The organism is Streptomyces sp. NPDC037126, assembly GCF_055605965.1.
The window spans coordinates 113,016-315,436 of record NZ_JBVJTD010000010.1 but is presented as its reverse complement, the minus strand read 5'-3'; the positions used below and the strand labels follow the sequence as shown (position 1 = coordinate 315,436).

General features: G+C 71.8%; 174 protein-coding genes, 5 tRNA genes and 5 pseudogenes (1 of these 184 only partly in view). 58 read left to right on the top strand and 126 right to left on the bottom strand.

The genetic code is table 11. The features are described from left to right. Positions 1-132: 132 nt before the first annotated feature. On the top strand, positions 133-4,098 hold the full coding sequence (gene eccCa / locus ACZ7FF_RS23525) for a type VII secretion protein EccCa (protein ID WP_470814212.1): 3,966 nt from the start codon (positions 133-135) through the stop codon (positions 4,096-4,098). A 246-nt stretch (positions 4,099-4,344) separates the two neighbouring features. On the opposite strand, the gene ACZ7FF_RS23520 is transcribed toward eccCa, so the two are convergent. The 7 genes from ACZ7FF_RS23520 to eccB all read right to left on the bottom strand — a co-directional run bounded on the left by ACZ7FF_RS23520 (position 4,345) and on the right by eccB (position 11,398). Beyond that, positions 4,345-4,650: a WXG100 family type VII secretion target gene (locus ACZ7FF_RS23520; RefSeq protein ID WP_470814211.1), complete on the bottom strand. Its 306-nt coding sequence runs from the start codon at positions 4,648-4,650 to the stop codon at positions 4,345-4,347. Positions 4,651-4,675: 25 nt separating this feature from the next. Next, positions 4,676-5,014, bottom strand: coding sequence for a WXG100 family type VII secretion target (locus ACZ7FF_RS23515; protein WP_470814210.1), 339 nt, complete (start codon positions 5,012-5,014; stop codon positions 4,676-4,678). Positions 5,015-5,092: 78 nt separating this feature from the next. Beyond that, the gene (locus ACZ7FF_RS23510) at positions 5,093-6,250 is read right to left on the bottom strand and encodes a S8 family serine peptidase (RefSeq protein ID WP_470814209.1); all 1,158 of its coding nucleotides are present in this window, start codon (positions 6,248-6,250) and stop codon (positions 5,093-5,095) included. A gap of 87 nt (positions 6,251-6,337) precedes the next feature. After that, complete coding sequence (locus tag ACZ7FF_RS23505; protein WP_470814208.1) at positions 6,338-8,005, bottom strand: WXG100 family type VII secretion target; 1,668 nt, start codon at positions 8,003-8,005, stop codon at positions 6,338-6,340. After that, complete coding sequence (locus ACZ7FF_RS23500) at positions 8,005-8,445, bottom strand: hypothetical protein (protein WP_470814207.1); 441 nt, start codon at positions 8,443-8,445, stop codon at positions 8,005-8,007. The genes ACZ7FF_RS23505 and ACZ7FF_RS23500 overlap by 1 nt, the downstream gene beginning before the upstream one ends. Positions 8,446-8,598: 153 nt before the next feature. Beyond that, positions 8,599-9,831: a type VII secretion-associated serine protease mycosin gene (gene mycP, locus ACZ7FF_RS23495; protein WP_470814206.1), complete on the bottom strand. Its 1,233-nt coding sequence runs from the start codon at positions 9,829-9,831 to the stop codon at positions 8,599-8,601. 37 nt (positions 9,832-9,868) lie between these two features. Then, positions 9,869-11,398 (bottom strand): type VII secretion protein EccB, encoded by a 1,530-nt coding sequence (gene eccB, locus ACZ7FF_RS23490; protein ID WP_470814205.1) that lies wholly within the window; start codon positions 11,396-11,398, stop codon positions 9,869-9,871. A gap of 233 nt (positions 11,399-11,631) precedes the next feature. Between eccB and eccE the strand changes: the two genes are divergently transcribed. The 4 genes and pseudogenes from eccE to ACZ7FF_RS23470 all read left to right on the top strand — a co-directional run bounded on the left by eccE (position 11,632) and on the right by ACZ7FF_RS23470 (position 17,656). After that, the gene (gene eccE, locus ACZ7FF_RS23485) at positions 11,632-12,933 is read left to right on the top strand and encodes a type VII secretion protein EccE (protein WP_470814204.1); all 1,302 of its coding nucleotides are present in this window, start codon (positions 11,632-11,634) and stop codon (positions 12,931-12,933) included. Between the two features lie 68 nt (positions 12,934-13,001). Further along, entirely contained in the window at positions 13,002-13,712 is a 711-nt protein-coding gene (locus ACZ7FF_RS23480; protein WP_470814224.1) for a hypothetical protein, read from the top strand. Between the two features lie 365 nt (positions 13,713-14,077). Next, positions 14,078-14,134 (top strand): annotated as a pseudogene (locus ACZ7FF_RS23475) (hypothetical protein); the annotation flags it as partial. 633 nt (positions 14,135-14,767) lie between these two features. Then, positions 14,768-17,656 (top strand): MinD/ParA family ATP-binding protein, encoded by a 2,889-nt coding sequence (locus tag ACZ7FF_RS23470; RefSeq protein WP_470814223.1) that lies wholly within the window; start codon positions 14,768-14,770, stop codon positions 17,654-17,656. Between the two features lie 83 nt (positions 17,657-17,739). Here the strand turns inward: ACZ7FF_RS23470 and ACZ7FF_RS23465 are convergent, their stop codons facing one another. From ACZ7FF_RS23465 to rimP, 9 genes are all read right to left on the bottom strand, one after another. Further along, a complete protein-coding gene (locus ACZ7FF_RS23465; protein ID WP_470814203.1) occupies positions 17,740-18,687 on the bottom strand; it encodes a bifunctional riboflavin kinase/FAD synthetase in 948 nt (315 codons plus the stop codon). A 211-nt stretch (positions 18,688-18,898) separates the two neighbouring features. Further along, positions 18,899-22,744 (bottom strand): trypsin-like peptidase domain-containing protein, encoded by a 3,846-nt coding sequence (locus ACZ7FF_RS23460; protein ID WP_470814222.1) that lies wholly within the window; start codon positions 22,742-22,744, stop codon positions 18,899-18,901. 417 nt (positions 22,745-23,161) lie between these two features. Next, on the bottom strand, positions 23,162-24,067 hold the full coding sequence (gene truB / locus ACZ7FF_RS23455) for a tRNA pseudouridine(55) synthase TruB (RefSeq protein ID WP_470814202.1): 906 nt from the start codon (positions 24,065-24,067) through the stop codon (positions 23,162-23,164). Further along, positions 24,064-24,516, bottom strand: a complete 453-nt coding sequence (gene rbfA, locus ACZ7FF_RS23450; protein ID WP_470814201.1) for a 30S ribosome-binding factor RbfA — start codon at positions 24,514-24,516, stop codon at positions 24,064-24,066. Before rbfA ends, truB begins: the two co-directional genes overlap by 4 nt. 48 nt (positions 24,517-24,564) lie before the next feature. Next, positions 24,565-24,858: a DUF503 domain-containing protein gene (locus ACZ7FF_RS23445; protein ID WP_470814200.1), complete on the bottom strand. Its 294-nt coding sequence runs from the start codon at positions 24,856-24,858 to the stop codon at positions 24,565-24,567. A 211-nt stretch (positions 24,859-25,069) separates the two neighbouring features. After that, positions 25,070-28,162, bottom strand: a complete 3,093-nt coding sequence (gene infB, locus ACZ7FF_RS23440; RefSeq protein ID WP_470814199.1) for a translation initiation factor IF-2 — start codon at positions 28,160-28,162, stop codon at positions 25,070-25,072. A gap of 145 nt (positions 28,163-28,307) precedes the next feature. Then, a complete protein-coding gene (locus ACZ7FF_RS23435) occupies positions 28,308-28,604 on the bottom strand; it encodes a YlxR family protein (protein WP_470814198.1) in 297 nt (98 codons plus the stop codon). Positions 28,605-28,694: 90 nt separating this feature from the next. Beyond that, positions 28,695-29,681 (bottom strand): transcription termination factor NusA, encoded by a 987-nt coding sequence (gene nusA, locus ACZ7FF_RS23430; RefSeq protein ID WP_470814197.1) that lies wholly within the window; start codon positions 29,679-29,681, stop codon positions 28,695-28,697. 2 nt (positions 29,682-29,683) lie between these two features. Continuing rightward, entirely contained in the window at positions 29,684-30,193 is a 510-nt protein-coding gene (gene rimP, locus ACZ7FF_RS23425; RefSeq protein WP_470814196.1) for a ribosome maturation factor RimP, read from the bottom strand. Between the two features lie 233 nt (positions 30,194-30,426). Here rimP and ACZ7FF_RS23420 point away from each other — a divergent pair, with 233 nt between their 5' ends. From ACZ7FF_RS23420 to ACZ7FF_RS23410, 3 genes are read left to right on the top strand one after another with little or no spacing between them, the layout of a single operon-like run. After that, complete coding sequence (locus ACZ7FF_RS23420) at positions 30,427-30,966, top strand: hypothetical protein (protein WP_470814195.1); 540 nt, start codon at positions 30,427-30,429, stop codon at positions 30,964-30,966. Continuing rightward, the gene (locus ACZ7FF_RS23415; RefSeq protein WP_470814194.1) at positions 30,963-31,463 is read left to right on the top strand and encodes a ferritin-like domain-containing protein; all 501 of its coding nucleotides are present in this window, start codon (positions 30,963-30,965) and stop codon (positions 31,461-31,463) included. The genes ACZ7FF_RS23420 and ACZ7FF_RS23415 overlap by 4 nt, the downstream gene beginning before the upstream one ends. Positions 31,464-31,504: 41 nt before the next feature. Beyond that, entirely contained in the window at positions 31,505-32,404 is a 900-nt protein-coding gene (locus ACZ7FF_RS23410) for an aminoglycoside phosphotransferase family protein (protein WP_470814193.1), read from the top strand. 69 nt (positions 32,405-32,473) lie between these two features. Here the strand turns inward: ACZ7FF_RS23410 and ACZ7FF_RS23405 are convergent, their stop codons facing one another. From ACZ7FF_RS23405 to dxr, 6 genes are all read right to left on the bottom strand, one after another. Next, complete coding sequence (locus ACZ7FF_RS23405) at positions 32,474-34,177, bottom strand: proline--tRNA ligase (protein ID WP_470814192.1); 1,704 nt, start codon at positions 34,175-34,177, stop codon at positions 32,474-32,476. Positions 34,178-34,250: 73 nt separating this feature from the next. Continuing rightward, on the bottom strand, positions 34,251-34,781 hold the full coding sequence (locus ACZ7FF_RS23400; RefSeq protein ID WP_470814191.1) for a GNAT family N-acetyltransferase: 531 nt from the start codon (positions 34,779-34,781) through the stop codon (positions 34,251-34,253). Positions 34,782-34,801: 20 nt separating this feature from the next. After that, positions 34,802-35,650 carry a GNAT family N-acetyltransferase gene (locus ACZ7FF_RS23395; protein ID WP_470814190.1) on the bottom strand — a complete coding sequence of 283 codons (849 nt, stop codon included), beginning with the start codon at positions 35,648-35,650 and terminating at the stop codon, positions 34,802-34,804. Positions 35,651-35,741: 91 nt separating this feature from the next. Continuing rightward, the gene (ispG, locus tag ACZ7FF_RS23390) at positions 35,742-36,899 is read right to left on the bottom strand and encodes a flavodoxin-dependent (E)-4-hydroxy-3-methylbut-2-enyl-diphosphate synthase (protein ID WP_470814189.1); all 1,158 of its coding nucleotides are present in this window, start codon (positions 36,897-36,899) and stop codon (positions 35,742-35,744) included. A gap of 170 nt (positions 36,900-37,069) precedes the next feature. Beyond that, complete coding sequence (locus tag ACZ7FF_RS23385) at positions 37,070-38,374, bottom strand: M50 family metallopeptidase (protein WP_470814188.1); 1,305 nt, start codon at positions 38,372-38,374, stop codon at positions 37,070-37,072. After that, positions 38,371-39,642: a 1-deoxy-D-xylulose-5-phosphate reductoisomerase gene (dxr, locus tag ACZ7FF_RS23380; protein WP_470814187.1), complete on the bottom strand. Its 1,272-nt coding sequence runs from the start codon at positions 39,640-39,642 to the stop codon at positions 38,371-38,373. Before dxr ends, ACZ7FF_RS23385 begins: the two co-directional genes overlap by 4 nt. A gap of 277 nt (positions 39,643-39,919) precedes the next feature. On the opposite strand from dxr, the gene ACZ7FF_RS23375 reads away from it, so the two are divergent. Continuing rightward, a complete protein-coding gene (locus tag ACZ7FF_RS23375) occupies positions 39,920-40,387 on the top strand; it encodes a hypothetical protein (protein WP_470814186.1) in 468 nt (155 codons plus the stop codon). A 31-nt stretch (positions 40,388-40,418) separates the two neighbouring features. On the opposite strand, the gene ACZ7FF_RS23370 is transcribed toward ACZ7FF_RS23375, so the two are convergent. The 4 genes from ACZ7FF_RS23370 to ACZ7FF_RS23355 all read right to left on the bottom strand — a co-directional run bounded on the left by ACZ7FF_RS23370 (position 40,419) and on the right by ACZ7FF_RS23355 (position 48,344). Beyond that, on the bottom strand, positions 40,419-42,356 hold the full coding sequence (locus ACZ7FF_RS23370; protein ID WP_470814185.1) for an acyl-CoA dehydrogenase family protein: 1,938 nt from the start codon (positions 42,354-42,356) through the stop codon (positions 40,419-40,421). A 232-nt stretch (positions 42,357-42,588) separates the two neighbouring features. After that, positions 42,589-44,034: an aldehyde dehydrogenase family protein gene (locus tag ACZ7FF_RS23365; protein ID WP_470814184.1), complete on the bottom strand. Its 1,446-nt coding sequence runs from the start codon at positions 44,032-44,034 to the stop codon at positions 42,589-42,591. 126 nt (positions 44,035-44,160) lie between these two features. Continuing rightward, positions 44,161-45,804: a PucR family transcriptional regulator gene (locus ACZ7FF_RS23360; protein WP_470814183.1), complete on the bottom strand. Its 1,644-nt coding sequence runs from the start codon at positions 45,802-45,804 to the stop codon at positions 44,161-44,163. Between the two features lie 110 nt (positions 45,805-45,914). Then, positions 45,915-48,344 carry an ATP/GTP-binding protein gene (locus tag ACZ7FF_RS23355; protein ID WP_470814182.1) on the bottom strand — a complete coding sequence of 810 codons (2,430 nt, stop codon included), beginning with the start codon at positions 48,342-48,344 and terminating at the stop codon, positions 45,915-45,917. Positions 48,345-48,604: 260 nt separating this feature from the next. Here ACZ7FF_RS23355 and gabT point away from each other — a divergent pair, with 260 nt between their 5' ends. Both gabT and ACZ7FF_RS23345 read left to right on the top strand, forming a co-directional pair. Then, positions 48,605-49,939, top strand: a complete 1,335-nt coding sequence (gabT, locus tag ACZ7FF_RS23350; RefSeq protein WP_470814181.1) for a 4-aminobutyrate--2-oxoglutarate transaminase — start codon at positions 48,605-48,607, stop codon at positions 49,937-49,939. 381 nt (positions 49,940-50,320) lie between these two features. Further along, positions 50,321-50,845, top strand: a pseudogene (locus tag ACZ7FF_RS23345) (phosphatase PAP2 family protein); the annotation flags it as partial. 55 nt (positions 50,846-50,900) lie between these two features. Here the strand turns inward: ACZ7FF_RS23345 and ACZ7FF_RS23340 are convergent. The 8 genes from ACZ7FF_RS23340 to ACZ7FF_RS23305 all read right to left on the bottom strand — a co-directional run bounded on the left by ACZ7FF_RS23340 (position 50,901) and on the right by ACZ7FF_RS23305 (position 60,553). Further along, positions 50,901-52,706, bottom strand: coding sequence for a chitinase (locus ACZ7FF_RS23340; protein WP_470814180.1), 1,806 nt, complete (start codon positions 52,704-52,706; stop codon positions 50,901-50,903). A gap of 83 nt (positions 52,707-52,789) precedes the next feature. Next, complete coding sequence (locus ACZ7FF_RS23335; RefSeq protein WP_470814179.1) at positions 52,790-53,248, bottom strand: hypothetical protein; 459 nt, start codon at positions 53,246-53,248, stop codon at positions 52,790-52,792. A 132-nt stretch (positions 53,249-53,380) separates the two neighbouring features. Continuing rightward, the gene (locus ACZ7FF_RS23330) at positions 53,381-54,811 is read right to left on the bottom strand and encodes an NAD(P)/FAD-dependent oxidoreductase (protein ID WP_470814178.1); all 1,431 of its coding nucleotides are present in this window, start codon (positions 54,809-54,811) and stop codon (positions 53,381-53,383) included. Positions 54,812-54,833: 22 nt separating this feature from the next. Continuing rightward, a complete protein-coding gene (locus tag ACZ7FF_RS23325; RefSeq protein ID WP_470814177.1) occupies positions 54,834-55,634 on the bottom strand; it encodes an ABC transporter permease in 801 nt (266 codons plus the stop codon). Then, on the bottom strand, positions 55,635-56,564 hold the full coding sequence (locus tag ACZ7FF_RS23320; protein WP_470814176.1) for an ABC transporter permease: 930 nt from the start codon (positions 56,562-56,564) through the stop codon (positions 55,635-55,637). Further along, the gene (locus ACZ7FF_RS23315) at positions 56,564-57,712 is read right to left on the bottom strand and encodes an ABC transporter ATP-binding protein (protein WP_470814221.1); all 1,149 of its coding nucleotides are present in this window, start codon (positions 57,710-57,712) and stop codon (positions 56,564-56,566) included. The genes ACZ7FF_RS23320 and ACZ7FF_RS23315 overlap by 1 nt, the downstream gene beginning before the upstream one ends. 8 nt (positions 57,713-57,720) lie before the next feature. Further along, entirely contained in the window at positions 57,721-58,968 is a 1,248-nt protein-coding gene (locus tag ACZ7FF_RS23310) for an ABC transporter substrate-binding protein (RefSeq protein WP_470814175.1), read from the bottom strand. Between the two features lie 49 nt (positions 58,969-59,017). Next, on the bottom strand, positions 59,018-60,553 hold the full coding sequence (locus ACZ7FF_RS23305) for a gamma-aminobutyraldehyde dehydrogenase (RefSeq protein ID WP_470814174.1): 1,536 nt from the start codon (positions 60,551-60,553) through the stop codon (positions 59,018-59,020). Between the two features lie 210 nt (positions 60,554-60,763). On the opposite strand from ACZ7FF_RS23305, the gene ACZ7FF_RS23300 reads away from it, so the two are divergent. Continuing rightward, positions 60,764-61,321: an NADAR family protein gene (locus tag ACZ7FF_RS23300; protein WP_470814173.1), complete on the top strand. Its 558-nt coding sequence runs from the start codon at positions 60,764-60,766 to the stop codon at positions 61,319-61,321. Between the two features lie 359 nt (positions 61,322-61,680). Here the strand turns inward: ACZ7FF_RS23300 and ACZ7FF_RS23295 are convergent, their stop codons facing one another. Further along, positions 61,681-62,136, bottom strand: a complete 456-nt coding sequence (locus ACZ7FF_RS23295) for a DUF4190 domain-containing protein (protein ID WP_470814172.1) — start codon at positions 62,134-62,136, stop codon at positions 61,681-61,683. Positions 62,137-62,243: 107 nt separating this feature from the next. Next, positions 62,244-63,041, bottom strand: a complete 798-nt coding sequence (locus ACZ7FF_RS23290) for a DUF4190 domain-containing protein (RefSeq protein WP_470814171.1) — start codon at positions 63,039-63,041, stop codon at positions 62,244-62,246. 376 nt (positions 63,042-63,417) lie between these two features. Here ACZ7FF_RS23290 and ACZ7FF_RS23285 point away from each other — a divergent pair. Beyond that, positions 63,418-64,540 (top strand): annotated as a pseudogene (locus tag ACZ7FF_RS23285) (adenosine deaminase). 32 nt (positions 64,541-64,572) lie between these two features. Continuing rightward, positions 64,573-65,259 (top strand): glycerophosphodiester phosphodiesterase, encoded by a 687-nt coding sequence (locus ACZ7FF_RS23280; RefSeq protein ID WP_470814170.1) that lies wholly within the window; start codon positions 64,573-64,575, stop codon positions 65,257-65,259. Positions 65,260-65,319: 60 nt separating this feature from the next. Here the strand turns inward: ACZ7FF_RS23280 and ACZ7FF_RS23275 are convergent, their stop codons facing one another. After that, positions 65,320-65,844, bottom strand: a complete 525-nt coding sequence (locus ACZ7FF_RS23275) for a hypothetical protein (RefSeq protein ID WP_470814169.1) — start codon at positions 65,842-65,844, stop codon at positions 65,320-65,322. Between the two features lie 195 nt (positions 65,845-66,039). Between ACZ7FF_RS23275 and ACZ7FF_RS23270 the strand changes: the two genes are divergently transcribed. Next, entirely contained in the window at positions 66,040-66,552 is a 513-nt protein-coding gene (locus tag ACZ7FF_RS23270; protein ID WP_470814168.1) for a hypothetical protein, read from the top strand. A gap of 95 nt (positions 66,553-66,647) precedes the next feature. On the opposite strand, the gene ACZ7FF_RS23265 is transcribed toward ACZ7FF_RS23270, so the two are convergent. Beyond that, positions 66,648-67,841, bottom strand: coding sequence for an ABC transporter substrate-binding protein (locus ACZ7FF_RS23265; protein ID WP_470814167.1), 1,194 nt, complete (start codon positions 67,839-67,841; stop codon positions 66,648-66,650). A 214-nt stretch (positions 67,842-68,055) separates the two neighbouring features. After that, positions 68,056-69,495, bottom strand: coding sequence for a gamma-aminobutyraldehyde dehydrogenase (locus ACZ7FF_RS23260; RefSeq protein WP_470814166.1), 1,440 nt, complete (start codon positions 69,493-69,495; stop codon positions 68,056-68,058). Between the two features lie 206 nt (positions 69,496-69,701). Here ACZ7FF_RS23260 and ACZ7FF_RS23255 point away from each other — a divergent pair, with 206 nt between their 5' ends. The 7 genes from ACZ7FF_RS23255 (at position 69,702) to ACZ7FF_RS23225 (ending at position 76,352) form a co-directional block, all read left to right on the top strand. After that, positions 69,702-70,220, top strand: a complete 519-nt coding sequence (locus ACZ7FF_RS23255; protein ID WP_470814165.1) for an Lrp/AsnC family transcriptional regulator — start codon at positions 69,702-69,704, stop codon at positions 70,218-70,220. Then, on the top strand, positions 70,205-71,587 hold the full coding sequence (locus ACZ7FF_RS23250) for an aspartate aminotransferase family protein (protein ID WP_470814164.1): 1,383 nt from the start codon (positions 70,205-70,207) through the stop codon (positions 71,585-71,587). Before ACZ7FF_RS23255 ends, ACZ7FF_RS23250 begins: the two co-directional genes overlap by 16 nt. Positions 71,588-71,776: 189 nt before the next feature. After that, the gene (locus ACZ7FF_RS23245) at positions 71,777-72,517 is read left to right on the top strand and encodes an ABC transporter ATP-binding protein (RefSeq protein ID WP_470814163.1); all 741 of its coding nucleotides are present in this window, start codon (positions 71,777-71,779) and stop codon (positions 72,515-72,517) included. Continuing rightward, positions 72,499-73,830, top strand: coding sequence for a hypothetical protein (locus ACZ7FF_RS23240; protein WP_470814162.1), 1,332 nt, complete (start codon positions 72,499-72,501; stop codon positions 73,828-73,830). Before ACZ7FF_RS23245 ends, ACZ7FF_RS23240 begins: the two co-directional genes overlap by 19 nt. Positions 73,831-73,910: 80 nt before the next feature. Continuing rightward, positions 73,911-74,336 (top strand): VOC family protein, encoded by a 426-nt coding sequence (locus tag ACZ7FF_RS23235; RefSeq protein ID WP_470814161.1) that lies wholly within the window; start codon positions 73,911-73,913, stop codon positions 74,334-74,336. Between the two features lie 37 nt (positions 74,337-74,373). Beyond that, on the top strand, positions 74,374-75,498 hold the full coding sequence (locus ACZ7FF_RS23230; protein ID WP_470814160.1) for an LOG family protein: 1,125 nt from the start codon (positions 74,374-74,376) through the stop codon (positions 75,496-75,498). 161 nt (positions 75,499-75,659) lie between these two features. Further along, positions 75,660-76,352: an LAETG motif-containing sortase-dependent surface protein gene (locus tag ACZ7FF_RS23225; protein WP_470814159.1), complete on the top strand. Its 693-nt coding sequence runs from the start codon at positions 75,660-75,662 to the stop codon at positions 76,350-76,352. A gap of 67 nt (positions 76,353-76,419) precedes the next feature. Here ACZ7FF_RS23225 and ACZ7FF_RS23220 read toward each other — a convergent pair whose 3' ends face one another. The 5 genes from ACZ7FF_RS23220 to rlmN form a co-directional block, all read right to left on the bottom strand. Then, positions 76,420-77,217 carry a maleylpyruvate isomerase family mycothiol-dependent enzyme gene (locus ACZ7FF_RS23220; RefSeq protein WP_470814158.1) on the bottom strand — a complete coding sequence of 266 codons (798 nt, stop codon included), beginning with the start codon at positions 77,215-77,217 and terminating at the stop codon, positions 76,420-76,422. A 23-nt stretch (positions 77,218-77,240) separates the two neighbouring features. Further along, complete coding sequence (locus ACZ7FF_RS23215; RefSeq protein ID WP_470814157.1) at positions 77,241-78,260, bottom strand: ABC transporter ATP-binding protein; 1,020 nt, start codon at positions 78,258-78,260, stop codon at positions 77,241-77,243. Beyond that, entirely contained in the window at positions 78,260-79,861 is a 1,602-nt protein-coding gene (locus tag ACZ7FF_RS23210) for an ABC transporter permease (RefSeq protein WP_470814220.1), read from the bottom strand. Before ACZ7FF_RS23210 ends, ACZ7FF_RS23215 begins: the two co-directional genes overlap by 1 nt. Before the next feature lie 47 nt (positions 79,862-79,908). Then, the gene (locus ACZ7FF_RS23205) at positions 79,909-80,982 is read right to left on the bottom strand and encodes a thiamine ABC transporter substrate-binding protein (RefSeq protein ID WP_470814156.1); all 1,074 of its coding nucleotides are present in this window, start codon (positions 80,980-80,982) and stop codon (positions 79,909-79,911) included. Positions 80,983-81,230: 248 nt separating this feature from the next. Then, on the bottom strand, positions 81,231-82,337 hold the full coding sequence (rlmN, locus tag ACZ7FF_RS23200; protein ID WP_470814155.1) for a dual-specificity RNA methyltransferase RlmN: 1,107 nt from the start codon (positions 82,335-82,337) through the stop codon (positions 81,231-81,233). 122 nt (positions 82,338-82,459) lie between these two features. Here rlmN and ACZ7FF_RS23195 point away from each other — a divergent pair, with 122 nt between their 5' ends. Continuing rightward, entirely contained in the window at positions 82,460-82,660 is a 201-nt protein-coding gene (locus ACZ7FF_RS23195) for a hypothetical protein (RefSeq protein ID WP_470814154.1), read from the top strand. Positions 82,661-82,794: 134 nt separating this feature from the next. Here ACZ7FF_RS23195 and ACZ7FF_RS23190 read toward each other — a convergent pair whose 3' ends face one another. The 5 genes from ACZ7FF_RS23190 to rpsB form a co-directional block, all read right to left on the bottom strand. After that, positions 82,795-83,964 (bottom strand): phosphatidate cytidylyltransferase, encoded by a 1,170-nt coding sequence (locus tag ACZ7FF_RS23190; protein ID WP_470814153.1) that lies wholly within the window; start codon positions 83,962-83,964, stop codon positions 82,795-82,797. Continuing rightward, entirely contained in the window at positions 83,964-84,521 is a 558-nt protein-coding gene (gene frr / locus ACZ7FF_RS23185; RefSeq protein ID WP_470814152.1) for a ribosome recycling factor, read from the bottom strand. Before frr ends, ACZ7FF_RS23190 begins: the two co-directional genes overlap by 1 nt. 186 nt (positions 84,522-84,707) lie before the next feature. Continuing rightward, positions 84,708-85,466: a UMP kinase gene (gene pyrH, locus ACZ7FF_RS23180; RefSeq protein ID WP_470814151.1), complete on the bottom strand. Its 759-nt coding sequence runs from the start codon at positions 85,464-85,466 to the stop codon at positions 84,708-84,710. Positions 85,467-85,670: 204 nt separating this feature from the next. Beyond that, positions 85,671-86,507 carry a translation elongation factor Ts gene (tsf, locus tag ACZ7FF_RS23175; RefSeq protein WP_470814150.1) on the bottom strand — a complete coding sequence of 279 codons (837 nt, stop codon included), beginning with the start codon at positions 86,505-86,507 and terminating at the stop codon, positions 85,671-85,673. Positions 86,508-86,658: 151 nt separating this feature from the next. After that, positions 86,659-87,600, bottom strand: a complete 942-nt coding sequence (gene rpsB / locus ACZ7FF_RS23170) for a 30S ribosomal protein S2 (RefSeq protein ID WP_470814149.1) — start codon at positions 87,598-87,600, stop codon at positions 86,659-86,661. 286 nt (positions 87,601-87,886) lie between these two features. Between rpsB and ACZ7FF_RS23165 the strand changes: the two genes are divergently transcribed. Beyond that, entirely contained in the window at positions 87,887-88,444 is a 558-nt protein-coding gene (locus tag ACZ7FF_RS23165) for a murein hydrolase activator EnvC family protein (protein ID WP_470814219.1), read from the top strand. Between the two features lie 219 nt (positions 88,445-88,663). On the opposite strand, the gene ACZ7FF_RS23160 is transcribed toward ACZ7FF_RS23165, so the two are convergent. The 17 genes from ACZ7FF_RS23160 to ACZ7FF_RS23080 all read right to left on the bottom strand — a co-directional run bounded on the left by ACZ7FF_RS23160 (position 88,664) and on the right by ACZ7FF_RS23080 (position 101,696). Then, complete coding sequence (locus ACZ7FF_RS23160) at positions 88,664-89,221, bottom strand: TetR/AcrR family transcriptional regulator (RefSeq protein WP_470814218.1); 558 nt, start codon at positions 89,219-89,221, stop codon at positions 88,664-88,666. Between the two features lie 66 nt (positions 89,222-89,287). Next, positions 89,288-90,130 carry an RNA polymerase sigma factor WhiG gene (whiG, locus tag ACZ7FF_RS23155; protein ID WP_470814148.1) on the bottom strand — a complete coding sequence of 281 codons (843 nt, stop codon included), beginning with the start codon at positions 90,128-90,130 and terminating at the stop codon, positions 89,288-89,290. Positions 90,131-90,453: 323 nt separating this feature from the next. After that, positions 90,454-91,611 carry a DNA-processing protein DprA gene (gene dprA, locus ACZ7FF_RS23150; RefSeq protein ID WP_470814147.1) on the bottom strand — a complete coding sequence of 386 codons (1,158 nt, stop codon included), beginning with the start codon at positions 91,609-91,611 and terminating at the stop codon, positions 90,454-90,456. Beyond that, positions 91,608-93,233: a YifB family Mg chelatase-like AAA ATPase gene (locus ACZ7FF_RS23145; protein ID WP_470814146.1), complete on the bottom strand. Its 1,626-nt coding sequence runs from the start codon at positions 93,231-93,233 to the stop codon at positions 91,608-91,610. The genes dprA and ACZ7FF_RS23145 overlap by 4 nt, the downstream gene beginning before the upstream one ends. Then, positions 93,234-93,599: a YraN family protein gene (locus ACZ7FF_RS23140; protein WP_470814145.1), complete on the bottom strand. Its 366-nt coding sequence runs from the start codon at positions 93,597-93,599 to the stop codon at positions 93,234-93,236. 88 nt (positions 93,600-93,687) lie between these two features. Beyond that, on the bottom strand, positions 93,688-93,996 hold the full coding sequence (locus tag ACZ7FF_RS23135; protein WP_003965949.1) for a DUF2469 domain-containing protein: 309 nt from the start codon (positions 93,994-93,996) through the stop codon (positions 93,688-93,690). 56 nt (positions 93,997-94,052) lie between these two features. Next, positions 94,053-94,577: an NUDIX hydrolase gene (locus ACZ7FF_RS23130; protein WP_470814144.1), complete on the bottom strand. Its 525-nt coding sequence runs from the start codon at positions 94,575-94,577 to the stop codon at positions 94,053-94,055. Continuing rightward, positions 94,567-95,352, bottom strand: coding sequence for a signal peptidase I (gene lepB, locus ACZ7FF_RS23125; RefSeq protein WP_470814143.1), 786 nt, complete (start codon positions 95,350-95,352; stop codon positions 94,567-94,569). The genes ACZ7FF_RS23130 and lepB (ACZ7FF_RS23125) overlap by 11 nt, the downstream gene beginning before the upstream one ends. Before the next feature lie 112 nt (positions 95,353-95,464). Then, positions 95,465-96,475: a signal peptidase I gene (lepB, locus tag ACZ7FF_RS23120; RefSeq protein ID WP_470814142.1), complete on the bottom strand. Its 1,011-nt coding sequence runs from the start codon at positions 96,473-96,475 to the stop codon at positions 95,465-95,467. Further along, positions 96,363-97,454: a signal peptidase I gene (lepB, locus tag ACZ7FF_RS23115; protein WP_470814141.1), complete on the bottom strand. Its 1,092-nt coding sequence runs from the start codon at positions 97,452-97,454 to the stop codon at positions 96,363-96,365. The genes lepB (ACZ7FF_RS23120) and lepB (ACZ7FF_RS23115) overlap by 113 nt, the downstream gene beginning before the upstream one ends. Then, the gene (lepB, locus tag ACZ7FF_RS23110; protein WP_470814140.1) at positions 97,447-98,145 is read right to left on the bottom strand and encodes a signal peptidase I; all 699 of its coding nucleotides are present in this window, start codon (positions 98,143-98,145) and stop codon (positions 97,447-97,449) included. The genes lepB (ACZ7FF_RS23115) and lepB (ACZ7FF_RS23110) overlap by 8 nt, the downstream gene beginning before the upstream one ends. 45 nt (positions 98,146-98,190) lie before the next feature. Further along, positions 98,191-98,541: a 50S ribosomal protein L19 gene (gene rplS, locus ACZ7FF_RS23105; RefSeq protein ID WP_470814139.1), complete on the bottom strand. Its 351-nt coding sequence runs from the start codon at positions 98,539-98,541 to the stop codon at positions 98,191-98,193. 134 nt (positions 98,542-98,675) lie between these two features. After that, the gene (gene trmD / locus ACZ7FF_RS23100; RefSeq protein ID WP_470814138.1) at positions 98,676-99,509 is read right to left on the bottom strand and encodes a tRNA (guanosine(37)-N1)-methyltransferase TrmD; all 834 of its coding nucleotides are present in this window, start codon (positions 99,507-99,509) and stop codon (positions 98,676-98,678) included. Continuing rightward, positions 99,506-100,051 (bottom strand): ribosome maturation factor RimM, encoded by a 546-nt coding sequence (gene rimM / locus ACZ7FF_RS23095; RefSeq protein WP_470814137.1) that lies wholly within the window; start codon positions 100,049-100,051, stop codon positions 99,506-99,508. The genes trmD and rimM overlap by 4 nt, the downstream gene beginning before the upstream one ends. A gap of 82 nt (positions 100,052-100,133) precedes the next feature. Continuing rightward, complete coding sequence (locus ACZ7FF_RS23090) at positions 100,134-100,373, bottom strand: RNA-binding protein (RefSeq protein WP_005479813.1); 240 nt, start codon at positions 100,371-100,373, stop codon at positions 100,134-100,136. A gap of 5 nt (positions 100,374-100,378) precedes the next feature. Continuing rightward, positions 100,379-100,798: a 30S ribosomal protein S16 gene (gene rpsP / locus ACZ7FF_RS23085; protein WP_470814136.1), complete on the bottom strand. Its 420-nt coding sequence runs from the start codon at positions 100,796-100,798 to the stop codon at positions 100,379-100,381. A gap of 301 nt (positions 100,799-101,099) precedes the next feature. Beyond that, positions 101,100-101,696, bottom strand: a complete 597-nt coding sequence (locus tag ACZ7FF_RS23080; protein WP_470814135.1) for a hypothetical protein — start codon at positions 101,694-101,696, stop codon at positions 101,100-101,102. Between the two features lie 523 nt (positions 101,697-102,219). Between ACZ7FF_RS23080 and ACZ7FF_RS23075 the strand changes: the two genes are divergently transcribed. After that, complete coding sequence (locus tag ACZ7FF_RS23075) at positions 102,220-103,098, top strand: class I SAM-dependent methyltransferase (protein ID WP_470814134.1); 879 nt, start codon at positions 102,220-102,222, stop codon at positions 103,096-103,098. Between the two features lie 219 nt (positions 103,099-103,317). Here ACZ7FF_RS23075 and ffh read toward each other — a convergent pair whose 3' ends face one another. The 5 genes from ffh to nsdA all read right to left on the bottom strand — a co-directional run bounded on the left by ffh (position 103,318) and on the right by nsdA (position 110,986). Further along, positions 103,318-104,868, bottom strand: coding sequence for a signal recognition particle protein (ffh, locus tag ACZ7FF_RS23070; protein WP_470814133.1), 1,551 nt, complete (start codon positions 104,866-104,868; stop codon positions 103,318-103,320). 103 nt (positions 104,869-104,971) lie between these two features. Then, positions 104,972-107,422, bottom strand: coding sequence for a [protein-PII] uridylyltransferase (locus tag ACZ7FF_RS23065; RefSeq protein ID WP_470814132.1), 2,451 nt, complete (start codon positions 107,420-107,422; stop codon positions 104,972-104,974). Between the two features lie 52 nt (positions 107,423-107,474). Beyond that, positions 107,475-107,813 (bottom strand): P-II family nitrogen regulator, encoded by a 339-nt coding sequence (locus ACZ7FF_RS23060; protein ID WP_452972957.1) that lies wholly within the window; start codon positions 107,811-107,813, stop codon positions 107,475-107,477. Then, positions 107,810-109,153, bottom strand: coding sequence for an ammonium transporter (locus ACZ7FF_RS23055; RefSeq protein WP_470814131.1), 1,344 nt, complete (start codon positions 109,151-109,153; stop codon positions 107,810-107,812). Before ACZ7FF_RS23055 ends, ACZ7FF_RS23060 begins: the two co-directional genes overlap by 4 nt. Before the next feature lie 354 nt (positions 109,154-109,507). Then, entirely contained in the window at positions 109,508-110,986 is a 1,479-nt protein-coding gene (nsdA, locus tag ACZ7FF_RS23050) for a transcriptional repressor NsdA (protein WP_470814130.1), read from the bottom strand. Between the two features lie 458 nt (positions 110,987-111,444). On the opposite strand from nsdA, the gene ACZ7FF_RS23045 reads away from it, so the two are divergent. Next, positions 111,445-112,107: a bifunctional DNA primase/polymerase gene (locus ACZ7FF_RS23045; protein WP_470814129.1), complete on the top strand. Its 663-nt coding sequence runs from the start codon at positions 111,445-111,447 to the stop codon at positions 112,105-112,107. 89 nt (positions 112,108-112,196) lie between these two features. Here ACZ7FF_RS23045 and ftsY read toward each other — a convergent pair whose 3' ends face one another. Next, positions 112,197-113,399: a signal recognition particle-docking protein FtsY gene (gene ftsY / locus ACZ7FF_RS23040; protein WP_470814128.1), complete on the bottom strand. Its 1,203-nt coding sequence runs from the start codon at positions 113,397-113,399 to the stop codon at positions 112,197-112,199. A gap of 171 nt (positions 113,400-113,570) precedes the next feature. Here ftsY and ACZ7FF_RS23035 point away from each other — a divergent pair, with 171 nt between their 5' ends. Both ACZ7FF_RS23035 and ACZ7FF_RS23030 read left to right on the top strand, forming a co-directional pair. Continuing rightward, complete coding sequence (locus ACZ7FF_RS23035) at positions 113,571-115,034, top strand: cytosine permease (RefSeq protein WP_470814127.1); 1,464 nt, start codon at positions 113,571-113,573, stop codon at positions 115,032-115,034. Between the two features lie 116 nt (positions 115,035-115,150). After that, a complete protein-coding gene (locus ACZ7FF_RS23030) occupies positions 115,151-116,119 on the top strand; it encodes an LLM class flavin-dependent oxidoreductase (RefSeq protein ID WP_470814126.1) in 969 nt (322 codons plus the stop codon). A gap of 118 nt (positions 116,120-116,237) precedes the next feature. Here the strand turns inward: ACZ7FF_RS23030 and ACZ7FF_RS23025 are convergent, their stop codons facing one another. The 4 genes from ACZ7FF_RS23025 to ACZ7FF_RS23010 all read right to left on the bottom strand — a co-directional run bounded on the left by ACZ7FF_RS23025 (position 116,238) and on the right by ACZ7FF_RS23010 (position 122,837). Then, positions 116,238-117,656 (bottom strand): sugar porter family MFS transporter, encoded by a 1,419-nt coding sequence (locus ACZ7FF_RS23025; RefSeq protein ID WP_470814125.1) that lies wholly within the window; start codon positions 117,654-117,656, stop codon positions 116,238-116,240. A gap of 238 nt (positions 117,657-117,894) precedes the next feature. Further along, positions 117,895-121,683 carry an AAA family ATPase gene (locus ACZ7FF_RS23020; protein ID WP_470814124.1) on the bottom strand — a complete coding sequence of 1,263 codons (3,789 nt, stop codon included), beginning with the start codon at positions 121,681-121,683 and terminating at the stop codon, positions 117,895-117,897. A gap of 284 nt (positions 121,684-121,967) precedes the next feature. Beyond that, on the bottom strand, positions 121,968-122,171 hold the full coding sequence (locus ACZ7FF_RS23015; RefSeq protein WP_067004905.1) for a hypothetical protein: 204 nt from the start codon (positions 122,169-122,171) through the stop codon (positions 121,968-121,970). Between the two features lie 384 nt (positions 122,172-122,555). Then, a complete protein-coding gene (locus tag ACZ7FF_RS23010; RefSeq protein ID WP_470814123.1) occupies positions 122,556-122,837 on the bottom strand; it encodes an acylphosphatase in 282 nt (93 codons plus the stop codon). Positions 122,838-123,018: 181 nt separating this feature from the next. On the opposite strand from ACZ7FF_RS23010, the gene ACZ7FF_RS23005 reads away from it, so the two are divergent. Further along, entirely contained in the window at positions 123,019-124,158 is a 1,140-nt protein-coding gene (locus ACZ7FF_RS23005; RefSeq protein WP_470814122.1) for a CAP domain-containing protein, read from the top strand. Positions 124,159-124,379: 221 nt separating this feature from the next. Here the strand turns inward: ACZ7FF_RS23005 and ACZ7FF_RS23000 are convergent, their stop codons facing one another. Both ACZ7FF_RS23000 and ACZ7FF_RS22995 read right to left on the bottom strand, forming a co-directional pair. After that, a complete protein-coding gene (locus ACZ7FF_RS23000) occupies positions 124,380-125,519 on the bottom strand; it encodes an NADAR family protein (protein WP_470814121.1) in 1,140 nt (379 codons plus the stop codon). A gap of 316 nt (positions 125,520-125,835) precedes the next feature. Beyond that, on the bottom strand, positions 125,836-126,252 hold the full coding sequence (locus tag ACZ7FF_RS22995; RefSeq protein WP_470814120.1) for an ester cyclase: 417 nt from the start codon (positions 126,250-126,252) through the stop codon (positions 125,836-125,838). 709 nt (positions 126,253-126,961) lie between these two features. Between ACZ7FF_RS22995 and ACZ7FF_RS22990 the strand changes: the two genes are divergently transcribed. After that, positions 126,962-127,882: an undecaprenyl-diphosphate phosphatase gene (locus tag ACZ7FF_RS22990; protein ID WP_470814119.1), complete on the top strand. Its 921-nt coding sequence runs from the start codon at positions 126,962-126,964 to the stop codon at positions 127,880-127,882. A 177-nt stretch (positions 127,883-128,059) separates the two neighbouring features. Here the strand turns inward: ACZ7FF_RS22990 and ACZ7FF_RS22985 are convergent, their stop codons facing one another. Continuing rightward, on the bottom strand, positions 128,060-128,440 hold the full coding sequence (locus tag ACZ7FF_RS22985; RefSeq protein WP_470814118.1) for a BlaI/MecI/CopY family transcriptional regulator: 381 nt from the start codon (positions 128,438-128,440) through the stop codon (positions 128,060-128,062). Positions 128,441-128,550: 110 nt separating this feature from the next. Beyond that, on the bottom strand, positions 128,551-129,135 hold the full coding sequence (locus ACZ7FF_RS22980; RefSeq protein ID WP_470814117.1) for a flavodoxin family protein: 585 nt from the start codon (positions 129,133-129,135) through the stop codon (positions 128,551-128,553). Between the two features lie 126 nt (positions 129,136-129,261). Here ACZ7FF_RS22980 and ACZ7FF_RS22975 point away from each other — a divergent pair, with 126 nt between their 5' ends. After that, complete coding sequence (locus ACZ7FF_RS22975) at positions 129,262-129,666, top strand: winged helix-turn-helix transcriptional regulator (RefSeq protein ID WP_470814116.1); 405 nt, start codon at positions 129,262-129,264, stop codon at positions 129,664-129,666. A 12-nt stretch (positions 129,667-129,678) separates the two neighbouring features. Here the strand turns inward: ACZ7FF_RS22975 and ACZ7FF_RS22970 are convergent, their stop codons facing one another. The 9 genes and pseudogenes from ACZ7FF_RS22970 to recG all read right to left on the bottom strand — a co-directional run bounded on the left by ACZ7FF_RS22970 (position 129,679) and on the right by recG (position 137,470). Further along, on the bottom strand, positions 129,679-130,098 hold the full coding sequence (locus ACZ7FF_RS22970) for a DUF6924 domain-containing protein (RefSeq protein WP_470814115.1): 420 nt from the start codon (positions 130,096-130,098) through the stop codon (positions 129,679-129,681). 13 nt (positions 130,099-130,111) lie between these two features. Beyond that, positions 130,112-130,984, bottom strand: coding sequence for a bifunctional DNA-formamidopyrimidine glycosylase/DNA-(apurinic or apyrimidinic site) lyase (gene mutM / locus ACZ7FF_RS22965; RefSeq protein WP_470814114.1), 873 nt, complete (start codon positions 130,982-130,984; stop codon positions 130,112-130,114). An 82-nt stretch (positions 130,985-131,066) separates the two neighbouring features. Continuing rightward, entirely contained in the window at positions 131,067-131,903 is an 837-nt protein-coding gene (gene rnc / locus ACZ7FF_RS22960) for a ribonuclease III (RefSeq protein WP_470814113.1), read from the bottom strand. Positions 131,904-131,911: 8 nt separating this feature from the next. Next, a complete protein-coding gene (gene rpmF / locus ACZ7FF_RS22955) occupies positions 131,912-132,085 on the bottom strand; it encodes a 50S ribosomal protein L32 (protein ID WP_003951102.1) in 174 nt (57 codons plus the stop codon). A 2-nt stretch (positions 132,086-132,087) separates the two neighbouring features. Continuing rightward, positions 132,088-132,741, bottom strand: coding sequence for a YceD family protein (locus ACZ7FF_RS22950; protein ID WP_470814112.1), 654 nt, complete (start codon positions 132,739-132,741; stop codon positions 132,088-132,090). 132 nt (positions 132,742-132,873) lie between these two features. Continuing rightward, positions 132,874-133,992 (bottom strand): ATP synthase F0 subunit B, encoded by a 1,119-nt coding sequence (locus ACZ7FF_RS22945; protein WP_470814111.1) that lies wholly within the window; start codon positions 133,990-133,992, stop codon positions 132,874-132,876. 57 nt (positions 133,993-134,049) lie between these two features. Next, positions 134,050-134,529: a pantetheine-phosphate adenylyltransferase gene (gene coaD / locus ACZ7FF_RS22940; RefSeq protein ID WP_470814217.1), complete on the bottom strand. Its 480-nt coding sequence runs from the start codon at positions 134,527-134,529 to the stop codon at positions 134,050-134,052. A gap of 26 nt (positions 134,530-134,555) precedes the next feature. After that, positions 134,556-135,155: pseudogene (gene rsmD, locus ACZ7FF_RS22935) on the bottom strand (16S rRNA (guanine(966)-N(2))-methyltransferase RsmD); the annotation flags it as partial. A gap of 95 nt (positions 135,156-135,250) precedes the next feature. After that, positions 135,251-137,470 (bottom strand): ATP-dependent DNA helicase RecG, encoded by a 2,220-nt coding sequence (recG, locus tag ACZ7FF_RS22930; RefSeq protein ID WP_470814110.1) that lies wholly within the window; start codon positions 137,468-137,470, stop codon positions 135,251-135,253. Positions 137,471-137,671: 201 nt separating this feature from the next. On the opposite strand from recG, the gene ACZ7FF_RS22925 reads away from it, so the two are divergent. Then, positions 137,672-139,522 carry an HSP90 family protein gene (locus ACZ7FF_RS22925; RefSeq protein ID WP_470814109.1) on the top strand — a complete coding sequence of 617 codons (1,851 nt, stop codon included), beginning with the start codon at positions 137,672-137,674 and terminating at the stop codon, positions 139,520-139,522. Next, complete coding sequence (locus ACZ7FF_RS22920; protein ID WP_470814108.1) at positions 139,522-142,728, top strand: tetratricopeptide repeat protein; 3,207 nt, start codon at positions 139,522-139,524, stop codon at positions 142,726-142,728. Before ACZ7FF_RS22925 ends, ACZ7FF_RS22920 begins: the two co-directional genes overlap by 1 nt. A gap of 12 nt (positions 142,729-142,740) precedes the next feature. Here the strand turns inward: ACZ7FF_RS22920 and ACZ7FF_RS22915 are convergent, their stop codons facing one another. After that, positions 142,741-144,441 carry a DAK2 domain-containing protein gene (locus ACZ7FF_RS22915; RefSeq protein WP_470814107.1) on the bottom strand — a complete coding sequence of 567 codons (1,701 nt, stop codon included), beginning with the start codon at positions 144,439-144,441 and terminating at the stop codon, positions 142,741-142,743. A 260-nt stretch (positions 144,442-144,701) separates the two neighbouring features. Between ACZ7FF_RS22915 and rpmB the strand changes: the two genes are divergently transcribed. Next, the gene (gene rpmB, locus ACZ7FF_RS22910) at positions 144,702-144,887 is read left to right on the top strand and encodes a 50S ribosomal protein L28 (protein WP_003993230.1); all 186 of its coding nucleotides are present in this window, start codon (positions 144,702-144,704) and stop codon (positions 144,885-144,887) included. A 99-nt stretch (positions 144,888-144,986) separates the two neighbouring features. On the opposite strand, the gene thiD is transcribed toward rpmB, so the two are convergent. Both thiD and ACZ7FF_RS22900 read right to left on the bottom strand, forming a co-directional pair. Further along, entirely contained in the window at positions 144,987-145,772 is a 786-nt protein-coding gene (gene thiD, locus ACZ7FF_RS22905; RefSeq protein ID WP_470814106.1) for a bifunctional hydroxymethylpyrimidine kinase/phosphomethylpyrimidine kinase, read from the bottom strand. After that, positions 145,769-146,734 carry a thiamine-phosphate kinase gene (locus tag ACZ7FF_RS22900; protein WP_470814105.1) on the bottom strand — a complete coding sequence of 322 codons (966 nt, stop codon included), beginning with the start codon at positions 146,732-146,734 and terminating at the stop codon, positions 145,769-145,771. The genes thiD and ACZ7FF_RS22900 overlap by 4 nt, the downstream gene beginning before the upstream one ends. Positions 146,735-146,980: 246 nt before the next feature. Between ACZ7FF_RS22900 and ACZ7FF_RS22895 the strand changes: the two genes are divergently transcribed. Together ACZ7FF_RS22895 and ACZ7FF_RS22890 are read left to right on the top strand one after the other, a co-directional pair. Continuing rightward, positions 146,981-147,214 (top strand): Lrp/AsnC family transcriptional regulator, encoded by a 234-nt coding sequence (locus tag ACZ7FF_RS22895; RefSeq protein WP_003997603.1) that lies wholly within the window; start codon positions 146,981-146,983, stop codon positions 147,212-147,214. A 20-nt stretch (positions 147,215-147,234) separates the two neighbouring features. Continuing rightward, on the top strand, positions 147,235-147,753 hold the full coding sequence (locus ACZ7FF_RS22890; RefSeq protein ID WP_470814104.1) for a DUF3515 domain-containing protein: 519 nt from the start codon (positions 147,235-147,237) through the stop codon (positions 147,751-147,753). 10 nt (positions 147,754-147,763) lie between these two features. Here ACZ7FF_RS22890 and ACZ7FF_RS22885 read toward each other — a convergent pair whose 3' ends face one another. Genes ACZ7FF_RS22885 through ACZ7FF_RS22875 form a run of 3 tightly spaced genes read right to left on the bottom strand, consistent with a single transcriptional unit; the run spans position 147,764 to position 150,758 of the window. Next, the gene (locus ACZ7FF_RS22885) at positions 147,764-148,921 is read right to left on the bottom strand and encodes a D-alanine--D-alanine ligase family protein (protein WP_470814103.1); all 1,158 of its coding nucleotides are present in this window, start codon (positions 148,919-148,921) and stop codon (positions 147,764-147,766) included. 59 nt (positions 148,922-148,980) lie between these two features. Next, a complete protein-coding gene (locus ACZ7FF_RS22880; protein ID WP_470814102.1) occupies positions 148,981-149,991 on the bottom strand; it encodes an NAD(P)H-dependent glycerol-3-phosphate dehydrogenase in 1,011 nt (336 codons plus the stop codon). Then, positions 149,988-150,758, bottom strand: coding sequence for a lysophospholipid acyltransferase family protein (locus ACZ7FF_RS22875; RefSeq protein ID WP_470814101.1), 771 nt, complete (start codon positions 150,756-150,758; stop codon positions 149,988-149,990). Before ACZ7FF_RS22875 ends, ACZ7FF_RS22880 begins: the two co-directional genes overlap by 4 nt. A gap of 155 nt (positions 150,759-150,913) precedes the next feature. On the opposite strand from ACZ7FF_RS22875, the gene cofC reads away from it, so the two are divergent. Together cofC and ACZ7FF_RS22865 are read left to right on the top strand one after the other, a co-directional pair. Then, the gene (gene cofC / locus ACZ7FF_RS22870; protein WP_470814100.1) at positions 150,914-151,561 is read left to right on the top strand and encodes a 2-phospho-L-lactate guanylyltransferase; all 648 of its coding nucleotides are present in this window, start codon (positions 150,914-150,916) and stop codon (positions 151,559-151,561) included. A gap of 31 nt (positions 151,562-151,592) precedes the next feature. Further along, a complete protein-coding gene (locus tag ACZ7FF_RS22865) occupies positions 151,593-151,796 on the top strand; it encodes a hypothetical protein (protein WP_470814099.1) in 204 nt (67 codons plus the stop codon). A gap of 75 nt (positions 151,797-151,871) precedes the next feature. On the opposite strand, the gene ACZ7FF_RS22860 is transcribed toward ACZ7FF_RS22865, so the two are convergent. From ACZ7FF_RS22860 to leuC, 4 genes are all read right to left on the bottom strand, one after another. Next, on the bottom strand, positions 151,872-152,516 hold the full coding sequence (locus ACZ7FF_RS22860; RefSeq protein WP_470814098.1) for an HU family DNA-binding protein: 645 nt from the start codon (positions 152,514-152,516) through the stop codon (positions 151,872-151,874). A gap of 136 nt (positions 152,517-152,652) precedes the next feature. Next, on the bottom strand, positions 152,653-152,883 hold the full coding sequence (locus tag ACZ7FF_RS22855; protein WP_470814097.1) for an SCO5555 family protein: 231 nt from the start codon (positions 152,881-152,883) through the stop codon (positions 152,653-152,655). Positions 152,884-153,149: 266 nt separating this feature from the next. Then, positions 153,150-153,743 carry a 3-isopropylmalate dehydratase small subunit gene (gene leuD / locus ACZ7FF_RS22850; protein WP_470814096.1) on the bottom strand — a complete coding sequence of 198 codons (594 nt, stop codon included), beginning with the start codon at positions 153,741-153,743 and terminating at the stop codon, positions 153,150-153,152. A 5-nt stretch (positions 153,744-153,748) separates the two neighbouring features. Continuing rightward, entirely contained in the window at positions 153,749-155,173 is a 1,425-nt protein-coding gene (gene leuC, locus ACZ7FF_RS22845; RefSeq protein WP_470814095.1) for a 3-isopropylmalate dehydratase large subunit, read from the bottom strand. A gap of 193 nt (positions 155,174-155,366) precedes the next feature. Here leuC and ndgR point away from each other — a divergent pair, with 193 nt between their 5' ends. Next, positions 155,367-156,083: an IclR family transcriptional regulator NdgR gene (gene ndgR / locus ACZ7FF_RS22840; RefSeq protein ID WP_145883474.1), complete on the top strand. Its 717-nt coding sequence runs from the start codon at positions 155,367-155,369 to the stop codon at positions 156,081-156,083. An 81-nt stretch (positions 156,084-156,164) separates the two neighbouring features. Here ndgR and ACZ7FF_RS22835 read toward each other — a convergent pair whose 3' ends face one another. Further along, complete coding sequence (locus tag ACZ7FF_RS22835) at positions 156,165-156,686, bottom strand: DUF4188 domain-containing protein (protein WP_470814094.1); 522 nt, start codon at positions 156,684-156,686, stop codon at positions 156,165-156,167. Positions 156,687-156,768: 82 nt separating this feature from the next. Between ACZ7FF_RS22835 and ACZ7FF_RS22830 the strand changes: the two genes are divergently transcribed. Next, complete coding sequence (locus ACZ7FF_RS22830) at positions 156,769-157,413, top strand: MerR family transcriptional regulator (protein ID WP_470814093.1); 645 nt, start codon at positions 156,769-156,771, stop codon at positions 157,411-157,413. A gap of 42 nt (positions 157,414-157,455) precedes the next feature. On the opposite strand, the gene ACZ7FF_RS22825 is transcribed toward ACZ7FF_RS22830, so the two are convergent. The 9 genes from ACZ7FF_RS22825 to ACZ7FF_RS22785 form a co-directional block, all read right to left on the bottom strand. Further along, positions 157,456-157,528, bottom strand: a tRNA-Glu gene (locus ACZ7FF_RS22825). A 28-nt stretch (positions 157,529-157,556) separates the two neighbouring features. Then, positions 157,557-157,628, bottom strand: a tRNA-Gln gene (locus ACZ7FF_RS22820). A gap of 21 nt (positions 157,629-157,649) precedes the next feature. Beyond that, positions 157,650-157,722 (bottom strand) — tRNA-Glu (locus ACZ7FF_RS22815). A gap of 29 nt (positions 157,723-157,751) precedes the next feature. Next, a tRNA-Glu gene (locus tag ACZ7FF_RS22810) sits at positions 157,752-157,824 on the bottom strand. A 21-nt stretch (positions 157,825-157,845) separates the two neighbouring features. Beyond that, positions 157,846-157,917 (bottom strand) — tRNA-Gln (locus tag ACZ7FF_RS22805). 90 nt (positions 157,918-158,007) lie between these two features. Beyond that, entirely contained in the window at positions 158,008-158,739 is a 732-nt protein-coding gene (locus tag ACZ7FF_RS22800) for an HAD family hydrolase (protein WP_470814092.1), read from the bottom strand. A gap of 159 nt (positions 158,740-158,898) precedes the next feature. Further along, positions 158,899-160,383, bottom strand: a complete 1,485-nt coding sequence (gene gltX, locus ACZ7FF_RS22795) for a glutamate--tRNA ligase (RefSeq protein WP_470814091.1) — start codon at positions 160,381-160,383, stop codon at positions 158,899-158,901. Next, positions 160,376-161,161, bottom strand: a complete 786-nt coding sequence (locus tag ACZ7FF_RS22790; RefSeq protein WP_470814090.1) for a fumarylacetoacetate hydrolase family protein — start codon at positions 161,159-161,161, stop codon at positions 160,376-160,378. The genes gltX and ACZ7FF_RS22790 overlap by 8 nt, the downstream gene beginning before the upstream one ends. Positions 161,162-161,484: 323 nt before the next feature. After that, complete coding sequence (locus tag ACZ7FF_RS22785) at positions 161,485-161,679, bottom strand: hypothetical protein (protein ID WP_470814089.1); 195 nt, start codon at positions 161,677-161,679, stop codon at positions 161,485-161,487. A 572-nt stretch (positions 161,680-162,251) separates the two neighbouring features. Between ACZ7FF_RS22785 and ACZ7FF_RS22780 the strand changes: the two genes are divergently transcribed. The 9 genes from ACZ7FF_RS22780 (at position 162,252) to ACZ7FF_RS22740 (ending at position 173,958) form a co-directional block, all read left to right on the top strand. Then, positions 162,252-166,043, top strand: coding sequence for a sensor histidine kinase (locus ACZ7FF_RS22780; RefSeq protein ID WP_470814088.1), 3,792 nt, complete (start codon positions 162,252-162,254; stop codon positions 166,041-166,043). A gap of 9 nt (positions 166,044-166,052) precedes the next feature. Next, positions 166,053-166,466, top strand: coding sequence for a roadblock/LC7 domain-containing protein (locus ACZ7FF_RS22775; protein ID WP_003993189.1), 414 nt, complete (start codon positions 166,053-166,055; stop codon positions 166,464-166,466). Positions 166,467-166,577: 111 nt separating this feature from the next. Further along, positions 166,578-166,976: a DUF742 domain-containing protein gene (locus ACZ7FF_RS22770; protein ID WP_009190816.1), complete on the top strand. Its 399-nt coding sequence runs from the start codon at positions 166,578-166,580 to the stop codon at positions 166,974-166,976. After that, complete coding sequence (locus ACZ7FF_RS22765) at positions 166,957-167,532, top strand: GTP-binding protein (RefSeq protein ID WP_470814087.1); 576 nt, start codon at positions 166,957-166,959, stop codon at positions 167,530-167,532. Before ACZ7FF_RS22770 ends, ACZ7FF_RS22765 begins: the two co-directional genes overlap by 20 nt. A gap of 377 nt (positions 167,533-167,909) precedes the next feature. Beyond that, positions 167,910-171,146 (top strand): sensor histidine kinase, encoded by a 3,237-nt coding sequence (locus tag ACZ7FF_RS22760; protein WP_470814086.1) that lies wholly within the window; start codon positions 167,910-167,912, stop codon positions 171,144-171,146. A gap of 10 nt (positions 171,147-171,156) precedes the next feature. Further along, positions 171,157-171,570 (top strand): roadblock/LC7 domain-containing protein, encoded by a 414-nt coding sequence (locus ACZ7FF_RS22755; protein ID WP_005479603.1) that lies wholly within the window; start codon positions 171,157-171,159, stop codon positions 171,568-171,570. A gap of 94 nt (positions 171,571-171,664) precedes the next feature. After that, positions 171,665-172,234, top strand: a complete 570-nt coding sequence (locus ACZ7FF_RS22750; RefSeq protein WP_470814085.1) for a DUF742 domain-containing protein — start codon at positions 171,665-171,667, stop codon at positions 172,232-172,234. Beyond that, entirely contained in the window at positions 172,215-172,796 is a 582-nt protein-coding gene (locus tag ACZ7FF_RS22745; protein ID WP_026248371.1) for a GTP-binding protein, read from the top strand. Before ACZ7FF_RS22750 ends, ACZ7FF_RS22745 begins: the two co-directional genes overlap by 20 nt. 82 nt (positions 172,797-172,878) lie before the next feature. Next, the gene (locus tag ACZ7FF_RS22740) at positions 172,879-173,958 is read left to right on the top strand and encodes an ABC transporter substrate-binding protein (RefSeq protein WP_470814084.1); all 1,080 of its coding nucleotides are present in this window, start codon (positions 172,879-172,881) and stop codon (positions 173,956-173,958) included. An 83-nt stretch (positions 173,959-174,041) separates the two neighbouring features. Here ACZ7FF_RS22740 and ACZ7FF_RS22735 read toward each other — a convergent pair whose 3' ends face one another. The 4 genes from ACZ7FF_RS22735 to ACZ7FF_RS22720 all read right to left on the bottom strand — a co-directional run bounded on the left by ACZ7FF_RS22735 (position 174,042) and on the right by ACZ7FF_RS22720 (position 177,388). Beyond that, positions 174,042-174,239 carry an acyl-CoA carboxylase subunit epsilon gene (locus tag ACZ7FF_RS22735; RefSeq protein WP_470814083.1) on the bottom strand — a complete coding sequence of 66 codons (198 nt, stop codon included), beginning with the start codon at positions 174,237-174,239 and terminating at the stop codon, positions 174,042-174,044. 57 nt (positions 174,240-174,296) lie between these two features. After that, positions 174,297-175,892 carry an acyl-CoA carboxylase subunit beta gene (locus ACZ7FF_RS22730; protein ID WP_470814082.1) on the bottom strand — a complete coding sequence of 532 codons (1,596 nt, stop codon included), beginning with the start codon at positions 175,890-175,892 and terminating at the stop codon, positions 174,297-174,299. A gap of 370 nt (positions 175,893-176,262) precedes the next feature. Further along, positions 176,263-177,024 (bottom strand): beta-glucanase, encoded by a 762-nt coding sequence (locus ACZ7FF_RS22725; RefSeq protein ID WP_470814081.1) that lies wholly within the window; start codon positions 177,022-177,024, stop codon positions 176,263-176,265. 148 nt (positions 177,025-177,172) lie between these two features. Beyond that, positions 177,173-177,388 carry a hypothetical protein gene (locus ACZ7FF_RS22720; protein ID WP_470814080.1) on the bottom strand — a complete coding sequence of 72 codons (216 nt, stop codon included), beginning with the start codon at positions 177,386-177,388 and terminating at the stop codon, positions 177,173-177,175. 222 nt (positions 177,389-177,610) lie between these two features. On the opposite strand from ACZ7FF_RS22720, the gene ACZ7FF_RS22715 reads away from it, so the two are divergent. The 4 genes from ACZ7FF_RS22715 (at position 177,611) to ACZ7FF_RS22700 (ending at position 180,947) form a co-directional block, all read left to right on the top strand. Beyond that, positions 177,611-178,219 (top strand): YceI family protein, encoded by a 609-nt coding sequence (locus tag ACZ7FF_RS22715; RefSeq protein WP_470814079.1) that lies wholly within the window; start codon positions 177,611-177,613, stop codon positions 178,217-178,219. A 107-nt stretch (positions 178,220-178,326) separates the two neighbouring features. Beyond that, a complete protein-coding gene (locus tag ACZ7FF_RS22710; RefSeq protein ID WP_470814078.1) occupies positions 178,327-178,962 on the top strand; it encodes a LysE family translocator in 636 nt (211 codons plus the stop codon). 102 nt (positions 178,963-179,064) lie between these two features. Further along, a complete protein-coding gene (locus ACZ7FF_RS22705) occupies positions 179,065-180,003 on the top strand; it encodes an NAD-dependent epimerase/dehydratase family protein (protein ID WP_470814077.1) in 939 nt (312 codons plus the stop codon). Then, positions 180,000-180,947, top strand: coding sequence for an RNA polymerase sigma-70 factor (locus tag ACZ7FF_RS22700; protein ID WP_470814076.1), 948 nt, complete (start codon positions 180,000-180,002; stop codon positions 180,945-180,947). Before ACZ7FF_RS22705 ends, ACZ7FF_RS22700 begins: the two co-directional genes overlap by 4 nt. A gap of 42 nt (positions 180,948-180,989) precedes the next feature. Here ACZ7FF_RS22700 and ACZ7FF_RS22695 read toward each other — a convergent pair whose 3' ends face one another. Both ACZ7FF_RS22695 and ACZ7FF_RS22690 read right to left on the bottom strand, forming a co-directional pair. Continuing rightward, complete coding sequence (locus ACZ7FF_RS22695) at positions 180,990-182,363, bottom strand: hypothetical protein (RefSeq protein WP_470814075.1); 1,374 nt, start codon at positions 182,361-182,363, stop codon at positions 180,990-180,992. 53 nt (positions 182,364-182,416) lie between these two features. Continuing rightward, entirely contained in the window at positions 182,417-185,431 is a 3,015-nt protein-coding gene (locus ACZ7FF_RS22690; protein WP_470814074.1) for a glycoside hydrolase family 3 protein, read from the bottom strand. A 113-nt stretch (positions 185,432-185,544) separates the two neighbouring features. Between ACZ7FF_RS22690 and ACZ7FF_RS22685 the strand changes: the two are divergent. The 3 genes and pseudogenes from ACZ7FF_RS22685 to ACZ7FF_RS22675 all read left to right on the top strand — a co-directional run. Next, a pseudogene (locus tag ACZ7FF_RS22685) lies at positions 185,545-186,124 on the top strand (ricin-type beta-trefoil lectin domain protein); the annotation flags it as partial. A 93-nt stretch (positions 186,125-186,217) separates the two neighbouring features. Continuing rightward, positions 186,218-186,508, top strand: coding sequence for a muconolactone Delta-isomerase family protein (locus ACZ7FF_RS22680; protein WP_470814073.1), 291 nt, complete (start codon positions 186,218-186,220; stop codon positions 186,506-186,508). A gap of 22 nt (positions 186,509-186,530) precedes the next feature. Then, positions 186,531-187,130, top strand: a complete 600-nt coding sequence (locus ACZ7FF_RS22675) for a GOLPH3/VPS74 family protein (RefSeq protein WP_470814072.1) — start codon at positions 186,531-186,533, stop codon at positions 187,128-187,130. Here the strand turns inward: ACZ7FF_RS22675 and ACZ7FF_RS22670 are convergent. The 6 genes from ACZ7FF_RS22670 to ureA all read right to left on the bottom strand — a co-directional run bounded on the left by ACZ7FF_RS22670 (position 187,127) and on the right by ureA (position 193,732). Beyond that, positions 187,127-187,552, bottom strand: coding sequence for a VOC family protein (locus ACZ7FF_RS22670; protein WP_470814071.1), 426 nt, complete (start codon positions 187,550-187,552; stop codon positions 187,127-187,129). The two genes, ACZ7FF_RS22675 and ACZ7FF_RS22670, sit on opposite strands and share 4 nt — an antisense overlap. A gap of 14 nt (positions 187,553-187,566) precedes the next feature. Then, positions 187,567-189,177, bottom strand: coding sequence for a citramalate synthase (gene cimA, locus ACZ7FF_RS22665; RefSeq protein WP_470814070.1), 1,611 nt, complete (start codon positions 189,175-189,177; stop codon positions 187,567-187,569). Between the two features lie 350 nt (positions 189,178-189,527). Next, the gene (locus ACZ7FF_RS22660; RefSeq protein ID WP_470814069.1) at positions 189,528-190,139 is read right to left on the bottom strand and encodes a TetR/AcrR family transcriptional regulator; all 612 of its coding nucleotides are present in this window, start codon (positions 190,137-190,139) and stop codon (positions 189,528-189,530) included. Positions 190,140-190,242: 103 nt separating this feature from the next. Next, positions 190,243-191,286 carry an agmatine deiminase family protein gene (locus ACZ7FF_RS22655; protein WP_470814068.1) on the bottom strand — a complete coding sequence of 348 codons (1,044 nt, stop codon included), beginning with the start codon at positions 191,284-191,286 and terminating at the stop codon, positions 190,243-190,245. A gap of 26 nt (positions 191,287-191,312) precedes the next feature. Then, complete coding sequence (locus ACZ7FF_RS22650) at positions 191,313-193,037, bottom strand: urease subunit alpha (RefSeq protein ID WP_470814067.1); 1,725 nt, start codon at positions 193,035-193,037, stop codon at positions 191,313-191,315. Beyond that, complete coding sequence (ureA, locus tag ACZ7FF_RS22645) at positions 193,034-193,732, bottom strand: urease subunit gamma (protein WP_470814066.1); 699 nt, start codon at positions 193,730-193,732, stop codon at positions 193,034-193,036. The genes ACZ7FF_RS22650 and ureA overlap by 4 nt, the downstream gene beginning before the upstream one ends. 144 nt (positions 193,733-193,876) lie before the next feature. Between ureA and ACZ7FF_RS22640 the strand changes: the two genes are divergently transcribed. Then, the gene (locus ACZ7FF_RS22640) at positions 193,877-195,310 is read left to right on the top strand and encodes a cytosine permease (protein WP_470814065.1); all 1,434 of its coding nucleotides are present in this window, start codon (positions 193,877-193,879) and stop codon (positions 195,308-195,310) included. Between the two features lie 120 nt (positions 195,311-195,430). Here the strand turns inward: ACZ7FF_RS22640 and ACZ7FF_RS22635 are convergent, their stop codons facing one another. From ACZ7FF_RS22635 to ACZ7FF_RS22615, 5 genes are all read right to left on the bottom strand, one after another. Further along, on the bottom strand, positions 195,431-196,519 hold the full coding sequence (locus ACZ7FF_RS22635; RefSeq protein ID WP_470814064.1) for a branched-chain amino acid aminotransferase: 1,089 nt from the start codon (positions 196,517-196,519) through the stop codon (positions 195,431-195,433). Between the two features lie 250 nt (positions 196,520-196,769). After that, positions 196,770-197,813 carry a 3-isopropylmalate dehydrogenase gene (locus tag ACZ7FF_RS22630; protein WP_470814063.1) on the bottom strand — a complete coding sequence of 348 codons (1,044 nt, stop codon included), beginning with the start codon at positions 197,811-197,813 and terminating at the stop codon, positions 196,770-196,772. A 151-nt stretch (positions 197,814-197,964) separates the two neighbouring features. Beyond that, positions 197,965-198,096: a hypothetical protein gene (locus tag ACZ7FF_RS22625; RefSeq protein WP_365584084.1), complete on the bottom strand. Its 132-nt coding sequence runs from the start codon at positions 198,094-198,096 to the stop codon at positions 197,965-197,967. A 359-nt stretch (positions 198,097-198,455) separates the two neighbouring features. Further along, positions 198,456-200,087, bottom strand: coding sequence for an L-glutamate gamma-semialdehyde dehydrogenase (gene pruA / locus ACZ7FF_RS22620; protein ID WP_470814062.1), 1,632 nt, complete (start codon positions 200,085-200,087; stop codon positions 198,456-198,458). Positions 200,088-200,126: 39 nt separating this feature from the next. Continuing rightward, complete coding sequence (locus ACZ7FF_RS22615; protein WP_470814061.1) at positions 200,127-201,053, bottom strand: proline dehydrogenase family protein; 927 nt, start codon at positions 201,051-201,053, stop codon at positions 200,127-200,129. A 164-nt stretch (positions 201,054-201,217) separates the two neighbouring features. On the opposite strand from ACZ7FF_RS22615, the gene ACZ7FF_RS22610 reads away from it, so the two are divergent. Then, positions 201,218-202,421, top strand: the 5' portion of a protein-coding gene (locus ACZ7FF_RS22610) for a PucR family transcriptional regulator (RefSeq protein ID WP_470814060.1). Its footprint extends 83 nt past the window's final position; 1,204 of the gene's 1,287 nt are visible here — the first part of the coding sequence; its start codon is at positions 201,218-201,220; the stop codon falls past the right edge of the window.

Sequence of the window (202,421 nt, the reverse complement as noted above, 5' to 3'; positions counted from 1 at the left end):
TCAAGCGAACACCCGGCACCCTACCCCCCACCGGTCACCGGTGAAGTCAGTAGGATCACGCGGCGGCCTGCGTCCGTCCATCAACGGGGGGCGGAGCTCATTCATGGGGCCCGGCAAAGGAATTGGGGAGCAGTGAGTCACATCGTCGTGAAGCGTCCGCCTCGGGCGCTGCCGTCCGAAGTGCCCACGGAAGAGGTCGTTCTCCAGCCTCCCCCGGAATTGCCCCGGGGTCCGCACGAGAGCGTCCTCATGCAGCTGCTGCCGACGCTCGGCATGGGCGGCTCGGTGGTCTTCTTCTTCACGAACGGACAGCCGTTCATGAAGATCATGGGCATGGTGATGATCGCGTCCACGGTCGCCATGTCCATCGCCATGGTGGTCCGCTTCCGGCGCGGTTCCCAGGGGCAACTCGCCGACGTGCGGCGCGACTACATGCGCTATCTGTCGCAGACGCGGCGCGCGGCGGTGGACACCGCGAAGGCGCAGCGCGATGCGCAGTACTACCAGCACCCCTCACCGGAACAGCTGTGGGCGCTGGTCGCCGAGGGCAGCCGGGTGTGGGAACGCAGGCCGGGCGACGAGGACTTCGCCCAGGTACGCATCGGACTGGGGTCGCAGGAACTGGCCACGCCGCTCGTCGCCCCCGAGACGGGCCCGGCCAGCCGGCTGGAACCGCTCGCCGCGGGGGCCATGGGGCGTTTCCTCGACGTGCACGGCACGCTGCACGACCTCCCGATGGCCGTGTCGCTGCGCGCCTTCTACCACCTCACCGTCAGCGGTGACGTGGACTGCGTTCGCTCCTGCGTCCGCGCCCTGACCGGTTCGCTGGCCGCGCTGCACTCGCCGCAGGACCTGATCCTCGCCGTGGCGGCCGGCCGCGACACGCTCCCGGAGTGGGAGTGGGTCAAATGGCTGCCGCACGCCCAGGCGGCCGGGACCGTGGACGGCGCGGGCACCCGCCGGCTGATCAGCTCGGACGCCCGTGACCTGGAAAGCCTGCTGTCCGCTCGCCTCTCCGGCCGCCCGCGCTTCCACCCGGGCGCCGCGCCGCTCCTCGACGAGCCCCACATCGTCATCGTTCTCGACGGTGCCTCCCTGCCCCCGGACTCCGCGCTGGCCAGCCTCGAAGGGCTGCAGGGCGTCACGGTGATCGAGGTCGTACCCGGCGAACCCACCGCGGCACGCGGCGACCTCGCGGTCGTCGTGCGGCCCACCGCCCTGCGCCTGGAGTCGGCGGGCGGCGAGTTCTACGAGGGCACGCCGGACACCCTGTCGTACGAGTCCGCCGAGGCCCTCGCCCGGCAACTGGCGCCGCTGCGCATCGCCTCCGGCGGTGACGACGACGAACCCCTGCTCGCCAACCTGGAGTTCACCGAGCTTCTCAACCTCGGGGACGCCGCCTCGGTGGACCCGCGGCGCACCTGGCGGCCGCGCGGGCTCGCCGAACGGTTGCGGGTGCCGATCGGCGTCGGTGTGGACGGCCGTCCCGTCATGCTGGACCTCAAGGAGGCCGCGCAGGAGGGCATGGGCCCGCACGGCCTGTGCGTCGGCGCGACCGGCTCCGGCAAGTCGGAGCTGCTGCGCACCCTGGTGCTCGGGCTGGCGGTGACCCATTCCTCCGAGACGCTGAACTTCGTCCTGGCCGACTTCAAGGGCGGTGCGACGTTCGCCGGCATGGCGCAGATGCCGCACGTGGCGGCGGTCATCACCAACCTGGCCGACGACCTCACCCTGGTCGACCGCATGGGCGACTCGATCCGCGGTGAGCTCAACCGCCGCCAGGAGATGCTTCGCGACGCGGGCAACTACGCCAACATCCACGACTACGAGAAGGCGCGCGCGGCCGGCGCCCCGCTCCAGCCGATCCCGTCCCTCGTCCTGGTGATCGACGAGTTCAGCGAGCTGCTGACCGCCAAGCCGGACTTCATCGAGATGTTCGTGCAGATCGGCCGCATCGGCCGCTCGCTGGGCGTACACCTGCTGCTGGCCTCGCAGCGTCTGGAGGAGGGCCGCCTGCGCGGCCTGGAGACGTACCTCTCGTACCGGATCGGTCTGCGCACCTTCTCGGCGGCCGAGTCCCGCGCCGCCCTCGGCGTCCCCGACGCCTATGAACTCCCCAACGTCCCCGGGTCCGGCTTCCTGAAGTTCGGCACGGACGAGATGGTGCGCTTCAAGGCGGCGTACGTCTCGGGCGTGTACCGCGCCGGGAACCGGCAGAGCGCCTCGGCCGGAGGGCCGCTGCCCGGCGACCGGCGGCCGGTGCTGTTCACGGCCGCGGAAGTGCCCGTGCAGTACGCACCGGTGCCGGAGCAGCGGACGGAACCGAAGCCGGGGGTCGACGACGCGCTCGCGGACACGGTGCTCGATGTGGTCGTGCGCCGGCTGGAGGCGCAGGGGCCCGCCGCCCACCGGGTGTGGCTGCCGCCGCTGGACAGCCCGCCCTCGCTGGACGGGCTGCTGCCCAAGCTCACGGCCGTACCCGAACGCGGGCTCACGCAGCCCGGCTACGAGGGCGCCGGACGCCTCGTCGTCCCCGCGGGCCTGGTCGACAAGCCGTACGAACAGCGCCGTGAGCCCCTGTGGCTCGACTTCTCGGGTGCCGCGGGCCATCTGCAGATCCTCGGCGGCCCACAGTCCGGCAAGTCCACGCTGCTGAGGTCGCTGATCTGTTCCTTCGCGCTGACGCACACGCCGCACGAGGTGCAGATCTACGGCCTGGACTTCGGTGGCGGCGCCATGGCGTCCGTGGCCGGCCTTCCGCACGTCGGCGGTGTCGCCTCCCGGCTCGACCCGGAGCGGGTGCGCCGTACCGTGTCGGAGGTGTTCGGCGTACTCCGGCGCCGCGAGGAGTACTTCCGGGCGTCGGGAATCGCGTCGATCGCGGACTTCCGCACCCGGCGGGCGCGCGGTGACATCTCGGTCACCGACCAGCCGTGGGGCGACGTGTTCCTGGTGATCGACGGCTGGGGCAACTTCCGGTCGGACTACGAGAGCCTCGAACCGGCCGTCCTCGAGATCGCGTCGCGAGGCCTCGGCTACGGCATCCACCTGATCCTCACGGCGTCGCGCTCGATGGAGGTCCGGGCCAACCTCAAGGACCACCTGATGAACCGCCTGGAGCTGCGCCTGGGTGACGTCATGGACTCGGAGATCGACCGCAAGGTCGCGGCGAACGTTCCGGCGGGTGTACCGGGGCGGGGTGTGTCGCCGCAGAAGCTGCACTTCATGGGGGCGGTGCCGAGGATCGACGGCCTGACGTCCGACACGGACCTGTCCGACGCGACGGCGGCCCTCGCGGCCGAGGTCTCCCGGCACTGGGAGGCGCCCGGGGCACCTCAGGTCCGGCTCCTGCCGCGGGAGCTCCCGGCGGAGCAGCTGCCCTCCGGGGACCGCTTCCCTCGAAACGGCGTGGCCTTCGCGCTCGACGAGGACAATCTCGAGCCGGTCTTCGTGGACTTCGAGCAGGACCCGTTCTTCCTGGTCTTCGGCGAGAGCGAGTCGGGCAAGTCGAACCTGCTGCGCATGCTCATCACACAGCTGACGCAGCGCTACTCCGGCGACGAGGCGAAGTTCTTCGTGGTCGACAACCGGCGGTCGCTGCTGGACGTCACCCCGGCCTCGCACCTGGCCGAGTACATCCCGATGTCGAACGCCATGGAGCATCACATGGTGGCCCTCGCCGACCTGATGAAGCGGCGCACGCCCACGGCCGACGTCACGGCCCAGCAACTGCGTGAGCGCAGCTGGTGGCGGGGTCCGACGGTGTACGTGGTCGTGGACGACTACGACCTGGTGTCGACGTCCAGCGGGAACCCGTTGGGCGGTCTCGCCGAGCTGCTGCCGTTCGCCCGTGACGTCGGCGTGCGGTTCATCCTCGCCCGGTCGACCGCGGGTGCGGGCCGGGCCTCGTTCGAGCCGTTCATGCAGCGGATGACGGAGCTGGGCGCGCAGGGCGTGGTGCTGGCGGGTGACCCGAGCGAGGGAGACCTCCTCGGCGGTGTGCGGCCACGGCCGATGCCGGCGGGCCGGGGGGTGTTCGTCTCCCGGAGGCGAGGGAAGATGCTGGTGCAGACCGGGTTGGTCGACGTCGACTACTGAGCGGCAACCAGGCTCACCGGCCACGACGGCCGACGGGGCGGGGCGCGTGCGCCCCGCCCCGCCCCGCTCCGTTTCACTCGGAGCCGCATCGCCTCGCGTGCAAGCGACGGTTCATCGGCGTACGGCGCCTTGGCGGTCGGTGCCGCCGGCAGGAGGCTGAGCGTCCGTCAGGGCTCCGCCGACATGGAGAAGCGGGGGTGGGCACCTCCCGCGCGTGCCCACCCCCGCTGTCCTACTGCGCGTGCCTCACTCGAAGTAGCTGGCGCCCTTGAGGTCGCCTCCGCGGTAGTCACCGCCGGCCGCGTGGACGCGCTGCGTGATGGAGAGCAGCGCCTGGTGGATGCCCGTGGCGTGCTCGTCCCACTTCTTCGACTTGCGCTGGAAGGCGTCGTACGCCTCACCGCTCCAGCCTTCGGCCACGTCGAGGACGCCCTTCTTCAGAGCGGTCAGGTCGTCCTCGAGCTGCTTGGCCACATTGCCGAGCTCGGTCGCCAGCGCGTCCAGGGCGCCGTACTTGACGGACAGATCCTGGTAGTGCGGTGTGCCGGTCATGTCTTCCTCTTCCCTTGGGGATCCGTCAGTACAGATTCAGCGCCGAGGTGCTCGCGCCGGCGTCCACCTCGATCTTGGAGATCGTCGAGTGAAGCTCGTCCTCGAGCTTGGTCTTGTCGCCCTTGTTGAGGCGGACGCCCTCAAGGAAGTCCTCGAGCATGCGCCCGATGGCTGCCATGTGCTGGTTGATCTCGTGCTGCTTCGACTTGAACGCGTTGGCGCCGTGACCCGTCCAGTTGGCCTCGATCATGTCGATCGTGCCCTGGAGCCTGCCGAGCTGCTTCTTGACGGAGTCGTATCGGTCGATGACGTTCGTCTGGAGCTTTTGTGCGTGATCATCTTGAAACTTACGGCCATCAGCCATTGCGGCACTCCCCTTCGTGAGAGCTGTACTTCGTCTTGTCCGGGCGTCACCGGGTGGTGGCGCCCCTTCTGCGAATCGTCAGGCGCGGCGTCGCGACCGGACGACGGCGAAGGCTGCGCCGCCGATCACCAGGAGCGCGGCCACCCCGCCGACGGCCACCCAGGGCAGGGAACCGCCGGACGACTTCGACGCTGCTCCGGTCGCCGAAGACCCGCCTTCCGACGTGGACTTGGGGGGCGACGAGGTGGAGGCGGAGGGCGAAACCCCTGCGTTGCCGAAGGAGTTCTCCTTGGCGAGCGGGTCGGCGTGCGCCGGGCCCGGGTTGTAGTGGGGGTTCTCCAGCACCTTCCGGGGACGGATGAGCCCGTAGCCGAGGTAGTTGCTGGGCGTGTCCTTGGGCCAGTCCCGGCCCGCGGTGTCGATGAGCGACCGGAGCACCTGGTCCGCGGTCCAGTCGGGGTGGGCGGACCAGATCAGGGCGGCGGAGGCGGAGGCTACGGCGGTGGCCATGCTGGTTCCGTTCCCGTGCACGCAGTATGAGCGGAAGGTCGCGTCACACCATTCGGGAACGTTTACACCGGGGGCCGTGATGTCGACAAAGCGTCCGTGGGTCGAGAACTTGCCGACGGTGCCCGACTTGTCGGAGGCCGCTACTCCGACTACGTAAGGGTAGGCGACCGGATATCCGGCGTGGTTCTTGGTGTCCGCGTCATTACCTTCGGCAGCGAACATCAACTTGCCTTTGGATGCGGCGTACTTCACCGCCGCCTCTTCGTCGTCATAACTGGCGTCACTCCCGAAGGACATGTTGATGATCTTGGCGTCGCTGTCGGCGATGGCCTTGATCACTGCGCCCACGTTAGGAGCCTTGTTCTCCTCAGACAGCGACAACCCCTCAATCGCGATGCGATAAGGAACAATTTTGGCGCCTGGAGCCAGCCCCTTCAGCCCTCCCTTGGCACCCGTACCGGCGATGATTTCGGCCATCGTGGTGCCATGGCCGTTGTTGTCCTTCGTGGCCCCGTAGGCGACGGATTTCGGCACTTCATCGGCCAGCACCTGCCCTTTGAGGGACGGAGTCGAGGGATTAACGCCTGAGTCGACTACAGCGACCTTGACTCCCTCGCCGGTACTCACCTTCCACATCTCGTCGGCCTTCATGGCCGACAGGTACCACTGCTGCGACTGGACGTCGGCGGCCGCCGCGCCGGGGGCCAGGCCCACCGGCAGAGCCATCAGTGCGCCGAGTGCTGCGCATACGGCGGTCACTCGTCTCGTGCTCGCTGACAACATGCCTCTCGTACGTCCTCGCTTCATCTGGTTCTACTCGGTCTCCGGCGCCTGCCGCCGACGTGCCGGCTTCCTGCCGCCGTCCCGAGCGGAGCCTCGCCTGACCGCGGAGGCGCGGCCCGGGACGTTCTCACCGGAGGCGCGACCGCCGTTCCTGGCCGTCGACGCCTTGCCACTGGTGGGCGTCACGGGCCTGCTCGACGCCTGTCCGGCGACGCCGCCTTCCTGCTCGGGCACCCCGATCACCCCGCGCTGCCCCGGCCGTTCCGCGGCGCGCGGGTTGGAGGAAGCGGTCTCGCCGCCGACGACCGTGCCCCGCGGCACCCTGGAGCCGTTCCCGGCCTGCGCGGGCGGTGTGGTCGGCCTGCCGCCGATGACACCGCTGGGCCGTGCCGCTCCGGTCGGGCCGGTACCGCCCACGCGCTCGGCGGGCATGCCGACGGTCCTGGGCGTTCCGCCGACGACACTACGGCCGACCGGCCCCTTGCCCACAGGAGCCTCGCCCATGGGCGCCCTGCCCACGGGAGTCCTGCCGACCGGCGACACGGGCTCACGCGTTCCGGCCTGGCCGGGCACGGCAGACCGCTCCAAGGGGCCGACAGGGCCGCGTCCCGTGCCACCACCGACTCGCGACGATCCGCCGACGGGCGTGGTCATACGCGTCGGCATCGCCCCCCGGGGGCCGCCTACTTGGCCGGTTCCGACGGGCAGTCCCACGGTCGGGGGAATGGGGCCGGTAGGGATGGGCGGAATCGGTCCCCCACCGCCGCCGACAGGGCCAGGCGCAGCCGGAGGTACGACAGGGACCGTCGGCTTCGCCGTGTCCGGCGGCAGCGTGCCGGTGCTGTCGATGTTCGTGCCCACGTGGGAAGGGTCCACGTGCACATGCCGCTCAGGAGGAAGTGCCACGTCGTGCAGCTTCTGCCCGGAGTCGGGAGTGGTCCTCGTGCCGGGATCAACCGGGGCGACAACGGAATGATGGCGGACTGGTTCCGCATTCCCGACGGCGACGGGACCCGGACGAGACGCCTGCCCGCCAGGGTCCTTATGCATGGCCTCGATGCTGGCCTGCGGCACCCCCATCTCCGGCATCTTCCCGAACGTAGGCGCCTGTTCGTCCCGTAGCGACTGGCCGGTCACCGTGTAGTACGACGCCAACCGGTTCATCTGGTTGATCGCCTCCTGACGGTGCCCCTCCACCTGTACGGCCGCCTGGTAGTCCTTGTTGGTGGCGACCTGGGCGACCACCGGGAAGGCGTCGGCGTTCTTCGGCATGAGCCGTGTGTCGCGGGGCGGCATGGACTTGCGTACGGAGGCGAGTCCGGTGCTGGCCGCCGTGATGTGCGCGCCCGTGTTCTCCACGTACACACCGAGCGTGTAGGCGTTGGTGACGAGGCCCGAGGCCCAGGTGTGGAACGCGGTGGCCGCCTCACCGTGCCAGTCGATCCGGCCGATGTGAGCGCTCAGTTCGTCGGCTGCGGCGTTGATCGCGTCCCTGGCGTCCCAGAGGGCCTTGCCCGCGTCCTCCAGGTGCTCCGGGTTCGCGGTCTCCACCATGTCGATCATGGCGTTCAGCTGGTGCTTCTCGAAATTGGTACGTCCGTGGTGAGCGACGCACGGTGCGTCCACGTCGTGGATCTCGGCCTGGGCCAGCTCGCGTTCCAGTTGGTAGCGGTCCGGCTGGCTGTGCTGGTCGCCCATCAGTACCCCGCCTTGGCCTGCTGCTGGTCGGTGCGCTTCTGATCGCCGCTCTGCTGCGCCTCGGCCTGCTGCTCGTCGATCTGTTCGTTGATCTGGGTCCGGATCTCGTGGAAACGGCGCCGGAGATCGTCCTCCAGCTTGTCGTAGCCGACGTCCGCCCCGTGCACGGCGATCTGCATCGCCTCGATCTGCAGCATCAGCGTCTGGGAGAGCGACCTGATGCGCTCGTGGACGGCGTGGTAGTGGGTGTGGAGATCGATGGCCTCGGCGAACTCGCCGCTGCCGCAGAACGAGGCAGGGGAGATCGTGTGCATCGCCACCTTCTTCGGAGCACCCGGCGAACGCTCGAACGTGTCGAGAAGGCCGTCCACGCGCGATTTGAAGGTCTTCAGTGCCTCCAGACCGCGCTTCAGGTCGCTCCCGCCCCCGTCAGGCAACACGTCGCGTCTCCCCCGTTCCTCTCCCCAGCCCGGGGCAGGCGCACCCCCCGAGCATTCGTTTTCGCAATGCTGTCACTCTAGTCAACGGAACTGACACCCCCAACTGACTTGTGTGACAACTCTGCTACTGCCACGCGGTCCTTCACGGATCGTTCACGGTTGCGGCTTCGCCGTCCCGCCGGCCACCGCTTTCCTGCGGGCGTCGCGGATGGCCACCGCGGCCCCGCCGAGGGCGGCCGCGAGGACGACCGCGCCCACGGAGACATACGTAGCCAGACGGGCGTTGCGTTCGTCCGCCGTCTCACCGAGTTCGAGCCGGGCCGGGGTCGGGGCCTCGGCACGGCTGAGGCCCTCGTGCGGCACGGGCCTCTCGATGGGCCGGTCGTCCTCCGTCAGGGCGCGGACCGGGTCGACGACGCCCCAGCCGACCAGGCGGTCGTGGCCCGCGACCGAGCGTTCCGCGGTCTGCTCGATCTGGGCGACGACCTCGCGCACCGTCCAGCCTGGGTGTTTCGCCTTGATGAGGGCGGCGACCCCGGCCACGTAAGGGGCGGAGAAACTGGTGCCGTTGTCGGAGCAGTGGCCGCCCTTGGGCACGGTGGAGATCATGTCGACCCCCGGCGCGGCGACGCCGACGAAGTCGCCGGACTGGGAGAAGGCGGCGCGCTCGTTGTTGCGGTCCGACGCGGCGACCGCCAGGACACCGGGGTACGACGCGGGATAGGTGCGTTTGTCGCTGCCGTCGACGCCGTCGTTGCCCGCGGAGGCGACCACGACGATTCCGTGGTCCAGGGCGTCGTTGACCGCGTTCTGCAGGCTGTCGCCCGGTGGCACGGCGTTCGCCGTGTCCTGGGAGATGTTGATCACCTGGGCCTTGACCTGGATCGCGTGCTGGATCGCCTGGGCGAGGGAGTTGGAGGTGCCGTGGCCCTCGGCGTCGTTCTGCTTGATAGGGACGATGGTGGCCTCGGGAGCGAGGCCGACGAAGCCGGTGCCCTTGGCGGGCCGGGCGGCGATGATGCCCGCCACGCGCGTGCCGTGCCCGACCGTGTCGGTCGTGCCGTACTTGTTGCCACGGTCGAGCGACTGGCCCTTGCTGTCCTTGCTGGGCAGGAGGTTCTCACCGAGGGACGCGTCCACGGCGTGGCTCAGCTGCGGGTTGGCCGTGTCGACGCCCGTGTCGATCACGGCCACCCTCACGCCCTTGCCCTTGGACTGGCTCCACAGTTCGTCGAGGTTGACGCGCTGCAGGGCCCAGGGGGTGCCGGTGTACTTCTTGTTGGGGAAGTTGCACTGGTCGCTGAAGGAGTCGGCCGCGGCGGGCGGCGCCAGTGCCACGGTGGCGGTGCACAGCGTGGCGGCCGCGACCGCCACGGTGCGGAGCATGCGCGAAGACGACGGCACGTACGACACCCCGCCCCTCCTACGAGCCCTGCGGCTGACTCGCCGCCGTGGTCGACAGGCGCGGTCCCGTCGGCAGGAACAGGGACCAGGCCACCGGGACCGGAGCAGGCTCCACGTCGGAGTACCCGAGGCGGATCTGGGCCAGTTGGGCCTCCTGCCGCAGCTCCTGGCGCTGCTTCGGGGTCATGCCGTACTCGGTGCCGTTCGAGTCGCTGTCGGCGTTGGACTGCATGGCGTAGCGCAGGCCGGTGTCGGTGACGAGGAAGACCCCGCCGACCTTGGTGTCCGTGCCCTGGTACTGGCGGTAGAGCTGGCCGGACCCGGGGGTCACGTAGGCACTCGACGACCCGGTGGGGAGCGTGGCCGGGAAGTCCGTGCCGGCCCAGGTGCTCAGGGTGGTCTTCGTGCCGTCACCCTTGTCGACGTGCCGCAGGACGTTGCAGACGGTGTTGCGGCTCCCGCCCGCGGCACCCGCGTCGTTGACGACCTCAGGAGCGAGGCTCGGCCACTTGTGGTCGCCCGCGAAGGCGGTCGTACCGGGCTCGAACGCGCCGGCGCTGACGTCGAGGGCGTTTCCGGCCTGGCCGAGACCGACCAGGTCCCTGCTGTTGAGGAGCAGCTTCGCGGTGAAGTCCGAGACGGGCAGGGCCTTGCCCTGCTCGACGACGTAGTACTGCTGGTGGTCGCCGTTGGGCGCACGGAGGACCATGCCGACGCGGTTCGCCCGGGCCGGGAGGCTGCCCTGGACGCCTGCCGGGGCGCTCACGCTTCCGTCGATCTTCGGGAACTCGACCGGATCACCCTTGTGAAGGGTGTCGAGCCAGTCCTGGGACACCTGCTCGGGCTGCCGTCCCGAGCCGACCAGGGTGCGGAGCAGCAGTTCGTTGTTCTTGTCTACCTCGTAGGCGGTGCCGCCCGCGTCCACGATGTAGCGGGTCCCGTGCGGGTCGGCGACGTACAGGACATCGCCGCCGCCGAGCTTCTGGTGCCCCTCGGTCCTGCTCATGTCGCGTGCGGCGAGGACGAACGCCGCCTTCTGGACTGCCGTGCCGCCCGCGCTCGGACGCTCGCAGACGGCCCAGCGCTTCGCCGCGCCGGCCTCCTGGCTGGAGGGCAGGCGGTCGGGGGCATAGGGGATGCCGATGGTGACGCCGTGCGGAATCTTTCCGTTGTCCAGGATCGACTCGTCGACGGTGACCACTTCGCCCTTGCCGTCGGCGAGGAGGAGTTTCGCCGATGCCATGTTGAGCACCGGATGCAGTTCGGTCTTGCCCTTCGTGGTGAGGACGACGTACCGGGTGGTGGACCTGCTGGCGATGATCACCTTTTCACCCGGCGTGTCCCAGCCCTGCGGCGCGGTCGGCCGGAACATGCCCCAGGCGCCGAACACCGCCATGACGACCACGCCGACGATGGTGCTGGGCAGGATCGCCCGCAGGGGCTTGGGGGCCCCCTCCTCCGAGCCGTCGGAGGAAGGCTGGACGAACGCCGCGAGCATGCGCTGCTTCGCAAAGGTATAGGCGTTGAGTTGATCCCGCCGAGATGCCATCTGCCCCTGATTCTCCCCGTGTGCCGTCCCGGTGACGGCCGGAGACCGCAGTCTCCGTACCTCCGTTGTCGGACCGAGCCCCTACTATGCCTGGTGTCTGATCGGTTCCGTGGAGCGGGTAGGGTACCCGGGCCCTCAAGGGCCTTGCTCAGGGGCGGAATTCCAGCGAGTTGTGAGGAAAACGGGGGGATGCGTTGAGGGCTTCCGGGACGCGGGCCCGTACGGGCCGGCAGGTGCGGACACCCGGCCCTTCCGAGACCGGTGCGGAACCGGCCGGAGCGCGGTCGGCGTCGGCCCGGGGCCGGCGGTCCCCGGACGCGGCGGGTGCGGCCGTCCGTCCGGCGCAGTCCGGCTCGTTCCGCCTGCAACGGCTCGTACTGCCGGAACTCGCCGTGGCCGCGCTCGTCGTCGGCTGGATCATCGGCCCGATGGCCCTGGTGCCCGCGGCGGTCGTCGCGCTGTCGTTGGTCGCGCTCGCGTTCGTCCGGCGCCGGGGGCGGTCGCTGCCCGAATGGCTCGCCACGGCACGGGCGTTGAAGGTGCGGCAACGGCGGGCCGCGAGCACGCCGATACCGCCCGGCACCGAGCCGTCGCTGGTGCCCGCGCTGGAGTGCGAGCCCAGCCTGCGCACCTACTCCTACGGCTCCCGGGACCGCCGTCCCGTCGGCATCGTCGGGGACGGCACGTTCGTCACGGCCGTGCTCCAGGTGGAGGCCGACGCGACCGCGCTGCGGGCCGAGCGGACCCGGCAGCCGCTGCCGCTGGGGCTGGTGCGGGACACGCTGGAGGTGGACGGCATCCGGCTGGAGTCGGCCCAGATCGTGCTGCACACCCAGCCCGCGCCCGCGCTGCACCTTCCCCAGCAGTCGGTGGCCGTGGCCAACTACCTTCCGCTGCAGGAGCAGACGGGCGCGCCCGCCGTGCGCATCACCTGGATCGCGCTGAAGCTCGACCCCGAGGCGTGCGCGGAGGCCGTGGCCGCCCGCGGGGGCGGACTGGCCGGGGCGCAGAAGTGCGTCGTGCGGACGGCGGACCACCTGGCGAGCCGGCTGACCGGGGCGGGCTTCCGGGCGCGGGTGCTCGACGAGGAGGAGCTGATCGCCGCCCTCGCCACCTCGGCCTGCGCCAACCCGCTGGTCACCGCCGAGGCGGGGCGCAGCGAGACCCGGGAGCGGCGCACGGAGGAGTCCGGGCGCAGCTGGCGCTGCGACAACCGCCGGCACACCACGTACTGGGTGCGGCGCTGGCCGCAACTGGGCGGCGGACGCGGCGAGTCGCTGCCGCAGTTCGTCGCCCGCGTCACGGCGATACCGGCGCTCGCCACCACCTTCAGCCTCACCCTCGCGCGCGGGGACCGTCAGGAGGTGTCGCTGTGCGGGCACCTGCGGGTGACCGGGCGCAGTGACGACGAACTCGTGGCGGCGCGCCGCGCTCTGGAGGCCGCGGCCCGCCAGGACGGTGCCGGCCTGGCCCGCCTCGACCGTGAGCAACTGCCCGGCATGCTGGCCACACTGCCCCTCGGAGGTGCCCGGTGACGACGATTCCGACGACGTCCCCGGACCGGGACGCGCGGGAGGCGGCGGCCCCCTCGGGGCTGCGGCGCATGGGCGAGCAGCTGCGGCGCGGACTCGGCCTGGTCGGGCCCCGGCACGGACGGCACTCGCTGTCCGCGGCACAACTGGACACCCTCGCCCTGCCCATCGGCGACGACGGCGTGGTGGCCGGCGTGGACGCCGAGGGGCAGCCGGCCGTGCTGGGCATCAACCGGCCCACTCCGTACGACGTCGTGCTCATCGGTGGTCTGTGGACCGCGCAGGTGCTGGCGCTGCGCTCGGCGGCCACCGGTGCGCGGGTGGCCGTGGAGACCGGCCGGCCGCAGGCCTGGATGCAGATGGTGCACGCGATGGGCGGCGGGCAGAACGGCCTGTCGGTGTACGACGTCGGGCGGGTGCCGCCGCAGGGCGCCTCGGCCGGTACGCCGGTGCTGGTGGTGCGGGACTGCGGTATGCGGCCCCCGCGCGGCCGGGTGGTGTCGGGCCCCTGGCAGTCGGTGCTGACCCTGCTGCCGTACCTCAGCCCGGTCGCGCCCCGGATGCTGCGCCAGGCGCGGCTCGCCGGCATCCAGCGGGTCTCGCCGGACGAGGCCGCCGAACTGGGGCGCACCATGGGGCTGTCGCGGACCGAGGTGGAGTCGCTGCCCGCGCTGCCCGACGGTGTCACCCTCTGGTGTACCGACCGTGACCGGCAGTACGTGCTGACGCAACCCACCGATGCCGAGATCGGGTTGCTGGGCACACCGCGGCGGATGGACTGAACGGAGCCCGTCCGCCGGGTTCGTTCACTCCTTCCGCGGTTCCCGTTCGTCGTGTCTCTTCCGGTTGCTCCCGCTTTCCTCCCGTCGTACGGGCGGCGTCGGGGCGGTTTCCCATGCTCTGTGACCTGGTGGGCTCCTGCTGAGGGGTGGGCGGGCCTGCCGAGGTGTGGCTCGTGGTGATTAGGCTGGGAGCGGGCGCGATGACACACCCGTGGAGCGGGCGTCGGTGTCCCAGGGGGAGGGCCGGTGGATCGGACTGCCCCGAACGACGACGGACGACTCGAACGACACGACATGGTCGCCCCGGCACGGCATGAGGGTGCTCGACCACACCAGGAGGAACTGTGAGCAGCGATCGGGACGGGATGCGCGGGGGCTGGGCCACACCCGGCGATGACCAGCCCGACGCGGAGGCCGTCGAGACCACCGGCGAGTTCACCATCGACTACGCTCCCCCGGCCTGGTACACGCAGAACGCGTCCGGCTCGGCGGGCTCCGCCGGTTCGGCCGGCCCGGGTGGATTCCCCGAGCCCAACGACCCCGGCACACCGGGCGATTCGGGCACTCCCGCCGCCTCCGGGCTGCCGCACTTCCCGTCGGCCACGCCGGGCCCGGCTCCTGTTCCGGGACCGACTCCCCCGCCGCCCGTCGCACAGCCGGCCGGCACCCCGCCGCAGGGGACGCCTTACGGACCGCCGCACGGGGCTCCGTCCACCCCGCCGCAGGGCACTCCGTACGCCCCGCCGCCCCCGCCCGCGCCGGCCCAGGGCACTCCGTACGCCCCGCCGCCCCCGCCCGCGCCGGCCCAGGGGGCGCTCTACGCCCCGCCGGAGGGCGCGCCGTTCAGCCCTCCGCAGGGGACCCCCTACGCTCCGCAGCACGGGGCTCCGTCGGCCCCGCCGCAGGGCACCCCGTACGCGCCGCCGCCCCCGCACGCGCCGGTGCAGGGAGCGCCCTACGCCTCACAGCACGGGCCTTCGTCGACGCCTCCGCAGGGCACCCCGTACGCTCCCCCGCCCGTGCAGCCCGCGCCGCCGGTCGGCAACCCCGTCCCGATGCCGAGGCTGCCCGAGGGGTTCGAGCCGCAGCAGCCGCCCCTGCCTCAGCAGGGCCGGCCCGAGGCCACGCCCGCCACACCCACCGTGTCCGCCGCCGAGCCGGAGAGCGGCAACGGGGACCTGGAGAGCGGGGCGACCATGCGGTTCTCCGCCGTCGCCCTGAAGCGCGAGATGGCCGAGATCGCCGAGCGCGCGGTCGCCCTGCAGAAGACGGGCGGGTCCGCCGACGAGGGTTCCGTGGAGGGTACGGCGCCGACCACCGGGGACGCCGCGGACGCCACTGGTGCCGCTGAGTCTGGCGCCTCGACCGACCCCTCAGCCGAGGCGCCCGAGGACGGCGCCTCCGCCGAGGACGGCCCGGCGGTGGACGCCGTCGCCGCGGACGCCTCCGAGTCCGGTGCGGACGAGGACCGGGCCGACGACGGCGACACCGGCTCGGCCGAGGGCAGTGCCGCGCCCGAGGCGGCCACCGCGGCGGACGGCGAGCGGGAGGGAGCCGGGCAGGCAGACCCCGCGCCCGAGACCTCCGCCGATGGCGCGCAGGCCGACGGGGCGTCCTCCGACGCCTCCTCGGAGATGCCCGAGGCCGAGGACGGCACGCCCCGGCCGGGAGCGCCGGAGAACGGCACCTCGGACAGCAGCGTCTCCGAGACCGACGCCGCGCGGACGGACACCGCGCAGACCGACGCGCCCGAAACCGCCGCGGCCCACACGGACGCACCCCAGAGCGATGCGGTCCAGGCCGATGCGGCCCCGGCCGACGCGCCCCACTCCCCCGTTCCGTCGGACGGCTCCCCGCAGCCCGCCGCACCGCAGAGCAACGGCCCGCGGAGCAACGGCCCGCAGCCCACCGCTCCGCCCGCAGCCCCTGCGCCTCCCGCACCCCAGGACGCCCCGCCGGCACCGCAGGACGCTCCCCCAGCACCGCAGGACGCCCCGCCTGCGTGGGCGCCCCAGCCCGCGCCGCAGAACGGGATGCCCCCGCTGCCGCCGTCGTACCAGCCCGCCGCCCCGGCCCCCGCGCACCAGTGGCCCGCGCAGCAGCAGTCCGGCCCGATGCCCGGCCAGCAGCCGCCCGCCGCCGCGCAGGGCCCCACGGGCATGCCAGGCCCGCAGCCGCCGTTCCAGCCCCAGGCGCCGCAGCCCGCGCCCGCGGCCTGGAACCAGCCGCACCAGCCCGGTCAGCCTGGTCAGCAGCATCAGCCCAACCAGCCTGCACAGCCCGGACAGCCGAGCCACCCGGGTGCACCCACGCCCCCGGCCCCCGCTCAGGCCGGTCCGCAGCCGACCCCGCCGGGCCCCGTGCCGGGCGGCTACGGCTTCCCGCAGCCCCCGGCGCCCCAGCCTGGTCCCAACGGCCCCACCCCGCCCGGCGGCTACGGCTTCCCGCACACCGACAACCCGGCCCAGCCCGGCGGTTACGGCTTCCCGCAGGACTCGGCTCCCCAGCCGGGCCCCAACGGCCCCACCCCGCCCGGTGGTTACGGCTTCCCGCAGCCGACGCAGAACGCGCAGCACCCGCAGGCCCCGCAGGGACCGGTGGATCCCCGGTCCGGTGCCGCGTGGCCGCAGCCGATCCAGCACGACCAGCGGCAGCCCACCAACCCCGGTGCCGCGCCGCTGGGTTACACGGCGGCCGTGGAGCTGTCCGCGGACCGGCTGCTGAACAACAAGAAGCAGAAGGTGAAGAGCGGCCGCCCCGCGGCCGCGTCGTCCCGCTTCAAGCTGGGCGGCAAGAAGGAGGAGGCCGAGCGGCAGCGGAAGCTGGAGCTGATCCGCACCCCCGTGCTGTCCTGCTACCGGATAGCGGTCATCAGCCTCAAGGGCGGCGTGGGCAAGACGACCACGACCACCGCGCTCGGCTCCACGCTCGCCACCGAGCGGCAGGACAAGATCCTCGCGATCGACGCGAACCCGGACGCCGGCACGCTCGGCCGACGGGTGCGCCGGGAGACCGGGGCCACCATCCGTGACCTCGTCCAGGCGATCCCGTACCTCAACTCGTACATGGACATCCGCCGGTTCACCTCGCAGGCGCCCTCCGGTCTGGAGATCATCGCCAACGACGTGGACCCGGCCGTCTCGACCACGTTCAACGACGAGGACTACCGGCGCGCGATCGACGTGCTCGGCCGTCAGTACCCGGTCATCCTGACCGACTCGGGCACGGGCCTGCTGTACAGCGCCATGCGCGGAGTGCTCGACCTCGCCGACCAGCTCATCATCATCTCCACGCCGTCCGTGGACGGCGCGAGCAGCGCCAGTACGACGCTGGACTGGCTGTCCGCGCACGGGTACGCCGACCTGGTCTCCCGCTCCCTGACCGTGATCTCCGGGGTCCGTGAGACCGGCAAGATGATCAAGGTCGAGGACATCGTGTCCCACTTCGAGACGCGGACCCGCGGGGTCGTGGTCGTGCCCTTCGACGAGCACCTGGCCGCCGGTGCCGAGGTCAACCTCGACATGATGCGGCCGAGGACGCGGGAGGCGTACTTCCACCTCGCCGCGCTGGTCGCCGAGGACTTCGTGCGGCACCAGCAGGCGCACGGGCTGTGGACCAGCGACGGCAACCCGCCGCCGGTGGCCGCCCCGCCGATGCCGGGGCAGCCCATGCCGGGCCAGCCCATGCCGGGGCAGGCCTACCCGCCTCAGCAGGGACAGCCGTACCCGCCCCAGCAGGGCCAGCAGCCGTACCCGCAGCAGGGACAGCAGCCCTACCCGCCTCAGCAGGGGCAGCCCTATCCGCAGGGCCCGGGGCAGCCGTACGCCCCGGAGCAGCAGCCGTACCCGCCGCAGGGCCAGCCGTACCCGCCGCAGCAGCCCGGCCACCCGCAGCACGGGCAGCCCCAGCAGCAGCCGCCCCAGGCCCCGCCCCAGCAGCAGTAGGACGGCATGAGGAAGGGCGGCCGGTGCTCACCGCACCGGCCGCCCTTTCCTGTCGTCGGCCGGGGAGAACCGGCCGGCCGGGGTCAGTCCTCGGCCGCGACGATCTCCCGGCAGCGCTTCACGTCCGCCGCCATCTGCTCCAGCAGTGCCTCGAGCGACTCGAACTTCGCCTGGCCGCGGACGTAGGCGACGAAGTCGACGGCGACGTGCAGGCCGTACAGGTCGAGGCCGACCCGGTCGATCGCGTACGCCTCCACCGTGCGCTCGGTGCCGTCGAACTGCGGGTTGGTGCCCACGGAGATCGCGGCCGGCATGGCCTCGCCGTCGACGTGCAGGTAGCCGGCGTACACGCCGTCGGCGGGGATGGCGGTGTGGGGCAGCGTCTCGACGTTCGCCGTGGGGAAGCCCAGTTCGCGGCCGCGCTGGGCACCGCGTACGACGACACCCTCCACGCGGTGCGGGCGGCCCAGGATCTCGCGGGCGCCCTCGACGTCGCCCTCGGCGACCAGGCGCCGGGTCAGGGTCGAGGAGAACGGCTCGCCGCCGCCCGCCTCACCCGAGACGTACAGGTCCACGACCTCCACCTCGAAGTCGTAGATCTTGCCCTGCTCGGTCAGGAACTCGACGTTGCCGGCCGCCTTGTGGCCGAAGCGGAAGTTCGGGCCCTCCACGACCGCCCTGGCGTGCAGCTTGTCCACCAGGACCTTCACGACGAAGTCCGCGGGCGACAGCTTCGAGAACTCGGTGGTGAAGGGGAGGACGAGCACCGCGTCGACACCGAGGTCGGTCATCAGTTCGGCGCGGCGGTGGTGCGGTGCGAGCAGCGGCGGGTGGCTGCCGGGGCGGACGACCTCGCTGGGGTGCGGGTCGAAGGTGACGACGACGGCTGGGACGCCCAGCTCCCGGGCGCGGTCCACGGCGTGCTTGATGATCAGCTGGTGGCCGCGGTGGACGCCGTCGTAGGAACCGATGGTGACGACGCTGCGCCCCCAGTCCTGGGGGATGTCCTCCAAGCCACGCCAGCGCTGCACTGTGACCGCTCCTCGAACCCGTGTCCGTGTCTACCTTGACCTCTTGTGCAGGTCTAAGGGTGCCATGCCGGGCGCTCCGGGCCCGCATCGGTATGCGGGCTGTGACGGGGCGCACGTCCGGGGCCGCGGCTCGGGCGGGCGCCCCCCTTCCGTCCGTTCGCGGCGGGCGGCCGCACGCCCCGCGGCACGGCCGTTCGCGGGTGGCCCGGTCTCACGCCGGCACACGTACGCCCGCCAGGTTCTCCAGCGTGCGGCGGGTGCTCGGGCCCACGACGGCGGCCCAGTCCTCCGGCGTGTCGGTGAGCCAGCGGGCCATGCGCGCGGCGAACCCGGGCACGTACCGGCCGAGGTCGGCCAGGGCGCGATCGAAGCGGGTGGCCCCCTCGGGGGTGCGGATGAGGACCAGGCCGGTGCGGTGGACGAGGCCGCGGGCCTCCTCCTCCCGGCACCCCGGGTCCGCCGCCGCGTGCAGGACGGCCTCCAGGACCGTCGGGTCCTGTTCGCTGCCGAGCAGGACCTCCAGGAGTTCCCGGCGCAGCGGGCGGGAGGCGAGCGTGCCGGGAGCGGTGAGGACGGTGGCGAGAGCCGCCCGGAGGGCCTCGGAGCCGCCGTCGAGCAGGCCGGTGACCAGGGGCAGCAGGACCGGGCGGGCGGTGGGACCCCGTTCCAGGCGGTCGTCCACGGCGGCGGCGAGCTGCCGGGCGCTCTCGGAGCGCGGTCGCACCGCCTCGCGCAGCAGGGGCGCGGCCCGGCGCGCGAGGGCCGGGGTGGCGACGTCGGCGAGGGCGCGCAGGGCCTCTTCCGGGTCCGGTCCGCGCAGCCGGGCGCGAAAGGCCTCGAGGACCGGTTCCGGGTGGGTCGTCAGGGCGGGGAGAAGGGCGCTCGGCGGGAACCGCGGGTCGCCGTCGGTGAAGTGCCGCAGCGCCTCGGGCAGGTGCCGGTCGCGGGTGCCCGGGTCGCGCACCAGCAGGGCGAGGGCGCCGCCGTGCAGGGTGCCGTCGGCGGGGCGGGCCAGCAGGGTGAGCGCGGCGTAGCGCAGCAGCTCGCGGTCGGCGGCCGAGCGGAGATGCGGGGCGGCGCGCAGCGCGAACGTCATCGCCGCGACCCGGCGGGCGGGCCGCTCGTCGTGCGCCCAGCGGTCGACGGCCCGGCAGACGGCGGACGGCTCCTCCTCGGCGAGCACGGTGAGCAGCTCGTCGGCGCGCCGGTGCGCGCAGGACACCAGCACCTCGGTCAGCTCGTCCAGCGCGCCGTGCCGATGGGTGTGCAGCAGGGCCTGCGCGGCGGCCGCCACGGTGGCGTCGGGGGTCGCGGGCAGTGGCCGCTCGTCGTCGAACCAGCACGTCAGGTGCGGCGGTACGGCGGTGGGGCCGGCGGCGAGCAGCCGGGCGACGGCGTCGAGGTAGCGCTCGCCGGGGGCGGGCGGCGCCTGGTCGGCGAGGACGAGCCTGCGCAGCAGGTCGAGGCGCTCGGCGTCGCCGACGGGCAGGGCGGTCCAGAAGCCGGGCTCGAACTCGGCGGGCACGGGGCGCTGTTCGCGGCGCCAGGCCACGATGCGGTCGGCGAGCAGCCGCAGCACCTCGGTGTACGCCGTCGCGTCCGGCACCTGCAGCAGGGTCCGGGCGAGCAACCGCGCGGCCCACCAGGAGCCGGTGTCCAGGTCCAGGGCATCCACCAACTCCCGCAACCGGAAGTTGAGTTGGCGTGGCCCCTGCTGGCGGGCCAGGAACAGCAGGGCCTGTACGACCGGGCCGACGCGGTGGTGCGGCACGGGCACCGGGTGCGGGTCGCGGGTGCGGTGGACCAGGGCGTGCAGCGCCTCGTCCAGGTCGAGGTGCATGCCCTGGATCCAGTCGGCCAGCTCCTCGTGGGCGAAGCGGTAGCCCGCGCCCGCCGGGACGAGGAGGCCCTCGGTGAGGACGGCGGAGGCCCAGCCGGTGCCGCCCCCGAGCCGGGCCGGGGCGGGCCCCCAGGGAAACACCGCCTCGAAGGACTCCCGGTCCAGTTCCCCCTGTCCGGGGCCGAGACTGCGCCGGGCCGCCTCGTGCACCTGCCCGGCGACCCGCGCGGCGAGCCTTCGTACGGCCCTGCCGCGCAGGCCCCCCTCGGCCGCGAGCCGCACCGCGATGCGCAGGCACATCAGGTCGAGGTAGGCCGCGAACACCTCGTGCCGGTCGACGGGCCCGGCCGCCGGAGTCTCGGGGAGGGCGGCCCGCACCTCGGACAACAGCCGCAGCGTGAGCGGATGCCCCGCGTCGCGCTCGGTCAGCGCCCCCTCGGGGATCCCGTACCGAGCCCGTGCCCTGCGAGCCTCGTCCGCGGCGAGATCCCCCAGCCGCACGCAGGGGGGCAGCGGGTGCGCGGGTGCGTGGTGCGCTTCCGCGGTGTCGGCCAGATCCACGCGGTAGGCCGGGCCGCGCAAGGGGCGCACACCGGCAACCGAACCACCGAACGAGCCGACCTGCCCACCCGGGCCGGCCTCCCCGGCCGGAAGGTGCGACGGACATCCGGCCGCCCGAGCGTCGAACGAGCCGACCTCACCGCCCAGGAGACGAATCGAGCCCGGCTCCCCGGACGGAACGTGCGGTGAACCCCCGTCAGCCGCCGGAGCGTCGAGGGGGCCCGGCAGGCCGCTGACGGCGAGGTGCGGACCCTCCTCACCTACCGAGGCGTCGCGGGCACCGGCGGGGCCGCCGGCGGTAGGCGCCGAACCGTCCCCGTCCGGTGGAGCGTCGGCGGGGTCCGGCTGCCGCGGGTGCGATTCCTCCAGCTGCGTGTGCAGCAGGGTGGCGGGGAACTCCGTGCCGGCGTACTCCCAGTACTCCTCGCGGCAGGCCACCACCAGCCGGGCGCCGGTCCGCCCCAGCCAGGTGGCCGTGCCGCGGGTCCATTCGGGGAGGCGGTGGGCCAGCACCGGGGGCATCTCCTCGGGACCGTCCAGGAGGAGCAGCAGCGGGCGTCCGGCCCGGGCGGCGAGACCGGCCACACGGTCCGGGCCGAGGTCGCCGAGGTCCTCCGGCTGGACGGCGCGGGCGGCGGCGACGATCCGGGCGGCCCGTTCCAGCGCGCGGCGGGCCGCGTCGGCCACGGACCCGTCGGCGTCCTCCAGGTCGGCGCCGCGCAGCCACAGCGTGGGCGCGGGCCGCTCACCGCGACCGCGCCGGGCGGCGAGGGCCGCGAGTTCCGTCGTACGACCGCTGCCCGGGGCGCCGACGACGCCGAGCACGGTCCGGTCGCCGCCGGTGAACGCGTCCAACTGCGCTGCCACGTGGGTCCGTTCGGCCGGTTCGACCAAGGCGCGCGGCGGGCCGTCCTGGCCCACCGAGGTGGCGGTCAGCTCCAGGACACCGGCCAGGTTGAGGTCGGCGCCGTACGCGGGCACGGTGGCCGCGTTGCGGGCGAGCAGGCCGGCGAGAGCACCCTCGGCCGGCCGCAGCGGGACCGCGAAGCCCGCGTCGCGCCGGGCGGTGTGCAGGGCGGTGCCGAGGACGCCGACGACCGCGCCGGTCCCGGCGTCGAGCACCGGTCCCCCGGCCGCCCCGCCGCCCAGCCGGAGCGCGTCCTGGCCGGCCGTGCCGATCGCCAGTTCCAGTGTGTCGTCGATGAGGTGGAAGCGGTCCGTGGCGGTGTACGTCGCCTCGGTGGCGGCCAGCACCCGTGCCTCGCGCCAGCAGCCGGCGGCGATCCGCACATAGGTGCCGGACTCGACCCGTTCCCGCACGGTCAGCGGCAGCGGGGCCACGCCCAGGCCCTCGGTGCGCACCAGGGCCAGGTCCCGGGCCGGCAGCCCGGTGACCGCGTCCGCGTCGACCACGCAGGTGCTCTCGCCCACGTGCAGCACCAGCCGGGCGAGGCCGTCGACGGCTTCGTGGCTGGTGAGCAGGGTGCCGTCGTGATCGGCGAGGAAACCGACGCCCCGTGGGCGCCCGGCGAGGTCGCGGATCTGGACGAGGACCTCGGCGGCGCGGTCCGTGCCGTCCGGCCGGGTCGAGTCCCACGTACGGTCGTCACGCCCCCGGTGCGCACCGCCGCCGATGCCGTACGCCGCGTCCCCCATGCCGTACGACGTCTCCCCGGCCTCGTACGCCGTCTCCCCCATGCCGTACGCCGTGTCCGACGCGGGGTACGGGGACGTTCCCGTCCCGAACGCCGTCCTCCCCGTGCCGTGTGCCGCCGCCCGGCGCCCGGCTCCGGTCCGCGGGACCCGTCCTGCCATGGCCGTACCTCCCCGCCCGTGCCCGCGTGCCCTGTCTCAGACGGTAGGCGCGCGGTGATCGACGGGACAGATCGCGCGATGAACGCGCCCCCCTCCGCTCCCCCGGTTCACTCCGAGCGCCTGCCCGGTCGGGTGAATAGGCGAGGACGGCTGGATACACCCTAGGGGTGGGGGAACCGAGGGGGACCGTGGAGCGGCGGCAGGGGCCCGACCCCGTGGCCGGCCGCCGCTCCACGGGCAGCGGCCGGGTGCGGGCTCTCAGCCGAAGACGGCCAGGCTCTTGGCCTTGCCCTTGTGCTGTTCCACGAGCGCGAGGAAGCTGCCCTCGGGATCGAACACGGCGACGGGACCGGCGTCCGCGTACTCCTCGGGCATCTCCAGCCGGACCCCGTTCAGCAGCAGCCGCGCCCGCTTGGCGTCGACCACCCAGCGCGGGAACGCGGCCGAGGCGGCCTCGGCGATCGGCATCACGCTCAGTTCCTGCTGGAGCTGGTCCAGCGTCTTCGCCGTGTCGATCTTGTACGGGCCGACCCGGGTGCGGCGCAGCGCGGTGAGGTGGCCGCCGACGCCGAGGTCGGCACCCAGGTCACGGGCGAGTGCGCGGATGTAGGTGCCGGAGGAGCAGACCACCGACACCACCAGGTCGAGAACGGGCGTGCCGTCCTCGGCGACGGCGTCCCGGACGTCGTACACCGTGAAGGAGGAGACGGTCACCGGCCGGGCGGGGATCTCGAACTCCTCGCCCTCTCGGGCCCGCTTGTACGACCGCACGCCGTTGATCTTGATGGCGCTGACCTTGGACGGCACCTGCATGATGGCGCCGGTCAGCTTGGCGATTCCGGCGTCGATGGCGTCCCGGGTCACCTTGGACGAGTCGGTGGACGAGGTGATCTCGCCCTCGGCGTCGTCGGTGACGGTGTTCTGGCCCAGGCGGACGGTGCCCAGGTACTCCTTCTCGGTGAGGGCGAGGTGCCCGAGGAGCTTGGTGGCCCGCTCGACGCCGAGGACCAGGACGCCGGTCGCCATCGGGTCGAGGGTGCCGGCGTGGCCGACCCGGCGGGTCCGGGCGATCCCGCGCATCTTGGCGACCACGTCGTGCGAAGTGAAGCCCGACGGCTTGTCGACGATGACAAGGCCGTCGGGCGTGGTGTGCTTCTGGGTCATTCCGCGGCGTCGCCGTCCGTCTCGTCGTCCGCCGGCTTGCGGTACGGGTCCGCCTCACCGGCGTACGCGGCGCCGGTGGCGCTCTCGCGCACCTTCGCGTCGGACTGCCGTGCCTTGTCGAGGAGGTCCTCGATGGTCCGGGCGGTGTCCGGCAGGGCGTCCGCGACGAAGCTCAGGGTCGGCGTGAACTTCACACCGGCCGCGCGGCCCACCTCGGAGCGCAGGATCCCCTTGGCGCTCTCCAGGCCCGCCGCGGCGGCCTGCCGCTCCTCCTCGTCCCCGTAGACCGTGTAGAAGACGGTCGCCTCCCGGAGGTCACCCGTGACCCGGGTGTCCGTGATGGTGATGTGCGAGCCGAGCCGCGGGTCCTTGATCCCGCGCTGCAGCTTCTGGGCCACCACCTCTCGGATGAGGTCCGCCAGCCTTTTCGCCCGCGCGTTGTCGGCCACTGGTCCAGCTCCCGTTCTTTCTTCTTCTTGCGTTCTGTGGTCCGGTCGTCAGTCGTCGTCACCGTGGAAACGCCGTCGTACGGACAGCAGTTCCACCTCGGGGCGCGCGGCGACCAGCCGTTCGCACCGGTCCAGTACATCGGTGAGATGCCCCGCGTCGCCGGAGACCATGGCCAGGCCGATGACGACCCGCCGGTGGAGGTCCATGTGGTCCACCTCGGCCGCGCTCACCGCGTACTTCCGCTGGAGTTCGGCGACGATCGGGCGGACGACGGAGCGCTTCTCCTTCAGCGAGTGGACGTCGCCGAGGAGCAGGTCGAAGGACAGAGTCCCCACGTACATGTGTGTAACCGGTTCACCCGCCGGTACGGGATCGATGGCCCCGGATCCGTGTGGCCGGGGACATCAAGAAACGGTACCGCGTACCTGCCGGTGGCTCGACAGGGTTTCCGGGGCACCGTCGGGTTCGGGCACCGCCGGGGGCTTCCGCCCCCGGGAACGGCGCGCTGGCCGGCAGGACCGAGGTCCCGCCGGCCAGTACGAACCGTGGGCGTTACGCCCGCGGCTTCTCCCGCATCTCGTACGTCGCGATGACGTCGTCGATCTTGATGTCGTTGAAGTTTCCGAGGTTGATACCACCCTCGTAGCCTTCGCGGATCTCGGTGACGTCGTCCTTGAAGCGACGCAGGCCCTCGATGTTGAGGTTCTCCGCGACCACCTTGCCGTCGCGGATGAGGCGCGCCTTGGTGTTCCGCTTGACCTCGCCGGAGCGGATGAGGACACCCGCGATGTTGCCCAGCTTGGACGACTTGAAGACCTCGCGGATCTCCGCCGTACCCAGCTCGACCTCTTCGTACTCCGGCTTGAGCATGCCCTTGAGGGCCGCCTCGATCTCCTCGATCGCCTGGTAGATGACCGAGTAGTACCGGACGTCCACGCCCTCGCGCTCGGCCATCTGCTGGGCACGCCCGGCAGCCCGGACGTTGAAGCCGATGACGATCGCGTCCGAGCCCATGGCCAGGTCGATGTCGGACTCCGTGACCGCACCGACACCGCGGTGCAGGACGCGGATGTCGACCTCTTCACCGACGTCCAGCTGGAGCAGCGAGGACTCGAGGGCCTCGACGGAACCGGAAGCGTCACCCTTGATGATCAGGTTCAGCTGCTGGACCTCGCCGGCCTTGAGCACCTTGTCCAGGTCCTCGAGGGACACGCGGCGCGTGCGCTTGGCGAACGCGGCGTTGCGCTCACGAGCGGCGCGCTTCTCCGCGATCTGGCGGGCCGTACGGTCCTCCTCGACCACGAGGAAGTTGTCGCCCGCACCCGGGACGTTGGTCAGGCCCAGGACCTGGACCGGCGTCGAGGGACCGGCCTCGGCGACGTTGTTGCCGTTGTCGTCGAGCATGGCGCGGACGCGGCCGTAGGCGTCGCCCACCACCATCGTGTCGCCGACCCGCAGCGTGCCTCGCTGGACGAGCACCGTCGCCACGGCACCACGGCCGCGGTCGAGGCGGGACTCGATCGAGATGCCCTGCGCGTCCTGGTTCGGGTTGGCCCGCAGGTCGAGCGAGGCGTCGGCCGTGAGGATCACGGCCTCCAGCAGCGAGTCGATGTGCAGACCCTGCTTGGCGGAGATGTCGACGAACATCGTGTCGCCGCCGTACTCCTCGGCCACCAGGCCGTACTCGGTCAGCTGACCGCGCACCTTGGTCGGGTCGGCACCCTCGACGTCGATCTTGTTGACCGCGACCACGATCGGCACGTCGGCCGCCTTGGCGTGGTTCAGCGCCTCGACCGTCTGCGGCATGACGCCGTCGTTGGCCGCGACGACCAGGATCGCGATGTCGGTCGACTTCGCACCACGGGCACGCATGGCGGTGAACGCCTCGTGACCCGGGGTGTCGATGAAGGTGATCTTCCGCTCTTCGTCGTTGACCTCGGTCGCGACCTGGTAGGCACCGATGTGCTGGGTGATGCCGCCGGCCTCGCCCGCGATGACGTTCGTCTTGCGGATGGCGTCGAGCAGTCGGGTCTTACCGTGGTCGACGTGACCCATGACGGTGACGACCGGCGGACGGACCACCAGGTCCTCCTCGTCGCCCTCGTCCTCGCCGAACTCGATGTCGAAGGACTCGAGAAGCTCGCGGTCCTCCTCCTCCGGGCTGACGATCTGAACCGTGTAGTTCATCTCGTCGGCGAGGAGCTGCAGGGTCTCGTCGGAGACGGACTGCGTCGCGGTGACCATCTCGCCGAGGTTCATCATGACCGCGACGAGGGACGCCGGGTTCGCGTTGATCTTCTCCGCGAAGTCCGTGAGCGACGCGCCACGGGAGAGACGAATGCTCTCGCCGTTGCCGCGCGGCAGCATCACGCCGCCGACGCTCGGGGCCTGCATGGCCTCGTACTCCTGGCGCCTCTGCCGCTTCGACTTGCGACCACGACGCGCGGGACCGCCGGGACGGCCGAAGGCGCCCTGCGTGCCACCACGACCGCCCGGACCACCGGGACGACCGCCGAAGCCGGGACGGCCACCGCCGCCACCACCGGGACCACCCGGACGGCCGGCGAAACCACCGCCGCCACCGCCACCGGGACCACCCGGACGGCCGGCGAAGCCGCCGCCGCCACCACCGGGACGGCCGGCGAAGCCGCCGCCGCCACCGGGACGACCGCCGCCGCCGCCCGGACGACCGCCGCCACCGGGACCACGGCCGCCGGGGCCACCGCCGCCCGGACGCGGGCCGGCAGCGGGACGCTGCGGCATCATGCCGGGGTTCGGACGCGGACCGGCCGGGCCGGGACGCGGACCGCCCTGCGGGCGGGGCATGCCGGCCGGCGACGGACGCCCGGAGGCACCGCCGTGACCGCCCGGAGCCTGCGGACGCGGACCGCCGCCCTGGGCGCCGGGCGCCTGCGGACGGGGACCGGCGCCGGGGGCACCGCCGGGACGCGGGCCGCCCTGCGGGCGGGGCGACTGCGGGCGGGCCATGCCGGTGGAGCCGCCGGAGGTGAAGGGGTTGTTACCCGGACGCGGACCGGCCGGACGGGCACCCGGACGCGGGGCCTGGCCACCGGCGCGCTGGCCGCCCTGACCCGGACGGGCCTGGCCCTGGCCGGGAGCGCCGGGACGAGCGCCACCGGGCTTGGGAGCACCGGGACGACCGCCGCCGGGACGCGGGCCCTGCGCGGCCGGGGCCTGCGGGGTCTGCGCGGCGGGAGCCGGCGGAGCGGTGAACTCCGGAGCGGCCGGGGCCGGACGCGGCGCGGGCTTGGGGCCCGGCACCGGGCGCGGGCCGGAGGCCGGCGCGGGAGACGCGGGAGCCACGGGGGCCGCCGGAGCGGCGGGCTGCTGGGCAGCCGGCGCCGTCGGAGGCTTCGGGGCAGCCGGCTTCGGGGCAGCCGGACGGGCCGCCTGCGCCGGAGAGGGCGCGGCGGGCCTGGGGGAAGCCTTGCGCGGGGCGGGCTTTCCGGCGGACTTGCCGTTGCCACCGCCCTGGAAGGCGTCGGTCAGCTTGCGTACAACGGGCGCTTCGATGGTCGAAGACGCCGAACGGACGAATTCACCGAGCTCCTGGAGCTTGGCCATGACGACCTTGCTCTCGACACCGAACTCCTTGGCGAGTTCGTAGACCCGGACCTTAGCCACTTCGCTCCTTTGAGGTCCGGGTTGAAGCCGGACCGTCGCTAGTTCATGGGCGTACTCATCGCGTACTCATCGAGTGCTCATCGCAATCTCGACCTGCTTTCGACTCGCGAGGTACCAGGCCGCACGGGGTTCCGTGCGACACGTCTTACGGTGTTGCCTGCTTGGCAACTCTTGTCTGCTCGACGTATTGGCGCAACGCCTTTGTGTCGAGCGCTCCCGGGACGCGCAGTGCCCGCGGGAACGCCCGGCGGCGCACCGCCTGGTCGAGACAGACCAGGACGGGGTGTACATACGCACCCCGGCCGGGCAGCGTACCGCGAGGATCGGGGACGCATGCGTCCTCGCTCCTCACGATCCGCAGGAGATCGTCTTTGGCCGCCCGCTCCCGGCACCCCACACAGGTGCGTTCAGGGCATGCTCCGGCGTGCGTCCGGCCAGACACGGTTAAGTCTACCTCCCCGTACCGACCTCACCCCTTCGGGGCAAAGATCGAACGGCTGTTGTCGTAATCCAAGCGGCGTGCGGCTTGGATCTATTCCCCGGCCGGCTCGGTGTCGGGCCGGATGTCGATGCGCCAGCCGGTCAGCCGGGCCGCGAGGCGGGCGTTCTGCCCCTCCTTGCCGATGGCCAGCGACAGCTGGTAGTCCGGCACGGTCACCCGCGCGGAGCGGGCGGCCAGGTCGACGACCTCCACCTTGCTCACCCGAGCGGGTGACAGGGCGTTCGCCACCATCTCGGCCGGGTCGTCCGACCAGTCGACGATGTCGATCTTCTCGCCGTTCAGCTCGCCCATCACGTTGCGCACCCGGCCGCCCATCGGGCCGATGCAGGCACCCTTGGCGTTCAGGCCCGCACGGGTGGACCGCACGGCGATCTTGGTGCGGTGACCGGCCTCACGCGCGATGGCCGAGATCTCCACCGAGCCGTCGGCGATCTCCGGCACCTCCAGGGCGAAGAGCTTCTTCACCAGGTTGGGGTGCGTGCGGGACAGGGTCACGGAGGGACCGCGGACACCCTTGGCCACCCGGACGACGTAGCTGCGCAGCCGCATGCCGTGCGGGTACGTCTCGCCGGGCACCTGCTCCTGCACCGGCAGGATGGCCTCCAGCTTGCCGATGTCCACGAGCACGTTCTTCGGGTCGCGGCCCTGCTGGACCACGCCGGTGACGATGTCGCCCTCGCGGCCGGCGTACTCACCGAGCGTCGCGTCGTCCTCGGCGTCGCGCAGCCGCTGCAGGATCACCTGCTTGGCGGTGGTGGCGGCGATACGGCCGAAACCGGACGGGGTGTCGTCGAACTCCCGGGCCTCCTGGCCCTCCTCGAGGTCCTCGGGGTCCTCCTTCGCCCACACGGTCACATGCCCGGTCTCCCGGTTGAGCTCCACGCGCGCGTGTCGGCGGCTTCCCTCGGTGCGGTGGTAGGCGATGAGGAGGGCCGATTCGATCGCCTCGACCAGCAGGTCGAAGGAGATCTCCTTCTCCCTGACCAAGCCCCGCAGGGCGCTCATGTCGATGTCCACGGCTACGCCTCCTCCTCTTCCTTCATGTCCTTCGTGTCCTTGCGGTTGAACTCGACCTGCACGCGCGCCTTGGCGATCTCCGGGAAGTCGAGTCTGCGGGTGGTGGCCTTGCGACCCTTGACCCCGGGCACCTCGACGTCGACGCCCGCGTCGTCGACGGTCAGGATCCGTGCGACCACTTCGCCGCCCTCGGCCAGCTGGAACCTCACCAGCCGGTCCGTGGCGCGCACGAAGTGCCGGTGCTCGGTGAGGAGGCGCTCCGCGCCCGGGGTTCCGACCTCCAGGTCGTACGCGTCGTCGCCCATCGCGTTGGTGTCGTCGAGCTTCGCCGAGAGCGCGCGGCTCACATCGGCGATCGCGTCCAGGTCCGCCCCGGTGTCCGAGTCGACGACCACACGCAGCACCCGCTTGCGTCCGACGGAGTCGACGGCGATCTCCTCGAGATCCAGCCCCTGGGAGGTGACGAGCGGTTCCAGCAGCTCTCGCAGCCTCTCGCTCTGGGTGGTGCTCATCCGGGTGACTCCTCGGCCGCGTGTGCTGTTGTGGGATGGGTCGCGTCTGGTCAAAGGGTATCCGGTCGCGGGGTGTGTTGCCGTCCACCTGTGCCCGAGCCGCCACGAACCGCGACGACCGGCGCCCGACGGTGCCGGTGAGTGGCGTCGGACGGGTGCGCGGGTACGGTGATCACGGGCGTGCCGCCCGTCGCCGTTCTTCCTTTCGTACGAGTTCCCCGAGGACGTCCGCAGTGCCGTATCCGCCACCGCCGCGCAACATGCCCTCGGGGCCGCGCAGAAGATCCCTGCTCGCCTCGGCCGCCGGCGCCGCCCTGCTGGCCGGCTGCTCGTCCGACCCGGACTCCGGCGGCAACGGCCCCTCGGCCACCGCCCGGGCACGCGCGCGTGCGGCCCGCGACAGCCAGGTGCTGCTGCGGCAGTACGACGCCGTGCTCGCCGCGCACCCCGGCCTCGCCGAGCGGCTGCGCCCGCTGCGCGAGGCGGTCGCGGCGCACGTGCGGGCCTTCACCGACGGCGCGGCCCCCACGGCGACACCTTCGAAGGCCGCCACGGCCTCGGCCTCCGGCTCTCCGGCCGCCTCCCCGTCCGCGTCGCCCGTGCCCGGCACCGAGAAGGACGCCCTCGCCTCGCTGGCCGGCGCCGAGCGCACCCTCGCCGACCGGCGCGCCAAGGACCTGCTCGACCTGCCGGGCGAGCCGGCCCGGCTGCTCGCCTCGGTGGCGGCGGCCGGGGCCGCCCACGCGTACCTGCTGACAGGGGGAGCGAAATGAGCCACAGGTCCAAGGACGCCGACCGGACCGAGCTGACCGCGCTGCAGGCGGCCCTGGCGGCCGAGCACGCGGCGGTCTACGGCTACGGCGTCGTCGGCGGCCAGATCGGGGCCCCGCGCCGCGCCGACGCCCGGGCGGCGTACGACGCCCACCGGGCCCGCCGGGACGCCCTGGCGCGCGAGGTCCGCGACCTGGGCGGCGAGCCGGTGGCCGCGAACGCCGCGTACGCCTTGCCGTTCCCGGTGCACGACCAGGCCGGCGCGGTACGCCTCGCCGCCCGGCTGGAGGACCGCGTGGCCGGGGTCTACTCGGACCTGGTGCGGGCGGCCACCGGCGCCCGACGCGCCGCTGCCGCCGAAGCGCTGCGGGAGGCTGCGGTGCGGTCGGTGCGCTGGAGCGGGGAGAGCGTAGCCTTCCCTGGGCTCGCCGAGCGGGCCGACACGGGGACCGGCGCCGCCGGCGCGACCCCGTCGGCCACCGCGCCGGCGACCCGTTGAGCGCCGTACGACAGGCTCAGGAGGAAGGGAACGACTCGCGCATGGCTTTCGAACCGCCGCAGCGCCTGGTGCGCGCGCTCGGTGAGACGGCACCGGCCGGGGACGACTGGCTGGCGCTGCTGCCCGGCACGGCCGAGCGGGCCGTCGCCCGGCGCGAGTTGACCGTCGAACGGGTCCAGGTGCCGGGCGGCCGCAGCAGCCTGGTGGTGCTGGTCCGCCGGCCGGACGGCACCCCGGCCGTGCTGAAGCTGGCCCCGCCGCGCGCCCGGCCCGCGAGCGAGCGGGCGGCGCTGGCGCACTGGGGCGGCCTGGGCGCCGTGCAGCTCCTGGAAGCCGGTGCGGAGGACGAGGCGCTGCTGCTGGAGCGGCTGCACCCGGACGTGTCGGTGCGGTCGCTGCCGGAGGCGAAGGCACTCCTGGAGGCGACGGGCACGCTGCGCCGGCTGTGGGTGGAGCCACCGGCCGGCCACGCCTTCGAGACCGTGGCGGAGCGCACCGGACGACAGGCGGCGGCGATGCGGGCGGGCGCCGGGCACGAGCCGGACGTGGCCCCGCTGGTCGACGCGGCGCTCGCGGCCCGCGAGGAGCTGCTGGCCGCGCCGCCCGAGCACCGGCTGCTGCACGGCACGTTCCGGCAGAGCAAGGTGCTCTCCGGGGAGCGGATGCCGTGGCTCGCGGTGGGCCCCGACCCGGTGGTCGGCGAAAGCGCGTTCGATCTGGCGCGGCTGGTGCGGGACCGTGTGGAGGACCTGATCGCCTCGCCGTCCGGCGCGGCGATCACCCGGCGCCGGATCAAGCGGCTCGCGGAGTCCCTGGAGGTCGACCAGGAGCGGCTGCGGGGCTGGACGCTGTTCCGGGCGGTGGAGTCCGGCGTGCGGGCCCTGCGGGTGGGGCGGCCGAAGGACGGGGAGCTGCTGCTGGAGTTCGCCGGGTGGCTGTGAGGGCCACGCGCGAAGCCCCCTGGACCTCCGCGGGTCACAGGGGGCTTTCTTCACCGGGGCTTCCCCCGGCTACGCGGTCAGGCGGGCGATCGCGTCCTCGACGGACAGCTCCTCGCGCTCACCGGTCTTGCGGTCCTTCAGCTCGAGGACGCCCTCGCCGGAGCGGCGGCCGGCCACCAGGATCTGCGGGACGCCGATCAGCTCGGCGTCGGTGAACTTCACGCCCGGGGAGACCCCGGCCCGGTCGTCCACCAGGACGCGCACGCCGGCGGCGGCCAGCTTCTCGGCGACGTCGAGGGCCAGCTCGGTCTGCAGGGCCTTGCCCGCGGCGACGACGTGCACATCGGCCGGGGCGACCTCCTTGGGCCAGCACAGGCCCTGGTCGTCGGCGCTCTGCTCGGCGAGCGCGGCGACGGCACGGGAGACACCGATGCCGTAGGAGCCCATGGTGACGCGGACCGGCTTGCCGTTCTGGCCGAGGACGTCGAGCTTGAGGGCGTCGGCGTACTTGCGGCCCAGCTGGAAGATGTGGCCGATCTCGATGGCACGGTCCAGCTTCAGGCCGGTGCCGCACTTCGGGCAGGGGTCGCCCTCCTGGACCACCACGACGTCCACGTACGCGTCGACCTCGAAGTCACGGCCCGCGACGACGTTCTTCGCGTGCGTGTGCTCCTTGTTGGCGCCGGTGATCCAGGCGGTGCCGGGGGCGATGCGCGGGTCGGCGATGTACGTGACCTTCTCGCCCAGCCCCTGCGGGCCGACGTAGCCGCGCACCAGGTCGGGACGGCCGACGAAGTCCTCGGCGGTGACCAGCTCGACGGCGGCCGGCGCGAAGTGCGCCTCGACCTTGCCCAGGTCCACCTCGCGGTCCCCGGGGACGCCCACGGCCACGATGTCGCCGTCCACCTTGACCAGCAGGTTCTTCAGCGTGGCCGAGGCGGGGACGCCGAGGGAGGCGGCCAGGGTCTCGATGGTGGGGGTGTCGGGGGTGGGGATCTCCTCCAGCGCGGGCACGTCCGAGCCGTCGACCGGCTGCAGCTCGTACGTGATCGCCTCCGTGTTGGCGGCGAAGTCGCAGTTCGGGCAGTCCGCGAAGGTGTCCTCGCCGGCCTCGGCCGGGGCGAGGAACTCCTCGGACTTCGAGCCGCCCATGGCGCCGGCGGTGGCGGCGCAGATGCGGTAGTCGAGCCCGAGCCGCTCGAAGATGCGCTGGTAGGCCTGGCGGTGCAGGGCGTAGGACCGGCCGAGGCCCTCGTCGTCCAGGTCGAAGGAGTACGAGTCCTTCATCTGGAACTCGCGGCCGCGCAGGATGCCCGCGCGGGGCCGGGCCTCGTCACGGAACTTCGTCTGGATCTGGTAGAGGATCACCGGCAGGTCCTTGTAGGACGTGCACTGGTCCTTGACCAGGAGGGTGAAGATCTCCTCGTGGGTGGGACCGAGCAGGTAGTCGCCGCCCTTGCGGTCCTTGAGCCGGAACAGCTCCTGGCCGTACTCGTCCCAGCGGCCGGTGGCCTCGTAGGGCTCGCGCGGCAGCAGGGCGGGGAGCAGCACCTCCTGGGCGCCGATCGCGTCCATCTCCTCGCGGACGATCCGCTCCACGTTGGAGAAGACCTTCTTGCCGAGGGGCAGCCAGCTCCAGATGCCGGCGGCGGTACGGCGGACGTAGCCGGCGCGGACGAGCAGCTTGTGGCTGAGGACCTCGGCGTCCGCCGGGTCGTCGCGCAGCGTCTTCACCATCAACTGGGACATGCGCTGGACCGGTGCGTTCGCCATGGTTGTCGTACTCCTGCCGGGTAAGGGTGATGGCTAGGAGGTTAGCCGGGTGGCGTGTTCCGGTGGAAATCGGTTAGCGCCTGCGCAGCGGCAGGGGGGCGCCCATCACCGCGTACGGCCGCGGCGCGCTCGGGAAGTGGACCCGGCGGGCGAGGTCCTCGTAGCCGAGGGAGTGGTAGAGGCCGCGGGCCGGGCTGTCGGTGTCGATCGCCGAGAGGATCGAGCGGGGTTCGGCGGCGGTGTCGGTGATCCTCGTGATCAGGCGCCGCCCGATGCCGCGGTTCTGCTGGTCGGGGTGGACGTGCAGTTCCGTGATCACGAAGGAGTCGTCCAGCCAGAAGTCGTTGCCGCCGGCCCGCAGATAGGGCTCCACGACCGTCGACCACCAGTGCGTCCGGCTGTTCGGCATGCCGTAGACGAAGCCGACGAGAAGTCCCCCGACGGTCGCGCCGAGGGCCCGCGCGCCCTGGTACTGCATGTGCCGCTGCACGATCTGCCGGCGTACGGCGACCTCGTCGGGGCCCAGGCCGAAGGCGACGGCTTGGACTGCGAGGGCCTCGTCGACGCGGGCTGCGAGGTCCAGGGGGCCGATCACGAGGTCCATGCCGGGAGCGTACAGGGGGTTCAGAACAGCACACTCATGAAGGCGCCCACCTCTTGGAACCCGACCCGCAGGTAGGCCCTGCGCGCCGCCGTGTTGAAGTCGTTGACGTACAGGCTCACCACCGGGGCCACGTCCGCCAGCGCGTAGCGCAGCACCGCCGCCATGCCGGGGGCCGCGAGGCCCATGCCCCGGTACTCCGGGGCCACCCAGACGCCCTGGATCTGGCAGGCCTGCGAGGTCGCCGCGCCGATCTCCGCCTTGAACACGACCCTGCCGTGCTCGTCGAGGCGGGCGAAGGAGCGGCCGGAGCCGACGAGTTCGGCGACGCGGGCCTGGTACAGCAGACCGCCGTCGCCGGCCATCGGCGAGACACCGACCTCCTCGGTGAACATCGCCACGCACGCCGGCATGATCGTCTCCATCTCGTCCTTGCGGACGCGGCGGACGTACGGGTCCGGGGCGATGCCGTCGGGCATGTGGTCGGTGACCATCAGCGGCTGCTGGGCGCGGACCTCGCGGGCGGGGCCCCAGTGGGGCTCCAGCAGACGCCACAGCTCGGCGGTGGACTCGGCGGGGCCGACGATGGAGGAGCAGCGGCGGCCGGCCCGCCGGGCGCGGTCGGCGAAGGCGCGGACGGCGCGGGGGTTGGCGCAGATGGGGACGAGGTTGGCGCCCGCGTAGCACAGGGCCGTGAGCATGCCGTCCTCGTACCAGCCCCACATCTCGCCGCCGAGGCGCCACGGGTCGAGGCCCGCCACCTGGACCCGTGAGGTCACGAAGGCGTTCGCGACCGGCTCGCGGTCGAGGACGGCGAGCGCGGCGTCAAGGTCGCTCGGTTCGAGCACCCGGGAGGTGGTCTGGGTCAACACGTGCGGGGCCTCATCCTGGGGTTCTGCTGATCCCCGCACTGTACCTGGCGATCGTGTGCGCCGCCGCCCCCGAGGAGCGGCGCCAGAAGGGTCAGTCGGCGACCGAGACCGACGGTTCGCCCGAGGTCACGCCGTCCTTCTCCATCTGCTCGGCCAGCTTCATGGCCTCTTCGATGAGGGTTTCGACGATCTTGGACTCGGGGACGGTCTTGATGACCTCGCCCTTCACGAAGATCTGGCCCTTGCCGTTGCCGGAGGCGACGCCGAGGTCTGCCTCGCGGGCCTCGCCGGGGCCGTTGACGACGCAGCCCATGACCGCGACGCGCAGCGGGACCTCCATGCCGGTCAGGCCGGCGGTGACCTCTTCGGCGAGCTTGTACACGTCGACCTGGGCGCGGCCGCAGGACGGGCAGGAGACGATCTCCAGGCCGCGCTGGCGCAGGTTCAGCGACTCCAGGATCTGGATGCCGACCTTGACCTCCTCGGCGGGCGGGGCCGACAGGGACACGCGGATGGTGTCGCCGATGCCCTGGGAGAGCAGGGCGCCGAAGGCCACCGCCGACTTGATCGTGCCCTGGAACGCCGGGCCCGCCTCGGTCACGCCGAGGTGGAGGGGGTACTCGCACTGCTCGGCGAGCTGGCGGTAGGCCTCGATCATCACGACCGGGTCGTTGTGCTTGACGGAGATCTTGATGTCGCGGAAGTCGTGCTCCTCGAAGAGGGACGCCTCCCACAGGGCCGACTCGACCAGGGCCTCGGGGGTCGCCTTGCCGTACTTCTGGAGCAGGCGCCGGTCCAGGGAGCCGGCGTTGACGCCGATGCGGATCGGGGTGCCGTGGTCCTTGGCGGCCTTGGCGATCTCCTTGACCTTGTCGTCGAACTGCTTGATGTTGCCGGGGTTCACACGGACCGCGGCGCAGCCCGCCTCGATCGCGGCGAAGACGTACTTGGGCTGGAAGTGGATGTCCGCGATGACGGGGATCTGGGACTTCCTCGCGATGGTGGCGAGGGCGTCGGCGTCGTCCTGGGTGGGGCAGGCGACGCGGACGATCTGGCAGCCGGACGCGGTCAGCTCGGCGATCTGCTGGAGGGTGGCGCCGATGTCGGACGTACGGGTCGTGGTCATCGACTGGACCGAGACGGGCGCGTCTCCGCCGACCGCCACGCTTCCGACCTGGATCTGCCGGCTCTTCCGGCGCTCGGCGAGCTTGGTCGGAACGGACGGCATGCCGAGAGAAATCGCAGTCATCTGCTGTGCAACCCCAAGTCGTGGATCAAGGTCCGGTCCCGTTCTACGGCGGGCTCCAGGCTTCGAGATTACGGCACCGCGCTCGGCCCCAGCACATCCCACCCGGTAAACCCACCCGATGGAAGGCGCCCCGCGACCCAGGGTCCCGGGACGCCCCCAACATGGGATGGCTAGGAGATTTTGACGGGGTTAACCACGTCGGCGATCAGGACGAGGATGGTGAAGCAGACGAAGATCCCCGCCACCACGTACGCCACCGGCATCAGTTTGGCCACGTCGAAGGGGCCCGGGTCGGGGCGGCGGAGGACGCGGGCCAGGTTGCGGCGCAGGGACTCCCACAGGGCGCCGGCGATATGGCCGCCGTCGAGGGGGAGCAGCGGGAGCATGTTGAACAGGAACAGGGAGAGGTTGAAGCCGGCGAGGAGCATCACGAACATCGCCAGCTGCTGTGAGGCGGGGATGTGCAGGGTGGCGATGTCGCCGGTGATGCGGGCGGCGCCGACGATGCCCACCGGGGAGTCCGGTTCGCGCGGGCCGTTGCCGAACGCCGCGTTCCACAGCGCGGGGATCTTGCCGGGCAGCGCGCCGAGGGAGTCGACGGCGTCGCCGACCCGGTCGGTCATCCAGGTCACGGAGTCGCCGAAGCCCAGTTTGACGACGCCGGTGGCGGAGCTGAAGCCGAGGAAGCCGGCCTTGACGTACTTGCCCGCGACGTAGGTGCCGCTGGAGTCCTTCTGGGCGACCATGTTGGTGGCGATCGTGGCGTGCAGGGTGACCTGCCTGCCGTCGCGCTGGACGACGATCGGGACGTTCTTGCCGGCGCTGTCGCGGATGAGGTCCGACAGCTTGTTCCAGTCCTTGGTGGGCGTGCCGTCGAAGGAGACGATCCTGTCGCTCTTCCTCATGCCGGCGGCCTCGGCCGGGGAGGCGGGGTCGGACTTCTTGCAGCTGTCGCGGTGCTCGCTCTGCGCGATGACGCAGGGCGAGACGGAGGCGACGGTGGTGGTCTGCTGCTGGATGCCGAAGCCCATGAGCACCGTGAAGAACAGGGCGATCGCGAGGATCAGGTTCATGAACGGGCCGGCGAACATGACGATGACCCGTTTCCACGGCTTGCGCGTGTAGAACATGCGCGTCTCGTCACCGGCCTGCAGTTCCTCGAAGGCCGCCGAGCGGGCGTCCTCGATCATGCCGCGCCAGGGCGAGGTGGAGCGGGCGGAGACCCGGCCCTCGTCGTCGGGCGGGAACATGCCGATCATGCGGATGTAGCCGCCGAGCGGGATCGCCTTGACGCCGTACTCGGTGTCGCCCTTCCTCCGTGACCACACGGTGGGGCCGAAGCCGACCATGTACTGCGGGACGCGGATGCCGAACAGCTTGGCGGTCGACAGGTGCCCCAGCTCGTGCCACGCGATCGAGACGAGCAGGCCGAACGCGAAGACCACTATGCCGAGGATGAACATCAAGGTCGTCATGCACGCGCCTCCGCGGTCGCCGTCGTGCCGGTGAGTTCGCGGGCCCGGGCGCGGGCCCAGGTCTCCGCTTCGAGGACGTCCGACACGGCCAGGGAGGTTCCCGCGGCCGGGGTGCCGTGTTCGTCGACCACCCGGGTGACGGTCTCCATGATGCCGTTGAAGGGCAGCGCGCCGCTGCGGAAGGCCTCGACGCACTCCTCGTTGGCCGCATTGAACACCGCCGGGGCCGTCCCCGCGAGCTGCCCCACGTGCCGGGCGAGGCCGACGGAGGGGAAGGCCTCGTGGTCCAGTGGGAAGAACTCCCAGGTGGAGGCCTTGCTCCAGTCGAACGCGGGGGCCGCGTCCGGAACCCGTTCGGGCCAGCCCAGACCGATGGCGATCGGCCCGCGCATGTCGGGGGGCGTCGCCTGGGCGATCGTGGATCCGTCGGTGTACTCGACCATCGAGTGGACATACGACTGCGGGTGCACGACCACCTCAATGCGGTCGAACGGAATGTCGTAGAGGAGGTGTGCCTCGATGACCTCCAGGCCCTTGTTGACGAGGGTCGCGGAGTTGATGGTGATCACCGGGCCCATCGCCCAGGTGGGGTGGGCGAGGGCGTCCTCGACGGTCACGTTCGCCAGCTCGGCCTTGGTGCGGCCGCGGAAGGGGCCGCCGGAGGCGGTGACGACCAGCTTGCGCACGTCGGCGCGGGTCCCGCAGGCGAGGGACTGGAAGAGGGCGGCGTGCTCGGAGTCGACGGGGATGATCTGGCCCGGCTTGGCGAGCGCCTTGACCAGCGGGCCGCCGACGATCAGCGACTCCTTGTTGGCGAGCGCGAGCGTGCGGCCGGCCTCCAGGGCGGCCAGGGTGGGCGCGAGGCCGATGGAGCCGGTGATGCCGTTGAGCACGGTGTGGCAGTCGGAGGCGGCGACCTGCGTGGCCGCCTCGGGTCCGGCGAGGATCTCGGGCAGTGGCTCGCCGGGGCCGTACCGCCCGGCGAGCGCCTCGCGCAGGGCCGGTACGGCGTCCTCGCGGGCGACCGCGACGGTCCGCGCCCGGAGCCGGTGGGCCTGCTCGGCGAGGAGGGCGACCCGGCCGCCGTTCGCGGAGAGGGCGGTGACCCGGAAGCGGTCGGGGTTGCGCAGCACGAGGTCGATGGCCTGGGTGCCGATGGATCCGGTGGAGCCGAGGATCACCACGTCCTTGGGGCCCTCGCCGGCGAGGGGGTCGTAGACGAGGTGCGGGTCGGCGAGGGGTGCCGGATGGGCGGGACTGTCGGTCATCCCCCCATTGTTGCCGCAAGGGGCGGCGGTCCGGACAGGGTGTCCCCCGGGCGGGCGCGTTCGCGGCTTTCCTCACCGATGAGGTGTTTTCCCGTTGCGAAGTCGATATGAAGATCGCACGGGGGTGCGGCGGGCCGCGCGGAGATCCGCACCGGCCACTGTCCCGGTCGTGTACCGGTACTCCGGAATTCGCGCGTGCCGGGCGCCGGCAGATGGCATGCTTCCCGTTGCGGCCCGCCCAACAGGGCCGCAACGGGGAGGAGTCACGTTGAACCGCATGCGCACCACCGCCACCGTCCTGGCCACGGCCGGCCTGCTCACGGCCGGCCAACTCGGCCTGGCCTCGGCCGCGTCGGCCGCGACGGTCGCGCCGAAGAGCGCCAGCTGCCCGATCGACCTGGTCTACCCGAGCCGCTTCTACATCGACTCGCACGGCTGGGTCACCAACGGCGGCCTGTACTTCGGCATCAAGAACAAGAGCACGACCAAGAACTTCGGCTCCGTGACGTTCACCGTCACGGATGTGAAGAACATCCGCTTCGGCACGGCCAAGGCCACCGGCGGCAAGGTCACCCACCGGACCAGCACCACGGTGTCCGTGTACACGGGGACGCTGAAGAAGAAGACGAGCCTCGGTGTGCGGGTGCAGACGCACCTGCTCAACACCCGTTCCTACAAGGTGAAGTTCACCCTGAAGGGCAAGGGCTGGAACTGCGCCGGCGACCAGGGCACCTGGGGTTCCTGACCCAGGCGCCCTGCCGACGGACGGGTGAGCCCTACGCGCCGAAGGGGCGGCGGGCGTTCTCCCGTGTGGACGGTCCGGGGGTCGCGTCGGCGATCCACGGGCCGTCCTCGGACGGGTCGACGATGCCTTCCTCCAGCCAGGTGTACGCCCCGCCGAGGACGCCCTTGACCACCTTGCGGTCGAGGTCGTCGGTGTTGTTCCACAGCCGGCCGAAGAGTTCCTCGACGCGGATGCGGGACTGCCGGCAGAAGGCGTCGGCGAGCTGGTAGGCCTCGCGGCCGTGGTCGCCGGCGGCGCGCAGCCGCTCGGCCCGGACGCAGGCCGCGCTCATCGCGAACAGCTCCGCGCCGATGTCCACGATCCGGCCGAGGAAGCCCTGCTTGGTCTCCATGCGGCCCTGCCAGCGGGACATGGCGTAGAAGGTGGAGCGGGCCAGCTTGCGGGCGGCTCGCTCGACGTAGCGCAGGTGGCCGGAGAGGTCGATCCCGTGCCGGAACTCGCCGTACGAGGTGGGCAGCTGGCCGGGGCCCGCGACCAGCCTGGGCAGCCACTTGGCGTAGAAGACGCCCGCGTTGGCACCCGCCCTCGCCTTGTCGGAGAGCGGCTTGTCGGGGTCGATGAGGTCACCGGCGACCGAGAGGTGGGCGTCCACCGCCTCGCGGGCGATGAGGAGGTGCATGATCTCCGTGGAGCCCTCGAAGATGCGGTTGATGCGCAGGTCGCGCAGGATCTGCTCGGCGGGGACCGCCCGTTCGCCGCGCGCCTTGAGGGACTCGGCCGTCTCGTAGCCGCGGCCGCCGCGGATCTGGACCAGTTCGTCGGCCATCTGCCAGGCCATCTCGGAGCCGTAGAGCTTGGCGAGGGCGGCCTCGATGCGGATGTCGTTGCGGTCCTCGTCGGCCATCTGGGAGGACAGGTCGAGCACCGCCTCCAGGGCGAAGGTGGTCGCGGCGATGAAGCTGATCTTGGAGCCGACGGCCTCGTGCAGCGCGACCGGCTTGCCCCACTGCTCCCGCTCCGCCGACCATTCGCGGGCGATCTTCAGGCACCACTTGCCGGCCCCGGCGCACATCGCCGGAAGTGAGAGGCGGCCGGTGTTGAGGGTGGTGAGGGCGATCTTCAGGCCGGCACCCTCGGGGCCGATCCGGTTGGCCGCGGGGACCCGGACCTGGTGGAAGCGGGTGACGCCGTTCTCGATGCCGCGCAGGCCCATGAAGGCGTTGCGGTTCTCGACGGTGATGCCCTCGGAGCCGGCCTCCACGACGAACGCGGTGATACCGCCCTTGTGGTCCTCGGACCTCGGCACCCGGGCCATGACGACGAGCAGGTCGGCGACCACCCCGTTGGTGGTCCACAGCTTCACGCCGTCGAGGACGTAGTGGTCCCCGTCGGGTACCGCAGTGGTGGCGAGGCGGGCCGGGTCGGAGCCGACGTCGGGCTCGGTGAGCAGGAAGGCGGAGATGTCGGTGCGGGCGCAGCGGGGCAGGAAGGCGTCCTTCTGCTCCTGGGTGCCGAACATCTTCAGCGGCTGGGGCACGCCGATGGACTGGTGGGCGGAGAGCAGGGCGCCGACCGCGGGGCTGGCGGAGCCGACCAGGGCGAGGGCCTTGTTGTAGTACAGCTGGGTGAGGCCGAGGCCGCCGTACTTCGGGTCGATCTTCATGCCGAGGGCGCCGAGTTCCTTGAGGCCGTCGACGACCTCGTCGGGGATGCGGGCCTCGCGCTCGATGCGGGCGGAGTCGACGGTCGACTCGCAGAAGGCGCGCAGTTTGTCGAGGAACTCCTCACCGCGCCGGACGGATTCGTCGTCGGGCAGCGGGTGGGGGTGGATGAGGTCGAGCCGGAAGCGCCCGAGGAAGAGCTCCTTGGCGAAGCTGGGCTTGCGCCAGTTCTGCTCCCGGGCGGCCTCCGCCACCTGTCGGGCCTCGCGTTCGGTGACGGTGGTGCGTCGGGTGGTGGGGGCGGACATGAGGCTCACCTCGCCGCGAAGAGGGATGATTGCGGACCGTTCGTTACCGACCAGTGCTACTGGATCGTTGGTACCCGAAACGGGCCGCCCTCACCACCCCTCGCGGTCCGATCGGTCGACGCGGGGCCTTCACGAAGCCACCCGGCGAGGGTCCCGACAACACGCGAAAGGGAACGGCCGCAGCCCCCGCACAGTGGGCTGCGGCCGTTCTGGCTGACCTGTCCGTGGCAGGTCAGAGCGCGAGGCCGGTGAGAACCAGTACGCGCTCGTAGGTGTAGTCCTCCATCGCGAACCGGACGCCTTCGCGGCCGACGCCGGACTGCTTGGCGCCGCCGTACGGCATCTGGTCGGCGCGGTAGGACGGGACGTCGCCGATCACCACGCCGCCGACCTCGAGGGCACGGTGGGCGCGGAAGGCGACCTGGAGGTCGTGGGTGAACACGCCTGCCTGGAGGCCGTACTTGGAGTCGTTGACCGCGGCGAACGCCTCGGCCTCGCCGTCCACCTTCTGCACGGTGAGGACGGGTCCGAAGACCTCCTCGCAGGAGATGGTGACGTCCGCGGGCACGTCGGTGAGGACGGTCGGCGCGTAGGAGGCGCCGTCGCGGTCGCCGCCGGTGAGGAGCGTGGCGCCGGCCTCGACGGCCTCCTTGACCCAGGACTCGACGCGCTGGGCGGCGTCCTCGCTGACCAGCGGGCCGACGTCCGTCTTGGCGTCGCTCGGGTCACCGGTGACCTGGGCCTCGACGGCGGCGACGACGCGGGGCAGCAGGCGGTCGTACACCGACGCGTCGGCGATCACGCGCTGCACGGAGATGCAGGACTGGCCGCCCTGGTAGTTGGAGAAGGTCGCGATGCGGGTGGCGGCCCAGTCGAGGTCGGCGTCGGAGGCGTAGTCGCCGAGGACGACCGCGGCGCCGTTGCCGCCCAGCTCCAGGGTGCAGTGCTTGCGCGGCACCGAGTCCATGATCGCGTAACCGACCTTCTCGGACCCGGTGAAGGAGATGACCGGCAGGCGCTCGTCCTGGACGAGGGCGGGCATGCGGTCGTTGGTGACCGGCAGGATCGACCAGGAGCCGGCCGGCAGGTCGGTCTCGGCGAGCAGGTCGCCGAGGATCAGGCCGGAGAGCGGGGTGGCCGGGGCCGGCTTGAGGATGATCGGCGCGCCGGCCGCGATCGCCGGGGCGATCTTGTGGGCGCACAGGTTCAGCGGGAAGTTGAACGGCGCGATGCCGAGCACGACGCCCTTGGGGAAGCGGCGGGTGAGCGCGAGCCGGCCCTGGCCGCCGGCGTCGGTGTCGAGCCGCTGGGCCTCGCCGCCGTTGAACCGGCGGGCCTCCTCGGCGGCGAACCGGAACACCGAGACGGCGCGGCCGACCTCGCCGCGGGCCCACTTGACCGGCTTGCCGTTCTCGGCGGAGATCAGCTGGGCGATCTCCTCGGTGCGCTCGGCGAGCCGCTTGCTGACGTGGTCGAGGGCGGCGGCGCGTACGTGCGCCGGGGTCGCGGCGAACTCGTCCCGCACGGCGTACGCGGCGGCCACGGCCTCCTCGACCTGGGCGTCGTTCGGCACGCTGACCTTGCCCACGAGCCGGCCGTCCCAGGGGGAGGTGACGTCGAAGGTGTCCTCGCCGGTGACCTGGCGGCCGGCGAGCCAGAAGGCGTAGGTGGAAGTCATGTGCGAGTCCCGGCCCTTCCGCGTTTGGGGGTGTGCTTGGCTTTCGTGGTCCACGGTAGGGCTGGGGCGGTCGGCGGTCGCTTGTCCGAGTCGTAGCAGTAGGCGGGCCGGGTACTACTGTTTGGACTACTCGGTGGAGGTCGCCTTCAGAGCGAGCCAGAGTTCCATGCGGACGTCGGGGTCGTCGAGGGAGCGGCCGAGGATCTCCTCGACCCGTCGCATCCGGTACCGCAGCGTGTGCCGGTGCACCCCCAGGTCCGCGGCGGCCGCGTCCCACTGCCCGTGCCGGGACAGCCATGCCCGCAGCGAGGCCACCAGGTCGCCCCGCCCGGTCGCGTCGTGCTCGTGCAGCGCGCGCAGCAGACCGTCGGCGAACGCCTTGACCGCGTCGTCGGCCAGCAGCGGCAGCACGGACCCGGCGGCCAGCTGCTCGTGCTCCACCAGCACCCGGCCCCGGCGCCGGGCCACCGACAGCGCCTGCTCGGCCTGCTTGTAGGCCGCCGCGGCGGCGATCGGCCCGGCCGGGGCGGACAGGCCGACGACCAGTTCGTCCTCGTCGGCCGCGTGCTCGGGCAGCGCGCGAGCACGCTCCAGGTCCGCCGCGTACCCGGCGCAGGCGGCCACCGCCGCGCCGCCGTCCACGGCCAGCACCACCAGCCGCTCCCCGTCCGGGACCACCAGCACGGCCTCCCCGGAGCGCGCGGCGGCGGACTCGACGGCCTCCGTGAGCGTGCCCAGCGGGTCGCCACCCGGTTCGGCGGTGGGCCTGGACTTGGGCACCGGCACGCGCGCGTGGGCGTCCACGTGCGCCCGCGCGGCCGAGCCGGGCACCGACTCGGCGACGATCATCCGGAACGGCGCGTCGAGCAGCCCGCCGTACAGGTCCCCGGCCACGGCCCGGGCGTGGTCGGGCTCCCCGGCGAGCAGCATGCGCAGCACCGCGGTGCCGATCCGCTGCTCGGCGGCCTGCAGGGAGCGGGAGCGCTCGGTGACCAGGGTGAGCAGGGCGATGGCGGAGTACACGGCGTAGCGCTCGGCGGTGCCGAGGGCGGCGGCCGTGCCCACGGCGAGGGCCGCGCGGGGGCGCCGTCCGGTGCCGAGGCTGTGCAGCTCGACGCGGTCCTCGTTGTCCGGGCCGCCGACCACGGAGGAGGCGGGCGCGGGCCGCTCCCGCAGCCGTTCGACCTCCGCGGTGATCCGGGCGGCCCGGCGGCCGGCCCACTCGGGCGCGGCGGCGACGACGGCGCCCGAGGCGTCGTAGAGCGCCGCCCAGCCGTCGACCTGAGCGGCGAGCGCGGTGAGCAGTCCCTCGGGGCCGGAGTTCAGCGCCTGCCTGGTCAGCTCGCGCTGGGCGGCGAAGCCGTCCGTGACGGCCCGGTACTGGTCGGCGGCGATGGCCGCCGAGACGGCCTTGCTGATGGCGAGGAAGGGGGTGCGGCGCGGCACCTCCAGCAGCGGCAGCCCCTCGCGTTCGCAGGCGTCGACGAGGGGCTTGGGGATGTCCTCGTAGTTGACGCCGACGGCGAAGCCGAGTCCGACGACGCCCGCGCCGGCCAGCCGCCGTACGTAGCGGCGCATCGCCTCGGGATCCTCCGCGTCCAGTTTGAGCGCGGTGATCAGCAGCAGCTCGCCGCCCTCCATGTACGGCACGGGGTCGGCCAGCTCGCTGACGTGCGCCCAGCGCACGGGCACGTCGAGGCGGCCCTCGCCCGCGCGCACGGTGAGCTTCAGCGCGGAGTGGTGGACGAGCGAGGCGAGCGTCGGGGGCATGAGGCCTTCACGGTGAGGGGGATCCGGTGAACGAGGTGATCTTTTGGCCGCCACGTATGAACGACCACTGCCGATTCTGCCTCACCGTACGAGCCCCCGCCGGGCCTCCCTCAGCTCCGCAGATCCACCAGCAGGGGCGGCGCGTGCTCACCCTGCACGGTCGTCAACGACAACACCGCGTGCCCCGCGGGCACCCCGTGCGCCAACTCGGAAGCGGACCAACGCTCCCGCTCGACCTGACGGACGGTGACGGCCTCCGTGGTCACCGCCTTGCCGGTCACCAGCTTGCGCAAGGCGTGGATGGCGCGGGTCATCGGCTGGTCCGCGAAAACGGTGTGCCGGGCCACGTCGCGGGTCTCCACCCACTGCGTGCCCCAGGCCTCCGCGAACCTGCTGCCGTCCCATGTGGTGACCCCGGAGAAGGCCATACGGCAGCCGACGGCGGCGTACAGCGGCCCGTGCAGCGCCTCGGGGACGTCGCCGACCGTGCGCAGCGCGAGTACCACGCCCGCGTCGCGGGAGCGCAGCCGCTGGATGCCGCGCACGGACGCGGTCGTCACGGCGCCGGTGGCGTCGTCCAGGACGAGGCAGGCGAAGTGGTTCCGCTCGCCCGACGCCGCCACGGCGCCGAACTGGGCGAGCACCAGCCGTGTGATGATCCGGGACGCCTCCTCGTGTCCGCGGTCGGGCAGGTCGATGCGGACGCGCAGCGGGTGGTGGGCGACGGCACGCAGCGAGAACGGCCGGGCGTCGCCTCCGTCCGCACCCAGGAACTCGGCGAACGCCGGCCGGTCCAGCACGGCGAGCCGGTCGGCCAGGACCGGGCCGGGGTCGCCCGCGGTGCCGGACTGCCGGGCGCGGGCGTCGAGTTCGCGGCGCATCGCGGCGTGCCCGTCCTCCCCCAGCGCGTCGCGGAGAGCAGCGAGGGCCGAGGGCTCGCCTTCCAGGAGCTCCCGCAGTACGGGCAGTGCCGGGAAGCGTCCGTACGCCGCCCTGTACGGGCCGAGCAACTGGGCCAGCGCGGTGGCCGCCCGCTGTCCGGTCGTCGCGTCCAGGTCGCCGGCCAGCCCCTCCGCCAGGAAGAAGGCCGCCTCGTCGGGGTCCTCGGAGTCCGCGTAGGGGTCGAGGTCGTGCACCGAGGCGGGATCACCGAGGCGTACGACGACGTCGTGGGCGGAGTCGGGTCCGAGTGGGGTGCCGGCCGCGCAGACGGCGACGACGGCGCACCGTCCGGCGAGCGCCTGCAGACCGAGGGACTCGACGACGGGCCGGATCAGGTGGCGCGTCTTGCCGGAGCCGGAGGGTCCGACGGCCAGCAGTGAGGTGCCGAGGCTGTCCGGTGCGAGTGCCGCTCCCGCGCCGCCGTAGGCAAGCGGGGTGCGGTCCCCCGGTGCCCACTGCCCCAGACGCACCTGTGCGGCGAGCAGGTCGTGCTGCGCGGTCCGGCCCCCCGGCAGGTCGCGGGCGCCCGACGGGTGGGTCCAGGCGGCGGCGCCCTCGCGCAGCACCGTGTCGGTGAAGGAGGCGAGCCGGGCCCGGGCCCTGGCCGTTGTCCACATGTGGCCGATCCGGGCGCAGTCCACGTCGTTCATCCGGCCGGCATGCGCTTCGGCGGCGAGCACGTCGGCTGCCTGGTGCTGACCGGCTTCCCGCAGCTCGGGCCATTGCGACGGGCGCCGGTCCACGACCGGCTGAGCGGCCTGGGCAGTCCCGGCCCGAGCGGCGAGGGCCTCCTTCGCGAGCGGCCACCAGCCGCCGACGCGGGAGAACGGCCACAGCACCAGCACGACCACGAGCGCGTACAGCCCGTCCGTGAGCAACCGCGAGCCGAAGACGTCGTAACTACCGGTGATCAGGACGATGAGGGAGAACAGTGGATCGATGACGGGCAGGGCGTCCCAGCCGACTCCGGGGAAGGCGTTCGGGAACACGAAGGCCAGCGCGATCAGCGCGCCCAGGACGGCGATCAGCGCGCGGGCGGGCTGCGGGCGGCGGGTGACGACGTGCCGGACGATGTCGGGCCAGCTGCCCAGACGCGCCATGACGTAGACGAGGATGGCGAAGACCACGCCGTCGGCGACGGTGAGGGCCTCGGCGCCCTGGTACCCCTTCGGTGACGTGGTGCCGCCCCACCACCAGTCGTCCGGTGTGAGCAGCTTCAGGACGGCCCACTGGTAGGGGAGGCTGCCGTGCCGCCACAGCGACCACAGAACCAGGCCCGCCAGCAGCGGGACGACGAAGCCGACGATGGTGACGGGGGCCAGGCGCTGTCCCTGGTGAGCGGCCTTGGGCCTCCGGTAGCCGTACCGCCAGATGCCGGGCTCGACGTCCGGACGGGGCTGGTCCAGCCAGTCGGCGACGGGCATGCGCGGTTGCGGGGTGCTAGAGGCGTACGAGGGCGGCACGTCCGGCGCTCGGGTCGGCCGTGGCGGCGGGGCCGCACCGTGGTACGACCCGGCAGGCCCCTCCAGGGGCGGCGTCGGATGTGGCACCGGCGTCGTATGCGTGCCGCGGGTGTCACGCGTCCCGTCGCTGTCCATCCGCCCTGCCCCCTGACCAGCCGTTCCGTCCACCATCAGCGAGCCAATCTAACGCCCCGGGAAGGGGAGTTCACCGTTTACGTGGCCGTGCGTCCCGAAGAGGCCGCCCGGTCCGGCCGGGTGGCCGACACCCCCGCTATGTCCACCACGGACAACGGCGACTCCGGACAACGCCCACATGGAGCATGCCCACCCCTCTGCCCCCGTCTTAGCCTGCGAGAAAAGAAAGAAAGCGTCCGTAATACCCCCAGGAGCCCCGCATGACCGCACTTCCGCAGGAGCGCCGCGTCGTCACCGCCATCCCCGGCCCGAAGTCGCAGGAGCTGCAGGCCCGCCGTACCGCCGTGGTCGCCCAGGGCGTGGGCTCCACGCTGCCGGTCTTCGTGACGCGGGCCGGCGGCGGTGTCATCGAGGACGTGGACGGCAACAGCCTGATCGACTTCGGCTCCGGTATCGCCGTGACCTCCGTCGGCGCCTCCGCCGAGGCCGTCGTCCGCCGCGCGAGCGCCCAGCTGGCCGACTTCACCCACACCTGTTTCATGGTCACCCCGTACGAGGGCTACGTGGCCGTCGCCGAGGCCCTCGCCGAGCTGACCCCGGGCGACCACGCGAAGAAGTCCGCGCTGTTCAACTCGGGCGCCGAGGCCGTCGAGAACGCCGTCAAGATCGCGCGTGCGTACACCAAGCGCCAGGCCGTCGTCGTGTTCGACCACGGCTACCACGGCCGCACCAACCTGACCATGGCGCTGACGGCGAAGAACATGCCGTACAAGCACGGCTTCGGTCCGTTCGCGCCCGAGGTCTACCGCGTCCCGGTCGCCTACGGCTACCGCTGGCCGACCGGCCCGGAGAACGCCGGCCCCGAGGCCGCCAAGCAGGCCATCGACCAGATCACCAAGCAGGTCGGCCCGGACAACGTGGCCGCGATCATCATCGAGCCGGTGCTCGGCGAGGGCGGCTTCATCGAGCCGGCCAAGGGCTTCCTGCCCGCGATCCGCCAGTTCGCCGCCGACAACGGCATCGTCTTCGTCGCGGACGAGATCCAGTCCGGCTTCTGCCGCACCGGCCAGTGGTTCGCCTGCGAGGACGAGGGCATCGTCCCGGACCTGATCACCACCGCCAAGGGCATCGCCGGCGGTCTGCCGCTCGCCGCCGTCACCGGCCGCGCCGAGATCATGGACGCCGCGCACGCGGGCGGCCTCGGCGGCACCTACGGCGGCAACCCGGTGGCCTGCGCCGGTGCGCTCGGCGCCATCGAGACGATGAAGGAGCAGGACCTCAACGCCAAGGCGAAGAACATCGAGGCGGTCATGAAGTCCCGCCTCGGCGCCATGGCCGAGAAGTTCGACATCATCGGTGACATCCGTGGCCGCGGCGCCATGATCGCCATCGAGCTGGTCAAGGACCGCGCCACCAAGGAGCCGAACCCGGAGGCCACCGCGGCCCTGGCCAAGGCCTGCCACGCCGAGGGCCTGCTGGTGCTGACCTGCGGCACCTACGGCAACGTGCTGCGTTTCCTGCCCCCGCTGGTCATCGGCGAGGACCTGCTGAACGAGGGTCTCGACATCATCGAGCAGGCCTTCGCGCGCGTCTGAGCAGGGGATCCGCGCCCCTGACGGGGGCGCTGCGGCAGGCCGTGTGAAGAACGTGTGCGAGGTGGATGACGGGACGCGATTCCGTCTGCCCAAGCGCCTCGGCCTGCCGTAGGTTCTACCCAGATGAGAGATACACCCCGCCCACAGGGGACTGTGGGCGATCTCAGGACGGGGCCTCCCCAGCTTCGACCTGGTCGTGCCCTCGCGCACACAACCGGCGCCTGACGCCGGGATCTCCTCACCGATCGGACGGTCGCCGCCCCAAACCCCCCGGGGCGTGCGACGTTCCGATCCGGACGGCCGCCTCGGAACGCCCCCCCTGTTCCGGGGCGGCCGACCTCCTTCTCCGCAGGACCCGTGAGACCTGGCAGCCTGTCCCCCATGGCTGTGCTCCCGGTTCTGCTGCTCCTCCTCTTCGCGGTGATCACCTGGCAGGTGGTCGCCGGCGGTCCCCTGCTGCACGCGGACGAGCGGCTCAGCCATGCGCTCCTGCACCCGGACCGGCTCTCCGAGCTGCTCTCGGACCTCGGCGACGTCCAGGTGGCGGTGCCGGTGCTGGTCCTCGCGGCCGGTTCGGTCGCCTGGCGCGGCCGGGCCGCCGGGGGGTACCGGTGGTGGCTGCCCCCGGCCGCGGCGGCCGCCCTCATGGCGCTGGTCCCGGCGCTGGTCGTGCCGCTGAAGGAGTGGGCCGCCCGCCCGGGCACCCCGGCCGTGCCGCCGGGCACCGGCTACTTCCCCTCCGGGCACACCGCGACGGCCGCGGTGGCGTACGGCTGCGCGACCCTGCTGCTCCTGCCCCGGCTGCGCTCCGCGGTGGGCCGCCGGCTGGCGGTCGCGGCCTGCGTCCTGGTCAATCTCGGTGTCGGGTACGGCCTGGTGCGCCGGGGGTACCACTGGCCGCTGGACGTGGTGGCCAGCTGGTGCCTGTGCGGGGCGCTGCTGACCACCCTGTCCGTACTGCTCAGCCGAAGTACGCGTCGAAGGTCTTCTGGAACTCCCAGTTCGAGTACCGGTCCCAGTTCACCGACCACGTCATCAGGCCGCGCAGGGACGGCCAGGTCCCGTGCGTCGCGTACGAACCGCAGTTCGTCCTCTTCGTCAGGCAGTCCAGGGTCTTGGTGACCTCGGCCGGGGGGACGTAGCCGTTGCCCGCGTTCGTCGACGCGGGCATGCCGATCGCCACCTGGTCCGGGCGCAGCGGCGGGAAGACGTCGTCCGGGTCGCCGGCGACCGGGAAGCCACTGAGGAGCATGTCGGTCATGGCGATGTGGAAGTCGGCGCCGCCCATGGAGTGGTACTGGTTGTCGAGGCCCATGATCGGGCCCGAGTTGTAGTCCTGGACGTGCAGCAGGGTGAGGTCGTCGCGCAGGGCGTAGATCACCGGGAGGTACGCGCCGCAGCGCGGGTCCTGGCCGCCCCACTTGCCGGTGCCGTAGTACTGGTAGCCGTTCTGCACGAAGAACGTCTCCGGCGCCATGGTCAGCACGAACCTCGACCCGTATCTGGCCTTCAGGGTCTTCAGCGCGGAGATGAGGTTGACGATCACGGGGGTGGTGGGGTTCTTGAAGTCCATGTCGTTGGTGTCCAGGGACAGCGAGTGGCCCTCGAAGTCGATGTCGAGGCCGTCGAGGCCGTAGTCGTCGATGATCTTCGAGACGGAGGAGACGAAGGCGTCCCGCGCCGCCGTGGTCGTCAGCTGGACCTGGCCGTTCTGGCCGCCGATGGAGATCAGCACCTTCTTGCCGGCCGCCTGCTTGGCCTTGACGGCCGCCTTGAAGTCGGCGTCGCTCTCGGCGTTCGGGCAGTCGGTGACGGGGCAGCGGTTGAAGCGGATGTCGCCGGAGGTGGGCGAGGTGGGCTCGCCGAAGGCCAGGTCGATGACGTCCCAGCTGTCGGGCACGTCGGCGAGGCGGGTGTAGCCGGAGCCGTTGGCGAAGCTCGCGTGGAGGTAGCCGACGAGGGCGTGGGTGGGCAGGCCGGCGGAACCGCCGCCGGTGCCCGTACCCGCGCCGGTGGTGGCGGTCACGGCTGCGGACCTGGGGGACTCACCGGCGTCGTTGACCGCCGTGACCTGGAAGCTGTACGCGGTGGAGGCCGCGAGGCCGGTGACGGTCGCCGAGGTCCCGGTCACCGTCTGGACCTCGGTCCCGTCGCGGTAGACCGCGTAGCCGGTGGCGCCCTCGACCGCCGGCCAGGACAGGCCGACGGAGGAGGAGGTGACGGAGCCGGCGGTGAGGCCGGTGGGCGCGGCGGGCGGCTGCGCGGTGCCGCTGCCGCTCGGGCCGACGAGCGAGATGTCGTCGGCGTAGTAGGTGCCGGTGCCGTACCAGCCGTGCGTGTAGACGGTCATCTTGGTGGTGGCGGCGCCGGTGGTGAAGGTGGTGGTCAGCTTCTGCCAGTCGGGGGCGGACTGGGTCCAGGTGGAGACGTCGGTGGTGCCGGTGCCGCCCGCGCCGAGGTAGACGTACGAGCCGCGGACGTAACCGGACAGCGTGTACCGCGCGTTGGGCTGAACGGTCACCGTCTGGGTGCACTGGGCGTCGTCGTTGCCGGCCGGGGTCGCCTGCAGCGCCGAACTCCCGCTGCGCACCGGTGAGTTCACCGTCGTACCGGCGGTGCAGGTCCAGCCGGACAGGCCGGACTCGAAACCGCCGTCGAGCACCACGTCCGCGTCGGCCGCGCGGGCGGCCGACGAGAGCACGGTGACGGCGGGCACGGCCAGGGCGGTGGCCGTGAGGAGGGCGACCAGGGGTCTTGTGCGGTCCACGGATGCCTCCGGGCATGGGGAGTTGGAGGGTGGAGCGCCCTCAATTTGGTCCAGACCAATCCTCGTGTCAAGGTGTCGGGTCGCTACCGGTCCTCTCCCCCGCCCGTCGCCAGCCGTGCCGCCGCCTCGTGCATCGCCAGCTCCAACAGGGCCGGATCGGTCAGCGTGCCCGAGCCGTCCGGCGGCACCAGCCAGCGCACCCCCCGGGTCGCCCGCCCCGGGTACGGCACGACGATCCAGGTGCCGGTCCCGGCGGTGCGGATGCCGGTGCCGAGCCAGCGGGCCGCGGTGCCGGGCGGCACGAAGAACCCGACCCGGTTGTCGCCGAAGTCGACGAGCACGGGCCCGGGTTGGTCGAGCACCCTGGTGAGCACGTCCAGGGTCGGATAGCCGAGGTCGCCCGGCAGGATCAGTACGTCCCAGGCCCTGCCCGCGGGCAGCAGCACGACCCCGAGCGGGCTGCGCTCCCATTCCCAGCGGCAGGCCTCGGGGTCAGGTGCGACGGATGCCAGCCATTCGGCCGCCGTCTTCGCCCCACTCATCAGAAAGCCTCCCTCGCTCTCGTCCGACGACTTCGCGTCAGGAGGAGAGAGGGAGGCCTTCCGGAAAGCATTACGCGGCTTTCGCGTCCTCTGTCGAGTGAACCGCGTCATACCGCGCCGCCCGGGTGCGCGCTAGCTGTCGAAGCCGAGCCCCAGCCGGTCCATGGTGCGCAGCCACAGGTTGCGCCGCCCGCCATGGGCGTCCGCGCGGGCCAGTGACCACTTGGTGAGGGCGATGCCGGTCCAGGCGAACGGCTCCGGGGGGAACGGCAGCGGCTTCTTGCGGACCATCTCCAGCTCGGTCCGCTCGGTGCGCTCCCCGTCCAGCAGGTCCAGCATCACGTCCGCGCCGAAGCGGGTCGCGCCCACGCCCAGGCCGGTGTAGCCCGCCGCGTACGCCACCTTCCCCTGGTGCGCGGTGCCGAAGAACGCCGAGAAGCGCGAGCAGGTGTCGATCGCGCCGCCCCACGCGTGGGTGAAGCGGACGCCCTCCAGCTGCGGGAAGCAGTGGAAGAAGTGCCCGGCGAGCTTGGCGTAGGTCTCCGGCCGGTCGTCGTACTCCGCCCGCACCCGGCCGCCGTAGTGGTGGATCGCGTCGTAACCGCCCCACAGGATGCGGTTGTCGGCGGACAGCCGGAAGTAGTGGAACTGGTTGGCGCTGTCCCCGAGCCCCTGCCGGTTCTTCCAGCCGATCTCCGCCAGCTGCCCGGGCGTGAGCGGCTCGGTCATCAGCGCGTAGTCGTAGACCGGGACGGTGTACGAGCGCACGCGCCGCAGCAGGCTCGGGAAGATGTTCGTACCGAGCGCGACCCGGCGGGCCCGGACCGCGCCGTACGGGGTGCGTACGGCCATTCCGGCGCCGTACTGCTTCAGCGTCAGCGCGGGCGTGTGCTCGTACACGCGCACCCCGAGCCGGAGACAGGCCTGCTTCAGGCCCCAGGCGAGCTTCGCCGGGTGCAGCATCGCCACGCCCCTGCGGTCCCACAGCCCCGCCTCGAAGGTGGGCGAGGCGACCTGCTCGCGCACCGCGCCGGCGTCCAGGAACTCGATGCCGTCCGCGAGGCCCTTCTCCTCCAGCTCCCCGTACCAGTCGCTCAGTTCCTCGGCCTGGTAGGCCTCGGTCGCGACATCGATCTCGCCGGTGCGTTCGAAGTCGCAGTCGATGCCGTGCCGGGCCACCGCGGCCTCGATCTCGTCGAGGTTGCGCCGGCCCAGCTCCTCCAGCCGCTGGATCTCGTCGGGCCAGCGGGTCAGGCCGTTGGGCAGCCCGTGGGTGAGGGAGGCGGCGCAGAAGCCGCCGTTGCGGCCCGAGGCGGCCCAGCCCACCTCGCGGCCTTCCAGCAGGACCACGTCCCGCTGCGGGTCGCGCTCTTTCGCGTTGAGCGCGGTCCACAGTCCGCTGTAGCCGCCGCCGACGACCAGCAGGTCGCAGGTGTCGGTGCCGGTGAGGGCGGGCTCGGGGTGGGGCTTGCCGGGGTCTTCCAGCCAGTACGGGACCGGCTGGGCTTCGGAGAGAGAGGCGATCCAGTTGTCTTTGCCACGGCTCATGGCGCTTGGGGCCATGATTTCAACTCCCTACGGGGGCTTATGCCTTTTGGTTGTTACGGCGATTGGTGATGAGCATCGAGACCAGGACGAACAGCACGGCGACCAGGAACATGGCCGTACCGATGACGTTGATCTGGACGGGTGTGCCGCGCTGCGCCGAACCCCAGACGAACATGGGGAAGGTGACCGTCGAGCCGGCGTTGAAGTTGGTGATGATGAAGTCGTCGAAGGAGAGCGCGAAGGACAGCAGCGCGCCCGCGGCGATGCCGGGTGCCGCGATCGGCAGGGTGACCCGGACGAAGGTCTGCACGGGACCGGCGTACAGGTCCCGTGCGGCCTCCTCCAGGCGCGGGTCCATCGACATGACACGCGCCTTGACCGCGGTGACGACGAAGCTGAGGCAGAACATGATGTGCGCGATCAGGATCGTCATGAAGCCGAGCTGGGCACCCATGTTGAGGAACAGGGTGAGCAGCGAGGCGGCCATGACGACCTCGGGCATCGCCATCGGCAGGAAGATCAGCGAGTTGACGGCGCCGCGGGCGCGGAAGCGGTAGCGGACCAGCGCGAAGGCGATCATCGTGCCGAGGACCGTGGCGCCGAGCGTCGCCCATATCGCGATCTGCAGGCTGATGGAGAGCGAGCCGCACATGTCGGCGACGCCGCACGGCTGCTTCCAGGCGTCCAGGGAGAACTGCTGCCACTCGTAGTTGAAGCGCCCCTTCGGCTTGTTGAAGGAGAACACCGTGACGATGACGTTCGGCAGCAGGAGGTAGGAGAGCGTCAGCAGTCCCGCGATGACGACGAGACGGCGCTTGAGCCAGTTGACGAAGGGCATTTAGACCAGGTCCTCCGTCCCGGACCGGCGGATGTAGATCGTGACCATGGCCAGGATCGCGGCCATGAGGATGAAGGAGAGGGCCGCCGCCGTCGGGTAGTCCAGGATCCGCAGGAACTGCGTCTGGATGACGTTTCCGATCATGCGGGTGTCGGTGGAGCCGAGGAGCTCGGAGTTGACGTAGTCACCGGCCGCCGGGATGAACGTCAGCAGCGTGCCGGAGACCACGCCCGGCATCGACAGCGGGAAGGTCACCTTGCGGAAGGTGGTCCACGGCTTGGCGTACAGGTCGCCGGCCGCCTCGTGCAGCCGTCCGTCGATCCGCTCCAGCGAGGTGTAGAGCGGCAGGATCATGAACGGCAGGAAGTTGTACGTCAGTCCGCACACCACCGCGAGCGGGGTGGCCAGCACCCGGTCGCCGGCCGTCCAGCCGAGCCAGTTGGTGAGGTCCAGGACGTGCAGCGAGTTCAGCACGTGCACGACCGGGCCGTTGTCGGCGAGGATCGTCTTCCAGGCCAGGGTGCGGATCAGGAAGCTGGTGAAGAACGGCGCGATCACCAGGATCATGATCAGGTTCCGCCAGCGGCCCGCGCGGAAGGCGATCAGGTACGCCAGCGGGTAGCCGAGCAGCAGGCACAGCACGGTCGCGCCGGCCGCGTAGAAGACCGAGCGCAGGAACTGCGGCCAGTACTCGGACAGCGCGTCCCAGTAGGTCGCGAAGTGCCAGGTGACCTTGTAGCCCTCCTCCAGCGAGCCCTGCTGCACGGAGGTGGAGGCCTGGTAGATCATCGGCAGCGCGAAGAAGACGACCAGCCACAGGAGGCCGGGCAGCAGCAGCCAGTACGGGGTGAACCGGCCGCGTTTGCGCGGGGGCTTGGTCTTCGGCTCCGCGGGGGCGAGAGGCGGCGGCGCCTCGGTGAGCGTCGTCATCAGGCGGCAACCTCTTCCTCGGTGCCCGCGTCGATGTCCTGCGCCGCGTCCAGGCCGAACGTGTGCGCCGGGCTCCAGTGCAGGACGACCTCGGCGCCGGGCACCAGGCGGGCGTCCCGCTCGACGTTCTGGACGTACACGGCGAGCTCGTCGCAGACCGGGCTGTCGATGACGTACTGCGTGGAGACGCCGATGAAGCTCGCGTCGGCAATCTTCCCGGTGAGGCGGTTGCGGCCCTCGGGGATCGAGCCCGCGTCGTCTGCGTGGGTGAGCGCGATCTTCTCCGGGCGGATGCCGACCAGCACCTTGCCCCCGGCCGTCGCCGGCGCGGAGCACCGCGCCTCGGGCAGCACCAGCTTGCCGCCGCCCGCCTTGAGCACGATGTCGTCGCCGTTCTTGGTGTCGACCTCGGCCTCGATGAGGTTGGAGGTGCCGAGGAAGTTCGCGACGAACGTCGTGCGCGGGTTCTCGTACAGGTCGGTCGGCGCGCCGAGCTGCTCGACGCGGCCCGCGTTCATCACGGCGACCGTGTCGGCCATGGTCATGGCCTCCTCCTGGTCGTGCGTGACGTGGATGAAGGTGATGCCGACCTCGGTCTGGATGCGCTTGAGCTCCAGCTGCATCTGGCGGCGCAGCTTCAGGTCGAGGGCGCCGAGGGGCTCGTCGAGCAGGAGCACCTTCGGGTGGTTGATCAGCGCGCGGGCCACGGCGACACGCTGCTGCTGGCCGCCGGAGAGCTGGCTCGGCTTCTTGCGCGCCTGCTCGCCGAGCTGCACGAGGTCCAGCATGTCCTCGACCTGCTTCTTCACGCTCTTGATGCCGCGCCGGCGCAGACCGAAGGCGACGTTCTCGAAGATGTCGAGGTGCGGGAAGAGGGCGTAGGACTGGAACACGGTGTTCACCGGCCGCTTGTACGGCGGCAGATGCGTGACGTCCTGGTCGCCGAGGTGCACGGTGCCGCTGGTCGGCTCCTCCAGGCCCGCGATCATGCGCAGGGTGGTGGTCTTGCCGCAGCCGGAGGCGCCGAGGAGGGCGAAGAACGAGCCCTGGGGCACGGTCAGGTCCAGCGGCTGTACGGCGGTGAAGCCGTTGTCGTAGGTCTTGCCGATACCGGAGAGGCGGACGTCGCCGCTGTTGTCTGTCGTCATCGTCGTCGTCACGCCCCTGTGAGCTTGGAGAACTTCTGCTGGTAGGCGGTCTCTTCCTTCTGCGTCAGCGCGCGGAAGGCATGGGACTTGGCCTGCATGGCCTTGTCGGGAACGATCAGCGGGTTGCTCGCCGCAGACTTGTCGATCTTGGCAAGGTAGGGCTGCACTCCCGCGACCGGACTCACGTAGTTGACGTACGCGGCGAGTTCGGCGGCCGGCTCCGGCTCGTAGAAGAAGTCGATGAGCCGCTCGGCGTTCGTCTTGTGACGCGCCCTGTTGGGGATCAGCATGTTGTCGGTCGAGGTCATGTAGCCGCTGTCGGGGATGATGTAGCCGACGTCCGGGTTGTCCGCCTGCAGCTGCACGATGTCGCCGCCCCAGGCGACACAGGCGGCGAAGTCGCCCTTGGTGAGGTCGGACGTGTAGTCGTTGCCGGTGAAGCGGCGTATCTGGCCGTTGTCGACGGCCTTCTGCAGCCGGGCGATCACCGCGTCGTAGTCGTCGTCGGTGAACTTCGCCGGGTCCTTGCCCATGTCGAGCATGGTCATGCCGATGCTGTCGCGCATCTCGGTCAGGAAGCCGACACGGCCCTTGAGCTTCGGGTTGTCCAGCAGGTCGGAGACCGACTTGACCTCGATGCCGTCGAGCGCCTTCTTGTTGAACGCGATGACGGTCGAGATGCCCTGCCAGGGGTACGAGTAGGCCCGGCCCGGGTCCCAGTCGGGGGCGCGGAACTGGTCCGACAGGTTGGCGAAGGCGTGCGGCAGGTTGGACGGGTCCAGTTTCTGGACGTACCCGAGACGGATCATCCTGGCGGCCAGCCAGTCGGTCAGGACGACGAGGTCACGGCCGGTGTCCTGGCCGGCGGCGAGCTCCGGCTGGATCTTGCCGAAGAACTCGTCGTTGTCGTTGATGTCCTCGGTGTACTTGACCTGGATGCCGCTCGCCTTCGCGAACGCGTCGAGCGTCGGGTGCCGCTTGGTCTTGTCGTCCACGTCGATGTACTCGGGCCAGTTGGAGAAGTTGACCACCTTCTCCTTGGCCGAGTGGTCGTCGGCGGACACACCGCCCTGCGTCTTGCTCGCCGCGGGGATGCCGCAGGCGCTCAGCGTCCCCAGTCCGCCGATCGCCAGCGCGCCGCCTGCGGAGGCGCGCAGGATCGAGCGGCGGGTCATGGCTGCCCGGCCGTCGCGGAGGCTGCGCCGCATGGCGGCCGCTTCGGCCGGGGTCAGGCGGTGGGGCTCGTACTGCTCCATGCGCGTGGTGCCCTTTCGGGAGGGGTGGGCCTGGTGGTGGCCGGGTGGTCTATCGGTCCCCGAAGATGGTGCGGTGCCAGTCCTTGCGGACCACCGCCGTGTTGTCGAACATTACGTGCTTGACCTGCGTGTACTCCTCGAATGAGTACGCCGACATGTCCTTGCCGAAGCCGGACGCCTTGTAACCGCCGTGCGGCATCTCGCTGATGATCGGGATGTGGTCGTTGATCCACACACAGCCCGCCTTGATCTCGCGAGTGGCGCGGTTCGCGCGGTAGACATTGCTGCTCCACGCGGAGGCGGCGAGGCCGTACGGAGTGTCGTTGGCCAGCCGGATCCCGTCATCATCACCGTCAAACGGCAGTACGACCAGTACCGGACCGAAGATCTCCGACTGGACGATCTCGCTGTCCTGGGAGGCGTCGGCGACGAGGGTCGGCCGGTAGTAGGCGCCCTTCGCCAGTTCGCCCTGCGGGGCCTCTCCGCCGGTCACCACGCGCGCGTAGCCGCGCGCACGCTCCACGAAGCCCGCGACCCGGTCGCGCTGGACGTGCGAGATCAGCGGCCCGAGGTCGGTGCCGGCGGCGAACGGGTCGCCGAGCCGCACGGTCTCCATCAGGGCGGCGGTCCGCTCCACGAAGGCCTCGTACAGCGGCCGTTGCACGTACGCGCGCGTCGCGGCGGTGCAGTCCTGGCCCGTGTTGATCAGCGAGCCCGCGACCGCGCCGTGCACGGCCGCGTCCAGGTCGGCGTCGTCGAAGACGACGAACGGCGCCTTGCCGCCCAGCTCCAGGTGCAGCCGCTTGACGGTGGCGGTGGCGATCTCGGCGACGCGCCTGCCGACGGCGGTGGACCCGGTGAAGGAGGTCATGGCCACGTCGGGGTGACCGACCAGGTGTTCACCGGCCTCCCGGCCGGTCCCGGTGACGATGTTGACCACGCCGTCCGGGATGCCCGCGTCGGTGGCGGCCTGGGCGAACAGCAGCGAGGTCAGCGGGGTCAGCTCGGCCGGCTTCAGCACGACGGTGTTGCCCGCGGCGATCGCCGGGAGGATCTTCCACGCGGCCATCTGGAGCGGGTAGTTCCAGGGCGCGATGGACCCGACGACACCGATCGGCTCGCGGCGGACGTACGAGGTGTGGTCGCCGGAGTACTCGCCGGCCGACTGCCCCTGCAGGTGCCGGGCGGCCCCCGCGAAGAAGGCGGTGTTGTCGATGGTCCCGGGGACGTCGAACTCGCGCGTGAGCTTCAGCGGCTTGCCGCACTGCAGGGACTCGGCGCGGGCGAAGTCCTCCGCGCGGTCGGCGAGCACGGCGGCGAACCGGTGCAGCGCGTCCGAGCGCTCGCCCGGGGTGGCCGAGGACCAGCCGGGGAAGGCCTCGCGCGCGGCGGCGACGGCGGCGTCCACGTCGTCGGCGTCGGCCAGGTCGTAGGTGTAGACGTCCTCGCCGCTCGCGGGGTCGACCACGGTGTGCGTCCGTCCCGACGTGCCCTTGGCCGGCCTGCCCGCGATGAACTGCGCGCCTTCCGCGAATCGTTCCTGCGCGGGGAATCGTTCCGGGGTGGCAATGCCCGGGTTGTGCATGTCGCTCTCCTCCGCCGTTCGTCCCGTCCCGATAAGGGGGGTGGCGTAGCTCCAGCTCGATTTGAGTGCCGATCCTGACAGAGCAAGTGGACTCCAACAAGTGATTCCGTTGTTGCCTTTTGGTTACGCGACGGAATCTGTCGACCAGGTGTCGAGTCACGGAGGAAAAGGACGGACGGAGTGTCAGTGGCACGTGCCACACTCGCGTGCATGGGAAAGATCGACGGGGTCGAGGCCCTGACCAGGGAGGTTCGGGCCGGGTCCCGGGTCAGGTACCTGCACTTCTGGGGACACCGGCCCCGGCAGGACGGCCGGGTCGGCGCGAGCTGCCTGAGTCAGTGGTGGCCGTCACCCTTCACGGTGGACGGTGTGGCGTACGCGACGGCCGAGCACTGGATGATGGCCGGCAAGGCCCGGCTGTTCGGGGACGCGGAGGCGGAGCGCCGGGTGCTGGCCGCGGGGCATCCCGCCGAGGCCAAGAAGGCGGGACGGCTGGTCCGGGACTTCGACGAGGCGATATGGGAGCGCGAGCGGTTCGGCGTCGTCGTCGAGGGCAGCGTGCACAAGTTCGCGGCGCACGACGATCTGCGGACCTTCCTGCTCGGCACGGGTGACCGGGTCCTCGTCGAGGCGAGCCCCGTGGACCGCGTCTGGGGCATCGGCCTCACCGCGGACGACGAGGCGGCCTCCGACCCCGAGCACTGGCGCGGCCCCAACCTGCTGGGCTTCGCGCTGATGGAGGCGCGGGAGCGGTTGGCGGGGTCGTGACAAAGAAGTAGGGACGGCCGGGAGAGGCTGCGGTCGGCGCGAGCGGGGGGTCCGCCGGTGCGGGGTGCGAGTGCGAGCCGCCGGCGGCGGGCGGCGGCCGGTGGCGATGCGGGGGCGGCCGACGGGGGCGCGGGTGCGGGCCGCCAGTGGGGGGGCAGGCGCCCGGTGGGGGGCGGGCGGCCGTTGCGGCGTGGGTGCGGGCAGCCGGTGCCGGTGCGGGCCGCCGGTGCGTGTGCGGACAGCCGGTGCGGATGCGAGTACGGGCGGCCGGGTGGGCTGCGAGTGCGGGCCGTGTCCAGGGGCCGAGTCGTCCCGAGGGGGTGGGGTCCGCCTCCCCCCTCGGGAGTCCTGGACGGGCGTCAGAACGTGCTGGAGCTGCTCATGATGCTCGCGAAGATCGCCAGGCCCAGCAGGGGCAGGATCACCGTCGCGACGATGCCGCAGACCAGGCCCGCGGTCGCCGCACCCTTGTTGGTCGCCTCACCCCGGTTGGCCTTGCCGCGACCGATGGCGCCGAAGATGATCCCGAGGATGCCCAGGATGACCCCGAGGAACCACAGGACGAAGGTCAGGCTGCAGACCACGCCGATGATGCCCAGCACCAGACCCGTGGTGCCCATGCCGTTGCTCGGCTGCACCGGCGCACCGTAGCCGGGGGCCTGCGGGTGCCCCAGGGGCGGGGCGGCCGGGTAGGACGGCCCCGGCTGGGGCTGGCCGTAACCCGGGGCGGGCTGCTGCGGGTAGCCGTACCCCGGACCCTGCTGGGGCGCGGACGGTTGCGGCGGGCCGAAGCCTCCGGGTGCGGTGTCGGACATCGAGTGGTCTCCCCTCCATTGACGATCAAGGCATCGTAAGGCCACGGGAGGAGTGGAGGACCGGGTCGGTGCAGGCCGGAGCACCGGGGCCCGCGGGCCGGCCGGGGTCAGCGCCCGGTCGCCACCGTCGCCGAGAGGGTGTGGACCGAGCCGTAGTACGGGTCGGAGTGGGACTTCTCGTTGTTGATGGCGGCGGTGATGCCGACCGCGATCAGCACGAGCACGACGATGCCCACGGCGATGCCGATGACGCCCATGATCAGACCCGCCTGGGCCTGGCCGTGGTTGGTGGCCTCGCCGCGCTCGGCCCGCCGGCGGCCCTTGACGCCGAAGACCACGGCGAGGATGCCCAGCACCACGGAGACCACGCCGTACAGGCAGAACAGGCAGATGGAGAGGATGCCGAGCACCAGCGCCGCGATGCCCATGCCGTTCTGCGGGGCCATCGGCATACCGGGCCAGCCGTAGCCCGCCGGGTAACCGGGGTAGCCGTAGCCGCCGGGCGGGGGCGCGGTGGGTATGCCGGGGCCGGAGGGCGCGATCGGCGGGGGCGGCACCTGTTCGGCGCCGGGCGCGCCGTAACCGGGAGCCGCCGCGCCGGGCGCTCCGAAGCCGGGGGTCCCCGCGGCGGGCGCGCCGAAGCCCGGGGTGCCCGCGCCGGGCGGGGCGAATCCGGGTGCGGGCGGGGGGAAGCCGTCCGAGGGCATGGAGATCATGGTGGCCTGGTCGTGCACGGACGGCGGCTGTCCCGGAGTCCCTGCCGCGTCCGGTGCGGACGGCGGGTTCTTCTCCAGCGACGTCCGCCGCTCGGGCGGCGCCCACGGGTCGTGGCCGTCCCCTGCCGCTCCGCTCGCCTGCGTTCCGTCCGTCACGTGCACATCCCCCTCGGTCGATCGTGCCGCCATGCTAAGGCCTCCCCCGCACCCCACCGCCGGACGGCCCCACCGTCCCCCCGGCCAGGGCCGGATCGCCCGCCACACCACCACCACGAAGCCCGACATTCCGGGCCCCGGCCCAACCGATCCGCCACCACGAGGCTCCACGTGTCGGCAGGCGGACGCCCGGCCCGCCACCACGAGCCTTCGCCCCGGGCCCCCATCCCCACCGACGCCACGGGCCTTCGCCTCCAGGCCCCCCTCACCGCCACCACGACGACACCTCTTCCCCCCGCTCGGCAGGCCCCCAGCGCTCGCCCCGCCCGGCAGGCCCCCGGTGCTCGTCCCCGCCCGGCGGGGCCCCGGTTCCGGCCCCGCCTAGGATGTCGGTAACACCGATCAGCCGATCACCCGCGCCGCGCCCCGAGGGGCATGTCGGCGCCTTTTCCGGGGAGGACCCCTTGACCGACAGCTCCGTACCCGCCGCCGGCACGGCCGACCGCGACCTGCGGACCTTCATCGCCGGGCTGCCCAAGGCCGAACTGCACGTCCACCACGTCGGCTCCGCCTCCCCCCGCATCGTCTCGGAGCTGGCCGCCCGCCACCCCGACTCCAAGGTCCCCACCGACCCCGAGGCCCTGGTCGACTTCTTCACCTTCACGGACTTCGCCCACTTCATCGACGTGTACCTGTCGGTCGTCGACCTCATCCGCACCCCCGAGGACGTCCGGCTGCTCACCTACGAGGTGGCCCGCGACCTGGCCCGCCAGCAGGTGCGGTACGCCGAGCTGACCATCACCCCCTTCTCCTCCACCCGGCGCGGCATCGACGAACTGGCCTTCATGGCCGCGATCGAGGACGCCCGCAAGGCCGCCGAGGCCGAGTTCGGCACCGTGCTGCGCTGGTGCTTCGACATCCCCGGGGAGGCCGGTCTCGAGTCCGCGGAGGAGACCGCCCGCCTCGCCACCGACGACCGGATCCGCCCGGAGGGCCTGGTGTCGTTCGGGCTCGGCGGCCCCGAGATCGGCGTCCCCCGCCCGCAGTTCAAGCCGTACTTCGACCGTGCCATCGCGGCCGGTCTGCACTCCGTGCCGCACGCCGGCGAGACCACCGGCCCGCAGACGGTGTGGGACGCACTGCACGATCTGCGCGCCGAGCGCATCGGGCACGGCACCACGTCCGCGCAGGACCCGAAGCTGCTCGCGCACCTCGCCGAGCGGCGCATCCCGCTGGAGGTCTGCCCGACCTCCAACATCGCCACGCGCGCGGTGCGCACCCTGGACGAGCACCCGATCAGGGAGTTCGCCGAGGCCGGAGTGCTGATCACGATCAACTCCGACGACCCGCCGATGTTCGGCACCGACCTCAACAACGAGTACGCGGTGGCCGCCCGGCTCCTCGACCTCGACGAGCAGGGCCTCGCCGGCCTCGCGAGGAACGCCGTCGAGGCGTCCTTCCTCGACCCGGCGGGCAAGGCGCGCATCGCGGCGGAGATCGAGAGTTACACCTCCGCCTGGCTCGCCTCCTGAAGCACGCGGGCGGGCAGACCACAATGGGGGCCATGCAGACCGTGACCGCCGTGGCCCACCGCGGCGACCCCTACCGCTTCCGCGAGAACACGCTCGACTCGCTGCGTTCCGCGCTCGACCTGGGCGCGGACGCGGTCGAGATCGACGTACGGCTCACCCGTGACGGCGTTCCCGTGCTGCTGCACGACGAGACGCTGGAGCGGCTCTGGGAACTGGACCGGCCGCTGCGCGCGCTGTCCGCCGAGGAGGTCCGCGGGCTCACCGGGGGCCGGGTGCCGACGCTGGCGGAGGTGCTGGCCTCGACCGGCGACAGCCGGGTGATGGTGGACATGTGCGGGCGGGTGGACCGGCGGACGGCGGACCGGGTCGTGGACGTCGTCCGGCAGAGCGGGGCCGGGGACCGCGTGTACTACTGCGCGCACGCCGAGGCCATGCTCGCCGTCCGCGCCGCCGACCCGGCCGCCGAGATCGCGCTGACCTGGACGACGCTCGCCCCGCCCCGGCCCGCGCTGCTCGACGTGGTCCGGCCCCGCTGGCTCAACTACCGCTTCTCCCTGGTCGACCGGGAGCTCGCGGCCCGGGTCCACCACGACGGCTACCTCCTGTCCGTCTGGACCCCGGACACCCGTCGCGCCATGCGCCGCCTGCTGGACGTGGGCGTCGACTCGATCACCACGAACCGCGTCGACGCGCTGCACGCCCTGCGCAACGGCGCCTAACGTCCGGCCGATTGGAGCGGGGCGCGACGGCCCACGCGTCCGCCCCCTCCCCCGCCGGCCTCAAGCCGCGGCCACCGCAACGGCGTTGGGCGCGCCGAGCGCCTCCAGCCGCTTGATCTTCCGGCGTACGACGTGGAGCGGGACGACGCCGAAGACCCCGAAGGACATGTCGATCAGGGTCCACCAGAAGGGGATCCCCCGGATCGGCCCGCAGACCAGGGCGAGCGGGATGATGCCGGCGCAGGCGATCATCCCGAACTCGACGACCCAGATGTTGCGCACCGGGTCGCGGTACGGACCGTAGAAGGCGACCGCGATGACGAGATGGGCGAACGCCAGCCAGTCCGTGCCGTAGAGGACGAACGGGTACTTGGCGTCGACCGCGTCGAGGCCGTCCCGCACCCGCACGATCCACGCCATCAGCCCCGGCAGCCGGTCCGGCACGGACAGCGCCCACAACACGCTCTCGGTCCAGTGCAGTTCGTGCACCAGCGGGAACGCCGTGGCCCCACTGAGCGCGAGGCACACCACGAAGAAGGCCAACCAGACACGAATGCCCCTCAACAGGGCGGCTCTGTCGCTCATGACAGAAGCGTACGCCCAGAGTTGAACACGTTCAAAAGCCCGGCTCCGTGACCCCGGGAATCCCCCCGACCCGCCCCTCCATGCCGCACGTGCCCGGAGCACGAAGAACCCGCACCTCCGCATAGAACGGCAGGGGTACGACATGACCAGGATGACTGTCCGACACAGACCGACACTCCCGACCGAGACTCAACGATGCGACCTGCCCTGACGCCAACAGCCTCAGCGGTCGCCGGCACGAGATCAGAGCAGAAAAGGGCTACGCACCCCGTGATCACCTTTCAGTTCACCGTATGGCCGGACCAAGGCGACCCCCACGGGTTCGACATGGGTGACATGGCCGTCATCGGGGATCTCGGCACGGCGGACTCGGCCGGCCAGGTGCCGGATCAGGGCATGATGATCTACCTCTCGGTCGTCCTCTTGCTCGACACCCTGCGCCGCTTTCTCCAGGGTGACGCCCGCGTGCTCGGGTACATCGGGGTCGACACCTCGTTCAAGCTCGTGGTGCGACGGAACAAGGACGGTCTGTCGGTCGCCGGCGAGAACGGCGTCGTCGCCCGGACAACCGCTCCGGAGCTGGCCTCCGCCGTGCTGCACGCGGCGGAGGCCCTTGGCCGCGGCCTTCCTCCGGAGGACACCGTCAGATCCGACTGGGAAAGCGCCATCACTGACTTCCGTAGCCTCGTGCCGGACGTCGACGGCTGACGGTGGACGCCCGGAGGCGGGCCTCGCGCCGAGCAGGCCCACGTCCGGCAGGGCGCGCGCCCGGTCCGATCAGCGTGTGCCGGTCGGGATCCCCGTCACAGCCCCACGATGCTGTTCCACCGCTTGGAGAACTCCACCCGTTCCGTGGACGTGATGTCGCGGGCGATGGCGAGGCGGGAGCGCATCTCGGTGTCGGGGAAGATGAGGGGGTTGTCGGCGAGGGCCGCGGTGTCCTTGTCCTTGGCGGCGGCGAGGACCTCGCGGGCCGCCGGTACCGGGCATACGTAGTTGACCCAGGCGGCCAGCTTCGCGGCGACCTCGGGGGCGTAGTAGTAGTCGACGAGCCGCTCGGCGTTGGCCTTGTGGCGGGCCCGGTTGGGGATCATCAGGGAGTCCGACCACAGCTCGGCGCCCTCCTCGGGCACGACGAAGCGTATGTCGGGGTTGTCCGCCTGGAGTTGGATGACGTCGCCGGAGTAGGCCTGGCAGGCGAGGACGTCCCCGCTGACCAGGTCCTTGGTGTAGTCGTTGCCGGTGAAGCGGCGTATCTGCCCCCGCTGCACCTGCCGCTGCACCAGGTCGCACACGCGGTGGAAGTCGTCCGCGGTCCACCGGGTGATGTCCACGCCGTCGCCCTGCATCAGCAGCGCGAAGGCCTCGTCGAGGCCGGACAGGAGCGTCACGCGGCCCTTCAGGTCGCTCGCCCAGAGGTCCTTCACGTGCCGGATCTCGCGGCCGAGCCGGCGGCGGTTGTAGGCGATGCCGGTGATGCCCGACTGCCAAGGCACCGTGGACATGCGGCCCTTGTCGAAGGCGGGCGAACGCAACAGCGGATCGAGGTACTTCGCCACGTTCGGCTGGCGGGCCCGGTCCATCCGCTGCACCCAGCCGAGCCGGACGAACCGGGCGCACATCCAGTCGCTGATGACGATCAGGTCGCGGCCGGTGGACTGGTGGTTCATCAGCGCGGGGCTGATCTTGCCGAAGAACTCGTCGTTGTCGTTGATCTCCTCGACGTAGTTCACGGAGATCCCGGTGCGCTTCTCGAACGCCTCCAGCGTGGGCCGCCGGTTCGGGTTGTGGTCGTCGGTGTCGATGTAGAGCGGCCAGTTCGCCCAGGTCAGCTTTCGGTCGCCGGCGGAGTCGTCGGCGACGGCCCGGTCGCCGGGGGCGACGTAGGCGGCTGGCACCCCGCAGCCGGCCAGGGCACCGAGCGCGGCGGTGCCGCCGAGGGCGCGCAGGAGGGAGCGGCGGGACAGCGCGGACGTACGCGATGAGGTCTGGGGCACCCCGGAAGGATGCCGCCCCGCCCGGGGCAGGGACAATCGACGCTGCGTCGAGCGGGGACCCGCCTCCCCGACACCTTGTCGATCAGCGCGGTTCACGCCCCCGTTCGAAGCGCCGGAGCGCATATCGAAACGCCGGACGTACGAAAGCGGCCCCGGACGGGGAGGTGTCCCGTCCGGGGCCGCTTCGTGACCGGTGCTCAGCCGGGCGCGGCCGTCACGCGTCGAGCGACGTCATCACGTGCTTGATGCGGGTGTAGTCCTCGAAGCCGTACGCCGACAGGTCTTTGCCGTAGCCGGACTTCTTGAAGCCGCCGTGGGGCATCTCGGCGACCAGCGGGATGTGGGTGTTGATCCACACGCAGCCGAAGTCGAGCCTCTTGGACATGCGCATCGCGCGGGAGTGGTCCTTGGTCCACACCGAGGAGGCGAGGGCGTACTCGACGCCGTTGGCCCACTCGACGGCCTGGTCCTCGTCCGAGAAGGACTGGACGGTGATGACCGGGCCGAAGACCTCGTTCTGGATGATCTCGTCGTCCTGCTTGAGGCCGGAGACGACGGTCGGGGCGTAGAAGTAGCCCTTGTCGCCGACCTGGTGGCCGCCCGCCTCGACCTTCGCGTGCGCCGGGAGGCGCTCGATGAAGCCGGTGACCTGCTTGAGCTGGTTCGGGTTGTTCAGCGGGCCGAAGAGCACGTCCTCGTCGTCCGGCTGGCCGGTCTTCGTCTCGGACGCGGCCTTGGCCAGCGCGGCCACGAACTCGTCGTGGATGCCCTCGTGGACGAGGACGCGGGTGGCGGCCGTGCAGTCCTGGCCGGCGTTGAAGAAGCCCGCCACCGAGATGTCCTCGACGGCCTTGGCGATGTCGGTGTCCTCGAAGACGACGACCGGGGCCTTGCCGCCCAGCTCCAGGTGGACCCGCTTGACGTCCTTGGAGGCGGACTCGGCGACCGAGATGCCGGCGCGGACGGAACCGGTGATGGAGGCCATCGCCGGGGTCGGGTGCTCGACCATCGCGCGGCCGGTGTCGCGGTCGCCGCAGATGACGTTGAAGACGCCCTTGGGGAGGATCGAGCCGATGATGTCGGCAATCAGGACGGTGGAGGCCGGGGTGGTGTCGGACGGCTTCAGCACCACCGTGTTGCCCGCGGCGATCGCCGGGGCGAACTTCCACACGGCCATCATCATCGGGTAGTTCCACGGCGCGACCTGGGCGCAGACGCCGACCGGCTCGCGGCGGACGATCGAGGTCATCCCCTCCATGTACTCGCCGGCCGAGCGGCCTTCGAGCAGCCGGGCCGCACCCGCGAAGAAGCGGATCTGGTCGACCATCGGCGGGATCTCCTCGGAGCGGGTCAGCCCGGTCGGCTTGCCCGTGTTCTCCACCTCGGCCGCGATCAGCTCCTCGGCGCGCTCCTCGAACGCGTCGGCGATCTTCAGGAGTGCCTTCTGGCGCTCGGCCGGGGTCGTGTCGCGCCAGGCCGGGAAGGCGCGGGCCGCGGCCTCCATGGCGGCGTCCACGTCCGGCTGCCCGGAGAGTGGCGCGGTCGCGTACGCCTCGCCCGTCGCGGGGTTGACCACCTCGGTGGTCCGTCCGTCGGCGGCGTCCCGGAACTCACCGTCGATGTAGTTGCGCAGACGACGCAGCTCGGTGCTCACTGCCGGCCTCCTGATCTGGTTCGAGGGTTCAAGCTGTCCAGCCGGTCCAGCCGGATCCGGCTGTCCACACGCTGAGACACCCCACCCTAATCGGCACACCCACGTTTTCAACACCCCCGTCCCAGCCAGTTCTGCGAAATCCGCAAGGTTCGATCCCTCAAACAACGAATTTCATCGATCCGGCCTTGCGAAACTATCGAGACGTCGTGCACAGTGAGCTCGTGGCCAGTCGAAGCGCAGACCAGAGGGACTCGTCCCGCGAGTCCAGGAACGGCACCCCCCAGCTGGATGCCGTCTCCCTCGCCATCATCCAGCAGCTCCAGGAGGACGGCCGCAGGCCGTACGCCGCGATCGGCAAGGCCGTCGGCCTGTCCGAGGCGGCCGTGCGCCAGCGCGTCCAGAAGCTGCTGGACCAGGGCGTGATGCAGATCGTCGCCGTCACGGACCCGCTCACCGTGGGCTTCCGCAGGCAGGCGATGGTCGGCGTGAACGTCGAGGGCGATGTCGAGTCGATCGCGGACGCGCTGACCGCCATGTCGGAAGTCGAGTACGTGGTGATGGCCGCGGGCTCGTTCGACATCCTCGCCGAGATCGTCTGCGAGGACGACGACCACCTGCTGGACGTCATCAACAAACGCATCCGGGCGCTGCCGGGTGTGCGCTCCACCGAGAGCTTCGTCTACCTCAAGCTCAAGAAGCAGACCTACATGTGGGGAACCCGATAACCGTGACCCAGAAGGACCTCAGCCGCACCGCGTACGACCACCTGTGGATGCACTTCACCCGCATGTCCTCGTACGAGAACTCCCCCGTCCCGACGATCGTCCGGGGCGAGGGCACCTACATCTACGACGACAAGGGCAAGCGCTACCTCGACGGTCTCGCCGGTCTGTTCGTGGTCCAGGCCGGTCACGGCCGCACGGAACTCGCCGAGACCGCCTTCAAGCAGGCCCAGGAGCTCGCGTTCTTCCCGGTGTGGTCCTACGCCCACCCCAAGGCCGTGGAGCTGGCCGAGCGCCTGGCCGACCACGCCCCGGGCGACCTGAACAAGGTCTTCTTCACCACCGGCGGCGGCGAGGCCGTCGAGACCGCCTGGAAGCTCGCCAAGCAGTACTTCAAGCTGGTCGGCAAGCCCACCAAGCACAAGGTCATCTCGCGTGCGGTCGCCTACCACGGCACCCCGCAGGGCGCCCTGTCCATCACGGGTCTGCCCAGCCTGAAGGCGCCGTTCGAGCCGCTCGTCCCGGGCGCGCACAAGGTGCCGAACACCAACATCTACCGCGCGCCGATCTTCGGTGACGACCCGGAGGCCTTCGGCCGCTGGGCCGCCGACCAGATCGAGCAGCAGATCCTGTTCGAGGGCCCGGACACCGTCGCCGCGGTCTTCCTGGAGCCGGTGCAGAACGCCGGCGGCTGCTTCCCGCCGCCGCCCGGCTACTTCCAGCGCGTGCGCGAGATCTGCGACCAGTACGACGTACTGCTCGTCTCGGACGAGGTCATCTGCGCCTTCGGCCGCCTCGGCACGATGTTCGCCTGCGACAAGTTCGGCTACGTCCCGGACATGATCACCTGCGCCAAGGGCATGACCTCGGGCTACTCCCCGATCGGCGCCTGCATCATCTCCGACCGGCTCGCCGAGCCCTTCTACAAGGGCGACAACACCTTCCTGCACGGCTACACCTTCGGCGGCCACCCGGTCTCCGCGGCGGTGGGACTCGCCAACCTCGACCTGTTCGAGCGCGAGGGCCTCAACCAGCACGTCCTGGACAACGAGGGCGCCTTCCTGCAGACCCTGCAGAAGCTGCACGACCTGCCGATCGTCGGCGACGTCCGCGGCAACGGCTTCTTCTACGGCATCGAGCTGGTGAAGGACAAGCACACCAAGGAGTCCTTCAACGACGAGGAGACCGAGCGCGTCCTGTACGGCTTCCTCTCCAAGGCCCTGTTCGACAACGGCCTGTACTGCCGTGCCGACGACCGCGGCGACCCGGTCGTCCAGCTCGCCCCGCCGCTGATCTCCAACCAGGAGACCTTCGACGAGATCGAGCAGATCCTGCGCGCCACCCTCTCGGAGGCGTGGACGAAGCTCTGATCATCCGACCGGATGACCGACCCGGCCCCGGTGCCGTCCGTTCGAGTGAGAACGGCGGCCCGGGGCCGTGTGCTGTCCGGCCTCCCGGCGGCGGCTGCCTAGCGTTCCAGTGACCGATCGGCCCAGCCTTCGTTCCCCCGTACGGGGGATCGGACACGGGAAAACGGATCAGAACCGAGGTGTACGCCCATGGAGGCCCCGCCGGACAACGACGTGCTCTGGGCACGCTCCCTGCACTTCACGCACCCCGACGGGTCGCCCGGGCTCACCGGGATCTCACTCGGTGTGCGGGAGGGCGAGATCCTCGCCGTCAGCGGTCCCCGAGGCAGCGGCAAGACCACCCTGCTGCGCTGCCTGTCCGGCCTGGCGCAGGTCAGGGACGGCGAGGTGTGGTTCAACAGCGCGCCCATGCACACCCTCGGTCCCATGCGCCGCGAGCGGCTGCGCCGGGACCGCTTCGGCTGGATCGACCCCGAGCCGGTCCTGGTCCCCGAGCTGAACGTCTGGGAGAACGCGGCGCTCCCGCTGATGCTGCGCGGCACCGGCCGCCGCCGGGCCAAGACCACCGCGCTGGAGTGGCTGGAGCGGCTGGACGTCGGCGAGCTGTCGCGCAGGCGCCCGCACCAGCTGCAGCAGGCCGAACGCCAGCGCGTCTCGATCGCGCGGGCCCTGGCCGCGGCCCCCACCGTCCTGTTCGCGGACGAGCCGACGGCCCCGCTGCACCGCGCCGACCGCGCGCACGTGCTGCGGACCCTCACCACGGCCGCCCGCTCGCACGGCATCACCGTCGTCCTCGCCACCCACGACGCCGAGACCGCCGCCCTCGCCGACCGCACGGTGAACCTGCTGGACGGGCGGCGCGTGCGGACCGTGCACCTGCCGGAAGTCTCCGAGACGGAAGGCCGGGCCGCGTGCTCGCTCTCCGTCTGACCCGCGCGGCCCGGCCCGCCGTCCAGCTGCGCCGCCTGCTGGTCACCGCGGCCTCGGCGGCCACCGGCTTCCTCCTGCTCTCCTGCCTCGGCTACGCCCTGAACCACCCCGAGGCCGCGGACGCCGCCGCGCTGCGGCTGGGCTGGTGCGTGGTGCCGGTCGCCGCCACGGTCTACTTCGCGCTCGCGGTCGCCCGCACCGACCCCGGGACCCGCCCGCGCACCGGTCTGTCCGCGCTCGGCCTCGGCCCCGGCCGCATGATGGCGATCTCGGCGCTGACCACGGCGCTGTCCACCACCCTGGGCTCGCTGCTGGCCCTGCTGCTCTTCCTCCACCTGCGCGGCGACCTGACGGGCGTGCCCTTCGACGGCGCGGCGTCGCGCTTCCTGGCCGCGGGCAAGCCGCTCCCCCTGCCGGCGGCCCTGACCCTGCTGATCCTCCTCCCGGCGCTCGCCTCGGGCGCGGTGGCCCTCGCCCTGCGCCCGAGAGACCCCCGCCCGGCGCGCCCCACCCGCAGGTACGGCCGCTTCGGGGCGTACGGCGACCCGGCCGCCCGGGAGACCTTCGGGGCGTACGGCAGGTTCGGGGCGCGGTTCGGCCGGCAGCCCACCGCCGGCCGCCGGTCCGCGGACGACGGCAGCCCGCCGGCCCCGGTCGACCCGGCCGAGGCCGACGCCCCCGCCCAGGAGCGGGCCGAGCCCGTCCCCGTCCCCCGCGAGGCCCCCACCGGCCTCCCCTGGGGCATCGCCCTCCTCGCCGCGGGCCTGGCGGCGCAGGCCTACGCCGGCGACGACGCGCGCCCGCCGGCCCTCACCGCCCTCCCCGGGCAGGCGCTCACCGTGCTCCTCGGCTGGCTCCTGACCGCCGTCGGCCTCGTCGTGGCCGCCCCGGGCCTCACCCACCTCTGCGGCCTCCTGCTGCAGGCCGTCCGGCCCGGCGCCCTCCGGCTGCTCGCGGGCCGGGGGCTCATGGCCGAGGCCGGCCGGATCGGCCGCCCCCTCGGCGTGGTGTGCGCCGTCGCATCCGCCGGCTACGCCATGACCGCGCTGTACGACGACCCCGCGCCCTCCTTCGGCCCGCTGCGCACCCTCGGCGCGTTCGTCGTCGTCGGCTGCACGGTCGCGACCCTGCTGACCGCGGCCGTCGAGACCCGCCAGTGCCGCGCCGAGACCACCGCGGCCCTGCTCCGTCTCGGCGCGCCGGCCGCGATGCTGCGCGGTGCCGCGGCCCTCCGCGCGGCCGCCCTGCTGGCCCTGTTCGGGCCGCTCACGCTCGGGATCGCCGTACTGGCGGCACTTCCGCTCGTGCGCTGAGAGACCGGGGAGAAGGAAGTCCCGGGCCACCGATGAGTTTCGCCGCGGCCCGGCGTCTACCCCGGCGAACGATTCGGACCATGAACCGGGAGACACCCGTGTACCAGCAGATGATCTTCGTGAACCTGCCCGTGAACGACCTCGACGCCTCGAAGAAGTTCTTCACGGACCTGGGCTACTCGATCAACCCGCAGTTCAGCGACGAGAAGGCCGCCTCCGTGGTGATCAGCGACACCATCGTCGCGATGCTGCTCACCAAGCCGTTCTACGCGACGTTCACCAAGAAGCAGATCGCCGACGCCACGGCGACGAGCGAGGTGCTGATCTGCCTGAGCGCCGAGAGCCGCGCGAAGGTCGACGAGCTGGTCGGCAAGGCCCTCGCCGCGGGCGGCACGGAGAGCGGCGAGACCCAGGACCACGGCTTCATGTACGGCCGTTCCTTCGACGACCTCGACGGGCACACGTGGGAGGTCGTCTGGATGGACCCGTCCGCGATCGAGGGCTGACCCCGCCCGTCCGAACATCCGTGCCTAGCATGGACGGGTGCATCCGACACCCGCCCAGCCGCACCGTGCCGCCCGTGACCGCGAGATCGAGTCGCTCGCCGAGTTCGACGAGGTGGTCGCCGGGCACGGCTCGCTGGCCCGATACCGCTTCCAGGCCGTGGATCTGACGGCCCGTACCGACGTGCTGCTCGGCCTCGACACCGACGGCGCGGTGTTCCTCGGCTGCCCGATGGCCCCCGAGGCCGCCGCCCACGTCCGCTCGGCGGGCGCCCTGGTGTTCCCGCCGATCCCGGGCCTCCCCTTCGACCCGTACCGGGCCTTCGCCTACACGCCCGACGAGTTGTTCGAGTCGCTGGAGGACGGCTACGAGGCGACTCCGGACGCGCGCGCCCTCGACTGGTTCCGGCGCACGACCGCCGACGGCGACGTCTTCGCCTCGATGCTCCGCTCCGTCCACGACGACGCCGTCTCCGACGCGCTGGACGAACTCCTCGTCGGCGCACGGGTGGTGGGGGTCATGGGCGGCCACGCCATGGAGCGCGGCACCGCCGGGTACGCGGGCGCCGCGCGCCTCGGCCGGGAACTCGCCCGCGCCGGGTTCACGGTCGCCACCGGCGGTGGTCCGGGCGCCATGGAGGCGGCGAACCTCGGCGCGTACGCCGCTCCCTTCGCTGACGCCATGCTCGGTGAGGCGCTCCAGCTCCTCGCCAAGGCGCCCTCGTTCCGGCCCTCGGTCACGGACTGGGTGCGGGCGGCCTTCGAGGTGCGCGAACGCTGGCCCGGCGGCGGCGAGTCGGTGGGCATCCCCACCTGGTTCTACGGCCACGAGCCGCCGAACGCCTTCGCCGCGCACATCGCCAAGTACTTCGCCAACGCCACCCGCGAGGACGGCCTGCTGGCCCGCTCCACCGCCGGGGTGGTGTTCCTGCCGGGCGCCGCCGGGACCGTGCAGGAGGTCTTCGACAACGCGACGCCGAACTACTACGAGTCGCGGGGCGAGCCGACGCCGATGGTGCTCGTGGACCGGGAGCACTGGACCCGGGACCTGCCGGTCTGGCCCCTGCTCAGGGCCCTTGCCGAGGGACGGTCAATGGAGTCCCGAATCACCCTCGTTGACCGGATCGAGCAGGCCCCGGAGGCGATCAAACGTCTGGGTGGTTAATAAGCGGGTAAAGTCAACGGTCGTTGGCGGCATATGCATTGACACTTCTTACGGAGCGCTTATAAACCTGTGAGCCTCTAGGGGGTGCTGGGGCCTCACCTCGTCCGTCGCCCCAATCCCCCTGCAACCCCCCGCAGTTATGCACTCTGTAAAGGACAAACGTGTCCATAACTCGCCGCAGCGCACGCCGTTCCGTGCGCATCCTGGGTGTCGCCTCCGCCTCTGCCGCCGTGGTGCTCGGTCTGTCCGGCTCCGCGTTCGCATGCAAGATCGGTGACTTCACGGCCGAAGCCGTCTGCACGAGTGGCAAGGGCCAGATCGTCGTCACCGACAAGGACTCGTCCAAGACCACCGCTCACGTCACCGTGTTCGAGAAGAACGACGCTGTCGAGACGAAGGTCGCCGAAGGGGACGTGACGGGCTCCGCCAAGGGCACGAAGACCCCCATCGACCTGGACTGGAAGGCCAACACCACCTACCGCATCGAGGTCAAGGTCGACAGCGGCCACTTCAACTTCGACCAGTCCATCACGCCGAACCTGGTCACCTCGGCCACGGCCTGCAAGACCGACGCCCCGACGCCGCCGCCCAGCAGCAAGACGTCGCCGTCCCCGACCAAGTCCGCCCCGGCCGAGTCGGCGACCCCGACTCCGTCGGCCTCCGCGTCCAGCAGCGCCCCGGCGACCACGTCGGGCAACGCGCCGTCCCCGGCGGCCGGTGACTCGAACCTCGCCGAGACCGGTGCGAACTCCAACACGCCGCTGATCGCCGGCATCGCGGGCGCGCTGGTCGTCGTCGGCGGCGGCGCGGTCTTCTTCGGCATGCGCCGTCGCGGGGCCCGCGACAACGGCTGACGCCACACCCCCGGCACACCGCGGCGGCCCGTCCCCCTATCCCCAGGGGACGGGCCGCCGTCGTGCGTCAGCCGAAGTCGGTCGCCTCCAGCCAGGACTCCAGCAGTTCACGCTCGCCGAGGACCTCCAGCCCGGGGCTGTCCGTCGGCAGCCGGCGGTAGAAGGCCAGCAGCACGGAGGTGAGCGGGCCGCGCAGGGCGACCGTGGCCTTCTCGTGCCCGCGCCGCCAGGTGACGCCGTCCTCGCCCAGCTCGACCAGCCACTCGGCGTTCAGCGCCGGGTCGGCGTCGGTGGCGTGCAGATGGATGCTGCGGCCGGGCACGCGCAGTTCCTCGGCCCACGCGCGGGCCCCGGTGCGCCGCACCCACTCCACCAGCTGCAGCCACTCGTCGAGGGCGTCGGCCGCGATGTCCGGAGCGACCTCGTAGGGCAGTCCGGCGGCGAGCGTGGCGTCCGCGCGGTGGATGGTGATCTCGTGAGCCATCCGCCGGGCCCAGAAGCCCGAGGTGTGCACCCCGGACCACGCCCACACCCCGGTGTCCGGACCCGCCTCGCGCAGCGCGCCGACGACCAGCTCGCCGGTCTCCGCCAGCCACGCGTCCAGGACCGCGGCGTCGCCCCGCTTCTCCGGACCCCCGGCCAGCGGGATCTGCTCGAACGGGATGTTCTCCTGTGCCCGGCCGCGTACCAGGGCGTCCACCCAGCGCAGGGCACCCCCCATGTGTCGTACGAGATCCTCCAGCGACCAGTCGGGACAGGTGGGCACGGTCGCGGACAGATCGGCGCCGGAGGTCACCACCGACCTCAACTGACCTACCTGGTGGGCGATTTCGTCGCAGTATCGGTCATGCGCAAGCAAAGTCATGCCGCAACCCTAGAGGCCGGTGATCAGCCGAGCACGGCGATTTCGGCCGCGTCGAACTCCGCACCCACCTCGGCGCCGACCTCCGGCGCGTCCCGCAGTGCGCAGGCCGCCTCCAGCCGCGGGGCGTCCTGGGGCTGGAGGTGGACCGCCACATGGGTGCCCTTGAAGGTGCGGGCGGTCACCGTGCAGCGCAGACCGGCGTCGGCCGCCACGAGCCGGACCCCGGCGGGCCGGACCAGGAGCTCGCGGCTGCCCTGCGGGGCGCCGTCGGGTACCGGCAGCTTGCCCCAGGGACTGTCGGCGGCCGTCCCGGCGACGGTCACCGGGACCACGTTGTCGAAGCCGAGGAAGCGGGCCACGAACGAGTCGGCGGGCCGCTGCCAGACCTCCAGGGGCGAACCGGACTGGGCGATCCGCCCGTCGCGCATCACCACCACCCGGTCGGCCAGCGCGAACGCCTCGCCCTGGTCGTGGGTGACGGCCAGCACGGTCGTGCCCAGTCGGCCGAACAGCTCACGGAGTTCGACCACCAGGCGTTCCCGTAGCGAGCGGTCGAGCTGCCCGAGCGGCTCGTCCAGCATGAGCAGCCGGGGCCGGGGCGCGAGCGCGCGGGCGAGGGCCACGCGCTGCTGCTCGCCGCCGGACAGGCCGGCCACGGCGCGCCGGGCGGCGCCGGGCAGGCCGACCAGCTCCAGCAACTGCGCGACCTCGGCGTCCCGTTCGCGCCTGGCCGTGCCGTGCATCCGCAGACCGAAGGCCACGTTGGCGCCGACGTCACGCTGCGGGAACAGCTGGTGGTCCTGGAACATCAGGCCGACGCCCCGCCGGTGCGCGGGCACACCGTTCTGGTCGCGCCCGGCGAGCAGCACCCGCCCGGAGTCGAGGGGCTGCAGTCCCGCGACCGCGCGCAGCAGCGTCGACTTGCCGCTGCCGCTGGGCCCGAGCACGCACACCACCTCGTGCTCGGCGACCTCCAGGTCGACGGCGTCGAGCACGGGCCGCCCGCCGAAGCGCACGGTCGCGGCATCCAGGCCCAGCAGCATCAGAACTCCCCCGTCCGGTCGGTACGCAGCCGCTCCAGGAGCAGCAGCGCGGCGGCGCACACCACCATCAGAATGGTCGAAAGGGCCATCGCCTGGCCGTAGTTGAGGTCCCCCGGGCGGCTCAGCAGCCGGGCCACGGCGACCGGGAGCGTCGGGTTGTCGGGGCGGGCGATGAACACGGTCGCGCCGAACTCGCCGAGCGAGACGGCGAACGCGAAACCGGCCGCGACGAGCAGCGCCCGGCGCACCATCGGCAGGTCCACCTCCCGCCACACGCGCCAGGGCGAGGCGCCGAGCACGGCGGCCGCCTCGCGGAGCCGTCCGTCCACCGCGCGCAGCACCGGCAGCATGGTCCGTACGACGAAGGGGGCGCCGACCAGTGCCTGCGCGAGCGGCACCAGGATCCACGACTGGCGCAGGTCCAGCGGTGGTCTATCGAGCGCGATGAGGAAGCCGAAGCCGACGGTCACGGCGGACACGCCGAGCGGCAGCATCAGCAGTGCGTCGAAGCCCCGCACCAGCCGTCCGGCGTCCCGCCGGGCCAGCGCCGCGGCGGCGAGCCCGCCGATCACCACCGCGATGGCGGTGGCGGCGGCGGCGTACTGCAGCGAGGTCCACACGGCGTGCACGGGCGCGACCAGGAACGTCCCGCCGTCCGCGTGCGTCAGTGCCCGGTAGTACCCGAGGTCCGGCGCGTCGAGGGAGCGGCGGACGAGCACGGCGAGCGGCAGCACCAGCAGCAGCGCGACGGTGGCGAGGACGGCGGCGAGCAGCGCCCGCTGTCCGGCACCGCGCGGGCGCCGGGCGACCGCCCGGGCGTCGACCAGGCGCAGCGCGGTCTCCCGGCGCCGTACCGTCCAGGCGTGCACGACGAGGATCGCGCCCACCGCGAAGAACTGGACGAGGGTGAGGACCGCGGCCGTGGACAGGTCGAAGACCTCGGAGGTCTGCCGGTAGATCTCCACTTCGAGCGTGGAGAAGGTGGGGCCGCCGAGGATCTGGACCACGCCGAAGGAGGTGAAGGTGAACAGGAACACCATCAGCGAGGCGGCGGCCACCGCGGGTGCCAGGGCGGGCAGGGTGACCTTCCGCCAGGCGCTCTGCGGGGAGGCGCCGAGCATCCGTGCGGCCTCCTCCTGCCGGGGGTCGAGCTGGGCCCACAGCCCGCCGACGGTCCGTACGACGACCGCGTAGTTGAAGAAGACGTGGGCCAGCAAGATCGCCCACACCGTGGTGTCGAGACGTACGCCCCACAGCTGGTCGAGCAGCCCGCCGTGCCCGAGCAGGGCGAGGAAGGCGCTGCCGGCGACGACGGTCGGCAGCACGAACGGGACGGTGACGACGGCCCGCAGCAGCTGCTTGCCCGGGAATTCGAGGCGGGCGAAGACGTAGGCGGCGGGCAGCGCGAGCAGCAGGGTGAGTGCGGTGGAGGCGAGCGCCTGCCAGGTGGTGAACCACAGCACGTGCCGGATGTCCGGCTGTGCGACGACGTCCGCGATGCGCCCGAGGTGCCAGGTGCCGTCCGTCTTCAGCCCGCGTGCGACGATCGCGGCCACGGGCCAGGCGAAGAACACGGCGAAGAACGCGACGGGCAGGGCCATCAGCCCCAGCCGCGCCGCGCTCCCGCGCAGGTCCCGCCCGCGGGCGGTTACTTCAGTACCAGCGACGTCCACGACTTGACCCACTGATCACGGTTGGCGGCGATCTTGCCGGGGTCCATGGTCTCGGGGTGCCGGGCGGCCGGCCCGAACCGCGTGAACTCCGCGGGCACCTTGGCGCCCGCCACCACCGGGTAGACGAACATGTTCAGCGGCATGTCCTCCTGGAACTCCCTGGAGACCAGGAAGTCGATGAAGGCCTTGGCGCCCTTGGGGTTGCCGGCGTTGCTCAGCAGTCCGGCGAACTCGATCTGCCGGAAGCAGGTGCCCTCGGCGACGCCCGTCGGGGCGGTGCTGGGCCGCTTCTTGGCGTAGATCACCTCGGCGGGCGGGGAGGAGGCGTACGACACGACGAGAGGCCGGTCACCGCCGGCCTTCCTGCCCCCCGAGGAACCCGAGAACTCCTGGTCGTAGGCCTGCTCCCAGCCGTCGACGACCTTGACGCCGTTGGCCTTGAGCTTCTTCCAGTAGTCCTGCCACTTGCCGTCCCCGAACTGCGCGGCGCTGCCCAGCAGGAAGCCGAGGCCAGGTGAGGAGGTGGCCGCGTTCTCGGTGACGAGGAGGTTCTTGTACTGGGGCTTGGCCAGGTCGGCGAAGGACTGCGGCGGGGTCAGGCCGTGCTTGCTGAAGTAGGCCTTGTCGTAGTTGACGCAGATGTCGCCGTAGTCGATGGGCGTGACCCGGTGCCTGTCCTTGTCGAGCTGGTACTGGGCGCCGACCTTGTCGAGCCCCTTGGCCGTGTACGACTGGAACAGGCCGTTGTCGAGGGCCCGGGACAACAGGGTGTTGTCGACGCCGAAGAAGACGTCGCCCTGCGGGTTGTCCTTGGTCAGGATCGCCTTGTTGACGGCCTGTCCGGCGTCGCCGTCGTTGAGGACCCTTACCTTGTACCCGGACTGCTTCTCGAAGTCCCGGAGCACGCTCTTGGAGACGGCCCACGAGTCGTGGCTGACGAGGGTCACGGTATGGGAGTCCGCGGACGACCTGGCGTCGCCCGACCCGCACGCGGACAGGCCGATCAGGCCGAGCCCGACCGCCACGGCCACGAAGGTCTTGTGGTGCACTGGATGTCCTCCTGGGGTTGGCCAGGAAGAGACGCGGCCCCGCCCGGGCTCCTGAGGGAGGCCGGGCAGGGCGCAACAGCTTGAGTGGTGACCGAACTTCCTACCCAGAATGACCTGGGCGAGGTTCAGAGGGTCTGCGGCCGGTTGCCGCACTCTCAGCGCTGTGGCGCTCCCCTGTCGGAAATATGCAGATGTGCAACCGGTATCCGGTTGTATGGCTGATATGAAGTTGTGCCGACCGGCTCAGACTATCGCTCGGTGGCGGCGAGCTGACCACAGGCCCCGTCGATCTCCTGCCCACGGGTGTCCCGGATCGTGACGGGTACACCGTGGGCGGCGATGGCCTCGACGAACGCCTTCTCGTCCTCCGGGCGGGAGGCGGTCCACTTGGAGCCCGGAGTCGGGTTCAGCGGGATGAGGTTGACGTGCACGGGCTTGCCCCTGAGCAGCCGGCCGAGCCGGTCACCGCGCCAGGCCTGGTCGTTGATGTCCCGGATCAGGGCGTACTCGATGGACAGCCGGCGGCCCGACTTCTCGACGTACTCGAACCCGGCGTCCAGCACCTCGCGCACCTTCCAGCGCGTGTTCACCGGGACGAGGGTGTCGCGCAGCTCGTCGTCGGGGGCGTGCAGGGAGATCGCGAGCCGGCACTTGAAGCCCTCGTCGGCGAACCGGTGGATGGCCGGCACCAGGCCGACGGTCGAGACGGTGATCCCGCGCTGCGACAGCCCGAGCCCGTCCGGGGCCGGATCGGTGAGCGCCCGGATGGCTCCGACGACGCGCTTGTAGTTGGCGAGCGGCTCGCCCATGCCCATGAAGACGATGTTGGACAGCCGGGAGGGCCCACCGGGCACCTCTCCGTCCCTCAGCGCCCGCATCCCGTCGACGATCTGGTGGACGATCTCGGCGGTGGACAGGTTGCGGTCGAGCCCCGCCTGTCCCGTGGCGCAGAACGGGCAGTTCATGCCGCAGCCGGCCTGCGAGCTGATGCACATGGTGACCCGGTCCGGGTACCGCATCAGCACGGACTCGACGAGCGTCCCGTCGAACAGCCGCCACAGCGTCTTGCGGGTGGTCCCCTGGTCCGTCGACAGATGCCGGACGACGGTCATCAGCTCCGGGAACAGCGCCTCGCGCAGCTTCTCCCGGGAGCCGGCGGGGATGTCGGTCCACTGCTCCGGGTCGTGCGCGTACCGCGCGAAGTAGTGCTGCGAGAGCTGCTTGGCACGGAACGGCTTCTCACCGATCCCGGCCACCGCGTCCTTGCGCTCGGCAGGCGTGAGGTCGGCAAGGTGCCGCGGCGGCTTCTTGGCTCCGCGCGGCGCGACAAAGATGAGTTCTCCGGGCTTAGGCATGGCGCTACCAGTGTCGCAGATCCAAATGGGTGACCTGCGGGCGTCGCCCGCCACGACTGTCGTCGGCGGTCGCCGCCGGGCCGGCACCGAGCGCCTCGTACGGCCCAGGGAGGGCCCAGCCGATGGGGTCGCGCGCCCCGGCCGAGTCGCCACTGCCCGTTGTCCTCGTGTCCAGCAACGTCAACAACAACATGGCCGCCGTCGCCTCTGGCGGCGTCCTCAACGCCGGCGGCAGCGTCATCCTGGTCTCCTCCCGGGTCAACGGCAACCGGCCCACCACCTGCGCCGGCAGCCACACCCCCGTCGCGGGCCGCAACGGCTGACACGGCAGCGCCCTCAAACATCGAAGGCCCCGGACACTTCCGGGGCCTTCGCTTTGGTGCCACCGGTTCCAGCCCGGTGGCGGAGGGGGGACGTGGTGGTGATGCGGCGCCCAGCCGTTGCGGCAGGTCGTCGGTCAGGCCGAACCGACGAAGATCACCATCAGCAGCCAGACCACCGGAGCCGTGGGCAGCAGGGAGTCCAGACGGTCCATGATGCCGCCGTGGCCGGGGAGCAGGGTGCCCATGTCCTTGATGCCGAGGTCCCGCTTGATCATGGACTCGCCGAGGTCGCCCAGGGTGGCGCTGGCGGCGACCGCGAGGCCCAGCAGCAGGCCCTGCCACCAGGTGCCGTCGTCGATCAGGAACTGCATGCACAGCGCGCCCGCGACCATCGCGAACAGCACCGCGCCCACGAGGCCCTCGCGGGTCTTGCCGGGGCTGATGCGCGGGGCGAGCTTGTTCTTGCCGAAGCGCCAGCCGACGGCGTACGCACCGGTGTCGCTGACGACGGTCAGGAGCAGGAAGGTCAGCACCCGCCAGGGGCCGTCGTCGGCGGTGAGCATCATCGCGACGAACGTGGCCAGGAAGGGCACGTAGAACGCGGCGAAGACACCGGCCGTGACGTCCTTGAGGTAGCCCTCCGGTGGTTCCGTCATGCGCCAGACCAGGACCGCGAGCGCGGTGAGCGCCATGGCCACCCAGGCGCCCTCGGCTCCGCGCACGTACCCGGCGACCACCATCGCCGCCCCGCCGACCGCGAGCGGCACCAGCGGCGCCTTGATGTCCTTGCGCTCCTGCAGCCTGCTGGTCAGCTCCCACAGGCCGACCACGACCGCGATCGCGACGACGCCGACGAACGCCGCCTTGTAGACGAACAGGGACGCGATGATCACCACGCCGAGCCCGACCCCGACCCCTATGGCCGCGCCCAAGTCACGGCCCGCGCTCTTCTTCTGCGGCGCTGGCGCCGGCTGCGGGGCGTCGGACATGGGCTCCGGATTCTGGGTCGGGTGCGGCACCTCGGGCCGGCGCCGCGTCTCGTACTGCGCGTCGTACTGCGGTGTGTACTGCGGTCCGTCCCGGAACAGGGGGCCGCTCAGCCGAGCGGCTCCCCGGTCCTCGTCCTGGTCGGCGCCCTGCGCGGACAGGTCGGGCACGACGGGCATGGGGCGAGTCTGCTGCGCCTCAGGCGCATCGTACGTGGGACCCGCCGGGGCAGCCCCCTGGACAGGCCCACCCGCGGTGGGCCCCCAGTACCCGGCCTGCCCGCCCTGTGGCGGCGCCCCCCAGGAAGAGTCGCTCATCAGACTTCGAGCAGCTCCGACTCCTTGTGCTTCAGAAGCTCGTCCACCTGCGCGACGTACTTCGCCGTCAGGTCGTCGAGCTCCTTCTCCGCACGGCGGCCCTCGTCCTCGCCGATCTCGCCATCCTTGATCATCTTGTCGATGGCGTCCTTGGCCTTGCGCCGCACCGAGCGGATGGAGACCTTGGCGTCCTCACCCTTGCCCTTGGCGACCTTGATGTACTCGCGGCGGCGCTCCTCGGTCAGCTCGGGGAACACCACCCGGATGATGTTGCCGTCGTTGCTGGGGTTGACTCCCAGGTCGGAGTCGCGGATCGCCTGCTCGATGTTGCGCAGCGCGCTCTTGTCGAACGGGGTCACGACCGCCATGCGCGGCTCCGGCACGGAGAACGAGGCCAGCTGGTTGATCGGCGTCGGGGCACCGTAGTAGTCGGCCACGATCTTGTTGAACATCGCCGGGTGCGCACGGCCGGTGCGGATCGCGGCGAAGTCCTCCTTGGCGACCACGACGGCCTTCTCCATCTTCTCCTCGGCCTCGAGGAGGGTCTCTTCGATCACCACTTGCTCCTGCGTGTCTTGAGTAAGGCCCGGCTGCGGTTCCTGAAGTCGGTCGGCGGCCGGCTGCGTCGCGTCTTCTTCCTGCACGGTTCCCGACCGGCAGGACATTGTCCATCCCCCGGCCAGGGCGCGTCCCGTCCGTCCCTCGGACAGGTGGCTCGCCCCGGGGCGACGGGGGTGCGCCGGTCAGTGCCGGCTGTCCTGGTCACCCACCAGCGTGCCGATCTTCTCACCCTTGACGGCGCGGGCGATATTGCCCTCCGCGAGAAGCTCGAAGACGAGGATCGGGAGCTTGTTGTCGCGGCACAGCGTGATGGCGGTGGCGTCGGCGACCTTCAGGTCCCGGGTGATGACCTCGCCGTAGCCGAGGGAGTCGAACTTGACGGCGTCGGGGTTGGTCTTGGGGTCGGAGTCGTAGACCCCGTCCACACCGTTCTTGCCCATGAGCAGCGCCTCGGCGTCGATCTCCAGGGCGCGCTGGGCGGCGGTGGTGTCGGTGGAGAAGTACGGCATGCCCATACCGGCGCCGAAGATGACCACACGGCCCTTCTCCAGGTGGCGCACGGCGCGCAGCGGGATGTACGGCTCGGCGACCTGGCCCATGGTGATGGCCGTCTGGACCCGGGACTGGATGCCCTCCTTCTCCAGGAAGTCCTGGAGGGCGAGGCAGTTCATCACGGTGCCGAGCATGCCCATGTAGTCGGAACGGGCCCGGTCCATGCCGCGCTGCTGGAGTTCGGCGCCGCGGAAGAAGTTGCCGCCGCCGATGACGACCGCGACCTGCGCGCCGTCCCGCACCACGGCCGCGATCTCCCGGGCGATCTTGTGCACCACGTCCGGGTCCACGCCCAGGCCCCCGCCACCGGAGAAGGCCTCTCCGGACAGCTTCAGCAGAAACCGGCCGCGTACTTTGCCGTCGTCGCTCGTCTGGGCCTTGGTGGTCATGGGAGATCCCGCCTCTTTCACATGTTGCACATACGAAGAAGGCCATTGCCGATGGGGTCGCTTTTCGCTCCCATGCGCGGCAATGGCCTCCTCGTCAGATCTGCTGCCGTCCGCCCCACACCCGGGTGTGGCGGTGTGCGCGGACGACTGCTGTCGACCCTATCGGGATTTCTCCGTGGGTCGCGCGTCGATCGCGGTACGGACTCAGATGCCGACCTTGATGCGCGTGAAGCGCTTCAGGGTGACACCGGCCTCGTCCAGGACCTTCTGGACCGACTTCTTGTTGTCCAGCGCGTACGGCTGGCCGAGCAGCGTGGCGTCCTTGAAGAAGCCGTTGAGGCGACCCTCGACGATCTTGGCGATCGCGGCCTCGGGCTTGCCCTCGGCGCGGGTGGTCTCCTCGGCGATGCGACGCTCGGACTCGACGACGTCGGCCGGCACGTCCTCCTTGGCGAGGTACTTCGGCGCGAAGGCGGCGATGTGCTGGGCGATGCCCTTGGCGACCTCGGCGTTCGGCTTGTCGAGCTCGACCAGGACACCGATCTGCGGGGGCAGGTCGGGCATGGTGCGGTGCATGTAGACGGTGACGTAGCCGTCGGAGAACTGCGCGAAGCGGTCCAGGACGATCTTCTCACCGAGGTTGGCGTTGGCCTCGTCCACGAACGCCTGGACGGTCTTGCCGGCCTCGATCTCGGAGGCGAGCAGTGCCTCGATGTCGGCCGGGGAGGTCTTGGCGATGTGCTCGGCGATGGTCTTGGCCACGGCCTGGAACTTGTCGCCCTTGGCGACGAAGTCCGTCTCGCACTTCAGCTCGACCAGGACACCGGAGGAGTTGTCGTCCGCGATGATGGAGACCACGGCGCCGTTCTCGGCGGAGCGGCCCTCGCGCTTGGCGACGCCCTTCTGGCCCTTGATGCGCAGCGCCTCGACGGCCTTGTCGACGTTGCCCTCGGCCTCGTCCAGCGCCTTCTTGCAGTCCATCATGCCGGCGCCGGTGAGCTCACGGAGCTTCTTGACGTCGGCGGCGGTGTAGTTCGCCATGAGTCTGTGAGTCTTTCTCGAAGTCTTGGGAGATCGGAGATCGGTACGGTCTGCGGTCCACATGTGAACGCGGGCCGCGGACGGCGTGCCGACCTACGGGTGAACAGCGGGGGCGGACTTCATGTCGCCGCCCCCGCCGTCAACACTGACGTCAGGCCTGCTCGCCCTCGGCGGCCGGGGCGGCCTCGGCGGCAGGGGCCTCGGCGGCCGGAGCCTCGGCGGGAGCAGCCTCGGCGGCCGGAGCGGCCTCGGCGGCGGGGGCCTCGGCGGCCGGAGCGGCCTCGGCGGCGGGGGCCTCGGCGGCCGGAGCCTCGTCCTTCTTCTCACCCTCGAGCAGGTCGCGCTCCCACTCGGCGAGCGGCTCGCCCGCGGCCTTCTCGCCCTTGGCGCCGCCGGCCACGCCGGAACGGGCGATGAGGCCCTCGGCGACGGCGTCGGCGATCACACGGGTGAGCAGGGTGACGGAACGGATCGCGTCGTCGTTGCCCGGGATCTTGTAGTCGACCTCGTCGGGGTCGCAGTTGGTGTCGAGGATCGCGACGACCGGAATGTTGAGCTTCCGGGCCTCACCAACCGCGATGTGCTCCTTCTTGGTGTCCACGATCCAGACGGCGCTGGGCACCTTCTGCATCTCGCGGATACCACCGAGGGTCTTCTCCAGCTTGGCCTTCTCGCGGGAGAGGACCAGCAGCTCCTTCTTGGTCAGACCGGAGGACGCGACGTCCTCGAAGTCGATCTGCTCGAGCTCCTTGAGGCGCTGCAGACGCTTGTAGACGGTCGAGAAGTTGGTGAGCATGCCGCCCAGCCAGCGCTGGTTGACGAAGGGCATGCCGACGCGGGTGGCCTGCTCGGCGATGGCCTCCTGCGCCTGCTTCTTGGTGCCGACGAACATGACCGTGCCGCCGTGGGCGACGGTCTCCTTGACGAACTCGTAGGCGCGGTCGATGTACGACAGCGACTGGAGCAGGTCGATGATGTAGATGCCGTTGCGCTCGGTGAAGATGAAGCGCTTCATCTTCGGGTTCCAGCGACGGGTCTGGTGACCGAAGTGGACGCCGCTCTCCAGCAGCTCCCGCATCGTGACGACGGCCATGGCCGTATCTCCTTGAGTTTCTCGGTTGTGCCGCGTCCGCCGGACGGCGGACGCGCCTGACGCCCGTGGTGCGCCGTGCCACGAAGGACCGAGAGGCGCTTGGTACGAACCCTTTCCGGGTGCCGCACCTGGGCGTGCGAAGTCGACCCGGTGACCCGGATCGCCATGAGAAGTGTACGGGACCGCCGGGGCGCCGGGTGACGCCGCTCTCCACAACCGGGGAGTAGCGCACAGGGTCCGGCCGTGATCGCCGGGGCCGCGGGACGGTGTCCGCATGCGACGAGTGATGCGATGGCTCTTGTGGTGGGCGGGTCTGCTGGTGGTGCCGGCGGTGATCACGCTCACCCCTCTGGCCTGGGCGGAGCCGCCCGCGAGGGTACCGCCACCGGCCCCCGGCCGGGTGCCGGCGGTCGGCCGGGTCTGGCCGGTGGGCGTCCGGCCGGTGGTGCTGCGCGGCTGGGAACCTCCGGCGACGGCGTACGGCCCCGGGCACCGGGGTGTCGACCTGGCGACGTCACCCGGGGCGCCGGTACGGGCGGTGGCGGCGGGCCGGGTGTCCTTCGCGGGGCGGGTGGCCGGGCGGGGCGTGGTGGCGGTGGAGCTGGCAGGCACGGACCTGCGGACGACGTACGAGCCGGTGATCCCCTCGGTGCGCGAGGGGGACGAGGTGGGGGCCGGTGAGGTGGTGGGGACCGTCGGGCCGACGGGGGCGCACTGCGGTACGACGGCCTGTCTGCACTGGGGGCTGCTGCGGGGGGAGGTCTATCTGGACCCCTTGTCGCTGCTGCCTCCGTGGCTGCTGGACAGGGGGCCGTCGAGACTGCTGCCGGTGCTCGGGCCGTAGCGCGGAGAGCGGCGCCACGGCTCGTACCGCAGCATCCCGCAGGACCTCAACCCCGCGTACCGGAAGGCGAGTCGGCGCCGTGCACGTCGGGCACACCAATGGCCCCGGACACCCGGATGCGGCGGCTGGCGGCTGGCGAGGTTATCTCGGGCAGCTACGCGGCCCCAGCCCTTCCGGGATCCAGGACCCCGGATCGTGGACGGGCGGCCGGCTTTCCGCCTAGCCCCGCACACCCCGCAGCGCCATGGTCACGGCCGCTTCCGTCACGGCCTCGGGCTCCTCCGCGGCTCCCAGCTCGATCCGCCGCACCGCCGCGTCCACGACCCCCTGCAGCAGCATCGCCGCAAGCCGAGGCTGGTCGTGCCCCATCTCCCCCAGCGCCTCCACGATCATGGCGACCAGCCCGCCGTGCGCCGCCCGGATCTTCTCCCGCGCCCCCGCGTCCAGCTCGCTCGCGGAGATCGCGACCACTGCCCGGTGCCGCCGGTCCCCGACCAGCGCCAGCTGCCGTCGGACGTACGCCTCGACCTTGCCCTCGGGGGAGTCGGCGCGCTCCATGGTGGCGGCCACCTCCGCCGCCCACAACGGGAAGTCGACCTCGCACAGCTCCTCGACCACGGCCGCGCGTGACCGGAAGTACTCGTACACGGACGATCGCGCGAGTCCCGTCCGCTCGGCCAGCGCGGGGAAGGTCAGCGCCTCCGTCCCGCCCTCGGACAGCAGGGACCGTGCCGCGTCCAGCAGGGCGGCTCGCTGCATCGACCGGTGCTCGGCCACGGAGGCCGCTCGAATCCTTGGCACGTCAACCACTCTACGGAGGCGCCCCGGCGAACGGGAGCCGACTCAGCGGCCGAAGCTCGCCAGCTTGGCCCGCAGCTGGAGCACCGACTTGGTGTGGATCTGGCTGACCCGGCTCTCCGTGACACCGAGCACGTTGCCGATCTCGGCGAGGGTGAGGCCCTCGTAGTAGTACAGGGTGACGACGGTCTTCTCCCGGTCGGGCAGCGTGTTGATGGCCCGCGCGAGGAACCGGCGCAGTTCCCTGTCCTCGGCCACCTCCACGGGGTTGTCCGCGGCGGTGTCCTCCAGCGTGTCCATGAAACTCAGGCCGTCGCCGTCCTCACTGCCGACGTGCAGCAGCTCCTCCAGCGCCACCACGTTGGCCAGCGACAACTGGCTGAAGACCGCGTGGAGTTCCTCGACCTCCATGTCGAGCTCCGCGGCGACCTCACCCTCGGTCGGGGTGCGTCTCAGCCGCGCCTCCAGGGTGGCGTAGGCCCGTTCCACGTTGCGTGCCTTCTGCCGCACCGACCGGGGGATCCAGTCCAGCGCCCGCAGCTCGTCGATCATCGCGCCGCGGATCCTGGTGATCGCGTACGTCTCGAACTTGATCTCCCTGTCGACGTCGAACTTCTCGATCGCGTCGATCAGCCCGAACACCCCGGAGGAGACGAAGTCGGCCTGCTCCACATTGGGCGGCAGGCCGACGCTCACCCGGCCCGCGACGTATTTCACGAGCGGCGAGTAGTGCAGGATCAGCTGCTCCCGCAGCCGGTCGTCCCCCGTGGCCTTGTACGACCGCCACAGTTCGTCGAGCGTCGAGGGAGCGGGCGGCCGCACGCTGCCACCGTCGCGGGCGGCTGGGGGGATGGCCGCCCGGTCGGACCCGGAGGTGTGCTGGGGCATTCGTCGCCTTGTGCCGTTCTGCCGTGAAGTGCCGTGAAGTGCTGTAAGTGGGGCGAGCTGGTGGGTCGTGGGCCGAAAGTGGTCTGCCTGGGTGAGCTGTCGGTCTGGTGTCGAGTTGGCGCGGTCTGCGCCAGCACCTTCGTGAGCGTAGCGTGACTGAGGAGTCGCGGTGCGCGAACAGTGAGGCTCCACCCGTGCGCGGTGCCGCCGGACCGGCCCCGGGACGACGTTGCGCAGCTCGCTCTGTGTGACGGGCGGAATGCGTCAACTCCGGGAAACCCCAAGGGCGTCGGGTGTTCCCCCGGACGGCCGAACACGCTCGGTCAGCACGGGTGGCGGGCGGTTCGGACCGAGGTCACCGCCTGGCGTGTCAACTTCCAGCCATCGCCGTGTCGTTCGACGTAACCAAGTGCGCGGAGTTCGTACAGTCTCGCGATCGCCTCGTCCGTTGTGGTGCGCGCGCCCAGGGCGATCTCCGCGGCGGGGGCAGCGCAGTCGCCGGGCAGCGCGGCGAGGACGGTACGGGCGGCCGGTTCCAGCAGGTCACGCGGCAGAACCGGGCCCCTGCGGGGCGGGGCCAGCTCGCCGATGTCACCGACCAGCTCGACGACTTCCGCGGCGTCGGTGACCAGGGCGGCCTCGGCGCGCAGCAGTTCGTGCACACCGGCGGAGAGTGCGCTGGTGACGGGGCCGGGCACGCCCATGGTGAACCGGCCGAGGCGCTGCGCGGCCCTCGCGGTGGCCAGCGAGCCGCTGCGGCAGGCGGCCTCCACGACGACGGTGCCCCTGGTCAGGGCGGCGATCACCCGGTTGCGGAGGATGAACCGGCTCGGGGTCGGATGGTCTCCCGGCGGCAGTTCGCCCACCACCAGTCCCTGCTCGGCGATCCGCTCGATCAAGGCGGTGTGGCCGCGGGGGTAGGGCCGGTCGACACCGCTGGCCAGGACGGCGACGGTGGCACCGGCGGCGGCGAGGGCGCCGCGGTGGGCAGCGCCGTCGATGCCGTAGGCGCCGCCGGACACCACGACCCAGCCCCGCTCGGCGAGTCCGGCGGCGAGGGTGGCGGCCGTGTGGGTGCCGTACTCGGTGCAGGCCCGCGCGCCCACCACGGCGACCGATCTGAGCGCCCACATCCGCAGGCTGGGGCGGCCGCGGAGCCAGAGCCCGATGGGCCGGGCGTCTCCGAGGTCGGCGAGCTGCCCGGGCCACTCGGCGTGCCCCGGCACCACGAACCGAGCGCCGGCGGCCCGTGCCGTCGCGAGGTCCCGCTCAGGTTCGGCGCGTGCGGCGCGGGCCACCAGCCCCGCCCAGCGCGCCGCGCCGACCCCGGGCAACGGCTCGTCGCCGCGCAGCCTCCGCACCACCTCCCCCACCCCGAACTCCCGCACCCACCGCCCCCCGGCCTCGTCCCCGGGCTCGATCACCCGCGAGAGAAGGACCCGACCGAGGAGTTCGTCATCCGGGTCCTCCTCCGCGCTCATGTCAGCGCCCCGATGGCGGCCGGGACCCCTCGGGGGACTCCGGTGCGCAGTTGCAGGGCCAGGGCCACGTCGGTCGCGTTCGGGCGGTCGCGCCCGACGAGGTCGGCGACCGTCCAGGCGACACGCAGCACCCGGTCGATCCCCCGGGCGGTGAGCACGCCCCGCTCCAGGTTGCGTTCGGCCTCGTCCATCGCGCCGGCGGCGGCCTGGTACCGGCTGCGCAGTTCCCGCCCGGGCACCTCGCTGTTGGTGCGCCACGGCGTTCCGGTGAGGCGGGCGGCCGTCCGCTCCCGGGCCTCGCGCACCCGGTCGGCCACGGTCACCGTGGACTCCCCGCGCGCACCGGGCTCGGTGAGCTGGGCCCGGGTGACCGGATCGACCTCGACGCGCAGGTCCAGCCGGTCCAGCAGCGGCCCGGAGAGCCGGGCCTGATAGCGGCGGATCACCGACGGCGGGCACTCGCACAGGGCGTCGCGCTGGGAGAAGCGTCCGCAGGGACAGGGATTCGCGGCCAGCACCATCAGAAAGCGGGCCGGGAAACGGACCACGCCCGCGCTGCGCGCGATCACGACATGCCCGGACTCCAGGGGCTGCCGCAGGGCGTCGAGGGTCTGGCCGTGGAACTCTGGCGCCTCGTCCAGGAACAGCACACCGCGATGGGCGAGGGACACCGCTCCCGGGCGGGCGATGCCCGGACCTCCGCCGACGAGTGACTGCATCGTCGCCGAATGGTGCGGGGCGCAGTACGGGGCGATGTCGATCAGCGGCTTGCCCGGCGGCAGCAGTCCCGCCACCGAGTGGACCGCCGTGACCTCCAGGGAATCCTCCCTGGTCAGCCGGGGCAGCACCGCGGGCAGTCGCTCGGCGAGCATCGTCTTTCCCGCACCGGGCGGCCCCTCCAGGAACAGATGGTGCCCGCCCGCGGCGGCCACCTCGACTGCCGTCCGGGCCGAGGTCTGGCCGACGACGTCCGCCAGGTCGTGATCGTGGTCGTGCTGTGCGGCGCCGAGGCTGTGCATGCCGGTGGCGGCGCCCGTGCCCGGCACCCGCAGTCCGGCCAGCAGCGGGTCGGGGCGGCCCTGCTGCTCCGGTTCCTCATCGGGCACCGGCTCGTCGGTCAGCACCGCGACGAGCTGCCGCAGGCTGCGGATGCCGAGGACCGACACACCGGGGACCAGCGCTGCCTCCGCGGCGGCGCACTCCGGTACGACCACCTGTTCGTAGCCGGCGTCGGCCGCGGCCAGCACCGCAGGCAGGATGCCGCGTACCGGGCGCACCCGGCCGTCCAGGCCCAGCTCTCCGATCATGACGATGTCGGCGAGCACGCGGGGATCGATGCGCTCGGCGGCACCGAGCACCGCGCAGGCGACGGCCAGGTCGAAACCGGAACCCGCCTTGGGCACCGACGCCGGGCTGAGCCCTACCGTGAGCTTCTTCTGCGGCCACTCGCCACCCGAGTTCACCACCGCCGCCCGTACCCGGTCGCGGCTTTCTGTCAGGCTCTTGTCCGGGAGGCCCACCAGGGTGAACGCGGCGACGCCGGGTTCGAGGTCGGCCTGGACCTCGACGACCACGCCCTCGACGCCGACGAGGGCGACGGAGCAGGTGCGGGCGAATCCCATTCAGGCCACCCCCCGTGCGTGCTCGACGGCGGGGGCGCCCCGACGGGGCAGGAGGACACCGACCAGGTCGATGCGAACGCCTCCCGGCGGGGCTCCCCCGTGGGCATGGATCCAGCGTTCGGCCAGCCCCCGCAGCCGTGCGGCCTTCTCGGGGGTGACCGCGGCCATCGGGTGCTCGTAGCGCCCGCCCCTGCGGGTCTTCACCTCGCAGACGACGAGGACGTCGCCGTCCCTCGCCACGATGTCGATCTCACCGGTCCGCCCGGCGCGCCAGTTGCGCTGCAGGACCGTCATCCCGGCCTGGGCCAGCCGCCGCGCGGCCAGGCCCTCGCCGTACTTGCCGAGTGCACTGCGTGCCTTGCTCATGTCGGCACCACCTCCGGCGCCAACGGTCACGCATCCGGCCCACCCGTGTTGATCTTGGTGGGCTACCCGGCGGTTGTGGAAAAACCCGTCACCCGCCCGGGAGCTCCAGGTCGCTCTTGTTCAGCTCCTCAATGTTCACGTCCTTGAACGTGAGGACGCGAACCTGCTTGACGAAGCGGGCCGGCCGGTACATGTCCCAGACCCAGGCGTCGGCCATGGACACCTCGAAGAAGACCTCGCCCTGAACCGAGTGCACCTGCATCTCGTAGTCGTTGGTGAGATAGAAACGCCGCTCGGTCTCGATCACGTATTTGAACAGACCGACGACATCTCGGTACTCCCGGTAGAGCTTCAGCTCCATCTCGGTCTCGTACTTCTCGAGGTCCTCGGCGCTCATGGCATGTTCCCCTTCAGCCGTGCGATCCCCCCATTGTGCGCCAGTCCCACGGACCCTCAGGCGATTTCCGGGTCGAGGGTCACGGGGCCGGTCGGGGGACCTTCGTCGAGCAGCGTACGCAGCAGCTCGGCGAGTCTGGTCGGATACACCGTCTCATGTGCCCGGGTCAGTTCCTGACACGTCCACCAGCGCGCTCCGGCGACACTGCGCCGCTCCAGCTCCGTCAGGCCCGTCGCCGCCGTCGCGGTCTGGGTCGTACGGGCCAGGTAGTACCACTCGTCCTGGTTCCAGCGGCGGCCCGCGAACGGGAAGGAGCATCTGCGCCGCCAGAGCACCGGTCCGAGGTCGACCTCGGTGATGCCGGTCTCCTCGGCGAGTTCCCGCAGCGCGGCCTCTTCGCGCGTCTCGGCCCCCTCCAACCCGCCCCCGGGGGTGAACCACCAGTCGTCGGACGGGTCGTCCGGCTCGTGGCCGTGCAGCAGCAGGATGCGGTCTTCTGGGTCGAGCAGGACCACCCGGGCCACCCGGCGCAGGCCGCCCTCGTGCTGCTCCTCGTCCGTGTGCCCGGTCTCAGCGGGCACCGGCCGCCTCCGCACGCGCGCCGCGGGCCCGGGAGCCGCCCGTCCGCTTGGCGATGGGGCCATAGGCGCCCCCGCCGAGGACCAGGACGGCGCCGGCGACGATCAGCAGCTCGATGGTGGTCAGCGGGCCGGGCCGGGAGAGCGCGCCCAGGGCCTCGAATCCGGTGGGGCGCTTGAGCATGCCCTTCCAGGGCCAGACGACGGCGTCCACACGGGCGGCCACGGCGTCGCGGGAGACGGTGCCCTTGGCCGCGTCCGTCAGGTGGGCCGTGGAGTCCAGGGACCCCTGACGCTCGTCGCCGAGGAGGAAGAGGCGGCCCTTGGGGACGGTCACCGTCGGGAAGTTCTGGTTCTCGGCCAGGCTGCCCGCGGGCAGGTAGGGCTCCTCGATCTGCTTGCCGTTGACGGTCAGCTTGCCGTCGGTGCAGCAGGAGACGGTGTCGCCGCCGACCGCGACCACGCGCTTGACCACGTCGGCGTTGGTGACCCAGCTCGTGTCGCGGAAGACGACCACGTCACCGCGGCGCACATCGGCGCCGTCGACGCGCTGGGCCAGCACCCGGTCACCGGCGTCGATGGTGGGCGTCATGGAGCTGGTGGGCACGGTGTACGGCCGGTAGACCACGGCTCCCCAGGCGAAACCGCCGAGGAAGAGCACCAGGCCCAGCGCGACCGCGAGTCCCGACAACCGCTGCCCGAGCCGGCTGCCGCCCGTCTGTGCCGTCCCTGTGCCACCGCTGTGCGGGGCCGTACGCGTCGTGCTCTCGCCACCCATGGACCCGCACCCTACCTGCCGGTACCGAACGGGGGGAGCCCCCTCTTTCACGACCCTGGGAACAGCTTTCCCGGGTCTTCACAGAGGGGCCCTGTCCGCGGCGCGGCCGGGCTCACCGCTTCCCGGTGGCCGCCGTGTGCTCGGTCGTGTTCCGCAGGCGGTCGGCGCGCCGGCGCCGCCACACCGCGACCGGGAGCACCGCCGCGACGGCGACGCCCTCCGGGGCCACGGTCAGGGACGCCGCGGCGGAGGACTGGTTGCCGAGGCCGGGCTGGTCGAAGGTGTCCGGGACGGGCATGGTGCCCCAGCGGTTGATCGGCCAGGCCTTGACGATCGCGCGGCCGACGACCTTGTCGACGGGGACGAAGCCGTGGTTCTTGTCCGACTGGTTGTACCGCGAGTCACGGGAGTTCTGCCGGTGGTCGCCCATCACCCAGATGAAGCCCTTGGGGACCTTCACCTTGAACTGGCCGCCCTGGTCGTCGACGCTGCAAGGCGTGTTGCCGGGGTAGACGTACGGCTCGTTCAGCGCGTGGCCGTTGACCAGCACCGGGCCCGAGTTCTTGCACTCGATGGTGTCGCCGCCGACGCCGATCACCCGCTTGATCAGGTCCTTCTCCTCCGCCGACGGCATCAGGCCGATCCAGCTGAGGACCTTCTGCACCGGGTTCGGGGTGGGCGTCGGCTCACCCGCCAGCCAGTTGTCGGGGTCGTGGAAGACCACGACCTCGCCGCGCTCGGGCTTGGAGCCGAACCACGGGGTGAGCTTGTCGACCAGGACGCGGTCACCCTGCTGGAGGGTGTTCTGCATCGAGTCGGACGGGATCGAGAACGCCTGCACCAGGAACGTCTTGATCAGCAGCGCCAGGACCAGAGCGATGCCGATCAGGATCGGCAGCTCCTTCCAGAAGGAGCGCGGCTTCCTCGGCCGGCGCACGTCCTCGCCGCCGCCCGCGTCCGCGGTCCGGGGGCGCTGCTCGTCCGCCGGCGTGCCCTCGCCGCCCGTCGCGTCATTCCCGGAGGTCATGGCGCCGTCCGGCACAGGGGCGTTCGCTTCCACGGGGTGCCCGCGGTGCTCCTCGCCGTCGTGTCCCGACAGTGCGCCAACCGCCACATCCCCCACGCCAACTCCTTACTCCGTGCCGCCGCCTGCCCCGCATACGGCGCAGGCCCACCACTCCCATAACGAGCGGGAGTTCCGCAGGGGTCGGGAGCTGGGTCATTCCGTTCGGATTCTCGGGGGCAACCCTATGCGACAGGCGGGGAGCCGCAGTCGCACCCGACACGGAGTGGGCAACGCTTGCGAAGGTTTTAGGTTCTTCCAGGCGCGTCCAGTGGCCGATCGGCCAGCCGATCACCATGGCGCGGCCGACGACCGACTTCTCGGAGACCGTGCCGCCGTAGGGGGTGTTCTGGTGGGCACGGGAGTCCGCGGAGTCGTCCCGGTGGTCGCCCATCACCCACAGCCGGCCCTGGGGGACGGTGATGTCGAAGGGCGTGGCCGAGGGCGAATTCCCCGGGTACAGGTAGGACCCCTCGGTGAGGGGAACGCCGTTGACGGTGACGCGGCCCTGCGCGTCGCAGCACTTGACGTGGTCACCGCCCACGCCGATGACCCGCTTGATCAGGTCCTTCTCGTTGTCGGACGGCAGCAGGCCGATGAAGGTCAGGCCCTCCTTGACCTGCTTGACGCCGACGGGGTCGTGCTTCTTCGGGGTCTGCTCGTCCGCCAGCCAGCCGCCCGGATCGTGGAAGACGACGACGTCCCCGCGCTGCGGCTGGGAGCCGAACCACGGGGTGAACTTGTCGACCAGGACGCGGTCGCCGATCCGGATGGTCTGCTCCATGGAGCCGGACGGGATCACGAACGCCTGGACGAGGAAGGTCTTCAGGACCAGCGCGATGAGGACGGCGACACCGACCAGAAGGGGGATCTCCCGAACGGCTGAACGCCTGCGCTTGCGCTTGACCTTGCGCTGCAGTTTCCGCCGCTCCGCGCGCGAGCGGCCGCCCCCGGGCGACGAGGTGCGGCGCACCCCGGTGGGCAGCAGGTCGTCGGCGGGCGTGCTGGGCACCCCGCGCGGTTTGCCGCGGTTACCCATGGGCGCCCCCCGCGGCGGCGGGCACGCGCGCGTAGGCGGACGGCCTCGCGAGGTGCGTCCAGTGGTCGTACGGCCACAGGATCCAGTCGGCCCGGCCGATGACGTCGCCCACGGGGATCATGCCGCCGCCGGGCGAGCCGAGGTGGTCGCGGGAGTCGCTGGAGTCGCTGCGGTGGTCACCGAGGACGAAGAGCCGCCCGGCGGGCACGACGACGTCGAAGGGCACGCTGGAGGCGCTGTCCCCGGGATAGAGGAACGCCGTCTCGTCGACCGCCCGGCCGTTCACCTCGAGCCTCCCCTTCTTGTCGCAGCAGACCACGTGGTCTCCGCTCACTCCGACGACGCGCTTGACGTAGTCGGCGTCCCCGAAATACCCGGTGCCGTCGAACACAATCACGTCGCCGCGGCTCGGCTGGGCACCGAAACGGTACGCCAACTTATTTACGAGAACGCGGTCCCCGATCCTCAACCCCTGTTCCATGGATCCGCTCGGAATCTGGAACGGTTGCACCACGAAAGCGTTGAGGAGGAGCAAAAACGCCAGGCAGGCGAGGAGAGTGAGGGTGACGCGGCCGCCCGGGAGCCACTCGGCGATCCGCGTCACGAACGCGAAACGCGACCGCTCCCGCGTACCCGGTTGCTCCGGGCCGCAGGTGCGGTCGCGTTCCGTCGGCTGTGCTTCGGTGTCCATCGGGGCCAGATGCTATCCGGCCCCGCTGTGACGCCGGGGAAGCGCTCAGTTCTCGCGCTTCTCCTTGATCTTCGCGGCCTTGCCGCGCAGGTCACGGAGGTAGTACAGCTTCGCGCGACGCACGTCACCGCGGGTGACCAGCTCGATCTTCTCGACGATCGGGGTGTGCACCGGGAAGGTGCGCTCGACGCCGACGGAGAACGAGACCTTGCGGACCGTGAAGGTCTCGCGGACGCCAGCGCCCTGGCGGCGGATCACAACGCCCTTGAACTGCTGCACACGGGAGCGGTTGCCCTCGATGACGCGGACGTGGACGTTGACGGTGTCGCCCGGACGGAAGGCCGGGACGTCGCTGCGCAGCGACGAGGCGTCGACGGTGTCGAGCAGGTGAGACATTTCGTCTGCTTTCTTCGCTGATGCCACAGGTCATCAACGGGAGCTAGGTGTACAGGAGACTGCCGTGCGGATCGGGACGGGCGTCGTGTCCCCCTGTGGCAGGGGCGCACGCCGGACGGACGCACAACAGCGCTCTATTCTTCCATGCCCCCGGCCCGGCGCCAAAATCGGCCGTACGGGTGGCCCTGCGGGTCCGGTTCCCAGCCGAGGATGGAGAGCATCTCGCGGTCCTTCTTGTCGAAGGCCTTGGGGTCGCAGCGCTCGATCAGGTCGGGCCGGTTCGCGGTCGTGCGCCTGATCGCCTCGTCCCGCCGCCAGCGGGCGATCTTCCCGTGGTGGCCGCTGAGCAGCACGTCCGGGATGTCCCGCCCGCGCCACAGGGGCGGCTTGGTGTACACGGGACCCTCCAGGAGGCTCGCCATCGCGCCGGGAGCGAAGGAGTCGTCGCGGTGGGACTCGGCGTTGCCGAGGACTCCGGGCAGCAGCCGGGCCACGGCCTCGGTGACGACCAGCACGGCCGCCTCGCCGCCGGCGAGGACGTAGTCGCCGATGGAGACCTCGTACACGGGCAGGCGGGTGGCGTACTCGTCCATGACGCGCCGGTCGATGCCCTCGTAGCGGGCCGGGGTGAAGATCAGCCAGGGACGCTCGGAGAGTTCGACGGCGAGTTCCTGGGTGAAGGGGCGACCGCTCGGGGTGGGCACGATGAGCGCGGGAGCGTGGGCGCCGCACTCGTAGCCGTCGGCGAGGACGGTGTCCAGGGCGTCGCCCCACGGGTCGGTCTTCATGACCATGCCCGGACCCCCGCCGTAGGGCGTGTCGTCGACGGTGTTGTGCCGGTCGTACGTCCAGTGCCGCAGGTCGTGCACCTGCACGTCGAGCTGCCCCCGCGCGCGTGCCTTGCCGACGAGGGACACGTTCAGGGGTTCGAGGTACTCGGGGAAGATCGTGACGACGTCGAGCCTCATGCTCCCTCGTCCCGGGTCGAGGCGATCTCGGCGCGCTCGTCGATCAGGCCCGGCGGCGGCGCGATGACGGCCTTCTGCTCCTCCAGGTCGATCTCGGTGACGATCTCCTCCACGAAGGGGATCAGCACCTCGGTGCCGTCGGGCCGCTCGACGATGAACAGGTCCTGCGAGGGCAGGTGCGAGATCTCGGTGATCCGGCCGACCTCCTCCCCGTCCTCGGTGACCACGTCGAGGTCGATGAGCTGGTGGTCGTAGTACTCGTCCTCGCCCTCGGGCAGCTCCTCCGGGTCGATCTCGGCGATCAGCAGGGTGTTCCGGAGTGCTTCGGCGCCGTTGCGGTCGGTGACGCCGTCGAAGCGCAGGAGGAGGCGGCCGCTGTGGACGCGGCCGGTGGCGATGGTGAGCGGCCCGGCGGAGGCCGGGTCGGTGGCCAGAACGGCGCCCGGGGCGAGCCGCAGTTCCGGCTCGTCGGTACGTACCTCGACGGTGACCTCGCCCTTGATGCCGTGGGCGCGGCCGATCCGTGCGACTACCAGCTGCACGAGTACAGATCTCCTGTCATACGACTACGGGCCGGGGACGGCCCAGTGGCCCTCCCCGGCCCGAGCCGGTTGCGATGAAGCGTCAGCGGACGTGGTCCACGTCGACGAGGTCGACGCGGACACCGCGACCGCCGATGGCGCCCACGACGGTACGCAGGGCACGCGCGGTGCGGCCGTTGCGGCCGATCACCTTGCCGAGGTCGTCGGGGTGCACCCGGACCTCCAGCACGCGCCCGCGGCGCAGGTCGCGCGAGGCGACCTGCACATCGTCAGGGTTGTCGACGATGCCCTTCACGAGGTGCTCAAGCGCCTCTTCGAGCATGCTGCTCAGGCCTCGGTCGACTCGGACTCGGCGGCCGCCTCGTCCTTCTTCTCAGCCTTCTTCTTCTGGGTGATCGCCTCACCCTTGCCCTCGTCGTCACCGGCGAGAGCCTCGAACGACGGACGCGTGGCCTTGGGCTCCGCGACGAGCAGCGGCGCGGGGGCCGGCTCGCCCTTGAACTTCTGCCAGTCGCCGGTCTTCTTCAGGATGGCGAGAACGGGCTCGGTCGGCTGCGCGCCGACACCCAGCCAGTACGCCACGCGCTCGGCGTCCACCTCGATGACCGACGGGTTGTAGGTCGGGTGGTACTTGCCGATCTCCTCGATGGCCCGGCCGTCACGGCGGGTACGGGAGTCGGCGACGACGATGCGGTAGTGAGGCGAACGGATCTTGCCCAGACGCTTCAGCTTGATCTTGACTGCCACGGGAGTGGATTCTCCTGATTTTGACGTGGTTGGGCACGGCGAGCTGCCGCGTGGGGTTGCGGTACCCGAATGCCCGATGGACGCGTCAGCCGGAGGAGAGAGGGGTCCTGTGCGGCTGTCGAGTACAGCTAGCCATTGTGCCATACCCCGCGGGTCGCTTCCGGCGGCGGGTGAGTAGGCCGCCGCCGGGCATGCCTGAGCGGCACCCGGCGTGGAGGTGAGGTCACGTCGGGTGCGCTGCCCTGCTCGTCGCTGTCCACGACCCGGCACCCACGAGATGCCGGTGTTCCGTGGTCCGCGACTAGGCCGCTCCCACGACCTCCGGGATCCTGAACGGCTTCCCGCAGCCGCCGCAGACGATGGGCGCCTGGGCGAGGACCGAGGGGACCACCCGGACGTTGCGACCGCAGTCGCACACGGCCTTGACCCGGACGCCACCACCGGAGGAGCCGTGCCGGGCGGCCGGTCCGCGGAAGGTGCGGGAGGTGTCGGCGGAGGTGGCGGCCGTATGGGCCTTCAGCGCGCGCTGGAGGCGCTCCATGGTGGGGCGGTAGCGCCGCTTCGCCTCGGGATTGAGCGTGACCAGCGAGAAGCCGCTGCTCGGATGCGGCTCCTCGGGGTGGTCGAGGCCCAGTTCCTCGGCGATCGCGAGGAAGCGGCGGTTGTGGTAGCGGCCGGCGCGGGAGGTGTCGCGGATCCCGCGGGCGGCTGCGATGCCGTGGACTGCCTCGTGAAGCAGTCGCTCGAAGGAGAGTTCGTGACCGCACGCGGACGACGACTCCCCGATCAGGGACTCTGGCGCGGCAAGGTCAGGCAGCTCGGGGTGGTACCGCTGAATGTCGGCCCACGCCTGCGCCAGCTCTGCGGCGAGAACAGGTGGTGTCTGTGTCGTGCTCACGTAATGACAACGAGCGGGGGTGCCGCTGTGTTCCTATTCCGGGGCATCCCAAATAATTTGCACGTACCCGTCAGTTGCCGCTGATGCGTCCTGACGAGGGCGGGTGCGCTGATCTGCGGAGAAGCCTCACAGCTCATACCAAGCTGGTGCGTAGTCCGCGCTACGACCCCGCCAGTAGGACCCGGTGCCACCATCGTCGGCGGATGCGCAAGAGACGTTTCGGTCGCTCTTGGTGCCGGGCCTCTCCTAGGTCAGCGTCCGAGGCGGCCGTGGCGTTACCGCGAGCCACCGAAGCCCCCGGTACCGGCCCGTCCGCCCGGAGCGGACACCGTACGGCCATCCGGATTGCCGGGATGTGAAATCTCGCCACACCCGGGCTCCGGGGCCAAGCGGGGCCCCACGACCCCTGGACGCCACCGCGAGCCGGGAGTTACCTGGCATACGTGGGAAGTGCGCGCGCACGGCACGGGGGCCACGCAATCGGGCACAGCGGTGAACTGTCGGCGGATTGGGGCGCTTACCTATGACACCTACGCTCGTGCGGCCGCACGTGTCCCGCGCGGACTCCGCGTCCCGCGTGGACCCGAGCGCACGTGCGCGTGACTGGTCCGAGATCCAGGAGCGGATGCTGGTCCCGCTCTACGAGTCCGTCTTCGAGCGACTTGAAGTGGGCCCCGCCACCCGGCTGCTGGGCCTGCGCTGCGGCTCCGGGCTCGCCCTGCTGATGGCGGCCTCCCGAGGGGCCGCGGTCACCGGTGTCGACTCCTCCCCCGAGCGGCTCGCCCTCGCGCGCGAGCGGCTGCTGCCGGACGCCGCCCGCGGCAGGAGCGGCGGCCGCCGCGCGGCGCGTACGCGTGCGGGCACACGGCTCGTGGAGGGCTCGCCCGCGGACGCGGCCGACACGCAGGGGGCCGCGTACACACTGGTGACCGTCTTCGAGCCGATCGGCTGCCTCGCGGGGGACTCCGAGGGGCTCGGCGAGCTGCTGGCGGCCGCGCTGCCGCTGACCGGGCGCGGGGCCGCCGTGGTGCTGGCCGGCTGGGGCCCGCCGGAGCGCTGCGCCACCTCCTCGGTGCTGCGGGTGGCGACGAAACTGGCCGATCCGCTGCGCAGCGCGCGCAGCTGGCGGCCGGCCCTGCGGGACGACCTGGAGGAGGTCGCCCAGCGGGCGGGGCTGCGGCCGGACGGCTCGGGGCGGGTGTCCTGCCCGTTCGGGTACGCCGACCTCGACAGCGCCGTACGCGGGCTGCTGTCGACCGGGCTGTTCGACCCGGCGGTGGCCGCGACCGACGCCAAGCAGGTGGACAAGGAGCTGACGGAGGCGCTGCACCCGCACCGGCGGGCGGACGGCACCGTGTGGATGCCGAACGTCTTCCGGTACCTGATCGCGCGCGTGTCCTAGGGCCTGTCTGACAATGCGCGTCGTCGCCCGAAGGGCGGCCGCGCGGCGTCAGGTGCGTGCTCTCGGCGGCCCTAGCGCCGGCGCCCCGCTCGCGGGGGGGGCGCCCGCGCGGCCGGCAGGTTGGCGGGAAACGGTGCCGGACGGCGGAAGGGGCGGCGCGGGGCCGGTCGTCCGCGGTCGTCACGGCACCGGCCGGCCCCCGGCCTCCCGTCGGGGACCTCAGCCCATGAACTTCTTGAACTCGTCCGGGAGCTCGAAGTCCTGGGCGCCCTGCTGCGGCAGCCCGAGCGCGTTGCCGCCCTGGGCGGCGGCCTCGCGGCGCTGGGCCTCCTCCAGCTCCTGCTGCTTGCGCTTCATCGGGTTGCCGGAGCGCTGCTTGCCCTTGGCCTTCTTCTGCTGCTTCTTCTGCCGGCCGGGGCCGCCGCCCATGCCCGGGATCCCCGGCATGCCCGGCATGCCGCCGCCCTGGGCCATGCGGGACATCATCTTGCGGGCCTCGAAGAACCGCTCGACCAGGTTCTTGACCGCGCTGACCTCGACACCGGAACCCTTGGCGATACGGGCGCGGCGGGAGCCGTTGATGATCGTCGGGTCCTGGCGCTCGACCGGGGTCATCGACTTGATGATCGCGGCGGTGCGGTCGACGTCGCGCTCGTCGATGTTCTGGATCTGGTCCTTGATCTGGCCCATGCCCGGGAGCATGCCGAGCAGCTTGGAGATGGAGCCCATCTTGCGGACCTGCTCCATCTGGGCCAGGAAGTCGTCCAGGGTGAAGTCCTGGCCCTTCTTGGACGCCAGCTTCGAGGCCATCTTGGCGGCCTCTTCCTGGCTGAAGGTCTTCTCCGCCTGCTCGATCAGGGTGAGCAGGTCACCCATGTCGAGGATGCGGGAGGCCATCCGGTCCGGGTGGAACGCGTCGAAGTCGTCGAGCTTCTCGCCGTTCGACGCGAACATGATCGGCTTGCCGGTGATCTGCCGGATGGAGAGCGCGGCACCACCGCGGGCGTCACCGTCGAGCTTGGAGAGGACCACGCCGTCGAAGCCGACGCCGTCGCGGAAGGCCTCGGCGGTGTTGACGGCGTCCTGACCGATCATCGCGTCGACGACGAACAGGATCTCGTCCGGGGAGACGGCGTCGCGGATGTCCGCGGCCTGCTGCATCATCTCCTGGTCGATGCCGAGACGGCCGGCGGTGTCCACGATCACGATGTCGTGGACCTTGGACTTGGCGAACTCGATGGAGTCCTTGGCGACCTTGACCGGGTCGCCGACGCCGTTGCCGGGCTCCGGCGCGTACACGGCGACGCCCGCGCGCTCGGCGACGACGCTGAGCTGGTTCACGGCGTTGGGGCGCTGGAGGTCACAGGCGACCAGCAGCGGGGAGTGGCCCTGCTCGCCGAGCCACTTGGCGAGCTTGCCCGCGAGGGTCGTCTTACCGGCACCCTGCAGACCCGCCAGCATGATCACGGTGGGGGGCTGCTTGGCGAAGCGGAGCCGGCGGGTCTCGCCGCCGAGGATCGTCACGAGCTCGTCGTTGACGATCTTCAGGACCTGCTGGGCGGGGTTCAGCGCACGGGAGACCTCGGACCCGAGCGCGCGCTCCTTGACGTTCTTGATGAACGTGCGCACGACGGGCAGCGCCACGTCGGCTTCGAGGAGCGCGATACGGATCTCGCGCGCCGTGGCGTCGATGTCCGCCTCGCTGAGGCGCCCCTTGCCGCGGAGATTTTTGAAAGTCGCGCTGAGGCGGTCGGAGAGGGTATCGAACACGGTGGCGTCGGTCCTCGATGTCGGAGTCGGTTCGGGCTGCCCTCCAGGGTATCCGGCCGCGCAACCCATTCGTCCCGGCCCACCGATCCGGTGGGCCGCTAGGTCACGCCCGGAGCGTCTCCTCCAGCACCCTCGCCGTCGAGGCGGCGTCCTCCCCGGGCAGCGGGGCCCCCGTGCCGGTCGTGACGTAGAAGGCGTCGACCGCGTTGGAGCCCAGCGTGCTCACGTGCATGCTCCGCACGCGTACGCCCGCCTTCTCCAGGGCCATGCCGATCCGGTGGAGCAGGCCCGGGGCGTCCTGGGCGCGGACCTCGATCACGGCGGCGTGGTGGGAGGCCGCCGGGGCCACGGTCACCCGGGGCGGCGGGGCCGCGACGCCGCGGCGGCGGGGATAGGCCGCGTCCCGCTCGGCCAGGCGGCCCGCGATGTCCAGGGAGCCGTCCAGCGCGCGGACCAGGTCGGCGCGCAGCCGGGCCGCCTGGGGCAGGGAGCCGTACTCGGCGGCCACCCGCCAGTTCAGGAGCAGCACCGAGCCGTCGTCGACGTCGTCCGGCAGCCGCAGGGTGCGCAGTTCGGCGGTGCGGACGGTCAGGCGGTGCACGGCGAGGACACCGGCGACCGCCGGGAGCACGGCCGGCTGGTCGGGCACGGCGATGACGAGTTCGACGCCGAGGGGTTCCGGCCCCCCCGGGGGTTCCTCGTCGGGGACCGGTTCGGGCTGCGCGCGCAGGGCGAGGACCGGGCCGCCGGTGCGGTAGGCCTCGATGGCCAGGCGCTCCTGTTCGGCCGAGGGCGCGGCCGGCTCGGGCTCGTCCGGGGCGTCCCCGGCGAGGACGGCCGAGACGCGCCGGACCAGGTCGGCGACGAGGGAGCCACGCCAGGAGGACCAGGCGGCCGGGCCGGTGGCGTGGGCGTCCGCCTCGGTGAGGGCGTGCAGCAGCTCCAGCGTGCTCTGCGTGCCGACCGCCTCGGCGACCGAGCGGACGGTGGCGGGGTCCTCCAGATCGCGGCGCGTGGCCGTCTCGATCAGCAGCAGATGGTGGCGGACCAGCGCCGACAGGACGCGCACGTCCGTGCGGTCGAAGCCGATCCGCGTGGCCACGTCCCTGGCGATGATCTCGCCGGCCAGGGAGTGGTCGCCGGGCCAGCCCTTGCCGATGTCGTGCAGCAGGGCGGCGACCAGGAGCAGGTCGGGGCGGCTGACCCGGCGGGTGAGTTCGGAGGCGCGGACGGCCGTCTCGATCAGGTGCCGGTCGACGGTCCAGATGTGGACCGCGTTGCGCTGGGGACGGCAGCGGACCCGCTCCCAGTCCGGCAGCAGGCGACTGATCAGGCCTTCGGCCTCCAGGGCCTCCCAGACCTCGACGGTCGGGCGGCCGGAGCCGAGCAGGGTCACCAGCTGCTCTCGGGCCTCGGCGGGCCAGGGGGTGGGCAGGGGGCGGGCGGTCGCGGCCATGCGCCGTACGGCGTGCAGGGAGAGCGGCAGTCCGGCCTGCGCGGCGGCTGCCGCGGCGCGCAGCGGCAGCACGGGGTCGCGTTCGGGGCGGGCGGCGCGGGCGAGCACCACCTCGCCTTCCTGTTCCACGACGCCCTCGGCGAGCGGGGAGCGCTCGGCGACCGGCTTCGCGCCGCCCAGCATGGCGCGCAGCCGGGGGCGCACGGCCCGCGAGCGCAGCACCCGCCCGACCTCGCGCCAGGTGACGTCGCTGGCGTACGAGATGACGCGCGCCGCCTCGTAGACCTGCCGCAGCAGCGTGTCGGCGTCCAGCAGGCCCAGCTCGGCCGCCACCTGGTCCTGCTCCTGCAGGGCGAGGCGGTCGGTGGCGCGGCCGGTCGCGAGATGGAGGGCGTCGCGTACGTCGAGCAGCCGGCGGCGGGCGTCGGCGAGGCCCTCGCGCGGTGCGTCGGCGAGCCAGGAGGCGGCCACGGCCCGCAGGGCGGTGGCGTCGCGCAGACCGCCGCGGGCCTCCTTGAGGTCGGGTTCCAGGAGGTACTGCAGCTCCCCCTGGCGCGTGGCGCGCTCGGCGCACAGTTCCTGGAGTTCGGGCAGGCGTTTGGGGGCCTGGTTGCGCCAGTCGGCGAGGACGGCGGTGCGCAGTGCGGCGGTGAGGCCGAGGTCGCCGGCCAGGTGCCGGGCGTCGAGCAGACCGAGCTGGACCTTCAGGTCCTCCCCGGCGGTCCTGCGGGCCTCGGCGAGGGTGCGCACGGAGTGGTCGAGGGCGATGCCGAGGTCCCAGACGGGGTACCAGAGGCGGTCGGCGACCGCCGCGACGGCGGTGGGGTCGGAGCCGTCGTGCAGCAGCAGGAGGTCGAGGTCGCTGCGCGGGGACAGCTCGCCGCGGCCGTAGCCGCCGACGGCGACGAGGGAGAGGCCGTGCGCCTGCCCGGCCGCCGCGGTGAGGAGCCCGGCGAGCCAGTCGTCGGTCAGTCCGGCGAGGGCGGCGCGGCGCGGCGGCCCGGACCGCGCCCCCTCCGTGAGGAGGCGCAGCCGGGCCGCCGCGTAGCCGCCGGATCCCGGGTCTTCCGATTCCGTCCGCACATCCGTACCCGTCACCCGGCGACTCCTGTCTGCGTGGCTCCTGCGTAGGAGCGCGTCGGTTCCTGCGTCAGAGCGCGTCCGGGCCGCGCTCGCCGGTGCGGACCCGTACGGCCGTCTCGACCGGGAGGGACCAGACCTTGCCGTCACCGATCTTGCCGGTGCGGGCGGCCTTGACGATGACCTCGACGAGCTGATCGGCGTCGTCGTCCTCGGCCAGGACCTCTATCCGGATCTTGGGGACCAGGTCGACGGTGTACTCGGCACCGCGGTACACCTCGGTGTGGCCCCGCTGCCGACCGTAGCCGCTGGCCTCGGTGACCGTCAGCCCGTGGACGCCGAACGCCTGAAGGGCCTCCTTGATCTCGTCGAGCCGGTGCGGCTTCACTACGGCCGTGATGAGCTTCATGCGTCCACCTTCTTGGTCTGCGCGGCGGAGGTCGGGGCGGAGGCGGCGGACCCGATGACCCCGCCGCCGGCGCCGCTGAAGTCGTACGCGGTCTCGGCGTGCTCGGCCCGGTCGATGCCGGAGATCTCCTCGTCCTGGGTGACCCTCATCCCGATGGTCCTGTCCAGCAGGAAGGCGAGGACCGCGGAGACGACCAGGGAGTAGGCGAGGACCGCGCCGACGCCGGCGCACTGCTTCCACAGCTGGGTGAAGGAGTGGTCGCCGTAGAAGACGCCGGTCGCGGCCGACTGGCCCTTGCCGCTGGCGAAGAAGCCGATCAGCAGGGAGCCGATGATGCCGCCGACCATGTGGACGCCGACGACGTCGAGGGAGTCGTCGAAGCCGAACCTGAACTTCAGGCCCACGGCCGCGGCGCAGGCGACGCCGGCGATGGCGCCGACGGCGATCGCGCCGAGCGGGGTGACCGCACCGCCGGACGGGGTGATGGCGACGAGCCCCGCGACCGCGCCGGAGGCGGCACCGAGGGTGGTGAACGCGCCGTGGCGGATCTTCTCGTAGGCGAGCCAGGCGAGCATGGCCGCGGCGGTGGCGATCTGGGTGTTGACGAACATCAGCGGGCCGACGCCGTCGTCGTTGCCGAGCCACGAGCCGGCGTTGAAGCCGAACCAGCCGAACCAGAGCAGACCGGCGCCGAGCATGACCAGCGGGAGGCTGTGCGGGCGCATCGGGTCCTTCTTGAAGCCGACGCGCTTGCCGATGACGAGGATGACGCCGAGCGCCGCCGCACCCGCGTTGATGTGGACCGCGGTTCCGCCCGCGAAGTCGATCACGCCGAGCTTGTAGGCCCAGCCGCCCGTGCCCCAGACCCAGTGGGCGACCGGGAAGTACACGATCGTGGCCCAGAGCACCAGGAAGATCGCCCAGGCGCTGAACTTCACCCGGTCGGCGAGGGCGCCGCTTATCAGGGCCGGTGTGATGATCGCGAACATCATCTGGAAGACGGCGAAGACGAACACCGGGATGGTGTAGCCGGGCCACAGGTCCGTCTTTCCGATGCCGGTCCAGCCGACGTAGCCGGAGGTCCAGCCGATCAGGGAGCCGTGGTCCGTGCCGAAGCTCATGGAGAAGCCGTACAGCACCCACAGGATGGTGACGATTCCCATGCTGATGAAGCTCATCATCAGCATGTTCAGGGTGCTCTTGACCCGGACCATGCCCCCGTAGAAGAAGGCGAGACCCGGGGTCATGACCAGCACCAGGGCGGAAGCAATGAGCATGAAGCCTGTGTTGGCGGACGACAGCTTGGGTGCGTCCGCCGCAAGCATGATGGCTGGTGCCATCGGCGTCTCCTCGTCGTTGGTACGGCCCCGTGCGGGCGGTGCCTGAGCGGTCCGGGCGGGTGAGGGGTGGGCCGGTTATGCGCCATGAGATTGGCGCAGCGCGGTTTCGGTGGAAGCCCCTCGTTGTTTCGCCGGGGTGACGAAGGCGCCCTGCGTGTTACGCCTGGGTGAAGCGCGGGTGGTCCGGCCGCGCGGCCGCCGTCGCGGCGCGGGCCCCGGTGCGCGGTCTCTCCGGGGAGTCCCCGGAGACAGGGGCCGACCGCGGCGGGCCTCTCGATGACCGTGGCGTGGGGGAGCCGAGTCGGGCAGTTCGGGAGGCCCGGCCGCGGCCGGGGCATGGGTGGCGGTCGCCGGTCAGACGGCCTCGGCGCTCTCCGGCAGGTCGACGGCGAGCTGGTCGGTGAGGTCGACCACGGCGGCGAGGCCGCTGTAGTCGCGCCCGGCCGTGTCGACCGTCTTTCGGATACGGGTGTTCACCCGCTCGGAGCGGACCTTCTTGGCGATGCCCATGGCCTGCGAGGCGTACTCGGTGCCGCGCTCGGGCTCGCGCTGGAGCAGGTGCACGGTGGCCATGCCGATCAGGTTCAGCGCGTACGACCGCTGGTGCTCGGCGTCCTTGGCGAACAGCTCCACCGCCCGCTGCATGAGCGGCTCGGCCAGCGAGGCGTAGGTGGGGCTGCGGCCGGCGACGTAGGCGAGGTCGCGGAAGGAGTGGGAGTTCTCGCCGTACAGCTCGGCCTCGGAGAAGAAGCGGATCCAGTCGGGGTCCGGCTCGTCCCACTCGTCGGCCTCGGCGAAGGTGTCCTCGGCCATGCGGACCGCGCGCTTGGTCTTGCCGGGCTGGCCCATGTTGGCGTACGCGCGGGCCTCCATCGCATACAGCATGGCCTGGGTCCGCGGGCTGGCGCAGTCACGACTGCCGTACTGGGCGAGGTGGATCAGCTCCAGGGCGTCGTCGGGCCGGCCGAGGTGGATCATCTGGCGGCTCATGCTGGAGAGGACGTAGGAGCCGAGCGGCCGGTCACCTGCCTCCTTGGCGGCGTGCAGGGCGAGGACGAAGTACTTCTGCGCGGTGGGCTGGAGACCGACGTCGTACGACATCCAGCCGGCCAGCTCGGCGAGCTCGGCGGCGACCTTGAAGAGCTTGCGGGTGGTGGCCTCGGGCTGGGGTTCCTGGAGCAGGTCGGTGACCTCGTGCAGCTGGCCGACGACCGCCTTGCGGCGCAGGCCGCCGCCGCACTGGGCGTCCCACTGGCGGAACATCCGGGTGGTCGACTCCAGCAGGTCCAGCTCGGGCTTGGAGAGCCGGCCGGGCCTGCGGGAGTCGAGGGCCGGCTCGGGCTCGGGCGCGGCCGGGCCGCCCGGGGACGGCACCAGCCAGCGCTGCATGGGCTCGATCAGGGAGGGACCGGCGGACAGCGCGAGGGAGGCCCCGAGGAAGCCGCGCCGGGCGAGCATCAGGTCGCTGCGCGAGAACTCGCTGAGCAGGGCGACCGTCTGCGGGCCCGTCCAGGGCAGGTCGACGCCGGACGCGGAGGGTGACTGCCGGGCGGCGCGCAGCCCGAGGTCCTCGATGGCGACCACGCACCCGAAGCGCTCGGAGAACAGCTCGGAGAGGATCCGCGGGATCGGTTCGCGCGGGTTCTCCCCGTCCAGCCAGCGGCGCACCCGCGAGGTGTCGGTGGAGATGTGGTTGGCACCCAACTGGCGTGCCCGGCGGTTCACTTGGCGGGCCAGCTCACCCTTGGACCAGCCACTGCGCACGAACCACGAGCCGAGCAGCTCGTTGGGGCGCTTGTCAGCGTTCGCCTCGCTACCGCCGTTGCCGCCCACTGGAACGCCCCCATCCCTGAGACCACTTGTCGCCGAGTGCGCCAAGCCCTATCAGAATGCCGGTAAATACGGCCTCCCGTCCCCCGGTTCTCACCCTTCGAACGAGTTGACGGCTTGCCTCCGGCATACCCACAAGTGCATGTGCCCCCAGGCCCCGCACACTCACAGTAATCCTACGATCACCGGCCCGGCCACGAGGATCCCTGAAACGCCACCATTCGCCACCCCTTCGAATGAACTCACGATCGGCCAGGCGCGATTCACTTGACATAGGACGATTGGAAGTGGGCGGAGTGATGCACGCAGGGGGCGCATGATCCTCGACTCACCACCCGGTGTGCTTCTGGGTGCCGCCTTTGCCTCGCGGCAGCGCGGGAAGGCGGAGCCGTAGCGTTACGTTCCGCTTCCGTCTCGTTCCGCGTCGTAACCACCGGCGCGCTGAACCCGTTGGAGGGGGCATGGGCTTCACGATCGGCGGCATTCGAGAGATTCGTTCCGGCACGCGTCGGCGTGGCCGGTCCTCGGACAGCACCGCCGTCGCCGAGTTCACCGGGCTGTGGGGCTGGGACGTGGTGCCCGGCGCACGGGCCGCGGCGGGCGTCTGCTCCTGCGGCTCCGCGGAGTGCCCCGAGCCGGGCGCGCACCCGCTGGACTTCGCCCCCGAGGTGCCGGCCGGGGCCACGCTGGACGAGGTGTCCAAGGCCTGGGCGGAGTTCCCGGGAGCCTCGGCGATGCTGCCGGTCGGCCGCGCGTTCGACGTCATCGAGGTCTCCGAGCCGGCCGGCCGCCGCGCCCTGGTCCGCCTGGAGCGCATGGGTCTCCCGCTCGGTCCGGTGACCGCGACCCCCGAGGGCCGCGCCCACTTCTTCGTCGCGCCCGGCGCCGCCGCCGAGCTGCCCCGGCTGCTCTACCGCCTGGGCTGGGACGACGCCCGCGCGCTCGACCTGCGGGGACTGGGCCCGGGTGCGCACATCACCGCGCCGCCCTCCGACCGCGGCGGCCTCGGCCCGGTGCGCTGGCTGCGCCCGCCCGCCCTGGACCGCGCGACCCGCCCTCCGGCGGCCCGGCTGCTGCTGGGGACGCTGGCGTACGTGGCGCACCGGTCGCGGGCGCGGGCGTAGCCGCCCCGGGAAAGCCGAAGCGCCCGTCCCCAACTGCACCTTGGGGGCGGGCGCTTCTCGCGGCCTGTCGGCCGATGGATTGACTACCCTCAGTCACCGATCAGGGCGTCCACGAACGCTTCCGGCTCGAACGGCGCCAGGTCGTCGGCGCCCTCGCCGAGCCCGATCAGCTTGACGGGAACGCCCAGCTCGCGCTGGACCGCGACGACGATGCCGCCCTTGGCCGTACCGTCCAGCTTGGTCAGCACGATGCCCGTGATGTCCACGACCTCGGCGAACACCCGGGCCTGCACCAGACCGTTCTGGCCGGTGGTGGCGTCCAGGACCAGCAGCACCTCGTCCAGCGGCGCGTGCTTCTCGACGACTCGCTTGACCTTGCCCAGCTCGTCCATGAGGCCGGTCTTGGTGTGCAGGCGGCCGGCGGTGTCGATGAGGACGACGTCGACCCCCATCTCCTTGCCCTCCTTGACCGCGTCGAAGGCCACCGAGGCGGGATCTCCGGCCTCGGGGCCGCGCACGGTGTAGGCACCGACGCGCTCGCCCCAGGTCTGGAGCTGGTCGGCGGCCGCGGCACGGAAGGTGTCGGCGGCGCCGAGCACGACGCTGCGGCCGTCGGCCACGAGCACCCGCGCGAGCTTGCCGGTGGTGGTGGTCTTGCCCGTGCCGTTGACGCCGACGACCATCACGATCCCCGGCTTGCGGTCCTCGGGCTCGGTCCTGACCGTGCGGTCGAAGTCGGTGCCGATCAGCTTGAGCAGTTCCTCGCGCAGCAGGCCGCGCAGTTCCTCCGGGGTGCGGGTGCCGAGCACCTTGACGCGCTCCCGGAGCTGCTCGACCAGCTCCTGGGTGGGCTGCACACCGACGTCGGCGGTGAGCAGCGTGTCCTCGATCTCCTCCCAGGTGTCCTCGTCGAGGTGCTCGCGCGAGAGCAGCGTGAGCAGCCCCTTGCCGAGGGCGGTCTGCGAGCGGGACAGGCGGGCGCGCAGGCGGACCAGCCGGCCTGCGGTGGGCTCCGGGATCTCGATCTCGGGAGCCTCGACAGCGGGGGGCTCCTCGACGGCGACCGGCGCGGGGCCGCCCGGGAGATCCACCTCCTCGATCGTCCGGCGCGGTTCGTCGCGCGGCGTCTCGGCCTCGTCGCCGACATGCGGCTCGGCCGGGGGCGCGGTGATGTCGGGCGCCTTGGGCGGGGGCGGGGGCAGCGGCTTCTTGCGCCGGGTGCCGACCACCAGCCCGCCGAGCGCCGCGAGCACGACCACGGCGATGACTACAGCAAGGATGACGGTTTCCATAACGCGTCCAGTATCGGCCATGGGGTGCGCCGTAACCCGACTTGTGGCTTCCTCTGAGAGACAAACGCCACTTAAAGCAAGGAGTCGGAGCAAAGTACGATGGTGGGGGCTCCGTCAACGCGCGTAGAGTCCGACCGTCCCCCTTCCCCCCACCTCTAGGCACCTTCCTCCATGAGCAAAACCGTCGAGACCGAAGGCGCTCTCGAGACCCGCGGCATCGAGCAGGTCCCGGACCACGAGCGCACCGGCAAGACCCGTGAGCTGTTCCCCACCTGGGTCGGCGCCAACATCAGCGTGCTGCTGCTGACCATGGGCGCGAGCCTCGTCGTGGCGTACCACCTGAACATCTGGCAGGCGCTCGTCGTCGCGGTGGCGGCTCCGGTCGTGTCGTACGGACTGGTCGGGCTGATCGGCATCGCGGGCAAGCGGGGCGGGGCGCCCGGCATGGCGCTGTCCCGCGCGGTCTTCGGGCAGCGCGGCAACCTGCTGCCCGGCTCGCTGATCTGGGTGGCCCGCTGGGGCTGGGAGACGATCAACGCGGTCACCGGCGCCTACGCGATGCTCACCATCCTGGACATCGTGTGCGGCATCAAGGCCAACAGCGTGCTGGACATCGTGACGCTGCTGGTGTTCGTCGTGGCGACCTTCGCGATCTCCGGGCTCGGCATCAACGCCGTGCAGAAGTGCAACAAGTACGCGACCTACCTCTTCGGCGTCTTCTCCGTGCTGGTGCTCGGCTACCTGGTGGCGAACACCGACTGGTCCAGGGTGATGCACCACAGCGCCGGCTCCACCGCCGCGGTGATCACCGGTATCGGCATGATCGCGGCCGGCGGTGTCAGCTGGATCCCGACCGCGCCGGACTTCACCCGCTACCTGCCGCGCACGGCCTCGTCGAAGGCGATCGTGGGCACGGCGGTGGGCGGTGCCGGCGTCGTCGTACTGCCGATGGTGCTCATGGGCGCGGTGATGGCGGTGTCCACGCCGGACCTGGCCTCGGCCACCGACCCGGTCTCCTTCCTCGGCGAGATCCTGCCGACGTGGATCGCGGTGCCGTACCTGTTCATCGCGCTGATCGGCATGCTGCTGATCAACTCGATGTCGATGTACTCGGCGGGCTTCACCGCGCAGACCCTCGGCTTCAAGGTGCCGCGGCACTGGGCGGTGTCCGTCAACGCCGTGATCTCACTGGCCTTCGGCGGCGTGCTGATGCTGGTGGCGACGAGCTTCATGGGCTCGTTCATCGCCTTCCTCTCCCTGCTGGCGGTCGCCTTCTCCGCGTGGGTCGGCGTGTTCGGCGCGGACATGCTGCGCCGCACCGAGTACGACGGCCGGGCCATGGCCGACACCACGCGCACCAGCGCCTACTGGTACAAGGGCGGCTTCTCCCCCGCGGCCGTGGCCGCCTGGGCGATCGGTCTGCTGTCGGGCCTGATGTTCACCACCTCGGACTGGTTCACCGGCCCGCTCGCGAAGAACAACGTCGTCGGCGAGTACGGCCTCGGCTGGGTCGCCACGATCGTGATCTCCGGCGTGCTGTACCTGGTCCTGCCGAAGCCGGCGGTGGCCGCCCCGGCGCGGGCCGAGGAGTCCGCCGGGGAGCCGGCGAAGGAGCGGGCGACCGCCGCCGTCTGACCGGGTCCGCGGGCACGGGTTCCGCCGTCCGGCGAGCCCACCGCCACCTCATGGCCATCTGACGCTCCGTCAGCTATCGTCCCCCTCCACCGCATCGCACCGGAGGGGGACTTCCCATGCCCGTCACGGTCGTACGTTTCAACCTCGTCGCGCCCGGCGCCGCCCCCGCCGCCCTCTCCGCCCGCTACCGGGCCGCCCTGGAGATGGCCGCGTACGCGGACCGGCACGGGATCGGCACCGTGCAGACCGAGGAGCACCACGGCGCGGAGAACAACTGGCTGCCCTCGCCGTTCGCCTTCGCGGGCGCGGTGTTCGGCGCGACCACCCGGATCGCCGTGACCGTGTCGGCGGTGATCGGCCCGCTGCACGATCCGCTCCGGCTGGCCGAGGAGATCGCCGTGCTGGACCTGCTCAGCGGCGGGCGGCTGGTGACGGTGGCCGGCATCGGTTACCGGCCCGAGGAGTACGCGCTGTTCGGCGTGGACTTCAAGCGCCGCGGCCGGCTCCAGGACGAACTGCTGGAGACGCTGCTCCAGGCGTGGACCGGCGAGGAGTTCAGCTACCGGGGCCGCAGGGTACGGCTGACCCCGCGTCCGTACACCGACCCGCACCCCCTGCTGCTGGTCGGCGGGTCCTCCAGGGCGGCCGCCCGGCGGGCCGCCCGGCTCGGGCTGCCGTTCTTCCCGAGCGCGCACCTGCCGGAGCTGGAGGCGTACTACAAGGAGAAGCTCACCGAGTACGGCACCGAGGGCTGGGCGATGATGCCGGAGGCGGAGACGCCCCTGCTGCACCTCGCCGAGGACCCGGACCGGGCCTGGGCGGTGTACGGCGAGCACTTCCTGCACGAGGCGCGGACGTACGCCTCCTGGCAGTCGGGGCAGATCCGCTCGGCGGTGAGGTCGGCGGCCACGACGGTCGAGGAGCTGCGCGCGGAGGGTGTGTACCGGATCCTGACGCCGCAGGAGTGCCTGGCGCAGGAGCCCGCCACGCTGGTCCTGCACCCGCTGGCGGGCGGCATGCCCGTGGAGGAGGGCTGGCGCAGCCTGCGGCTGTTCGCCGAGGAGGTGCTCCCCCGCCTCGGGTGACCGGCGCGGTACGACAGACCCGCCCCCCGGGCCGGGCAGTGGCCGGGCCGGGGGGCGGGGAGGTACGAGGAGAGGGGCAGCGGGGACTTGGCCCTTCTCCCCGAGTCCGGGGGCCGGATCAGCCCATCTCCTCCAGCGCCTTGCCCTTCGTCTCCTTGACGAACTTCAGGACGAACGGGATGGAGAGCACCGCGAAGAAGGTGTAGATGATGTACGTGCCGGACAGGTTCCAGCTGGCCAGCGACGGGAAGCTCGCGGTGATGGCCCAGTTGGCGATCCACTGCGCGGAGGCGGCCACGCCCAGGGCGGCGGCGCGGATCCTGTTCGGGAACATCTCGCCGAGGAAGACCCAGACCACCACGCCCCACGACAGGGCGAAGAAGAGGACGAACACGTGGGCGGCGACCAGGGCGACCCAGCCCTGCGTGGCGGGGAGCTTGCCGTCGACCAGGTGGTACGAGAACGCCCAGGCCTCCAGGGCCAGGCCGACGGCCATGCCGACCGAGCCGATGAGGGCGAGCGGCTTGCGGCCGATGCGGTCCACGAAGATCATCGCGATCACGGTGCCGATGATGTTGATGATCGACGTCGTGAAGGAGTAGAAGAACGACTGCGTCGGGTCGACACCGACCGACTGCCACAGCGTCGAGGAGTAGTAGAACGCGACGTTGATGCCGACGAACTGCTGGAAGACCGACAGGCCGATACCGATCCAGACGATCGGCTTGAAGAAGAAGCTGCCGCCGAGCAGGTCCTTGAACGTGGACTTGTGCTCGCGCTTCATCGCGTGCTCGATCTCGGTGACGCGCGCGTCCAGGTCGACGCCCTTGCCCTCGACCTCGGCGAGGATCTCCTTGGCGCGGTCCCGCTTGCCGACGGAGAGCAGGAAGCGCGGGGACTCCGGGATCGCGAAGGAGAGCATGCCGTACAGGACGGCCGGGATCACCATGACGCCGAGCATGACCTGCCAGGCCTCGAGGCCCATCAGCTGCCCGCGCTGGTTGCCGCCGGCCGCGTTGAGCAGGCCCCAGTTGACCAGCTGGGAGATGGCGATGCCGATGACGATCGCGGCCTGCTGGAAGGAGCCGAGGCGGCCGCGGTAGGCGGGCGGGGCGACCTCGGCGATGTACGCCGGGCCGATGACCGACGCCATGCCGATGGCGAAGCCGCCGATGATGCGCCAGAAGGCGAGGTCCCACAGCGCGAAGGGCAGCGCGGAGCCGACGGCGCTGATGGTGAAGAGGACGGAGGCGATCTGCATGCACCGGATGCGGCCGATGCGGTCGGCTATGCGGCCGGCCGTCGCGGCGCCGATGGCACAGCCGATCAGGGCGATGGCGATGACCTGGGCGAGGGCCGCGGGGCCGATGTCGTACCGGCTGCGGATGGCCTCGACGGCGCCGTTGATGACGGAGCTGTCGTAGCCGAAGAGGAAGCCGCCCATGGCGGCAGCCGCCGCGATGAAGATGACGTGCCCGAGATGTTCGGGATGAGCCGTACTGGCTCCTGGCTGGGGCGCCTGCGCTGTGCTGGTCACGTGAATCTCCTCGGGCCACGGCAACGCTGCCGGGTGGGGGGTAAGCCCTTCCAGGTCTCCAGTGGCGCATACGTACACGCCACTTACACCTGAAGGTAAAAGCAACGTTGCAGAGACTATGCCTTCAAGTTTCGAAGTCAATAGGTCAACAGCTGTGAGTTTGGAGATAGGACAGCCTCCCCCGTGTTCAAGAAGTGAACACCGAGTGAGGGAACCTCCTAGTGGATCTTCAATGGCCTCAACGAAGGCGCTGCGAGATGACCTTCGACACACCGTCGCCCTGCATCGAGACGCCGTACAGCGCGTCGGCGACCTCCATTGTGCGCTTCTGGTGCGTGATCACGATCAGCTGGGAAGCCTCCTGCAACTCCTGCATGATCCTGATCAGCCGCTGGAGGTTGGTGTCGTCCAGCGCCGCCTCGACCTCGTCCATGACGTAGAAGGGGCTCGGCCTCGCCTTGAAGATCGACACCAGCAGCGCCACCGCGGTCAGCGAGCGCTCGCCGCCGGAGAGCAGGGAGAGCCGCTTGACCTTCTTGCCCGGCGGGCGCGCCTCGACGTCCACGCCCGTGGTGAGCATGTTGTCGGGGTCGGTGAGGACGAGCCGTCCCTCGCCGCCCGGGAACAGGCGGCTGAAGACACCCTCGAACTCCCGGGCCGTGTCCCGGTAGGCCTCGGTGAAGACCTGCTCGACACGCTCGTCGACCTCCTTCACCACCTGCAGCAGGTCGGCGCGCGTCTTCTTCAGGTCCTCCAGCTGCTCGCTGAGGAACTTGTGCCGCTCCTCCAGCGCCGCGAACTCCTCCAGCGCCAGCGGATTGACCTTGCCCAGCTGCTGGTACGCCCGCTCGGCGGCCTTGAGCCGCTTCTCCTGCTCCGCCCGCCCGAACGGCCGCGGCTGGTTCCGGGGGTGCTCGGGATCCTCCGGCAGCACCTCGCCGTCGGCGGGGGGCGAGGGCGGCACGGGCTGGTGCGGGCCGTACTCCGCCACCAGTCCCGCCGGCTCGACACCCAGCTCCTCCAGCGCCTTGGTCTCCAGCTGCTCGATCCGCAGCCGTTTCTCGGCGCCGAGTACCTCGCCACGATGAACCGAATCCGTCAACTTGTCGAGCTCGGACTTCAGTTCGCGTCCGGTGCCGCGCGCGGCGGCCAGTTCCTGCTCGCGCCGTGCCTTGGCGGCCTCCGCGGCGGCCCGCTCCCGCTCGGCGCGGGTGAGGGAGACCTCCACGTGGGCGAGCAGCTGCCGGGCGCCGGAGGCGACGGCCTCCGCGACGGCCGCCTCGTGCCGCAGCCGGGCCCGGCGCTGCTCGGCACGCGCGCGTGCCTCGCGTTCCGCGCGGGCGGCCCGGTCGAGCGAGTCGGCGCGTCCGGCCAGGCCCTTGACCCGCTCCTCGTGGGTACGGACCTGGAGCCGGGCCTCCATCTCGGTCTGGCGGGCGTTGGCGCCGTCGGCGGCGAGCCGGTCCCGCACCGAGGTGTCCGGCTCCTCCTCCACCGGCATCTCCTCGGCGACGGCCAGCCGTTCCGCCAGCTCCTCGGCCTCCCGCACGGCCTTCTCCAGCGCCTCCTGGGCGCGGGCGGCAGCGGCGGCGGAGCGCTCGGCCTCGCCCGCGGCCCCGCGGGCCTGGCCGGCGAGCCGCCCGAGCTGCTGGGCCACGGCCGACTTCTCCCGGTCGGCGGCCCGGCGCCGCTCCCCCAGTTCCTCCACGAGCGCGGCCGTCTCCGTGCGCCGCCCGGCCGCGGTCCGCTGCTCCTCGGCCAGCTCCTCGCAGCGCACCGCCAGCTCCGCGAGCTCGGCGGCGGCCTCGTCCACGGAGGCCTGCACCTCCAGCAGGCTGGGCGCCCCGGCGGAGCCGCCCTGTGCGAAGTGGGCACCGAGCAGGTCGCCCTCGGCGGTCACCGCCGTCAGCTCCGGGTGCGCGTCGACCAGGTCCTCGGCGTCCTCCAGCGTGCCGACGACGACGATCCCGCGCAGCAGCCGGCGCACGGCGGGCATCAGCTCGGCGGGGGCCCGGACGAGGCGCTCCGCGGGGAGGGGGGTGCCTTCGGGGTCGCCGTTCCCTGCGGTCGCTCGGGGCGCCGTCGCGGGGGCGGTCGCCTCGGGGGCCGTGGGGGGTTGGCGGTCGTCTGCCGGTGCGTCGTGGCTGGTCGCGCCGTTCCCCGCGCCCCCTTGGGGCGCCGTCGCGGTGGCCGTCGCGTCAGGGGCCGGGACGGGCCGGCGGTCGTCTGCCGGTGCATCGTGGCCGGGCGCACCGTTCCCCGCGGCCTCTTGGGGTGCCTCTGCGAGGTCGGCTTGCGTGGGGGCGAAGGTGTGCGCCAGGAGGAGGGCCGCTCGGCCGCCGTCCTGTTTGCGCAGGAGGCGGAGGGCGTCGGCGGCGGCGGCCGGGGTGGAGACGGCGACGGCGTCCGCCGCCGCGCCGAAGGCCGCGGCGAGGGGGACCTCGTACCCGGGTGCCACCGTGAGCAGTTCCGCCGCGGGACCCAGCACTCCGGCCAGCCGATCCCGTGCACCCAGGAGTATTCCGGTGCCGTCCTTGCGCCTGAGGCCCAGCGCCAGCGCCTCCCGGCGGGCCTGGGTCGCGGCGCGCTTGCGCTCGGCCGACGTGAGGGCCTCCCGGGCGGCGGACAGCGCGGCCTCCGCCTCCGCGAGCCGGCGCTTGGCGGCCTCGTGCTGCTCGGCGAGCTCGGCGTCGCCGGCGTCGAGGCCGTCGACCTCGGCCTGCAGGGTCTGGTACTCCTCCTGGGCGCACACCGCGCGCTCCTGGGCCTCGTCCCGGGCCGTGGCGAGCCGGTCGATCTCGGCCTGGGCGGAGGCGGCGCGCGAGCGGGCCGCGTTGACCTGCCCGGAGAGACGGGCCAGCCCCTCGCGGCGGTCGGCGATGGCGCGGGCCACGTCCTTGAGCCGGCGTTCCTCGGCGGCCAGCTCCCGCTCCAGTTCGGCGCGGTGGGCGACGGTGTCGTCCAGGGCGTGCTGGGCCGCCTCCAGCGCGGCCTCCAGCTCGGCCTCCTGCTCGCGGACCCGGGCGGCCTCGCGCTCCAGGTCCTCGGGGTCGCGGCCCCGGCGTTCCTCGGGCGGCGCGGAGGTAGCGCTCTTCACCCGGGCGTCGGCCAGCGAGACGGTGCCGCGCACCCGCTCGGCGAGCTGGGACAGCTCGTACCAGGTCTGCTGGGCGCGCTGGAGGCGCGGGGTGAGCCGCCGGACCTCGTCCTCCAGCAGGCCCTCGCGCTGGAGCGCCTTCTTCAGCTCCTGCTCGGCGGTCTCCTTGCGCTCCTTCAGAGCGGCCTCGTCGGCGATCTCGGTCTTCAGTGCCTCGCGCATGCGTACGAGGTCGTCGGCGAGCAGTCGCAGGCGGGCGTCGCGCAGGTCCGCCTGGATGACGGCGGCCCTTCTCGCCACCGCCGCCTGGCGGCCCAGCGGCTTCAGCTGGCGGCGCAGCTCGTCGGTCAGGTCCTGCACGCGCGCGAGGTTGGCCTGCATCGCATCCAGTTTCCTGAGCGCCTTCTCCTTGCGCTTGCGGTGCTTGAGGACACCGGCCGCCTCCTCGATGAAGGCGCGGCGGCCCATCGGGTCGGCGTGCAGGACGGAGTCGAGCTGGCCCTGCCCGACGATGACGTGCATCTCGCGGCCGATGCCGGAGTCGGAGAGGAGGTCCTGGATGTCCAGGAGGCGGCAGGTGTCGCCGTTGATCTGGTACTCGCTGCCGCCGTTGCGGAACATGATCCGCGTGATGGTGACCTCGGCGTACTCGATGGGCAGTGCGCCGTCGGAGTTGTCGATGGTCAGGGACACCTCGGCGCGGCCCAGCGGCGGACGCCCCGTGGTGCCGGCGAAGATGACGTCCTCCATCTTGCCGCCGCGCAGCGACTTGGCGCCCTGCTCGCCCATGACCCAGCTGAGCGCGTCCACGACATTGGACTTGCCCGAGCCGTTCGGTCCGACGACACACGTGATGCCCGGTTCGAACCGGAGCGTGGTCGCGGAGGCGAACGACTTGAAGCCGCGCAGGGTCAGGGCCTTGAGGTGCACGCCGGTGGACTCTACCGGGCGCCGCTATCTCACTCCACGAACACTCGCAACCCCACGGTTTCGCCATTGAACATGCAGGGCACACCAGACGTTAAAGAAAGTGAAAGGATGCGCGGGGGAAAGAAAGAAGGGACGCCGAAGCGTCCCTTGCAACTCTGACGACTGGGTTCCAGCCGTCCGATCAACTGAGCGGGTTGATACGGGCAGCCCAAACGCTGCTTCTGCTGTCGTGGAGCGATGATGCAGCGATCAGGTGAGCGCAGGCTCCGCCTGGTGTGCGTCGATCAGGTGAGCGCAGGCTCCGCCTGGTGTGCGTCGATGCTCTCCATGATCCTGTCCTGAGAGGCGGCAGCCGTCAGCGCGTCGTTCTCCGCCTGGATCCGTCCGAGCTCGGACTCCAGGTCCTGTACGCGCTGCTGCAGCCGTCGCATCTCGGCGAGGAGTCGAGGGTCGGAGCCGCCGACGTAACCGAGAAGCGCCTTTGCCATGATGGATGGTCCTCCACACTGAGTGACCGACCGATGCGGTGTGGGTCGTGAGGGATTCGCACCCGCGGTGCTTGGCACATCCGAGTGTTGCTCTGCTCTTGCTCCATGCCAAACAGCTAAGGTGCGCGGGGCTTTCAGCGTCTCACCAAAAAGTTTGACGGTCAACACGATCACGCCCTGTATTGGCGGCCGAACCGGGGCGCGCGGCCGGAGAAGCGGCGGCGCTGCGAGTCGTCCGGTGGCCCTCGGGGCGTGGCGATCAGCTGTACCAGCGGAGCCTGCCACGCCACGTCGTTCTTGGCAACCACCAGGTCGTTTCTGCTTTCCGCATGTGCCCTTGGCAGCCGCCCGCGCGCCGGCCTGCGGGACTTTACAGAAACCGGCTCACCGGATGGCGAAGCCGTCGTACCCCCCGCGGGGTGTGTCCCAGATCTCCGTGACACCGTCCACGTGTCCGGGCGTGTCGTCGCCCTGGAGCCAGTCGAGCAGCCCCTCGCACCCGTCGCGCGCTCCCTCCGCGACCACCTGGACCCGGCCGTCCGCCAAATTGAGAGCAAAACCACTCAGGCCGCCGATCTCCAGCGCCTTGGCGCGTGTGAACCAGCGGAAACCCACACCTTGGACGCGTCCGCGTACCCAGGCGACCAGTCGAACATCCTCGCTCATGGATGCAACCTAACCGGACGATGTCGCTCGCTTCACTTCCGCCCGCGGCGGCATGCGGTAGCGTCCGCACCCACTGAATCTCAGATGAAACTCACTCGATCGAGTGAGCCGGGTTGGCCAGAGGGAGTCATCGCCCGCGGGTCGCCGGGTCCGTCTCGACGACGAGGGAGAGGGCAGGGAGATGGGACGCCACCGACGCTCCGACGCCGGCCACGCCGCCACGGACCACGACACGGGGGGCACGCCCACGCACCGCTCCGCCTCCGGCGGTCACGAGCCGGAGCGCTGGTCCACCGGCAGGCAGATACCCATGGGCATCGCGCCCTACCTGAACCCCGAGGCCTATGCCGAGGCGAACGCCAAGGCGCGGGCCTATCTTTTTGCCGCGGAGGACGGCCGAGGCGGCCCCGGGGGCGGTTTCGCACCGGACGACGGCCCCTCTCACGGCCGCCGGCGCCGGAGGAAGCCCGCGAAGCCGGTGCGCACGGGCCTGCTGGGAGTGTCCGCGGCGGTCGCCCTGGGCACCGCCGCGGTGGCGACCGGCGCGATACCGGGCCTGCAGAACTACCGGCTCGGCGGCGGCACGCACACCACCGGCGGCGACCAGGTGCAGGCGGGGATCCTGCCCAGCAACACCGCCACCGAGCAGGGCGGCACCTCGGGCAGCGCCGAGTCCCACACCGGCGGCGCCTCGACCAGCCGCGGCGCCGAGCGCACCACGGCCCCCGCCGCCCCGTCGGCGTCCTCCTCGGCACCGGCGTCCGAGTCCGAGTCGGCCTCGCCCACGCCGGCCCCCTCCAAGACGGCCCGGAAGCACACCGCGCCGAAGACCACCCCGTCCAAGCCGGAGACCACCCCGTCCGCCGCCGCGAAGCCCGGCCCGTCACACAGCGCGGCGACCAGGGCGCCGTCGGCCACCTCCGCACCGGCGACGGTGTCGACGCAGGTCGCCGCCGAGGCCGAGGTGCTCAAGCTGGTGAACGAGGAGCGGGCGAAGGCCGGCTGCAGCGCGCTGTCGGCGAGCTCCTCGCTGACCAGGCTGGCCGAGGCGTTCAGCGACGACATGGCCGCGCGGGACTTCTTCGACCACACCGACCCGGACGGCAGAACGCCGTGGGACCGGGCCGCGGCGGCCGGCGTCATCGGCCTCGGCGGCGAGAACATAGCCCGCGGCCAGGCGGACCCGGCGGCCGTGATGGACGCCTGGATGAACAGCCCCGGCCACCGCGCCAACATCCTGAACTGCGACTTCAAGACCCTGGGCGTCGGCGTCCACTTCGGCCCGGGCGGACCTTGGTGGACACAGGACTTCGGGTACTGAGCATCCCGCAGGTCAGCGCCCTATGAGGCCGCTTGGGCCGTCAACGGGGCGGTCATCGGTCGCGTGGCGGTGTCGTAGCGCGTGCGTGCCGCTGTTCTGGTGGGAGGGGCGTCTGCGTGGGTCTCTTTGTGGTCGAGGCCCGAGCATGGTCATACGGACAGTGATGCCGTGGTGGCCCATGGGCATGGCGATCCGGGGGGCAGATGGTTCCTGGGGCGTGGCTACCCTCCCTCGGGGACAACCCGGTCTGCCAGGAGTTCAGCGCGGGTGAGTTCGAGCAGGCGACCCACCCAGTTCCGGCCTTCCCGCGGACCGCGGTCGGTCCAGTGCGGTGACTCCGAGATCCCGGTGTAGCTGATTCTGGCGTCGCCCGTGGACAGCAGCACCTCGGCGAGCTCGGGGTGCTGGGTGAACTTCGCGCGCAACAGCGCGGCCATGACGGCGGTGCGGACGAGGACCCACTCGGGCCGCAGCGGGACGCGACCGCCGGCCTCATGGGCTTCGCGAACCGTGGTCGCGTCGCGGATGTGATCGTGGTCGGAGCGGTCGGCCGCCGCCAAGGCCCAGTAGCCGTGCAGCACCGTTGGATATCGCTGGCCTCGGTGGAAGAACGGCGCCGGGAACTCGTTGCGCAAGACGAACAGGTCCAGTCGCTCCGGCGGTTCGTTCGGTGGGTTGAGCCGTTCATTCGACGTGATCGCGGGGATCCCCGTCTCTCGCGAATCATCGGCATACAGCATTCCGTACAGCTCACGGCTTCGTTCCACGCCCCGGTCGCCGGCCTGGAAGTACTCCCTCACCTCGCGGTACATCTCCGCCGTGGCGATCGGGCCGTCGCCGCCCACGGGCTCGCCGAGATCGGTGACCAGCTTTCGCAGGGGGACGTCCTGCAGGTCCATGTCGCCCAGTACATAGACCCGCCGATGCGCCGGAATGGTCAGATACGCCGCCCGGACACCTTGCCGGTTGTCCTCGGTGGGCTCCCGCAGGTAGCGCCGAATCGCCTCCCAGCACCGGTCGGAACTGGTCGGCCGCCCGTTCAGTGACTCGATCTCGTCCTGTACCTCCCCTACGAAGCCCTCGTCCGTCAACGGTTCCGGATAGCGGGCGGACCACCGGGGGCCCTCCCTGGTCGGCGCCGGGGCCGGGCGTTCAGGGTCCCTGAGGGCGATCGATCCGGACGTCAGCCTCTCCCGGAGCCCCCGCAGATCCATCTCGTCCACGCAGTGAATCGCGCCGTCGGCATAGACGAAGAGATCAGCCAGGCAGTAGCCCGCGTACGACTTGGTCCACACGTGGCACCACGCCCCGTCGATCCGTTCCCCGTCCACCAAGCGATACGTCGGCCTCGTCCATGCCATCCGCGCAGCGTAGCCCGATCGATCTTCAGCCCAGACGGGCGGACCGCCGTATGGTGCGAGGATCGCCGAATCCGGGCAGCGTCCCCTCCTCTTCCTCCTCGCCTGACCAGGTCGAACACTCGACGACAACCCAGCCGATCGGCCGAGGAGAGGGAATGCGGGGGCTCATGAGTGGCGGATCCTGACGGCGGAAGACGACGGCAACGGAACCGTACGCATGGGGACATCGGCGGTAGCAGGGGGACGGGCCGGTCCTTCACCTGCTCGGCAACTGAGGCGCCCCCGGGTCAGCGCGCCCCTGCGCCCCGTGCCCGGGTCAGCCGTCGGCGAGGCCGAGCTGGCGCAACATGCCGAGTTCGTCGCTGCTGCCCCAGCGTTCGACGAGTTTGCCGTCGCCGTCGAAGCGGCTGATCTGCATGCCCCGGTAGCTCACCCTCTTGCCGGTCGCCGGCTGCCCCATCAGCGGTCCGAGATGCGTCCCGGTGATGGTGTAGGCGAAGGCCAACTCGTCGTCGGTCGCCACCAGATGCTCGACCTCGATGTTGAGGTCGGGAAAGGCCTCCCGGTACTCCCCGAACATGGCCTTGAACCCGTCGGGCCCGGGCCCCTGTCCCGGGGCGGGATCGTGGTCGACGGAGTCGGGGGCGACGATCGTGTCGAGGGCATCGAGGTCGCCCGTGACGACGGCCTCTCCGAAAGCGGTCTGAGCGGCGATGTTCGTCTTCTGAGACATGGGCACTCCCCGGGCGCAGGGCACCGGCCCGTCCGTCGGCCGCGAAGTCCACACACCTACGCCGTAAGGCGACCGTACACCGGCCGCGGGGCCCGGGCATGTCTGCGCGAGGGGCCTGGGAGCAGCGGCTTTCCGCCGGGGGCCTCGGTCCGCGCCCGATCGGGGCGGGTCATGTCACACCCCGTCCCGTTCGCCGTGCCGTCCGGCCCCGGCCCCGGCCCCGGCCCCGGCCGGGGCGAAACGCCGACCATCGGCAGGGAGCACTAAGAAGTCGGCAGGCCATCGTACGAAGTCGGCAGGCCGTCGTACCAGGACCGCCCCCACCGCCTTGTACGTGCTGAAGTGGCGGGCCGCGGCCGGCGCGGGCCGATCCTCCTCCTCGGTGTCCTGGACCCCTTCGGCGAAGTCCGCCGCCCAGGAGGGGACTTGGTTCGTCCGGTTGACAACGGCCGTGGCGCCCGGCCCACTTGCCGGTCCGTTCGGCGCGGTCCGCCAACACCGCGTCGCCACATGCCGGTTCGGCCGGACTTCACCGTGGACGCGCTCCGCACGGCGGCCGCGCAGCACTTCGGGGCCGCCGGCGGATGTCCTTGCCCGGTGAAGTCCGCGGGGCTGCGGGGTGAACACCTCGGACGCGGCCCATCATCTTTTACAAGATGTAGTAGCTTCTTGGCAGCCTCACTTCTGCATCCCGAGCCAAAGGCCATCCATGTCCGTCCTGACCTACCCCGAAGCCATAGGCGTCGGCCTGCTGCAAGGCGTCACCGAGCTGTTCCCGGTCTCCAGCCTCGGGCACAGCATCCTGATACCCGCCCTCCTGGGCGGACACTGGAAGCACGACCTGGACGTCTCGGCCGACGGATCCCTCTACCTCAACGAACTGGTGGGCCTCCACCTGGCCACCGCACTGGCACTGGTCGTCTTCTTCTGGCGCGACTGGGTCAGGGTGGTCCGCGGACTGGGCACGTCCATCACGCAGCGCCGCATCCAGACCGTGGACCAGCGGCTCGCCTGGCTGATCGTCACGGCCTGCATCCCCGTCGGCGTCGCCGGTGTAGCGCTCGACAAGGTCTTCCGCACGACGCTCGGGCGGCCCGTTCCGACCGCGATCTTCCTGGCCCTCAACGGCATCGTCCTCTTCGTCACCGAACAGCTGCGGCGCGGCGGCACCGGCCGCAGGCGCGCGGAGGACGCCGTCACCCCGGACGAGGAGCAACTGAGCCCGGACGAGCTGTCCGACCTGCGGATCACTCGGATGACCATGCGCCAGGCCGCGACGATCGGGGCGGCGCAGATCCTCGCCCTGCTCCCGGGCATCAGCCGCTCCGGCTCGACCATCAGCGCCGGCATCTTCAAGGGCCTCAACCACGAGGACTCCGCCCGGTTCGCGTTCCTGCTCGCCACCCCGGTGATCGGCGGGGCCGCGCTGCTCAAGCTGCCGCCGCTCCTCGGCTCCGAGGGCAACGGCCTGCGCGGACCCCTGCTGGCGGGCAGCGTCGCCGCCTTCATCGCGGCCTACCTCGCCACCCGCTACCTCGTCCGGTACTTCGAGAACCGAACCCTGATCCCGTTCGCCGTCTACTGCACCCTGGCCGGACTCGGCAGCCTGGCCTACTTCACCCTCGCCTGACCGGGAGCCGGCCCCCCGGACGGCAGGGCCGTCGGCCGAGCGGTCACGCCAGGGTGCGGCGGCCCCGCTGCCGGTGTCCGGCGGGCCGCCGGCTCCGCACGACGGGCGGGGACGGAGACGAGGTGCCGGACGGGCCGACGGCGTCCGGGCGCGCGCCGGCGGCGGCCGGGGCAGGTCTCATCCCCGGTCGGGAGCGTCTGCGTGCAGCAGCCGCTCCAGCAGCCGCTCGTCCTCCGCCGACAGGTCCGAGACGAACCGGGCCAGCACGGCCGCGCGGTCCCCGCCCTCGTCGAGCAGCGAGTGCATCCCCGCCGCCGCGACTCCGGCCTGATCGTCCACCGGGGCGTACACATGGCTGCGCCCCTGCCGCCGCCGGGTCACCATCCCCTTGTCGCACAGCCGCGTCAGGATCGTCAGCACCGTCGTGTACGCCGCACCGTCGACCCGTTCCTGGACCACGGCCGCGGCCACCGGGGCGCCGGCCGCCCACAGCGCGGCCAGCACCTCGGCTTCCAGCTCGCCCCGCGCACGCCGCCGGCCGTCCTTGCCGTCCACCACCTGGCACCTCCCTCGCTGCTCCGGCCAGGTCGCCCACGGACGCTCAAACTACTACGAGACGTAGAGGATCGGCCATGTCGATCTCGGGCGGCGCCGGGCACGGCCGGACCCTACGCCGCGGCGCGGCCCCGGGCGAACGTCCTCGCCGTCTCGGTCACCCGGCGGCCCAGGTGCTCGGCCGTGGCGACGTCCGCCTTGTGCACGCCCTCGGGACCCTGGTCGTTGTGGGTCTGGGCGGCGGCGCCGGCGAAGAAGCCGAGCCGGTTGAGGTCGTACTCCGAGGCGGCGGTGGTGTTCCAGCCCGGGTGCAGGCCGAGGTTGACCCAGTGCATGCCGTGCTGGGCGGCGAGGATCTGGAAGAACTGCAGGGTGTGCAGCTTGTCACCGCTCTTGGAGCCGGAGTTGGTGAAGCCGGCGGCCAGCTTGTCCTGCCAGTCCAGGCCGAACCAGCGCTTGGAGGTGGCCTCGGCGAAGACGTGGAAGGCGCCGGAGGCGGTGCCCATGTAGGTGGGCGAACCGAAGACGATCGCGTCGGAGCGGTCCAGCGTCTCCCACTGCTCCTCGGTGATCTCGTCGACCTTGACCAGGTGCACCTCGGCACCCGCCTCCGCGGCACCGGCACGGACGGCCTCGGCGAGGACGGCGGTGTGGCCGTATCCGGAGTGGTAGGCGATGGAAACGACGGGGGAAGTCATGGGTACTCCTCGGAAAGGCGGCTCGGAACCCGGAAGGGCAGCTCGGAAGCAATAACCACAGGAAAGCACTAACTTCTGGTTAGTGCAACCTGGTGGTTAGCGCTGTGCACGCGTACTCTTGCGGTCATGAGCGCCCGCACTGAGGACCACACCGAGGCCCACGAGGACCTCGCCTACGACGTCTTCGCCAAGGCCTGCCCGTCACGGGGGACGCTGGAGCACGTCACGGGCCGCTGGGGCGGACTGACGCTGGGCGCGCTGCACGAGGGCTCGCTGCGCTTCAACGAGCTGCGCCGCCGCGTGGACGGGGTGAGCGAGAAGATGCTCTCCCAGACCCTGCAGTCCCTGGAGCGGGACGGCCTGGTGCACCGCGAGGCACAGCCGACGAACCCGCCCCGCGTGGACTACGAACTGACCCCGCTCGGCCGCGAGGTCGCCGGACGGCTGCTGGCGCTCATCCACTGCGTGGAAGGGTCGATGGACGAGGTGCTGGCGGCCCGCGAGGCGTACGACACCAGGGAACCGGCCTAGGCCGGGCGGCCGTCAGTCGTCGCCGAAGCCCCGGTAGGTGCCGGAGGCGTCGACGGAGTCCGCGAACTCGGCGAAGTCCATGTTCGCTATGCCGAGGTTGACGGAGATGTCGGAGAACCACCGGGGCGGGACCCGGAAGCTCCGGCCGGGCTCGTCGGCGAGGTCGACGGCCAGGAGCCGGTGCTCGGCGTCCGCCATGGTGGCCTCGTCCGCGAGGAACACGTAGAAGACCTTCTCGTCGTCGTCCGCGGCGGCGTCCTCGTCGACCAGCGCCTGGACGCTCACCCCGGCGAACCGGGGATCGCTCAGGAGGATCGCCGTGGAGTACTCCTCCGACGACTCGATCTGCGTGCACAGCCGCTCCCAGACCGAGTCGTCGGAGAAGTCGGTGCGCAGGACGAGCGAGAACTCGTCCTGTCCGGGCAGCGCCATACGGGTGTTCCTCTCAGCTCTGGCCGGTGACGCGGAGCCGCGGCGGGCGCTGGCACGTCGGGCAGAAGTAGCTGGAACGGTTCATCCAGGGACGGCGGCGAACGGGGGTGCCGCAGCGGCGGCAGGGCTCGCCCTCCCGACCGTAGGCGTCGAGCGAGCGGTCGAAGTAGCCCGACTCGCCGTTGACGTTGACGTACAGGCTGTCGAAGCTGGTGCCGCCGACGGACAGGGCCGCGTTCATCACGTCCCGCACATGGCCGAGGAGCCCGGCGGTGACCGGGCGGGTGAAGCCGGCGGTCGGGCGCTCGTAGTGGATGCGGGCGCGCCAGAGCGCCTCGTCCGCGTAGATGTTGCCGACCCCGCTGATCAGCGACTGGTCCAGCAGGGCCCGTTTGATGGTGGTGCGCTTGCGGCGCAGCGCCTGGTGGAAGGCGTCGTCGTCGAACAGCGGATCGAGCGGGTCGCGGGCGATGTGCGCGATGACGTCGGGCAGGCCGTCGGGGGTGTTGTCGTGCAACGACAGCCCGCCGAAGGTGCGCTGGTCGACGAAGCGGAGTTCGGTGCCGAGGCCGTCGGCGAACCGGATCCGGATGCGCAGGTGCTTCTCGTCCGGCGCCTCGTGCGGCTGCACCAGCAGCTGCCCGCTCATGCCGAGGTGCGCGAGGACCGACTGGTTGGTCTCCTCCAGCGGCAGCCACAGGTACTTGCCGCGCCGGCTGGGGGTGCCGATGTGGTGGCCCTTGAGCCGGTGCGCGAAGTCGTCGGGGCCGGCCACGTGCCGGCGCACGGCGCGCGGGTGCAGCACCTCGGTCTCGGCGACGGTGCGGTGGGCGACCCACCGTGCGAGGCCGCGCCGGACGACCTCGACCTCGGGCAACTCGGGCATCGCGACCCCCGTACGGTCCGGTGGAGGAGCCGAACGCCCGCCCGGAGTACGGACTCCGGGCGGGCGCTTCGGTCGTGCTTCGTCAGGCGGTGGCGGACGACGTGTCGTCGTTCCGCGCGGCTTCCTCGGCGGCCGCCTCGGCCGCCTTGGCGCGCTCGTCCGCGGCGGCCCGGATGGACCGCCAGGCGGACTCGGCGGCCTGCTGCTCCGCCTCTTTCTTGCTGCGGCCGGTGCCGGTGCCGTACGAGACGCCTCCGACGCGGGCGGCAGCAGTGAAGGTCTTCTCGTGGTCGGGGCCGGTCTCCGTGACCAGGTACTCGGGCACGCCGAGTCCCTCGATCGCGGTCAGCTCCTGCAGGGACGTCTTCCAGTCCAGGCCCGCGCCCAGATTGGAGGACTTCTCGATCAGCGGGTCGAACAGGCGGTGCACCAGTTCGGAGGCCGCGTCGAGGCCCTGGTCGAGATAGACCGCGCCGATCACCGCTTCGAGGGTGTCGGCGAGAATGGACGCCTTGTCCCGGCCGCCCGTGCCCTCTTCACCACGGCCGAGCCGGATGAAGGCGCCCAGGTCGAGGCCGCGGCCCACCTCCGCCAGCGCACGAGAGTTGACCACCGCGGCCCGCAGCTTGGCCAGTTGGCCTTCGGGCAGGTCGGGGTGGGTGCGGTACAGCGTGTCCGTGACGACGAGGCCGAGCACGGAGTCCCCGAGGAACTCCAGCCGCTCGTTCGTCGGCAGACCGCCGTTCTCGTACGCGTAGGAACGGTGGGTCAGCGCGCGCACCAGAAGGGCGGACTCGACGTGATAGCCGAGCCGCCCTTCCAGAAGCGTGTGGGACGAGGCCTGATGGTCCGCCTTCTTCTTGGCGGGTGCGTCCGCGGCGTCTTCCGCCTTCTTGGGACTGGACACAGTGCCTCTCACCAGCCCGCTCAGACTTCGAGGACCTGGCGCTTGTTGTAGGTGCCGCAAGACGGGCACGCGATGTGCTGCTGCTTGGGCTCGTGGCAGCGCTCGCACGCAACCAGGGTGGGGACCGCAGCCTTCCACTGCGACCGGCGGTGGCGCGTGTTGCTGCGCGACATCTTCCGCTTCGGAACAGCCACGGCTACTTCTCCTGCTTCTCGTCGGCGCGTGCTGACTGAGGCGCGCCGCCGCTCATCTCGTCCTTCTCGCCGTCCGTCGTGGATCCGGCGAGTCCCTGCAAAGCCGCCCAACGAATGTCGACGGCGTCGTGGTGGTGGTCCGGGTCGTCCGCGAGCCGCACTCCGCATTCGGAGCACAGACCCGGGCAGTCTTCCTGGCACACCGGCTGCATCGGCAGTGCGAGCACCACCGCATCGCGCAGCACGGGCTCGAGGTCGATCAGACCGTCCTCGACAAGGAGCCTGTCCTCGTCGTCCTCGGCGTCGTCGCCCGGTTCCGCGATCACGCGGCCCCGGTCGTCGGCGTCAGGGTACGAGAACATCTCCTGGAAGTCCGCATCGAGCTCGAGCTCGACCGGCTCCAGACACCTTACGCACTCCCCCTCGGCGGCGGCACGGGCGGTACCTGTGACAAGCACCCCGTCCATGACCGACTCGAGCCGGAGTTCGAGCTCCATCGGGGCGCCTTGCGGCACTCCGACGACTCCCTGGATCCCTAGATCCCCGGGGGCGTCGATCTCGCGGGTCAGGCGCTGCAGCGCACCAGGACGCCGACCCAGCTCGTGCGTGTCGATCACGAGGGGGTTGCGGTGGTCAAGGCGGGCGTTGGGAGCCATTCCTGCTTTCGATCCACGAACTCGGAGGGACGCCACCCGACGGTGTCCCCGGGCAGCGTCGATCGCGGACGTACGCGCGACCGAAGAGCCAGGATACTGGACCTTTCGCTCAGGACCCAATCGGGCCCCTCGCTACAGACCGCGGCCCTGCTCGTAGGCCCGCAGCTGCTCCGCACTGATCATGCCGGTGTCGAAGAGGCTGGTCTCGTCCAGGGCGTACCCCTGCTGGGGCTGCTGGGCCGCCTGGTGGGCCTGGTGCGGGTCGTAGACGGCCTGCTGGGGGTCGTACGAGCCCTGGTAGTGGGCGCCGTCCGCCTGCGCGAAGCCGGAGGCCGTGGCGTACGGGTCGGCCTGCTGGTAGCCGTACGGGTCCTGCTGCTGGCCGTAGGCGGGCTGCTGCGGGAACGCGCCGTACGGGTCCTGCTGCGGGTCGACGGGGGCGCCTTGCGCCGGGGCGTAGCCGGCGGTGGGCGCGTAGGCCGTCCGCGGGTCGTACGACGGTGCCTGCGGCTGCTCGGCCGGGGCGTCCTGCTCCGCGAGGGCCGCGAGGTCGGCGAGGTAGTCGGCGTCGCTGGAGTGCTGGAAGGTCGTGGCGTCGTCGGCGAGGGCGCCGAGGTCGTCGGTGGCGATACGGCCGTGCAGCTTCTGCCGGCCGCGGCCGACGGCCTCCAGGGTCTTGGCGAGCACCGCCTCGAAGGCGCCCAGCTTGGCGTCCACGTACGCGTCGGCGTTGTGGCGCAGGGTCTCCGGGTCCTGGCTGCGCTCCGGGGCGTCCTCGTCCTCGTAGCCGTTCTCGTCCAGGCCGGGGCCCGTGCCGAGCAGCTTCTCGCGGCCGCGGCCGACGGAGCCGAGGGTCTTGGTGAGGACGACCTCGAAGTTGGCGAGCTTGGAGTCGACGTAGTCGTCGGCCTCGGCGCGGACCTCCTCGGCCTCCTTGCCCGCCTCGGCGAGGATCCGGTCCGCCTCGGCCTGGGAGCGGCGGGCGATCTCGGTGTCGGAGATCAGCGAGCCGCGCTGGGCGTGCGCGTGGTCGATGATCCGCTCGGCCTCCAGCCGGGCCTGCTCCACCATCTGCTCGCGGTCACCGATCAGCTCCTGCGCCTGCGCGAGGGAGCCGGGCAGGGCCTGGCGCACCTCCTCCAGCATCGCGAGCAGCTCGGCGCGGTTGATCACGCACGAGGCCGACATGGGCATGCCCCGGGCGCCGGAGACCGAGGAGACGATCTCGTCGAGCTTCTTCTGCACGTCCACCTGTGCTCGCCACTCTCTACAGCCGGGATGGAGACGGACGGGACGACTGTAGTCCCATCAGCCCTTGCGGAGGCGTTCGTTCAGGACGTCCAGGACCGCCGGCGGCACGAGGTGCGAGACGTCGCCGCCCCAGGCCGCGACCTCCTTGACGAGCGAGGAGGACAGGAAGCTGTACGTGGGGTTGGTCGGCACGAACAGCGTCTCGACGCCGGTGAGGCCGATGTTCATCTGGGCCATCTGCAGCTCGTAGTCGAAGTCGCTGACGGCGCGCAGGCCCTTGACGATCGCGGGGATGTCGCGCTGCTTGCAGAAGTCGACGAGGAGGCCGTGGAAGGCCTCGACCCGGACGTTGGCGTAGTCGGAGGTGACCTCGCGGATCAGCTCGATCCGCTCCTCGATCTCGAACAGGCCCTTCTTGGCCTTGTTGATCATCACCGCGACGTAGACCTCGTCGTACAGACGGGAGGCCCTGGCGATGATGTCGAGATGTCCGTTGGTGATCGGGTCGAACGACCCGGGACAGACGGCGCGGCGCACTAGTGATCCCTCGCTCTCCGGTCCGGTCATCGTGCGTCTTCGCACGTAGAGGCGGCGCGACCGTACCAAAACGTTCCCTCGCCGTAACGACGGGACCGGATCGCCTCGAAGCCGTCCGGCCAGTGGAATTCGCCGCCTCTGGTGCTGCGCTCCACGGTGACGAGGGCGTCCTTCGCGAGCCAGCCCAACGAGCGGAGTGTGAGGAGAATCTCGCGAAGATCGTCGTCCGTGACGGCGTAGGGCGGGTCGAGGAAGACGAGGTCGTACGGCTCCTCGGGGGGCGCCGTCCTGATGACTTGTTCCGCTTTGCCCGCTCTCACCTCGGCACCGGGGAGGCCGAGGTTCTTCACGTTCTCCCGGACGATCCTCGCCGCGCGGGCGTCCGCCTCGACCAGGAGGGTGTGGCCGGCGCCGCGGGAGAGGGCCTCCAGGCCCACGGCTCCCGAGCCGGCGTAGAGGTCGAGGACGCGTTCGCCGTCGAGGGGGCCGCCCAACAGCGACTGCCAGGTGGAGAAGAGGCCTTCGCGCGCGCGGTCGGAGGTGGGCCGGGTTCCGGTGCCCGGGGGTACTGCGAGGCGCCGTCCGCCGGCCCGGCCGGCGATCACGCGGGTCATGTGTGGAGTCCTTCTTCGTGGGCGCTTTCCCGTTCATTGTGGCTGGCCGCGGCCGCGCGGCGGTAGCCGCGTGGTCCATACGGCCCCGGGCCCCCGGCAGGGGCCCCTCATCCCTTCTCCAGGTACTGCTCCCTCTCCTCGTCCAGAAGGGCGTCCAGGGCCGTCTGCAGGCCCGGGAGGCCGGTGAGACCGGGGTCGGCCGCCACCAGGGCCGCCGCCTCCTCGCGCGCCTCCGCGATGACCTCCTCGTCCTCGATGACCGCGAGGACCCGGAGGCTGGAGCGGGCGCCGGACTGGGCCTGGCCGAGGACGTCGCCCTCGCGCCGCTGTTCGAGGTCGATGCGGGAGAGCTCGAAGCCGTCCAGGGTGGCGGCGACCGCGTTCAGGCGCTGGCGGGCGGGGCTCGCCTCGGGCATCTCCGTGACCAGGAGGCAGAGTCCGGGGGCCGAGCCGCGGCCGACCCGGCCGCGCAGCTGGTGGAGCTGGGAGACGCCGAAGCGGTCGGCGTCCATGATGACCATGGCCGTGGCGTTGGGGACGTTGACGCCGACCTCGATGACCGTGGTGGCGACCAGCACGTCGGTCTCGCCCGCCGCGAAGCGGCGCATCACCGCGTCCTTGTCGTCCGGGTGCATCCTGCCGTGCAGGACCTCGACCCGCAGACCCGTGAGGGGGCCCCGGCCCAGCTGCTCGGCCACGTCGAGGACCGCGAGCGGGGGCCGCTTCTCGGCCTCGTCCTCGGGGGACCCCTTGCGGCCGGCCTTCTTGGGGTCGTCCTCCTCGTCCCCGATGCGGGGGCAGACGACGTACGCCTGGTGGCCGTTCGAGACCTCCTCGCGCACGCGCTCCCAGGCGCGGGCGAGGAAGTGGGGCTTGTCGGCGGCCGGGACGACATGGCTGGCGATCGGGGAGCGGCCGGCGGGGAGCTGGTCGAGGACCGAGGTCTCCAGGTCGCCGAAGACGGTCATCGCGACCGTGCGCGGGATCGGGGTGGCCGTCATGACGAGGAGGTGCGGGGGCTGTTTGCCCTTGCCGCGCAGGGCGTCGCGCTGTTCGACGCCGAAGCGGTGCTGTTCGTCGACCACGACCAGGCCGAGGTCGTGGAACTGGACCTTGTCCTCGATCAGGGCGTGTGTGCCGATGACGATGCCGGCCTCGCCGGTGGCCAGGTCGAGCAGGGCCCGGCGGCGGGCCGCCGCGCCCATCGAGCCGGTGAGCAGGACCACCTTGGTGGCGTGCTCGGTGCCGCCCAGCATGCCGCCTTCGGCCAGCTCGCCCATCATCTCGGTGACCGAGCGGTGGTGCTGCTGGGCGAGGACCTCGGTGGGCGCGAGCATGGCCGCCTGCCCGCCGGCGTCCACGACGGCGAGCATGGCGCGCAGGGCCACCATCGTCTTTCCGCTGCCGACCTCGCCCTGCAGGAGGCGGTGCATCGGGTGCTCCTCGGCCAGGTCGTCGAAGATCTCCCTGGAGACCTTCCGCTGGCCCTCGGTGAGGGTGAAGGGCAGCCGGTCGTCGAACGCCGTGAGGAGGCCATCGGGCCTCGGGGCGCGGGGGACCGCCGGGAGCTCGGTGTCGGCGTGCCGGCGGCGGGCCAGGGCCACCTGGAGGACGAACGCCTCGTCCCACTTCAGGCGGGCGCGGGCGTCGGCGATGTCCGCCTTGGTGTGCGGACGGTGGATCTTGAGCAGGGCCTCGGGGAGGGGGAGCAGGCCGCGGCCCTCGCGCAGGGCGGGCGGCAGGGGGTCGAGCGCCTCCTGGGCGGTGGGGAGGACCGTCTGGACCGCCTTGCCGATCTTCCAGGACTCCAGCTTGGCGGTGGCCGGGTAGATGGGGATCAGGGCGCCGGCCCAGGTCTCGACCGCCTCGTCGCCGTCGCCGCGCAGCAACTCGTACGCGGGATGGGCCAGTTGGAGGCGGCGGTTGAAGACGGAGACCCTGCCGGCGAACATCGCGCGCGTGCCCGGCAGCAGGTCCTTGTGCGGCTTGTGCACGCCGTTGCCGAAGAAGACCAGCTGGAGCCGGCCGCTGCCGTCGGTGATCGTGACCTCGAGGCGCTGGCCCTTGCCCCGGGGCGCCTTGGCCGAGGCGAAGCTGTGCAGGCGGGCGTCGGCGACCTGGGCGACCACCGTGACGTGCTCGTCCATGGGGAGGTCGGCGAGGTGGGTGAGCTGGCCGCGCTCCTCGTATCTGCGCGGGTAGTGGTGCAGGAGGTCGCCGACGGTGTGCAGGCCGAGGTGCTCGGCCATCACCTTCGCGGTGGCGGGGCCGAGCACTGACTTCAGTGGCTGTTTCAGTGGTTCTTCCAGTGCGGGCACGAGATCCATTGCACACCACACCACCGACAATGCCGTAGACGCTGCCCTGCGGATTCGTCCCAAGGTGCCGTATTCCTCCGGGAAACCCCTGGTCAGGTGGGCTGTTCCGGCCCTAGGATGGCGCGCTCCGGCCATCCTTCGCGGTCACCGTCTCCACAGCGGGGCCGCCCGACCCCGCGCCGTACGCAGTCCCCCACCGGCGCAGTGACGATGGACTCCCAGACCTCACAGTCATCCCAGGCACCCCGGTCACCCCAACCACCTCACACGTTCCAGGTCGACCTGCGCGGTCTGGTGGACCTGCTCTCCCATCACCTCTACTCCAGCCCCAAGGTCTATCTCCGCGAGCTGCTGCAGAACGCGGTGGACGCCGTCACCGCGCGGCGGGCCGAGCAGCCGAACGCCCCGGCCCTGGTCCGGCTGCACACGGCGGACGGCGGCCTGCGCGTGGAGGACAGCGGCGTCGGGCTCACCGAGTCGGACGTGCACGACCTGCTGGCCACCATCGGCCGCAGCTCCAAGCGGGCCGAGGGCCTGCAGGAGGCCCGGTCCGACTTCCTCGGCCAGTTCGGCATCGGGCTGCTCGCCTGCTTCGTCGTCGCCGAGCGGATCCGGGTGGTCAGCCGCAGCGCCCGTACGCCGGACGCGCCACCCGTGGAGTGGACGGCGCGTGACGACGGCTCGTACACCGTGCGGACCCTGCCCGGCTCGGCGCGGCCCGAGCCCGGCACGACCGTGCACCTGACGGCACGGCCCGGCGCGGCCGAGTGGCTCACGCCCGAGCGCGTCCTCGCCCTGGCCCGGGACTTCGGCTCACTGCTGCCGTACGACGTCCGGGTGGACGAGGAGCCGGTCACGGACCTGCCCGCGCCCTGGAGCCGCCCCTACCCGAGCCCCGCCACGCGCCGGGTCGCGCTGGCCCGGCACTGCCGGGAGCTGTTCGGGTTCACGCCGCTGGACTCGATCGACCTGGACGTGCCGCTGGCCGGGATCCGCGGGGTGGCGTACGTGCTGCCGTCGGCGGTCAGCCCCGCCCAGCGGGCCACCCACCGGGTGCACCTGAAGGGCATGCTGCTGACCGAGCGGGCCGAACAGCTCCTGCCGGACTGGGCGTTCTTCGTGCGCTGCGTGCTGGACACCGACAGTCTGCGGCCCACCGCCTCGCGTGAGTCGCTGTACGAGGACGAGACGCTCGCCGCCGTGCGGGACGCCCTCGGGGAAAGGATTCGCTCCTGGCTCACCGGGCTCGCCGCCGGTGAGCCGGACCGGCTGGCGGCCTTCCTGGCCGTGCACCACCTGGGCGTGAAGTCGCTGGCGCGGCACGACCACGCCATGCTGCGCACGATGCTGCCGTGGCTGCCGTTCGAGACCACGGACGGGCAGCTGTCCCTGGAGGAGTTCGCGCAGCGGCACCCCGTGGTGCACTTCACCCGGACCGTCGAGGAGTACCGGCAGGTCGCGCCGATCGCCTCCGCGCAGGGCGTCGGGGTGGTCAACGGCGGCTACACGTACGACAGCGAGCTGGTCGAGGCGCTGCCGTCGGTGCGGCCCGGCACGGTGGTCGCCGAGCTGGACGCGGACACCGTGACCGCGCACCTGGACACGGTCGACCCGGCCGCGGAACTGGCCCTGTCGGGCTTCCTGGCGACCGCGCGGGCGAAGCTCGACCCGCTGGGCTGTGACGTGGTCCTGCGCGCCTTCCACCCGCTGTCCGTGCCCGCGCTGCTGCTGGACGACCGGGCCGCCCGGCACGAGCAGGCCCGGGCGGAGGCCGAGGAGCGGGCCGACGAGCTGTGGGCGGGCATCCTGGGCTCGCTGCGCGGCGGCGCCCCGCGTGCGCGGCTGGTACTCAACCACCTCAACCCGCTGGTGCGCAGGATCAGTTCGCTGGGCGACCCCGAACTGGCCGGTACCGCGACCGAGTCGCTGTACGGGCAGGCGCTGCTGATGGCGCAGCGCCCGCTGCGGCCGGCCGACTCGGCGCTGCTCAACCGGGCGTTCATCGGCCTGCTGGAGTGGGCCACACACGGGGACTCCGCACACGGGGAGAACGGTCACTGATGGGTGGGATCACGGACTTCGACGACCTGCGCCGGGCCATGGCGGACAACTCCGAGCAGCCGGAGGGCCCGGCCCGCAACGCGCGCGCCGAGCAGCTGCTCGGCGAGGCGGAGGGACTCGGCATCCCCCTGGCCGTCGTCGAGGCGCTCGGACACCAGCTGAAGGTCTACAACTACAGCTCCGAGAAGGACAAGATGTTCGTCCCGTTCGCGCGGCTGCTGCGCATGTGGGACGAGAGGCCCGAGGACTTCGACGCGTACGAGACGCACTCGCTGCACTGGGTCTTCAAGTGGATGTCGGCCGGGATGCTGGACCAGCCGCACATCCCGCTCGCCTCGGTCGAGCGCTGGCTGACCGAGATGGAGCACCGCTACCGGCTCGCCGGTCACTCCGAACGGGCGGTGCGCGCCGCCGAGTTCAGTGTGGCCGCGCACGTCGGCGACCTGGCGCGGGCGGAGCGGGCGTACGCCGCGTGGCTCGCCGCCGACCGGGACGAGATGGCCGACTGCCACGCCTGCGAGCTGCACGGGCAGGGCGTCTGGCAGGCCGAGCGCGGCCGGGACGCGGAGGCGCTGGACCTGTGGCGGCCGGTGCTGGAGGGCGAGTACGCCTGTGCGCACGAGCCGCACGCGGTCCTCGCCTCCTCGCTGGCCCCGCTGCTGCGGCTGGGCCGTGCCGAGGAGGCCCGCGCGCACCATCTGCGGGGCCTGCGGCTCGTACGCCCCATGGAGAGCATGCGCGGCGCCTACGCGGACCACGTGGAGTTCTGCGCGCTGACCGGCAACGAGGCGCGCGGCCTCGAACTGCTCGCCGAGCGGCCCGCGTACTTCACGGACACCGGGCAGCCGCGCAGCCGCCTCGACTTCCTGGCCGTGGTGGCCCTGCTGACGGACCGGCTCACCGAGCTGGGCCTGGGCCGGCAGCGGGTGCCGGGCCCCGCCGGGCGGAGCTGGACCGCGGGGGAACTCGCCGCCCACGCGCGTGCGCAGGCGCTGGAACTGGCGGAGCGCTTCGACGCGCGCAACGGCACGTCGTACGTCGGGGAGCGGGTACGCGCGCGCATGGCGCAGCGTCCGCAGGTGGAACGGCTGCCGCTGGGCGTGCGGACGGCGCCTCGCCCCGCGCCGGCGGCCGCTCCCCCGGCCGCGGACCCGCCCGCCGAGCGCGGCCTGGACGACCTGCTCGCCGAGGCCCGGCGGCTGTCGGACACCCTGCGGCCCGGGGCCCTGGAGGCGTGGGCCGCCGTCGCCCGCACCGGGCGGGACCCCGAGCTGGAGCCGGGCGACCGCGCCCGGATCGCCGACCACGAGGCCATGGCCCGCGGCCCCGAGGGCGCCCCCCTGTTCGAGCGGGCGGCCGCGCTGTACGCGGAGGCGGGCGACCCCGGGGAGGCCCTGGCGGCACGCGCGCGCGGGGCCCACTTCCGCGCCCTCGGAGGCGACGCGGACGCGGCCCTGACGGCCGTCTCCGCCCTGTACGACGAGGTCCTCGCGCTCTACGCCGACGAGGGCACCGGCCTGCGGCAGACGGCCTCGGTGCTGATGAGCCGGGCGCGGATCCTCGTGCGCCGGGTGCACGAGCGGGGCGCGGAGGGCACCGCCGCGGACGCCGAGGCCGCGGTCCGCGAGGTGCTGGCGCTCGTCGAGGGACGCTGCGAGGAGGACGTACGGCTCGGGGGGCGGGTCGCCGAGGCGCGGGCCATGCTCGCCGAGCTCGCCGGGGCCGCCGGGGACACCGGGCGGGCGGCGCGGCTCCTCGGGCGGGCCGCCGAGGAGTACGTGGCCGCCGGGCTGCCGTGGTTCGCGGTGGAGCACGAGGTGCGGGTCGCCGCCCTGGCCCACGAGGCCGGTGACCCCGCCGGGACCGAGCGGGCGCTGCGCTCGGCCCTGGAGCACGGCGGGCCGTACCTGGAGCCGGCCGGGCGGGCCCAGCTGCATCTTCAGCTCGCCGAGGTGGCCGCCGCAAGCGGCGACGCCGTGGAGGGAGCCGAGCACGCCCTGGAGGCCGCTCACTGGGCCGACGAGGCCGGTGAGAGCGGCACGCTGGGCGCCTGGGCGCGCCAGCAGCTGGGCGGCTGCCTGCTGGGCCAGGGGCGGTACGCGGAGGCCGCCGAGGTGCTGGAGTCGGCGCTGGCCGACCTGCGGGCGGAGACGCACGGCGACGGGGCCGTCGTCCAGGCGCGCTGGTGGCTCGGGGACTGCCTGGGCGAGCTGGGCGAGCACCGGGCGGCGGCCGAACACCGGCTGCGGGCCGCCGACATCGCCCGGCACTGGCCCGAGCAGCAGGACCACGCCACGCTCGCCCACCTCGCCGCCGAGTCCCTCGGCAACGCCGGCCTCCCGGAGGAGGCCGACCGGGCCTACGCGCGCGCGGGCGAACTGTGGCGGGGCCTCGGCAACCCGTACTTCCTCGTACGGTCCCTGCGCGCCCGCGCCTGGCTGGCGCTGCGGGCACCGGCGGGGGCGGACGGCGCGCGGCTGCTGATGGCGGAGGCGGTGGACGCGTGCGAGCGCGCGCTGGAGGCCACGGCCGACCCCGCGGAGCGCGACCGGCTCACCGCGGAACTCGGCAACACCCACCGCCAGTTCGGCGACCTCCTGACCCACGCGGCGACCGAGGAGGCGGAACGGTCCGCCGAGGCGGAGGACGAACAGCCCGGGGAAGCTGCAGCACACGCCGGGCAGGCGGGGCATGCCGGAGAGACAGCAAGTACCGAAGCGGCAGAGCCTGCCGAGGAGACCGGACAGACCCCGCGGGGGCAGGTGGAGAGCGTCGGAGCAGCACACGCCAGGCAGGCGGGGCGCGCTGCGGACACGGAACACTCCGGGCGGGCAGCACACGCCGGATGGGCAGAGCCTGCCGGGGAGGCGGAGCGCGTCGCGGAGGCGGAGCGTGTCGGGTGGGCAGCGCGTGCCGGGGCGGTCGACGGTGCCGGCAGGGGTGGTGGCCAGGGGGTCTTCGAGGCCGCGCTGGTGCAGTTGGACCGGGCGGTCGAGGTGTTCGGCACGCTCGGGGCGGACGGGCTGCACAGCCGTACCGGTGCCGAACTCGCGGCGGGCCGGATCGCGGCCGGACTCGGGCGTGACGCCGAGGCGGCGGCACGCGCGCGTGCCGTGCTCGCGGCCTACGAGGACGCCGGCGACGAGGACGAGACCGTCCGGGCACGGCGGGCGGAGGCCGGAGGGATCCTGGGGGTCGAGGGCTGAGCCGGCGCCCGCTCACTCCACTCCGATGAGCAGCAGCGCCCCCTGCCTGCCGCCCCGGTACACGACCGTGTCCACGGCGAGGTAGGACTCCCGTACGCGCGCCTCCAGGCGCTCGGCGACGGTCGCGGGCGCCTCGTCGCCGACGACGAGCGTGACCAGCTCACCGCCGGCCTGGAGCATGCGGTCAAGGACGTTCTCGGCGGTGGCGGTGACGTCCGGGCCGATCACCGCGACGTCGCCGTCGATCAGCCCCAGGACGTCGCCGGCCTGGCAGATGCCGGCCGTGGTCCAGGACTCGTGCTCGGCGACGACCACCTCGGCGTACCGGGTGGCGCCCGCCGCCGAGGTCATCTGGACCACGTCCTCGTCGAACCGGCGCTGGGGCTCGTGCACCGCGAGCGCGGCGATGCCCTGCACGGCCGAGCGGGTCGGGATCAGGGCCACGCGGATGCCCTCCGCACGGGCCTGCTCGGCCGCGGCGGCGGCGGTGTGGCGCAGTTCGGCGTCGTTGGGCAGCAGGACGACCTCGCGCGCGTGAGCGCGCCGGAGCGCCTGCACCAGCTCCCCGCTGGCCGGCGGCTCCCCCGGGCGCGCGAGAACGGTCGTCGCGCCCGCCTCGGTGTACAGCCCGGCCAGGCCCTCGCCGGGCACGACGGCGACGACCGCCCGCTGCGCGCGCTCGCGCGGCGGCCGCTCGCCCCCGGTGTGCACGTCGCCGAGCCCGAAGTGCGTGATCCGAATCCGGTAGGGCCGCCCGGCCTCCACGCCCGCCTCCACGGCGGCGCCCGCGTCGTCGACGTGCACGTGCACGTTCCACAGCCCGTCGCCGCCGACGACGACCAGGGAGTCGCCCAGGGCGTCGAGCCGGGCGCGCAGCCGGGCCACGGCCGCGTCGCCGGCCTCCAGGAGGTAGATCACCTCGAAGGCAGGACCCCCCGCCCCGGCGCCCTCGGCACAGGCCTCCGCACCAAGGGCGCCGTCCTCGCGCGCGTGCCCGCCGGAAACCGCGTATCCGCCGGGAGCCACCTGCTCGCCGGCGACCGCCGGCCCGCCGGACGCCGCTTCCCCCGTGCACGTCTCCACCAGGGCCCCCAGGACCGCGACCAGGCCGCAGCCGCCCGCGTCGACCACCCCGGCCCGCTCCAGGACGGCCAGCTGGGCGGGGGTCGCCGCCAGGGCCGCGCGGGCGCCCTCGTAGGCGGCCCGCGCGACCGTCCCGCAGTCGCCCTCGGCCCGCTCGGCGGCGTCCGCGGCGGCCGAGGCGACCGTCAGCACCGTGCCCTCGACGGGGTGGGCCACCGCCTGCCGGGCGGAGTCGGCGGCCCGCCGCAGGGCGAGCCGCAGTCCCGTGCCGTCGCCGCGGAGGCCGTCGCCGCCGTCGGCGAGCACCTGTGCCATGCCGCGCAGCAGCTGCGCCAGGATCGTCCCGGAGTTGCCCCGGGCGCCGATGAGCGCCCCGTGGGCCATCGCGCGCACCGCGTCCGCGAGGGACGGCTCCGCGGGCCCCGTCCCGTACCCGGCGAACACGGCCTCCACGGCCGTCGCGGCGGACTCCAGGGTCAGGTACAGGTTCGTCCCGGTGTCCCCGTCCGCGACCGGATAGACGTTGATCGCGTCGATCTCCTCGCGCGCGCTCCCCAGCGCGCGCAGCGCAAGACCGCACCAGGTGCGCACCGCGAGAGCATCGAAGAATGTCTGCGGCACCTGCGGCACCTGCGCCTCCCTGAGCCGGCTGGACGTGGGACGCAGCGTAGACCCCGCAGCGGTGTGCGCCGGAAGAGGGCCGGGAGCGGGGCCGTGCGCTGCCATGGTAGTTTCGCTGTACGGACGCAGTCGTTGTATGCTGCTCCGGTTGCCCGATCCCGATCGGGCCATTCCCCCTGGCAACGCCACTCAAGATCTCAGGACTTATGATCTCGATCCCGGCATGCCGGGATCAACCGTAAGTGCATCTGAAGTCTTTGGAGTGACCCGTGGCTGCCAACTGCGACGTCTGCGGCAAGGGGCCGGGCTTCGGCAACAACATCTCGCACTCGCACCGCCGTACGTCCCGCCGCTGGAACCCGAACATCCAGCGTGTGCGTACCGTGGTCGGCGGGACGCCGAAGCGCGTGAACGCCTGCACCTCGTGCATCAAGGCCGGCAAGGTCTCGCGCTGACGCCAACAGCTGAGCGCGCGGCCACTGCTGGTTCGCTGCACTGAGCCGGTCCACCTCACGGTGGACCGGCTTTTTGCCGTGCCCGGGCGCCGGGGCGCCTCAGGCGCGTGAGCGCCAGCCGTGATCCACCGGCCCGATCCCCGCGCCCAGGGCGAACCCGGCGGCGATCGCGCCCGTGACGTACTCCTTGGCCTCGGTGACCGCCTCCGGCACGCTCATGCCCTTGGCCAGCCCCGACGCGATCGCGGACGCCAGCGTGCAGCCCGTGCCGTGGGTGTGCCGGTTGTCCTGGCGCGGGGCCCGCAGCCAGTGCTCCTCGGAGCCGTCCGTGAGCAGGTCGACGGCGTCCCCGGACAGGTGGCCGCCCTTGATCAGCACCCACCGCGGCCCGTACGCCAGCACGGCCGCCGCCGCCCGCCGCAGATCCTCCTCGGACTCGACCCACACCCCTGTGAGTTGGCCCACCTCGTCGAGGTTGGGGGTGGCCACCGTGGCCGCCGGGAGCAGCCGGGTCCGCACGGAGTCCAGCGCGGACGCGGCGAGCAGCGGATCGCCGTGCTTGGAGACGCCCACCGGGTCCACCACGGCGGGCACGTCGGTGCCGGAGATCAACTCGGCGACCGCCTCCACCAGTTCCGCCGAGGCCAGCATGCCGGTCTTCACGGCCTGCACGCCGATGTCGTCGACGACACTGCGGTACTGGGCCCGTACGGCCTCCACGGGCAGCTCCCAGGCGCCCTGCACGCCCACGGAGTTCTGCGCGGTCACCGCCGTGATCACGCTCATCCCGTGCACGCCGAGCGCCAGCATCGTCTTCAGGTCGGCCTGGATGCCGGCGCCGCCGCCGGAGTCCGAGCCCGCCACGGTCAGCACGCGCGGGATCATGACTCGATGTCCCCGAAGTGGTCCCAGCCGCCCTTGCTGGTCCAGGGCGCCCCGTCGACGGTCACCTGGGGCAGCGCGGAGGGGTTGAGGACCTCGCCGATGACCTTCCAGCGGGCCGGGAGCTTGGTGTCGGACGGGAAGGTCGCCACGATCGCGTGGTCCTCTCCCCCGGTCAGCACCCACTGCAGCGGATCGACGCCGACGGCCTGCCCGATGTCGTTCATCTGGGTCGGGATGTCGATCGCCCCGGAGCGGATGTCGATGCGGACCTTGCTGGACTCGGCGATGTGCCCGAGGTCGGCGATCAGGCCGTCGCTCACGTCGCACATCGCGGTCGCGCCGAGCGCCGCGGCGGCCGGGCCCGCGTGGTAAGGCGGTTCGGGTCTGCGGTGGGCCTCCACGAAGGCGCGCGGCGAGCGGAAGCCGCGGGAGAGCACCGCGTAGCCGGCCGCGGACCAGCCCAGCCAGCCCGTGACGGCCACGAGGTCGCCGGGCTGGGCGCCGGCCCGGGTCACCGGCTCCTGGTTGCGCAGATCGCCGAGCGCGGTGATCGACACCGTGATCGTGTCACCGCGTACGACGTCCCCGCCGACCACGGAGGCGCCCGCGACCTGGCACTCGTCGCGCAGCCCGTCCATCAGCTCGCTGGGCCAGGTGACCGGGAGTTCGGCCGGGACGACCAGGCCGAGCAGCAGCGCGGTCGGTACGGCGCCCATGGCGGCGATGTCCGCGAGGTTCTGCGCGGCCGCCTTGCGCCCGACGTCGTAGGCCGTGGACCAGTCGCGGCGGAAGTGCCGTCCCTCGAGCAGGATGTCGGTGCTCGCCACCACCCGGCGGTCGGGCGCGGCCACCACCGCGGCGTCGTCGCCGGGGCCGATCCGGACCGCCGGGGTGGTGGTGAGACGGGAGGTGAGCTCCCTGATGAGCCCGAACTCCCCGAGCTCACCAACAGTGCCCTTCATGTCCCTTGCTCCCCTTCTCTGCCTTGCCGTGCCCACTCGCGCGTCATCAGTGTCCCCGATACCGTCGAGGTGACGCAGATACGGTCCGGATGACCGTCGGAACGGTCCGGATGACCGTCAGCTTCCGTCGTGCCCGCACCCTGGCGCGCAAGCCCGGTTCCCGCAGGTCTCCCCGCGGGGAGCGGCAACGCGATACCGTGGCGTTCCTTTTCCCCACATGATCCTCGTGGCCGCCCTGGAGGTTCCGTGGTACAGGCGTACATCCTGATCCAGACGGAGGTCGGCAAGGCGTCGACCGTCGCCGAGACGATCAGCAAGATCCCTGGAGTGATCCAGGCGGAGGACGTGACGGGTCCCTATGACGTCATCGTGCGCGCCCAGGCCGACACCGTCGACGACCTGGGGCGCATGGTGGTAGCGAAGGTCCAGCAAGTGGACGGCATCACCCGCACACTGACCTGCCCGGTCGTGCATCTGTAGCCCCCGTCTACCCTTGGCCGGTGAACTTCTTCCGTCACCGGCCCCTCGGCCTGCTCGCGCCCGCGCTGCTGATCGCGGTCGCGGGCTGCTCCTCGGCAGACGACAGCGCCACGGTGGCGGTTCCCAGTCCCGACGCGAAGACGGCGACGGTGTGCCGGGACCTGCACCGGGTGCTGCCGCGCAAGCTCGACGGGCGAAGCCGCAACGACCCCGGACCCCGGTCCGCCTACACGGCGGGCTGGGGAAACCCGGCGATCATACTGCGCTGCGGTGTCGTACGACCGCCGAAGATGATCGACCCCGAGGTGGCCCAGGGCGACGACCCGGACGCCATGGCCGGCGGGGTGGACGGGGTCGACTGGCTGATGGAGCGGCAGGGTGACGGCAGCTGGCGGTTCACCACCGCCAACCGCGTGGCCTATGTGCAGATCAGCCTGCCCAAGGGGATGTCGGCGCAGGACGAGGGCACCTCGGTGCTCACCGGCCTCGCGGCCTACGTCAAGAAGACGATCCCCTCGGGGATCGCCTCCATGAAGTGAGCGTAAGGGTTCAGCGCAGCCCGGTGGAGCGGCGCAGCGCGGCCTGCACCAGCCGGTCCACGAGCTCCGGGTAGCTGATGCCGGTGGCCTGCCACATCTGCGGGTACATCGAGATCGGCGTGAAGCCGGGCATGGTGTTGATCTCGTTGATGACGAACTCGCCGTCCTCGGTGAGGAAGAAGTCCGCGCGGACCAGACCCTCGCAAGAGGCCGCGTCGAACGCCTCGACCGCGAGCCGCCGCACCTCGGCGGTCTCCTCGTCGGTGAGCGGCGCGGGGACGATGCCGGGCGTGGAGTCGATGTACTTGGCGTCGAAGTCGTAGTACGCGTGCGCGTCCGGCGGCGGGATCTCGGCCGGGACGGAGGCGCGCGGCCCGTCCTCGAACTCCAGGACGCCGCACTCGATCTCACGGCCGCGCACGGCGGCCTCGACGAGGATCTTCGGGTCGTGGGACTGGGCCTCGGCGATCGCCTCGTCCAGGCCGGACAGGTCGTCGACCTTGGTGATGCCGATCGACGAGCCCGCGCGCGCGGGCTTCACGAACAGCGGCCAGCCGTGCTCGCCGGCGAAGTCGATGATCTTCTTGCGGGCGGCGGACTCGTCCTGCGCCCACTCGCGGGGCCGGATCACCACGTACGGGCCGACCTTGAGCCCGAAGGAGGTGAAGACCCGCTTCATGTACTCCTTGTCCTGGCCGACGGCCGAGGCGAGCACGCCGGCGCCCACGTAGGGGACTCCGGACAGCTCCAGGAGGCCCTGGAGGGTGCCGTCCTCGCCGTAGGGGCCGTGCAGCACCGGGAAGACGACGTCGACCTCGCCGAGCGCCTTGGGCACGGAGCCGGGCTCGCTGTAGACGACCTCACGGCTGGCGGGGTCGACGGGGAGCACCACTCCGCCCTCGTGGGACTCCGCCAGCTCCTCGACGACGGGCAGACGCCGGTCCGTGATGGCCATCCGCTGCGGGTCGTCGGCCGTCAGCACCCAACGGCCCTCCCTGGTGATGCCGATCGGCAGGACGTCGTACTTGGTCCGGTCGATGGCGTTCAGGACGGCGCCCGCGGTGACCATGGAGATCCCGTGTTCGGAGCTGCGCCCGCCGAACACGACGGCCACGCGGGGCTTGCGGGACGGCTGCTCAGGGCTCTGGGGGAGGTTCTCGGTGCTCATATCGCGATGAGAGTACCCAATGGTAGAGCCCGGATACAGCGTCGACTCAGGGGGTTCGCTCAGCGTCGCTCGGGCTTCGCGCTGCGCGACATCAGCTCCTTGAGGGCGACCACCGGAGGCTTGCCCTCGTGCACGATGCCGACGACCGTCTCGGTGATCGGCATGTCGACGCCGTGCCGGCGGGCCAGATCCAGCACGGACTCGCAGGACTTGACGCCCTCGGCGGTCTGCCTGGTGACCGCGATGGTCTCCTGGAGGGTCATGCCCTTGCCGAGGTTGGTGCCGAAGGTGTGGTTGCGGGACAGCGGCGAGGAGCAGGTGGCCACCAGGTCGCCGAGGCCCGCGAGCCCGGAGAAGGTCAGCGGGTCGGCGCCGAGCGCCATGCCGAGCCGGGTGGTCTCGGCGAGGCCGCGGGTGATGAGCGAGCCCTTGGCGTTGTCGCCGAGCCCCATGCCGTCGGCGATGCCGACCGCGAGGCCGATGACGTTCTTGACCGCGCCGCCGAGTTCGCAGCCGGCCACGTCGGTGTTGGTGTACGGCCGGAAGTAGGGCGTGTGGCAGGCGCCCTGGAGGCGCCGGGCGACCTGCTCGTCGGTGCAGGCGACGACCGCGGCGGCGGGCATGCGGGCGGCGATCTCCCGGGCCAGGTTGGGTCCCGTGACGACGGCGATCCGGTCGGCGCCCACCTTGGCGACGTCCTCGATCACCTCGCTCATCCGCATGGTGGAGCCGAGTTCGACGCCCTTCATCAGGGAGACGAGCACGGTGCCGGGGGCGAGCTGCGGGGTCCACTCGGCGAGGTTGGCGCGCAGGGTCTGGGAGGGGACGGCGAGCACGGTGAAGTCCGCGTCCCGCAGGGCCTCGGCCGCGTCCGCGGTGGCGTGCAGGTTCTCCGGGAGCTCCACGCCGGGCAGGTAGTCCGGGTTGGTCCGGGTGGAGTTGACCGCCTCGGCCAGCTCCGGGCGGCGGGCCCACAGGGTCACCTCGCAGCCGGCGTCGGCGAGGACCATGCCGAAGGCGGTGCCCCAGGAGCCGGTGCCCATGACGGCGGCCCGCACAGGCTTGCTCACTTGCTCTGCTCCTCTTCCTGCCTGCCGTGGGTCTGCGCCTGGGTGCGGCGGCGCTGCTCGATCCGTTCGCGGCGGGGGTCGTAGGCCGTCTCGGGCGCCTTCTCGCCGCGGAGCTCCTCCAGCAGGCGGGTGATGGCGGCCATGATGACCTCGGTGGCCTCCTTGAGCAGCTCCGGGGTCATCTCCCTGTCGTAGAAGCGCGACAGGTCCACGGGCGGGCCCGCGAGGACGTGGTGGGTCTTGCGCGGGAGGAGGTTCGGCTTCTTCGCGTAGGGCGGCAGCAGTTCGTTGGCGCCCCACTGGGCGACCGGGACGACCGGGCACTTGGTCTGCAGGGCCACGCGGGCGGCGCCGGTCTTGCCGGTCATGGGCCAGCCGTTCGGGTCGCGGGTGAGGGTGCCCTCGGGGTAGAAGGCGACGCACTCGCCGCGTTCCACGGCGTCGATCGCGGCGCGGAAGGCGCTGAGCGCGTCCGTGCTCTCGCGGTAGACGGGGATCTGCCCGGTGCCGCGCATGGCGGCGCCCACGAATCCCTTCTTGAAAAGCCCGCTCTTCGCCAGGAATCGCGGAACCCGCCCGGTGTTGTACTGATAGTGCGCGTAGGCGAAGGGGTCCACGTGGGAATTGTGGTTCACCGCGGTGATAAATCCGCCCTCGGCCGGAATGTGCTCCATTCCACGCCAGTCCCGCTTGATCAGAACCACCAGCGGCGGTTTGCAGATCACCGCGGCGAAGCGGTACCAGAAGCCGATTCTGCGGCGGGGCACAAGGACACCTTCCTCTAGGGGGCTGCCACCCCGGCGGGGGCCGCACAAGTGTCGCCCGGGGCCGCCGGTCTGTCGAGAACACCGTACGCCCCGCCACCCGCGGCGTCGGCTGCCACGGGTGACAATGAGCGCGACAAGAGAGGGGCGGTACGCCGGTGCAGTGGACGTTGGTCATCCCCCTGAAGCCCCTGGCACGGGCCAAGAGCAGGCTCGCGGACACGGCCGCCGACGGGGTGCGCCCTGGACTGGCCCTCGCGTTCGCCCAGGACACGGTGGCCGCCGCGCTGGCGTGTACCGCGGTGGCGGATGTGGCGGTCGTCACGGACGACGGCCTGGCCGCCCGGGAACTGGCGGCGCTGGGCGCGCGGATCGTCCCGGACGCCCCGGCACGGGGCCTGAACGCCGCCCTGGAGCACGGCGCCGGCGCCGTACGGGAAATGCGCCCCAGCGCGCCGGTGGCGGCCCTGAACGCCGATCTGCCCGCGCTGCGGCCGGCGGAACTCGACCGCGTACTGGCCGCGGCGGCGGAATTCCCCCGGGCATTTCTCGCCGACGCGGCGGGGCTCGGCACGACTTTGCTGGCCGCCGCTCCCAACCGGGATTTGCGGCCCGCGTTCGGCGTCGAATCCCGTTCCCGGCACCGGGCCTCGGGAGCGGCGGAACTCGGGCTCGCGGATGTCGATTCGGTACGGCAGGACGTGGACACCGGTGACGACCTGCGCGCGGCGCTGGCGCTCGGGGTGGGGCCACACACGGCGAAGGTGTCGGCGGGGTTGCTGATTCCGGACCCGGAGGCCCGCTGAGGGGCGCGGGCGGGGCACTAGGCTGACCGTCATGCAGGCGACCGCGTACACCTACGACCCAGACACCCGCAGCGGCCAGGTACTTCTAGACGACGGCACGCCCCTGCCCTTCGACGCGGCGGCGTTCGACCGGGGCTCGTTGCTGCTGCTGCGGCCCGGGCAGCGGGTGCGGATCGAGACGGAGGGCGCGGGCGAGGCCCAGCGGATCACCCTCGTAACCCTTCAAACCCTGTAACTGCCCTTACACACGCCGCGGGCCGGGCTCCCCAGGGGAGTCCGGCCCGGCGCGTGAGTGCCCTGGTCGGTGGCCTTACGACGCCTTGCGGGCGGTGGCCTTCTTGGCGGTGGTCTTGCGGGCCGACGACTTCTTGGCCGGGGCCTTCTTGGCGGTGACCTTCTTCGCCGGGGCCTTCTTGGCCGTGGTCTTCTTCGCCGCGGCCTTCGTCGTCGTGGCCTTGGCGGTCGCCGTGGTCTTCTTGGCGGGCGCCTTCTTCGCGGCGGTCTTCTTCGCGGCGGCCGTGGTCTTCTTCGCCGGCGTCGCCTTCTTGGCGGTGACCTTCTTCGCGGCCGCCTTGGTGGTCTTCTTCGCCGCGGCCTTCTTGACCGTCGCGGAAGCGGCGCCGGTCAGGCTGCCCTTGGGCGCCTTCTTCACGGAGACCTCGCCGCCTCGCGGGAGCTTCTTGGAGCCGCTCACCAGGTCCTTGAAGCCCTGGCCGGCGCGGAAGCGCGGCACCGAGGTCTTCTTGACCCGAACCCGCTCGCCCGTCTGGGGGTTGCGGGCGTAGCGGGCGGGGCGGTCCACCTTCTCGAAGGAGCCGAAGCCGGTGACCGAGACCCGCTCACCCGCGACGACCGCGCGGACGATGGCGTCCAGGACATGATCGACAGCCTCGGCGGCCTGCTGGCGGCCACCCATCTTGTCGGCAATCGCTTCTACGAGCTGCGCCTTGTTCACGTCTTCCCCTTCGGAGACATCGCCAGAACGAAAGTGTTCAAGCTTTTTCGCACGTTAGGCAGATATATACCGCAAATCAAACACGAAACGGGCTTATCACCCTTGTGCCGCAACGGATTCGGTTGTATCGGGCCGTTCAGGAGTCCTCGTCGGGGATCCGACCCTCGTCGAGGTCCGCCGTGAACCGCTCGAGCCGCCTTGCCGCACCGGCGAGATCGTGCTTGGCCGCGGCCGTAATGACCAGCAGCTTCCGGGTCAGCGCCATCCGTACGCCCTCCGGGACTTGCAGTGCGCGCACTCTTGCGTGCGCTTCCTTGAGCTGGCTCGCGACCGCCGTATAGAGCTGGAGTTGGCCGTCGTGGTCCATGCACAGATTGTGCCATCTGGGGCGAGTTGTCGCCCCCGCAGGGGGCAACTGCCGCCTCGAATGGCCTTCCAGGCACTTGCCAAGGAGACGATCACAGCACTCACGTACCCTGCCAACCGCCTTGTTAACGTGGGAAGTTGTCCGCCGCGCAGGGGATGCGCAGCTCCGTTCGGGTGCAGACATGGCTGTACCCCCGATCGTGGTGATCGGGGGTACGGAGGGGGGTGTTGGGGTGGCCGAAACCCGACCCGCTCAGGGGGTCCGGGTCAGGCCTTGAGGGTCTGCGGCTTGTACGCGGGCCGCCCGGCCTCGTACGCGGCGATGTCGCCCTCGTCCCGGAGCGTGAGGGAGATGTCGTCCAGGCCGTTCAGCAGCCGCCAGCGGGAGTTCTCGTCCAGCTCGAAGGAGGCGGTGATGCCCTCGGCGCGCACCTCACGCGCCTCAAGGTCAACAGTGACCTCAGCAGTCGCGTCCTTCTCGACCAGCTCCCACAGCGCGTCCACGATCTTCTGGTCCAGGACCACGGTGAGCAGGCCGTTCTTCAGCGAGTTGCCCCGGAAGATGTCGGCGAAGCGGGAGGAGATCACGGCCTTGAAGCCGTAGTTCTGCAGCGCCCAGACGGCGTGCTCGCGGGAGGAGCCGGTGCCGAAGTCGGGGCCGGCGACCAGGACCGTGGCGCCCTGCCGCTCGGGGCGGTTGAGGACGAAGGCGGGGTCCTTGCGCCAGGCCTCGAACAGCCCGTCCTCGAAGCCGTCCCGGGTCACCTTCTTGAGCCAGTGAGCAGGGATGATCTGGTCGGTGTCGACGTTGCTGCGGCGCAGCGGCACCGCCCGGCCGGTGTGGGTGGTGAAGGCTTCCATGGTTCTCAGACTCCAGCGGGCGTACGGTCGTCGGTCAGGTCGGCCGGGGAGGCCAGGTGGCCCAGGACGGCGGTGGCGGCCGCGACCTGCGGCGACACCAGGTGCGTACGTCCGCCCTTGCCCTGCCGGCCCTCGAAGTTGCGGTTGGAGGTGGACGCGGAGCGCTCACCCGGGGCCAGCTGGTCGGGGTTCATGCCGAGGCACATCGAGCAGCCCGCGTGCCGCCATTCGGCGCCGGCCTCCTTGAAGACCACGTCCAGGCCCTCGGAGACGGCCTGCAGACCGACCCGTGCGGAGCCCGGGACGACCAGCATCCGTACGCCGTCGGCGACTTTGCGGCCCCGCAGCAGGTCCGCGGCGGCGCGCAGGTCCTCGATGCGGCCGTTGGTGCAGGAGCCTACGAAGACGGTGTCCACGTCGATGGAGCGCAGCGGCTGCCCGGCCGCCAACCCCATGTACTCCAGGGCCTTTTCGGCGGCGAGGCGCTCCGAAGCGTCTTCGTACGAAGCCGGGTCGGGGACGGACGCCGAAAGCGGCGCGCCCTGGCCGGGGTTGGTGCCCCAGGTGACGAACGGGGACAGCGCGTCGGCGTCGATGACGACCTCGGCGTCGAAGACCGCGTCCTCGTCGGTCCGCAGGGTCTTCCAGTACTCGACGGCGGCGTCCCAGTCGGCGCCCTCGGGGGCGTGCGGGCGGCCCTTGAGGTACTCGAAGGTCGTCTCGTCCGGGGCGATCATTCCCGCGCGGGCGCCGGCCTCGATCGACATGTTGCAGATGGTCATCCGGGCCTCCATCGAGAGCTTCTCGACGGCGGGGCCGCGGTACTCCAGGATGTAGCCTTGGCCGCCGCCCGTGCCGATCCTCGCGATGATCGCCAGGATCAGGTCCTTGGCGGTGACGCCCTCGGGCAGCTCACCCTCGACGGTGATCGCCATGGTCTTCGGGCGGGCCAGCGGCAGCGTCTGGGTGGCCAGCACGTGCTCGACCTGCGAGGTGCCGATGCCGAACGCCAGCGCGCCGAAGGCGCCGTGCGTGGAGGTGTGCGAGTCGCCGCAGACCACCGTGGTGCCCGGCTGGGTCAGGCCCAGCTGCGGGCCCACGACATGGACGACGCCCTGCTCGACGTCGCCGAGCGGGTGCAGACGCACGCCGAACTCGGCGCAGTTCTTGCGCAGCGTCTCCAGCTGGGCACGGGAGACCGGGTCGGCGATGGGCTTGTCGATGTCGAGGGTCGGGGTGTTGTGGTCCTCGGTCGCGATGGTGAGGTCGAGGCGGCGCACCTGGCGGCCGTTCTGGCGCAGCCCGTCGAAGGCCTGCGGGCTGGTCACCTCGTGCAGCAGGTGCAGATCGATGTAGAGGAGGTCGGGCTCGCCCTCGGCGCGCCGGACGACGTGGTCGTCCCAGACCTTCTCCGCGAGTGTCCTACCCATCGCTTTCCCTCCGGCCGGCAAGACGTGCACCGGCCCAACTAGAGATCTTGAGGAGGCGGCGCCCGCGCCCCGGTGTTTTCGGGCGTCCGCCGCCAGGCCCTTGTGGTCCACGGGCCGCTGTGTGATTCCAGGGTGGCGCGTTCCAGCGAAAATTGAACTTGCGTTTCACAGAGTGAGACGTGAATATCGTTGCATGGACAACAGTAGCGGCGTCGGCGTTCTGGACAAGGCGGCCCTCGTCCTGAGCGCTCTGGAGTCCGGTCCGGCCACCCTCGCGGGTCTGGTCGGGGCCACCGGACTGGCACGACCCACGGCTCACCGCCTGGCCGTGGCCTTGGAACACCACCGCATGGTGGCACGCGACATGCAGGGCCGTTTCATCCTCGGCCCGCGCCTCGCGGAGCTCGCGGCGGCGGCCGGCGAGGACCGCCTGCTCGCGACGGCGGGCCCCGTGCTCACCCACCTCCGCGATGTCACCGGCGAGAGTGCACAGCTCTACCGGCGCCAGGGTGACATGCGCATCTGTGTGGCAGCGGCGGAACGCCTGTCCGGCCTGCGGGACACGGTCCCGGTCGGCTCCACGCTGACCATGAAGGCCGGCTCCTCGGCGCAGATCCTGATGGCCTGGGAGGAGCCCGAGCGCCTGCACCGGGGCCTGCAGGGCGCGCGCTTCACGGCCACGGCGCTGTCCGGCGTGCGGCGGCGCGGCTGGGCCCAGTCCATCGGCGAGCGCGAGCCGGGCGTCGCGTCCGTCTCGGCGCCCGTGCGCGGCCCCTCCAACCGCGTGGTGGCCGCCGTGTCGGTGTCGGGCCCGATCGAGCGCCTGACGCGCCACCCGGGCCGTATGCACGCCCAGGCGGTCATCGACGCCGCCGGCCGCCTTTCCGAGGCCCTGCGCCGCTCGGGCTGAACCGCGCCGCGACCACGCCGAGGAGGGCCCTCCCCAACGCCGCGGCAGGCCCTCCTCGCTCCCCCGAGCCCTCGTTCCCCCTCAGCCGGTCCGCTCCGCCGCCGTCCGCGCCGACCGGTGCGCGAACCGGTCCCGGGCGTACCGGCCCCGCCGCTCCAGCGGCACCTGCCCGTGCGCGCCCGCGAGCCCGAACGCCGGCATGTCCGCGTAGATCGCCTCGTACGACCCCTCCGGCACGACGTACGCCTCGTGCCAGATGCCGACCCGCCCGCGCGACTTCCCGGACCGCTCCTTCCGGTTGAACAGCGCCCAGAACCTGTGGTGGAGGGCGTCGGGCGCGGAGGCGTAGGCGTAGAGCTTCTCCTTGGACTCCCAGTACTGCACGACGTAGTACGTGCGCGGCGACGCCGTCAGCAGGACGCGGCCGCGCAGGCCCCGCGCGGGGTCTCTCTCCAGTTCCCGCAGCATGCGGAGCATCGCCAGCATCACGGGCAGCCACACGTGCACGGCCCGGAAGCGGTTGACGCGCATGCCGATCAGCAGGACCACCACCTCGCCCTCGGCGTCGGCGGTGGTGCGGCCAGGGACGATCGGACTCGGCATCGGGACTCTCCTCATCGGTGAGCGGCGCTATCCAATCAACGCATGCTTGGATAGTGCCGGTGTCCAAGAAGGAGCGCAAGGGATGCGGCTAGCCGAGCTGAGCAGACGCAGCGGTGTGGCCACCGCGACGATCAAGTACTACCTGCGCGAGGGGCTGTTGCCGCCGGGCCGCCGGCTCAACACCACCACGGCCGAGTACGACGAGGAACACCTGCGCCGGCTGCGGCTGGTGCGCTCGATGATCCAGGTCGGCCGGCTGCCGGTGGCGACGGTCCGGGAGGTGCTGGGGCACGTGGACGACGAGTCCCTGGGCCGCACCGTCCGGCTGGGCGCGGCCCTGTGGGCGCTGCCGCAGGTGCCGGAGCCGGACGAGGACGACGCGTTCGTGCGGGCGGCGCACCAGGAGGCGGACGAACTCCTGCGGGCCCTGGGCTGGTCGAACGCCGGGCGGCTGACGTCCCTCTCCCCCGCCTACCGCTCCCTGGTGGTGTCGGTGGCCGCGCTGCGCCGGCTCGGCCACGACTGGAGCACCGAACTCCTCGCCTCGTACGCGAGGTTGATGCACGAGGTGGCGAAGCTCGACCTGGACGTGGTGGAGACGCACCCGTCGGAGGCCGAGAAGGCGGAGACCGCGGTGCTCGGCGCGGTGCTGGTGGAGCCGATGCTCCGGGCGCTGCACCGGCTCGCCCAGGAGGAGGAGTCGGCGCGGCGCTACGGCTTCGAGTAACGCCGAAGGCCCTCCACCGAGGTGGAGGGCCTTCGAACGACGTACCCCCGACCGGATTCGAACCGGCGCTACCGCCTTGAGAGGGCGGCGTGCTAGGCCGCTACACAACGGGGGCGAGGATCTTACGTTTCCGCAGATCCGAGCTGGTCTACCTGGACTCGAACCAAGACTAACTGAACCAGAATCAGTCGTGCTGCCAATTACACCATAGACCAATGATGGTTTAGACCAGACAGTACCCCCGACCGGATTCGAACCGGCGCTACCGCCTTGAGAGGGCGGCGTGCTAGGCCGCTACACAACGGGGGCCCTAGCGATCCCGACATGATCAGGATCAGTACCCCCGACCGGATTCGAACCGGCGCTACTGCCTTGAGAGGGCAGCGTGCTAGGCCGCTACACAACGGGGGCTTTGCAGATAAGCTCTGCGAGCTGGCCTACCTGGACTCGAACCAAGACTAACTGAACCAGAATCAGTCGTGCTGCCAATTACACCATAGGCCACTGGAACTCAAGCCCCTGCGGGGTTCTCGTTCTAGCGTGCGCCTCGGGGTTCCGGCCTTCCGGCCCGCTTCCCTCGGCGCAGGAAGAACATTACCCGAAGGTGGACGGGGCTCCAAAACGGGTATGCGCGCGGACTAGCGCGGGGAGTTCGGCGAGGGTGCCGATCCGGTGCGCCACGACCTCTCCCGCGGCCTGCGCGTAGGCCGCCCCCCGGTCGATCCACACGGACAGCAGTCCGGCCTCGGCGGCGCCCCGGCCGTCGATCTCCGGGTGGTCGCCGACGTACGCCACTTCGTGCGGCGGCAGGCCCAGCGCCTCGCAGGCCGCGAGGAACGCGCCGGCCTGCGGCTTCGACACGCCCAGCTCGGCGGCGCACAGCACGCTTTCGAAGCGGTCGAGCACACCGAGGGTGCGCAGTTTGTGCTCCTGGACGGTGATGCTGGAGTTCGACAGCACCGCCTGCCGGTGGCTGGCGGAAAGGGCCTCCAGGACGGGCAGGACGTCCGGGAAGAGGCCCCAGGCCGCCTCGTAGTGCCGGAGGTAGCGCCGGAACCAGGCGTCGGCCTCGGCGTCGGTCAGTTCCGTGCCGAGGAACACCCGGACGCGGTCGCGCCGCTGGCCCAGGAAGGAGCACTCCCCCGCCGCGTACCGCGCCCACTGCTGCTCGGTGGTCCGCCGCCAGCGCGCGAGGGCCTCCTCCGGGGTGCGGTAGCCGGCGAGCAGCCCTTCGGCCACCAGGTGGGCCCGCATGCCCTCCCGGTCGGCGGAGGTGTAGTCGAAGAGGGTGTCGTCCACGTCCCAGACCACGGCTTTGATGCTCACGGTCCGACGGTAACCCCCGGGCGCCGGGCCCGTCCGGGGAACGGCGGCGCACCCCCGGTCGCGGTGGGTGAGCGATGTCACACGGAGTGTGTGCGCCCCGGGGGCGCCGAAGGGGCGGCACCCGAGGTTCCGGGTGCCGCCCCTTCGGGGACGTGCCGGTTACGCGCCCAGTCGCGCGAGAGCCGCGTCGATGCGGGCCAGGGTCTTCTCCTTGCCCAGGACCTGCAGGGACTCGAAGAGCGGCAGGCCGACGGTGCGGCCGGTGACGGCGACGCGCACCGGGGCCTGGGCCTTGCCGAGCTTGAGGCCGTGGGCCTCACCGGCGGCCAGGACGGCCTCCTTCAGGGACTCGGCGGAGGTCCAGTCGGCGGACTCCAGCTTCTCGCGGGCGGTGCGGAGCAGGGCGTCGGAGCCCTCCTTCATCGCCTTGGCCCACGAGGCCTCGTCGGTGGCCGGCTCCGCCAGGAACAGGAAGTCGACGTTGTCGGTGATCTCGGAGAGGACCTTCAGCCGGGTCTGGGCGTGCGGGGCGATCGCCTCCCACTTGGCCTCGTCGAAGGCCTCCGGCGCCCACGGGGCGAACGGGGCCTTCAGCCACGGGCGGCAGCGCTCGGTGAACTCCTTCACGTCCAGCATGCGGATGTGGTCGGCGTTGATCGCCTCGCACTTCTTCAGGTCGAAGCGCGCCGGGTTGGGGTTCACGTCGGAGATGTCGAAGGCCGCGACCATCTCGTCGATCGTGAAGATGTCCTGGTCGGCCGAGAGCGACCAGCCGAGCAACGAGAGGTAGTTGAGCAGGCCCTCGGGGAGGAAGCCGCGGTCGCGGTAGAGGTTGAGGGACGACTCCGGGTCGCGCTTGGAGAGCTTCTTGTTGCCCTCGCCCATCACGTACGGCAGGTGGCCGAAGGCCGGGGTCCGCTTGGCGATGCCCAGCTCGGTCAGCGCCTTGTAGAGCGCGATCTGACGCGGGGTGGAGGAGAGCAGGTCCTCGCCGCGCAGGACGTGGGTGATCTCCATCAGGGCGTCGTCGACCGGGTTGACCAGCGTGTACAGCGGGGCGCCGTTCGCGCGGACGATGCCGTAGTCCGGCACGTTCTCCGGGGTGAAGGTCAGCTCGCCGCGGACCAGGTCGGTGAAGGTGATCGTCTCGTCCGGCATCCGGAAGCGCACGATCGGGGCGCGGCCCTGGGCCTGGTACTCCGCGACCTGCTCGGCGCTCAGCTCGCGGCAGTGGCCGTCGTAGCCGGACGGCCTGCCCTCGGCGCGGGCGGCCTCGCGGCGGGTGTCCAGCTCCTCCTGGGAGCAGTAGCAGTGGTACGCGTGACCGGCGTCGAGCAGCTTCTGGGCGACCTCCTTGTAGAGGTCCATGCGCTGCGACTGCCGGTACGGCGCGTGCGGGCCGCCGACCTCGGGGCCCTCGTCCCAGTCGAAGCCGAGCCAGCGCATCGCGTCGAGCAGCTGGTCGTACGACTCCTCGGAGTCGCGGGCGGCGTCGGTGTCCTCGATGCGGAAGACCAGGGTGCCCTGGTGGTGCCGGGCGAACGCCCAGTTGAACAGGGCGGTGCGGACCAGGCCCACGTGGGGGTTACCGGTGGGCGAGGGGCAGAAACGGACGCGTACGGGGGAGCCGGATGCGCTAGCCACGCTTGACAACCTTGTTGGTGAGAGTGCCGATGCCTTCGATGGTGACGGCGACCTCGTCGCCGACGTGCAGGGGGCCGACCCCCGCGGGGGTGCCGGTGAGGATGACGTCGCCGGGGAGCAGGGTCATGGCCTCGGAGATGTTGACGATCAGGTCCTCGATGGGGTGGATCATCTCGCTCGTGCGGCCCAGCTGGCGCTGCTCGCCGTTGACGGTGAGCTGGACGGTCAGGTCGTTCGCCCGGTCGAGGTCGAGGTCCGTCTCCACCCAGGGGCCCAGCGGGCAGGAGGTGTCGAAGCCCTTGGCCCGCGCCCACTGCTTCTCGCGGCGCTGCACGTCGCGGGCGGTGACGTCGTTGGCGCAGGTGTAGCCGAAGATCACGTCCTTGACGCGGTCACGCGGGACCTCGCGGCACATGCGGCCGATGACCACGGCCAGCTCGGCCTCGTGGTGCAGTTCCTCGGAGAACGGCGGGTACTGGATGCCGTCGCCGGAGCCGATCACCGAGGTGGACGGCTTGAAGAAGGCGAACGGGGCGTCGGGCACCTCGTTGCCCAGCTCACGCGCGTGCTCGGCGTAGTTGCGGCCGAACGCCACGACCTTGTTGGGGAGGACCGGGGGGAGCAGCCTGACCTTGCTCAGCGGCACCTTCGTCCCGGACAGCTCGTGGTCCGCGAAGGGGATGCCCTTGATGATGTCGAGGACGAGTTCGTCCTGCTTGTCGCCCTCGACCGCGCCGAAGGCTACGTTCCCGTCGATGGAGAACCTGGCGATGCGCACGGGATCCTTGCGCCCCTCAACTAGAACCGGCGTACTGACGCCCCAGGTTAACCGGTCGGGCGGCCCGGTGTTCGGCCGGGACGGCAGCCGGGCAGGTGTTTTCCGGTGCCGGAATCAGAGGGGGCCGAATTCGCCCCCGGAGGCATGCCCGCAGGTCAGGGCGGGTGTGGGGCCCGGCGGTGGAAAAAGCCACGGTCATTCTGGGCGGCCGGCAAAGGCGGCCGGGGAAAACACGCTCGCGTGAATGGGCCGTACCGGTAAAAGACGAGTGCGGCCGGGAGGGTCGTCGTGATCCTCCCGGCCGCACTCCGCGGGACCGTGGGCTACCGGCCCGCCGCGACCGTCACGCCCTCGGGGACGTCGACCAGGATGGTGCGCCTGGGGTTGGCCGTCTGGGCGGGAAGCTCGACGGACTGTTCCGGCAGCGCGGGCGTCTGCAGATCGCCGGCGTCCTCCAGGTGCGCGAGGGTCGTGCGGCGCGGGTTGGCTATGTTGCGGAACATCATCGTCGTCTTCACGGTTTTACTGGTCCTAGTCGTGTGTCGGCGGGCTGACAGATACGTCCCTCATGTAAAGCGCCAGGCTAAACATCTGATTCCCTGCCGAACTCGCCAACCAGCCTCGATGTTCATGTGAGTTTGCTCACGGCTCGTGGCGCAAACCGGTCAATTCCGGCTGACAACCCGCCCCATCGAAACGGACATTGGACCCCTGAAGCCATCATTCCGCTCCTGATCATGGCGACTGGGACACGTGACACCGGCCGGGAACTCGCCGGGAAACGTCCGTTATGACCGGGATCAGCTTCCACGGCAGGTAATCCGGCGCTCACGGCCCGTCACCTAGGTCACAGCTCGGGACACGGCCCTTGTTGGAGATCCTGCACTGTGCTGGAATTCCACGGACCGCCGCGGGATCGAGCCGGCGCGCAGGGGGCGCAACGCAGCGCCGAGTGGCGGCCGGATAGGGGGGAACCTGCGCCGGTCACTCAAGACCACCCGGGGGGCGTATTCAGGGCGCTCCCCACAACGCCGACACCGTGTCCCTCCGTTCGCGCGGAGGGGCGCCTGGTCCAGAGGTTGCGACGCTAGTGCAGGGACGTTTCAAGAGGGATGGCAGCGCTTCGGCGGAGCCGGAGTCGCACGACGGGACTGGCCCCATGAAGGGCAGCTCCTCGCCCCAGCACGCCCAGAACCCGGGCCCGGCCCCGTCCGGAGACGGCGGTGAGCGCGGCGGACGCCCCGGCGCGCAGGCATCGTCGGTCTCGTCGGCAGCCGCGGGACCCGCGAACTCGGCGACCCCCACGCCGGCCGTGAAGTCGGCGCAGGGCCCGACCAGCACCGGTTCGCGCATGGCCCTGCGCAACTGGCGCATCTCCACGCGCCTGGTGTCGCTGCTCGCGCTGCCGGTGGTCGCGGCCACCTCGCTGGGCGCGCTGCGCATCAACGACAACATGAACGACATCCAGCAGCTCGACAACATGAAGCTGCTGACGGACATGACCAAGCAGGCCACCGAGCTGGCTGCCGCGCTCCAGGAGGAGCGCGACCAGTCCGCCGGTCCCCTCTCGCACGGCCTGAGCGTGAACGACTACACGGTCAAGGGCTACGAGCAGAAGACCGACCGGGCGCGCACCAACTTCCTCGACGCCTCCGAGCAGATCGACCAGGCCAGCAAGAACGGCCAGCTGCAGGGCGTGCGCGACGCGCTCGTCGGTCTCGCCAACCAGCTGGACGACCTGGCCAAGATCCGCCAGGGCGCCTACGCGTCGCAGGGCAACTCGACCCAGACGATCGAGTCGTACCACCGGCTCATCACGCAGCTGATCGACCTGTCCCAGGACATGGCCGAGGCGTCCAGCAACCCGGAGATGATCTCCCGCACCCGCGCCCTGGCGGCGTTCTCCACCGCCAAGGAGTACGCCTCCATCCAGCGCGCCACGATCGCGGCCGCGCTGCCCTCGACGAACACGACCAAGGGCAGCCTCTCCGAGAACGACCGCCTCTACGGCGACTCGGCGTACCAGAGCGAGAACTCCGAGCTCGCGATCTTCCGCAAGATCTACGCCAACGAGAACGCCGAGGAACTCCTCAAGCCGATCGACGAGGGCAACCCGACGATCCAGTCGGCGGACACCTACGCCAAGCGTGCCTTCGAGCAGCGCGGCGGCCTCGCCGACCTGCCGCCGCGGTCCTACCGCGACTGGGTGGACGACAGCTCGACCAAGATCGAGCAGATGAAGAAGATCGAGCACACGCTGCTCGAGGACATGGAGCAGAAGGCGCGCGAGCTGAAGAGCGCCACCCAGCAGGACGCCATCATCTCCGGTGCGCTGATCCTGCTCGTGCTCGGTGTGTCGCTGGTCGGCGCGTTCGTCGTGGCCCGGTCCATGATCCGCTCGCTGCGCCGGCTGCAGGAGACCGCGACCAAGGTCGCCCAGGACCGCCTGCCCGAGCTGGTCAAGCAGCTGTCCGAGTCCGACCCGCAGGACGTCGACACGTCCGTGGAGTCGGTCGGTGTGCACTCCCGGGACGAGATCGGCCAGGTGGCCGCGGCCTTCGACGACGTGCACCGCGAGGCGGTCCGCCTCGCCGCCGAGCAGGCCCTGCTGCGGGGCAACGTCAACGCGATGTTCACCAACCTCTCGCGCCGCTCCCAGGGTCTGATCCAGCGCCAGCTGTCGCTGATCTCCGAGCTGGAGTCCCGCGAGGCCGACCCGGACCAGCTGTCCTCGCTGTTCAAGCTCGACCACCTCGCCACCCGTATGCGCCGTAACGGTGAGAACCTCCTCGTCCTCGCCGGTGAAGAGCCCGGCCGCCGCTGGACCCGCCCGGTCCCGCTGGTCGACGTGCTCCGCGCCGCCGCGTCCGAGGTGGAGCAGTACGAGCGCATCGAACTGGCCGCCGTGCCGACGACGCAGGTCGCCGGCCGGGTCGTCAACGACCTCGTGCACCTGCTCGCCGAGCTGCTCGAGAACGCCACCTCGTTCTCCTCCCCGCAGACCAAGGTCAAGGTCACCGGTCACGCGCTGCCCGACGGCCGCGTGCTGATCGAGATCCACGACACCGGTATCGGCCTCTCCCCCGAGGACCTCGCGGCGATCAACGAGCGGCTGGCCTCCCCGCCCACCGTGGACGTCTCCGTCTCCCGGCGCATGGGCCTCTTCGTGGTCGGTCGTCTGTCGCAGCGGCACGGCATCCGCATCCAGCTGCGCCCCTCCGACTCCGGCGGTACGACCGCGCTGGTCATGCTGCCCGTGGACGTGGCCCAGGGCGGCAAGAAGCCCGCTCCGGGCAAGCCGGGCGCGCCCGGTGTCGGCGGTGGCCCCGCCGCCGCGCAGGCCGCCGCCGGTGTGGCCGCGGCCCGGCGCGCGAACGGCGGCAACGGCCAGGGCGGTGCCCTCGGCGCCGCCCCGGCGGGCGGTGGCCTGCTCGGTGCCGGCCCCGGTACGCGCGGCCAGGTGGGCGCCGGCCAGGGTCCCCGGGCCGCGCTGCCCGGCGCGGGCCAGGCGGGCCGTCCGGGTGGCGCGCGTGGACCGCAGGGCGGTCCCGGTGCCCCGCAGCGCCCCGCGGCCGGGTTCGGCTCGCAGGCGCCGGCCGCGCCGGGAGGTCTGCAGGCCGCGAACCAGGGCGGTCCGCAGCAGGACGCCTTCGGCGGCCGCGGTCCGCAGCGCCCCGCCGAGCAGGGACGCCAGCCCCAGCTGCCGCCGCGCGGCGGCGCGCGGGCCGAGCTGCCCGGCGGCGACCAGCAGCAGCGCACCTCGGGCTGGAGCGACAACCAGGCCCCGCTGTCACGTGCCTCGCTGGACACCCCGCGCGGCCACGACGAGCAGGACCCGTCGGGCACCGCGCGCATGCCGCGGGTGGACGACCGGCAGGGGCCGGGCGCGACCGCGGAGATGCCCCGGATCGACGCGCACGGCCCGTCCGCCACGGGCGAGTTCCCGCGCCCGGAGCTGAACGGGATCAACGGCGCCCAGGACACGGGCCAGTTCGCCCGTCCCGACGCCCAGCAGACCGGTCAGTACCAGCTTCCCGGCGCGGGCCGGCACGGCGGCGGCCAGTACGCGCAGCCCGAAGACCCGCAGCAGACCGGGCAGTTCGCCCAGCCCGACCCGGCGCAGGCGCCGGGCGCGTTCGACCGCTCCGGCGGCCAGCAGGGCATGGGGTCGTTCGTCCGCTCCGACATCTTCGGCACCCCGGCGCCCGGGCGGCAGGACGACAGCGCCCAGAACACGGGCCAGTTCGCGGCTCCGCAGGCGTACGACACCGGCTTCGACGCCGGCTCCACGGGGCAGCACGCACTGCCCGGCCGGCAGAACCCGGCGCACACCGGTCAGTTCGAGCGGCCCCAGCCGGCCGCCCGTGAGGACTTCGGTGCCCCGCGCCCGCCGGCCCAGCGTCCGGTCCGCCAGGAGCCGGAGGCGCTGCCGCCGGCCAGCGGCCCGGGTGACGGCCGTACCCCGCTGTACGACACACTGGAGACCAACTGGTTCCACGGTGGCGGTCAGCAGCAGCAGGAGACCCGGCCCGCCCCGCAGCAGCCTCAGCAGCAGCCGCAGGCTCCGCAGCGTGCCGCCTCCCCCACAGGCTCGTGGCGTACCTCGCCGAACGACGAACTCGTCCGGCAGGCCGAGCGAGTCCGCCAGCCCGCCGCCGGCGGGGTCACCACCTCCGGCCTGCCGCGTCGGGTCCCTCGGGCGAACCTCGTTCCGGGCACGGCGCAGCAGCAACAGCACCAAGCCGGTCCGCAGGTCTCGCGTGCGCCTGACGACGTACGCGGACGGCTGACCAATCTTCGTCGGGGCATCGCTCAGGGCCGTCAGGCCGGCAGCGGCCAGACCGGCAGCTTCCCGAGCCCCACTCACCAGCAGGAGCGTTAGTTGAGTCCGATGAGCCAGGCGGCACAGAACCTGAACTGGTTGATCACCAACTTCGTGGACAACACCCCCGGGGTGTCCCACACCGTGGTGGTCTCCGCCGACGGCCTTCTGCTGGCGATGTCCGAAGGCTTCCCGCGAGACCGCGCCGACCAGCTGGCGGCCGTCGCGTCCGGTCTGACCTCTCTGACGGCCGGGGCTTCCCGGATCTTCGAGGGCGGCAGCGTGGCGCAGACGGTCGTCGAGATGGAGCGCGGGTTCCTCTTCCTGATGTCGGTCTCGGACGGGTCGTCCCTCGCGGTCCTGGCCCACCCGGAGTGCGACATCGGTCTCGTCGGCTACGAGATGGCACTGCTCGTCGACCGCGCAGGGGCGGTCCTCACACCTGACCTGCGCGCCGAACTCCAAGGCAGTCTGCTCCACTGACCGGCCCCGGCACCACCCACCTCACCAAACCACCGTCCGGCCGCCACAATCCCCCCACCGGCCCCGTCAGACGGCTTGACTGACCGACTTGCTGTCCCGCCCGGAGGATTCATGACCCCGCCCACCGCCCATCATGATCCGTACGCGGAGCCGTACGGGGACGAGGGCGACCAGCCGCTGGTACGGCCGTACGCGATGACCGGCGGCCGGACCCGGCCGCGGTACCAGCTCGCGATAGAGGCCCTGATCAGCACGACGGCCGATCCGGCAGCGCTCATGGGACTGCTCCCTGAGCACCAGCGCATCTGCCACCTGTGCCGGGAGGTCAAGTCGGTCGCGGAGGTCTCCGCGCTGCTGGCCATGCCGCTCGGGGTGGCCCGGATCCTGGTGGCCGACCTCGCCGAGGCCGGCCTGGTCGCCATCCACCAGCCGGGTGGCGACGAGAACAACGGCGGCGCACCGGACGTGACGCTGCTCGAAAGGGTGCTCAGTGGACTTCGCAAGCTCTGACGCGGGCCGGGCCACCACCTCGGCGAAGATCGTGGTGGCGGGCGGCTTCGGCGTGGGCAAGACCACGTTCGTCGGTGCCGTCTCGGAGATCAACCCGCTGCGTACCGAGGCCGTCATGACGTCGGCGTCGGCCGGGATCGACGACCTCACCCACACCGGGGACAAGACCACCACCACGGTGGCCATGGACTTCGGCCGCATCACCCTCGACCAGGACCTGATCCTGTACCTGTTCGGCACGCCCGGCCAGGACCGCTTCTGGTTCATGTGGGACGACCTGGTGCGCGGCGCCATCGGCGCGGTGGTGCTCGTGGACACCCGGCGCCTGGCCGACTGCTTCCCGGCGGTCGACTACTTCGAGAACAGCGGCCTGCCGTTCGTCATCGCCCTCAACGGCTTCGACGGTCACCAGCCGTACAACCCCGACGAGGTGCGCGAGGCGCTGCAGATCGGGCCCGACGCCCCGATCATCACGACCGACGCCCGCCACCGGGCCGACGCCAAGAGCGCGCTGATCACGCTGGTGGAGCACGCCCTGATGGCGCGGCTGAGGTAGCACTCAAATACGACGTGCCGTACGGCAGTTGCCGTAAGGGGTTCGGAGCCGACTGTGGCCTTTGACACGGTCGGCTCCGGTGTTCATAACAGTTCGGCAGAGGAATCGCCGGGTATCACCACGCGACGCGGTCGTGCGGTGCCGCTGTGCTCACAAAAGCCCCGCCTTTTGGCGGGGCTCGCTCTTTATGACCGTTTTATCTACGGCTTACAACGGTGCCGTCACAAGGTTTCCACTGTTTGGAAGTGCGCTGGTCCACGTGCTGGAATGCCTGAACTGCCCAATGGTCAAAGACGTACTCAGTGGTCGTTGACGAACCGGGCTCTGAGAGACTGCGGCACGACGAAGGTGCCGACCGCCGAGAGGTTGTTGGTCGAGTGAGGCGAAGCAAGAACGGTCCCGAGCCGTCGGCGCGGGGCAACTTCACCCCGCCGCCGCGCGCTGCGGCGCCCACCCCTGTGCCCGGTTCGGAGCCGGTGGCCACTCCCGCACCGAGCGGCGGCCGCTTCTCCCCGCGGAACTGGCGGGTGCCCACCCGTCTGAACGCGATCCTGCTGATACCCGTGATGGTCGGTCTCGTCATGGGCGGGTTCCAGGTGAAGAGTTCCATCGACACCTGGCAGCAGGCCCGTGACGCCGAGAACACCGCCCGCCTGGTGCGTGCCGCCCTGGGCTACGCGGACGCTCTGGAGAACGAGCGCGACGTCACCGCGAAACCGCTGCTGCTGAACAAGAAGGACGCCGGTTCCAAGGCGGTCATCGACGCGGCCCGCAAGAACACCGACGACGCCGCCAACGCCTTCGACCAGGCCGCGCAGAACATGCCGCACAAGTCGGGCCTGGAGCGCCGGCTGAAGCTGTTCCGCGAGGACGAGCCGAAGCTGGTGCAGCTGCGGCAGCTCGCGTACACCTCCAGGCTGACCGGCGTGCAGACGGAGGAGGGCTACGTCACCGTCGCCCACCCCCTGATGGAGTTCGCCAACGAGCTCGGTCTGGGCACCGGCAACATCACCTCCTACGGCCGTACCGTCTACGCGATCTCGCTGACCAAGGCGGCGCTGTCGCTGGAGCGGTCGATCGGCATGCACCTCCTGGTCAAGCCCGGCCCGGACGCCCCGAACCTCGCGACCCAGCGGGTCTCCCTCTCCTCGTACGCCTACCTGGAGCGCATCGCCCTGGAGGAGTACCTGGGCGGTGGCACCGAGGCCGACGCGCAGAAGCTCGCCGACGCGCAGAAGAAGATCAAGACGGACGGTGCCGCCGCTGCCGCGCAGACCAAGCAGGAGCACCCGAACTACGTTCCGCCGCCGTCCAACCCGAACACGATGGTCTCGGCGCTGGCCACGCTGAAGGACACGAGCACCCTCACCCGTGAGGAGCTCGCCACCACCGGCATCACCGCCGACAACTGGTGGGCGGTCAACACGCTGAAGTACAAGGCCTACCGCAAGATCGAGTCGGACATGGCCGACAAGGCGGTGAACGAGGCCTCCGGCATCGCCGACGACGCCAAGACCTCCGCCTTCATCACCGGTGCCGTGGTCGTCATCGCCCTGCTCGCCGCGTTCCTCCTGGCCGGTCTGGTGGCCCGCCAGATGAGCCGCTCGATGCGCCAGCTGCGCAACGCCGCCTTCGGCATCGCCGAGCAGCGGCTGCCGATGCTGGTCGACCAGCTCTCCCGCACCGACCCCGGCCGGGTCGACACCCGGGTCGCCCCGATCCCGATCCACAGCAAGGACGAGATCGGCGAGGTCGCCCGCGCGTTCGACCAGGTCCACCGCGAGGCGGTGCGGCTCGCCTCCGAGCAGGCCCTGCTCCGTGGCAACATCAACGCGATCTTCACCAACCTGTCGCGCCGCAACCAGTCGCTGATCGAGGGCCAGCTGACCCTGATCACCGACCTGGAGAACAACGAGGCCGACCCGGACCAGCTGGAGAACCTCTTCAAGCTGGACCACCTGGCCACCCGTATGCGCCGCAACGGCGAGAACCTCCTCGTTCTCGCCGGCGAGGAGCCCGGCCGCCGCTGGGACCAGCCGGTCCCGCTGGTCGACGTCCTGCGCGCCGCCTCCTCCGAGGTGGAGCAGTACGAGCGCATCGAGCTGTCGGGCGTACCGGAGGCCGAGATCCACGGCCGCGCCGTCACCGACCTCGTGCACCTGCTGGCCGAGCTGCTGGAGAACGCCACCACGTTCTCCTCCCCGCAGACCAAGGTCCGGGTCACCGCGACCCGACTCCCCGACGGCCGCGTCATGATCGAGATCCACGACAAGGGCATCGGCCTGACCGCCGAGGACTTCGCGGACATCAACCACAAGCTGGCCAACCCGCCGACCGTGGACGCCGCGATCTCCCAGCGCATGGGCCTGTTCGTGGTCGGCCGGCTGTCCGACCGGCACGGCATCCGCGTCCAGCTGCGCCCCTCCGGCGAGCAGGCCGGCACGACCTCCCTGGTCATGCTGCCGGACGCGATCACGCACGGCGGTGGCGGCGAGACGCCGCTGGACCGCGACGAGTTCACGGTCTCGCAGATCATCCCGGAGCAGCAGTTCCAGGGTGAGAGCTTCCACCAGGTGCAGCCGATGCGCACCGCCGCCGAACTCGGCTTCGACGACAGCCAGTACACGGAGGTCCCCGACGACATCCGCGGGCTCGACCCGGTCGGCCGCTCGCTGATGCGCGAGGGGCGGCGCGCCGCCCTGGAGGCCCAGAGCAACGGCCAGCCCGCCGAGCCGCAGCACGAGGGCGCGGAGACCGCCGGCTACGCGGACCCGGTCTTCGACCGGCAGTCCACGGGCTACCCGGAGCAGCCTCGGCAGCCGTACGAGGAGACCTCGTACGAGGAGCAGCCGCAGGCCGCGTACCAGGAGCCGTACCAGGAGACCTACTCCGAGACGCACTCGGCGCCGTACGAGAAGCCGTACGAGGAGCAGTACTACCCGCAGGGTGGCGAGCTGCCGCAGAACGACGGCTTCTCCCCCAACGCCGGTTACCCGGATCCCGCGTACGCGGAGCCCGCGCAGAGCCCGTCCTACCAGGACGACTGGCAGCCGGCGAACGGCTACCAGAACGGCTACCCGGCTCATTACGCTCCGGAAACGGAATCCACACGGGCCGCTGACGCGAGTGAGCACAACCGCGTAGGCTTCGACCGTCCGGGAACGGCTTCTCCCGCCCCACACGCGCTGACCGACGCCGGGCTGCCCCGCCGCGGTTCCACCGCGAACGGTTCCCAGGGCACCGGTGGTGCGAACGGCACGGCACGCGTGCAGCAGGAAGCGCCGGCTCCCGCACCGGGGAACGCGCCCGGGAGCAACGGCGACGACTGGCGTTCGGCGAACGACGAGCGCTGGCAGCAGGCCGCCCAGCTCCGGAAGCCGAAGGCAGGCGGGGTCACCGCCTCGGGCCTGCCGCGGCGGGTGCCCAAGGCCAACCTGGTCGAGGGCGCGGCGGAAACCACCCCCCAGGGAGGCCCCCAGGTCTCCCGCGCCCCGGAGGACGTCCGGGGCAGGCTGAGCAACCTGCGTCGAGGCGTCCAGCGCGGACGCAACGCAGGCAGTGAAACGAACGGCCAGGGCTTCGGTCCTGACAGCACCTACAACCAGGAGCGTTAGTGTGAGCCCGATGAGCCAGGCGGCACAGAACCTGAACTGGTTGATCACCAACTTCGTGGACAACACCCCGGGGGTGTCCCACACGGTGGTGGTCTCCGCCGACGGACTCCTTCTGGCGATGTCCGAAGGCTTCCCCCGCGACCGCGCCGACCAGCTCGCGGCCGTCGCATCCGGCCTGACCTCGCTGACCGCCGGTGCCTCGCGCATCTTCGAGGGCGGCAGCGTGAACCAGACGGTTGTGGAGATGGAGAGGGGATTTCTCTTCATCATGTCCGTCTCCGACGGGTCTTCCCTCGCAGTTCTGGCCCACCCGGAGGCGGACATCGGCCTCATCGGGTACGAGATGGCCCTTCTGGTGGACCGAGCGGGCACGGTCCTGACCCCGGATCTCCGTGCGGAGCTCCAGGGAAGCCTTCTCAACTAGTAATCGGACGGTGCGTATTCGTGTCCCGGGGCCGTAAGGTTTCGGGACGCGGCTCCACACGGATGGGTGCCCGGCACAGTCGGAGGAGGAGAAAGTGGCAACACCCCCAGGCGGTTCGCATTCGGGTAACTGGTCGTACGGCCCTGCCCAGGGCCAGGGCGACGGTTCGGCGAACCGGTACAACTTCCCCTCCGCCCCCAGCCACCGGCAGCCGTACGCGCCGCAGGGTCCCGGTCCCTCTCCGTACGACCAGCCGCCGGCCCCCCGCATCCAGCCGGTGCAGCCGCAGCGCCGCCCCGAGCCGGCGCCCGCGACCGCATCGAACAACCCCCTGGTGCGTCCGTACGCCATGACCGGCGGCCGGACCCGCCCGCGCTACCAGCTCGCCATCGAGGCACTGGTGCACACCACCGCCGCTCCGCACCAGATGCAGGGCCAGCTGCCCGAGCATCAGCGGATCTGCAACCTGTGCCGGGAGATCAAATCGGTGGCCGAGATCTCGGCCCTGCTGACGATCCCCCTCGGCGTGGCCAGGATTCTCGTCGCCGACTTGGCGGAGGCGGGCCTGGTCGCCATCCATCAGCCCGGCGGCGACGAGAACGCCGGTGGCCAGCCAGACGTGACACTGCTCGAAAGGGTGCTCAGTGGACTTCGCAAGCTCTAGCGGCGGTCCTTCCCGCTCCACCACCTCCGCGAAGATCGTGGTGGCGGGCGGCTTCGGCGTGGGTAAGACCACGTTCGTCGGTGCCGTCTCGGAGATCAACCCGCTGCGCACCGAGGCCGTCATGACGTCCGCGTCGGCCGGGATCGACGACCTCACCCACACCGGGGACAAGACCACCACCACGGTGGCCATGGACTTCGGCCGCATCACCCTCGACCAGGACCTGATCCTGTACCTGTTCGGCACGCCCGGCCAGGACCGCTTCTGGTTCATGTGGGACGACCTGGTGCGCGGCGCCATCGGCGCGATCGTGCTGGTCGACACCCGGCGCCTGGCCGACTGCTTCCCGGCGGTCGACTACTTCGAGAACAGCGGCCTGCCGTTCGTCATCGCCCTCAACGGCTTCGACGGCAACCAGCCGTACAACCCCGACGAGGTACGCGAGGCGCTGCAGATCGGGCCCGACACCCCGATCATCACGACCGACGCCCGCCACCGGGCCGACGCCAAGTCGGCGCTCATCACGCTGGTCGAGCACGCCCTGATGGCCCGCCTGCGGTAGCCACTCGCGCAGTTCCCCGCGTCCCTCCTGGGGCGCGGGGATTTTTCGTACCGGTGACCCGCCGGTGAGGATGGTGGAGGCGATGTCCGGCATGTCGTCCGTGCGGATCGGTGCCCTCGTTCCGCTGACCCGGCCCGGCTGGGCCGAGGCCGGCCGGCATCTGCTCGCCGGACTCGAACTGGCCGCCGGCGAGGTCAACGACGCCGGCGGGATCGCCGGCAGGCCACTCGAACTGGTGGTCCGGGACACCGCGGCCGATCCGCGGAGGGCGGAGGCGGCCGTCGACGAACTGGCCGGCCTCGGCGTGGCCGCCCTGGCGGGTGAGTACCACAGCGTGGTGGCTCGTGCGGCCGCCGCCAGGGCCGACGCCCTGGGCCTGCCGTTCCTCTGCTCGTCGGCGGTTCTCGACGCGCTCATCGAACAGCCGACCGAGTGGGTCGCGCGCCTCGCCCCGGCCCAGTCCCACGGCTGGGGGATCTACGCGGACTTCCTTCTCGGCGCCGGGCACAGCCGCATCGCCGTGGCGGCCGAGCCGAGTGTCTACTGGGCGGCCGGGACCCGCATCCTGCGGGACCACCTCGCGCCACGCGGTGGCACGGTCAGCGAACTCGACATGCGCGCGCTCACCCCCACCGCCGTGTGCGACGCGCTCGCCGGCCAGCGCGCGACGGCCCTCATCCTCCTCGTCGGCCACCCCGAGCCGGCGGTGCCGGTCGTCAGGTCCGTCCGCGGCGACCGGCGCCTCGCCGGCATCTTGATCGGTGCTCCGGCCGGGCAGCCGGAGTTCGCCGAGTGGACGGGGCTGCTGGGCGGCGACGGCGCAGCGATCCCGTTCCTGCGCTACCTGCCCGAGCGCCTCACCCCGCTCGGCGCACGCGTCCGTACGGCCCTCGGTGAGCGGCTCGGCCAGGCGCCCTCCTTCGTCGCCTTCGAGGGCTACGACACGATCGCCGTCCTCGCAGACGTGCTGCGCTCCCAGGGAGCGGACCGGGTGGGCATCGCCCGGGCCTGGCCGCATGTCGCGGTCGAGGGCACCCGCGGGCGGATCCGGTTCACCCGTACGCCGGACATCGGCGTGCGGCAGTGGGCCTGGGCGCCGGTCCAGGTCGTCGACGGGGACCCGGCGGACCCCGGTCGCTTCCGGGTCCTCCACACCGGCTGAGCGGCCACGCGGGTCCGGCCGCGACGCCGAAGGGCCCCTCCGTGGTGGAGGGGCCCTTCGGGAACCGGCGGAATCGGCGCGGACTAGCCGTGCCAGCTGTGCGGGGCGCGGAAGCCGCCCTCGCGCTCCAGACGACGCCAGCCGGCCTTCGCACGGCCTCGGTGGGTGGGGGCCGAAGACGCCGGCTGGGCGGCGGCGCGGGCCAGGAGGACGGCCGTGATGGCGGCGACCTCCTCGGGCTCGGCATGGCCCTTCTCGACGCGGATGTCAGCGTTGCTCATGGGTGTCAGTCTCCGTGAGAGAGAGGTCCGCGGGGTTGCCGCGGCGGGTCCGCTCGGTTACTGCGGGGGGTTGCCGTGCTTCCGGGACGGGAGGTCGGCGTGCTTGGTCTGCAGCATCGCCAGGGACTTCACCAGGACCTCGCGGGTCTCGGCCGGGGCGATGACGTCGTCGACCAGGCCGCGCTCGGCCGCGTAGTAGGGGTGCATCAGCTCGGCCTTGTACTCCTTGACCATCTTCTGACGCATGGCCTCGGGGTCCTCGGCCTCGGCGATCTGGCGGCGGAAGATGACGTTCGCGGCGCCTTCCGCACCCATCACGGCGATCTCGTTCGTCGGCCAGGCGTAGGTGAGGTCCGCGCCGATGGACTGGCTGTCCATGACGATGTAGGCACCTCCGTACGCCTTGCGCAGGATCAGCGAGATCCTCGGCACGGTCGCGTTGCAGTAGGCGTACAGCAGCTTCGCGCCGTGACGGATGATTCCGCCGTGCTCCTGGTCGACACCGGGGAGGAACCCCGGCACGTCCAGGAAGGTGACGATCGGGATATTGAAAGCGTCACACATCTGGACAAAGCGCGCAGCTTTTTCGCTCGCCTCGATGTCCAGGACACCCGCCAGCACCTGCGGCTGGTTGGCGATGATGCCCACGACCTGACCGTCCAGCCGGGCGAGGGCGCAGATGATGTTGCGGGCCCAGCGCTCGTGGACCTCCAGGTACTCGCCGTCGTCGACGATCTCCTCGATGACCTTGGTCATGTCGTACGGCCGGTTGCCGTCGGCCGGGACGAGGTCGAGGAGGACGTCGCTGCGGCGGTCCACCGGGTCGGACGAGTCCGCCGACGGGGGGTTCTCGCGGTTGTTCTGCGGGAGCAGCGACAGGAGGTAGCGCACCTCCGCGATGCAGGTCTCCTCGTCGTCGTACGCGAAGTGGCAGACGCCGGAGGTCTCCGCGTGGACGTCGGCGCCGCCGAGCCCGTTCTGGGTGATCTCCTCGCCCGTCACCGCCTTGACCACGTCCGGGCCGGTGATGAACATCTGCGAGGTCTCGCGGACCATGAACACGAAGTCCGTCAGGGCGGGGCTGTAGGCCGCGCCGCCCGCGCACGGGCCCAGCATCACGGAGATCTGCGGGATGACACCCGAGGCCTTCGTGTTGCGCTGGAAGATGCCACCGTAGCCCGCGAGGGCGCTGACGCCCTCCTGGATGCGAGCGCCCGCGCCGTCGTTCAGGGAGACCAGGGGCGCGCCGGCCGCGATGGCCATGTCCATGATCTTGTGGATCTTGGTGGCGTGGGCCTCGCCCAGCGCGCCTCCGAAGATCCGGAAGTCATGGGCGTAGACGAAGACCGTACGGCCCTCGACCTGGCCCCAGCCGGTGATGACACCGTCGGTGTACGGCTTCTTGGCCTCCAGACCGAAGCCGGTCGCCCGGTGCCGGCGCAGCTGCTCGACCTCCTGGAAGGAACCCGGGTCCAGGAGCAGCTCGATCCGCTCCCGGGCCGTCAGCTTGCCCTTGGCGTGCTGCGCCGCGGTCGCCTTCTCGCTGGGGCCCGCCACGGCGTGCGCACGAATCTCGTGCAGCTCGGCGACCCGCCCGCGCGCGTCCGTCGGCTCGCCGGTCGGCTCACCCGTCGTCTCTTCCAAAACGGTCATGTAGCGACCTTACGAAGGACACCAAGGAAAGCGAGCCGTCGACTCCGTACAGTCTCCGGCCCGTTTTCCTGGTGCCAGTGAACAGAACCAAGGCCGCGTGCAGGCGTTCCGACTGCTCAGGGGGCGCCGGTGTTGTGGGGGTGCCACAAAGCCGTCACCTGAGAACCGCCTCACATTAACGGGGCGCACATGCCATCCCCGGAGTGACGGGGCCCCTCGGACGGCGGTCCGCCGACCGGAGAACGGCACCCTCACCGGCCCGCGCGCGGACGGCCCCGGACCCGGCGGCCAGGAGCACGCGCCCCACCGTACCGGCTCGCCGGTGACGCCGGTGACGCCCGCGCGCGGTACGGCGACGGCAGGGCCGAGGTCACACCCCCGGTTCCCCGCCCCCACTCGTGGCCGCCTCGCTGGGCCGTCCCCCGTGCGCGGACGGACGCCGCACGACGAGACTGCTCACCTCGAACGACATCTCGGTCGTCCCGTGCGCGGGCGGCGGGTGGTAACGCCCGGCCGACACGGAGAGGTTGATGATGAGGTAGGCCCGCCAGGCGCGCCCCACGCCCCGACCGTCGGCGAAGACCCGCGTGCCGTTCAGCCACCAGGCCACGGAGCGGGTCCCGAACTCGGTGCGCAGGTCCACCCAGGCGCCCGGGCGCACGGCGTCGTCACGGAGGTCGTGACCGGCGTCGTGCACGTGATTGGTGAGTTCCAGCAGGTCGGGGTTGTCCGGGTGGTACTCGAAGACGTCGATCTCCTGGTCGCCGTCCCGCCAGGTCCAGATGGCCGGCCAGGCGCCGGTCTCCCGGGGCAGCCGTACGCGCGCCTCCAGCACGTCCCCCGGCCGGACCATGAACCCCTGCGGGCTGCCCTCGGTGGTCAGCAGGCCGGTGTTCCATCTGCCGTCCGGCCGGCGTGTGGCCCGGAAGACCCCCGAGCGACTGTGGCCGGCGTCGGACACCAGGTAGTCCAGCTTGTCGTCGTCCGGGTTGACCGGGCCGCCGTCCGGATAGGCCCACGAGCGGCCCGCGACCCACTGTGCCGTGGAGGTGAAGTCCGCCGTGAACACGACGTCGGACACGGTCGGGCGGCGGGGGGCCGGCAGCGGGGCGCCCGATGTCGGTTCGTCCATGCCGGATTTCTCACCACCTGGGGGCCGGTCATGCGCCAAGCCCCCGACACGCCGCGGGGATTGACCCGTCCGGGTGAACGCGGCACGGAGCGGCCCGGCCCGGCGGGTCGGCCGAGGGACCGTTCCCGCCCGGCTCCTTCGTCCCCGGCTAGCCGGAGGTGCGGTTCATGACGCGGCGGGCCGCCTCCGCCTCCGCCGCCTCGGGGGACAGCTCGTCGAGGGTGTCGAGGTCGGTGTCGGCCTCCAGTTCCCGTTCCCAGGCAGCCGCGAGCTTCTCCTGCTCCTCGCGGGGCCTGGCACCGACCGCCTCCCGGTGATCCGGGTCCAGGGCAGTGAGGAATCGTCCGACCGGATCCGTCGGCATACCGTGCTCCTTGTCGCGTGGAAGGGGCCCCTCGCCCAGCATGGCCAATCCGCGCCGGACCGGCCTCCCGGAACACCCCGGTGGCCCGCGGCCCCCACATGTGGTGACTTTAGGTCATCACGAAGACACCCTGCGGATGATGTTGAAAATCGAACGGAATAGGTCTACGGTCGTCTCCGTTGGGTTCGTTGAACGTTAAACAGAAACTTCCAGGAGGACCTCATGGGCATCTTCGGCCGCAAGGACAGCACCCCCGGGACCACCCCGGCGCCGGCCGCCGCCGGCCCCGACCTGACCGCGGTGACCGGCGACTACACGATCGACCCCGCGCACACCACGATCGAGTTCGTGGCCCGCCACGCGATGGTCACCAACGTGCGGGGCGGCTTCCAGGACTTCACCGGCACCCTTCATCTGGACGGCGCGGACCCCACCGCCTCCACCGCCTCGCTGGACATCAGGATGGACAGCATCGACACGGGCAACGCCGACCGTGACGGTCACCTGAAGTCCTCCGACTTCTTCAAGACCGAGGAGTTCCCGACCATGACCTTCCGCTCCACCAAGGCGGAGGCCCTGGGCGGCGACGACTACCGCATCACCGGCGAGCTCTCCCTCCTCGGTGTCACCAGGCCGATCAGCATCGACCTGGAGTTCAACGGCGTCGCGAAGGACCCCTTCGGCAACGAGCGCGTCGGCTTCGAGGGCAAGACCGAGATCCTGCGCTCCGAGTGGGGCCTGACCTGGAACGCGGCGCTGGAGACCGGCGGCGTCCTCGTCTCCGACAAGATCAAGCTGAACTTCGACATCTCCGCGATCAAGAACGCGTGAGCCCCCGGCGGCCGGGCAGGCCGCCCGGCGCCCGCGGTGTGGACGTGCCCGCCGACCCGGAGAACGGGAGAGCGGGCACTCGCATGTCCGTGCGAAGATGACCTTCCATGGCAATGAGCACCGCGTTGTGGTCCTTCGCCCTCGTCGTAGGGCTGCTCACCCTCACCCCCGGCCTGGACACGGCCCTCGTACTCCGCACCGCCGCGCTCGGCCGACGCACCCGCGCCTGGGGCGTGGTCCTCGGCATCCAGACCGGCACCCTCCTGTGGGGAACGCTCACCTCGCTCGGCGTCACCGCCCTGCTCACCGCTTCCCACCTCGCCTACGAGACGCTCCGCTGGGCCGGTGCCGCCTACCTGCTGTGGATGGCCGCCCGCATGATCCGCGCCACCTTCCGCGGCGAGCGGCCGGACACCCCCGCGCCCGAGTCCCTGGCCGGCGCCGGCACCCTGTCCGCCGGCTGGCGCCAGGGCACGCTGACCAACCTCCTCAACCCCAAGGTGGGCGTCTTCTACGTCGCCGTACTCCCCCAGTTCGTCCCGCCCGGCGCGCCCCACTTCTCCACCGGCGTCCTGCTGACCTGCGTCCACATCGTCATGGGCCTCGTGTGGTCGACGGTCCTCATCGCCTCGGCCACCGCCGTCGGCGCCTGGCTGCGCAGGCCGGGAGCCCACAGGCTCCTCGACCGCGTCACCGGCACGGTCATCGCGGCCTTCGCGCTGAAACTGGCACTGAGCGACTGATCCGGGCGCCTGCCGCACCCGCCCTGCCGCCCCGCCCGTGTCACATCCGGCCGCGCTGTCTCGTCTCAGATCGCGAGGAGAGCCACAGCGATCGGGAGGGTGATGGTCATGCGGGTGTTCGTGGCAGGCGGGGCCGGGGTGCTGGGGCAGCGGCTGGTTCCCCAGCTCGTGGCCCGTGGACATCGGGTCACGGCGACGACGACGAACGCGCAGCGGCTCGGCCTGCTGCGGCGCCTCGGCGCGGACGCGGTCGTGATGGACGGGCTGGACGCGGCCTCGGTCGGTGAGGCGGTGGCGAAGGCGCGGCCCGACGCGATCGTGCACCAGATGACCGCGATCTCCCGGGCGCACGCCGGCAAGCCCGATCTGAGGCATCCGGACCGCTGGTTCGCCCTCACCAACCGGCTGCGCACCGAGGGGACCGACCATCTGCTGGCAGCCGCCGAGGCGACCGGTGTCTCCCACGTCGTCGCGCAGAGCCATGCGAGCTGGAACGGCATCCGCGAGGGCGGCTGGGTGAAGACCGAGGACGACCCGCTCGACCTGTTGGAGGGGACGGCCGCGCACGTGGGGATGACGGCGCTGCGCCATCTGGAGGACGCGGTCCTCGGCAGCGGCGGCGCGGCCCTGCGGTACGGCGCGTTCTACGGGCCGGGCGCCATCGACGACCAGGTCGAGCTGGTGCGCAAGCGGCAGTACCCGCTAGTCGGTCGCGCCACCGGCTACAGCTCCTGGGTGCATCTCGACGACGCGGCGGGCGCCACCGTCCTGGCGCTGGAGCAGAAGGCGCGGGGCGTGTTCAACATCGTCGACGACGAACCGGCCCCGGCGAGCGAGTGGTTGCCGCATCTGGCGGCCTGCGCGGGTGCCAAGCGGCCGATGCGGATCCCCCGGTGGCTGGCCCGGCTCGCGGCCGGGGAGCAGGCAGTGGTGATCATGACCGAGGGCCGTGGCTTCTCCAACGCCAAGGCCAAGCGGGAGCTCGGCTGGGAGCTGCGCCACCCGTCGTGGCGGCAGGGCTTCGAGACGGAGCTGGCGTGACGCGGACCGAGGAGTTCGAGGAGCTGCGCCCGCTGCTGTTCTCGATCGCCTACCGCATCCTCGGCAGCGTGAGCGAGGCGGAGGACGCGGTCCAGGAGACCTGGCTGCGCCACCAGGGCTCAGCCGCCGGGCCCACCTCGGCGAAGGCGTTCCTCTCGGCCGTGGTGACCCGGATCTCGATCGACGTGCTGCGCTCGGCCCGGGTACGGCGGGAGGCGTACGTGGGGCCCTGGTTCCCCGAGCCGCTGCTGAGCGACCCCTACGAGGACCCGGAGCGGTCGGCGGAGCTGGCCGACTCGGTGTCGACGGCGGCGCTCCTGCTGCTGGAGCGGCTCAGCCCGCTGGAGCGGGCGGTGTTCGTGCTGCGCGAGGTGTTCGGGTTCGGGTTCCCGGAGGTCGCGTCGGCGGTGGGGCGCTCCCCGGCCGCGTGCCGTCAGCTGGCGGTGCGGGCGCGCCGCCACATGGACGCGGGCCGGCCCCGGTTCGAGGCCGCGCCCGAGGAACGCGAGGAACTCGCCGGCCGCTTCTTCGACGCCTTCCGGGAGGGCGACGTCGACGGGCTGCGCGAACTGCTCGCCGCCGACGTGCACATGGCCGGCGACAGCGGCGGCAAGGCACCGCGGTGGGGCACGGGCATCACCGGCGCCGAGAACGTGGCCCGGCTGCTCGCCGTGCTGCTGCCCGCGTTCACGCGGATCGGGGGCGTGGTGGAGCCGCGGCAGGTGAACGGCGCGCCGGGCGCGGTCTTCCGGACCCGGGACGGCAGGGTCGTCAACACCTGGGCGCTCGGCATCGAGGACGGGCGGGTCCGGACGATCCACACGGTCATCAACCCCGACAAGCTCGCCCACATCGGCCCGGTGGCGGACGCCTGGTCGGTCCTGCGCGAGGCGGACCTGGTCCGCCGCCCCGCCGCCTGGCCGGACGAGCCGTCCCCGGGGTGACCCGGCGGCACCCCCGGCGGCGGACGAGGGCACCCGTGCGGCTCAGTTGCCGAAGCCGCCGCCGAAGTCCCCTCCGTCTCCGCCGCCGAAGCCGCCGCCCCCGTCGAAGCCGCCGCCGAAGTCGCCGGGGTCGAAGTCCGTGCCGGAGACGTCGCCGCCCTGGTGGCCGCCGCCGAAGTCGCCGCCGTACCCGCCGAAGTCGCCGTACCCGGTGCCGTAGTCGGCCGCGTAGGAGGGGGTGGCCATCATGTTGCCGAGCAGGGTGCCGACGAGCAGGCCGGGGAGGATGCCGCCGCCGAAGTAGCCGCCCGCCCAGGGGCCGTAGGCCGGGCCCGCGTCCCAGTAGGGGCGGCGGCCCTGGTCCGTGTCGACCTCGCGGATCACGGGATCGCGGCCGTCGGCCAGGCGGGTGGCGTCGGCGGCGCAGACCGGGACCTCGCGCGGGGCGCCGCCCGGCGGGGTCCAGGCGGCGTCGACGACCGAGGGCCCGTGGCGGGGGTCGAAGAAGCACGGCGGGCGGCGTTCCGGGAGCGGACGGCCCGTCCGGCGGGCGGCCAGCTGGGTGAGGGAGAAGCGGCCGTCCTCCAGGGCCTGGGTCACCGTGCGGACGTCCTCCGGTCTCGTCGCCTCGGCCATGCGCTGCTTGGCGGTCTCGTAGGCGTCGAGGGCGCGCTCGTAGTCGGCGCGCATCGCGTCGTCGGCACCCGCCTCCGCCGGGTGGAAGTCCAGGCGGTCCAGTTCCTCGCCGAAGGCGGTGATGTCCTCGTCCACGACCACCCGCAGCCGCTCCAGCGCGGCCCGCTGCTCCTCGTCGCGGCGCCGGCGGTTGCGGCGGACCAGGACGTAGGCACCGGCCCCGCCGGCCACCAGCACGGCGGCGACGGCGATCAGGCCCGTGCTCGACGCGCCGCCCGGGCCGCCCGTGGCGCCCCAGCTCTTCGGGGCGTGGCCGCCCATGTCGGCCACAGCCCGGTCGGTGAAGTCGGTGAGCTGGGTCCTGGCGTTCTCACCCTGGACGCTGTTCACCAGGTTCTGCCGGGCCGTCGGGGACATCACGGAGGCGTCGGCCCGCGCGTCGAAGCGGTCGCCGAGCCGCACGCCGTACAGGCCGGTGATGCCGGTCGCGGCCCGCAGGTTCGCGAACAGCCGTCCGGTGGGGTAGCCGGCCGGGAGCACGGCGACGAACAGCGGCTTGTCCGCCGCCCTGATCCGTTTCGCGAGCGTGTCGGCGTCCGCCTTCGACAGCTGACCGGAGGCGGCCGGGTCGACGTAGACCGGGCTCTTGCGCAGGGCCTGCGCGATGGTGGAGATGCCGGTGTCCGCGCTCGCCCGGGGAGTGAGCGCGGACGCCAGGACCAGGACGAGGGCGGCCACGAGCAGCGCCGGGAGGCTTCGGGTCCGCGGAACGGCCTTCATGCTTCGAAGCTACCCGAAGCCCCCCAGAACCGGTCATTCGGATCGCGCGGCCGTCATGCCGCCCGGTACGCCTCCGTCAGCTTCTCCAGCGCCTTCCCGTACCGTCCGGTCAGCAGCAGGTGGTCGGCGTCGGCGAAGGGCTTCGCCAGCGCCTCGGTGATCCGCTCCCCCGCCTTCCGCTGGACGAGCAGCCGGGCCTCGGTGACCAGTGCGCGTCCGGTCCGGGCGTCGCGGGCCCGCTCGGCCGCCGCCGCCCGCACGGCGAGCGTCCGCAGTTCGGTCGCCCCGCCCCCGGGCACCTCGGTCAGGGTGGTCAGGCCCCAGCCGTAGGGGAACTGCGGGTCGTACGACGGGTCGCCCACGTTGATCGGCAGCTGGGACTCGGACCTGGGCCAGGTGACGGGGAGCTGTCCGGTGAAGGGCCGCTTGCCGTAGAGGACGTCGGCGACGCCCTCGCCCTCGGTGCCGGGCAGCCAGGAGGCCACCAGGGCGTCGATCTTCCCGAGCCGGTCGCCGATGAGCTGCGGCCGGCCGGAGACGATCAGCACCGCGCACTTCATGGCCGAGCACACCTTGTCCACGGCCGCCTGGTCCGCGGCGGACAGGGACAGGGAGTGACCGTTGCCCACGTCGCCGACGCCCTCGGCGTACGGCGTCTCACCGACGACGACCACGCCGACGTCGTAGCCGTCGGTCGGGGCCGAGGCGTCCTTGGAGTACGTGACGTCGCCGCCCGCCGCGCGCATGCCCTGCAGAACGGTCGTGCCGGGCGTGGTGTCCCCGGAGGAGCCCTGCCAGGTGAGGGTCCAGCCGCCGGTCTGGTTGCCGATGTCGTCGGCGTTGGAGCCGGCGACGTACACCTTCTCGCTCTTCCTCAGCGGCAGCAGCCCACCGCTGTTCTTCAGCAGCACCTGCGACTCGGCGGCTGCCTCGCGGGCGACCGCGCGGTGGGCCGGGGAGCCTATGGCGGACGCGCCGCTCGTGTCGGCGTAGGGGTGCTCGAAGAGGCCGAGCCGGAACTTCTGGGTGAGGATGCGGGAGACGGCGTCGTCGATCCGGGCCTCACTGATCCGGCCCGCCTTCACCTCGTCGGCGAGCGTGGTGCTGAAGTCCTTGTAGGTGTACGGCACCATCATCATGTCGACGCCCGCGTTCACGGCAGTGCGGACGTGGTTCGCGTAGTCGCCGGGGAGCTGGTCGATGGCGTTCCAGTCGCTGATGACGAAGCCGTCGAAGCCCATCCGGCCCTTCAGCTCGCCGTTGATCATGTCGCCGCGGGCGTGCATCTTCACCGCGCCCTTGCCGTCGCCGGCGATGTCGAGCGAGGAGTACGACGGCATGACCGTGCCGATGCCCCGTCGTACGGCCGTGCGGAACGGCGCCAGGTGGATGTCCTCCAGCTGCTCACGGGTGACCGTGGTGACGCCCTGGTCGATCGTGTAGGTGCCGGTGGTCGAGGAGCCGTACGCGGTGCCGCCGTCGCCGACGAAGTGCTTGGCGGTGGCCAGGACCTTGTCGTCGCGGCTCAGGTCACGGCCGTCCGCCCGGCCCTGGAGTCCCTGGACGACGGTCTCCATGAACTGCACGAGGGCGGGGTCCTCGCCGAAGGACTCGTAGGAGCGGCCCCAGCGTTCGTCGCGGCTGACGCACAGGCAGGGCGCGAAGTCCCAGGGGACGCCGGTGGCGCGGACCTCGGCGGCCGTCACCGCGCCCGTCCGCTCGGCGAGCCGGGGGTCCCTGGTCGCGCCGATGCCGATGTTGTGCGGCATGATCGTGGCGCCGTAGAGGTTGTTGTGGCCGTGCACCGCGTCCACGCCGTAGACCAGCGGGATCTGGAACCGTGTGGCCCGGGTCCGGAGCTGGAAGGCGTCGATCATCTTCGCCCAGCCCTCGGGGGTGTCGGGGGTGGGCGTGGAGCCGCCGCCGGACAGCAGCGAGCCGAGGTTGTAGCCGGCGATGTCGCCGGGGGTGGTGAGGCCGCCGCGCTCGGCCTGGGTCATCTGGCCGGCCTTCTCCGCCGGTGACATCCGGGACAGCAGGTCCGCCACGCGCTTCTTCACGGGCAGCTTCGGGTCCAGGTACGGCAGTCCGTGCGCGTCGAGGACGATCTGCGGGTCCTCGGCGGGGGCCCTGGCGCCGGTGACCGTGAGCCTGAGCGGGACGGTCTCGGCGGGCCCGGCCGCACGGTCCGCGCGGGTGCGGACCTCGATGGTGCGGACGGTGCCGGAGGGGGTGCCGGCCGGGAAGGTGAGGGTGCCGGAGACCGGGGTGTAGTCCTTGCCCGCGGTGGCGGTGCCGCCCTCCGTGCGGTAGGCGACGGTCACCGGGTCGTCGACGGGCCGCTCCCCGGTCGTGGCCAGGGTGACCCGCACCTTCGCGGTGCCGCCCTCCCTGACCGGGTAGACGGGCGCGTCCGTGCTGACGGAGGCGCGCAGCGCCTGGTCGGCGCTGCCGTACAGCTCCACGTCGTCCATGGCGAAGTCGCCCTTCACGCCGACGGGGAGCGTGACGGCGTAACCCCACATCCGGCTGAGGCCGAGGACGTGGTCGATGCCGCCCACGGGCTGGTAGTCGGTGCGGTAGGCGAAGTCGGTGAACGGGAGCTCGACCTGCTTCCAGCCGGTGAAGTCGTCGGTGAAGGAGGTCGTCCAGAGTTCGGAGGCCTCGCCGTTCGCGCCGCCGTCCTTGATCTCGAAGGCGATCTTCCTGCCGTTGTCCCGGCCGTCCCACCAGAAGCGGATGCCCTTGTGGGCGGACCAGTCGTGGGCCGGCTCGCCCGCGGCGAAGTCGTGGGTGAAGCCGCCGTAGCCGCTGATGTCGTAGGTGCCGGTGAGGACCTTCGCGCCCTCGGGGGCGTCGGCGCGCTCGGCCAGCCGGAGGGCGGGCGGGTCGTCGGCGTCGCTCCCCCAGGTGAAGATGCCGTCGGCGGGCTGGCCGGCGAAGGGGACCTCGCCCTCGAAGCGGTCGACGGGGACGGGCGGGGGGTCGGCGGCGGCGTGGGCGGCGGCGGACAGGGGCAGCAGGGCGGCGAGCAGGGCCCCGGAGACGAGCAGGGCGGTTCTTGGCATGGACCTTCCCTTGGCTCTCATGGTTCACTCATGTCTTAGATCACGCCGTGAGTTAACTAAGGCCGCACAGGCCCGTCAAGACGGCACGTCAGCTTTGCCGCAACCCCCGCTCTGTCGACCCGAGAGGAAGGGGGGCGAAGTCGGTGACCAAGTGGTCGCTGGCCGTGGACCAGAACAGGAGCGGGACCGTCGACTACACCGTCGAGTACTACGACATGGGCCAGCTGACCAAGTTCGTCCGTCCCGGCGCCCAGCGGAGCGCCTCCACGGCCTCCACCGCGGTGCCCAGCGTGGCCTGGCGCAACCCGGACGGCAGCAAGCTCGGCGCAGACGGTCACCATCGACTGGGGCGCGCAGCACGCCACTTACTCGCTGCCGGGCAGGACCTCGGCCACCTTCACCTGCTCCGGCACCCAGTCCGGCGGCGGCACCACCACCGGCGCGTTCGTGGGCCTGGCCGGCAAGTGCCTGGACGTGGCCGGAGCCGCCACCGCCAACGACACGGCGGTCCAGCTCTACGACTGCAACGGGACGGGCGCCCAGCGGTGGTCGTACAACGCCTCCGCCGGGGACGTGGTGAACCTTGCCGCGAACAAGTGCCTCGACGTCACGGACAACTCCTCCACGAACGGGGCACGGGCGCAGATCTGGTCCCGCACGGGGCCCGCGAACCAGAAGTGGAAGCTGCGGTAGCGCGGTCCTGAGCGGCGGCGGCCCGTCGGCTGGGGGACGATGAGGGAAAGCGGCGTCCCCCAGCCGGACACGCCTCGCCGAGGGAGTGGGAGCATGCGGGAGTTCCTCGTGGAGATCACCACCACGGTGCCCGAGGGCACCGGTGAGGAGGAGGTCGCCGAACGGCGGGCCGCCGAGGCCGTGCGGGCCCGGGAACTGGCCGCCACCGGCCGTCTGGCGCGGCTGTGGCGCCCGGTCGGCGAGTCGCGCAGCATCGGCGTGTGGCGCGCCGACGACGAGGCGGAGCTGTACGAGAAGGTGCTGGGTACCCTTCCGCTGCGGCCCTGGATGAGCCTCACCGTCACCCCGCTGGAGTCCCACCCGAACGACCCGGGCCGCGCCTGACGCCTGTCGACCTGGAGTCCCCATGACCACACCGCAGGATCTGTTCCTCGTCAGTCTGGACGTGCCCGGGGAGCGTCCCGTGGAGCCGGGCGATCTTTCGCTGGCGCTCGCCGGGGCCGAGCTGGTCGACCTGCTCGGGGCGCGGGCGCTCACCCTGGCGGACGAGCGCATCGTGCCCGGTCCCGTGCTGACCACGGGTGACCGGATGCTGGACGAGGCCGGTGCGGAGCTGGTGCGGCAGGAGCCGTACGAGAAGGTCGAGGACTGGCTGTGGCGCCGGGGGCAGGGGCTCGCCACGGCCTACGGCGACGTCCTGGACGCCGAGGGGCAGCTCTCCGGGAAGCGACACCGCTGGCCCCACCGGGCCGCGAAGGCGGCCGCGGCCGACACCCCGGCCCGGCGGCACGCGGCCGACCGCTGGTGGTCCCGCGAGCCGGTCCTGGCCGGGCTCGCCGCCACCCTCGGCATCCAGGCCGAGCGGCCGGTGGAGGAGGAGCCCGGCGACGAGGCGGTGGTCACCGTGCTGGTCGCGGTCGGCGACGCGGTCACCGAACTGGAGGCCGTGCGCGAGCGGCGCCGCATCGAGAACGTCGCCTTCGACAACATCTGGCGGGCCCCCTAGCGGACCGGCGCGCCGACCGCCAGCAGGTTCCCCTCGCTGTCCCGGAACCAGGCGCCGCGCTCACCGCGGGCCCCCTTGCTCGGGTAGTTGCCCTCGACCTCGGCGATGCCGTCCCGGGTGTGCAGGCCGGGCGCGTCGACCTCCTCGAAGGTCACACCGCGGCGGCGCAGCTCCGCGACGGCCGCCTCGATGTCGTCCACCTCGAAGGCCATCTGGGTGAAGGTGCCGGGCGAGGACCCCGTCGAGCGGAACACGACGAAGTCCACGCCGCCGCACCGGTAGAGCAGTCCGCCGGGCCGCTCGTCCACGGGCTCCAGGCCCAGCTTCTGCGCGTAGAAGCGCCGGGCCCGGTCCAGGTCCAGGGCGGGCAGCCGGGTCGCCACGCGGGCCCGGGCGAGCGGGGCAGTGCCGTCGGTGGTCATGCCCCCACTGTGGCCTACTCGGCCGGTTCCACGCCCGCGCGGAGCAGGCCGTAGGTGTACGCGTCCTCCAGGGACTGCCAGGAGGCGGCGATGACGTTGTCCGCCACGCCGACCGTGGACCACTCGCCGGTGCCGTCGGAGGTGGAGATCAGCACGCGGGTGGTGGAGGAGGTGCCGTGCTTGCCCTCCAGGATGCGGACCTTGTAGTCGACCAGCTCCAGCTTGGCGAGCTGCGGGTAGATCTTCTCCAGGGCGACGCGCAGGGCTCGGTCGAGGGCGTTGACCGGGCCGTTGCCCTCCGCGGTGGCGACGATCCGCTCGCTCTTGGCCCACAGTTTGACGGTGGCCTCGTTGGCGTGGGTGCCGTCGGGGCGGTCCTCGACGATGGCCCGCCAGGACTCGACGTCGAAGTACTTCAGCGGCCTGCCCTCGGCCTCGGCGCGCAGCAGCAGCTCGAAGGAGGCGTCGGCGGCCTCGTACGTGTAGCCCTTGAGCTCGCGTTCCTTCACGCGCTCGACCACGCGGCCCACCAGCTCGCGGTCGCCGCCGAGGTCGATGCCGAGCTCCTTGCCCTTCAGCTCGATCGAGGCGCGGCCGGCCATGTCGGAGACCAGCATGCGCATGGTGTTGCCGACCAGCTCGGGGGCGATGTGCTGGTAGAGGTCCGGGTCGACCTTGATCGCGGAGGCGTGCAGGCCGGCCTTGTGGGCGAACGCGGAGACGCCCACGTACGGCTGGTGGGTGGACGGGGTCAGGTTGACGACCTCGGCGATGGCGTGCGAGATCCGGGTCATCTCGCGCAGCCGGCCGTCGGGCAGCACCTTCTTGCCGTACTTCAGCTCCAGGGCCGCGACGACCGGGAAGAGGTTGGCGTTGCCGACGCGCTCGCCGTAGCCGTTGGCGGTGCACTGGACGTGGGTGGCGCCCGCGTCGACGGCGGCCAGGGTGTTGGCGACCGCGCAGCCGGTGTCGTCCTGGGCGTGGATGCCGAGCCGGGCGCCGGTGTCGGCGAGGACCGTGGAGACGACCGCGTGGACCTGCGCGGGGAGCATGCCGCCGTTGGTGTCGCAGAGGACGACGACGTCGGCGCCGGCCTCGGAGGCCGCGCGGACGACGGCCTTGGCGTACTCGGGGTTGGCGCGGTAGCCGTCGAAGAAGTGCTCGCAGTCGACGAAGACCCGGCGGCCCCGCTCCGTCAGGTACGACACCGTGTCGCGGACCATCTCCAGGTTCTCGTCCAGGGTGGTGCGCAGCGCCAGTTCCACGTGCCGGTCGTGCGACTTGGCGACCAGGGTGATCACCGGCGCGCCCGACTCCAGCAGGGCGTTGACCTGGGGGTCCTCGGCCGCCTTCGCGCCGGAGCGGCGGGTGGCGCCGAAGGCGACGAGCTGGGCGTGGCGGAAGTCGATCTCCGCCTGCGCGCGGGCGAAGAACTCGGTGTCCCGGGGGTTCGCGCCGGGCCAGCCGCCCTCGATGAAGCCCACGCCGAAGTCGTCCAGGTGCCGTGCGATGGCGAGCTTGTCCGCGACGGTGAGGTTGATGCCCTCCCGCTGCGCGCCGTCGCGCAGCGTGGTGTCGAAGACGTGGAACGAGTCGTCGAGCTCGCTGTGTGCCGTCTCGGTCATGGTCTCAAGGCTCCTGTTGTGGATCTTCGGTCTTACCGGAATGACCGGCTCCACCGTCCCCCCAATGGTCCCTCGCGCTTCGCCGCCGGCTGGTGGTGGGCCGGAAAACGAAAAAACCCCTCGCGGGTGCGAGAGGTCTGCGCGCGGGTCGAGGACGACGGTGGCCACCCGCATCTGGTCGTACGAGGTGGTCACTGCGGACCGGCGCGCCTGCTGCCAATAATCATGGCGAACGAGAGCACGGAGGAAGTCTGGCACAGCACGGCCCGCGGCTCACCGCCCGTCTCAGGATGCGGTCGCCGGTGTGGACTTCCCGGGGTCGCCCGGGGTGTGTCCACGCCGGCGCCCGGCTACGGGACCAGGAGCGTGTCCTCGATGAACTCGCGCACGTGCGCCATCACCTGCTCCCGGTCCGTGCCGCGCAGGCCGATGGCGACATGGATCGAGAACCCGTCGAGCAGCGCACGCAGCCGCGCCGCGAAGCGGTCCGCGTCCACCGCCCGGAACTCCCCGCGCGAGATCCCCTCGGCGATCAGCGCGACCAGGTCGCGGTGCCAGGCGCCCTCGATCGCGGCCTGCCGCACCCGGGCGTCGTCGTCGGCGTTCTGCGAACGGTTCCAGACCTCCAGCCACAGCGTCCAGTGCGGGTCGCGGTGCCCGTCGGGGACGTACAGGTCGATGTACGCGGCCAGGCGGTCCCGGGCGGGTGCGGCGCGGGTGAGGAGCCGGCCTCGTTCCGCGCCGAGCCGGCCCTCGCTCCACTCCAGGGCCTGGAGCAGCAGCTCGTCCTTGGAGCGGAAGTAGTACAGCAGGTGGCCGCTGCTCATCCCGACCTCCCGGCCCAGCCCCGCCATGGTGAGCTTCTCCAGTCCGCTCTCGGCGATCATGCCCATGGCGGCGGCGAGCACCTCCTCGCGGGGCGGGGCGGGGGTGCGGCGGCGGGGGGACGGGTTCGTGCTCATGCGGCGCCCTCCGGGCCGGGCGCCGTCGTCACCCGGACGGCCTCGGGGCCGCACGCGGCACACAGCAGTAGATCCACGCGTATGTTCTACCGGACCGCGGGTGTCACCCGGCCTTCGGCTGCTGCTGGGTGATGCAGTGGATGCCGCCGCCGCCCGCGAAGATCGTGCGGGCGTCCACGAGGGTCACGGTCCGCTCGGGGAAGAGGCGGCGGAAGATCCCGGCGGCGATCTCGTCGCGCGGGTCGTCGAAGCCGCAGAGCACGACGCCGCCGTTGCAGAGGTAGTGGTTGATGTAGGAGTAGTCGGCCCAGTGCCCGTCGGCCTCCAGGACCGTCGGGGCGGGCACCTCCACGACCTCGAGGCGGCGGCCCCGCGCGTCGGTCGCCGACCTCAGGATGCCGATGGCCTCCTTGGTGACCTCGTGGTCGGGATGGGCCGGGTCCGGCTGGTGGTGGGCGACGACGACACCGGGACCGGCGAACGCGGCGACGATGTCGACGTGGCCGAGGGTGCCGAAGCCATAGGGCGGGTAGTCGCCGGTCAGGCCGCGCGGCAGCCAGATCGCCTTCCGCGTGCCGAGGTGGGCGTGGATCTCGGCCTCGACCTCCTCCTTCGACCAGTGCGGGTTGCGCTCCGGGCCGAGCTGCACGGTCTCGGTGAGCAGCACGGTGCCCTCGCCGTCGACGTGGATCGCCCCGCCCTCGTTGACCAGCTTCGAGGCGTACGTCTTCGCGCCCGCGAGGTCGGACACATACGCGGCGATCTTGGAGTCGTGCTCCCAGCGGGCCCAGTCCTGGGCGCCCCAGCCGTTGAACGTCCAGTCCACGGCGGCCAGTTCACCCCGCCCGTCGGTGAGGAACGTGGGGCCGATGTCCCGCATCCAGGCGTCGTCGAGATCGCGCTCGACCGTCTCGACGCCGGGGCCGAGCAGGGCCTGCGCCTGCGCCGACTGGCCGGGGCCGCAGACGACCGTCACCGGCTCGAAGCGGAGGACGGCCCGGGCGACCGAGGCCCAGGCCATGCGGGACAGGCGGAGGTCGTCCGGGTCGTCGAAGGTGGGGTTGGGGCCCGGCCACGCCATCCAGGTGCGCTCGTGCGGGGTCCATTCGGCCGGCATGCGGAAGCCGTCGGCGGCGGGAGTGGTCATCTCTCGGGGTCCTTGTGTCCGGCGGGTCAGAGGAAGTAGAGGCGGTTGAGGGAGACGGAGTCGGCGGGCTCGGAGCTGAGCGGGTCGCCGTCGAGGGTGACCAGACCGGTGCGCTGGTCGACGTCGACCGCGCCGACCCGGGCGTTGAGCCGCAGGTCGGCGGGGCCGATCCCGCGGGTGCCGCGCACCGCGACCCGGCGGCGCCGGGTGGGCATGGCGTCGTTGCCCTGGTCGACGGCCGCCCGGGCGACGAACGCGACGGAGATGTCCGCGGCCGTGGCGCCGTACGAGCCGAACTGCGGCCCGAGGACGAGGGGTTCGCAGGTGTCGGTGGCCGCGTTGGGGTCGCCGACCACGCCGTACGCCGGGAAGCCGGACTTCAGCACGAGCTGCGGCTTGGCCCCGAAGTGGTCGGGCCGCCACAGCACGATGTCGGCGAGCTTGCCGGCCTCCAGGGAGCCGACCTCGTGGGAAAGCCCGTGCGCGATGGCCGGGTTGATGGTCAGCTTGGCGATGTAACGCAGGACGCGGGCGTTGTCGTCGCCCTCGCCGTCGCCCTCCATCGGGCCCAGCTCGGCCTTCATCTTGCCGGCCATGGCGAAGGTGCGCCGGACGGTCTCGCCCGCGCGGCCCATGCCCTGGGCGTCGGAGGAGGTGATCCCGATCGCGCCCAGGTCGTGCAGCACGTCCTCGGCGCCCATCGTGCCCGCACGGATGCGGTCGCGGGCCATGGCGGCGTCGCCGGGCAGGTCGGGCTTGAGGTCGTGGACGGAGACGATCATGCCGTAGTGCTCGGCGACCGCGTCCCGGCCGAAGGGCAGGGTCGGGTTGGTGGAGGAGCCGATGACGTGGGGCACGCCGGCCATCTTCAGCACGTTGGGCACGTGTCCGCCGCCGCAGCCCTCGATGTGGAAGGCGTGGATCGTGCGGCCTTCGAGGACGCGCAGGGTGTCCTCGACCGACAGGCACTCGTTCAGGCCGTCGCTGTGCAGGGCGACCTGGACGTCGTGCTCCTCGGCGACCCGCAGGGCCGTGTCCAGGGCACGCGTGTGGGCGCCCATGTCCTCGTGCACCTTGAAGCCGGACGCCCCGCCCTCGGCCAGCGCCTCGATCAGGGGCGCCTCGTGGGAGGACGAACCCCGGCCGAGGAAGCCGATGTTGACCGGCCAGGCGTCGAAGGCGTTGAAGGCGTGGCGCAGCGCCCAGGGGGAGTTGACGCCGACGCCCCACACCGGGCCGAACTCCTGCCCGATGATCGTGGTCACGCCGGAGGCGAGCGAGGCCTCCATGATCCGCGGCGACAGCAGGTGGACGTGGGTGTCCACGGCACCGGCGGTGGCGATCAGCCCCTCGCCGGAGACGATGGAGGTGCCGGTGCCGACGACGACGTCCACGCCGTCGAGGGTGTCGGGGTTGCCGGCCCGGCCGATGCCGCAGATGCGGCCTTCCCGGATGCCGATGGAGACCTTCCGGATCCCCTGCGCCGCGTCGATCACCACGACGTTGCTGATCACGACGTCGCAGGTCTCCCGGACGGCGGCGGCCTTCAGATGCAGTCCGTCGCGGGCCGTCTTGCCGAAGCCGGCCAGGAACTCGTCGCCGTAGTGCTGGGAGTCGGACTCCACCCGGACGGTCAGGCCCGAGTCGCCGAGCCGGACGCGGTCGCCGGCCCGGGGGCCGTGGGTGGCCGCGTAGGCGTGCGGGTCGACGTGGATCGCCCGGCTCACCTCGCGTCCCTTCGAGCGGCTCATCGCTCCTCGCCTCCTTCCGGCGCGACTCCCAGATATCCGCAGGCGGCGGCCCTGCGCAGGGCCTCTTCCCTGGCCCCCGGCGCGTCCAGCGGGCCGTCGACGAGACCGGCGAAGCCGATCGCGACGCGCTCCCCGCCGATCGGCACGAGACCGACCTCCTCGCTCTCGCCCGGCCCGAAGCGGACGGACGAGCCGGCGGGTACGGCGAGCCGCATGCCGTAGGCCCGCGCGCGGTCGAAGTCGAGGCGCGGGTTGCCCTCGAAGAAGTGGAAGTGGGAGGTGACGGAGACCGGCACGGTCGCGGTGTTGGTGACCGTGAGCCGCACGACCGGCGCCGGGTCGGCGTGCTGGGGCCCGGGCAGCAGCGCGCCCGGAGCGTCCTCGCCCAGGGTGCCGCCGATGGGGTCGGAGACGACCGCGAGCCGGGAGCCGTCGTCGAAGACGGCCTCGACCATCACCTCGGTGACCACGTCGGCGACGCCCGGCAGCACGTCCTCGGGACCGAGCACGGAGCGGGCCGCCTCGATGGCCTCGGCGAGCCGCCTGCCGTCCCGGGCCGCCTCGCAGACGGTGTCCGCGATCAGCGCGGTCGCCTCCGGCACGTTGAGCCTGAGGCCGCGGGCACGGCGGGCCCGGGCCAGCTCGGCGGCCCCGAAGAGCAGCAGCCGGTCACGTTCCGTGGGGGTCAGTCTCACGACGCGGCACCTCCTTGCCTTCCATGAATTAGAGCATCACTCTAAACGCGGAATTCATGAAACAGAAGCATTGACCGCGGGCGAGGCTACACGTCACATTGAACGTCGCTCTAACACCAGGCGGCAGTCGAAGGAGACCCAGCCATGCCGATAGAACAGCGTGGAGTCGACACCATCCCGGACGAGGAGCGGACCAGCGGTCCGCGCGACCTCGTCTCGATCCTGCTCGGCTCCAACCTCTGCCTCGGAGTGATCATTTTCGGCTGGCTGCCGCCGTCCTTCGGGCTCGGCTGGTGGGCGTCGGTCAGCTCGGTCGTGGCGGGGACGCTGGTCGGCACGGCGGTGACGGCGCCGCTGGCCCTGATCTCGCTGCGCACCGCGACCAACCTCTCCACCTCCTCCGGCGCCCAGTTCGGCGTCCGGGGCAGGCTGGTGGGGTCGGTCGTCGGCCTGCTGCTCGCCCTCGGCTACACCGCGCTGACGGTGTGGATCGGCGGCGACGTGATGATCGGCGTGCTCGGCCGGATGTTCGGGCTCCCGGCGGACGGGGTGTCGTACGGCGTCGTCTACGCGCTGCTCGCCGCGGCGACGGTCGCGGGCGCGGTCTACGGCTACCGGGTGCTGCTGAACATGTCCAAGGTCCTGTCCGTCGGCATGACCCTCCTGCTGGTGCTCGGCGTCATCGCCTACGCCCCGCACTTCACCACCGCGGCGCTGCCGCAGGCGGGCGGCTATCTGCTCGGCTCCTTCTGGCCGACCTGGTTCCTGTCGGCCGTGGCCGCGGGCCTGTCCGGCCCGATCGCCTTCATCACGCTGCTCGGCGACTACACCCGCTACATCTCCCCGGCCCGCCACGCCAACCGCCGTGTCCTGCACGCCACCTGGCTCGGCCTGATCCTCGGCCTGCTGGTGCCGCAGCTGTTCGGCACGTTCACGGCGTTCGGCGCGCACGCGGCGCTCGACTACGCCGGTCCGCTGGTCGCGGCCTCCCCCGCCTGGTACCTGCTGCCGCTGCTGCTGTCCGCCTCCGCCGGCTCGGTCGGCAACGCGGGTCTGATGCTCTACTCGATGGGCCTGGACCTGGACGCCATCCTGCCCAGGGCCTCCCGCGCCCGCGCCACCTGCACGGTCGCCGTGGTCGCCACCGTCTGTGTGTTCGTCGGCCACTACGCCTGGAACGCGCAGTCGGCGATGACCTCGTTCGTGCTGCTGCTCACCGCCATCGGCACCCCGTGGGCGGTCATCACCCTCATCGGCTTCGCCCGCTGCCGCGGCGTCTACGACGCCGACGCGCTCCAGGTCTTCAACCGCCGTTCGCGGGGCGGGATCTACTGGTACCGGGCGGGCTGGAACGTGCAGGCCACCGTCTCCTGGGCGGTCGGCGCGGGGGTCGGCCTGCTGGCCGTGTCACTGCCGTCGTACCAGGGCCCCCTGCTGCACCTGACCGGCGGGGTGGACTGCAGCTTCCTGCTGTCGGGCGCGGTCGGGGGAGCCGTCTACCTGCTGCTGACGCGCGGCGGGGAGCGCCCGGGGGCCGCCGAGGACGTCCACGAGTCCGAAGCGGCCCTCAGCCTGTAACGCACCGAGAAGCTGCGACTCACCGGAAAGGGAGAACCGTCTGCACCGTCCACCCGGACGCGAGAGGGCGCCACGGACACGCGGCGCCCTCTCGCGGCAGCGGTTCGTCCTGCCCGACCGTCAGCCGACGCGGTGCATCCAGCCGTGCTTGTCCTCGGTCATGCCGCGCTGGACGCCGAGCAGGGCCTCGCGCAGCCGGAGGGTCACCTCGCCCGGGGTGCCGTCGCCGTGGGTCCACTCGTCGGTCCTGGTCTTGACGTGACCGATCGGGGTGACCACGGCGGCGGTTCCGCAGGCGAAGACCTCGGTGAGGGCGCCGGAGGCCGCGTCCTTGCGCCACTGCTCCAGGGTGATCACACCCTCCTCCGCGGTGTAGCCGAGGTCGCGGGCGACCTGGAGCAGGGAGTCGCGGGTGATGCCCTCCAGGATCGAGCCGGTCAGCTCCGGGGTGACGATCCGGTCGCCGTAGACGTAGGCGACGTTCATGCTGCCGCTCTCCTCGACCTTGGTGCGGGTGACCGCGTCGAGGTAGACGACCTGGTCGCAGCCGTGCGCGGCGGCCTCGGCCTGCGGCAGCAGGGAGGCGGCGTAGTTGCCGCCGGTCTTGGCGTCGCCGGTGCCGCCGGGGACGGCGCGGACGTGGTCCTCGGAGACCCAGATGGTGACCGGCTTCACGCCACCGGCGAAGTAGGCGCCGGACGGGGAGGCGATCAGCATGAACATGTACTCGTTCGCCGGGTGCACGCCGAGCGCGGCCTCGCTGGCGAACATGAACGGCCGCAGGTAGAGGGACGCCTCACCGCCGTGCGGCGGGACCCAGTCGGCGTCCTGGGTGAGCAGCGCGTCCAGGGCGGCGAGGAACAGCTCCTCGGGCAGCTCGGCCATGGCCATGCGGCGGGCGGAGTTGCGGAAGCGGCGGGCGTTCGCCTCGGGGCGGAACAGCGCGACCGAGCCGTCGGGCTGCCGGTAGGCCTTCAGCCCCTCGAAGATCTCCTGGCCGTAGTGGAGCACGTGGGTGGAGGGGTCGAGGGAGATCGGGCCGTACGGAACGAGCTGCGCGTCGTGCCAGCCGCGGCCCTCGGTCCACCTGATCGTCACCATGTGGTCGGTGAAGTGGCGGCCGAACCCGGGGTTGGCCAGCATCGCCTCGCGCTCGGCGGCGGCGAGGGGACTGGCGGAGGGCTTGAGCTCGATCGTGGGCGTCGTCATGAGTGATTGTCCTTCACCGGTTGTTGTGACGGGCCGCGCTCACGCCCGAACACCGGCCGTCCGGCTGGTGCTAGGACGTCCGAGCTTTCCCTCATACCGCGGCTCCGCGTTCGATTATCGCGCGGGGCCCCCGGCGGACGGAATCGGGGTGAAGGCGACCCAGGGGTCGATGGTGGCACCCGGCGGGGACAGGGGGAAGCCGCCGGGCGGTCGTGCGGCCCGGCGGCTTCTCTTGCGATGGAGCGCCGGGTCAGCCGGCTACTCGGGAGGCGAGGGCGTCGCCGATCTCGGAGGTGCTGCGGGCGGGCCGGCCGGCGCGCTCGGTGAGGTCGACGGAGACCGCCGCGTCGATGCGGTCGGCCTCGGCCTCGTAGCCGAGGTGACGCAGCAGGAGGGCGACGGACAGGACCGTGGCGGTCGGGTCGGCCTTGCCCTGGCCCGCGATGTCCGGGGCCGAGCCGTGGACCGGCTCGAACATGGACGGGAACTCGCGGCCGGGGTTGATGTTGCCGGAGGCGGCGACGCCGATGCCGCCGGAGACGGCCGCGGCGAGGTCGGTGATGATGTCGCCGAAGAGGTTGTCGGTGACGATGACGTCGAAGCGGCCCGGGTCGGTGACGAGGTAGATCGTCGCCGCGTCGACGTGGATGTAGTCCGTGGTGACCTCGGGGAACTCCTTGGCCACCTTGTTGAAGACGTTCGTCCACAGGTGCCCGGCGAAGGTCAGCACGTTGTTCTTGTGGACCAGCGTGAGCTTCTTGCGCGGGCGGGCCTGGGCGCGGGCGAAGGCGTCCCGGACGACGCGCTCGACACCGAAGGCCGTGTTGACGGACACCTCGGTCGCGACCTCGTGCTCGGTGCCCTTGCGGATGGTGCCGCCGTTGCCGGTGTAGGGACCCTCGGTGCCCTCGCGGACGACGACGAAGTCGATCTCCGGCTGGCCGGCGAGCGGGGTGGCGACACCGGGGAGCAGCTTCGACGGACGCAGGTTGACGTGGTGGTCGAAGGCGAAGCGGAGCTTGAGCAGGAAACCGCGCTCCAGGACGCCGGACGGCACCGACGGGTCGCCGATGGCGCCGAGCAGGATGACGTCGTGCCGCTTCAGCGCGTCGAGGTCGGCGTCGGTGAGGGTCTCACCGGTGGCGTGGTAGCGCTTGGCGCCGAAGTCGTACTCCTGGGTCTCCAGCTTCACATCCTGCGGGAGGACGGCGGAGAGGACCTTGAGGCCTTCGGCCACGACTTCCTGCCCGATGCCGTCACCGGGGATCACTGCGAGATTGATGCTGCGAGACATGTCGGCACCCTACTCCTCGTCCCAGGTGATGACACGCCATGTCCGCGATACGGACACCCGAAGGGGGTGCGCACGGGTGACCCCGGGGCGCGGCGCGGCGGGCAGGGCCGCACCGCACCCCGGACGGTGCGGCTCCCGGATCGGTGGCGGCTCAGTGGCCGGTCTCGCCGCCGTTGTCCCGGCGGTCGAGGGCGCGCTGGAGCGCGTCGGCTGCGTTCTTGCGGTCGGACTCGCTCGCGCGGGACACGTGGCGGACTCGGCGGCGGACGGTCGTCTCGGCCATGGAAATCGACTCCTTCGGCAAGCTGGAGTACGGCGATGAGGGGATTCGAGACGCCGGATGGGGCGGGGAGCGACGGCCACAGGGGTTGCCTGCACAGGGCCCGGCTCACGACCGCCATTCGCTTGATCGAGCGAGACGTTCGGCTCCTACAAAACTAAGGGAGCCGGCCGCTTCTGTCTGCACAGTTACTCGGACTTCCTACTATCTGAGACGGCGAACCGGCCCACACCGCCCTGAGCTGGCCCTTCGTGCGTTCGAGGGCGACGGTGCGGCCGTGATCCGAGTGGGCCCGGACATGGCTACGGGCCGGGAAGCCTGCTCAGGTGTCAGGCTTCCCGGCCCGGGTTCGCGGGGGCTGATCAGCCCATGTGCGGGTAGGTGTAGTCGGTCGGCGGGACCAGGGTCTCCTTGATGGCCCGGGTCAGGGTCCAGCGCAGCAGGTTCTGCGGGGCGCCGGCCTTGTCGTTGGTGCCGGAGGAGCGGCCGCCGCCGAAGGGCTGCTGGCCGACGACGGCGCCGGTCGACTTGTCGTTGATGTAGAAGTTGCCCGCGGCGTAGCGGAGCTTCTCCATCGTGTACGCCGCCGCCGCGCGGTCGTTGGAGACGACCGAGCCGGTGAGCGCGTAGTCGGACACCGACTCCATCTGGGTCAGCATCTCGTCGTACTTGTCGTCCTCGTAGACGTACACGCCGAGGACCGGGCCGAAGTACTCGGTGCGGAAGACCTCGTTCTCCGGGTCGGTGCACTCGATGACGGTCGGGCGCACGAAGTAGCCGACCGAGTCGTCGTAGGAGCCGCCCGCGACGATCGTGCAGGTCGGGTCCTCCTTGGCGCGGTCGATCGCGGCCTTGTTCTTGGCGAAGGCACGGTCGTCGATCACGGCGCCGATGAAGTTCGACAGGTCGGTGACGTCACCCATGGTCAGGTAGTCGACCTCGGCCGCGAACTCCTCCTTGAAGCCCGAGTTCCAGATGGAGGCCGGGATGTACGCGCGGGAGGTGGCGCTGCACTTCTGGCCCTGGTACTCGAAGGCACCACGGGTGAGGGCCGTCTTGAGGATCGCGCGGTCGGCGCTGGGGTGGGCGACCAGGAAGTCCTTGCCGCCGGTCTCGCCGACCAGACGCGGGTAGGCGCGGTACTTCTCGATGTTGTTGCCGACCGTCTTCCACAGGTACTGGAAGGTCTTGGTCGAGCCGGTGAAGTGGATGCCCGCGAGGTCACGGTGCTCCAGGACGACGTTGGAGACCTCGATGCCGTCGCCGGTGACGAGGTTGATGACGCCCTTGGGCAGGCCCGCCTCCTCCAGCAGCCGCATCAGCAGGACGGCCGCGTGCGTCTGGGTCGGGGACGGCTTCCAGACCACCACGTTGCCCATGAGGGCGGGGGCGGTGGGCAGGTTCGCCGCGATCGCCGAGAAGTTGAACGGCGTGATCGCGTAGACGAAGCCCTCCAGCGGGCGGTGGTCCATGCGGTTCCACACGCCCGGGGAGTTCGCCGGGGGCTGCTCGGCGAGGATCTGGCGGGCGTAGTGGACGTTGAAGCGCCAGAAGTCGACCAGCTCGCACGGGCTGTCGATCTCCGCCTGCTGGGCGGTCTTGGACTGGCCGAGCATGGTGGACGCGGCGATCGTCTCGCGCCACGGGCCGGACAGCAGCTCGGCGGCGCGCAGGATGATCGCGGCGCGGTCGTCGAAGGACATGGCGCGCCAGGCCGGCGCGGCGGCCAGGGCCGCGTCGACGGCGTCCTGCGCGTCCTGCCGGGTGGCGTTGCGCAGGGTGCCGATGACGGCCTTGTGGTTGTGCGGCTGGACCACCTGGAACGGCTCGCCGCCGCCCATCCGCTTCTCGCCGCCGATGGTCATGGGCAGGTCGATGGGGTTCTCGGCCAGCTCCTTGAGCTTGGCCTCCAGGCGGGCGCGCTCGGGCGAACCGGGGGCGTAGCCGTGCACCGGCTCGTTGACCGGGGCGGGGACCTGGGTCACAGCGTCCATGAGATCCTTGACTCCTTGTACGTGAGCGGGTGTTCGGGCTCAGCCCTTGCTGACCATCGAGCGGAGGAAGAAGCGCAGGTTGGCCGGCTTCTCCGCCAGACGGCGCATGAAGTAGCCGTACCAGTCGGTGCCGTAGGCGGTGTACACGCGCATGCGGTGGCCCTCGGCGGCCAGCCGCAGGTGCTCGTCACTGCGGATGCCGTACAGCATCTGGAACTCGTACTCGTCCAGCTTGCGGCCGGCCTGGTGGGCCAGCTCCTGGGCTATGGAGATCAGGCGCGGGTCGTGGGACCCGACCATCGGATAGCCCTCGCCCTCCATCAGCGTCTTCAGGATACGCACGTAGGCCTTGTCGATCTCGTGCTTCTGCTGGTAGGCGACCTCGGCGGGCTCCTTGTAGGCGCCCTTGACCAGGCGGACGCGGCTGCCGGACTCGGCGAGACGGCGGGCGTCGGCCTCGGTGCGGAAGAGGTAGGCCTGGATGACGCAGCCGGTCTGCGGGAAGTCCTTCCGCAGCTCCTCGTGGATGGCGAACATCGAGTCGAGGGTGGTGTGGTCCTCGGCGTCGAGGGTGACCGTGGTGCCGATGGCCGCGGCGGCCTCGACGACCGGGCGGACGTTCGCGAGGGCCAGCTCGTGGCCGCCCTCCAGCGCCTGGCCGAACATCGACAGCTTCACCGACATCTCGACCCGCTCGCCCAGCTCCAGCTGCCTGAGCCGGTCGACCAGCTCCAGGTAGGCGTCCCGGGCGGCGGCGGCCTGCTCCGGCGTGGTGATGTCCTCGCCGACGACGTCCATCGTCAGCTCCAGGCCGCGGTCCGTCAGGTCCCGGATGATCGGGACGATGTCGGTCACGGTCTCGCCCGGGATGAAGCGGTCGACGACCTGCTTGGTCACCGGGGCCGCCGAGATCAGACGACGCATCCGGTCGCTGCGCGACGCGGCGAGAATCACGGGACCCAGCACGGGGCACCTCCACAGACAAGCACCAGAACGGCCGTCACCCGACCATTCGGGTACGGCACGGAGAACCACCGTGAAACCTAGGGATCTCTCCGATCCTGGGCCACGGACAGCTGTCACGCATCCGCGCACCAGATCTCAGACAGATGTATGAAGGGTGCCGGGGAATGCGGGAGAATACCGGGGTGACGGCCGACTACCAGGGTGACTTCCAGGAGCTGGTGGACGAGATCTCGGAGCTGCTGGGCGTCCCGGCGACCCTGGAGAACCGCGACTTCGAGCTGATCGCCTTCGGTGCCTACGACAGCGAGGACGAGCTGGATCCCTCCGCGCTGGACCCGGTGCGCACCCGCTCGATCCTGACCCGGCGCTCCACCGCGACCGTGCGCGCCTGGTTCGAGGGCTTCGGCATCACCCGGGCGACGGGGCCGGTGCGGATCCCGCCCACCCCCGAGGCCGGGGTGTACCGCGGCCGCATCTGCCTGCCGGCGCGCCATCGGGGCGTGGTCCTCGGCTACGTCTGGCTCCTGGAGGGCGATCCCGGGCCGTCGGACGCGCAGCTGTCCGCGGCCATGCGGGTGGCGGGCCGGATCGGCGCGCTGCTCGCGGACGAGGCGGAGGCCGGGGCCGGGCTGAGCCGGGAGCTGCGCGCCGTACTCACCGCCGAGCGCGGCTGGCAGCGGGACATGGCGGTGGCCGAACTCCGTACCGCCCTCGGCAGCCGCGCCGACGGGCCGCTCACGCTGGTGTGCGTGGCGCCCTGGCCGTCGGCGGACCCGGACGACGCCCCCGCCGCCCGCACGATCCCCCATGCCACGGCGCTGTGCACGCTGCCCTGGGGGGCGACGGGACAGAGCCTCGCGCTGCTGGTGCGGCTGCGGACCACGGAGGTGAACACCCCCGCGCTGGCCGCGGCGGCCCGGCTGCTGAAGGACGCCGAGGGGGCCCACGGGGGGCGGGGGCTCGCGGCGGCGCGCGGGGCGGGGGCCCGGGTGGCGGCCGCGGCCGCAGCGGGGGTCGCGGCCGGAGCCTTCGGGGGTGCGGGATGCGCCGCCGGGGTCGGCGAGCCCCGCACGGGTCTCACCGAGCTGGGCGCGGTGTGGCAGGAGGCCTCCGCCGCCGCCCGGGCCGCACTGGCCGAGCCACGGCTAGGGCCCGTCGCCGAGTGGCGGGGCATCGGGCCGTACCGGCTGCTGACCGCGCTGCCGCCGGAGTCCGCGCACGATCCCGTCGCGGGCCTCCTGCTCGCCCCCGCCCACCGGGAGCTGGCCCGCACCGCGGAGGTCTACCTCGACTGCGCGGGCCAGGCCGGCCGCACGGCCGCCGAGCTGGGCGTCCACCGGCAGACCCTGTACTACCGCCTCTCCCGCG

Bases quoted from the DNA above. Each gene is read 5' to 3' on its own strand.
- ACZ7FF_RS23520 (WP_470814211.1), bottom strand. From the start codon at position 4,650: ATGACCGGCACACCGCACTACCAGGATCTGTCCGTCAAGTACGGCGCC.
- ACZ7FF_RS23515 (WP_470814210.1), bottom strand. From the start codon at position 5,014: ATGGCTGATGGCCGTAAGTTTCAAGATGATCACGCACAAAAGCTCCAG.
- ACZ7FF_RS23510 (WP_470814209.1), bottom strand. From the start codon at position 6,250: ATGGCTCTGCCGGTGGGCCTGGCCCCCGGCGCGGCGGCCGCCGACGTC.
- ACZ7FF_RS23505 (WP_470814208.1), bottom strand. From the start codon at position 8,005: ATGGGCGACCAGCACAGCCAGCCGGACCGCTACCAACTGGAACGCGAG.
- mycP (WP_470814206.1), bottom strand. From the start codon at position 9,831: ATGCTCCGCACCGTGGCGGTCGCGGCCGCCACGCTGTGCACCGCCACC.
- eccB (WP_470814205.1), bottom strand. From the start codon at position 11,398: ATGGCATCTCGGCGGGATCAACTCAACGCCTATACCTTTGCGAAGCAG.
- ACZ7FF_RS23480 (WP_470814224.1), top strand. From the start codon at position 13,002: ATGGGCGAGCAGCTGCGGCGCGGACTCGGCCTGGTCGGGCCCCGGCAC.
- ACZ7FF_RS23470 (WP_470814223.1), top strand. From the start codon at position 14,768: ATGCCGAGGCTGCCCGAGGGGTTCGAGCCGCAGCAGCCGCCCCTGCCT.
- ACZ7FF_RS23460 (WP_470814222.1), bottom strand. From the start codon at position 22,744: ATGGGGGACGCGGCGTACGGCATCGGCGGCGGTGCGCACCGGGGGCGT.
- truB (WP_470814202.1), bottom strand. From the start codon at position 24,067: ATGACCCAGAAGCACACCACGCCCGACGGCCTTGTCATCGTCGACAAG.
- ACZ7FF_RS23445 (WP_470814200.1), bottom strand. From the start codon at position 24,858: ATGTACGTGGGGACTCTGTCCTTCGACCTGCTCCTCGGCGACGTCCAC.
- rimP (WP_470814196.1), bottom strand. From the start codon at position 30,193: ATGAGCACCACCCAGAGCGAGAGGCTGCGAGAGCTGCTGGAACCGCTC.
- ACZ7FF_RS23415 (WP_470814194.1), top strand. From the start codon at position 30,963: ATGAGCCACAGGTCCAAGGACGCCGACCGGACCGAGCTGACCGCGCTG.
- ACZ7FF_RS23410 (WP_470814193.1), top strand. From the start codon at position 31,505: ATGGCTTTCGAACCGCCGCAGCGCCTGGTGCGCGCGCTCGGTGAGACG.
- ACZ7FF_RS23405 (WP_470814192.1), bottom strand. From the start codon at position 34,177: ATGGCGAACGCACCGGTCCAGCGCATGTCCCAGTTGATGGTGAAGACG.
- ACZ7FF_RS23400 (WP_470814191.1), bottom strand. From the start codon at position 34,781: ATGGACCTCGTGATCGGCCCCCTGGACCTCGCAGCCCGCGTCGACGAG.
- ispG (WP_470814189.1), bottom strand. From the start codon at position 36,899: ATGACTGCGATTTCTCTCGGCATGCCGTCCGTTCCGACCAAGCTCGCC.
- ACZ7FF_RS23385 (WP_470814188.1), bottom strand. From the start codon at position 38,374: ATGACGACCTTGATGTTCATCCTCGGCATAGTGGTCTTCGCGTTCGGC.
- dxr (WP_470814187.1), bottom strand. From the start codon at position 39,642: ATGACCGACAGTCCCGCCCATCCGGCACCCCTCGCCGACCCGCACCTC.
- ACZ7FF_RS23375 (WP_470814186.1), top strand. From the start codon at position 39,920: ATGCGCACCACCGCCACCGTCCTGGCCACGGCCGGCCTGCTCACGGCC.
- ACZ7FF_RS23370 (WP_470814185.1), bottom strand. From the start codon at position 42,356: ATGTCCGCCCCCACCACCCGACGCACCACCGTCACCGAACGCGAGGCC.
- ACZ7FF_RS23365 (WP_470814184.1), bottom strand. From the start codon at position 44,034: ATGACTTCCACCTACGCCTTCTGGCTCGCCGGCCGCCAGGTCACCGGC.
- ACZ7FF_RS23360 (WP_470814183.1), bottom strand. From the start codon at position 45,804: ATGCCCCCGACGCTCGCCTCGCTCGTCCACCACTCCGCGCTGAAGCTC.
- ACZ7FF_RS23355 (WP_470814182.1), bottom strand. From the start codon at position 48,344: ATGGACAGCGACGGGACGCGTGACACCCGCGGCACGCATACGACGCCG.
- gabT (WP_470814181.1), top strand. From the start codon at position 48,605: ATGACCGCACTTCCGCAGGAGCGCCGCGTCGTCACCGCCATCCCCGGC.
- ACZ7FF_RS23335 (WP_470814179.1), bottom strand. From the start codon at position 53,248: ATGAGTGGGGCGAAGACGGCGGCCGAATGGCTGGCATCCGTCGCACCT.
- ACZ7FF_RS23330 (WP_470814178.1), bottom strand. From the start codon at position 54,811: ATGGCCCCAAGCGCCATGAGCCGTGGCAAAGACAACTGGATCGCCTCT.
- ACZ7FF_RS23325 (WP_470814177.1), bottom strand. From the start codon at position 55,634: ATGCCCTTCGTCAACTGGCTCAAGCGCCGTCTCGTCGTCATCGCGGGA.
- ACZ7FF_RS23320 (WP_470814176.1), bottom strand. From the start codon at position 56,564: ATGACGACGCTCACCGAGGCGCCGCCGCCTCTCGCCCCCGCGGAGCCG.
- ACZ7FF_RS23315 (WP_470814221.1), bottom strand. From the start codon at position 57,712: ATGACGACAGACAACAGCGGCGACGTCCGCCTCTCCGGTATCGGCAAG.
- ACZ7FF_RS23310 (WP_470814175.1), bottom strand. From the start codon at position 58,968: ATGGAGCAGTACGAGCCCCACCGCCTGACCCCGGCCGAAGCGGCCGCC.
- ACZ7FF_RS23305 (WP_470814174.1), bottom strand. From the start codon at position 60,553: ATGCACAACCCGGGCATTGCCACCCCGGAACGATTCCCCGCGCAGGAA.
- ACZ7FF_RS23300 (WP_470814173.1), top strand. From the start codon at position 60,764: ATGGGAAAGATCGACGGGGTCGAGGCCCTGACCAGGGAGGTTCGGGCC.
- ACZ7FF_RS23295 (WP_470814172.1), bottom strand. From the start codon at position 62,136: ATGTCCGACACCGCACCCGGAGGCTTCGGCCCGCCGCAACCGTCCGCG.
- ACZ7FF_RS23290 (WP_470814171.1), bottom strand. From the start codon at position 63,041: ATGGCGGCACGATCGACCGAGGGGGATGTGCACGTGACGGACGGAACG.
- ACZ7FF_RS23280 (WP_470814170.1), top strand. From the start codon at position 64,573: ATGCAGACCGTGACCGCCGTGGCCCACCGCGGCGACCCCTACCGCTTC.
- ACZ7FF_RS23275 (WP_470814169.1), bottom strand. From the start codon at position 65,844: ATGAGCGACAGAGCCGCCCTGTTGAGGGGCATTCGTGTCTGGTTGGCC.
- ACZ7FF_RS23270 (WP_470814168.1), top strand. From the start codon at position 66,040: ATGCGACCTGCCCTGACGCCAACAGCCTCAGCGGTCGCCGGCACGAGA.
- ACZ7FF_RS23245 (WP_470814163.1), top strand. From the start codon at position 71,777: ATGGAGGCCCCGCCGGACAACGACGTGCTCTGGGCACGCTCCCTGCAC.
- ACZ7FF_RS23235 (WP_470814161.1), top strand. From the start codon at position 73,911: ATGAACCGGGAGACACCCGTGTACCAGCAGATGATCTTCGTGAACCTG.
- ACZ7FF_RS23220 (WP_470814158.1), bottom strand. From the start codon at position 77,217: ATGACTTTGCTTGCGCATGACCGATACTGCGACGAAATCGCCCACCAG.
- ACZ7FF_RS23215 (WP_470814157.1), bottom strand. From the start codon at position 78,260: ATGCTGCTGGGCCTGGATGCCGCGACCGTGCGCTTCGGCGGGCGGCCC.
- ACZ7FF_RS23210 (WP_470814220.1), bottom strand. From the start codon at position 79,861: ATGGCCCTGCCCGTCGCGTTCTTCGCCGTGTTCTTCGCCTGGCCCGTG.
- rlmN (WP_470814155.1), bottom strand. From the start codon at position 82,337: ATGCCTAAGCCCGGAGAACTCATCTTTGTCGCGCCGCGCGGAGCCAAG.
- ACZ7FF_RS23195 (WP_470814154.1), top strand. From the start codon at position 82,460: ATGGGGTCGCGCGCCCCGGCCGAGTCGCCACTGCCCGTTGTCCTCGTG.
- ACZ7FF_RS23190 (WP_470814153.1), bottom strand. From the start codon at position 83,964: ATGAGCGACTCTTCCTGGGGGGCGCCGCCACAGGGCGGGCAGGCCGGG.
- pyrH (WP_470814151.1), bottom strand. From the start codon at position 85,466: ATGACCACCAAGGCCCAGACGAGCGACGACGGCAAAGTACGCGGCCGG.
- tsf (WP_470814150.1), bottom strand. From the start codon at position 86,507: ATGGCGAACTACACCGCCGCCGACGTCAAGAAGCTCCGTGAGCTCACC.
- rpsB (WP_470814149.1), bottom strand. From the start codon at position 87,600: ATGGCCGTCGTCACGATGCGGGAGCTGCTGGAGAGCGGCGTCCACTTC.
- ACZ7FF_RS23165 (WP_470814219.1), top strand. From the start codon at position 87,887: ATGCGATGGCTCTTGTGGTGGGCGGGTCTGCTGGTGGTGCCGGCGGTG.
- whiG (WP_470814148.1), bottom strand. From the start codon at position 90,130: ATGCCCCAGCACACCTCCGGGTCCGACCGGGCGGCCATCCCCCCAGCC.
- dprA (WP_470814147.1), bottom strand. From the start codon at position 91,611: ATGAGCGCGGAGGAGGACCCGGATGACGAACTCCTCGGTCGGGTCCTT.
- ACZ7FF_RS23145 (WP_470814146.1), bottom strand. From the start codon at position 93,233: ATGGGATTCGCCCGCACCTGCTCCGTCGCCCTCGTCGGCGTCGAGGGC.
- ACZ7FF_RS23140 (WP_470814145.1), bottom strand. From the start codon at position 93,599: ATGAGCAAGGCACGCAGTGCACTCGGCAAGTACGGCGAGGGCCTGGCC.
- ACZ7FF_RS23135 (WP_003965949.1), bottom strand. From the start codon at position 93,996: ATGAGCGCCGAGGACCTCGAGAAGTACGAGACCGAGATGGAGCTGAAG.
- lepB (WP_470814143.1), bottom strand. From the start codon at position 95,352: ATGGGTGGCGAGAGCACGACGCGTACGGCCCCGCACAGCGGTGGCACA.
- lepB (WP_470814141.1), bottom strand. From the start codon at position 97,454: ATGGGTAACCGCGGCAAACCGCGCGGGGTGCCCAGCACGCCCGCCGAC.
- lepB (WP_470814140.1), bottom strand. From the start codon at position 98,145: ATGGACACCGAAGCACAGCCGACGGAACGCGACCGCACCTGCGGCCCG.
- rplS (WP_470814139.1), bottom strand. From the start codon at position 98,541: ATGTCTCACCTGCTCGACACCGTCGACGCCTCGTCGCTGCGCAGCGAC.
- trmD (WP_470814138.1), bottom strand. From the start codon at position 99,509: ATGAGGCTCGACGTCGTCACGATCTTCCCCGAGTACCTCGAACCCCTG.
- ACZ7FF_RS23090 (WP_005479813.1), bottom strand. From the start codon at position 100,373: ATGCTCGAAGAGGCGCTTGAGCACCTCGTGAAGGGCATCGTCGACAAC.
- ACZ7FF_RS23075 (WP_470814134.1), top strand. From the start codon at position 102,220: ATGACACCTACGCTCGTGCGGCCGCACGTGTCCCGCGCGGACTCCGCG.
- ACZ7FF_RS23060 (WP_452972957.1), bottom strand. From the start codon at position 107,813: ATGAAGCTCATCACGGCCGTAGTGAAGCCGCACCGGCTCGACGAGATC.
- ACZ7FF_RS23055 (WP_470814131.1), bottom strand. From the start codon at position 109,153: ATGGCACCAGCCATCATGCTTGCGGCGGACGCACCCAAGCTGTCGTCC.
- ACZ7FF_RS23045 (WP_470814129.1), top strand. From the start codon at position 111,445: ATGGGCTTCACGATCGGCGGCATTCGAGAGATTCGTTCCGGCACGCGT.
- ftsY (WP_470814128.1), bottom strand. From the start codon at position 113,399: ATGGAAACCGTCATCCTTGCTGTAGTCATCGCCGTGGTCGTGCTCGCG.
- ACZ7FF_RS23035 (WP_470814127.1), top strand. From the start codon at position 113,571: ATGAGCAAAACCGTCGAGACCGAAGGCGCTCTCGAGACCCGCGGCATC.
- ACZ7FF_RS23030 (WP_470814126.1), top strand. From the start codon at position 115,151: ATGCCCGTCACGGTCGTACGTTTCAACCTCGTCGCGCCCGGCGCCGCC.
- ACZ7FF_RS23015 (WP_067004905.1), bottom strand. From the start codon at position 122,171: ATGGCAAAGGCGCTTCTCGGTTACGTCGGCGGCTCCGACCCTCGACTC.
- ACZ7FF_RS23010 (WP_470814123.1), bottom strand. From the start codon at position 122,837: ATGAGCGAGGATGTTCGACTGGTCGCCTGGGTACGCGGACGCGTCCAA.
- ACZ7FF_RS23005 (WP_470814122.1), top strand. From the start codon at position 123,019: ATGGGACGCCACCGACGCTCCGACGCCGGCCACGCCGCCACGGACCAC.
- ACZ7FF_RS23000 (WP_470814121.1), bottom strand. From the start codon at position 125,519: ATGGCATGGACGAGGCCGACGTATCGCTTGGTGGACGGGGAACGGATC.
- ACZ7FF_RS22995 (WP_470814120.1), bottom strand. From the start codon at position 126,252: ATGTCTCAGAAGACGAACATCGCCGCTCAGACCGCTTTCGGAGAGGCC.
- ACZ7FF_RS22990 (WP_470814119.1), top strand. From the start codon at position 126,962: ATGTCCGTCCTGACCTACCCCGAAGCCATAGGCGTCGGCCTGCTGCAA.
- ACZ7FF_RS22980 (WP_470814117.1), bottom strand. From the start codon at position 129,135: ATGACTTCCCCCGTCGTTTCCATCGCCTACCACTCCGGATACGGCCAC.
- ACZ7FF_RS22975 (WP_470814116.1), top strand. From the start codon at position 129,262: ATGAGCGCCCGCACTGAGGACCACACCGAGGCCCACGAGGACCTCGCC.
- ACZ7FF_RS22970 (WP_470814115.1), bottom strand. From the start codon at position 130,098: ATGGCGCTGCCCGGACAGGACGAGTTCTCGCTCGTCCTGCGCACCGAC.
- mutM (WP_470814114.1), bottom strand. From the start codon at position 130,984: ATGCCCGAGTTGCCCGAGGTCGAGGTCGTCCGGCGCGGCCTCGCACGG.
- ACZ7FF_RS22950 (WP_470814112.1), bottom strand. From the start codon at position 132,741: ATGGCTCCCAACGCCCGCCTTGACCACCGCAACCCCCTCGTGATCGAC.
- recG (WP_470814110.1), bottom strand. From the start codon at position 137,470: ATGGATCTCGTGCCCGCACTGGAAGAACCACTGAAACAGCCACTGAAG.
- ACZ7FF_RS22925 (WP_470814109.1), top strand. From the start codon at position 137,672: ATGGACTCCCAGACCTCACAGTCATCCCAGGCACCCCGGTCACCCCAA.
- ACZ7FF_RS22920 (WP_470814108.1), top strand. From the start codon at position 139,522: ATGGGTGGGATCACGGACTTCGACGACCTGCGCCGGGCCATGGCGGAC.
- thiD (WP_470814106.1), bottom strand. From the start codon at position 145,772: ATGATCCCGCGCGTGCTGACCGTGGCGGGCTCGGACTCCGGCGGCGGC.
- ACZ7FF_RS22900 (WP_470814105.1), bottom strand. From the start codon at position 146,734: ATGAAGGGCACTGTTGGTGAGCTCGGGGAGTTCGGGCTCATCAGGGAG.
- ACZ7FF_RS22885 (WP_470814103.1), bottom strand. From the start codon at position 148,921: ATGAGCACCGAGAACCTCCCCCAGAGCCCTGAGCAGCCGTCCCGCAAG.
- ACZ7FF_RS22865 (WP_470814099.1), top strand. From the start codon at position 151,593: ATGCAGGCGACCGCGTACACCTACGACCCAGACACCCGCAGCGGCCAG.
- ACZ7FF_RS22855 (WP_470814097.1), bottom strand. From the start codon at position 152,883: ATGGACCACGACGGCCAACTCCAGCTCTATACGGCGGTCGCGAGCCAG.
- leuD (WP_470814096.1), bottom strand. From the start codon at position 153,743: ATGGAAGCCTTCACCACCCACACCGGCCGGGCGGTGCCGCTGCGCCGC.
- leuC (WP_470814095.1), bottom strand. From the start codon at position 155,173: ATGGGTAGGACACTCGCGGAGAAGGTCTGGGACGACCACGTCGTCCGG.
- ndgR (WP_145883474.1), top strand. From the start codon at position 155,367: ATGGACAACAGTAGCGGCGTCGGCGTTCTGGACAAGGCGGCCCTCGTC.
- ACZ7FF_RS22835 (WP_470814094.1), bottom strand. From the start codon at position 156,686: ATGCCGAGTCCGATCGTCCCTGGCCGCACCACCGCCGACGCCGAGGGC.
- ACZ7FF_RS22830 (WP_470814093.1), top strand. From the start codon at position 156,769: ATGCGGCTAGCCGAGCTGAGCAGACGCAGCGGTGTGGCCACCGCGACG.
- ACZ7FF_RS22775 (WP_003993189.1), top strand. From the start codon at position 166,053: ATGAGCCAGGCGGCACAGAACCTGAACTGGTTGATCACCAACTTCGTG.
- ACZ7FF_RS22770 (WP_009190816.1), top strand. From the start codon at position 166,578: ATGACCCCGCCCACCGCCCATCATGATCCGTACGCGGAGCCGTACGGG.
- ACZ7FF_RS22755 (WP_005479603.1), top strand. From the start codon at position 171,157: ATGAGCCAGGCGGCACAGAACCTGAACTGGTTGATCACCAACTTCGTG.
- ACZ7FF_RS22740 (WP_470814084.1), top strand. From the start codon at position 172,879: ATGTCCGGCATGTCGTCCGTGCGGATCGGTGCCCTCGTTCCGCTGACC.
- ACZ7FF_RS22735 (WP_470814083.1), bottom strand. From the start codon at position 174,239: ATGAGCAACGCTGACATCCGCGTCGAGAAGGGCCATGCCGAGCCCGAG.
- ACZ7FF_RS22730 (WP_470814082.1), bottom strand. From the start codon at position 175,892: ATGACCGTTTTGGAAGAGACGACGGGTGAGCCGACCGGCGAGCCGACG.
- ACZ7FF_RS22725 (WP_470814081.1), bottom strand. From the start codon at position 177,024: ATGGACGAACCGACATCGGGCGCCCCGCTGCCGGCCCCCCGCCGCCCG.
- ACZ7FF_RS22720 (WP_470814080.1), bottom strand. From the start codon at position 177,388: ATGCCGACGGATCCGGTCGGACGATTCCTCACTGCCCTGGACCCGGAT.
- ACZ7FF_RS22715 (WP_470814079.1), top strand. From the start codon at position 177,611: ATGGGCATCTTCGGCCGCAAGGACAGCACCCCCGGGACCACCCCGGCG.
- ACZ7FF_RS22710 (WP_470814078.1), top strand. From the start codon at position 178,327: ATGGCAATGAGCACCGCGTTGTGGTCCTTCGCCCTCGTCGTAGGGCTG.
- ACZ7FF_RS22705 (WP_470814077.1), top strand. From the start codon at position 179,065: ATGGTCATGCGGGTGTTCGTGGCAGGCGGGGCCGGGGTGCTGGGGCAG.
- ACZ7FF_RS22695 (WP_470814075.1), bottom strand. From the start codon at position 182,363: ATGAAGGCCGTTCCGCGGACCCGAAGCCTCCCGGCGCTGCTCGTGGCC.
- ACZ7FF_RS22690 (WP_470814074.1), bottom strand. From the start codon at position 185,431: ATGCCAAGAACCGCCCTGCTCGTCTCCGGGGCCCTGCTCGCCGCCCTG.
- ACZ7FF_RS22680 (WP_470814073.1), top strand. From the start codon at position 186,218: ATGCGGGAGTTCCTCGTGGAGATCACCACCACGGTGCCCGAGGGCACC.
- ACZ7FF_RS22675 (WP_470814072.1), top strand. From the start codon at position 186,531: ATGACCACACCGCAGGATCTGTTCCTCGTCAGTCTGGACGTGCCCGGG.
- ACZ7FF_RS22670 (WP_470814071.1), bottom strand. From the start codon at position 187,552: ATGACCACCGACGGCACTGCCCCGCTCGCCCGGGCCCGCGTGGCGACC.
- cimA (WP_470814070.1), bottom strand. From the start codon at position 189,177: ATGACCGAGACGGCACACAGCGAGCTCGACGACTCGTTCCACGTCTTC.
- ACZ7FF_RS22660 (WP_470814069.1), bottom strand. From the start codon at position 190,139: ATGAGCACGAACCCGTCCCCCCGCCGCCGCACCCCCGCCCCGCCCCGC.
- ACZ7FF_RS22655 (WP_470814068.1), bottom strand. From the start codon at position 191,286: ATGACCACTCCCGCCGCCGACGGCTTCCGCATGCCGGCCGAATGGACC.
- ACZ7FF_RS22650 (WP_470814067.1), bottom strand. From the start codon at position 193,037: ATGAGCCGCTCGAAGGGACGCGAGGTGAGCCGGGCGATCCACGTCGAC.
- ACZ7FF_RS22640 (WP_470814065.1), top strand. From the start codon at position 193,877: ATGCCGATAGAACAGCGTGGAGTCGACACCATCCCGGACGAGGAGCGG.
- ACZ7FF_RS22635 (WP_470814064.1), bottom strand. From the start codon at position 196,519: ATGACGACGCCCACGATCGAGCTCAAGCCCTCCGCCAGTCCCCTCGCC.
- ACZ7FF_RS22630 (WP_470814063.1), bottom strand. From the start codon at position 197,813: ATGTCTCGCAGCATCAATCTCGCAGTGATCCCCGGTGACGGCATCGGG.
- ACZ7FF_RS22625 (WP_365584084.1), bottom strand. From the start codon at position 198,096: ATGGCCGAGACGACCGTCCGCCGCCGAGTCCGCCACGTGTCCCGCGCG.
- pruA (WP_470814062.1), bottom strand. From the start codon at position 200,087: ATGGACGCTGTGACCCAGGTCCCCGCCCCGGTCAACGAGCCGGTGCAC.